212 protein-coding genes and 3 tRNA genes (1 of these 215 only partly in view) are annotated in these 225,039 nt (G+C 69.8%); 119 read left to right on the top strand and 96 right to left on the bottom strand.

The window, feature by feature from the left end; translation table 11 throughout:
* Positions 1-447 carry the 5' portion of a hypothetical protein gene (locus ASG52_RS01060; RefSeq protein ID WP_056237796.1) on the bottom strand. 717 nt of this gene lie to the left of the window's left edge, so the window shows 447 of its 1,164 coding nt (coding positions 1-447); it begins with the start codon at positions 445-447; its stop codon lies beyond the left edge, outside the window.
* On the bottom strand, positions 444-2,180 hold the full coding sequence (locus ASG52_RS01055) for a DUF3341 domain-containing protein (protein ID WP_286158903.1): 1,737 nt from the start codon (positions 2,178-2,180) through the stop codon (positions 444-446). The genes ASG52_RS01060 and ASG52_RS01055 overlap by 4 nt, the downstream gene beginning before the upstream one ends.
* Before the next feature lie 302 nt (positions 2,181-2,482).
* Between ASG52_RS01055 and ASG52_RS01050 the strand changes: the two genes are divergently transcribed.
* The 4 genes from ASG52_RS01050 (at position 2,483) to ASG52_RS01035 (ending at position 7,748) form a co-directional block, all read left to right on the top strand.
* Positions 2,483-5,083 (top strand): ATP-binding cassette domain-containing protein, encoded by a 2,601-nt coding sequence (locus tag ASG52_RS01050; RefSeq protein WP_056237790.1) that lies wholly within the window; start codon positions 2,483-2,485, stop codon positions 5,081-5,083.
* A 103-nt stretch (positions 5,084-5,186) separates the two neighbouring features.
* Entirely contained in the window at positions 5,187-6,383 is a 1,197-nt protein-coding gene (locus ASG52_RS01045; RefSeq protein WP_056237788.1) for a L,D-transpeptidase family protein, read from the top strand.
* Positions 6,384-6,570: 187 nt separating this feature from the next.
* A complete protein-coding gene (locus ASG52_RS01040) occupies positions 6,571-7,476 on the top strand; it encodes an MBL fold metallo-hydrolase (RefSeq protein WP_056237784.1) in 906 nt (301 codons plus the stop codon).
* A 41-nt stretch (positions 7,477-7,517) separates the two neighbouring features.
* On the top strand, positions 7,518-7,748 hold the full coding sequence (locus tag ASG52_RS01035) for a hypothetical protein (RefSeq protein ID WP_156383741.1): 231 nt from the start codon (positions 7,518-7,520) through the stop codon (positions 7,746-7,748).
* Positions 7,749-7,805: 57 nt separating this feature from the next.
* Here ASG52_RS01035 and ASG52_RS01030 read toward each other — a convergent pair whose 3' ends face one another.
* A complete protein-coding gene (locus ASG52_RS01030) occupies positions 7,806-9,296 on the bottom strand; it encodes an amino acid permease (protein ID WP_056237778.1) in 1,491 nt (496 codons plus the stop codon).
* Positions 9,297-9,611: 315 nt separating this feature from the next.
* Here ASG52_RS01030 and ASG52_RS01025 point away from each other — a divergent pair, with 315 nt between their 5' ends.
* Positions 9,612-11,081, top strand: a complete 1,470-nt coding sequence (locus tag ASG52_RS01025) for an NCS1 family nucleobase:cation symporter-1 (RefSeq protein ID WP_056237776.1) — start codon at positions 9,612-9,614, stop codon at positions 11,079-11,081.
* A gap of 49 nt (positions 11,082-11,130) precedes the next feature.
* Entirely contained in the window at positions 11,131-11,994 is an 864-nt protein-coding gene (locus tag ASG52_RS01020) for an NAD-dependent epimerase/dehydratase family protein (RefSeq protein ID WP_056237775.1), read from the top strand.
* 37 nt (positions 11,995-12,031) lie between these two features.
* Here the strand turns inward: ASG52_RS01020 and ASG52_RS01015 are convergent, their stop codons facing one another.
* The 5 genes from ASG52_RS01015 to ASG52_RS00995 all read right to left on the bottom strand — a co-directional run bounded on the left by ASG52_RS01015 (position 12,032) and on the right by ASG52_RS00995 (position 16,403).
* Complete coding sequence (locus tag ASG52_RS01015) at positions 12,032-12,565, bottom strand: GNAT family N-acetyltransferase (protein ID WP_056237773.1); 534 nt, start codon at positions 12,563-12,565, stop codon at positions 12,032-12,034.
* The gene (locus tag ASG52_RS01010; protein ID WP_056238355.1) at positions 12,562-13,209 is read right to left on the bottom strand and encodes a DJ-1/PfpI family protein; all 648 of its coding nucleotides are present in this window, start codon (positions 13,207-13,209) and stop codon (positions 12,562-12,564) included. Before ASG52_RS01010 ends, ASG52_RS01015 begins: the two co-directional genes overlap by 4 nt.
* Before the next feature lie 338 nt (positions 13,210-13,547).
* Positions 13,548-14,213 carry a TenA family protein gene (locus ASG52_RS01005; RefSeq protein WP_056237772.1) on the bottom strand — a complete coding sequence of 222 codons (666 nt, stop codon included), beginning with the start codon at positions 14,211-14,213 and terminating at the stop codon, positions 13,548-13,550.
* The gene (locus ASG52_RS01000) at positions 14,210-14,938 is read right to left on the bottom strand and encodes a response regulator transcription factor (RefSeq protein ID WP_286158902.1); all 729 of its coding nucleotides are present in this window, start codon (positions 14,936-14,938) and stop codon (positions 14,210-14,212) included. Before ASG52_RS01000 ends, ASG52_RS01005 begins: the two co-directional genes overlap by 4 nt.
* 10 nt (positions 14,939-14,948) lie before the next feature.
* Positions 14,949-16,403 (bottom strand): ATP-binding protein, encoded by a 1,455-nt coding sequence (locus ASG52_RS00995; protein WP_056238350.1) that lies wholly within the window; start codon positions 16,401-16,403, stop codon positions 14,949-14,951.
* 656 nt (positions 16,404-17,059) lie between these two features.
* Here ASG52_RS00995 and ASG52_RS00985 point away from each other — a divergent pair.
* Positions 17,060-17,998 carry a hypothetical protein gene (locus ASG52_RS00985; protein ID WP_353612440.1) on the top strand — a complete coding sequence of 313 codons (939 nt, stop codon included), beginning with the start codon at positions 17,060-17,062 and terminating at the stop codon, positions 17,996-17,998.
* Positions 17,999-18,047: 49 nt separating this feature from the next.
* Here the strand turns inward: ASG52_RS00985 and speB are convergent, their stop codons facing one another.
* Positions 18,048-19,049 carry an agmatinase gene (speB, locus tag ASG52_RS00980; protein ID WP_056237764.1) on the bottom strand — a complete coding sequence of 334 codons (1,002 nt, stop codon included), beginning with the start codon at positions 19,047-19,049 and terminating at the stop codon, positions 18,048-18,050.
* Between the two features lie 111 nt (positions 19,050-19,160).
* Here speB and ASG52_RS00975 point away from each other — a divergent pair, with 111 nt between their 5' ends.
* Positions 19,161-20,633, top strand: a complete 1,473-nt coding sequence (locus ASG52_RS00975; RefSeq protein ID WP_056237762.1) for a TIGR04222 domain-containing membrane protein — start codon at positions 19,161-19,163, stop codon at positions 20,631-20,633.
* A gap of 45 nt (positions 20,634-20,678) precedes the next feature.
* On the opposite strand, the gene ASG52_RS00970 is transcribed toward ASG52_RS00975, so the two are convergent.
* From ASG52_RS00970 to ASG52_RS00960, 3 genes are all read right to left on the bottom strand, one after another.
* Positions 20,679-22,649, bottom strand: a complete 1,971-nt coding sequence (locus tag ASG52_RS00970) for a putative bifunctional diguanylate cyclase/phosphodiesterase (RefSeq protein ID WP_056237761.1) — start codon at positions 22,647-22,649, stop codon at positions 20,679-20,681.
* Between the two features lie 160 nt (positions 22,650-22,809).
* Positions 22,810-24,096 carry a bifunctional phosphopantothenoylcysteine decarboxylase/phosphopantothenate--cysteine ligase CoaBC gene (coaBC, locus tag ASG52_RS00965; RefSeq protein ID WP_056237758.1) on the bottom strand — a complete coding sequence of 429 codons (1,287 nt, stop codon included), beginning with the start codon at positions 24,094-24,096 and terminating at the stop codon, positions 22,810-22,812.
* Between the two features lie 52 nt (positions 24,097-24,148).
* A complete protein-coding gene (locus ASG52_RS00960) occupies positions 24,149-25,189 on the bottom strand; it encodes a polyphosphate kinase 2 family protein (protein ID WP_082552283.1) in 1,041 nt (346 codons plus the stop codon).
* Between the two features lie 113 nt (positions 25,190-25,302).
* Here ASG52_RS00960 and ASG52_RS00955 point away from each other — a divergent pair, with 113 nt between their 5' ends.
* The 6 genes from ASG52_RS00955 (at position 25,303) to ASG52_RS00930 (ending at position 31,568) form a co-directional block, all read left to right on the top strand.
* A complete protein-coding gene (locus ASG52_RS00955) occupies positions 25,303-25,899 on the top strand; it encodes a histidine phosphatase family protein (RefSeq protein ID WP_056237755.1) in 597 nt (198 codons plus the stop codon).
* A gap of 364 nt (positions 25,900-26,263) precedes the next feature.
* A complete protein-coding gene (locus ASG52_RS00950; protein WP_056237754.1) occupies positions 26,264-30,343 on the top strand; it encodes a Pls/PosA family non-ribosomal peptide synthetase in 4,080 nt (1,359 codons plus the stop codon).
* Between the two features lie 37 nt (positions 30,344-30,380).
* On the top strand, positions 30,381-30,728 hold the full coding sequence (locus tag ASG52_RS00945) for a type II toxin-antitoxin system RelE/ParE family toxin (RefSeq protein WP_056237750.1): 348 nt from the start codon (positions 30,381-30,383) through the stop codon (positions 30,726-30,728).
* Positions 30,725-31,012, top strand: coding sequence for an XRE family transcriptional regulator (locus ASG52_RS00940; RefSeq protein WP_056237749.1), 288 nt, complete (start codon positions 30,725-30,727; stop codon positions 31,010-31,012). Before ASG52_RS00945 ends, ASG52_RS00940 begins: the two co-directional genes overlap by 4 nt.
* A 65-nt stretch (positions 31,013-31,077) precedes the next feature.
* Positions 31,078-31,290 (top strand): DUF5397 family protein, encoded by a 213-nt coding sequence (locus ASG52_RS00935; protein WP_056237746.1) that lies wholly within the window; start codon positions 31,078-31,080, stop codon positions 31,288-31,290.
* Positions 31,290-31,568 carry a virulence factor gene (locus tag ASG52_RS00930; RefSeq protein ID WP_056237745.1) on the top strand — a complete coding sequence of 93 codons (279 nt, stop codon included), beginning with the start codon at positions 31,290-31,292 and terminating at the stop codon, positions 31,566-31,568. Before ASG52_RS00935 ends, ASG52_RS00930 begins: the two co-directional genes overlap by 1 nt.
* 21 nt (positions 31,569-31,589) lie before the next feature.
* On the opposite strand, the gene ASG52_RS00925 is transcribed toward ASG52_RS00930, so the two are convergent.
* Positions 31,590-32,246 carry an alpha/beta hydrolase gene (locus ASG52_RS00925; RefSeq protein ID WP_056237741.1) on the bottom strand — a complete coding sequence of 219 codons (657 nt, stop codon included), beginning with the start codon at positions 32,244-32,246 and terminating at the stop codon, positions 31,590-31,592.
* Positions 32,247-32,508: 262 nt separating this feature from the next.
* Between ASG52_RS00925 and ASG52_RS00920 the strand changes: the two genes are divergently transcribed.
* The 7 genes from ASG52_RS00920 (at position 32,509) to ASG52_RS00890 (ending at position 39,620) form a co-directional block, all read left to right on the top strand.
* Positions 32,509-33,681, top strand: a complete 1,173-nt coding sequence (locus tag ASG52_RS00920; protein WP_056237740.1) for a cysteine desulfurase family protein — start codon at positions 32,509-32,511, stop codon at positions 33,679-33,681.
* 84 nt (positions 33,682-33,765) lie between these two features.
* Positions 33,766-35,235: a Fe-S cluster assembly protein SufB gene (gene sufB / locus ASG52_RS00915; protein WP_056237737.1), complete on the top strand. Its 1,470-nt coding sequence runs from the start codon at positions 33,766-33,768 to the stop codon at positions 35,233-35,235.
* A 9-nt stretch (positions 35,236-35,244) separates the two neighbouring features.
* Positions 35,245-35,568: a CCDC90 family protein gene (locus tag ASG52_RS00910; protein ID WP_056237735.1), complete on the top strand. Its 324-nt coding sequence runs from the start codon at positions 35,245-35,247 to the stop codon at positions 35,566-35,568.
* A 50-nt stretch (positions 35,569-35,618) separates the two neighbouring features.
* Positions 35,619-36,371 (top strand): Fe-S cluster assembly ATPase SufC, encoded by a 753-nt coding sequence (gene sufC, locus ASG52_RS00905; RefSeq protein ID WP_056237732.1) that lies wholly within the window; start codon positions 35,619-35,621, stop codon positions 36,369-36,371.
* Positions 36,371-37,693: a SufB/SufD family protein gene (locus ASG52_RS00900; protein WP_056237731.1), complete on the top strand. Its 1,323-nt coding sequence runs from the start codon at positions 36,371-36,373 to the stop codon at positions 37,691-37,693. The genes sufC and ASG52_RS00900 overlap by 1 nt, the downstream gene beginning before the upstream one ends.
* Before the next feature lie 237 nt (positions 37,694-37,930).
* Positions 37,931-39,187 (top strand): cysteine desulfurase, encoded by a 1,257-nt coding sequence (locus tag ASG52_RS00895; protein WP_056237730.1) that lies wholly within the window; start codon positions 37,931-37,933, stop codon positions 39,185-39,187.
* Positions 39,188-39,236: 49 nt separating this feature from the next.
* Complete coding sequence (locus ASG52_RS00890; protein WP_056237727.1) at positions 39,237-39,620, top strand: SUF system Fe-S cluster assembly protein; 384 nt, start codon at positions 39,237-39,239, stop codon at positions 39,618-39,620.
* A gap of 30 nt (positions 39,621-39,650) precedes the next feature.
* Here the strand turns inward: ASG52_RS00890 and ASG52_RS00885 are convergent, their stop codons facing one another.
* Positions 39,651-40,256 carry a Uma2 family endonuclease gene (locus ASG52_RS00885; protein WP_056237725.1) on the bottom strand — a complete coding sequence of 202 codons (606 nt, stop codon included), beginning with the start codon at positions 40,254-40,256 and terminating at the stop codon, positions 39,651-39,653.
* Positions 40,257-40,413: 157 nt separating this feature from the next.
* Here ASG52_RS00885 and ASG52_RS00880 point away from each other — a divergent pair, with 157 nt between their 5' ends.
* Positions 40,414-40,788: a HesB/IscA family protein gene (locus ASG52_RS00880; RefSeq protein ID WP_056237721.1), complete on the top strand. Its 375-nt coding sequence runs from the start codon at positions 40,414-40,416 to the stop codon at positions 40,786-40,788.
* Between the two features lie 54 nt (positions 40,789-40,842).
* On the opposite strand, the gene ASG52_RS00875 is transcribed toward ASG52_RS00880, so the two are convergent.
* The 9 genes from ASG52_RS00875 to ASG52_RS00835 form a co-directional block, all read right to left on the bottom strand.
* Positions 40,843-42,090: a cytochrome P450 gene (locus ASG52_RS00875; RefSeq protein WP_056237719.1), complete on the bottom strand. Its 1,248-nt coding sequence runs from the start codon at positions 42,088-42,090 to the stop codon at positions 40,843-40,845.
* A 1-nt stretch (position 42,091) separates the two neighbouring features.
* Entirely contained in the window at positions 42,092-43,366 is a 1,275-nt protein-coding gene (locus ASG52_RS00870; RefSeq protein ID WP_056237715.1) for an NAD(P)/FAD-dependent oxidoreductase, read from the bottom strand.
* Positions 43,363-43,572 carry a ferredoxin gene (locus ASG52_RS00865; protein ID WP_056237710.1) on the bottom strand — a complete coding sequence of 70 codons (210 nt, stop codon included), beginning with the start codon at positions 43,570-43,572 and terminating at the stop codon, positions 43,363-43,365. Before ASG52_RS00865 ends, ASG52_RS00870 begins: the two co-directional genes overlap by 4 nt.
* Positions 43,573-43,698: 126 nt before the next feature.
* The gene (locus ASG52_RS00860) at positions 43,699-44,568 is read right to left on the bottom strand and encodes a glycosyltransferase family 2 protein (protein WP_056237707.1); all 870 of its coding nucleotides are present in this window, start codon (positions 44,566-44,568) and stop codon (positions 43,699-43,701) included.
* 142 nt (positions 44,569-44,710) lie between these two features.
* Entirely contained in the window at positions 44,711-46,525 is a 1,815-nt protein-coding gene (gene aspS / locus ASG52_RS00855; protein ID WP_056237704.1) for an aspartate--tRNA ligase, read from the bottom strand.
* A gap of 359 nt (positions 46,526-46,884) precedes the next feature.
* Positions 46,885-47,970, bottom strand: coding sequence for an ABC transporter permease (locus ASG52_RS00850; RefSeq protein ID WP_056237700.1), 1,086 nt, complete (start codon positions 47,968-47,970; stop codon positions 46,885-46,887).
* Positions 47,967-48,887 carry an ABC transporter permease gene (locus ASG52_RS00845; RefSeq protein WP_056237698.1) on the bottom strand — a complete coding sequence of 307 codons (921 nt, stop codon included), beginning with the start codon at positions 48,885-48,887 and terminating at the stop codon, positions 47,967-47,969. The genes ASG52_RS00850 and ASG52_RS00845 overlap by 4 nt, the downstream gene beginning before the upstream one ends.
* Positions 48,884-50,479, bottom strand: coding sequence for a peptide ABC transporter substrate-binding protein (locus tag ASG52_RS00840; protein ID WP_056237691.1), 1,596 nt, complete (start codon positions 50,477-50,479; stop codon positions 48,884-48,886). Before ASG52_RS00840 ends, ASG52_RS00845 begins: the two co-directional genes overlap by 4 nt.
* Before the next feature lie 7 nt (positions 50,480-50,486).
* Positions 50,487-50,924: a GlcG/HbpS family heme-binding protein gene (locus ASG52_RS00835; RefSeq protein ID WP_056237688.1), complete on the bottom strand. Its 438-nt coding sequence runs from the start codon at positions 50,922-50,924 to the stop codon at positions 50,487-50,489.
* Between the two features lie 221 nt (positions 50,925-51,145).
* Between ASG52_RS00835 and ASG52_RS00830 the strand changes: the two genes are divergently transcribed.
* From ASG52_RS00830 to ASG52_RS00815, 4 genes are all read left to right on the top strand, one after another.
* Positions 51,146-52,873, top strand: a complete 1,728-nt coding sequence (locus ASG52_RS00830) for a glycosyltransferase 61 family protein (protein ID WP_056237685.1) — start codon at positions 51,146-51,148, stop codon at positions 52,871-52,873.
* A 175-nt stretch (positions 52,874-53,048) separates the two neighbouring features.
* Positions 53,049-54,017 (top strand): UDP-glucuronic acid decarboxylase family protein, encoded by a 969-nt coding sequence (locus ASG52_RS00825; protein ID WP_056237682.1) that lies wholly within the window; start codon positions 53,049-53,051, stop codon positions 54,015-54,017.
* A 258-nt stretch (positions 54,018-54,275) separates the two neighbouring features.
* On the top strand, positions 54,276-57,215 hold the full coding sequence (locus ASG52_RS00820) for an FAD-binding and (Fe-S)-binding domain-containing protein (protein ID WP_056237680.1): 2,940 nt from the start codon (positions 54,276-54,278) through the stop codon (positions 57,213-57,215).
* A gap of 89 nt (positions 57,216-57,304) precedes the next feature.
* Positions 57,305-58,177, top strand: a complete 873-nt coding sequence (locus tag ASG52_RS00815) for an SDR family oxidoreductase (RefSeq protein ID WP_056237676.1) — start codon at positions 57,305-57,307, stop codon at positions 58,175-58,177.
* Between the two features lie 123 nt (positions 58,178-58,300).
* Here ASG52_RS00815 and ASG52_RS00810 read toward each other — a convergent pair whose 3' ends face one another.
* The 3 genes from ASG52_RS00810 to ASG52_RS00800 form a co-directional block, all read right to left on the bottom strand.
* Positions 58,301-58,696, bottom strand: a complete 396-nt coding sequence (locus ASG52_RS00810) for a hypothetical protein (protein ID WP_056237675.1) — start codon at positions 58,694-58,696, stop codon at positions 58,301-58,303.
* 301 nt (positions 58,697-58,997) lie between these two features.
* The gene (locus ASG52_RS00805; RefSeq protein ID WP_056237672.1) at positions 58,998-61,664 is read right to left on the bottom strand and encodes a DUF2339 domain-containing protein; all 2,667 of its coding nucleotides are present in this window, start codon (positions 61,662-61,664) and stop codon (positions 58,998-59,000) included.
* A gap of 81 nt (positions 61,665-61,745) precedes the next feature.
* Positions 61,746-61,976 (bottom strand): hypothetical protein, encoded by a 231-nt coding sequence (locus tag ASG52_RS00800; protein WP_286158900.1) that lies wholly within the window; start codon positions 61,974-61,976, stop codon positions 61,746-61,748.
* Positions 61,977-62,316: 340 nt separating this feature from the next.
* Here ASG52_RS00800 and ASG52_RS00795 point away from each other — a divergent pair, with 340 nt between their 5' ends.
* Genes ASG52_RS00795 through ASG52_RS00780 form a run of 4 tightly spaced genes read left to right on the top strand, consistent with a single transcriptional unit; the run spans position 62,317 to position 65,823 of the window.
* Positions 62,317-63,021 carry a Crp/Fnr family transcriptional regulator gene (locus ASG52_RS00795; protein ID WP_056237667.1) on the top strand — a complete coding sequence of 235 codons (705 nt, stop codon included), beginning with the start codon at positions 62,317-62,319 and terminating at the stop codon, positions 63,019-63,021.
* Between the two features lie 41 nt (positions 63,022-63,062).
* Positions 63,063-64,139, top strand: coding sequence for an ABC transporter ATP-binding protein (locus ASG52_RS00790; protein WP_056237659.1), 1,077 nt, complete (start codon positions 63,063-63,065; stop codon positions 64,137-64,139).
* Entirely contained in the window at positions 64,136-65,050 is a 915-nt protein-coding gene (locus tag ASG52_RS00785; RefSeq protein ID WP_056237653.1) for an ABC transporter permease, read from the top strand. Before ASG52_RS00790 ends, ASG52_RS00785 begins: the two co-directional genes overlap by 4 nt.
* Positions 65,047-65,823, top strand: coding sequence for an ABC transporter permease subunit (locus ASG52_RS00780; RefSeq protein WP_056237650.1), 777 nt, complete (start codon positions 65,047-65,049; stop codon positions 65,821-65,823). The genes ASG52_RS00785 and ASG52_RS00780 overlap by 4 nt, the downstream gene beginning before the upstream one ends.
* 13 nt (positions 65,824-65,836) lie before the next feature.
* On the opposite strand, the gene ASG52_RS00775 is transcribed toward ASG52_RS00780, so the two are convergent.
* Genes ASG52_RS00775 through ASG52_RS00760 form a run of 4 tightly spaced genes read right to left on the bottom strand, consistent with a single transcriptional unit; the run spans position 65,837 to position 67,872 of the window.
* Positions 65,837-66,184 (bottom strand): DUF6883 domain-containing protein, encoded by a 348-nt coding sequence (locus tag ASG52_RS00775; RefSeq protein ID WP_200945546.1) that lies wholly within the window; start codon positions 66,182-66,184, stop codon positions 65,837-65,839.
* A gap of 9 nt (positions 66,185-66,193) precedes the next feature.
* Positions 66,194-66,433, bottom strand: a complete 240-nt coding sequence (locus ASG52_RS00770; RefSeq protein ID WP_056237649.1) for a DUF4926 domain-containing protein — start codon at positions 66,431-66,433, stop codon at positions 66,194-66,196.
* A 40-nt stretch (positions 66,434-66,473) separates the two neighbouring features.
* Complete coding sequence (locus ASG52_RS00765) at positions 66,474-67,541, bottom strand: lysylphosphatidylglycerol synthase domain-containing protein (RefSeq protein ID WP_056237645.1); 1,068 nt, start codon at positions 67,539-67,541, stop codon at positions 66,474-66,476.
* Positions 67,534-67,872 (bottom strand): hypothetical protein, encoded by a 339-nt coding sequence (locus ASG52_RS00760; RefSeq protein WP_056237640.1) that lies wholly within the window; start codon positions 67,870-67,872, stop codon positions 67,534-67,536. Before ASG52_RS00760 ends, ASG52_RS00765 begins: the two co-directional genes overlap by 8 nt.
* Positions 67,873-68,188: 316 nt before the next feature.
* On the opposite strand from ASG52_RS00760, the gene ASG52_RS00755 reads away from it, so the two are divergent.
* From ASG52_RS00755 to ASG52_RS00725, 7 genes are all read left to right on the top strand, one after another.
* A complete protein-coding gene (locus tag ASG52_RS00755; protein WP_056237627.1) occupies positions 68,189-69,532 on the top strand; it encodes a KpsE/RkpR family capsule polysaccharide export protein in 1,344 nt (447 codons plus the stop codon).
* 248 nt (positions 69,533-69,780) lie between these two features.
* A complete protein-coding gene (locus tag ASG52_RS00750) occupies positions 69,781-70,065 on the top strand; it encodes a hypothetical protein (protein WP_056237625.1) in 285 nt (94 codons plus the stop codon).
* A gap of 82 nt (positions 70,066-70,147) precedes the next feature.
* Positions 70,148-70,687 carry an ankyrin repeat domain-containing protein gene (locus tag ASG52_RS00745; protein ID WP_056237623.1) on the top strand — a complete coding sequence of 180 codons (540 nt, stop codon included), beginning with the start codon at positions 70,148-70,150 and terminating at the stop codon, positions 70,685-70,687.
* Positions 70,688-70,809: 122 nt separating this feature from the next.
* Positions 70,810-73,725 carry a matrixin family metalloprotease gene (locus ASG52_RS00740; RefSeq protein ID WP_082552281.1) on the top strand — a complete coding sequence of 972 codons (2,916 nt, stop codon included), beginning with the start codon at positions 70,810-70,812 and terminating at the stop codon, positions 73,723-73,725.
* 53 nt (positions 73,726-73,778) lie between these two features.
* A complete protein-coding gene (gene glpK / locus ASG52_RS00735) occupies positions 73,779-75,284 on the top strand; it encodes a glycerol kinase GlpK (protein WP_056237612.1) in 1,506 nt (501 codons plus the stop codon).
* Entirely contained in the window at positions 75,281-76,399 is a 1,119-nt protein-coding gene (locus tag ASG52_RS00730; RefSeq protein ID WP_056237608.1) for an alpha/beta fold hydrolase, read from the top strand. Before glpK ends, ASG52_RS00730 begins: the two co-directional genes overlap by 4 nt.
* A gap of 245 nt (positions 76,400-76,644) precedes the next feature.
* The gene (locus tag ASG52_RS00725; RefSeq protein ID WP_056237607.1) at positions 76,645-78,330 is read left to right on the top strand and encodes a methyl-accepting chemotaxis protein; all 1,686 of its coding nucleotides are present in this window, start codon (positions 76,645-76,647) and stop codon (positions 78,328-78,330) included.
* Between the two features lie 4 nt (positions 78,331-78,334).
* Here the strand turns inward: ASG52_RS00725 and ASG52_RS00720 are convergent, their stop codons facing one another.
* From ASG52_RS00720 to ASG52_RS00710, 3 genes are all read right to left on the bottom strand, one after another.
* Positions 78,335-79,093: a glycerophosphodiester phosphodiesterase family protein gene (locus ASG52_RS00720; protein ID WP_056237601.1), complete on the bottom strand. Its 759-nt coding sequence runs from the start codon at positions 79,091-79,093 to the stop codon at positions 78,335-78,337.
* On the bottom strand, positions 79,090-79,563 hold the full coding sequence (locus ASG52_RS00715; RefSeq protein ID WP_056237600.1) for a RidA family protein: 474 nt from the start codon (positions 79,561-79,563) through the stop codon (positions 79,090-79,092). The genes ASG52_RS00720 and ASG52_RS00715 overlap by 4 nt, the downstream gene beginning before the upstream one ends.
* A 255-nt stretch (positions 79,564-79,818) precedes the next feature.
* Positions 79,819-80,805, bottom strand: a complete 987-nt coding sequence (locus ASG52_RS00710) for an L-threonylcarbamoyladenylate synthase (RefSeq protein WP_056237597.1) — start codon at positions 80,803-80,805, stop codon at positions 79,819-79,821.
* A gap of 108 nt (positions 80,806-80,913) precedes the next feature.
* On the opposite strand from ASG52_RS00710, the gene ASG52_RS00705 reads away from it, so the two are divergent.
* Positions 80,914-82,689 carry an acyl-CoA dehydrogenase gene (locus tag ASG52_RS00705; protein ID WP_056237593.1) on the top strand — a complete coding sequence of 592 codons (1,776 nt, stop codon included), beginning with the start codon at positions 80,914-80,916 and terminating at the stop codon, positions 82,687-82,689.
* Between the two features lie 125 nt (positions 82,690-82,814).
* Here the strand turns inward: ASG52_RS00705 and ASG52_RS00700 are convergent, their stop codons facing one another.
* Positions 82,815-83,816, bottom strand: coding sequence for a glucokinase (locus ASG52_RS00700; protein WP_056237591.1), 1,002 nt, complete (start codon positions 83,814-83,816; stop codon positions 82,815-82,817).
* 72 nt (positions 83,817-83,888) lie between these two features.
* Positions 83,889-84,644 (bottom strand): trehalose-phosphatase, encoded by a 756-nt coding sequence (gene otsB, locus ASG52_RS00695; RefSeq protein ID WP_056237586.1) that lies wholly within the window; start codon positions 84,642-84,644, stop codon positions 83,889-83,891.
* An 86-nt stretch (positions 84,645-84,730) separates the two neighbouring features.
* Here otsB and ASG52_RS00690 point away from each other — a divergent pair, with 86 nt between their 5' ends.
* The 13 genes from ASG52_RS00690 (at position 84,731) to ASG52_RS00630 (ending at position 98,831) form a co-directional block, all read left to right on the top strand.
* Entirely contained in the window at positions 84,731-85,225 is a 495-nt protein-coding gene (locus tag ASG52_RS00690) for a DUF427 domain-containing protein (RefSeq protein WP_056237584.1), read from the top strand.
* 74 nt (positions 85,226-85,299) lie between these two features.
* Complete coding sequence (locus ASG52_RS00685; RefSeq protein WP_056237583.1) at positions 85,300-86,517, top strand: serine hydrolase domain-containing protein; 1,218 nt, start codon at positions 85,300-85,302, stop codon at positions 86,515-86,517.
* 646 nt (positions 86,518-87,163) lie between these two features.
* Positions 87,164-87,637 (top strand): formate dehydrogenase subunit gamma, encoded by a 474-nt coding sequence (locus ASG52_RS00680; protein ID WP_056237579.1) that lies wholly within the window; start codon positions 87,164-87,166, stop codon positions 87,635-87,637.
* A complete protein-coding gene (locus ASG52_RS00675; RefSeq protein WP_056237576.1) occupies positions 87,634-89,193 on the top strand; it encodes a formate dehydrogenase beta subunit in 1,560 nt (519 codons plus the stop codon). The genes ASG52_RS00680 and ASG52_RS00675 overlap by 4 nt, the downstream gene beginning before the upstream one ends.
* Positions 89,194-89,204: 11 nt before the next feature.
* Positions 89,205-92,057: a formate dehydrogenase subunit alpha gene (fdhF, locus tag ASG52_RS00670; protein ID WP_056237574.1), complete on the top strand. Its 2,853-nt coding sequence runs from the start codon at positions 89,205-89,207 to the stop codon at positions 92,055-92,057.
* Between the two features lie 199 nt (positions 92,058-92,256).
* Entirely contained in the window at positions 92,257-92,547 is a 291-nt protein-coding gene (locus ASG52_RS00665) for a formate dehydrogenase subunit delta (protein ID WP_056237572.1), read from the top strand.
* A gap of 134 nt (positions 92,548-92,681) precedes the next feature.
* Positions 92,682-92,758 (top strand) — tRNA-Trp (locus ASG52_RS00660).
* Between the two features lie 168 nt (positions 92,759-92,926).
* Entirely contained in the window at positions 92,927-93,229 is a 303-nt protein-coding gene (gene secE, locus ASG52_RS00655; protein ID WP_056237568.1) for a preprotein translocase subunit SecE, read from the top strand.
* A gap of 43 nt (positions 93,230-93,272) precedes the next feature.
* Positions 93,273-93,806, top strand: a complete 534-nt coding sequence (gene nusG, locus ASG52_RS00650) for a transcription termination/antitermination protein NusG (RefSeq protein ID WP_056237564.1) — start codon at positions 93,273-93,275, stop codon at positions 93,804-93,806.
* A 219-nt stretch (positions 93,807-94,025) separates the two neighbouring features.
* Positions 94,026-94,475, top strand: coding sequence for a 50S ribosomal protein L11 (gene rplK / locus ASG52_RS00645; RefSeq protein WP_056237561.1), 450 nt, complete (start codon positions 94,026-94,028; stop codon positions 94,473-94,475).
* A gap of 12 nt (positions 94,476-94,487) precedes the next feature.
* On the top strand, positions 94,488-95,186 hold the full coding sequence (rplA, locus tag ASG52_RS00640) for a 50S ribosomal protein L1 (RefSeq protein ID WP_056237557.1): 699 nt from the start codon (positions 94,488-94,490) through the stop codon (positions 95,184-95,186).
* A 223-nt stretch (positions 95,187-95,409) separates the two neighbouring features.
* Positions 95,410-97,140 carry a sensor histidine kinase gene (locus ASG52_RS00635; RefSeq protein WP_056237552.1) on the top strand — a complete coding sequence of 577 codons (1,731 nt, stop codon included), beginning with the start codon at positions 95,410-95,412 and terminating at the stop codon, positions 97,138-97,140.
* 47 nt (positions 97,141-97,187) lie between these two features.
* A complete protein-coding gene (locus ASG52_RS00630) occupies positions 97,188-98,831 on the top strand; it encodes a B12-binding domain-containing radical SAM protein (RefSeq protein WP_056237551.1) in 1,644 nt (547 codons plus the stop codon).
* 188 nt (positions 98,832-99,019) lie between these two features.
* Here ASG52_RS00630 and ASG52_RS00625 read toward each other — a convergent pair whose 3' ends face one another.
* Positions 99,020-99,256 (bottom strand): hypothetical protein, encoded by a 237-nt coding sequence (locus ASG52_RS00625; RefSeq protein ID WP_056237549.1) that lies wholly within the window; start codon positions 99,254-99,256, stop codon positions 99,020-99,022.
* Positions 99,257-99,812: 556 nt separating this feature from the next.
* Here ASG52_RS00625 and rplJ point away from each other — a divergent pair.
* The 4 genes from rplJ (at position 99,813) to rpoC (ending at position 109,546) form a co-directional block, all read left to right on the top strand.
* Positions 99,813-100,331: a 50S ribosomal protein L10 gene (gene rplJ / locus ASG52_RS00620; RefSeq protein ID WP_056237546.1), complete on the top strand. Its 519-nt coding sequence runs from the start codon at positions 99,813-99,815 to the stop codon at positions 100,329-100,331.
* A 60-nt stretch (positions 100,332-100,391) separates the two neighbouring features.
* Positions 100,392-100,769: a 50S ribosomal protein L7/L12 gene (gene rplL / locus ASG52_RS00615; protein ID WP_056237544.1), complete on the top strand. Its 378-nt coding sequence runs from the start codon at positions 100,392-100,394 to the stop codon at positions 100,767-100,769.
* Positions 100,770-101,030: 261 nt separating this feature from the next.
* On the top strand, positions 101,031-105,158 hold the full coding sequence (rpoB, locus tag ASG52_RS00610) for a DNA-directed RNA polymerase subunit beta (RefSeq protein ID WP_056237541.1): 4,128 nt from the start codon (positions 101,031-101,033) through the stop codon (positions 105,156-105,158).
* Between the two features lie 170 nt (positions 105,159-105,328).
* Complete coding sequence (gene rpoC / locus ASG52_RS00605) at positions 105,329-109,546, top strand: DNA-directed RNA polymerase subunit beta' (RefSeq protein ID WP_056237539.1); 4,218 nt, start codon at positions 105,329-105,331, stop codon at positions 109,544-109,546.
* 139 nt (positions 109,547-109,685) lie between these two features.
* Here the strand turns inward: rpoC and ASG52_RS00600 are convergent, their stop codons facing one another.
* Together ASG52_RS00600 and ASG52_RS00595 are read right to left on the bottom strand one after the other, a co-directional pair.
* The gene (locus tag ASG52_RS00600; RefSeq protein WP_056237537.1) at positions 109,686-110,795 is read right to left on the bottom strand and encodes a polyamine ABC transporter substrate-binding protein; all 1,110 of its coding nucleotides are present in this window, start codon (positions 110,793-110,795) and stop codon (positions 109,686-109,688) included.
* Positions 110,792-111,151, bottom strand: coding sequence for a RidA family protein (locus ASG52_RS00595; protein WP_056237534.1), 360 nt, complete (start codon positions 111,149-111,151; stop codon positions 110,792-110,794). The genes ASG52_RS00600 and ASG52_RS00595 overlap by 4 nt, the downstream gene beginning before the upstream one ends.
* 248 nt (positions 111,152-111,399) lie before the next feature.
* On the opposite strand from ASG52_RS00595, the gene ASG52_RS00590 reads away from it, so the two are divergent.
* Complete coding sequence (locus tag ASG52_RS00590) at positions 111,400-111,669, top strand: GlsB/YeaQ/YmgE family stress response membrane protein (protein WP_056237531.1); 270 nt, start codon at positions 111,400-111,402, stop codon at positions 111,667-111,669.
* A 109-nt stretch (positions 111,670-111,778) separates the two neighbouring features.
* Here the strand turns inward: ASG52_RS00590 and ASG52_RS00585 are convergent, their stop codons facing one another.
* Positions 111,779-112,012 carry a YgaP-like transmembrane domain gene (locus tag ASG52_RS00585; RefSeq protein WP_056237529.1) on the bottom strand — a complete coding sequence of 78 codons (234 nt, stop codon included), beginning with the start codon at positions 112,010-112,012 and terminating at the stop codon, positions 111,779-111,781.
* 77 nt (positions 112,013-112,089) lie between these two features.
* Positions 112,090-112,728, bottom strand: coding sequence for a glutathione S-transferase family protein (locus ASG52_RS00580; protein WP_056237526.1), 639 nt, complete (start codon positions 112,726-112,728; stop codon positions 112,090-112,092).
* A 135-nt stretch (positions 112,729-112,863) separates the two neighbouring features.
* On the opposite strand from ASG52_RS00580, the gene ASG52_RS00575 reads away from it, so the two are divergent.
* Positions 112,864-114,663 carry an SWIM zinc finger family protein gene (locus tag ASG52_RS00575; protein ID WP_056237524.1) on the top strand — a complete coding sequence of 600 codons (1,800 nt, stop codon included), beginning with the start codon at positions 112,864-112,866 and terminating at the stop codon, positions 114,661-114,663.
* Between the two features lie 277 nt (positions 114,664-114,940).
* Here the strand turns inward: ASG52_RS00575 and pnp are convergent, their stop codons facing one another.
* From pnp to ASG52_RS00560, 3 genes are all read right to left on the bottom strand, one after another.
* Positions 114,941-117,178: a polyribonucleotide nucleotidyltransferase gene (pnp, locus tag ASG52_RS00570; protein ID WP_056237522.1), complete on the bottom strand. Its 2,238-nt coding sequence runs from the start codon at positions 117,176-117,178 to the stop codon at positions 114,941-114,943.
* A 207-nt stretch (positions 117,179-117,385) separates the two neighbouring features.
* Positions 117,386-117,655, bottom strand: a complete 270-nt coding sequence (gene rpsO, locus ASG52_RS00565; RefSeq protein WP_056238344.1) for a 30S ribosomal protein S15 — start codon at positions 117,653-117,655, stop codon at positions 117,386-117,388.
* Between the two features lie 269 nt (positions 117,656-117,924).
* Entirely contained in the window at positions 117,925-118,233 is a 309-nt protein-coding gene (locus ASG52_RS00560) for a PepSY domain-containing protein (protein WP_056237518.1), read from the bottom strand.
* 169 nt (positions 118,234-118,402) lie between these two features.
* Between ASG52_RS00560 and glmU the strand changes: the two genes are divergently transcribed.
* From glmU to ASG52_RS00545, 3 genes are all read left to right on the top strand, one after another.
* The gene (gene glmU / locus ASG52_RS00555) at positions 118,403-119,788 is read left to right on the top strand and encodes a bifunctional UDP-N-acetylglucosamine diphosphorylase/glucosamine-1-phosphate N-acetyltransferase GlmU (protein WP_056237515.1); all 1,386 of its coding nucleotides are present in this window, start codon (positions 118,403-118,405) and stop codon (positions 119,786-119,788) included.
* Between the two features lie 352 nt (positions 119,789-120,140).
* Positions 120,141-121,967 carry a glutamine--fructose-6-phosphate transaminase (isomerizing) gene (gene glmS / locus ASG52_RS00550; RefSeq protein WP_056237511.1) on the top strand — a complete coding sequence of 609 codons (1,827 nt, stop codon included), beginning with the start codon at positions 120,141-120,143 and terminating at the stop codon, positions 121,965-121,967.
* 69 nt (positions 121,968-122,036) lie between these two features.
* The gene (locus ASG52_RS00545; RefSeq protein ID WP_056237509.1) at positions 122,037-122,681 is read left to right on the top strand and encodes a 3'-5' exonuclease; all 645 of its coding nucleotides are present in this window, start codon (positions 122,037-122,039) and stop codon (positions 122,679-122,681) included.
* 55 nt (positions 122,682-122,736) lie between these two features.
* Here ASG52_RS00545 and ASG52_RS00540 read toward each other — a convergent pair whose 3' ends face one another.
* Positions 122,737-123,171, bottom strand: a complete 435-nt coding sequence (locus ASG52_RS00540; protein WP_056237506.1) for a GlcG/HbpS family heme-binding protein — start codon at positions 123,169-123,171, stop codon at positions 122,737-122,739.
* A 249-nt stretch (positions 123,172-123,420) separates the two neighbouring features.
* Between ASG52_RS00540 and ASG52_RS00535 the strand changes: the two genes are divergently transcribed.
* On the top strand, positions 123,421-124,209 hold the full coding sequence (locus ASG52_RS00535) for a DUF502 domain-containing protein (RefSeq protein WP_056237503.1): 789 nt from the start codon (positions 123,421-123,423) through the stop codon (positions 124,207-124,209).
* A 22-nt stretch (positions 124,210-124,231) separates the two neighbouring features.
* Here ASG52_RS00535 and ASG52_RS00530 read toward each other — a convergent pair whose 3' ends face one another.
* On the bottom strand, positions 124,232-124,558 hold the full coding sequence (locus ASG52_RS00530) for a hypothetical protein (protein ID WP_056237499.1): 327 nt from the start codon (positions 124,556-124,558) through the stop codon (positions 124,232-124,234).
* Positions 124,559-124,856: 298 nt separating this feature from the next.
* Positions 124,857-127,043 carry an ATP-dependent DNA helicase RecG gene (recG, locus tag ASG52_RS00525; protein WP_056237496.1) on the bottom strand — a complete coding sequence of 729 codons (2,187 nt, stop codon included), beginning with the start codon at positions 127,041-127,043 and terminating at the stop codon, positions 124,857-124,859.
* 166 nt (positions 127,044-127,209) lie between these two features.
* On the opposite strand from recG, the gene ASG52_RS00520 reads away from it, so the two are divergent.
* The 7 genes from ASG52_RS00520 to ASG52_RS00490 all read left to right on the top strand — a co-directional run bounded on the left by ASG52_RS00520 (position 127,210) and on the right by ASG52_RS00490 (position 133,200).
* A complete protein-coding gene (locus ASG52_RS00520) occupies positions 127,210-127,506 on the top strand; it encodes an FAD assembly factor SdhE (RefSeq protein WP_056237495.1) in 297 nt (98 codons plus the stop codon).
* Positions 127,507-127,724: 218 nt separating this feature from the next.
* Entirely contained in the window at positions 127,725-131,336 is a 3,612-nt protein-coding gene (gene mfd, locus ASG52_RS00515; protein ID WP_056237492.1) for a transcription-repair coupling factor, read from the top strand.
* Positions 131,337-131,447: 111 nt separating this feature from the next.
* Positions 131,448-131,699, top strand: a complete 252-nt coding sequence (locus ASG52_RS00510) for a hypothetical protein (RefSeq protein WP_056237489.1) — start codon at positions 131,448-131,450, stop codon at positions 131,697-131,699.
* Positions 131,696-132,034: a DUF6883 domain-containing protein gene (locus tag ASG52_RS00505; protein ID WP_056237486.1), complete on the top strand. Its 339-nt coding sequence runs from the start codon at positions 131,696-131,698 to the stop codon at positions 132,032-132,034. The genes ASG52_RS00510 and ASG52_RS00505 overlap by 4 nt, the downstream gene beginning before the upstream one ends.
* A 220-nt stretch (positions 132,035-132,254) precedes the next feature.
* The gene (locus ASG52_RS00500; protein WP_056237482.1) at positions 132,255-132,464 is read left to right on the top strand and encodes a cold-shock protein; all 210 of its coding nucleotides are present in this window, start codon (positions 132,255-132,257) and stop codon (positions 132,462-132,464) included.
* A gap of 99 nt (positions 132,465-132,563) precedes the next feature.
* A complete protein-coding gene (locus ASG52_RS00495; protein WP_056237478.1) occupies positions 132,564-132,932 on the top strand; it encodes a DUF6481 family protein in 369 nt (122 codons plus the stop codon).
* A 70-nt stretch (positions 132,933-133,002) separates the two neighbouring features.
* The gene (locus ASG52_RS00490; RefSeq protein WP_056237475.1) at positions 133,003-133,200 is read left to right on the top strand and encodes a hypothetical protein; all 198 of its coding nucleotides are present in this window, start codon (positions 133,003-133,005) and stop codon (positions 133,198-133,200) included.
* A 118-nt stretch (positions 133,201-133,318) separates the two neighbouring features.
* Here ASG52_RS00490 and ASG52_RS00485 read toward each other — a convergent pair whose 3' ends face one another.
* Both ASG52_RS00485 and ASG52_RS00480 read right to left on the bottom strand, forming a co-directional pair.
* Positions 133,319-133,660 (bottom strand): hypothetical protein, encoded by a 342-nt coding sequence (locus tag ASG52_RS00485; protein ID WP_056237472.1) that lies wholly within the window; start codon positions 133,658-133,660, stop codon positions 133,319-133,321.
* Between the two features lie 203 nt (positions 133,661-133,863).
* A complete protein-coding gene (locus tag ASG52_RS00480; RefSeq protein ID WP_082552280.1) occupies positions 133,864-135,276 on the bottom strand; it encodes an AMP-binding protein in 1,413 nt (470 codons plus the stop codon).
* A gap of 419 nt (positions 135,277-135,695) precedes the next feature.
* Between ASG52_RS00480 and ASG52_RS00475 the strand changes: the two genes are divergently transcribed.
* Together ASG52_RS00475 and ASG52_RS00470 are read left to right on the top strand one after the other, a co-directional pair.
* Positions 135,696-136,949 carry a sensor histidine kinase gene (locus ASG52_RS00475; RefSeq protein WP_056237469.1) on the top strand — a complete coding sequence of 418 codons (1,254 nt, stop codon included), beginning with the start codon at positions 135,696-135,698 and terminating at the stop codon, positions 136,947-136,949.
* 55 nt (positions 136,950-137,004) lie between these two features.
* Entirely contained in the window at positions 137,005-137,367 is a 363-nt protein-coding gene (locus ASG52_RS00470; protein ID WP_056237466.1) for a response regulator, read from the top strand.
* A 12-nt stretch (positions 137,368-137,379) separates the two neighbouring features.
* Here ASG52_RS00470 and ASG52_RS00465 read toward each other — a convergent pair whose 3' ends face one another.
* On the bottom strand, positions 137,380-137,766 hold the full coding sequence (locus ASG52_RS00465) for a hypothetical protein (RefSeq protein WP_056237459.1): 387 nt from the start codon (positions 137,764-137,766) through the stop codon (positions 137,380-137,382).
* A gap of 162 nt (positions 137,767-137,928) precedes the next feature.
* Between ASG52_RS00465 and ASG52_RS00460 the strand changes: the two genes are divergently transcribed.
* Positions 137,929-138,477: a hypothetical protein gene (locus ASG52_RS00460; protein WP_056237454.1), complete on the top strand. Its 549-nt coding sequence runs from the start codon at positions 137,929-137,931 to the stop codon at positions 138,475-138,477.
* 64 nt (positions 138,478-138,541) lie between these two features.
* Here the strand turns inward: ASG52_RS00460 and ASG52_RS00455 are convergent, their stop codons facing one another.
* The 5 genes from ASG52_RS00455 to ASG52_RS00435 all read right to left on the bottom strand — a co-directional run bounded on the left by ASG52_RS00455 (position 138,542) and on the right by ASG52_RS00435 (position 142,315).
* Positions 138,542-139,048 (bottom strand): Ntn hydrolase family protein, encoded by a 507-nt coding sequence (locus ASG52_RS00455; protein ID WP_056237450.1) that lies wholly within the window; start codon positions 139,046-139,048, stop codon positions 138,542-138,544.
* 811 nt (positions 139,049-139,859) lie between these two features.
* Positions 139,860-140,072, bottom strand: a complete 213-nt coding sequence (locus ASG52_RS00450; protein ID WP_286158898.1) for a type II toxin-antitoxin system RelE/ParE family toxin — start codon at positions 140,070-140,072, stop codon at positions 139,860-139,862.
* Positions 140,069-140,296, bottom strand: coding sequence for a hypothetical protein (locus tag ASG52_RS00445; RefSeq protein ID WP_056237447.1), 228 nt, complete (start codon positions 140,294-140,296; stop codon positions 140,069-140,071). The genes ASG52_RS00450 and ASG52_RS00445 overlap by 4 nt, the downstream gene beginning before the upstream one ends.
* A 39-nt stretch (positions 140,297-140,335) precedes the next feature.
* The gene (locus ASG52_RS00440) at positions 140,336-141,967 is read right to left on the bottom strand and encodes an acyl-CoA synthetase (protein WP_056237442.1); all 1,632 of its coding nucleotides are present in this window, start codon (positions 141,965-141,967) and stop codon (positions 140,336-140,338) included.
* A 153-nt stretch (positions 141,968-142,120) separates the two neighbouring features.
* Complete coding sequence (locus ASG52_RS00435) at positions 142,121-142,315, bottom strand: hypothetical protein (RefSeq protein WP_003599068.1); 195 nt, start codon at positions 142,313-142,315, stop codon at positions 142,121-142,123.
* 207 nt (positions 142,316-142,522) lie between these two features.
* On the opposite strand from ASG52_RS00435, the gene ASG52_RS00430 reads away from it, so the two are divergent.
* From ASG52_RS00430 to ASG52_RS26795, 5 genes are all read left to right on the top strand, one after another.
* Positions 142,523-144,289, top strand: coding sequence for an ArnT family glycosyltransferase (locus ASG52_RS00430; protein ID WP_056237437.1), 1,767 nt, complete (start codon positions 142,523-142,525; stop codon positions 144,287-144,289).
* Entirely contained in the window at positions 144,286-145,026 is a 741-nt protein-coding gene (locus tag ASG52_RS00425) for a glycosyltransferase family 2 protein (protein WP_056237433.1), read from the top strand. Before ASG52_RS00430 ends, ASG52_RS00425 begins: the two co-directional genes overlap by 4 nt.
* A 7-nt stretch (positions 145,027-145,033) precedes the next feature.
* Positions 145,034-145,381, top strand: a complete 348-nt coding sequence (locus ASG52_RS00420) for a lipid-A-disaccharide synthase N-terminal domain-containing protein (protein ID WP_056237432.1) — start codon at positions 145,034-145,036, stop codon at positions 145,379-145,381.
* 5 nt (positions 145,382-145,386) lie between these two features.
* Positions 145,387-145,860 (top strand): DUF2721 domain-containing protein, encoded by a 474-nt coding sequence (locus tag ASG52_RS00415; RefSeq protein ID WP_056237428.1) that lies wholly within the window; start codon positions 145,387-145,389, stop codon positions 145,858-145,860.
* A gap of 478 nt (positions 145,861-146,338) precedes the next feature.
* On the top strand, positions 146,339-146,962 hold the full coding sequence (locus tag ASG52_RS26795) for a hypothetical protein (protein WP_156383740.1): 624 nt from the start codon (positions 146,339-146,341) through the stop codon (positions 146,960-146,962).
* 1,229 nt (positions 146,963-148,191) lie between these two features.
* Here the strand turns inward: ASG52_RS26795 and ASG52_RS00410 are convergent.
* The gene (locus ASG52_RS00410) at positions 148,192-151,395 is read right to left on the bottom strand and encodes a PAS domain S-box protein (RefSeq protein WP_200945553.1); all 3,204 of its coding nucleotides are present in this window, start codon (positions 151,393-151,395) and stop codon (positions 148,192-148,194) included.
* A 313-nt stretch (positions 151,396-151,708) separates the two neighbouring features.
* Here ASG52_RS00410 and ASG52_RS00405 point away from each other — a divergent pair, with 313 nt between their 5' ends.
* The gene (locus ASG52_RS00405; RefSeq protein WP_056237424.1) at positions 151,709-152,305 is read left to right on the top strand and encodes a pyridoxamine 5'-phosphate oxidase family protein; all 597 of its coding nucleotides are present in this window, start codon (positions 151,709-151,711) and stop codon (positions 152,303-152,305) included.
* Positions 152,306-152,389: 84 nt separating this feature from the next.
* Positions 152,390-153,142 (top strand): DUF5131 family protein, encoded by a 753-nt coding sequence (locus ASG52_RS25795; protein WP_082552279.1) that lies wholly within the window; start codon positions 152,390-152,392, stop codon positions 153,140-153,142.
* Here ASG52_RS25795 and tcmP read toward each other — a convergent pair.
* The 3 genes from tcmP to ASG52_RS27745 all read right to left on the bottom strand — a co-directional run bounded on the left by tcmP (position 153,094) and on the right by ASG52_RS27745 (position 155,562).
* Complete coding sequence (gene tcmP / locus ASG52_RS25790) at positions 153,094-154,038, bottom strand: three-Cys-motif partner protein TcmP (protein ID WP_082552278.1); 945 nt, start codon at positions 154,036-154,038, stop codon at positions 153,094-153,096. The two genes, ASG52_RS25795 and tcmP, sit on opposite strands and share 49 nt — an antisense overlap.
* 94 nt (positions 154,039-154,132) lie before the next feature.
* The gene (metC, locus tag ASG52_RS00395; protein WP_056237418.1) at positions 154,133-155,314 is read right to left on the bottom strand and encodes a cystathionine beta-lyase; all 1,182 of its coding nucleotides are present in this window, start codon (positions 155,312-155,314) and stop codon (positions 154,133-154,135) included.
* A gap of 77 nt (positions 155,315-155,391) precedes the next feature.
* Positions 155,392-155,562, bottom strand: a complete 171-nt coding sequence (locus ASG52_RS27745) for a ribosome modulation factor (RefSeq protein ID WP_200945545.1) — start codon at positions 155,560-155,562, stop codon at positions 155,392-155,394.
* A 124-nt stretch (positions 155,563-155,686) separates the two neighbouring features.
* Here ASG52_RS27745 and ASG52_RS00390 point away from each other — a divergent pair, with 124 nt between their 5' ends.
* From ASG52_RS00390 to ASG52_RS00380, 3 genes are read left to right on the top strand one after another with little or no spacing between them, the layout of a single operon-like run.
* Positions 155,687-155,971 (top strand): hypothetical protein, encoded by a 285-nt coding sequence (locus ASG52_RS00390; RefSeq protein WP_056237415.1) that lies wholly within the window; start codon positions 155,687-155,689, stop codon positions 155,969-155,971.
* Positions 155,972-156,026: 55 nt separating this feature from the next.
* Positions 156,027-156,881 carry an EamA family transporter RarD gene (gene rarD, locus ASG52_RS00385; RefSeq protein WP_056237413.1) on the top strand — a complete coding sequence of 285 codons (855 nt, stop codon included), beginning with the start codon at positions 156,027-156,029 and terminating at the stop codon, positions 156,879-156,881.
* Positions 156,878-157,858 (top strand): P1 family peptidase, encoded by a 981-nt coding sequence (locus ASG52_RS00380; RefSeq protein ID WP_056237406.1) that lies wholly within the window; start codon positions 156,878-156,880, stop codon positions 157,856-157,858. The genes rarD and ASG52_RS00380 overlap by 4 nt, the downstream gene beginning before the upstream one ends.
* Before the next feature lie 117 nt (positions 157,859-157,975).
* Here ASG52_RS00380 and ASG52_RS00375 read toward each other — a convergent pair whose 3' ends face one another.
* Positions 157,976-159,649, bottom strand: a complete 1,674-nt coding sequence (locus tag ASG52_RS00375; protein WP_056237403.1) for an electron transfer flavoprotein-ubiquinone oxidoreductase — start codon at positions 159,647-159,649, stop codon at positions 157,976-157,978.
* 273 nt (positions 159,650-159,922) lie between these two features.
* Here ASG52_RS00375 and ASG52_RS00370 point away from each other — a divergent pair, with 273 nt between their 5' ends.
* Together ASG52_RS00370 and ypfJ are read left to right on the top strand one after the other, a co-directional pair.
* Positions 159,923-160,834: a uracil-DNA glycosylase gene (locus tag ASG52_RS00370; protein ID WP_056237400.1), complete on the top strand. Its 912-nt coding sequence runs from the start codon at positions 159,923-159,925 to the stop codon at positions 160,832-160,834.
* Positions 160,835-160,920: 86 nt separating this feature from the next.
* Positions 160,921-161,832, top strand: coding sequence for a KPN_02809 family neutral zinc metallopeptidase (gene ypfJ, locus ASG52_RS00365; protein WP_056237398.1), 912 nt, complete (start codon positions 160,921-160,923; stop codon positions 161,830-161,832).
* 24 nt (positions 161,833-161,856) lie between these two features.
* Here ypfJ and ASG52_RS00360 read toward each other — a convergent pair whose 3' ends face one another.
* From ASG52_RS00360 to hemB, 6 genes are all read right to left on the bottom strand, one after another.
* Positions 161,857-162,174, bottom strand: coding sequence for a hypothetical protein (locus ASG52_RS00360; RefSeq protein ID WP_056237394.1), 318 nt, complete (start codon positions 162,172-162,174; stop codon positions 161,857-161,859).
* Positions 162,171-162,497, bottom strand: coding sequence for a type II toxin-antitoxin system RelE/ParE family toxin (locus ASG52_RS00355; RefSeq protein ID WP_056237393.1), 327 nt, complete (start codon positions 162,495-162,497; stop codon positions 162,171-162,173). The genes ASG52_RS00360 and ASG52_RS00355 overlap by 4 nt, the downstream gene beginning before the upstream one ends.
* Before the next feature lie 31 nt (positions 162,498-162,528).
* Positions 162,529-163,275, bottom strand: coding sequence for an arginyltransferase (locus ASG52_RS00350; protein WP_056237389.1), 747 nt, complete (start codon positions 163,273-163,275; stop codon positions 162,529-162,531).
* Between the two features lie 171 nt (positions 163,276-163,446).
* Positions 163,447-163,941 carry an RDD family protein gene (locus ASG52_RS00345; protein WP_056237387.1) on the bottom strand — a complete coding sequence of 165 codons (495 nt, stop codon included), beginning with the start codon at positions 163,939-163,941 and terminating at the stop codon, positions 163,447-163,449.
* 91 nt (positions 163,942-164,032) lie between these two features.
* Entirely contained in the window at positions 164,033-164,479 is a 447-nt protein-coding gene (locus ASG52_RS00340; protein ID WP_056237384.1) for a hypothetical protein, read from the bottom strand.
* Between the two features lie 14 nt (positions 164,480-164,493).
* Positions 164,494-165,555 carry a porphobilinogen synthase gene (gene hemB / locus ASG52_RS00335; protein ID WP_056237381.1) on the bottom strand — a complete coding sequence of 354 codons (1,062 nt, stop codon included), beginning with the start codon at positions 165,553-165,555 and terminating at the stop codon, positions 164,494-164,496.
* A 378-nt stretch (positions 165,556-165,933) separates the two neighbouring features.
* Here hemB and ASG52_RS00330 point away from each other — a divergent pair, with 378 nt between their 5' ends.
* From ASG52_RS00330 to ldtR, 3 genes are all read left to right on the top strand, one after another.
* The gene (locus ASG52_RS00330) at positions 165,934-167,016 is read left to right on the top strand and encodes an enoyl-CoA hydratase/isomerase family protein (RefSeq protein ID WP_056237378.1); all 1,083 of its coding nucleotides are present in this window, start codon (positions 165,934-165,936) and stop codon (positions 167,014-167,016) included.
* A complete protein-coding gene (locus ASG52_RS00325) occupies positions 167,013-167,486 on the top strand; it encodes a DUF6163 family protein (RefSeq protein ID WP_056237375.1) in 474 nt (157 codons plus the stop codon). The genes ASG52_RS00330 and ASG52_RS00325 overlap by 4 nt, the downstream gene beginning before the upstream one ends.
* Before the next feature lie 161 nt (positions 167,487-167,647).
* Positions 167,648-168,166 carry a transcriptional regulator LdtR gene (ldtR, locus tag ASG52_RS00320; RefSeq protein ID WP_056237373.1) on the top strand — a complete coding sequence of 173 codons (519 nt, stop codon included), beginning with the start codon at positions 167,648-167,650 and terminating at the stop codon, positions 168,164-168,166.
* 36 nt (positions 168,167-168,202) lie between these two features.
* Here ldtR and ASG52_RS00315 read toward each other — a convergent pair whose 3' ends face one another.
* From ASG52_RS00315 to pqqA (ASG52_RS00305), 3 genes are all read right to left on the bottom strand, one after another.
* Positions 168,203-169,240, bottom strand: coding sequence for a glycosyltransferase family 61 protein (locus ASG52_RS00315; RefSeq protein ID WP_056237371.1), 1,038 nt, complete (start codon positions 169,238-169,240; stop codon positions 168,203-168,205).
* A 290-nt stretch (positions 169,241-169,530) separates the two neighbouring features.
* Positions 169,531-169,620: a pyrroloquinoline quinone precursor peptide PqqA gene (gene pqqA, locus ASG52_RS00310; protein ID WP_015857429.1), complete on the bottom strand. Its 90-nt coding sequence runs from the start codon at positions 169,618-169,620 to the stop codon at positions 169,531-169,533.
* A gap of 63 nt (positions 169,621-169,683) precedes the next feature.
* Entirely contained in the window at positions 169,684-169,773 is a 90-nt protein-coding gene (gene pqqA / locus ASG52_RS00305) for a pyrroloquinoline quinone precursor peptide PqqA (RefSeq protein ID WP_015857429.1), read from the bottom strand.
* A gap of 492 nt (positions 169,774-170,265) precedes the next feature.
* Between pqqA (ASG52_RS00305) and lanM the strand changes: the two genes are divergently transcribed.
* From lanM to ASG52_RS00275, 6 genes are all read left to right on the top strand, one after another.
* Positions 170,266-170,664 (top strand): lanmodulin LanM, encoded by a 399-nt coding sequence (lanM, locus tag ASG52_RS00300; protein WP_056237368.1) that lies wholly within the window; start codon positions 170,266-170,268, stop codon positions 170,662-170,664.
* A gap of 309 nt (positions 170,665-170,973) precedes the next feature.
* Positions 170,974-172,440 (top strand): serine--tRNA ligase, encoded by a 1,467-nt coding sequence (serS, locus tag ASG52_RS00295; RefSeq protein WP_056237365.1) that lies wholly within the window; start codon positions 170,974-170,976, stop codon positions 172,438-172,440.
* Positions 172,440-173,204: a 5'/3'-nucleotidase SurE gene (gene surE, locus ASG52_RS00290; RefSeq protein ID WP_056237363.1), complete on the top strand. Its 765-nt coding sequence runs from the start codon at positions 172,440-172,442 to the stop codon at positions 173,202-173,204. Before serS ends, surE begins: the two co-directional genes overlap by 1 nt.
* A gap of 1 nt (position 173,205) precedes the next feature.
* On the top strand, positions 173,206-173,874 hold the full coding sequence (locus ASG52_RS00285; protein WP_056237360.1) for a protein-L-isoaspartate O-methyltransferase family protein: 669 nt from the start codon (positions 173,206-173,208) through the stop codon (positions 173,872-173,874).
* 124 nt (positions 173,875-173,998) lie between these two features.
* Positions 173,999-175,423 (top strand): murein hydrolase activator EnvC family protein, encoded by a 1,425-nt coding sequence (locus ASG52_RS00280; RefSeq protein WP_056237357.1) that lies wholly within the window; start codon positions 173,999-174,001, stop codon positions 175,421-175,423.
* Positions 175,424-175,522: 99 nt separating this feature from the next.
* Positions 175,523-175,939 (top strand): thiol-disulfide oxidoreductase DCC family protein, encoded by a 417-nt coding sequence (locus tag ASG52_RS00275; RefSeq protein ID WP_056237355.1) that lies wholly within the window; start codon positions 175,523-175,525, stop codon positions 175,937-175,939.
* A gap of 6 nt (positions 175,940-175,945) precedes the next feature.
* Here the strand turns inward: ASG52_RS00275 and ASG52_RS00270 are convergent, their stop codons facing one another.
* Entirely contained in the window at positions 175,946-176,824 is an 879-nt protein-coding gene (locus ASG52_RS00270) for an ATP-binding protein (RefSeq protein ID WP_056237353.1), read from the bottom strand.
* 330 nt (positions 176,825-177,154) lie between these two features.
* On the opposite strand from ASG52_RS00270, the gene yajC reads away from it, so the two are divergent.
* From yajC to ASG52_RS00245, 5 genes are all read left to right on the top strand, one after another.
* The gene (yajC, locus tag ASG52_RS00265) at positions 177,155-177,487 is read left to right on the top strand and encodes a preprotein translocase subunit YajC (protein WP_056237350.1); all 333 of its coding nucleotides are present in this window, start codon (positions 177,155-177,157) and stop codon (positions 177,485-177,487) included.
* A 63-nt stretch (positions 177,488-177,550) separates the two neighbouring features.
* Positions 177,551-179,155, top strand: a complete 1,605-nt coding sequence (secD, locus tag ASG52_RS00260; protein WP_056237348.1) for a protein translocase subunit SecD — start codon at positions 177,551-177,553, stop codon at positions 179,153-179,155.
* Between the two features lie 82 nt (positions 179,156-179,237).
* Positions 179,238-180,185 (top strand): protein translocase subunit SecF, encoded by a 948-nt coding sequence (secF, locus tag ASG52_RS00255; protein ID WP_056237345.1) that lies wholly within the window; start codon positions 179,238-179,240, stop codon positions 180,183-180,185.
* A gap of 7 nt (positions 180,186-180,192) precedes the next feature.
* Positions 180,193-180,579 (top strand): Mth938-like domain-containing protein, encoded by a 387-nt coding sequence (locus ASG52_RS00250; protein ID WP_056237343.1) that lies wholly within the window; start codon positions 180,193-180,195, stop codon positions 180,577-180,579.
* A gap of 91 nt (positions 180,580-180,670) precedes the next feature.
* Positions 180,671-181,570, top strand: coding sequence for a phytoene/squalene synthase family protein (locus tag ASG52_RS00245; protein WP_056237340.1), 900 nt, complete (start codon positions 180,671-180,673; stop codon positions 181,568-181,570).
* Here the strand turns inward: ASG52_RS00245 and ASG52_RS00240 are convergent.
* Both ASG52_RS00240 and ASG52_RS00235 read right to left on the bottom strand, forming a co-directional pair.
* The gene (locus ASG52_RS00240; RefSeq protein WP_056237338.1) at positions 181,567-182,007 is read right to left on the bottom strand and encodes a hypothetical protein; all 441 of its coding nucleotides are present in this window, start codon (positions 182,005-182,007) and stop codon (positions 181,567-181,569) included. The two genes, ASG52_RS00245 and ASG52_RS00240, sit on opposite strands and share 4 nt — an antisense overlap.
* Before the next feature lie 83 nt (positions 182,008-182,090).
* Positions 182,091-184,208, bottom strand: a complete 2,118-nt coding sequence (locus ASG52_RS00235; protein WP_056237336.1) for a TonB-dependent receptor — start codon at positions 184,206-184,208, stop codon at positions 182,091-182,093.
* Between the two features lie 258 nt (positions 184,209-184,466).
* On the opposite strand from ASG52_RS00235, the gene ASG52_RS00230 reads away from it, so the two are divergent.
* Together ASG52_RS00230 and ASG52_RS00225 are read left to right on the top strand one after the other, a co-directional pair.
* Positions 184,467-185,297: a DUF3750 domain-containing protein gene (locus ASG52_RS00230; protein ID WP_056237334.1), complete on the top strand. Its 831-nt coding sequence runs from the start codon at positions 184,467-184,469 to the stop codon at positions 185,295-185,297.
* A 94-nt stretch (positions 185,298-185,391) separates the two neighbouring features.
* Positions 185,392-185,883 (top strand): GNAT family N-acetyltransferase, encoded by a 492-nt coding sequence (locus ASG52_RS00225; protein ID WP_056237331.1) that lies wholly within the window; start codon positions 185,392-185,394, stop codon positions 185,881-185,883.
* Between the two features lie 3 nt (positions 185,884-185,886).
* Here ASG52_RS00225 and ASG52_RS00220 read toward each other — a convergent pair whose 3' ends face one another.
* Positions 185,887-186,360 (bottom strand): hypothetical protein, encoded by a 474-nt coding sequence (locus ASG52_RS00220; protein WP_056237328.1) that lies wholly within the window; start codon positions 186,358-186,360, stop codon positions 185,887-185,889.
* The gene (locus tag ASG52_RS00215) at positions 186,347-186,568 is read right to left on the bottom strand and encodes a DUF4160 domain-containing protein (RefSeq protein WP_056237327.1); all 222 of its coding nucleotides are present in this window, start codon (positions 186,566-186,568) and stop codon (positions 186,347-186,349) included. Before ASG52_RS00215 ends, ASG52_RS00220 begins: the two co-directional genes overlap by 14 nt.
* 189 nt (positions 186,569-186,757) lie before the next feature.
* Between ASG52_RS00215 and ASG52_RS00210 the strand changes: the two genes are divergently transcribed.
* The 3 genes from ASG52_RS00210 (at position 186,758) to ASG52_RS00200 (ending at position 190,903) form a co-directional block, all read left to right on the top strand.
* Positions 186,758-188,149 (top strand): GntP family permease, encoded by a 1,392-nt coding sequence (locus ASG52_RS00210; RefSeq protein ID WP_056237325.1) that lies wholly within the window; start codon positions 186,758-186,760, stop codon positions 188,147-188,149.
* 52 nt (positions 188,150-188,201) lie between these two features.
* Positions 188,202-189,524: a dicarboxylate/amino acid:cation symporter gene (locus ASG52_RS00205; protein ID WP_056237323.1), complete on the top strand. Its 1,323-nt coding sequence runs from the start codon at positions 188,202-188,204 to the stop codon at positions 189,522-189,524.
* A 134-nt stretch (positions 189,525-189,658) separates the two neighbouring features.
* Complete coding sequence (locus ASG52_RS00200) at positions 189,659-190,903, top strand: GGDEF domain-containing protein (protein ID WP_056237319.1); 1,245 nt, start codon at positions 189,659-189,661, stop codon at positions 190,901-190,903.
* On the opposite strand, the gene ASG52_RS00195 is transcribed toward ASG52_RS00200, so the two are convergent.
* The 4 genes from ASG52_RS00195 to ASG52_RS00180 all read right to left on the bottom strand — a co-directional run bounded on the left by ASG52_RS00195 (position 190,818) and on the right by ASG52_RS00180 (position 196,447).
* The gene (locus ASG52_RS00195; protein WP_082552275.1) at positions 190,818-192,389 is read right to left on the bottom strand and encodes an aspartate ammonia-lyase; all 1,572 of its coding nucleotides are present in this window, start codon (positions 192,387-192,389) and stop codon (positions 190,818-190,820) included. The genes ASG52_RS00200 and ASG52_RS00195 overlap by 86 nt on opposite strands.
* Positions 192,390-192,422: 33 nt before the next feature.
* Positions 192,423-193,304: an amino acid ABC transporter substrate-binding protein gene (locus tag ASG52_RS00190; protein ID WP_056237316.1), complete on the bottom strand. Its 882-nt coding sequence runs from the start codon at positions 193,302-193,304 to the stop codon at positions 192,423-192,425.
* Between the two features lie 13 nt (positions 193,305-193,317).
* On the bottom strand, positions 193,318-194,607 hold the full coding sequence (locus tag ASG52_RS00185; RefSeq protein ID WP_056237314.1) for a dicarboxylate/amino acid:cation symporter: 1,290 nt from the start codon (positions 194,605-194,607) through the stop codon (positions 193,318-193,320).
* Between the two features lie 154 nt (positions 194,608-194,761).
* Entirely contained in the window at positions 194,762-196,447 is a 1,686-nt protein-coding gene (locus ASG52_RS00180; protein ID WP_056237311.1) for a methyl-accepting chemotaxis protein, read from the bottom strand.
* 281 nt (positions 196,448-196,728) lie between these two features.
* Here ASG52_RS00180 and ASG52_RS00175 point away from each other — a divergent pair, with 281 nt between their 5' ends.
* From ASG52_RS00175 to ASG52_RS00150, 6 genes are read left to right on the top strand one after another with little or no spacing between them, the layout of a single operon-like run.
* Positions 196,729-197,643, top strand: coding sequence for an ABC transporter permease subunit (locus tag ASG52_RS00175; protein WP_056237309.1), 915 nt, complete (start codon positions 196,729-196,731; stop codon positions 197,641-197,643).
* Positions 197,643-199,016 carry a high-affinity branched-chain amino acid ABC transporter permease LivM gene (gene livM, locus ASG52_RS00170; protein WP_056237304.1) on the top strand — a complete coding sequence of 458 codons (1,374 nt, stop codon included), beginning with the start codon at positions 197,643-197,645 and terminating at the stop codon, positions 199,014-199,016. The genes ASG52_RS00175 and livM overlap by 1 nt, the downstream gene beginning before the upstream one ends.
* Complete coding sequence (locus tag ASG52_RS00165) at positions 199,016-199,900, top strand: ABC transporter ATP-binding protein (RefSeq protein ID WP_056237302.1); 885 nt, start codon at positions 199,016-199,018, stop codon at positions 199,898-199,900. Before livM ends, ASG52_RS00165 begins: the two co-directional genes overlap by 1 nt.
* Entirely contained in the window at positions 199,897-200,649 is a 753-nt protein-coding gene (locus tag ASG52_RS00160; RefSeq protein WP_056237299.1) for an ABC transporter ATP-binding protein, read from the top strand. The genes ASG52_RS00165 and ASG52_RS00160 overlap by 4 nt, the downstream gene beginning before the upstream one ends.
* Positions 200,650-200,651: 2 nt before the next feature.
* The gene (locus ASG52_RS00155; RefSeq protein WP_200945544.1) at positions 200,652-201,017 is read left to right on the top strand and encodes a DUF6867 family protein; all 366 of its coding nucleotides are present in this window, start codon (positions 200,652-200,654) and stop codon (positions 201,015-201,017) included.
* A 23-nt stretch (positions 201,018-201,040) separates the two neighbouring features.
* Entirely contained in the window at positions 201,041-202,165 is a 1,125-nt protein-coding gene (locus tag ASG52_RS00150) for a branched-chain amino acid ABC transporter substrate-binding protein (RefSeq protein ID WP_056238336.1), read from the top strand.
* A gap of 10 nt (positions 202,166-202,175) precedes the next feature.
* Here ASG52_RS00150 and ASG52_RS00145 read toward each other — a convergent pair whose 3' ends face one another.
* The 10 genes from ASG52_RS00145 to purD all read right to left on the bottom strand — a co-directional run bounded on the left by ASG52_RS00145 (position 202,176) and on the right by purD (position 208,291).
* Positions 202,176-202,442 (bottom strand): hypothetical protein, encoded by a 267-nt coding sequence (locus ASG52_RS00145; protein ID WP_056237298.1) that lies wholly within the window; start codon positions 202,440-202,442, stop codon positions 202,176-202,178.
* On the bottom strand, positions 202,426-203,097 hold the full coding sequence (locus ASG52_RS00140) for a hypothetical protein (protein ID WP_056237294.1): 672 nt from the start codon (positions 203,095-203,097) through the stop codon (positions 202,426-202,428). The genes ASG52_RS00145 and ASG52_RS00140 overlap by 17 nt, the downstream gene beginning before the upstream one ends.
* Positions 203,098-203,101: 4 nt before the next feature.
* The gene (locus tag ASG52_RS00135; protein WP_286158897.1) at positions 203,102-204,550 is read right to left on the bottom strand and encodes an APC family permease; all 1,449 of its coding nucleotides are present in this window, start codon (positions 204,548-204,550) and stop codon (positions 203,102-203,104) included.
* On the bottom strand, positions 204,550-204,720 hold the full coding sequence (locus tag ASG52_RS27740; protein ID WP_200945543.1) for a hypothetical protein: 171 nt from the start codon (positions 204,718-204,720) through the stop codon (positions 204,550-204,552). The genes ASG52_RS00135 and ASG52_RS27740 overlap by 1 nt, the downstream gene beginning before the upstream one ends.
* A 53-nt stretch (positions 204,721-204,773) precedes the next feature.
* A complete protein-coding gene (locus tag ASG52_RS00130; protein WP_056237292.1) occupies positions 204,774-205,202 on the bottom strand; it encodes a hypothetical protein in 429 nt (142 codons plus the stop codon).
* Between the two features lies 1 nt (position 205,203).
* Positions 205,204-205,497, bottom strand: coding sequence for a hypothetical protein (locus ASG52_RS00125; protein WP_056237289.1), 294 nt, complete (start codon positions 205,495-205,497; stop codon positions 205,204-205,206).
* A 185-nt stretch (positions 205,498-205,682) separates the two neighbouring features.
* Complete coding sequence (locus ASG52_RS00120; protein WP_286158896.1) at positions 205,683-205,913, bottom strand: hypothetical protein; 231 nt, start codon at positions 205,911-205,913, stop codon at positions 205,683-205,685.
* Positions 205,914-206,150: 237 nt separating this feature from the next.
* Complete coding sequence (locus tag ASG52_RS00115) at positions 206,151-206,369, bottom strand: hypothetical protein (protein WP_056237288.1); 219 nt, start codon at positions 206,367-206,369, stop codon at positions 206,151-206,153.
* 165 nt (positions 206,370-206,534) lie between these two features.
* The gene (locus ASG52_RS00110) at positions 206,535-206,975 is read right to left on the bottom strand and encodes a nucleoside deaminase (protein ID WP_056237285.1); all 441 of its coding nucleotides are present in this window, start codon (positions 206,973-206,975) and stop codon (positions 206,535-206,537) included.
* Entirely contained in the window at positions 206,975-208,291 is a 1,317-nt protein-coding gene (gene purD / locus ASG52_RS00105; protein WP_056237282.1) for a phosphoribosylamine--glycine ligase, read from the bottom strand. Before purD ends, ASG52_RS00110 begins: the two co-directional genes overlap by 1 nt.
* A 167-nt stretch (positions 208,292-208,458) precedes the next feature.
* Here purD and ASG52_RS00100 point away from each other — a divergent pair, with 167 nt between their 5' ends.
* The 3 genes from ASG52_RS00100 (at position 208,459) to xseA (ending at position 211,130) form a co-directional block, all read left to right on the top strand.
* Positions 208,459-209,175, top strand: coding sequence for a hypothetical protein (locus tag ASG52_RS00100; RefSeq protein WP_056237279.1), 717 nt, complete (start codon positions 208,459-208,461; stop codon positions 209,173-209,175).
* 143 nt (positions 209,176-209,318) lie between these two features.
* The gene (locus ASG52_RS00095; protein ID WP_286158895.1) at positions 209,319-209,474 is read left to right on the top strand and encodes a hypothetical protein; all 156 of its coding nucleotides are present in this window, start codon (positions 209,319-209,321) and stop codon (positions 209,472-209,474) included.
* Positions 209,475-209,594: 120 nt separating this feature from the next.
* Entirely contained in the window at positions 209,595-211,130 is a 1,536-nt protein-coding gene (xseA, locus tag ASG52_RS00090) for an exodeoxyribonuclease VII large subunit (protein ID WP_056237274.1), read from the top strand.
* 185 nt (positions 211,131-211,315) lie between these two features.
* Here the strand turns inward: xseA and ASG52_RS00085 are convergent, their stop codons facing one another.
* The 3 genes from ASG52_RS00085 to ASG52_RS00075 all read right to left on the bottom strand — a co-directional run bounded on the left by ASG52_RS00085 (position 211,316) and on the right by ASG52_RS00075 (position 213,730).
* The gene (locus ASG52_RS00085; RefSeq protein WP_056238332.1) at positions 211,316-212,479 is read right to left on the bottom strand and encodes a YbfB/YjiJ family MFS transporter; all 1,164 of its coding nucleotides are present in this window, start codon (positions 212,477-212,479) and stop codon (positions 211,316-211,318) included.
* 17 nt (positions 212,480-212,496) lie between these two features.
* On the bottom strand, positions 212,497-212,892 hold the full coding sequence (locus tag ASG52_RS00080; RefSeq protein WP_056237270.1) for a lysozyme inhibitor LprI family protein: 396 nt from the start codon (positions 212,890-212,892) through the stop codon (positions 212,497-212,499).
* Positions 212,893-212,968: 76 nt separating this feature from the next.
* Positions 212,969-213,730 (bottom strand): GNAT family N-acetyltransferase, encoded by a 762-nt coding sequence (locus ASG52_RS00075; protein ID WP_056237268.1) that lies wholly within the window; start codon positions 213,728-213,730, stop codon positions 212,969-212,971.
* A gap of 164 nt (positions 213,731-213,894) precedes the next feature.
* Here ASG52_RS00075 and ASG52_RS00070 point away from each other — a divergent pair, with 164 nt between their 5' ends.
* From ASG52_RS00070 to ASG52_RS00060, 3 genes are all read left to right on the top strand, one after another.
* Complete coding sequence (locus ASG52_RS00070) at positions 213,895-214,122, top strand: DUF4170 domain-containing protein (RefSeq protein ID WP_056237266.1); 228 nt, start codon at positions 213,895-213,897, stop codon at positions 214,120-214,122.
* 399 nt (positions 214,123-214,521) lie between these two features.
* The gene (locus ASG52_RS00065; protein ID WP_056237262.1) at positions 214,522-215,466 is read left to right on the top strand and encodes a ribose-phosphate pyrophosphokinase; all 945 of its coding nucleotides are present in this window, start codon (positions 214,522-214,524) and stop codon (positions 215,464-215,466) included.
* Between the two features lie 243 nt (positions 215,467-215,709).
* Positions 215,710-216,684, top strand: coding sequence for a LysR family transcriptional regulator (locus tag ASG52_RS00060; RefSeq protein WP_056237260.1), 975 nt, complete (start codon positions 215,710-215,712; stop codon positions 216,682-216,684).
* Between the two features lie 430 nt (positions 216,685-217,114).
* Here the strand turns inward: ASG52_RS00060 and ASG52_RS00055 are convergent, their stop codons facing one another.
* The 3 genes from ASG52_RS00055 to fdxA form a co-directional block, all read right to left on the bottom strand.
* On the bottom strand, positions 217,115-217,987 hold the full coding sequence (locus tag ASG52_RS00055) for an RNA polymerase factor sigma-32 (RefSeq protein WP_056237258.1): 873 nt from the start codon (positions 217,985-217,987) through the stop codon (positions 217,115-217,117).
* Positions 217,988-218,266: 279 nt separating this feature from the next.
* On the bottom strand, positions 218,267-218,857 hold the full coding sequence (locus ASG52_RS00050) for a CarD family transcriptional regulator (RefSeq protein ID WP_056237254.1): 591 nt from the start codon (positions 218,855-218,857) through the stop codon (positions 218,267-218,269).
* Positions 218,858-219,270: 413 nt separating this feature from the next.
* Positions 219,271-219,609: a ferredoxin FdxA gene (gene fdxA, locus ASG52_RS00045; protein ID WP_056237251.1), complete on the bottom strand. Its 339-nt coding sequence runs from the start codon at positions 219,607-219,609 to the stop codon at positions 219,271-219,273.
* Positions 219,610-220,069: 460 nt separating this feature from the next.
* Here fdxA and ASG52_RS00040 point away from each other — a divergent pair, with 460 nt between their 5' ends.
* The 3 genes from ASG52_RS00040 (at position 220,070) to greA (ending at position 222,407) form a co-directional block, all read left to right on the top strand.
* The gene (locus ASG52_RS00040) at positions 220,070-220,657 is read left to right on the top strand and encodes a hypothetical protein (protein WP_056237247.1); all 588 of its coding nucleotides are present in this window, start codon (positions 220,070-220,072) and stop codon (positions 220,655-220,657) included.
* 251 nt (positions 220,658-220,908) lie between these two features.
* Positions 220,909-221,895 carry an acrylyl-CoA reductase (NADPH) gene (gene acuI, locus ASG52_RS00035; RefSeq protein ID WP_056237245.1) on the top strand — a complete coding sequence of 329 codons (987 nt, stop codon included), beginning with the start codon at positions 220,909-220,911 and terminating at the stop codon, positions 221,893-221,895.
* Positions 221,896-221,942: 47 nt separating this feature from the next.
* A complete protein-coding gene (gene greA, locus ASG52_RS00030) occupies positions 221,943-222,407 on the top strand; it encodes a transcription elongation factor GreA (protein WP_056237243.1) in 465 nt (154 codons plus the stop codon).
* A gap of 52 nt (positions 222,408-222,459) precedes the next feature.
* On the opposite strand, the gene ASG52_RS00025 is transcribed toward greA, so the two are convergent.
* Complete coding sequence (locus tag ASG52_RS00025; protein WP_056237238.1) at positions 222,460-222,729, bottom strand: hypothetical protein; 270 nt, start codon at positions 222,727-222,729, stop codon at positions 222,460-222,462.
* A gap of 185 nt (positions 222,730-222,914) precedes the next feature.
* Here ASG52_RS00025 and ASG52_RS00020 point away from each other — a divergent pair.
* Positions 222,915-222,991 (top strand) — tRNA-Pro (locus ASG52_RS00020).
* 44 nt (positions 222,992-223,035) lie between these two features.
* Positions 223,036-223,112: transfer RNA gene (locus ASG52_RS00015), tRNA-Arg, on the top strand.
* A gap of 199 nt (positions 223,113-223,311) precedes the next feature.
* On the opposite strand, the gene ASG52_RS00010 is transcribed toward ASG52_RS00015, so the two are convergent.
* Together ASG52_RS00010 and ASG52_RS00005 are read right to left on the bottom strand one after the other, a co-directional pair.
* Positions 223,312-223,773 carry a hypothetical protein gene (locus tag ASG52_RS00010; RefSeq protein WP_056237234.1) on the bottom strand — a complete coding sequence of 154 codons (462 nt, stop codon included), beginning with the start codon at positions 223,771-223,773 and terminating at the stop codon, positions 223,312-223,314.
* Entirely contained in the window at positions 223,770-224,450 is a 681-nt protein-coding gene (locus tag ASG52_RS00005) for a hypothetical protein (protein ID WP_056237225.1), read from the bottom strand. Before ASG52_RS00005 ends, ASG52_RS00010 begins: the two co-directional genes overlap by 4 nt.
* Positions 224,451-225,039 lie beyond the last annotated feature (589 nt).

Below are 225,039 nucleotides of genomic sequence, written 5' to 3'. Positions count from 1 at the left end.
GACGGCGAGCCGGACCGCGAAGGCGGCGCCTGAGAACCACAGGGCGGCAAACGGCGTGTCGGGCACTGTTCCTTGCGTCCAGGGATAGAGCAGGGGGGCGAGGAACGGAATTGGCAGGGCGAGCAAGGCCGCCACCGGCATCAGGGCGAGCAGGCCGCGCAGGGTCTCCAGCAGGGCGGTCTCGGGCTGCGGGCGCCACGCATCGGCCCGCTCGATCATGATGGCGACGGGGAGTGCGCCCGCCGGCAGGGCGAGCAGGCAGGTCCAGGCGGCGAGATAGGACGGGGCGAGCCGCGCCAGCCCGTCGAGCCACGCGACGAGCGTGAGGCAGGCGGCGCCGACGACGAAGGCGGCGAGCGGGCGCCGGGCCGGATCGAGGAAGTAGCCGGCGGCGGTCTTGGCGCCGAGCGCCTTGCGGGCGGCGGCGCCGCGCTCATCGACGCTCATGACACGGGCTCCGCCCGGCGCAGAGCCAGCGGCCGCCCGGCCTTCTCCGGCAGGGCCGACAGGCGCCGGGCTAGCGCACCCGCGGAAGGGTTGTCCGTGCCGGGGACGAGGGTGAGGACGAAGACCTCGCGCCAGTCCGGCGGCGGCGCGGAGGTGGGGCGGCGCAGGTGCCTCGCCAGCGCCGCGCCGGCTCCGAGGGCAGCGCCCGCCGCCGCGGCGGCGAGCGCGGGAATCGCGAGCCGCGCCCAGGCGAGGGCGGGAATCTCGCCTAGGCCGCCCGGCGCCTGCAAAGTCTGAGCGGCGAGGAAGGCGAGACCCGCGAGCGCACCGCCGACCAGCGCGGCCTCGCGGACCGCCCGCTCGTCGCGGCGCAGCGCGGCGGCGGCCTCGGGCATCGGTGCGGGGCCGTGGGCTTCGAGGGGGACGGCGTCGAGCGTGCCGAGGCCGCGCAGGGCCTCGACCAAGCCGGCCTCGGAGGCGAAGGCGGCGGCGAGCCCGGCGCGCGGCGGAGGGCCGGCGGCTTCCCCGGGGAGGGCGATGGGGCGGCGGTTGTGCAAGAGGGCGAGCCCGCGCATCTCGGCGACGGAGACCGCGGGCACGAGGCGGAAGGCGGCGATCAGGGCCAGCCCGAAAAGGGCGGCGGGCCCGGCGATTTCGGCGAGCAGGGCAGCCGCGTAGCCCGTCGCGGGCGGCGGCACGAGCAGGACGTGGCCGGCCCCGGCGCCGAGCGCGACGAGCGTGCCGACGAGGCCGAGCGTCACCGGGCTGCGCCGCGCCGGGCCGACCCAGAGCGCCTGGGTCGGCAGCAGGCCGACACCCATCAGCGTCCAGAAGGCCGGCGCCCCGGCCCCGCTCAGCCGCTCGACCAGGGCGGCGCGCTCGAGCGGTGAGCCGTAGAGCCCGGCGACCACGGCTTCAGTGACGTGGCAGTAGAGCCCGGCCAGCCCCAGCGCCAAGATCAGGCGCCCGAGGATGTCGAGATGGCGCCCGGTGACGAAGCCGTCGAAGCCCGGCTGGCGGCGCAGGGCGGCGGCGAGCGCCGCGATCAGCCCCGCCCCCGACAGCACCGCGCCGACCACGAGGACCACCGGCAGCAGGGTGTCGGAGCGGTCGCCGAGACCTGCGAGCGTCAGGGCGAGGTCGGTCTGGAGCGCGAAGGCCGCGAGCAGGCCGGCGAGCGCCAGCGCCCGGCAGGCCCGCTCCCAGGCGAGCCATTGCCGGGCGGAACCGTGCCACCGGAGCGCGGCGAGGCGGTAGAGGCGGGATCGCCAGGGGAGCATCTCCGGACGGTCGCGGAGGTCCGCGAGGTCGGGCACGAGGGCCGCCGCCCACAGGCCCAGCGCGCAGATCGTGAGCGCGATCAGCGCGGTCCGGTCGCCGGGGGCGGGGTGGAGCAGCGCGACGAGGCAGGCCGAAAGCGCCGCGGTCTGGGCGAGCCGGCCGATGCCGCAGCGCCAATCGACGCGGGCGAGCAGCAGCAGCCCGGAGATGGTCAGGCAGCCGGAGGCGAGCCCCGCCCACCAGCCGAACCCGGCCGCAGAGAAGGGCGGACGCATCGGAGCGAACACGAGCCAGCCGAGGAGGGCGACGGGCAGGGCAATCTGCGCGAGCCGCCGGGCGGACCCTGCGGGCGCCAGCACGGCGCGGGCGGCGGCCGCGCCGATCCCCGCCACGGTGACGGTGGGCGACACGACCGGGGGGCCGAGCAGGCGCTCGTCGGCCGAGCGGGCCAAACCCGCAGCCGGGGGAGGGAAGGGCGGACGCCGCGTCATGACCGCCGGACCGGACCTCTTCTTCAATGGACGACGATAGGCGGAATCGGGCCGGCGACCCGCCGCGGGATGTGTCCCGGCGCACCTCAAAGAGCAACCGCCATGTCCGAATGCAATGGGGCCGTCCGGCGCACCGGGCTTGCCTCGCCGCCGATCCATGCGAAGAGGGCAGGGCGCCGCCTTCGCCGTCCGTCTGAAATCGCCGCGCGAGCCGCCGATGCCTCATCGAACCACCGCGTACGGCCTCGCCTCAAGGCTCGCTCATGCAGCGTGACCCGATCCTGTTCGCCTGGGCTTCCTCGCCGCGGCGCCACGCGGCGGCGCTCGGGCTCGCGGTCGGCCTCGGGAGCCCGCTCGCGCTGTTCGTGCTGGTCTGCCTGCGCGACCTCATCGCCGTGCTCACCCGGTCGAGCCCCGACGCGCTGCCGTTCCTGCGCATCGCCCTGCCGCTGCCGGGCCATCACCTGAACGAGGCGCCGGTGCTGTTTGCCGGCTGGAGCCTGCCGCCGTCCGAATTGCCGCTGATGGCGCTCTCGGCACTCAGCGTCGCCGCCGGGGCGCTCGCCGCGCTCGGCGGCGTCGTGGCGCTGCTGTGCTTCTCGGTCCAGGCGCGGGCGACCGCTCGCCTCCGGACGCGGGCGCGGGAAGCGATCCTCGCCTCGCCGCCGGGGGCGCGAGAAGACCTGCGGGCGCTGCCGGCACTGGTCGGCCGGGCGCTCGCCCGGATGGGGATGGTCTCGGCGGTCGGCATCGTCCTGCCGGGGCTGACGATCACGGCGGTCCTGCTGGCGCTGGTGATGGCCGAACTCGCCGCGCCCCGGCTCGTGCCGGTGGTCGCGCTGCTCCTCGTCGCCACGGGTCTCGCCCGCGCGCTGCTGCTCGGCCGCGCCGCCGCCCGCGGACGCCTGCGCCGCGACGACACCGCCGCGACCGAAGCGGGCCTGCGCGACCTGATCCGCCGCATGCCCGCCGTGCGCGCCCACGGCGCGGCGGCGTTTGAGCGCCGCCGCCTGGGGCTTCGCGCACGCGCCGCCCGCTCGGCCCTGGTGCGGGCGGAAGCCCGGCTCGCCTATGCCCGCGCCCCGGCGCTCGCGCTGGTGGTGATCCTGCCCGCGCTCCTCATCGCCACCGCCCTGTGGCAGGGCGAGGCGGCGACCGAGGCCGACAACGTACTGCCCGGCGCGCTCGCCGCGGCGGCGGGCGCCTTCGGCCTCGCCGCGCTGCTCGTCTCGGCCTGCCTGCGGCTGTTGAGCGAGCGCCGGGCCGTCGCCCCGCTGTTTCGCGACATCGCCGCCATCTTCGAGGCGCTGGAGCCGAGGCAGGCCGGCGCGGCGCGGGATTTTTCGCCGTTTCCGCCCGCAGGCGTGCTCGCGGCCAAGGGCGTCGGCGCCTACGATCCGGCGAGCGGCGAGCGGCTGACCGGCGTCGATCTCACCCTGCCGATGCCGGCCCACATCGCCCTCGTGGGCCCGCGCGGCAGCGGCGTGCGGGCGCTCGCGGCGCTCCTCGCCGGCCAGATCGAGCCGACCGCGGGCGCGCTCACCTATGGCGGCACGCCTTTGCGCACCTTCGACCCCGCCGAGCGGGCGCGGCGCATCGCGCTGGCCGGCGCGGAAGCCATCCTGATCGAGGGGACTTTGCGCCAGAACCTGCTCTACGGCGCCCGCAGCGGCGACCGCGAGGCGTCGGGCATCGCCGAGCGCATCGCCATCCTCAAGCTCACCGGGCTCGATGCCTTCGTCTACGAGCGGGGCCTCGAAGCCTCGGTCGATCCGGAAGACGACCCCGCCACCGCCGACGCCGTGGTCGCCGCCCGCCGGGCCGTGCGCGAGGCTCTGGCCGCGCAGGGCATGGAGCGGCTGGTCGAGCCGTTCGACCCCGCCCGCTACAACCATCAGGCCGATCTCGGCGAGAACCTGCTGTTCGGCGAGGCGGTCGGCCCGGCCTTCTCGCCCGCGCGGCTCGCCGCCCACCCTTATCTCCGCGCCGTGCTGGAAGCGGAAGACCTGACCCGGACGCTGGTCGAGGTCGGGCTTCAGGTCGCCCGCTCCACCGTCGAAATCTTTTCGGACTTGCCCGACGGCCATCCGCTGTTCGAGACCTTCTCGCTGTTCCCGGCGGACGAGCGCGGCTATTTCGAGGATCTCGTCGCCCGCCAGCCGGAGGCCCGCGCCTTCCGCCGCGGCCCCGCCGGGCAGCGCGACCGCGAGCGGCTGATCGGGCTGGCGCTCCGCTACAACGAGACCCGCCACCGCTTCGGCCTGATCGACGCCGCGCTGGAAGAGCGCCTCGTCGCCGCCCGCCACAGCTTCGCCGCGCTCCTCCCCCCGCGCTACCGCGAGAAGGTCGAGTTCTACGATCCGGCCCGGCTCACCGCCGCCGCGAGCTTGGAGGAAAACCTGCTGTTCGGCCGCATCACCCAAGGCGAAGCCGGGGCCGAGGCGCGGGTGCGCGCCCTGGTGCGCCGGGTGCTCGCCGAGCAGGGGCTGGAGCCGACCGTCTATCGCCTTGGGCTCGCCACCCGCATCGCCGCCGGCACCGCGGGCACGGCACCGGGCCAGCGCGCACTGCTGGGGGAGGGCGCCATCGGCCCGCGCGAGCGGGTGGCGATCGAGTTCGTGCGCTGCCTCGTGCGCCGCCCCGACATCCTCGTCGTCGGCTCGACGCTGGACGAGCGCAAGCCCGACGAGGTCACCGCCCGCGTCAGTCGCCTGCGCGCCGTCCGCGCGGGCGCCGGCCTGATCGTCTGCCTGCCCGACGAGGCGACGCTCCGCCGTCAGGCTCCGTTCGACGCGGTGATCCGGGTGGAGCGCAATACGGTGACGGGCATCGACGGTGTGCGGCTCCCCGAACCCGCGCATTGAGCGTCCGCCCCCGCAAATCCGCCTCAAACCTTGGGCAGATCACGCCATCGTGCCGCCGCGGGCGGTGCCGGCCTATCCCTGCCGGTCTCGATCGAGACGGTGCATGCTCCTCCCCGACGCGCCCGCTGCCCTTCTCCGCCGCTTCCTGCTGGCGCTCCTCGCGCTTTGCGCCGTCGCGGCCCCGGCCCGTGCCGACAAGGCGAGCCAGCCGATCCCCGCCGCCACCCTGGCGCTGATGGCCGCCAAGGGCACGAATGCCGCGGCGCCGATCCTGCTGCGGGCCTACAAGCGCGACTCCGAGATCGAGCTGTGGAAGCGCAACGCCGCCGGGCGCTACGTGCCGATCAAGACCTACCCGATCTGCCGCTGGTCGGGGCAGCTCGGGCCCAAAACGAAGAACGGCGACCGGCAGGTGCCGGAGGGGTTCTACACGGTGGCCAAGAGCCAGATGAACCCGAACTCGCGCTACTACCTCTCCTTCGACATCGGCTATCCCAACGCCTACGACCGGGCGCACGGCGCCACCGGCTCGGCGATCATGGTGCACGGCATCTGCTCGTCGATGGGGTGCTTCGCCATGACGGATCAGGTCGCGGGCGAGCTGTTCGCCGTCGCCCGCGAGGCCTTCGCCGGCGGGCAGACGGCGTTCCAGTTCCAGGCCTTTCCGTTCCGGATGACGGCCGCCAACATGGCCCGCCACCGCACCGATCCGAACATCGGCTTCTGGCGCCAGTTGAAGGAAGGCTCCGACCGATTCGAGGCCACCGGCGAGGAGCCGGTCGTCGGCGTCGCGGCCGGGCGCTACGCGTTCCAGCCTTTGAGGGACCCGGCCAAGGAGGCCGCCGCGCAGGCTCTGCACCGGAGCGAGAACGAGCGCATCACTGAGCTCGCGGAGGAGGGGGCGGCAGCCGTGCGCACCACCTATTCCGATGGCGGCCAGCACGCCTTCTGGGCACACCGCATCAGCCAGGGCTTTCCCGTCGGCGACATCAGCCGGCCCGAGGCCTTGGCCTATGCCGGCCAGGAGGTCGTGCTGATCGCCGCCCGCCGCAAGCCGGCGCCGCCCGCCGCGATGCCGGAGAGCCTGTGGGCCGCGGTGATCGGGCCGGGCACGCCGTTCTATCCGGTTCGCGCCGCCTACCGGGCGCCGTTCGAGGGCGGACGGACACCGCTGTTCGCCGCCACGCGCCGCTACGAAGAGACCCTGCCGCGCCTCCTGCGGGCCGCCCTCGACGACGGCCTCGCCCCGCCCGCCTTCGCCGACCCGCAACCGACGGTCGAGCGCGTGGCGCAGCGCTGACTTTACACAGATCAAAACGCCGTGTGCGGGCTCGCACACGCACCCGCATGGCCGCCGCCCATCTCAACGCGGTACACTCCGGCCGAAGAGAAGGCCGAAGGACCGCCGCGGATCGTCAAGCGGATGCGTGCGGCGGCGCTGTCACTGTGGAAGGCTCGGGGGCACGCCCGGGCAACGGTAGCGACCCATGACCCTGACGAGTCCGGCCAAGGACGACACCCTGACCTTGCGCTTCTGGGGCGTACGCGGTTCGACGCCCACGAGCGGCCCGGAGACGGCCGAGTTCGGCGGCAACACGCCGTGCCTCGAAGTCCGCTGCGGCGAGCGGCTGTTCGTGATCGACGCGGGCTCCGGCCTCGGCGCCTTCGGCCGCGGCTGCCGCGACGAGCTGCCGAAAGAGATCGACCTGCTGTTCAGCCATCTCCATCTCGATCACAGCGCCGGCCTGCCCTTCTTCAAGCCCGCCGTGCTCGATGCGGAGCGCACCATCCACACCTATTGCGGGAATCTCGACGGCGAGAGCGCCCAGGCCTCCCTCGACCGGCTGTTTTCGCCGCCGCTCTTTCCCGTCACCCTCGACATCCTGCCCTGCACCTTCCGCCATCACGGGTTTCGGGCGGGCGAGCCGCTGACCTTCGCCGACGGCTCAAAGGTCGACACGATCCTGCTCGACCATCCCCAGGGCTCGACGGGCTTCCGCTTCGACCACGCGGGCAAGCGGCTCTGCGTCATCAGCGATATCGAGCACGGCGCCAATTGGCCCGATCCGGCGCTCCTTCACTTCGTCGAGGGCGCCGACCTGATCGTCTACGACGGCATGTTCACCGAGGGTGAGTACCCCTGCTGCAAGGGCTGGGGCCATTCCACGTGGCAGAAGGGCGTGGAGCTGGCCAAGGCCGCCCGCGCCAAGGCGCTCGCCATCATCCACCTCCATCCCTGCCATTCCGACGCGCAGCTGCGCGTCGTCGAGGCCGAGATGCAGGCCGAGATGCCCACCGCCTTCATCGCCCGCGAGCGCCAGTCGATCGAAGTCGGCCGCCCGCTGGTGGCGCTGGCCGAGCCGCCGGTAAGGGCCGTGGCGCGCCGGGCTTGAGGGTTTTTGCCGACGCGCCCTCGTCGAGTTAACCTTTCGCGATGACCAAACCGGTTCGCCGCGATGGAAGAGTGCTTGACCTCTTCGGCGTCGTCGCCTTGCGCACAGATCAGATCTCTTGGGACGGCCAGTGCGTTCCGGCCGGCGCTTCCGGCACGGTCGTGGATATCCTGAAGGGCGGCGAGGCCTACACCGTCGATGTCGTAGACCCATTCGACGCTGTCGTGACCGTCACGGCGCACAATCTGGACGTCATCATCGATCACGACTGATCGCGTCGGCGACCGAACGGAAGCCGCCTCGGACCGTATCGGCCCGCGCCGAAAACCTCACATCGCCGTCGTGACCCGATCCCCCTCCTCGCGCCCGATGCGGCTGTGGCTGCGGCTCCAGGCGAAGTAGATCACCAGACCGATGGCGAGCCAGATCAGCAGGCGCAGCCAGGTCTCGCCGTCGAGCGACACCATCATGGCGGCGCAGGACACCACGCCGAGGATCGGCACCAGCGGCACCAGCGGGGTGCGGTAGGCGCGCGGCGCGTCGGGCTGGGTCCGGCGCAGGATGACGACGCCGATGCAGACGAGGATGAAGGCCAAGAGCGTGCCGATGCTGGTCATGTGGCCGAGCTGGGAGATCGGCAGGAAGCCGCCGAGCGCGCTCGTGAACACCATGAAGAACAGGTTCGAGCGGTAGGGCGTCTTCCATTTCGGGTGGATCGCCGAGAAGAAGCCCGGCAGCAGCCGGTCCTGGCTCATGGTGTAGAACACCCGGCTCTGGCCGAGCAGCAGCACGAGGATCACGGTCGAGAAGCCGCAGATCACGCCGAAGGTGACGAGGCCCTTGAGCCACGGGAACGGCGTCTGGGCGATCGCCGTGTTCACCGGCGCCGCGTCGCCCTTCATGGCGTCGTAGTGGACGAGGCCGGTCAGCACGCCCGCGAAGGCGATATAGAGGATCGTGCAGATGAACAGCGAGCCGAGGATGCCGATCATCATGTTGCGCTGGGGGTTCTTGGCCTCCTGCGCCGCGGTCGAGACCGCATCGAACCCGACATAGGCGAAGAAGACGACGCCCGCGGCCCGCATCACGCCGCTCCAGCCGTACTCGCCGAAGGTGCCGGTGTTGGCCGGCAGGAAGGGGTCGTAGTTCTGCGCCTTGATGTAGAACAGGCCCACCCCGATCACGACGAGCACGACGACGATCTTCACGAGCACGATCGCGCCGTTGACGCGGGCCGATTCGCGGATGCCGACCATCAGCAGGGCGGACGCCGCCACGATGATGAAGATCGCGGGCAGGTTGACGAGGCCGTTGGCCATGCTGCCGTCGGCGAGCTGGTAGGTCTCGAACGGCGAGTGGACCAGGGAGCCCGGCAGGGTGACGCCCACCGTGTCGGTGAGGAAGCGCGTGACGTAGCGCGACCAGCTCACCGAGACGGTGGCGGCGCCGACCGCGTATTCGAGCACGAGGTCCCAGCCGATGATCCAGGCGATGAACTCGCCCATGGTGGCGTAGGCGTAGGTGTAGGCCGAGCCCGCCACCGGGATCATGCCGGCGAGCTCCGAGTAGCACATGCCGGCGAACGCACAGGCGATCGCCGCGATGGCGAAGGAGACGACGACCGCCGGCCCCGCATGCTCGGCCGCCGCGATGCCGGTGAGCGAAAAGAGCCCGGCCCCGATCACCGCGCCGATGCCGAGCCCGATCAGGCTCCACGGCCCGAGATGCCGCTCCAGCTTGTCGTCGCCGGCCTCCGCGTCGGCGTTCAGCCGCTCCAGCGTCTTGATCCGAAACAGGTCGCTCGCCAAGCCTGACGCCATGTCGGTCCGTCACTCCCGCTGGATGGAACCTTTGCCGTGATCCGATCTGGTTCTCTCGCAATCGAGATCAATCCCGAAACCGTCGTCCTGGCAACGGGCTGGCGTAATTTCGACGTGCAAGGAGCGGGCCGGCCCGTCACCGCCTGCCGGCCCAGCCGATCGCGGCCTCGCGAGGATTTGATCGAATAAATCCCGCCGATCGACCAGACTTGGTGCAAAAAATCCGCCTTCGCGCCGCCGCGTCAGGGAATTTATCGCCGGCCTCGTCTTGGCATATGAGTTGCCAAGCAAGATGAAGCTGTAGCGGGGACGCCCATGTCAGGATCTCACGAGACGTCGCCGGTCCTCACCGTGGCCGGGGCGGATCCGAGGCTCTACAGCCACGATCTGGCGCCGACGGCGCCCGAGGGCCGGACCTGGGGCGCCTTCAGCATCTTCTCGATGTGGATGTCCGACGTGCACTCGGTCGGCGGCTACACCTTTGCCGCCAGCCTGTTCTTCCTCGGGCTGACCGGCTGGGAGGTGCTGGCCGCGATGGTGGTCGGCATCGCCGTCGTCAACGTGTTGATGAACCTCATCGGCCGGCCCTCGCTCCGATACGGCACGCCGTTTCCCGTGGTCGCGCGGATGTCGTTCGGCGTCATGGGCGCCAACCTCGCCGCGATCCTGCGCGGCATCGTCGGGATCGTCTGGTACGGCGTCCAGACCTACTTCGCCTCCAAGGCGGTGCAGGTGCTGATCCTCACCTTCTGGCCGGCGGCCGAGGTCTACACCCACGGCAGTCTTTTCGGCCTGTCGCCGCTCGGCTGGTTCAGCTTCCTGTTCATGTGGCTGTTCCAGCTGCTGATTTTCCTCAACGGCATGGAGACGATCCGCAGGTTCATCGATTTATGCGGCCCGGTCGTCTACCTCGTGATGTTTGCCCTCGCGATCTGGATTCTTTCAAAGACCGGCACCTTCAGCCTGTCGCTGCAGCTGGCGCCAGCCGCCGAGGGCTCGACGCTGTGGCACATCCTCAACGCGGCGATGCTGATCATCGCCTATTTCGCCGCGCTGCTGCTGAACTTCGGCGACTTCGCCCGCTTCGCCCGGGACGAGCGGGCGATGACGGTCGGCAACTTCCTCGGATTGCCGGTGAACTTCATCGTGTTCGCCATCATCACGGTGATCGTCACCGCCGGCACGGTGCAGGTGTTCGGCAAGGCGATCATGGACCCGGTCGAGATCGTCGAGCGGATCGGCAATCCGTGGGTCGTGGCGCTCGGCTCGATCACCTTCATCGTCGCGACGATGGGGATCAATATCGTGGCGAACTTCGTCTCGCCCGCCTACGACATCGCCAACCTCTACCCGGAAAAGATCGACTTCAAATTCGGCGGCCTGATCACCTCGATCCTCTCGGTGATGGTGTGCCCGTGGCTCTTCGTGTCGAGCCCGCAGGCGATCACCGCCTTCGTCAGCGTGTTCGGCGCGGTGCTGGGGCCGATGTTCGGCATCATGATCGCCGACTACTACATCGTGAAGAAGCAGCGGGTCGTGCTCGAACACCTCTACACGATGGATCCGAACGGCTCGCTCACCTACGAGGGCGGCTGGAACCGGCGGGCGCTGATCGCGCTGGCGGGCGCGAGCCTGTTCTCCATCGGCCTCTCCGTCCTCGGCGCCCTGGGCCACATCCCGAACGGCGGCGACTGGGGCTGGGCGCTCGGCGCCGTGCTCGGCGGCTTGTTCCAGGTGCTGCTGATGCGGGGTTCGCCCGTCGTGACGCGCCCAGCGACGATCTGAGGGTGCGTTTCGCGGGAGGCGCAGGTGGGGGGCGACGGAGCGGACGACGATGAACGTTCTCGTGATCGGCGGCACGCGCTTCATCGGCGCGCACGCGGTGCGCCACCTCCACGAGGCCGGCACCGCGGTCACCGTGCTGCACCGGGGCACGAGTGCGAACCCGATCCTGCCCGCGGTCGCGCACGTCACCGACCCCACGGCCGGCTATCCGGTCACGACGTTTCCCGCGGCGGTCCGGCGGGACTGGGACGTCGTGGTCCACATGGTGGCGATGGGCGCCGCCGACGCAGAAGCCGCCGTCCGAGCGTTTTCCGGGCGGGCGGGGCGCCTCGTGCTGGTGTCGAGCAGCGATGTCTACCGCGCCTACGGCCGGCTGACGAAGGCCGAGCCTGGGCCGCCGGAACCGGCTCCGCTGACGGAGGATGCGCCCCTGCGCTCGGCCCTCTATCCCTATCGGGGGATGGAGGCGCAGATCGGGGCCTACGCCCACGACTACGAGAAGATTCTGGCCGAGCGCACCGTCCGGGCGGCGGCGGACCTCGACTGGACGATCCTGCGCCTACCGAAGGTCTACGGCCCCGAGGACAACGCCGACCTCGCGAGCGTCCACGGCTTTGCCGCCGTGCCGCATTGGCGCTGGACGCACGGCCATGTCCGGAACGTGTCCGCCGCGATCGCGACGGCCGCGCGCCACGCTGCCGCCCGCAACGCGGTCTTCAACGTCGGCGAGGCGCACACGCCGACCATGGGCGAGCGGCTCGCCCGTCTGCCCGCGCGCAGCGGCGATCCCCCCGTGCCGCCGCCCTTCGACTTCGCGCAGCCGCTGGTGATCGATACATCGAAGATCCGGCGGCACCTCGGCTATGCGGACCTTCTGGACGAGCGCTCCGCCATGAGCGACCTCGCGACGTAAGCCGGCAAGGCCGGGCGCGGCGCGTTTTCGGGACTCGTCAGCCGCAGAGGGGCTTCTCCATCAAGAGGGAGCGCGAGCGGACGGCCGCGCCTTCGTAGGGCTTCACCTCGCCCGTCAGTTGGAAGCCCATCGTCCGCCAGAATTCGATCACGGGGTTCGCCTCGACGACGGCCAGCCGAGCGGTCCGCGCCTTGAGACGGAGCCGCATGATCAGCTCCGCCCTGGCGTACAGGGCGCGGCCGAGCCCGGCGCCGTGCTCGCTCTCCCGCACGGCCAGGAGGCCGATGAAGGCCGTGCCCGAACGCGGATCGCCGCCGATGATGTCCAGCAGGCCGATCGGAACGCCGTGCCGATAGGCGACGAAGGCATGCTTATCCCGGATGTCGCAGCCGGGCGGACGGGCGGCGATGAATGCGCGAGCCGCCTTCGCTCGATCCTCCGTGCCATCGACACGGCGCGAATAGGCGCGAAGGTCGTCGAAGACGATACCGATATCGGCCAGCGCGTCCGGGGATGCGCGCACGAGGCAGAGCGGGCCGCGGGCCATGGCGTTCACCCTGCGGAGCGTCATCGCCCCGATGCGGCCGCCCGCGCACCCGCCACAAGCTCCGCCAGAATCGTTTCCGCCGCCCGCGTCGTCTCGACGCCGGCGGAAGCGGGCGTCCCCGCCGTGAACGGCGGCTGCGGTGCGTATTCCGCCACGAGCTGGGCGGTCTTCGCGTAAGCGTCCCCGCGCAGGCGGGCGGCCAGCGCCAGGGCGAAGTCGAGGCCGGCGGAGACGCCCGCCGCGGTGACGCGGTTGCGGTCGAACACGACGCGCTCGGCGACCGGCTCGGCGCCGAGCAGCGGCAGTACCGCGTCGCGCACGCACCAGTGCGAGGTGGCGCGGTAGCCCCGCAGCAGGCCCGCCGCACCCAGGATCAGCGATCCGGTGCAGACGCTGGTGACCCAGGTCGCGCGCTGCGCCCGGTCTTCGAGGAAGGCGAGGGTGGCGGCATCGCGCATCTGCGCGGGCGTGCCGTCGCCGCCGGGGACGAGGAGGATGTCGAGGTCGCGGGCACAAGATCCGAAATCGTGGGTCGCGACGAGCGACAGGCCGGTGTCGCTCATGACCGGCCCGGTGCGGGCGGCCACCAGCGCGATGGGCCCGAGGCCCGCGAGCATATTTTGGGGGCCGACCACGTCCAGCGCCGTCATGCCCGGATAGAGCAGGATCGCGATTTTTTTTGGAGTGTCCGAGCGACCTGTGGGCTCGCTGAGGGCGGCGGCCCGCTGCGGCAGGGCGAGTGCGGCCGCGAGCGCCGCCGCAGTGAAGGCACGGCGGTCGCGGCGAGCCGCGTCGTCAGAGGCTGTTGGACCTAACCCTCGTCGGAGGTCCCACCCGTTCCATCCCGGCATATCCCCCCCTCAACCTCATCCTGAGGTGCGTAGCCGAAGGCGAAGCCTCGAAGGAGGGCTCCAAAAGTCGCGTGATCCGCTGGAACCCTCCTTCGAGGCCGCTTCGCGGCTCAGGATGAGGGGGGTTGGCGGGAGGAGCCAGTCACAATGGGCTCTCAAACGGGCCAGGCGACATCGCGAAAAGCCCCGTCCCAAAACAGGTATTCGAGCTGGGTCGCGCGGGCATAGGCGCGATGCATCCGCTCGCGCAGCGCCGGTGAGGCGCCCTCGGCCGCCTCGTCGGTCGCGGCAATCATCGCGGCGACGGCCTGTGCGAACTCCTCACCGGCATAGGTGTCGATCCAGGCCCGGTACGGGTTGTCGGCAGAGGCCTTCGCAAAGATGTCGCGGCCGACTTCGGCGTAGATCCAGAAGCACGGGAGCAGGGCGCCGAGCACCACTTCGTAGGGCTCGGCGTAAGCGCTGGCCATCAGCCACGAGACGTAATGGTCGCAAGCCGGCGAGAGCGGCGTGGCGGCAAAGGTCGCCGCGTCGATGCCGTAGGTTTCGAAAAAACCGCCATGCAGCGCCCGCTCGACCACGATGGCGGTCTCGGCGCCGCGGGCGAACTGGACGATCCGGTCGGGATCGGGCGCCTTGGCGGCGGCCAGCGCCAGCGCGCGGCCGAAGCCGATCAGGTAATGCGCGTCCTGCACGATGTAGCGGCGGAATTTCTCCGCACCCAGCGTGCCCGCCGCGAGTTCGGCGTTGAACGGCATGGTGCGGATCGCCTCGTAGGCGGCGAGGTTCCGCGCCCAGGCGCCTTCGGAGAACCGCGTCATCCCTGGCGCTGCGCCTGCGTCACCGCCACGTGGATCAGCTCGGCCAAGGTCCGCACCCGCAGCTTCTGACGCATCTGCGAGCAGGCGTTGGTGACGGTCTTGTAGGAGACCGAGAGGTCGGCCGCGATGGCCCCATACGATTTACCCTGAGCGAGGCGGGCCAGGATCTGCTGCTCGCGCGGGGTGAGCTGCGTTTCGGGCGTGCGGCGCGGGTCGGCGCGCAGCATCGCGACCTCGGTGGCGAGCCGCCGGTCCAAGAAGACTTCGCCGACGCGCACCCGCTCGAAGGCCTGGAACAGCTCGTTCGAGGCGTGGTCCTTCAGCACGTAGCCGAGGGCCCCGGCCTCCAGCGCGCGGGAGACGATGACCGGATCGTTGTGCATCGAGAACACCAGCACGCGGGTCTCGGGCTCGATGGCGCGCATGCGGCGGATCAGGGCGAGGCCGGCGAGTCCCGAGCCCTGGAAGGTCAGGTCGCAGATCACGACCTGCGGGCGCAGGCGGTGGAAGGCGCGGTAGCCCGCGACCACGCCGGTCGCCTCCACCACGGTCTCGATCCCGGCATCCTCCAGCACCCGGCGGCAGCCCTGGAGCACGATCGGGTGGTCGTCGATGACGAGGACCGGCGAGACGCGCGCCTCGCCCTTGCCCACCGGCCCGCGGCCGGGCAGTCCCCTCGGGGCCTCGCCCTTGGGCGAGGTCGCGGACATCGTCTGCGCGTTCATGGCCGGCGCATCACTTTTCCTGGGGCACGGGCGAGGCGGACGAATCCTCGCCCTCGTGCTCGGGGTCGATCGGGATGACGATCCGGACAACCGTGCCCGGCGCGCCGTTGTCAAGGGTGAAGCGCCCGCTCAGCGCCTCCACCCGCTCGCGCATCCCCGACAGGCCGAGGCCGACGCGGTGGCCGGGGGCGACGCCGCGTCCGTCGTCGCGCACGTCGATCCGCAAGGCCCGCCCGTCGCCTTCCGCAACCTCGTCCGCCTCGGCCCAGACCTGGGCGGCGGCGCCATGGCGCACGGCGTTGGTCGTGCTTTCCTGGATGCAGCGAAAGACGGTGAGATCGACGATGTCGCCGTAGCCCCGCGCCAGCCCCTCGAACCGGCCCTCGAAGGCCGTACCCGGATGACGGCGCGAAAAATCGCGCAGGAGCAGGTTGAGGCAATCGGCCAGCGGCACCTCGCCGAGCGCGTGCGGGCGCAGGCGGTTCAACAGGTCGCGGTTCAGCGCCTGCACCTGCCCGACGATGCTGCCGATGTCGGCGGCGCGCTGGCTCAGCCGAGACCGGTCGATCTCCTTCTCGCCCGCGGCGAGGCGGGCGACGGAGGCCGCGTTGGCCTCGAGCGCGAACAGGCAGGGGCCGAACTCGTCGTGGAGTTCGAGCGCGGTGCGGCGGCGCTCGTCGTCCTGGGCGGTGAGGAGTTGGCGGTTGAGGCGCCCGTTGGCGGCCCGCGCCTCGGCGAGCGCCCCGGCGACGCGGTTGAAGCGGCCGGCGATGACGGCGAGTTCGCGCGAGGCCGGCGGGTCGATGGAGGCGGTGTAATCGTGCCGCTCCAGCCGGGTCAGGCCGGCCGCGAGCTGGTCGAGGGGCCGCAGGATGCGGCCGAGCGCGACGATCAGGGCGGCCAGCACCGAGAGGTTGAGGACGAGGCTCGCCAGCGCCAGCGAGCGGGCATAGCCCCACACCTCCTCGATCTCGTCGAGCGGCTCGGTGGTGATCGCCACGGTGCCGATGCGCTCCTTCCCGATCTCGATCGGCAGATCGTGCTGGCGCGGGGCCGGGGCGATCAGCCCGACGAACCACGCGGGCGCCTCGTGCGCCTCGCGCCGCTGCCGGGCCGGGTTCGCCCCGATCCGCTCGCCCGCGGCGTCGAGGATCGCGACGCGGACGTGGCGCAGGGTCCGGAAGCGCAGGTCGAGGGCGTGGAGCACGCTGTCGGGGCTGGGGCTGCGCAGGGACTGGATCGTCTCGGCGACGAGCGGCTCCACCGTGGCGAGGCTCGCGTCCATCTCCACCTTCACGGCGTGGCGGGCGTTGAGGACGATGAGGCCGCAGGAGAACAGCGCGACCAGCGCGTCGATCGCCAGCACGGTCAGGATCAGCCGCGTGCGCGTCGACCAGCCGGCCCAGAACGGCGCGGCCGGGTTTTTCGTCGTCACCGCGGGGGCGGGCGCCTGAATCGGGGGCATGTCGGCAGGGGCGGGGGGAGCGGCGGGGTTCGGCACGGGGCTCTCGCGATCGGTCAGGCCGGCGCCCGGCGCGGTGCGCTCGGGATCATTCGGCAAGTCCGCATCGGTTAAAGGTCTCGAATTCCTGCGGTTTCGACACCGGCACCGTGGCCGATCGGGGGGTGAAAGTCCATGCCGCCGGGCGCCGCGGCCAGGGGCGGGGCACTGATGTTTCTCTTATCTCAGTTGCGCCGCGTCCGACCGATGGTCGAACGCGGCGCGCCCGGCGGACGCCCGCCGCCCCGCCGTCGCGGGGGCCAACGACGAGGAGAAGTCCTCGCCGTCGGGGGCGGGCCCTCGGCGGACACCCGCCGCCCCGCCGTCGCGGGAGCCAACGGCGAGGAAGAGGCTCCTCGCCGTCAGGGCCGGGCACGCCGCCCCCTCGTCCCGCCGCGCGCCACCGGGGCGGCGGGGGCCGTGCACCCTCCGTTAAACCTGCCGCTGTTAAGAGTCGTGAGTTCTCGGGTTAGGCTCGCGTGAGCCGGCAAGACTCCAAAAGTCGGTGCCGGCCGAGGGTCGTCGTCAGATTCGCGGACGCTTTCGTGCGGATGGCGGCCCTTCGAACACTGGATCGGACTGTCAGGACATCTTGCCGCCGCATTGTCGAGGCGGAGTTGTTGCAGGGGTACAACGTGCAAGAGGCCGGCCGCATGTCGGTGGCGATCCACCCGTCCGAGACTCGCCCGAACCAAGCGCCGCCGCGCGCCGGCCGGGCGCGCCCGCGCCTGCGCCTAGCCGCCGGGATCGTGCTCGGCGGCACCGCGCTCGCGGGCTTCACCGTGGGGGCGTTCTCGTTCTTCTCCAGCCTCGCCGACCCGCGGGTGCGGCCGGTCGCGGTCGCGCCCGTGGCCTCGCAATGGCCCGACCTGAAGGACGGGGTGCCGGCACTCGCCGAAGGCCCCGCCGCCGCGCCGACGCGATTGTCGCTTCCCCCCGCCGAGCCGCCGACGCAGCGGACGGAAATGCCCGTCGCTCCGATCCAGGCCGCCAAGGCCGTGCCCGTGAAGGCCGAGCCGGCGCGCGCCGAGATCGTGAAACCCGCGGTCGCCAAGATCGAGACCCCGGAACCGAGGGCCGAGCCCGTCCGCGCTGCGGCCTCCGGGCGCCCGAACCTGCCGATCGAGCCGGCCTCGACGCTGGCGCCGGCTCGCACCGCGGCCCCCGTCGTCCCGGCGAAGGTCGCCGCTCCGCTGGCGCCCGCCCGCACCGAGACGGTGCGGGCCAAGGCCGAGCAGCCCGCCCGCTTCGTCTCCCTGCCGGCCAAGCCGGAGACGCCCAAGCCCGAGGCTCGCAAGCCTGAAGCGCCCAAGGCCGAGGCGAAGGCGACGCCGCGCTCCGACAAGGCCGAGAAGGCGGAAGCCGCGCGCAAACAGGTCGCCCGCCCCCGCGTGGCGACGGCCGAGGCCACGCCCGCCGCGCCGGCCTCCGCGCCCGCCGCCGCCGTAACGGACGACGAGCCGGAACTGCTCGGCATGAAGATCCCCGGCGGCCGCCAACTCCGCGACGGCTGGAACGCCACCGTCGGCGGGCTGATGGGCAAGAAGGACGGCGAGTAGGACGCGAGTTCGGTCGCAGCGTACGGCATCGAAGCCGATACGACATCGACTATGTCGCCGCCCGCGCCGCGACCCGCTCGGCCAACAAGCAAAGAATCTCGAACAGGATGCCGGCGCCGGCCAGCGCCGTGATCCCGCCGGCATCGAGCGGGGGTGCCACCTCGACCAAATCGGCGCCGACGAGGTCGAGACCGCGCAAGGCCCGCAGCAGGTGCAGGGCCTCCCGCGTGGTGAAGCCGCCGATCTCCGGCGTGCCGGTGCTGGGGGCGAAGGCGGGATCGAGGGCGTCGATGTCGAAGCTGAGATAGGCCGGCGCCTCGCCGACCACGGCGCGGGCCTCGGCCGCCACCTCCGGCAGGCCGCGGGCGCAGACCTCCTCCATCTCGACGATGCGGATACCCTGATCCTTCGCCCAGTCGCGCTCGTCCGCCGCATCCATGCTGCCGCGGATGCCGATCTGCACGCAGCGTCTCGGATCGAGCACGCCCGCCTCGACGGCGCGGCGGAACGGCGTGCCGTGGGTCAGCCGCGAGCCGCCGTACTGGCTGTCGTCGGTGTCGCTGTGGGCGTCGATATGGATCAGCCCGAGCGGGCGCGCCGCCCCCAGCGCCCGCAGGATGGGAAAGCTGACGAAATGGTCGCCGCCGACCGAGAGCGGCACGAGGCCGGCCTCGGCGAGGGGCCGGTAGAACGCCTCGATGCGCCGGTCGGTCTCGGCGACATCCACGGGGTTGACCGGCACGTCGCCGAGATCGGCGCAAGGAGCGAGCGCGTAGGGTGCGATCCCGGTGGCGTGGTTGAGCGCCCGCGTGCCGGTCGAGGCCTCGCGCACCGCCCGGGGCCCGAGCCGGGCGCCCGGCCGGTTGGTGGTGGTGCCGTCGAACGGGATGCCGATCAGCCCGATCTCGACGAGACCCGGCGCGTCCTCGGGCGCCAGCACCGGCAGCCGCATGAAGCTCGAGAGCCCTGAGAAGCGCGGCGTGTCCATGCCGGAGGCCGGCCGGAACCGGGCCAGTCGCTCCGCCCGCGTGTCGTCCGCCTTCGCCGCCATGCCGCGCCTCCTTCGTGCGGCCCATCAAGCCGTCTCGGGCGCCGACCCGCAAGCGCTGCCGCCGCCTGTGGTAGAATGGGAGAAGAATCGGCAATCCCCCGGGAGGCACCGATGCGGGAGATCGAGCGCGCGACCCTCACCCCGGAGCAGCGGGCCCTGTGGGCCCGGATCGCGGCCCATCCGTTCGAGCGGGGCGACCACGCCCTCGACTTCACTGCCCGGCTCGCCCGCGACCGCGGCTGGGACCCGGCCTTCGCCCGCCGCGCGGTCGAGGAATACCGCCGCTTCTGCTTCCTCGCCGCGACCGCCGACACGCCGACGACCCCGAGCGAGGAGGTCGACGCGGTCTGGCACCAGCACCTCACCTATTCCCGCGACTATTGGGAGGTCTGGTGCGGGACGGTGCTGCGGATGCCGCTCCACCACGATCCGACCGCGGGCGGCCCCGCCGAGGCGGCGCGCTACCGGGCGCACTACGCCGACACGCTCGCCCGCTACGAGGCCGTGTTCGGCCCGCCGGATCCCGTGTTCTGGCCGGGTTTCCAGGGGCGTTTTCGCGATCGGCCGCGCTACCGCACGGTCGATGCCGACCGGGTGTTCGTGCTGCCGCGGCCCCCCTTCCTCCGCGACGGGTTCCGGGTGGGGGTGATCCTCGCGCTGCTGCCGGGCCTCGCTCTCTTCGCGGCGCCGGCCCGCGCGCTGCCCGTCGATCCGCTCGACTGGCCGGGGCCGGAATTCCTGACGCTCTATCTCGGCCTCGCCCTCGGCGGGCTCGGGCTCGCCGTCGTCCTGTGCGACCGCCTGCGCGATGGGGCCGGCGGGGAGGCCGCCGACGACCTCGACCTGCTGGAGGCCGCGTGGCTCGCGGGCGGGGAGGGACGGGCCGCCGCCGCCGTGGTGGCCGGGCTGATCGAGGCCGGCGAAGCCCGCCTCGCCCCGCGCGGGCTCTTCTCCTCCGGTTCGCGGATCACCGTCGAGGCGGGCCACGGCCCGCTGCCGGGCTTCCTCGCCCCGTTCCGCGGCCTCGTCCAGGGCAGCCTCCCGCACGGCGCCCTGCACCGGGCGGTGCGGGGGCACCTGGCGCCGCTGCGGGCCGGGCTGGAGCGCCGTGGGCTGGTGCCGGATTCCGCGCGCCGAGCCCGGATGCTGCGCACCGTGCCCCTCGTGCTGGGGCCGGTGGTGCTGTTCGGGATCGCCAAGGCGCTGGTGGGGGCCGCCCGCGACCGGCCGGTCGGCTTCCTCGTCCTCATGATCCTCGCTACGGTCGTGCTCGGCGGCCTCGTGATCGCGCGGCTGCCGGACCGGACCGCGCGGGGCGACGCGGCGCTCGCCCGCTGCCGCGCCCGCTTCCGGCGGGCCGCCGAGGCGCCGCGCACCGAGGAGGTGCTGTTCGCCTTCGCCCTCGGCGGCGCGGCGGCGCTGATCGGCACCCATCTCGACGCCTACGGCCGGTTGCTGCGCCCCGATGGCGGCGGGGGCGGCGACAGTGGCGGCGGGGACGGCGGCGGCGGCAGCGGAGGCCATGGCGGCAGCGGCTGCGGCGGGGGAGGGTGCGGCGGCTGTGGAGGCGGCGGGGGCGATTGAGCGCCGCTCTTATCCGAGCCGGCGTCGGATCGCCGAAAGGGGCTCTCAGGCGATGAGCCGCGGGGCGGGCCGCTCCTCCACCGCGCCGGCCTCGATCTCGTCGAGGCGCTCCAGCAGGGTGGTCATCCGCACGGGCCGGCCGATCAGGTAGCCCTGGACCGAGCGGCAGCCGAGGCGGCGCAGGATGCGGAGCTGGCCCTCGGTCTCGACGCCCTCGACGATGCAGGGCAGGTCGAGGTTGCGGCAGAAGTCCAGGATGGTGGCGACGATGCGCTCGCCGCGGGGCGCGTGCAGGTCGGCCATGAAGCTGCGGTCGATCTTCACCTTGTCCAGCGGCAGGCGGTGGACGTAGCTGAGGCTCGAATAGCCCGTCCCGAAATCGTCGAGCGCGATCTGGATGCCGAGCGCCCGCAACAGGGTGATGGCGTCGCAGGCGCGCTCGAAGTCGCGCATCAGCGCCGTCTCGGTCAGCTCCAGGGTGAGGCGGCGCGGATCGAACCCGCTCTCGCGCACGATCTCCATGATGGCGATGACCGTCTCGGCGGAGGCGAGGTCGTGCGAGGAGAGGTTGAACGACAGGCCGATCCCCGGCGGCAGGCGGGTGGCGTCGCTGAGCGCCCGGCGCAGCAGCGTCGTCGTCAGCCGGTGGATCGCGCCGCAGCGCTCGGCCGCCGCGATGAAGCGGTCGGGTGCGATCCGGCCGAGCGTCGGATGGGTCCAGCGGGCCAGCCCCTCGACCATGACGACGCGGTTGGTCCGCAGATCGAGGATCGGCTGGACCTGCACCTCGATCTCGCGGGCGAGGTCGGGGCTGTGCAGCGCCGCCTCGATGGCGCGCTCGGTGCGGATCGCGTTCTCGTGCTCCTGCGAGAACGCCGTGGTGTGGCCGCGCTGGTTGAGCTTGGAATGGTAGAGGGCGTAGTCGGCCCGGTCGAACAGCTCGGCGGCCCCGCGGCCGGCCTCGGGGTAGACGGCGAGCCCGGCGGAGCAGCCCGCCGTCACCAGCGTCTCCCCGAGCCGGATCGGCGCCCGCAGCGCCTCGCAGATCCGGTCGCAGATCGCCGTGACGTCGGCGCCGTCCGCCGGGAGGCGGATGAGCGCGCCGAACTCGTCGCCGCCGAGCCGCGCCACGCTCACCCCGGCGTCCGTGAAGCGGGCGAGCCGCCGCCCGGTCTCCTGCAGCACCCGGTCGCCGGCCTTGTGGCCGTAGGTGTCGTTGATCGGCTTGAAGCGGTCGAGGTCGAAGATCGCCAGCGCGAACGGGGCCTCGGCTTCGGCCGAGGCGTCGGTCATCGCTTCGAGTTCGTTGAAGAAGGCGCGGCGGTTGGGCAGCCCGGTCAGGCTGTCGCTGAGCGCCAGCCGCGCATTCTCCTCGGCGAGGCGCTGCGCCTCGAACTGCGAGCGCGTGAGGGTGATGAAGGTCCGGAAGTTGTTGGCCAGGATGCGCACCATCACGACCGTCACGAAGGTCGTGTTGAGGGCGATGGCGATGAACACGCCGTTGCCGCTGGTCAGGCAATGGATCAGGAACGCCACCGTCACGATCAGCGTCACGCCGAAGGCGGCGAGCGGCAGGTGGGTCAGGCAGAAGATGCAGCCGATCACCGTGATGGCGATGAAGATCGCCACGTGCCCCTGCTCGTAGGGGCCGCCATGGGCAGAGAGCGCCATCGCCCAGCCGACGAAGCCGACCGACAGCACGGCGGACAGGATCGTCGTCCGGCGCAGGTGGCGCTCGGCCTGCGCCTCGGACATGGCCTCGGGCCGCATCCGCCACCAGTGCAGGGTGCGGACCGCGCACACCGCCACGAACACCGCCGGACAGCCGAGGGTGAGCCAGGCCGGCGCGAGGCCGAGATGGGTGAAGGCCAGGGCGCAGGCGTTGACCGAGAGCAGGGCGTAGAGCGAGACGATCTGACTTCGCAGCTCGACCAGCTGCCGCACGGCGATGCGGCCGGCGGTGCGTGTGAACAACTCCTCGCTCAGGAGCGTGCGAACCCGTTCGAAGGACGACATGCTTCCGCGCTCTCGATCGATCGCTCAGATGTGAGCGGATCGCCTTAAGAATCGATGACGTGAGCAATGCCCGGTGCACCGCCCACCGGACGGCGGCGGATTTCGGAAAGATCGCGTTCGCGGACGATTGTCTTGTCCTCGCCGGACCCGCTCGGTGAACTCAAACGGACCGGGTCGCCAGCAACTCGGAAAACCGCGCCACCAGCCGGCGCCCGACCTCGTCCTTGCCGAGCTTCGGCCAAGTCTCGACGCCGCCGTCGCGGGCGACCAAGTGGACGGTGTTGTCGAGCCCGCCCATCACGCCGCCCTCCGCCGAGACGTCGTTGGCCACGATCAGGTCGCAGCCCTTCCGCGCGATCTTCTTCCGCGCGTTGTCGAGGACTTGGTCGGTCTCGGCGGCAAAGCCGACGACGAGCGGCGGGCGCCCTTCCGTGCGGGCGGAGATCGTGGCGAGGATATCGGGGTTCTCGACCAGCGTCAGCGGGGCAGGCGTGCTGCCGTCCTTCTTGATCTTGGCGCTGCGGGCCTCCGCCGGGCGCCAGTCGCCGACCGCGGCGGCGAAGATCGCGAGGTCGGCCGGAAGTGCGGCTTCGACCGCGGCCAGCATCGCGCGGGCGCTCTCGACCCGCACCACCGTGACGCCCGCCGGATCGGGGATCGCCACCGGCCCCGAGACCAGGGTGACGCGGGCGCCGGCTTCCGCGGCGGCGGCGGCGACCGCGTGGCCCTGGCGGCCCGACGAGCGGTTGGCGAGGTAGCGCACCGGATCGATCGCCTCGTGGGTCGGCCCCGAGGTGACCAGCACGTGCCGCCCGGCCAAGGGTTTTTTCGGGACTTCACGGCCGGCCAGGAAGCCGAAGCCGCTACCTTCCGAGCGCGCCGCCAGCATCGCCTCCAGCGCGTCGGCGATCTCGTGCGGCTCGGCGAGGCGTCCGGGGCCGAACTCGGCCTCGGCCATCGCCCCCTCGTTGGGCCCCACCACCGCGACGCCGTCGGCCTTGAGGGTCGCGAGGTTGCGCCGGGTCGCCGGGTGCAGCCACATCCGCACGTTCATGGCCGGGGCGATCAGGATCGGCAGGGTGGTGGCGAGCAGCACCGTCGCGGCCAGATCCGGCGCGTGGCCGGTCGCCATCCGGGCCATCATGTTGGCGGTGGCCGGCGCCACCACGACGGCGTCGGCGTCGCGGGCGAGCCGGATATGGCCGATCTCGGCCTCGCTCTCCCGGTCGAACAGGTCGGTATGGGTCCGCTCGCCCGCCAGAGCGGCGGCGGCGAGCGGCGTGATGAATTCCTGCGCCGACTCGGTCAGCAGCGGGCGCACCGCCGCCCCCCGGTCGCGCAGGCGCCGGATCAGGTCGAGCGCCTTGTAGGCGGCAATGCCGCCGCCGACGATCAGGAGGACGCGGCGGCCGGCCAGCGGGCCGGAGGCGGATGGGGCACGGGACATGGCCGCAGCACGAAATTCTTTCGGGCCGCGCGTCAAGGGGAGCGACCCCGCCTCAATCCGGCACCGTCAACCCCGCGAGCCCCTCCCGCGGCGGCGGAAAGCGCGGGTCCATCGCCTCCAGCGTGTCGGCGATGGTGCGGGCCACCATCAGGTTGCGGGCCCATTTGCGGTTGGCCGGCACTACGTGCCAGGGGGCGTAGGGGGTCGAGCAGCGCGACAGCGCGTCGTCGAAGGCGGTGCGGTAGGCGTCCCAGCTTTTCCGCTCGGTGAGGTCGGCCGGGTCGAACTTCCAGTGCTTTTCCGGGTCTTCGAGGCGCGCCTCCAGGCGCTCCTTCTGCTCGTCCTTGGAGATGTGGAGGAAGAACTTCAGGATCGTGGTGCCCGACAGCGTCAGCAGCCGCTCGAAATCGTTGATGAGGCCGTAGCGCTCGCGCCACGTCTCCTCCGGCACGAGCCCCTTCACCCGCACCACCAGCACGTCCTCGTAATGGCTGCGGTTGAACACGCCGATCAGGCCGCGGCCCGGCGCGCGGGCGTGGTAGCGCCACAGGAAGTCCTGATCGAGTTCTTCCGCGCTCGGCACCTTGAACGACCACACCCGGCAGCCCTGCGGGTTCACGCCCTCCAGCACCGAGCGGATGGTGCCGTCCTTGCCGCCGGTGTCGATCGCCTGGAACACCACGAGGAGCGAGCGGCGGTGCTCGGCGTAGAGTTTTTCCTGCAACGCCTTGATCCGCTCGTGCGCGTCGGCCAGCGCCGCCTTGGCCTCGGCTTTCTCGAGGCCTCCCGTCGCATCGGGATCGACCGAAGCGAGGCTGAAGCGCGTGCCGGGCTCCACCGTGACGATGCCGGACGCGGCCCGCGGTACAGAAGGATAGCGGTGCGGCGACAGGCTCGGCGCGGTGCCCATCCCGGCATCGACCGCCCGCGCCCAGGCGGCGGAGGAGGGCGGGTGGTCGTCGGCCCGCTTCTTCCGAGCGTCCTTCTTCGCCTTCTTGTCCTTGCCCTTGTGCTCCACGTCACCCTGCGACGCTGTTTCCCGGTTTTTCCCCGTTTCCGGGCCGACCGCGTCCTTGCCGTTCGTCTTGCTCATACCGAAGATCACCCGCTCGTGAGCCGATCGCGGGCTCAAGGCCCGCGGGGAGGGGAAGCGTTGAGCCCCAAACAGATGCGCCGCCCCCGCCGTTCCCACCGGAGCGGACGAGCGTGAGCGATGCGCCGACGATCTGGTTCCTGCGCCACGGCCAGACCGACTGGAACGCGCAAGGGCGGCTCCAGGGCCATCGCGACATCGATCTCAACGCCCATGGCCTCGCCCAGGCCGGGGAGGCGGCCGATCGGCTGCGCCGCGTCGCCGGGGCGGACCTGCCCACCGCCGACTATGTCACGAGCCCGCTCCTGCGCACCCGCCGGACCATGGAGACGGTGCGGGCCCGCATCGGCCTGCCGCCGACGGGCTACCGCGCCGACCCGCGCCTGCGCGAGATCGGCTTCGGCCATTGGGAGGGCCACACCTGGGCCGAGATTCGGCGGCGCGACCCCACGGGGGCCCGCGACCGGGACCGGGACCGCTGGGGCTACCGCCCGCGCGGCGACAACGGCGAGAGCTACGCCATGGTCGAGACCCGCGTCGAGGAGGTGGTGAGCGAACTGCGCCGCCCGACCGTGATGGTCTCCCACGGCGGCGTCGCCCGCGCGCTCCTCGTCATCCTCGGCCATCTCGACATCCACGCCGCGGTCCGCATGGGCATCCGCCAGGGCAGCGTGCTGGTCCTCGACGCCAAGGGCTGGCGCTGGGCCTGACCCGTCTGCTGCGGCGGCAGGGCGCCCATGCGTCGGCCGTTCTTCTCGGGCGCGCCCCCATCTGGTCCGCCGGTGCCCGCGAGCGCGCGCCCCAGGTTCCATCGCCGTTCAGCGGGTGTATGGGACGCCCCCGGAGCATCGGCCCGAAAGGTGGTCACCGGCTTTCGGACTATGCCGATGCGGCACTGCAGATAAGAACCTCGTGCCGGATGCGATATCCGGCACGAGGTTCTGGAACGGGACCGGGCCGCCAAGCGGGCGCGATCCCGTCGCAAAAGCGCCCCGCGCGCCGCGCTAGTCAGGCGCCGACGCCGAGGGGGCGGACGGACAATCGATCGGCCACGAGGCCGGCACGGAGCAGCGGATGGACGGTCTCGCCGAGATGAGCCCGACCCGGCAGGACGGCGAGGGGGGCACCCCGCCGACGGGCCGGGCGGTCCTGCGCGGTGAGGCGCGGCCCGATCTGATCCGCCGAGAGACCCTGGCCTCGATCTTTCGCGATTCGGCGCGGGCGCGTCCCGACGCGCCCTGCCTGATCGACGCTGCCGCGAGCGGCCCCGACGGGCGCTCCCCGGTCCTGACCTATGCCGAGGTCGATGCCCGCTCCGACCGGCTCGCCGCCGCGCTTTCCGCCCGCGGGATCGGGCCGGGGGACGTGGTCGGCCTGTGGATGGCCCGCGGCACGCAATTGCTGATCGCCCAGATCGCCATCGTCAAGTCGGGGGCCGCGTGGCTCCCGTTCGACGCCGAGGCCCCCGCCGACCGGGTCGCGGTCTGCCTCTCGGACGCTGCCGCCAAAGCCCTGTTCGTCTCGGACGCCCTGCGCCCGCAGGCGCCCGACGGCGTGGCCCCCGTCACCACCTCCGAATTGTCGAGCGAAGTCCCCGACGGCGCCCCCGCCCCCGACCTCGCCGGACTCACCCCGGAGCACCCGGCCTACCTGATCTACACCTCGGGCTCGACCGGCGTGCCGAAGGGCATCGTCATCAGCCACGCCAACATCTGCCACTTCCTGCGCTCGGGCAACGCCGTCTACGGCATGGCGCCTGAGGACGTGGTGTTCCAGGGAGCCTCCGTCGCCTTCGATCTCTCGATGGAGGAGATCTGGGTGCCGTACCTCGTCGGCGCCTGCCTCTTCGTCGCGAGCCCGGCCATGATGGGCGATGTCGAGGCTTTGCCCGGCCTGATCGAGCGGGCCGGCGTCACCGTGCTCGACACGGTGCCCACACTCCTCGCCATGATCCCCGGCGATCTGCCCACCGTCCGCCTCGTGCTGCTCGGCGGCGAGGCCCTGCCCGAGCCGCTGGTGGCGCGCTGGGCGACACCTCAGCGCCGCCTGTTCAATACCTACGGCCCGACCGAGGCGACGGTGGTCGCCACTGCCGCCGAGATGCGCCCGGGCGTGCCCGTCACCATCGGCGGCCCGATCCCGAATTACTCCGTGTATGTCGCCGACGAGGCCTTGAACCTCCTGAGACCCGGCGAACCCGGCGAGTTGCTGATCGGCGGCCCCGGCGTGGCGAAGGGCTATCTCAAGCGCCCGGAGCTGACGGCGGAAAAGTTCGTCGCCAACCCCTACGCCTCCGACGGCACCGATCCGGTGCTCTACCGCTCGGGCGACGCCGTCTCGATGACGGCGGACGGCGACATTCTCTTCCACGGCCGCATCGACGATCAGGTCAAGATCCGCGGCTTCCGGGTCGAACTCGGCGAGATCGAGGCCCGCATCCGGGCCGAGGAGGGCGTCAACCAAGCGGCGGTGGTGCTGCGCCGCGACGACGAGGTGGACCGCCTCGTCGCCTTCCTCGTGCCGGAGCGCAGCGTCGAGATCGACCGGTCGAGACTCCGAAAGGATCTGGCGGCGCAGATGCCGCCCTACATGGTGCCGGGCCATTTCGAGACGGTCGAGACCCTGCCGCGGCTCACCTCCGGCAAGGTCGATCGCAAGGCCCTCAAGATCGCGCCGTTGACCGTCGTGCCCAGCACCGGCGAGCAGGAGGCGCCCGACAACGAGACCGAGGCCGCCCTGCTGGCCGCCGCCAAGAAGGTGTTCGGCGAGCAGCCGATCGGGCTCAACGCCGACTTCTTCTCCGAACTCGGCGGCCACTCGCTGCTCGCCGCCCGCTTCGTCGGCGCGGTGCGCGAGACGCCCGCGCTTGCCGGCATCACCCTGCAGGACGTCTATGCCGGGCGCACCCTGCGGGTGATGGCGTCGAGCCTGATCGAGCGCACCGGCGGCGCCGGGGCCGAGACGGCCGTGCGGGACCTGAGCTTCGAGCCGCCCCCGCTGCTGCGCCGGGCGCTCTGCGGGCTGGCGCAGGCCGCGGCGCTGCCCTTCGTGATCGCGCTCGCCACGTCGCAGTGGCTCGGCATCTTCGTCACCTACCTGCTGCTGACCGGCGGCGGGCTCGGCTTCTGGGGCGAACTCGCCGTCCTGCTGCTCGTCTATATCGGCATCAACGCGGTCACCGCGACGGTCGCGATCGTGGCGAAATGGCTGATCCTCGGGCGGACCCGGCCCGGCCGCTACCCGCTCTGGGGCGTCTACTATTACCGCTGGTGGCTGGCGCAGCGCCTCGCACCGCTGGTGCACATCAAGTGGCTCCAGGGCTCGCCCGTCATCGCCACCTATCTGCGGCTCTTGGGCGCCAAGATCGGCGACGACGTGCTGATCTCCGACCTCGATGTCGGCGCGCCCGACCTCCTCACCATCGGCCGCGGGGCCTCGCTCGGCGGCCGGCTCGTCATCGCCAACGCCGAGGTGGTGGGCAACGAACTCGTCATCGGCCCCGTGACCATCGGCGACGACGTGGCCATCGGCACCTCCTGCGTCATCGGCCACAACACCGTGATCGAGGACCACGCCGAGATCGCCGACCTCACGACCGTGCCGGCGGGCACGGTCGTCGGCACCGCCGAATCCTGGGACGGCTCGCCGGGCCGGCGCGTCGGCACCGTCGACTTCGCCGAGCTACCCGAACCCGCCACCGCCTCGCCCGCGCGCCGCGCGGCGTTCGGGGCGGTCTACGCCTTCCTGCTCGCGGCGGTGCCCGCGGTCGGACTGCTGCCGATCTTCCCGGCCTTCTTCGTCTTCGACAGCATCTCGGACCGGCTCTCCGAGATCACCGACGTGGATTACCACGCCTACCTGCCGCTCCTGACCTGGCCCACCGCCATGCTGATGACGGCGGGCACGGTGCTGCTGATCTCCGGCATCCGCTGGGCGGTGCTGCCGCGGGCGACCACCGGCACCTACTCGATCTGGTCGGGCTTCTATCTCCGAAAGTGGCTGGTCGCGCTCGCCGCGGAAGTGACTTTGGAGACGCTCTCCTCGCTGTTCGCCACGGTCTACATGCGGGCGTGGTACCGGCTGATGGGCGCCCGCATGGGCAAAGGAGCCGAGATCTCGACCAATCTCGGCTCGCGCCACGACCTCGTCTCGGTCGGTGCCAACAACTTCGTCGCCGACGAGGTGGTGGTGGGGGAAGAGGAAATCCGCCGCGGCTGGATGCATCTCCACACCGTCGAAACCGGCGCCCGCGTCTTCGTCGGCAACGACGGGGTCCTTCCCCCGGGCGCAAAGATTCCCGACGACGTGCTGATCGGCATCAAGTCGAAGCCGCCGAAGAACGACATGATGCATCCGGGCGAGACGTGGTTCGGCTCGCCGCCGATCCGCCTGCCGGTGCGCCAGAAGGTCGATCTCGGCTCCGCCGCGCAGACCTTCCAGCCGAGCGTGGGGGCCAAGCTGCGGCGCGGCCTGTTCGAGGCCTTCGCCACCTCGTTCTCGCCGATGCTCTACCTCTCGCTCGCCATCTGCGCGATCGACTGGGTGTTCTACCCCGCGATCCTGGAGGGCGACTGGCTCGGGCTGGCGGTCTCGTTCGTGGTGGCGAGCGTCGTCATCGCGCTGATCCAGACCTCCACCGTCATCGCCCTCAAATGGCTGCTGATGGGGCGCTACGGGCCCGGCATGCGGCCGATGTGGTCGTGGTGGGCGATGCGCACCGAGGCCATCGCGGTCGCCTATTGGGGCTTGGCCGGCAAGGTTCTGCTGGAGCACCTGATGGGCACGCCGTTCCTGCCCTGGGTGCTGCGCCTGTTCGGCGTGAAGGTCGGCAAGGGCGCCTGCCTGCTCATGACCGACATCACCGAGTTCGACTGCGTCGCGATCGGCGATTACGCGGCCATCAACCGCTCGGCGGCGCTCCAGACCCACCTCTACGAGGACCGCATCATGAAGGTCGGTCGCGTCGTCATCGGCGACGGCGTTTCGGTCGGCGCCTTCTCGACGGTGCTCTACGACAGCCATGTCGGCGACTTTGCCCGCCTGCGCCCGCTCACCATCGTGATGAAGGGCGAGTCGATCCCCGCCCATTCGCAGTGGGAGGGGGCGCCGGCCGTGCCGGTGGTGCAGGGGGCGGAGCCGGCGAAAGCGGTGTGAGCCTTGTCGATAGTACCAATTTTGGTACTATCGATTCATGCCTTCCGTGCCGGCCATCCCAATCGCGTTCTATCGAAGCGCGGCAGGGCATGAGCCGGTCCGCGAGTGGCTGAGGGGGTTGACGCCGGAGGACAAGCGGGTCGTCGGCTTCGATGTCCGCCGCGTCCAACTCGGCTGGCCGATCGGTCTGCCGGTCTGTCGTCCGATGTCGGGCGGATTGTTCGAGGTGCGGTCCACGCTTCCGAGCCGGCGCGAAGCACGCCTGCTGTTCGGCTTCCACGAAGGGCGACTGATCGCCCTGCACGCCTTCATCAAGAAGGCTCAGCGGACGCCGGCGGCGGACCTTGATCTGGCACGGCGGCGCCTGAAGGACATCATCGGATGAACGCGGACAACCCCCATATCGGGTCGAGCTTCGAAAGCTGGCTGGACGAAGAGGGCCTCACCGAGGAGGTCACCGCGGCGGCGGCCAAGAGCGTCATCGCCGAGCAGATCGCCGCAGAGATGAAGCGGCAGAAGATCAGCAAGGTCCAGATGGCCGAACGCATGCGGACGAGCCGGGCCCAGGTCGATCGCCTGCTCGACCCGTCGAGCGGGGGCGCGACGCTGGAGACCCTGGTCCGCGCGGCGCGGGCGGTCGGGCGGGAGTTGCGGGTCGAACTCGTCTGAGGCCTTATGATGCTCGCAGGAATGTCGAGTTTCGTGCGAACTTACGTGGGTCCCGGAGGCCATCCATGCTCGATGCGAACCCGTCCGCCTTGCCCGAGCCACGCAGCTTGATCGGCACGTGGCGGCGCTTCGGTCCGGTCGGTCCGGTCTATGAGATCATCGGCACCCGTGAGCCGCTGCCGCGGGGAGGGCCCCTGATGCGGGTGCGGGTCGTGGAGACGGGCGAGGAGATCGATTATCCGCTCGCGGACATCCTCGACGATCCGAAGGAGCGTTGATGTTCGCGATCGCCTTCGATTTCGTTGTGGCGGAAACACAGGCTCATCACCCGAAAGGGCTCTCGCAAGCCTACAGCGACATCCGCACGACGCTCGCGAGTCACGGCTTCGACTGGATTCAGGGCAGCCTCTACGTCAGCCGGACCGAGGACCTCGCCCAGCTGTTCGCGGCCATCATGGCGCTCAAGGCGCTTCCCTGGTTCCCCGCCTCGGTGCGTGATCTCCGCGCTTTCCGTGTCGAGCAGTGGTCGGATTTCACGGCGACCGTCAAAGCCTGACGGCCGCCGCAACGCCCCGCCTCACGCCGCCTCGGTCTTCCCGCCAAGCCGCTTGTCCAGATACGTATCCACCGTCTGGGTCAGCTCGTCGACCTTGCCGTCGAAGAAGTGGTTGGCGCCCTCGACCATCTGGTGCTCGATGATGACGCCCTTCTGGGTCTTCACCTTCTCGATCACCGGGATCACCTCGCGGGCCGGGGCCACGCGATCCTCCGAGCCGTGGACGAACAGGCCCGAGGACGGGCAGGGCGCCAGGAAGGTGAAGTCGTAGCGGTTGGCCATGGCGGCGATCGAGATGAAGCCCTCGATCTCCGGGCGGCGCATCAGCAACTGCATGCCGATCCACGAGCCGAACGACACGCCCGCGATCCAGCAGGACTTCGCCTCCGGGTTGACCGACTGCACCCAGTCGAGCGCCGCGGCGGCATCCGACAGCTCGCCCGAGCCGTGATCGAAGGCGCCCTGGCTGCGCCCGACCCCGCGGAAATTGAAGCGCAGGGCTGCGAATCCGCGATTGGCGAAGGTGTAGAAAAGATTGTACACAATTTGATTGTTCATCGTACCCCCGAACTGGGGGTGCGGGTGCAGCACGATCGCGATCGGCGCGCCCTTCTTCTTGGGCGCCTGATAGCGGCCCTCGAGGCGGCCGGCGGGGCCGGAAAAGATGACTTCGGGCATGATGTCCTCAGGTGACTCCCGAGCCCACCGAGATGAGCACGGGTTCGAGAGCCGGTATCACCGGCCCTGCCTTGACTCGCTCGGCACGCCTCTTAAAAGCGGTCTTAGAATGATTCTAGGTGATTAGAACCGTTCTAAAGAAGAGGATTTCGAAACCTCGACCCTGTCAGGAGGGCGCCGTTGCGGGCGCCTTAGCATGGGGAAGGGGGGACAAATCAAGGAAATCACGGGCTCTGGGGCGACAAGGACAGTTCAAGGACGGATGGACACGGCAGCGCGCAGCTATCTCGACCATAACGCGACCTCCCCGGTACGGCCGGAGGTGGCGGCGGCGGTCGCGCGCGCCTTGAGCCTGCCGGGCAACCCGTCCTCGATCCATGCGGAGGGCCGCGCCGCCCGCCACGCCCTTCAGGAAGCCCGCGCCCGGCTCGCCGTCCTCGTCGGCGCCGCGCCGGAGCGGGTGGTCTTCACCAGCGGCGGCACCGAGGCCGCCAACGCCGTGCTGTCGGGGGCCTTGCGCCGCCAGGGTTGCCCCGCGCCGACCCGGCTGATGATCTCGGCGACCGAGCACGCTTGCGTCGCCGCAGGCCACCGGTTTCCGGAGGCCGCGGTCGAGGTTCTGCCGGTGGACGCGGGCGGGACGCTGCGCCTCGATGCGCTCGCCGCGCGGCTCGATGCCTGCCGCGGCGAGGCCGTGCTGATCTCGGTGCATGCGGCCAACAACGAGACCGGGGTGGTGCAGCCGCTCGCCGAGATCGTGCGACTCGCCCGCGCCCACGGCCGGGCGCTGGTCCACAGCGATGCGGTGCAGGCGGTCGGAAAGATTCCTCTGAGCCTCGACGCCCTCGGGCTCGATGCCCTGACCCTGTCGGGCCACAAGTTCGCCGCGCCCAAGGGCGTCGGCGCCCTGGTGCTGGCCGAGGGCGTCACGCTGGAAACCGCCTTCCTGCGCGGCGGCGGCCAGGAGGCGCGGCTGCGCTGCGGCACCGAGAACCTTTCGGGGATCGTCGGCATGGGCGAGGCGGCGGAGATCGCCTGCACCGCCCTCAACGCCGAGGCCGTGCGCCTCGCGGGCCTTCGCGATGCGCTGGAGGCGCGGGTTCGCGCGCTCGCGCCCGACGCGGTGGTGTTCGGGGCGGGCGCCGCGCGGCTGCCCAATACGCTCAGCTTCGCCGTGCCGGGCCTGGAGGCCGCGACCGCGCTGATCGCCCTCGATCTCGCCGGCGTGGCCGTCTCCTCGGGCTCGGCCTGCGCCTCGGGCAAGGTCGCCCGCTCGCCGGTGCTCGCCGCGATGGGCGTGAGCCCTGCGCTCGCAGCAGGGGCGCTGCGCGTGAGTTTGGGCTGGAATTCGGGCGACGCCGACCTGCGACGCTTCCTCGAGGGGTTCGAACGGGTCGTGTCGTCCCTATATCAACGGCGAGGGCAGGCCGCCTGAGCAAAGCTCAGCGCCGCCCGCCCAAGCCATCTTTTTGGTTGAAACCCCCGGTCCTTGAAACCGGCGTCGGTTAGGAGAGGCTGAATGCCTGCTGTGCAGGAGACCATCGATCGGGTCCGTTCGATCGACATCGACCAGTACAAGTACGGGTTCGAGACCGTCATCGAGATGGAGAAGTCCGAGAAGGGCATCTCCGAGGACGTGGTGCGCTTCATCTCGGCCAAGAAGAACGAGCCCGAGTGGATGCTCGAATGGCGCCTCGACGCCTACAAGCGCTGGCTCACCATGAAGGAGCCGGAGTGGGCCCGCGTGGAGTACGATAAGGTCGATTACAACGACATCTACTACTACGCCGCGCCGAAGCGGAAGGGCCCGGAATCGCTCGACGAGATCGATCCCGAGATCCTCAAGACCTACGAGAAGCTCGGCATCCCACTGCGCGAAGTCGAGATGCTGGAAGGCATCGCCCCCGAGCGCCGCGTCGCGGTGGACGCGGTGTTCGACTCGGTCTCGGTCGCGACCACGTTCCGCAAGGAGCTGGAGAAGGCCGGCGTGATCTTCATGCCGATCTCCGAGGCCATCCGCGAGTACCCGGACCTCGTGAAGAAGTATCTCGGCTCGGTCGTGCCCGTGACCGACAACTTCTTCGCGACCCTCAACTCGGCTGTCTTCTCCGACGGGTCGTTCGTCTACATCCCGCCGGGCGTGCGCTGCCCGATGGAGCTGTCGACCTATTTCCGCATCAACGAGCGCGACACCGGCCAGTTCGAGCGCACGCTGATCATCGCCGACAAGGGCTCGTACGTCTCGTACTTGGAGGGCTGCACCGCCCCGAAGCGCGACGACAACCAACTCCACGCCGCGGTGGTCGAGCTGGTGGCGCTGGACGATGCCGAGATCAAGTACTCGACCGTCCAGAACTGGTACCCCGGCGACAACGAGGGCAAGGGCGGCATCTACAACTTCGTGACGAAGCGCGGCGATTGCCGCGGCGCCCGCTCGAAGATCTCGTGGACGCAGGTCGAGACCGGCTCGGCGATCACGTGGAAATACCCGTCCTGCATCCTGCGCGGCGACGATTCCCGCGGCGAGTTCTACTCGATCGCGGTGTCGAACGGCATGCAGCAGGTCGATTCCGGCACCAAGATGATCCATCTCGGCAAGAACACCACCAGCCGGATCATCTCGAAGGGCATCTCCGCAGGCCGTTCGCAGAACACCTACCGCGGCCTCGTCTCGGCCCACCGGAAGGCCAAGGGGGCGCGCAACTTCACCAACTGCGACAGCCTGCTGATCGGCGACCAGTGCGGGGCGCACACCGTGCCCTACATCGAGTCGAAGAACGCGTCCGCGGTGTTCGAGCACGAGGCCACCACCTCGAAGATCTCCGAGGACCAGAAGTTCTACTGCCTCCAGCGCGGCCTTTCCGAGGAGGAGGCGACCGCGCTGATCGTCAACGGCTTCGTCCGCGACGTGCTGCAGCAGCTGCCGATGGAGTTCGCCGTGGAGGCCCAGAAGCTGATCTCGATCAGCCTCGAAGGCTCGGTGGGCTAACAGCCGGCCATGACCTACGCGTTCGACACCCTCAAGTTCACGCAGCGGCTTGAACAGGTCGGCGTCGGACGCGAACAGGCCGAGGCCCACGCCGAACTCGCCCGGGACATGATCCTGGCCGACGTGGCGACCAAGGCCGATCTGGTCGCCCTAGAGGCGGCCCTCAAAACCGAGATCAGGACCGAGATCGCCGGAGTGCGAAGCGAGATCGGCACTATGAAGAAGGAGTTCGAAGGCTCGCTGCGCGAACTCGAACTCCGGATGACAGTGAAGCTCGGGGCGATCATCGCGGCGGCCGCCGCTGCGGTCGCCGCGCTTCAGAAATTCCTTTGACGGCGCAGCGCCGAGCAGCCGTCGAACCTAGACCTGGGACTTCGCAGAACATGCTGGAAATCAAGAACCTCGTCGTACAGATCGAGGACAACCGCATCCTCAACGGCCTGAACCTCACCGTGAACGACGGCGAAGTCGCCGCGATCATGGGCCCGAACGGCTCGGGCAAGTCGACGCTCTCCTACGTCATCGCCGGCAAGGAGGACTATGAGGTCCTCGACGGCGAGATCCTGCTCGACGGGCAGAACGTGCTGGAGATGGCCGCCGACGAGCGCGCCGCCGCCGGCATCTTCCTGGCCTTCCAGTACCCGCTGGAGATTCCCGGAGTCGGCACGATGACCTTCCTCAAGGCCTGCCTCAACGCGCAGCGCAAGGCCCGCGGCGAGGCCGAACTCACGACGCCCGAGTTCATCCGCGCGGTGAACGGCGCCGCCGACAAGCTCGAGATCAACAAGGAGATGCTCAAGCGCGCGCTCAACGTCGGCTTCTCCGGCGGCGAGAAGAAGCGCATGGAGATCCTGCAGATGGCGCTGCTGCAGCCGAAGTTCTGCGTGCTCGACGAGACCGATTCCGGCCTCGACATCGATGCGCTGCGCATCGTCTCCGAGGGCGTGAACGCGCTCCGCGCACAGGGCCGCTCGTTCCTCGTCATCACCCACTACCAGCGGCTCCTCAACCACATCGTGCCCGACACGGTGCACGTCATGTCGAAGGGCCAGATCATGAAGACCGGCGGCAAGGACCTGGCGCTCGAACTCGAGGCCTCCGGCTACGCCGAGTACCGCACCGGCGAGGCCGCGTGATGGCCGACATCACCCAACTCCGCTCCCCCGCCGAGGCCGGGCTGTCCAAGCTGTTCGAGACCTCGCGCAAGGCGTTTGCCAGCGAGTCCGCGATCAGCCGCGAGGAGGCGTTCCGCTTCTTCGAGGCCACCGGCCTGCCGAGCCGCCGGGTCGAGGCGTTCAAATACACGGACCTGCGCGCCGCCATCACCGACGCCGCCCCGCCGGCCGAGGCGCCCTCGGATGACGCCGCCGAGGCCGCGGTCGCAGGTGCCACGGGCTTCTACGAGGTCGAGGCCGTGCGCCTCACCTTCGTCAACGGCCATCTCGTGCCGGCCCTGTCGGACCTCGACCGGATCCCCGAGGGCGTGAACGTCACGCCGCTCAACGAGGCGCTAGCCAAGGGTGACGACCGTCTGAAGCTCCTCGCCCCCGTCGAGCAGGTGCGCGAGAACCCGGTCTACCAGCTCAACACCGCCTTCCTGGCGGACGGCGCGCTGATCTCGGTCGCGGCCGGCGCCAAGCCGTCCACGCCCGTGCATCTGCGCTTCGTCGGCACCGGCGAGACGGCGTTCTCGACGGCGACCCGCGTGCTAGTCGATGTCGGCGCGGGTGCCGAGTTCTTCCTGCTGGAAAGCCACGAGGGGCCGTCCGGGCTGATCTATCAGCCGAACGACGCCCTCGACGTGCGCATCGGCGAGGAGGCGGCCTTCCGCCACTCACGGATCAACCGCGAGGGCGACGCGGCCATCGCGCTCTCGACGCTGTCGGTGCGGCTCGAGCGCCAAGCGCAGCTGGAGACGGTCAACCTCGTCACCGGCGCCAAGCTCTCGCGCCACCAGATCTACCTGCACGTCGCGGGCGCGGACGCCAACGCGGTCGTCAACGGCGCGGCGCTGCTCGGCGACGGGCAACTCGCGGACTCGACCCTACTCGCCGACCACGCGGCGACCGGGGGTGTGGGCCGCGAGATGTTCAAGACGGTGATCGACGGCGAGTCGACCGGCGTGTTCCAGGGCAAGATCATCGTCCGCCAAGTCGCGCAGCAGACCGACGGCAAGATGAAGTCCGATTGCCTGCTCCTCAAGGACGAGGGGCAGATGATGAACAAGCCGGAGCTGGAGATCTTCGCCGACGACGTCGCCTGTGGCCACGGCGCCACCTGCGGCGCGCCCGACGAGGACCTTCTGTTCTACCTCATGGCCCGCGGCCTGCCGCGCGCCACCGCCGAGAGCCTGCTCGTGCAGGCCTTCGTCGGCGAGGCGGTCGAGGCGGTCACGCACGAGGGCGCCCGCGCGGCGCTGATCGGCGGGATCGAGGCTTGGCTGAAGGGGCGGGGGTAAGGCGCGGAAGCGTAACCCTCCCCCCTCCGCAGGGGAGAGGGTGCCCGGGTTCGCGTCTTTCCAACCCTGAACCTCATCCTGAGGTGCCCGCGTCAGCGGGCCTCGAAGGAGGGCTTCAGGGATCGCACAGACATCTGGAGGGCTCGCTCACAGCCCTCCGCTTCGCTCCGGCACCTCGGGATGAGGGGAGGAGCGGGATCGGCGGCACCATGGCCGTCACGCTTCAAGGTCGAGACGATGAACGCACCCGTCCGCCCCACCCCCCAAGTGGCCCCCTACGACGTCCAGGCGATCCGGAAGGAATTCCCGATCCTCTCGGAAAAGGTCTACGGCAAGCCGCTGGTCTACCTCGACAACGCGGCCTCGTCGCAGAAGCCGCGCGCCGTGATCGACGCCATGGTCTCGTGCATGCAGACCGGCTACGCCAACGTCCATCGCGGCCTGCACTACATGGCCAACGCCGCGACCGAAGGCTTCGAGGGCGCGCGCGAGACCACGCGCCAGTTCCTCAACGCGGCCTCGACCGACGAGATCATCTTCACCCGCAACGCCACCGAGGCCTACAACCTCGTCGCCTCGGCGATGGGGCAGGCCGGGCTGATCGGGGAGGGGGACGAGATCATCCTCTCGATCATGGAGCACCACTCCAACATCGTCCCCTGGCATTTTCTGCGCGAGCGCAAGGGTGCCGTGATCAAGTGGGCACCGGTCGATGACGAGGGCAACTTCCTCGTCGAGGAATACGAAAAGCTCTTCACCCCGCGCACCAAGATGGTCGCGATCACCCACATGTCGAACGTGCTCGGCACGGTGACGCCGGCCGAGGAGATCGTCCGCATCGCCCACGCCCACGGCGTGCCGGTGCTGCTCGACGGGGCCCAGAGCGCCGTGCACCGCGCGGTCGATGTCCAGGCGCTCGACTGCGATTTTTTCGTGTTTACCGGCCACAAGGTCTACGGGCCGACCGGGATCGGCGTGCTCTACGGCAAGAAGGAATGGCTGGAGCGGCTGCCGCCCTACCAGGGCGGCGGCGAGATGATCCGCACCGTCAGCCAGGACGCGATCACCTACAACGACCCGCCCCACCGCTTCGAGGCGGGCACGCCGGCGATCATCGAGGCCGTGGGCCTCGGGGCCGCGCTCGAATTCATGATGAAGCTCGGGCGCGACCGGATCGAAGCGCACGAGGCGGCGCTGACGGCCTACGCGCAGGAGCGGCTAGGCGCCATGAACGCGCTGACGCTGATCGGCACCGCGAAGGACAAGGGCGGCGTCGTCGCCTTCGAGATGAAGGGCGCGCATGCCCACGATGTCGCCACCATCATCGATCGGCAGGGCGTGGCGGTGCGGGCCGGCACCCACTGCGCCATGCCGCTGCTCAACCGCTTCGGCGTCACCTCGACCTGTCGCGCCTCGTTCGGCCTGTATAATACGACCGACGAGATCGACGCGCTGGCCGAGGCGCTGACCAAGGCCGAGATGCTATTCTCTTGAGAAGTTCGGCCGCGGGGCCCGGAGCCCCGACAGCCGGAGGAGTGATCCGATGAGCGCAGACGCCACCATCACCGGCGGCACCAACGCCCCCGCCCTCGCGGCGGCCCAGGCGATCCCGCCGGAAGAGATCGACCGCCTGACCGACGACATCGTCGCGGCGCTGAAGTCGGTCTACGATCCCGAGATCCCCGCCGACATCTACGAACTCGGCCTGATCTACCGCGTGCAGATCGAGGACGACCGCCGCGTGCTGATCGACATGACGCTCACCGCGCCTGGCTGCCCCGTCGCGGGCGAGATGCCGGGCTGGGTCGAGAACGCGGTGACCGCGGTGCCGGGCGTGCAGTCGTGCTCCGTCACGATGGTGTTCGATCCGCCGTGGGACCAGAGTCGCATGTCCGACGAGGCCCGCGTCGCGCTCGATATGTGGTGAGTGGCCGGGGCCTCGCCCCGTCGCCGATCCCTAACCCTCGGGGGCGGCGGCGGTCGGGTCCCAGCGCGGCTCGAACCGCAGCCCGTCGTAGATGTCCGACAGCGCCAGCCGCCCGCCGATCTCCGGCAGGTCGATGACGGTATCCAGGCCGTCGAATGTCTCGATCGCCCAGCCCTCGTCGTTGCGGCGATAGAGCAGGACCTGCGGCAGGACGGTCTCGACGAGGAGGATGCAGCGCAGGGTCGGATGGCGCTTGTACTCTTCAAGCTTGCGCGTCCGATCGACGGCGCTCGTCGAGGGAGAGGCGACCTCGACGACCAGCCGAGGCGCCTGCGCCTCGTAGGTGTCGCGGATGAGTTCGGCGCATTCGACCATGACGTCGGGGCGGCGCAGGCTTCGTATGCTGGTGCGGATCGCGATGTCCGCCGTCATCGGCCGACAGCCCGAGCCGCGTAGCTGCGTTCCCAGACTGATGATGATGTTGATGGTGGCTTGGTCGTGCTGGCTGCTGCTGCCCGTCATCATCCGATGGCGCAGGATCGGGATGCCATCGACGAGTTCGTAACGCTCGTCCTGATGGAGCTGCCACGCAAAGAACTCTTCCGGCGTCATCCGCCGCCGCGCAGGATCGGCCATTCGCACCCCTCCGTGACCCGGCAAGCATAGCATGCCGGAATGCGTAGTGCGCAGGTGCCCCTCCGGTGGACCCTCGCCCGCCGGATGCTTATCTTCGAAACACCCCAGAGGACTCACCCGCCCGGGCCTTGAACCCGGCCGCAGGAGAGAGAGCACGATGTCAGGTTTCAAGGTGATCTCGCTGACCGACCGGGCGGCGGAGCGGCTCAAGGCGATCATGGCCGATGCCGAGCGCCCCATCGCGGGGCTTCGCGTCGGCGTGAAGAACGGCGGCTGCGCCGGCATGTCCTACACGATGGAATATGCCGAGGAGCGGAAAACCGGCGAGGACGTGATCGAGGACCGCGGCGTGACCGTGTTCATCGATCCCAAGGCGGTGCTGTTCCTGCTCGGCACCGAGATGGACTTCCAGACCACCAAGCTGTCGTCGCAGTTCGTGTTCAACAACCCGAACCAGACGTCGGCCTGCGGCTGCGGCGAGTCGGTGGCGATCACGCCCGTGACGCCGGACCGGCTGCCCGCGGCGGTCTGACCGGGTTCTCCCACCCACCCCCTCATCTTGAGGGGGTGGGATGCGCTGCCTGCTTCACGCCCCCGCGATCCCGTCGAACGCCAGGCACAGGTGGCGCGGGCCCCGGAGCGACGCACCGGGCCGGTAGGGCGGCGGGTCCTCGACGAGGCGCGGATTCTGGAGCCGCTTCGCCAGAGCGACGAGGGCGACCTCGGCCTCGATCCGGGCGAGCGGCGCGCCGACGCAGTAATGCAGGCCGCCGCCGAAGCCGAGATGGCGGTTGTCGGGCCGGTCGGGATCGAAGCGGTCGGGATCGGGGAACCGGTCGGGATCGCGGTTGCCCGAGGCCAAGAGCAGCACCACGGGGGCATCCTTCGGGATCGTCACGCCGGCGATCGGGATGTCGGCGATGGCGAGCCGGGTGCGGTACTGGACCGGCGGCTCGTAGCGCAGCATCTCCTCGATCAGGCGCGGGGCGATGGCCGGATCGTCGCGCAGCCGCTGCCAGTGCTCGGGGAAGCGCAGCAGCGTCAGCACGCTGTTGGTGATCAGGTTCACCGTGGTCTCGTGGCCGGCCACCAGCAGCAGCACCGCGGTGGCGATCAGGTCGAAATCGTTCATCCGCTCGGTGTCGTCGTCGCCGTTCGCCAGATCGGTGAGGATGTCGTCCTGCGGCTCCTTGCGCTTTTTGGCGATCAGGTCGCGCAGGAACTCCGAGATCTCGGTAAAGCACTGCTCGTTCTTGGCTTGCGTCTCCTCGTCGCCGCGCTGGTTCGGCTCCAGCGCGGTCGCGAGCTGCGTCGCCCAGCCCTGGAATTGCGGCTCGTCCTCGGGGGGCACGCCGAGCAGCTTGCAGATCACCGTGACGGGCAGCGGGTAGGAGAAGTCGTCGACGAGATCGATGCGCGCCTTACCGGCGAACTTTTCGATGAGTTCGTTCGTCAGTTCCTCGGTCTCCTCGCGCATCCGCCGCACCCGCTCAGGGGAAAAGGCACGCATCACGAGGCCGCGCAGGCGGTCGTGGTCGGGCGGATCGCGGAAGATGAAGGGCTGGTGGCGCCGTCTTATCTCGGCACGGATCGGGCGGACGAACAGGTCGGTGATCGGGTGCCCGGTCCAGCGGAACTTCTGAGGGTCGGGCAGGTCCTCGGAGCTGATGCGCGGGTCCGAGACGAGGCGAGCGATCTCGGCATGGGTGCTGACGACGTAGGTGCCGTCCTCCTGCCGACAGACCGGCTGGCGCCGCAATTCGGCGAAGAGCCCGTAGGGGTTCGCCCGGTTGTCGGGGTCGAGCACCTGCTCGAACAGCGTGGTGCAGCTCACGTCACGGCTCCTCGATACGCAGGCGCGGCTGATCGACGGCGTCGGTGATCGGCGGAAACGGGGCGCGCTCGCGGATCGCCGCCGCGTAGGCCGGGAGCCAGCGGGCGCTGTCGATGGAGGCCGCCGCGACCGTGCGGCCGTCCTTCCCGTAGAGCGCCACGAAGCGACGGGCCTCCAGGGAGCCATGGACGATGGAGAGACTGTCGGCCCCGTCGGCGAGGCCGACGAGCTTGATCGTCAGCCCGAATTGCTGCGACCAGAAATCCGGCAGGTGATCGTGACGGGTCAGCCCGGCGGCGGGGCCGGCCAGCATGTTGCGCGCGGCGGCCTTGGCTTGGGCGCAGGCGTTGCCCCAGTGCTCGACGGCCACCAGCGCCTCATCTTGGTGCGGGTTCGGCCAGCGGGCGACGTCGCCCGCCGCGAACACGTCCGGGACGATGTCGCCGTTCGTGCGCAGCACCCGGCAATAGCCGTCGCAGAGCACGCCGCCCTCGTCCGCCGCGAGGCCGGAGCCTTCGAGCCATTCGACGTTGCGCACCGTGCCGATCGCCGCGACGACGATGTCGGCCTCGATCCGCTCGCCGTCTTTCAGCGTCACGCCGGTCAGCCGCCCGCCCTCCGAGTCCATCTGCTCGATCTCGGCGCCCAGCCGCAGATCGACGCCGCGCTCGATCGCGATCTCGCCGACGAGGCCGCCGAGGCGCGGGCCCAGCGCGGCTTCGAGCGGTTGGCCATCGCGCACCAGCACGGTGACCGGGATGTCGAGGTCGCGGCAGGTCGAGGCGACCTCGAAGCCGATGAAGCCGCCGCCGACGAGGACGACGCGCCGCGGCCCCGCCTTCAGCCGGGCCGAGAGCTTTTCCGCGTCGTCGCGGGTGCGCAGGGTGAACACGCCGTCGAGCGTGGCCTCGTCGGACTTCGGCCAGGGCCGGGCGCGGGTGCCGGTGGCGATCAGCAGGCGGTCGTAAGGCAGCGTGGTGCCGTCGCCGAGGCTCACGGTGCGGGCGTCGAGATCGAGGCGGTTTGCCGGCGTGCCGAGGCGGAATTCGGCGTTCAGGTCGGGATGGCGGGGCAGGGTGGTGTCGGGCGAAAAAAGCCCGCGCAGCACCTGCTTCGACAGCGGCGGCCGGTCGTAGGGCGCATGCCGCTCGTCACCGACCAGCGTCAGCGATCCGGCGAAGCCCTCAGTGCGCAGGGCCTGCGCGGCGGAGAGGCCGGCGAGCGAGGCGCCGACAACGACGATCCGCTCCGGTGCCCCGGACGGCGTTTCGCTCACTTCGTCTCTCCGGCAGCGTCCGGGTAAGCGGTGATGGCCCGCACCGGGCAGGCATGGACCGCCCGCTCGATCTCGGCCCGCGCCGCCTCGTCCGGGGAGGGGTCGTAGACCAAGGTCTCGCGCCCCTGCAGCACGAAGTGCCGCGGCGCCGCGTAGACGCACTGGGCGTAGCCCTGGCAGCGGTTGAGATCGACGACGACCTTCATGCGCGGTTCGTCCGGCTCCGGGAGCGGGGTGGATAGCCTCATGAAACGCCGCTCGCGGCCGAATGTCCCCGCCGCGCGCCCGGCGTTTTGACGCAAGCTTGAGCTAGGGCGGGCGTTGCACCAGGGCTACGGCGCCAGCCCCTCGCGGGCGAGCGCCGAGGCGCCGCGGAGCGCGGCCCAGGCGCCCATCGCCGAGCCGCCGTAGCGCTCGATGCCGGCCCGGCGCAGGATCAGCGCCGAGAGCAGGGCCTTGGGGGCGTTCGTCGCCAGCATGCCGAGGCTGGGGTTCGGCAGTCCGTACTTCTTCGAGACATAGGCGCGCGACCACGCCTGATGCCAGCGGGTGCGGAAGGTGCGGCCGGGCTCCGGCGCCGAGGAACGCCCGCGCCCGTGCAGCGCCACCGCGCCGTGGACGTGGACCAGAGCGCGGCCCGCATCGGCCACCCGGCGGCAGAGGTCGTCGTCCTCGTAGAACAGGAAGATGTTCGGGTCGAACCCGCCGAGTTCGAGGAAGAGGGCGCGCTCGGCCATCAGGCAGGCGCCCGACAGGAACGGGGCGCAGGCATCGCCCTCGGGCAGCGCGCGCACGCCCTTCGGGTTGGTGAGGTAGGGGGCGAGCAGCGAGCGCGGCTGGTAGAAGAAGCGCCCGTCCGGCTCGTGGATGCGCGGGGCGAACAGGCCGGCATCCGGCCATTCGCGCGCGGCTGCCATCAGCGCTGCCGCGGCACCGGGCTGGAGGATCAGGTCGGGGTTGAGGATCAGGACGTGGGACGTGTCCGCAGCGCGCACGCCGATGTTGTTGGCGCGGCCGTAGCCCTCGTTGCGGGCGTTCTCGATCACCTGGGCGCCGTGCGCCCGCGCCACCGCGACGGAGGCGTCGCGGCTGGCGTTGTCCACGACGAGGGTCCGCACGCCCTCGCGGGTGAGGGCGGCGAGGCAGTCGGGCAGGGCGGTGGCGCTGTCGTGGGCGACGACGACGGCGGTGAGGGTCACCAAAACCCTCCCCCCTCTGCGGGGGAGGGTGCCTGCGGAGCAGGCGGGAGAGGGGAACGCCCTCTCCGGAAGCGTCGCTCCCCTCTCCCGACCCGCTTCGCGGGCCACCCTCCCCCGCGGAGGGGGGAGGGTTCTGGCGACAGCATCACCCCTTCTTCTCGGGCAGGTTCAGCCGGATGTGCAGTTCGCGCAGCTGCTTGGGCGTCACCTCGGCCGGGGCGCCCATCATCAGGTCCTCGGCGCGCTGGTTCATCGGGTAGAGCACGACCTCGCGGATGTTCGGCTCCTCGCACAGCAGCATGACGATGCGGTCCACACCCGGCGCGATGCCGCCGTGCGGCGGGGCGCCCAGCCGCAGGGCGTTCAGCATGCCGCCGAACTTCTCCTCCAGCACATCCCGTCCGTAGCCCGCGATGGCGAACGCCTTCTCCATCACGTCGGGGCGATGGTTCCGGATCGCGCCCGACGACAGCTCGATGCCGTTGCAGACGATGTCGTACTGGAACGCCTTGATCCCGAGAATTTCTTGGGAGTCTTCCTCGCCCAGGGTGAGGAAAGCGTCGCGATCGTAGTTCGGCATCGAGAACGGATTGTGGGAGAAGTCGATGCGCTTCTCGTCCTCGTTCCACTCGTACATCGGGAAATCGACGACCCAGCAGAACGCGAACTGATCCTTATCGGACAGACCCAACTCGTCGCCGATGCGGATGCGCGCCTTGCCGGCGAGCCCGGCCGCCTTGGCCTCGGTCCCGGCGGCGAAGAACACCGCGTCGCCCGCCTTGGCGCCGGCCTTCGCGGCGATGCGGGCCTGGATGTCGGCCGGGATGAACTTGGCGATCGGCCCCTTGCCGGTGAGCGCCCCGCCCTCCTCCTCGAACACGATGTAGCCCAGCCCCGGCGCGCCTTCCGAGCGGGCCCAGTCGTTGAGCTTGTCGAAGAACGAGCGCGGCTGGCCCGCCGCGCCCGTGGCGGGAATCGCGCGCACGACGCCGCCCGACTTGATGACGCCCTTGAACGCCTTGAACTCGACCGCGTCCTCGCCGAACTCGTCCGTCACGTCGGCGATGATCATCGGGTTGCGCAGATCCGGCTTGTCGACGCCGTATTTCAGCATCGCGTCGGCATAGGTGATGCGCGGGAATTCCTTTGTCACCCGCTTGCCGTTCGCGAACTCCTCGAACACGCCGCGCAGCACGGGTTCCACCGCCTGGAACACGTCCTCCTGCGTGACGAAGCTCATCTCGATGTCGAGCTGGTAGAACTCGCCCGGGCTCCGGTCGGCGCGGGCATCCTCGTCGCGGAAGCAGGGGGCGATCTGGAAGTAGCGGTCGAAGCCCGCGATCATCGTGAGCTGCTTGAACTGCTGCGGGGCCTGCGGCAGCGCGTAGAACTTTCCGGGATGGACGCGGGACGGGACGAGATAGTCGCGCGCGCCCTCCGGGCTCGACGCCGTGAGAATCGGCGTCTGAAATTCAAAAAAACCGCCCTCGCGCATGCGGCGGCGGAGCGAATCGATGATCGCGCCGCGCTTCATGATGTTGGCGTGCAGCTTCTCCCGGCGCAGATCGAGGAAGCGGTACTTGAGCCGCGTCTCCTCCGGATATTCCTGGTCGCCGAACACCTGCAGCGGCAGCTCGCCCGCCGGACCCAGCACTTCGAGGTCGTCGATATAGACCTCGACGGCGCCCGTCGGCAGGTCCGGGTTCTCGGTGCCGGCGGGCCGCGTGCGCACGCGCCCGTCGATGCGGATCACCCACTCGGAGCGGGCGGTCTCGGCGGCCTTGAAAGCCTTGGAATCGGTGTCGATCACGCACTGCGTCAGGCCGTAATGGTCGCGCAGATCGATGAAGAGCACGCCGCCATGGTCGCGGATGCGATGGCACCAGCCGGACAGGCGGACGGTGCCGCCGACGTCGGACGGGCGAAGCGCCCCGCAGGTGTGGGTACGGTAACGGTGCATGGCGGGCTCTTGAGAATGAGGCCGGCACCATTCACGGGGAGGGGGGGAAGTCAAGGATTGTCGAATTTTCCGGCATCGAGCACCCGCGGTCGCCTTGGCGGGTTGTACAGCCCGCGCCCGGTCCGACCGGCCTCCCCGTCATTGCGAGGCGGAGCCGAAGCAATCCAGCGCTCCGCAGCGTGCGGAAGAGGCTCGTCGTCGATGACAGGACGGCCGAGGCCGCTTCGCCTTTCCTTGCATCGTCGCGCTCTGGATTGCTTCGGCTCCGCCTCGCAATGACGGCGTGAGGCGAAACCCAAGGCGATCTGCTTGATGCGGATGAGGCTTCTCGCTCGTCGAGGTACTCTCGCGGGCCTGTTTCAAAGCCGCGGATCGAGCGCGTCCGACAACCCGTCGCCGAGGCGGTTGAGCGCCATCAAGGTCACGACGAGAAACCCCGCGGGCGCGGCCAGCATCCAGGGCGCGGCCTCCAGGGCGCGGGCGCCTTCCGCGATCAGCACGCCCCAGGAGGTCGCCGGCTCCTGCACGCCGAGGCCGAGGAACGACAGAAAACTCTCCAGGAGAATCACCCGCGGCACCAGGAGCGTCGCGGCGGCGATGATCGGCCCGAGCGTGTTGGGCACGGCGTGGCGCACCAGCACCGCCCCGGTGCCCGAGCCCAGCGCATAGGCCGCGCGGAAAAAGTCGCGGTTTTTCAGGCTCATCGTCTGGGTGCGGACGATGCGGGCCATGTCGAGCCACTCGACGGCGGCCACCGCCACCAGCACCAGCCACAGGCCGGCGCGGAAGAACACCAGCAGCACGATGACGAAGAACACGAACGGCAGGGCGTAGAGTATGTCGACTACGCGCATCATCAGCGCGTCGAGGCCGCCGCCGACGAGGCCGGAGACCGCGCCGTAGGCGACGCCGAGCGACAGGGCCACGAGGGTCGCGACGAGGCCGATCAGGAGCGAGACCCGGCCGGCGACGAGGCAGCGGGTGAAGAGGTCGCGCCCGAGCATGTCGGTGCCGAGGAGGAAATGCAGCCGCCGCACGGTTGCCTCGACCACCAGCCTTTGGCCGTCGGCTGAACGTTCGAGGACGGTCGCGGGCCCGAACAGGTCGGAGCGGGGCAGGAGGACGAGGTTGCGCGGGTCGATCGGCTTCGGGGCCGTGAGCGTGAGGCGGACGCGGTCGCCCTCCCGGTGCACGTCTTCGAGGGTGACGCGCATGCGCTGGGCGAGGCGGTCGAGGGCCGGGCGGATCTCGTCGGGCGCCGGGTGGGCGGACAGGCTCGGGGTACTGCGGACGAAATCGGGATAGATCCGCTCCGGCGCGTGGCCGGTGAGGAACGGCCCGATCAGGCAGGCCAGCGCGACGGCGACGAGCGCGATCAGCGCCGCCACGGCGCCGCGGTCGCGGGCGAGCCGTCGGCGGGCGAGAGTAGTGAGCGAAGCGCTCATGCCGCCCGCATCCGCGGATCGAGCCAGGCGGCGATCCCGTCGGCGATCAGGTTGAAGGCCAGCACCAGCACGGCCACCAGCACCACCGTGCCCATCACCAGCGTGTAGTCGCGGTTGAGCGCCCCATCGACGAAGTAGCGGCCGATGCCGGGCAGGCCAAAAATGGTCTCGACCACGACCGAGCCGGTCATCAGCCCGGCGGCGAGCGGCCCGAGCGTCGCGACGACCGGCAGCAGCGCGGCGCGCAGGGCATGGCGGGCGACGCGGAACCGCGAAAACCCCATGGCGCGCTGCGTGCGGATGTGGGGCTGCACCAGCACCTCGGCGAGCGACGCGCGGGTGAGCCGGGCGATGCCGGCGGCGTGCGGGAGCGCCAGCGTGATCACCGGCAGGACGAGGTTTTGCGGGGCGCCCCCGCCCCAGCCGCCGACGGGGAGCCATGCCAGCCCGAGGCCGAAGCCGATCTGGAGCAGGGGCGCGATGACGAAGTTCGGCACCGCGAGGCCGAGGGAGGCGACCAGCCCGACGAGGCGGTCGGCGAGGCCGCCGCGGCGGAACGCGGCGAGGCTGCCGAGCGCGAGGCCGAGGGTCAGCGCCAGTACGAGCGCCAGCGCGCCCAGCGTCGCCGAGACCGGCAAGCCGCGGGCGAAGAGATCGGCCACGGTGAGGTCGCGGAAGGTGAAGGAGGGGCCGAGATCGCCCCGCGCCAGCCCGGCGAGGTAGTGGAAAAACTGGACGGGCAGCGGCTCGTCGAGGCCGTAGAGCCGGCGCAGGTTCTCCATGGCGGCGGGCGGCAGCGGCCGCTCCAGATCGAACGGGCCGCCCGGCGCCAGCCGGATCAGGAAGAAGCTGCCGGCGATGACGAGGAACAGCGTCGGCAGGCTTTGCGCCAGCCGGCGCAGGAGGAGCGCGGTCACGGATCGAGCCGGAGGTAGCGGGTCGGGGCGGCGTTGCGGATGTTCTCGTGCACGCCGTGGAGGCGCGGCGAGATCAAGGCCTTCGAGCGGTAATGCAGCACCGGAATCCAGGGCAGTTCGTCGAGCACAATGGTTTCCGCCTGGAACAGCATCCGGGCGCGGCTCGCAACGTCGCGCTCTTGAGCCGCCGCGATGAGGAGCCCGTCGAACCGAGCGTTCGACCAGCGCCCGGCATTGAACCCATCGTTGCCGGTGCGGAGCAAAAACAGAAAATTCTGCGGGTCGGAATAGTCGGCGATCCAGGACATGCGGGCGAGGTCGAAGTCGCCGCCGTCGCGCAGATAGGCGAAGTGGGTCTTGGCGTCGGTGGCGACGAAGCGGGTGATCACGCCGATGCCGCGCCAGACATCGGCGAGCGCGATGGCGGTGTTGCGGTTGTTGTCGGTGACGTTGAAGCGGTACTCGACGCTCAACGGGTTTTTCGGCCCGAACCCGGCCTCACTGAGAAGGCCCAGGGCCTGCTCCTCGCGGTCGATCGGCCCGTCGTCGCGGCCGGGCAGGAGCGGGGAGGGGAGCGCGTTGTCGAGGCCCGGCGGGCAGAACGAATAGGCCGGCGCCATGGTCTCGCCCCAGACGGCCGAGCCGATGAATTCCCGGTCGATGGCGAGCGACAGGGCGCGACGCACCCGCTCGTCGTCGAAAGGTTTTTTTCGCGTATTGATGCAGATCGCCATGAGGCCGAGCCCCGGCCCGAGCCGCACCTGCGGGCCGAACCGTGCTTTCAGCGAGGCGATCTGGTCGGCGGGGAGGTCGGCGAGCGAATCGATCTCGCCCGCCGCATAGCGGCGCACCGCCGCGGCGAGGTCGGGGGTCGGCACGAAGTCGACTTGCTCGATCGGGATCGCGCCCGCGTCGCGGAAATGTGGGTTCTTCTTCAGGCTGATGCGGTCGTTGGGCACCCAATCGATCAGCGCGTAGGGACCGTTGGTGACGGCCCGGCCGGGCCGGGTGAAGCCGTCGCCCCATTGCGCGAGCGTGGGACGGTGGACCGGAAGCGCGGTCTGATGCGTGAGGAGTTCGAGCAGGTAAAGCACCGGCTCGACCAGCACGATCTCGACGGTGGCGGGATCGGGGGCGGCGACGCCGAGCGTCTCAGGGGGCGCCTGCCCGGCATTGACGGCGGCCGCGCCGCGAATCGGAAACAGCACCTCGGCGTATTTCGCCCCCGTCTTCGGATCGAGGATGCGGCGCAGGCCGAACAGGAAATCGTCGGCCGTGACCGGATCGCCGTTCGACCAGCGCCCGTCGGGTCGGAGCGTGAAGCGGTAGGTCAGGCGGTCGTCGGAGATGCTCCAGCGCTCTGAGGCACCGGGAATGATGGTGCCGTAATTGTCGTAGGTGAGCAGCCCCTCGTAGAGATCGCGCAGGATATGCGCCTCGGCCACCGTCGAGGTCTTGTGCGGGTCGAGCGTCTCCGGGTCGGCGTCGTTGCCGCGGCGGTAGATGGGCGTACCGGCCGCCCCCACAGGCAAAGCGAGGCCGGCGGCGAGCGCCGCGCCTCCCTGCAGCCAACGGCGGCGGTCGAATCGCATTTTGGAATCAGGCGCCGGTCTCGGCGACGAGCCCGGCCGCCTCGATGCCGGCGAGCGCGCAGATCTCGTCGTTGTCCGAGGTGTCGCCGGAGATGCCGACGGCGCCGAGCAGGCGGCCTTGCGCATCACGGATCAACACGCCGCCGGCCACCGGCACCAGGGCGTCGGGGCCGACGAGGTGGCTCACCGCGGCGACGAAGTGCGGCTGCTCCTCCGCCCGCTTGGCGATGGCGCGCGAGCCGAGGCCGAGCGCCAGCGCCCCGTTGGCCTTGCCGCGGGCGATCTCGGCGCGGCGCAGCGAGGTGCCGTCCTCGGCGGCCAGGCACTTGAGGGCGCCGCGGGCGTCGTAGACCACGACGGCCAGCGGCTTCAGGTCGCGCGCGCGAGCGGTCTCGAGGGCGGTCGCCACGAGGGTCTGGGCGGCGGCGAGCGTCAGGTCGGTCATGGGGTGTCCTCGGCACATCTTCGGCGGGTGCTACAGGACATGCACCGGCGCGGGCCGCCGCGCCAAGCGGGGGGACCGGTAATCGGGCCGGTGCCGACGCAGGACCGAACGGGGAGTTTCCGATCGGATCGGCCGCTGGTACGGCATCGGGGCACGTCGAGGCGGGCGCCGGGATCTCGCGTCATGTGCGCGGATCGCCGTCGAAGATGGGGGAAGTGTCGATGCAGCCGGTGTCGCGGGACGTGGTCGAGGCCTTGGAGGCCCGGATTCGGGAGCATCTTCCGATCTCCCTCAAGGACCAGGCGTCGGACATGGCGGCGATCCTGCTGCGGGCAATGGGCGACGGGGCACGCGATCTGCAAGTCTCGGCAATCGAGGCCGACCTCGCCGGTCTCGTGGGCATCCTCCTGCGGACGCTGGGCACCGCGGCGCCCGAGAGGCGGGACAGCCTCGCCACCGTCTTCGGCGAGCGGCTGTCCCGCTTCAGGGAAACGCGCCAGCGACCGGACCAGGACGCCGAGCGGGCCGCCGCCCTCGCGGCCCTCGCGCTCCTCGTCACGGTCGGCGCGCCTACGGTCTCGTTCCACTACAAGAACCTGGGCGAGGTTCTGGTCCATTCGGGCCGCGCCGCGGCGGCGCTCCGCTGGATCGAACATGCCCGGCGCCTTCATGCGCGCGACTTTCCCGCACGCCCTCCGATGAATCGCAACGACAGGATCGTCTACGCGATGTTCCTGCGGGACGAGGCGCATTGCCATGCCGAATTGGGGAACTTCTCCCAGGCGATCGACCTCAAGCTCAAAGCGCACGCCCTGAATTCGGGCGATCCGGACTACTCCGCCATCGAAGCGTGGTCGAAAGAGCCGTCCGTCGACGAACCCGTTCACGCCGTCTCGGTCGGCGCCTACGAGCGCCTGCCCGCGCTGCTTCTCAAGACGTCGAGCATCCTGATCGCGCCGTCGCAGGATCAGGGACGCGAGATCTTCAAGCTGGACGATCCGGGCCGGGAACTGCCGAGCCCGCGGATCTTCGGCCATGTCGGGCACGGCTTCGTAAAGGAAAGTCAAGCCGCGACGTTGTCCTTGCGGCGGTTCGAGCGGGTGAGAATCTATACGGAGTACTGGAAGACGGCGGTCACCGACGATGCCGGCCGCCTGCTGCGGAGCGTCAGTTCCGGCCCTGCCGAAGTGGCCTGCCTCGCCGACCGGTGCGGCCTCGGCCAGGCCTACGCGGACCTGCCCGGCGTCACGGCGGTCGTGACCTACAACCACAACTGGCTCGAATATTATCATTGGCTGATCGAGATCACCCAACGCGTCGGCCTGCTGATCGAGAGCGGCGCGGCCTTCGACAACCTGATCGCCCCCGGCGCCGCCATGCGGAGCTATTGCCAGGAGTTCCTGAGCCTCACGGGCTTGGCCGCCAAGAACGTCCTCGACGACCAGGAGCCGATCGCGGTGCGCGCGGAGGCGGCACTGATCCCGAGCCGGCCGCGGATGATCACCGCGTTCGGCATCGATTTCCTGCGGACGCTCTATCTGGGGCGCTCGCCCGTACGGGCCGACGCGAAACGGCGGCTGCTGATCTCCCGCCGGAAGGCGAAGAATCGGCGGATCGTGAACGACGAGCAGGTTCACGATCTGCTCTCGAAGCTGGGCTTCGAGACGGTCACCTTCGAGGACATGGACGTCCGGGCGCAGGCGAAGCTGATGTCCGAGGCCGAGATCGTCGTGGCCCCGCACGGCGCCGGCCTGTCGAATGTCGTGTTCTGCCCTCCGGGCGCGACCGTGATCGAGCTCCTTCCGGTCGGATGCCCGGTCGTGTTCCAGTTTCTCAGCCAGAAATGCGACCTGGACTACGTCGCCGTGCAGTCGGACTGGTCGGGACAGGATCAGGTGGTCGATCTCGATCACCTGAGGGCGGCCCTGCGATCGACCGGCCTCTCGTAGCGGACCGTTTCCGCAGCGCAGGCCGCAGCCTTGTCGGCCGCAGCCTTGCCAAGCGCAGCGTTCCGGTACACCAAACTTCGGGGTGTCGGGCGCCGCCGCGGGACGAAATGCCCGAGGGAGTCCGGCGACATTGCGCGCCCGGACGGGCTGCACCACAAAGAGCGAAGCGGGTGTCATGCGCTACGGAACCATCAAGAAGGTCCTCGTCACGGGCGGGGCGGGCTTTCTCGGCTCGCACCTGTGCGAGCGGCTGATCGCGCAGGGCCACGAGGTTCTGTGCGTCGACAACTTCTTCACCGGCGCGCGCCGCAACGTCGCCCACCTGCTCGACCACCCGTCCTTCGAGCTGATGCGCCACGACGTGACGTTCCCGCTCTACGTCGAGGTGGACGAGATCTACAATCTCGCCTGCCCGGCCTCGCCGGTGCATTACCAGTTCGATCCGGTGCAGACGACCAAGACCTCCGTCCACGGCGCGATCAACGTGCTGGGGCTGGCCAAGCGCGTGAAGGCCACCGTGCTCCAGGCCTCGACCTCGGAGGTCTACGGCGACCCCGAGGTGCATCCGCAGGCGGAGGAATATTGGGGCCGGGTCAACCCGATCGGGTTCCGCTCCTGCTACGACGAGGGCAAGCGCTGCGCCGAGACGCTGTTCTTCGACTACCACCGCCAGCACAAGGTGCCGATCAAGGTGGTGCGCATCTTCAACACCTACGGGCCGCGCATGCACCCCAACGACGGGCGCGTGGTCTCGAACCTGATCGTCCAGGCCTTGAAGGGCGAGGACATCACCCTCTACGGCGACGGCCAGCAGACCCGCTCGTTCTGCTACGTCGATGACCTGATCGAGGCGATGATGCGGATGATGGGCACCGCCCCCGAGGTGACCGGGCCGATCAACATCGGCAATCCCGGCGAGTTCACGATCCGGGAACTGGCCGAGGCCGTGATCGACCTCACCGGCTCGAAGTCGAAGCTCGTCCACCGGCCGCTGCCGCCGGACGATCCGCGCCAGCGCCGGCCCGACATCACCAAGGCCCAGTCCGTGCTGGGCTGGGAGCCGACGATCGCGCTGCGCGAGGGCCTGACCAAAACGATCGGGTATTTCGACGCCTACCTCGCTTCCGAGCCGAAGGAGGGCTGAGGCCGCCGGTCCATCCAACCCACCCCCCTCATCCTGAGGTGCCGGAGCGCAGCGGAGGCCTCGAAGGAGGGCTCCAGCCGGCCGCGCGATCCCTGGAGCCCTCCTTCGAGGCCGCTGACGCGGCACCTCAGGATGAGGGGGGTTGGGTGGGAGTGAGCGACCGACGCGGCCCGCGACCGAAGGCCGTTTGACCCGGCCCCCTCGCTTGAATTATGAATTCAAAAAGGCCGGCAGCGGCCGGCGAGAGGGGAGGCCCGGTTGGGCGCGAGCGCGAAACCGGCGGCGAGTCCGCGGGCGGCAGTCCGCAATGCGGCGGGGCTGCCCCGCAAGCTCGCGGAGGTGCTGCGGGGCGAGGCGCGCTTCGACGCCTTCACCCGCGGGCGCTACGCGACCGACGCCTCGATCTACCAGATCATGCCGGCGGGCGTGGTCTTTCCCAAAAGCGCCGAGGACATCGCCGCGACCCTGAAGGTCGCGGCCGACCACGATCTGCCGGTGATCCTGCGCGGCGGCGGCACCTCGCAGAACGGCCAGCCGATCGGCTCCGGCCTCGTCGTCGATTGCTCGCGCCACTTCAACGCCGTGAAGGACTACGACGCGCAAGCCGGCACGGTCACGGTCGAGCCCGGCCACGTGCTGGAGCGGCTGAACGCGCGGCTCAAGGCCGACGGCTGGTTCTTCCCCGTCGAGCCCTCGACCGCGACCCGCTGCACCATCGGCGGCATGGCCGGCAACAATTCCTGCGGCGCCCGCTCGCTGCGCTACGGCAAGATGAGCGACAACGTTCTCGCCATCGAGGCTTTGTTCCACGACGGCGGCACCTTCGGCTTCGGGCTCACCGGCAACGAGATTCAGGCGGTGACGGGCGGCGCGCGGGCGGACGACCTCGCCCGCAGGATGCTCGCCCTTGCCGAAGCCCATCGCGACGAAATCACAAAAAGATATCCGAGGGTGCAGCGGCGGGTGGGCGGCTACAACCTCGACTCGCTGATCGAGCCGCGGCCGAACCTCGCCCATCTCCTCGTCGGCTCCGAGGGGACGCTCGCCGCCACCACGTCGGTGACGCTGAAGCTCTCGCGGCTGCCGGCTCACCGGGCCATGGGCGTGTGCCACTTCCCCTCGTTCCGCGCCGCGATGGAGACGACGCGCCACATCGTCGATCTCGATCCCGTGGCGGTCGAACTCGTCGACAACAACGTGCTGGTGCTCGGCGCCGACATCCCGCTGTTCCGCACCACGCTCGCCGACATCACCAAGGGCCAGCCGAACTGCCTGCTGCTCGCCGAGTTCGCGGGCGACGACCTTGCTGCCCTCAAGCGCGACCTGAAGCGGCTCGACCAGTGCATGGCCGATCACGGCTTCCCCGACGCCGTGGTCGAGGTGGTCGAGCCCAACCGCCAGAAGGCGGTGTGGGAGGTGCGCGAGGCCTGCCTCAACATCATGATGTCGATGAAGGGCGACCGGAAGCCGGTCTCGTTCATCGAGGATTGCGCCGTCCCGCTGGAGCATCTGGCCGACTACACCGACGCCGTCACCGAGGTGTTCTCGCGGCACGGCACCCGCGGCACGTGGTACGCCCACGCCTCCGTCGGCTGCCTGCACGTGCGCCCGATCCTCAACATGAAGGATGGAGGCGACGTGGCGACCATGCGCGCCATCGCCGAGGAGACGGCCGAACTGGTGCGCCGCCACAAGGGCTCGTATTCGGGCGAGCACGGCGACGGCATCTCGCGCTCGGAATTCGTCGAGCCGCTGTTCGGCGCGAAACTCACCCGCGCCTTCGAGGCGGTGAAGGACGATTTCGACCCCGACAACCGCCTGAACCCCAACAAGATCGTCCGTCCGCTCAAGATGGACGACCGGAGCCTGATGCGCTTCGGCCCCGGCTACGCGGTGACCGAGCCGGCGAAGACGGCGCTCGACTGGTCCGACTGGGGCGGGTTCGGCCCGGCGGTCGAGATGTGCAACAACAACGGCACCTGCCGGAAGCTCGCGGGTGGCGCCATGTGCCCGTCCTACCGCGCGACGAAGGACGAGCAGCACCTCACGCGGGGTCGGGCCAATTCCCTGCGCCTCGCCATCTCGGGCCAGCTCGGCCAGGACGCGTTCCTGAGCCCTGAGATGAAGCGCACGATGGACCTGTGTGTCTCCTGCAAGGCCTGCCGCCGGGAATGCCCGACCGGCGTCGACATGGCCAAGATGAAGGTCGAGTTCCTGCACCATTACCACGCCCGGCACGGGCTGCCGCTGCGCGAGCGGCTGGTGGCCGAGATGCCGCGCTACGCCGGGCTCGCCGCCGCGCTGGCGCCCTTGCTCAACCTGCGTAACCGCTACGCCCCGCTCGCGAAGTTCGGCGAAGAGAAACTCGGCTTCTCGGCCCGGCGCTCGCTGCCGGCGTGGCGCCGGCCCTGGCGCGAGGCGGGCGAGCCGGCCCACCCGTCCGACGTGACGGGTGACTTCCGCGACATCGTCCTGTTCGGCGACACCTTCAACCGCGCGTTCGAGCGCGAGAACCTGGAGGCCGCCGAGCGGGTCCTGAGCGCGGCGGGCTACCGCCTGCACCGCGTGCTGGCCCATTCCGGCCGGCGCCCGCTCTGCTGCGGCCGCACCTGGCTCGCCTCCGGCCAGACCGACCGGGCGCGGGAAGAGGCGCGCCGGACGCTGGACGCGCTCCTGCCCTTCGTGCGGGCCGGCGCGCGGGTGGTCGGGCTGGAGCCCTCCTGCCTCCTCACCTTCCGTGACGAATTCTTGTCACTCCTGCCGGGGGAGGAGGCGAAGACGCTGGCGCAGAGCGCGCTGCTGTTCGAGGAACTGCTCGCCGCCGACCTCGCGGCGGGTCGCATTGCCCTGCCGATGAAGGACCAGGGCGGTCGCGTCGCGCATCTCCACGGCCACTGCCACCAGAAGAGTTTCGGGGCGATGGGCTCCGTCGAGACGGTGTTGCGCCACGTGCCGGGACTCGACGTGCGGGTGATCGAGTCGAGCTGCTGCGGCATGGCCGGGGCGTTCGGCTACCGCGCCGACACCATCGACGTGTCCTTCGCCATGGCCGAACTCTCGCTGTTCCCGGCCCTCCGCAAGGCCGCGCCCGACGACCTCGTCGTCGCCGACGGCACCAGCTGCCGCCATCAGATCCATGACGGACTGAAGCGCGAGGCGATCCACGTGGCGCGCGTGCTCGACGCGGCCCTCGCCTGATCCTCGACCCGACCCCGCGGCCCTGCGGCGCGGGGTCGGAACACCCTCTCCCGTCTCCGGTTGTCGCGGCATTCCATCAAGGACCTGCGATGACCGATCCACTCACAAAATACCCGCGTCCGCCCTTCCCCGAGCAGCCCCAGAGTTTTCCGGGCAAGACGTCGAAGATGCAGCCCGAGCCGGACCACGGCGAGGAAAGCTACCGGGGCGCGGGCAAGCTCGACGGCAAGGCGGCGTTGATCACCGGCGGCGACAGCGGCATCGGCCGGGCGGTCGCCATCGCCTATGCCCGCGAGGGCGCGGACGTGGCCATCGCCTACCTGCCCGAGGAACAGGCGGACGCCGAGGCGGTGGGCCAGTGGATCGAGAAGGCCGGCCGGCGCGCCCTGCTGCTGCCGGGCGACATCAAGGAGGCCGCCTTCGCCCGCGCGATCGTGGAGCGCACGGCCGAAGCGTTCGGCCGCCTCGACGTGCTGGTGAACAACGCCGCCTTCCAGGAGCCGAACCAGGGGCTCGACGCGCTCGACGACGCGGTGTTCGAAAAACACTTCCGCACCAACGTGTTCGGCGCGTTCTACGCCACCAAGGCGGCTCTGGCGCATCTGCCGCCGGGAGGCAGCGTGATCTTCACCTCCTCGGTGAACTCCAAGCACCCGATGCCGACCCTGATGGCCTACAGCGCCACCAAGGGCGCGCTCAGCAACATGGTGCTGAGCCTGTCCCAGTTGCTCGCCGAGAAGGGCATCCGCGTGAACGGCGTGCTGCCGGGCCCGATCTGGACGCCGTTCATCCCCTCCGGGATGAGCCAGGACGCGGTGAAGACCTTTGGGAGCCAAGTCCCCTTCAACCGCCCCGGCCAGCCGGCGGAGTTGGCGTCCGCCTACGTCATGCTGGCCGCCGAAGAGAGCAGCTACACCTCCGGCGCACTGATCACGGTCGCAGGCGCCATGCCGGTGCTCTGAGAAAGTCCGGGATTCCAAAGGACGAGTCCTTTGGTGGGGTGCCGGGGCAAGGCCCCGGCGTCTTCCCAGGGCTCTGCCCTGGACCCGCGAAAGGACTAAGTCCTTTCGAAACCTTCGACTTTTTCAGTCCTTCGGCCAGCGGCTCTGGAGGGTGGCGAGCATCTCCACCGCATCCTGCGAGATGCCGGCCTCGCGGGCGGCCTTGAGGGCGGGGTCCTCCGGCTGCGGCTCGGCGGGCCTCGTCTCGAACTGGCGGCGGTGGGCGTGGTCGAGGATGTCGGCGATGCGGCCGCCGACCGCGACCGCGATTGTCGTCGAATCCGGCCCCTCCGAGCGGTGGACGTGCATCCGCTCCAAAGCCTCGGCGATCTGGCGCTCGAACGCCTGGAACAGCTCGCTCGCCGCCCGCGGGTTCATCCGCATCAGCGCTGCGGCCGCCGCGCCGTAGGTCTCCTTGAGCATGTAGAACGTCAGCCGTTCCACCGCCCGGTCGTCCTCGTCCGTCGGCTTGTCCGCCATCCCGCCTGTCCCGTGTCCTCGTCCGGCTCCGTCGTAACCCTTACGCGAGGCCGTCCTATCCCGCCCGATCGCTTCGGTGGGAGAAAGTGGAAACAGTTTCGATCACTCAAGGGTTGCGGCGGGCCGTCCGGCATCGCCCGGAGCGGGCGGCGACCCCGCCGCTCGCTGGGGGAGCGGCGGGGCGTGTCGTGTTCCGCACGACGGAGCCGATACGCAACGCGGCTCGACGGGGACCATGCCCGGTTCCGGTTAGCCTGCCCTCAAGGGCCCGTTTCCGGCGCGGTCCCGGAATGGGATCGCCTCACCCCGGCTCCCCGGCGGGCCGCGCAAACACGAGCCGCTGGTAGACGAGGCCGATGCCGATGAGGCAGGCGCCGAGCCCGAGGAAGGACAGGGCCCGCAACGGGCCCTCCAGCCCGGCGAGATCGAACAGGAACGCCTTGAGCGTCGCCAGCCCGACCAGCACGGCCGAGGCGAGGCGGGCGAGCGTCGAGCCGCGCCGGATGCCGTCGGCGAGCGCCAGCAGGCCCAGCACCAGCCACGCCGCCGAATAGGCGTACCATTCGGGCTGCCCCGTCTCCCGGTCGAGGCCGATCCGCTCGCCCTGGAAGCCGTGGCGCACCGCGAGGCAGGTGCCGAGGAAGGCAAGGCCGAGGCCGAGAAGCCCCGCGACCCGCACGAACCAGACCGGGCGGCGCCCCTGCGCGGCCCGCGCCAGGGCGAGCGCGGCGAGCGCAGGCGCGCCGTAGGCCAGCACGATGTCGTTGAAGACGAGGCCGCCCGCCACCGGCTCGTCGGTGAGCGCCGGGTTGGCCGCCAACCCCAGGCCGAGCGCGCCTTGCAGCAGGGCGAGCGCGGCGAAGGCGAGGCCACCGAACCGGATCACCGGCGAGGCGGCCGCTCCCGAGACGCGCCCCAGCACCAGGGAGAATCCGAGGGCGGAGAGCGTCGTCAGCCCCTGCTCGACGAGGCTGGTGTCGGGGGCCGTGAGGTCGCCGCCGTGCAGCGCGTGGCGGATCTGGAGGAACACGAGCAGGCCGGCGAGCACGAGACTCACCGCCTGCGTCACCTGTTCCGGGACATCCGGGGCGCCGCGGCGGATCACCCATGCGGCGAGGCCGAGGCACAGGGCCGGCAGGCCGTAGGCGATGAGGAGCCCGTTGAGGATCGGCGTCCCCGACAGGCCGGGGCCGGTCAGCAGCGGGTCCCAGGCGAGCCGGGCCGCCACCAGGGCCGCGAGACCGGCGACGCACCAGCGGAGCGCCGGGATGTCGAGGCGCCGGGCGATCAGCCCGGTGGCGAGCGCCGCGCCCGCGAGCGCCGGCGTCAGCGAGCCGCCCGACAGCGCGAAGACGAGGCCGAGGCAGAGCGCTGCCACCGCGGCGGACGCGAAGGCGCCGAGCCCGAGGGTGAGGGCCGGGGAGGGCGTGCCCTCGCCCTGGCGGCGGAAGGCGGCGGCCAACCCGCAGAACAGGGCGGCCAGCGCACCCGCGACGGCGGCGAAGCCCGGCGCGACCCCGCCGTCGGAGAGGCGCAGATACGCGAGTCCCAGGGCGGCGAGCGGCCCCGAACCGGCGCCCGCCGCATAGGCGAGGGCGGTGGCGTAGGGCAGGCGGCTGCCGCCAAGGAGGCGCAGCGTGCCGGCGCCCGCAACGAGGGCTGCGGCCACAAGAGCGAACCACGGCAGGGCACCAGTTGCATCGACGCCGTGCCACAGGCCGAGCGGGTCGCGCGCGGCCTCGCCCGCCTCCGGCCACACCACGAGGACGCCCGCGAGCGCCAGCGCCGCCACCGGCAGGCCGAGGGCGGCGGGAGCGGCCAGGAAACCGGCGGCGGCGGGGAGCGCCACCGTCGCGAAGGCCGCCGCGATCCAGCCAGCCTGCGCGCCCTCCTCCGCGGTGAGGCCGAGCACCGCGCCGGCGACGAGGGTGAAGGCGGCGAGCGAAGCGGCGGCGAATCGGTCGAGGCGCGCCTCGGGATCGGGCACGCCGCGCCCCGGCAGCATGGCGAGCACCAGGGCCGCGAGCGCGCCTTGCAGCACGAGATGCGCCTGCGCCGGCCCGGCCCCGGCGGCGTGGAGCGCCATCAGCACCGACCACGCCGCCGCCCCGAGCCCGCCCGCGACGGCCAGCGCCCGCCAACCTTTCAGCCACGCGAAGCCGTAGGCGCTGCCGGCCACCACGGGGAGATAAAGCGCGAGCGGCCACACACCCGCCGAGCCGCCGCCGACGAGGAGCGGGGTCGCCATCGCCCCGACGAGGCCGATGCCGGCGAGCGCCGGCCCGTGCAGCAGCGCCGCGGCCATGGCGGCGAGCCCCGTCGCGGCGAGCCCGGAAAACGCCGCGAGCGGCCCGAGGAAGCCGTAGAGGGCGTGCGCCGCGTAGAGCGCGCCGAACAGGGCGACGGTGCCGGCAGAGGTGACGACCGCCGGCACGTCGGGCCAGTTCGGCGGGGTCGGCGCCGTCCCCCGGAGCCGCCTGCGGAGAAACTCGCCCGCGGCGAGCAGCCCGAGCGCCAGCAGCACGGCGCCCGCGACCCGCACGCCCGGCCCGAAAAAGCCCCGTTCGGCCGAGTAGCGCACCAGCAGCGCCGCGCCGAAGGCGAGCGCCAGCCCGCCGACCCAGACGGTCCAGCGGGTGCCGAAGCGTTCTTCGAGGGACGGACGCGGCACGGGCGGCCGTTGGGCCGGGGAGGTGATTTTGGGAGCGGTTTTGGGAGGAGTGACCGCGGGATTCGGGTTCTGCCTTGGAGGAACCGGCACCGCTTCCGGTGAGCGCGGTTCCGGTCTGGGCGCTTCCGGCTGCGGCACCTCCGTCCTCACGGCGGCGGCACCCTCCAGCCGGGCGATTCGGCGCTCCAGCGCGGCGATGCGTCCGCGCTGCCCCAGCGCGACGAGCAGCCCGGCGGGGCCGGCCACCGCCAGGGCGAGCCCGAGGAGAGCGAGGAGAAGAAAGAAGCTGTCGTCCATGGGCCCGGCCGTCCGGTTCGGAAAGCCGGAGCTTAGCGCAGCCGGGGCGCGATGCGGGTGCGGCCCCTCACCGATGGGCCTTCAGCGCACGTAGACGAGATGCAGCCGGCTGCCCTCGCGCTCCACCACGGCGCACGGCCGGTCGATCGCCAGCGAGGCGATCGAGAGATGGACGGTGTCGGGCACGACCGCCGCCGGATCGACTTCGACATCGACCCCGTCGGGCGAAGCATCCCAGATCAGGCACCCAATCGATCCTGCGCTGCCGCTGGATGAAATCAGTCCTACCTTGAAGGCGTCTTGGAGAAACAAATCACGGCCCGTATCCAACATTGTTTAACTCCGCGACCGCAGCGGTTTCGAGAATTAACTCTACGGTTACTCTCTTCCAAAATCACGCAGGAAATTTTCCATCGGCCGGCAAAAAATCTGTTGCACGGCGCGTCAAATCATGGGTGCGCAAGCGACGTTTCTTATTCGTTCCGTATCAAATCTTTCGGTTGCAAGAGGGTCGAAGTGAGCGCTACGGTTTCCTGCGCGCCGGTCGGCGCGGGCTCATCCACGGCGAAGGTGGGCCTGCCGGCCCGCGACGGCTTGACCGGCAGCAAGCGCCGCCCCACGATCCGCCCCGCGCGAAGAAGGTTTTAGAGGCGTGGCGACAGGCCGGTTGGCGAGCATCCCGTTCTTCAAGGAGCCGGGTGTCGATCTCACTCCCTACGAGACGCGCTGCCATTGGCGGCGCTTCGACGAGAACGAGACGCTCGTCGATTACGACGACATCTCGACCGACGTGTATTTCCTCGCCACCGGCGAGGTGCGCATCCTCAACCGCTCGCAATCCGGCAAGGAAGTGATCCTCGGCGAGATGCGCGCGGGCGCCTTCTTCGGCGAACTCGCCGCGCTGGACGGGATCGGCCGCTCGGCCAACGTCACGGCGCTGACCCGCGGCGAGGTCTGCGTGGTCCCGGCCACCGTGTTTCGCCAGATCGTGTTCGCCTCCGAATCCATCGCCGACCGGTTGTTCCGCCTGCTCGCCAAGCGCGTGCGCGAGCTGAACACGCGGCTGATGGAGCACGCGCTGCTCGACCTGCGCCACCGCCTCTACGCCGAACTCCTGCGCCTCTCGGTGCCGCGGGCGGGACAAAATCCCGAACATTCGGGCGAGCGGGTGGTGACGCCGCCGCCCTACCACCACGTGCTCGCCGCCCGCATCGGCTGCCGCCGCGAGCAGGTGACCCGCGAGTTCACCGTGATGGCCGGCGAGGGCCTGATCGACCGCACCCGCGGCGCCCTCGTGATCCGCCGCCCCGACCTGCTGGAAGCGCGGGTGCAGGAGGCGCTGCGGGAAGACGCGTGATAGGGATGAGCCAGGTCCTTTCGAGCCCCTGACCGATCGCCTTGCACGCGCCCCTTCCCCCCTCCGCCCCGCTGCTCAGCCTGGAGCGGATCACCAAACGCTTCGGCCCCCACACGGCCGTCGATGGCGTCTCCCTCGATCTCGCAGCCGGAGAGGTGTTTTGCCTGCTCGGCCCTTCCGGCTGCGGCAAGAGCACCCTGCTGCGGCTGGTGGCCGGGTTCGAGGCTCCGGATGCGGGCGCGATCCGGCTCGACGGGGCGGACCTGACCGCGCTGCCGCCGCACCGGCGACCGGTCAACATGATGTTCCAGTCCTACGCGCTGTTTCCGCATATGAGCGTGGCCGCCAATGTCGGCTACGGCCTGAAGGGCTTGAGTCTGAGCCGGCGGCAGGCGGCCGAGCGGGTCGAAAACCTCATGAAGCTCGTGCGGCTCGAAGGCTTCGAGGCGCGCAACCCGGACAAGCTGTCGGGCGGGCAGCGGCAGCGGGTGGCGCTCGCCCGCGCGCTGGCGCGGGAGCCCAAGCTGCTGCTGCTCGACGAGCCGCTCGGCGCCCTCGACCGCACCTTGCGCGAGGAGACCCAAGGCGAGTTGCGGGCGATCCAGCGGCGGCTCGGCACCGGCTTCGTCGTCGTCACCCACGATCCCGCGGAGGCGATGGCGCTCGCCGACCGCATCGGCGTGATAGAACGTGGGCGCCTCGTGCAGGTCGGCCCGGCACGCGACCTCTACGAGCGCCCGGCGAACCGCTTCGTCGCCGGCCTGCTCGGCGACGTCAACCTGATCGAGGGCCGGCTCGGGCCGGACGAGCCCGGCGGCCTGCGCACCGTCGAGACCGCGCTCGGGCCGATCCGCGCGAGCGGGGAGGGCGCGGCGGGCGCCGCCGTGGTGGTCGCGGTGCGGCCCGAGCGGCTAGGCCTCGGCGGGGCGGGCGGCCTGCCCGGCACGCTCCTCGAACAGACCTTCCTCGGCGACCGCATCCGCTCGCGGATCGCCATGGCCGACGGCTCGGTGCTGCGCGCCTCCGCGGCTTTGCCGATGACGGAGCCGATGCCGAATGTCGGCGCGGCCGTCACCGTGGCGATCCCGGCGGACGCCGCGCGGGTGCTGCCGGCATGAGCGGGCGCTTCGCCCGCCTCTTGGTGCGCGGGCTGCCGCTCGTGTGGCTGGTGCTGTTCTTCCTCGTGCCCTTCGCGGTGACGCTGAAGATCAGCTTCTCCTCCCCCGCCACCGCCCAGCCGCCCTACCTGCCGGTCATCGATTGGCAGGGCGGGCTGGAGGGCTGGCGCGAGTTCCTGGAGGCGCTCGACTTCCAGAACTACCGGATGATCGTGGAGGACGCGCTCTACCGCGACGCCGCCCTGTCCTCGCTCGGCTATGCCGGCCTCGCCACCGCGATCCTGGCGCTGATCGGCACGCCGACCGCCTACGCCATGGCCCGCGCCTCCGCCCGCTGGCAGCCGATCCTCGTGGCGCTCGTGATCGTGCCGTTCTGGACGAGTTTTCTGATCCGGGTCTACGCCTGGATCGCGATCCTCAAGCCCGAGGGGCTGCTCAACGGCGCCTTGACGAAGCTCGGGCTGATCGCGAGCCCTCTGCCGATCCTCGACTCCCCCACCGGCGTGCTGGTCGGCCTGACCTACGCCTACCTCCCCTTCATGGTGCTGCCGCTCTACGCGGTGATGAGCCGGCTCGACCCGACGCTGCTCGAGGCCGCCGCCGACCTGGGGGCCGGGCGCATGCGGGCCTTCTTCACGCTCACCCTGCCCCTCGCCCTGCCGGGGCTGGCGGCCGGCGCGCTGCTCTGCTTCATCCCGATGGTCGGCGAGTTCATCATCCCCGACCTGCTCGGCGGCTCGGACACGCTGATGCTCGGGCGCGTCCTGTGGAGCGAATTCTTTTCGAACCGCGATTGGCCGCTCGCCTCGGCGGTCGCGGTGCTGCTCCTGATCCTGATCGTCGGCCCCGTGGTGCTTTTTCGCGAGGCGGAGATGCGCCGCGAAGAGGCCGCCGAGGGGAGGGGGCGATGAGCGCCTTCGCCCGCACCGCGCTCGGCCTCGCGCTCGTCTTCCTCTACGCGCCGATCCTCGTGCTCGTGGTCTATTCCTTCAACGATTCGAAGCTCGTCACCGTCTGGGGCGGGTTCTCGACCCGCTGGTACGCGGTGCTGTTCGCCGACGGGCCGCTGATCGCCGCGGCGCTGGTCTCGCTCAAGGTAGCGCTGCTCTCGGCCGCCATCGCGGGCGTGCTCGGGACGCTGGCCGCGCTCGCGCTGGACCGGCACGGGCGCTTCCGCGGGCGCGGCGCCTATACCGGCCTGCTCTACGCCCCGATGGTGATGCCGGAAGTCATCACCGGACTGTCGCTGCTGCTGCTCTTCGTCGGCATCGGCCTGGATCGGGGCATCGCCACCATCGTGATCGCGCACGCCACCTTCGCCACCGGCTTCGTCGCTGTGGTGGTGGGCGCCCGCCTCAAGGGCCTCGACCGCTCGCTGGAGGAGGCGGCAGCCGACCTCGGCGCCTCGCCGGCCAGGGTGTTCTTCGGCATCACCCTGCCGCTGATCGCACCCTCGGTGGCGGCGGGGTTCCTGCTCGCCTTCACCCTGTCGCTCGACGACCTCGTGATCGCGAGCTTCGTCTCCGGCCCCGGCGCCACCACCCTGCCGATGCGGCTCTACAGTCAGGTCCGGCTCGGGGTGAACCCGGAGATCAACGCCGCCTCGACCCTGATGATCGCAACCGTGGGGCTGGTGGTGCTGGCGGCGTCGTGGCTCACCGCGCGGCGGGGGCAGGGGGCGTAGGGGGGCCCTTTTCTCACGGAGGCCGCGATCGGATCGGATAGGCCGTCACCAGCATCCGCAGGACATCGACGATCGCCCTGTGCCAGATCGACCGGACGATCGGATCGGCCCCGTCGGGCGTCGAAAGCGGCCCCTCGAACACGCTCTTCACGCCGAAGGGGCCGGCCGTCTCCGAGACGAGATGCCGGGACCGGCCATGATCGAGCAGAGCCTCGACGAAGGCCCCCGGCGCAGCGGGGTCGAAGCCGCGCGCGATGAAGAACCGCGCCTTCGCCCCGCCTTCCGCGTGATCGACGTTCAGGAGGTAGCGACCGATCTTGTCGTCGGCGATGGCTAGATCCGGTTGCCGGTCATCCGCCACGCCGTCGTCTCAGGCGGCCCGGAGAAGGTCGGCCGATACGGTGCAGTTGCCCACGACGGGGGCGGCGAACTCGACCTCGTAGGCCTCGCCGCGACCGTACACGGCGACGATCGTGCCGCGGGCGCCGGCCGGCACCGGCTGGCCGTCATCCGTCGTCAGGGTGCACAGGGTCTCGACCACGCTCAATTCCGGAAGGAGAGCCTGCGTCTCGTCGGGATTGCGAGCCCGGTGCAGCGTGACGAACGACATTTCGGGAGTCTACGCCGCGCCGGAGATTCGGCAAGCCACCCTACCCCGGCGGCGCCAACACCTGCGCGCGCCGGGCCTCAAGCGTCTGCCAGACGAGCAGCGCGGGCAGGCCGAGGACGACGTCGGGGACGCGCTTGGCCAGCGACAGGGCGATGGCGATGCCGGCATCCAGCCCGAACAGGGCGCCGACGAAGACGAAGCCGCCCTCCTGCACCCCGAGCCCGCTCGGCACAGGGAAGGCGGCCGACTTGATGGCCTGGGAAAGCGATTCCAGCACCAAGACCTCGGTCAGGCTCGCCTCGACGCCGATGCAGGCGAGCACGATCCAGATCTCGGCGGCGCCCAGCAGCCAGCCCGCGGCGTGGAGCAGCGTCGCCTGGGCGAGCGGCCCGCGGCGGTCGCGCCCCCAGACCGCGTCGAGGGCGTCGCGGACGGAAGGGCCCGCGGCGGCGTCCGGCTCGGAGGCGCCGAGGACGCGGCGCAGGAGGCCGGAGAGCCGCCGCTCCAGGCCGCGGGCGGAGCCGAGCCGCTGCAAGGCGAAGAAGGCCGCCACCGCCGCGACCGCGACGGCCGCGACCTCCACGGTCCAGCGGGCCAGCGCCGCGGCGGCCTCACCGGGCAGGCGCCACAGCAGGCCGGCGCCGAGCACCGTGAAGGCCACCTGCGTGGCGACCTGGATCAGCATGTCGGCGAGCAGCGAGGCCGCCGCGAAGCTGCCGACCACGCCCCAGAAGGTGAGCAGGCGCCCGCCCACCACCTCGCCGCCGACCGAGGCGACGGGCAACAGCACGTTCACCCCCTCGCGCACGAAGCGCAGGATCACGAAGGCGCCGGTCTCGATCCTGCCCCGGCCCGGCGCGGCGGCCGCGACGCCGGCGAGCAGGCGGGCCCAGGCGAGCCCGCACAAGAGGATGATGAGCGCGCGGACCACGACGAGGCCGGCGAGCCCCAGCGCACCGATGCGCCCGAACGCGTCGCCGATCGCGGTCAGGTCGTTGGTGGCCACGAGCCACGTGCCGAGCGCCAGCCCGGCCAGCGTCCCGAGGAGCGGCAGGCGGCGCATCAGGCCCCGCAGCAGGCGGCGCGGCGCGGAGGCGGGGTCAGCCATCGGCGTCGGGCGCGGGCGGTAAGGCGGGCGTGTCGAGCGAGAGGGAGGCGGCCGAGAGCGCGTCGAGGCAAGGCGCGAGCAGCACGACGCGGCCCCGCGCCAGGGAGGCCGGCGTCGCCACCGCGAGCAGGCGCTTGGGGCAGGGGCCGAGGCAGCCGGTCTCGATGATCTTCACTTTACGACCCTTCGCACGCGCCTCGCCCTCGGGCCGGGCGGCGGCGCGCTTGAGGGCGCGGCCGAGCCGCTTGCGGTCCACGCCCTGGCGCTTGGCGCACTTGCCGCAGACCAGCACGACCTCCGCGAAGCCGGCCTTCGCCGTGCGGGGCCCCATTGCGTGGGCCGGGCCGTCCGGTTGCTGACGCCGTCCCAATCGCCCCTCCGCTCCCGTCGCGTCCCGCGCTGCTTCTCGCGCATCTGCCGTTGCAGAGCGAGGGCGGCCTATCGCAGCCGTCGCCCCGCGCGGCAATCCCGGCGGATCGCCGCGCCTTAAGCCGCGCCTTAAAAAGGGCCGAAAAGAACGTGACCTCAGCCGTGGCCGCGAGCGCCCGCCCGGCGCTTCGCAGCCGGGTGCGACAGGTCGCCGGCGGCAGGTCGGCACAGGGCCGGCCGACGGCCGGCGGCGGTTTCCCCGCGAGGATGTCCCTTCGATGAGTTCGGACGAGATCAAGCAGGAGACGAAGGTCCGGTCGAGCCCGAGCGTCAAGTCGCTCATGGACCTCGCCCGCCGCTCCGTGCCGGATCTGCGGCGCAACGCCGAGACGCTCGAGCCCGTACCCGCGGGCCGGCGCGGCGCCCTGGCGGCGCGGATGCGCCGGACCCTGAACTGGACCCGCCTGCCCGGCCTCCGGCGCCGGGGGGAGGAGGAGGAAGCGCGTCCGCAGCCGCGGATGCTGGTGCGGCTGATCCGCAGCTACTGCCTGTTCGTGCTGGTGCCGACGGCGGCGGTGGGATTCTACGTCTTCGCGCTCGCCACGCCGCAATACGTCACCGAATCGCAGTTCGCGGTGCGCGGCGACATCGAGCCGATGACGACCACCTCGCTCGGCATGTACCAGGACCTGATCCAGAAGCATAACAGCCAGGACAGCTTCATCCTGCGCGACTACATCAAGAGTCGCCCGCTGGTGGAGTCGGTCGATGCCAAGCTCGGCCTGGAGAAGATGTTCTCGGGCGACGGGATCGATTTCTGGGCGCGCTACAACGCCGATCAGCCGGTCGAGCGGCTGGTCCGCCACTGGCGCAACCACGTCACGCCGCAGATCGACGTCGTCTCCGGCGTGATCCGGCTGACCGTACGGGCCTTCTCGCCCCAGGACGCGGTGGCGATCTCCAAGGAGGTGATCGCCCAGTCCGAGACCCTGATCAACACGATCTCCCGCCGCGCCCAGCAGGACATGCTGGTCCAGGCGCAGAAGGAGGTCGACAAGGCGGTCGAGCGGCTCAAGCGCGCCCGCATGGCGCTGCAGGAGTTCCGCAACCGCTGGGGCATCATCGATCCGGTGCAGTCGGCCCAGGCGACGGTCACCACCATCGAACTCTTGCGCAAGGACAAGATCAAGGCCGAGAACGACCTGCGCGTCCTGCGCGATTCCAAGCTCGACGAGCGGACCCGCGGCATCCAGGTGCTCGTCGCCACCGTCGCGGCCATCGACGGCCAGATGAAGGACCTGCAGAACCGCCTCACCACCGACGGCCTCGTCACCGACGCCTCGCACAACCTCACCCAGGCCCTGCTCGAATACGAGGGCCTGATGGTCGAGCAGACGATCGCCGAGAAGCTGCACGCGTCGATGAACATGATCCTCGACCGCGCCCGCGTCGCCGCCTCGAAGCAGCAGATCTATCTCGCGACCTTCGTCGAGCCCCTGCTGCCGAGCTACTCGGCCTATCCGGCCCCGTTCCACGCCGTCGCCGTGGCGGCGTTCCTATTCACGATGTTCTGGAGTGCGGTCTCCCTGATCCGGTCCGCCGTCGTCGATAATAGGTTGTAATTGCTTGGCCTCAGGCGCCGGCGGCGGCATCCGCGGCCATAGGCTTTTGCTCCGCTCGACGCCTCGGCGTAGCCGAGGCCGCTGCGCGGGGCGCTCTTCGCGCCCGGTTATACGGTGCTGCCGCACGATCGGGCGATGGCCACGGCTTTGGGGCCTCGCCCCTTGATCGGGTCGCCGCCGCGGGCGATGTCCCTCCCCTTGCGGAGCGGCCCCGGTCGTCGCCGGAACGTGTCACAGGAGCAGGCCCCATGGCGGATTTCTCGGATCTCGTCGCCCGCGCGGTGAGCCCGGCGATGAGCCGGGAAGAGCGCGAGGAGGTCTACCACGTGGTGCGGGCGGCGGTGCAGCGGCTGCAGGAGCGCGAGGGGCTCGCGGCCGACGATCCGGGCATCCTGCTGCAGCGCCACCTGATCGAGGAGACGATCCGGGACGTCGAGTTCGACATCACCCGCTTCCAGACCCTGCGCAAGATCGCCGAGGCCAAGGCCGCCCAGGACGCCGAGGCCGCGCGGCTCTCCGGGCGGCGGCGCTGACCGGGTGAGCCCGCTGGACGAACCCGCTCCGCCCCCCACATCACGGCCCCGACCCCTTCCGCACAGCCCGACGAGGCCCCCGATGCAGGCCGATTCCCCCGAGACGCCGCCTTCCGCGCCCCCCGTCCTCGACGACGCCACCCTCGCCTTCGCGGCTCGCGTCTTCCAATACGCCCGGATGGGGCATGCCGAGGAGTTGGCCGGGTTGTTCGCGCAGGGGCTGCCGGCCAACCTGCGCAACGACAAGGGCGACAGCCTGCTGATGCTCGCCGCCTATAACGGCCAGACGGAGGCCGCGCGGGTGGTGCTGGAGGCCGGCGGGGACCCCGAACTCGCCAACGACCGCGGCCAGACCCCGCTCGCGGGCGCCGCCTTCAAGGGCGATGCGGGCATCGTCGATCTTCTGCTCGACCGCGGCGCGGCAGTGGACGGCACGGCGGACGGCGCGCGCACGGCGCTGATGCTGGCGGCGATGTTCGACCGCGTCGCCATCGTCGAACGGCTGCTCGCCCGCGGCGCCGACCCGGCCCGCCGCGACGCCTCGGGGATGAACGCCGCGGAGCTGGCCCGGCAGATGGGCGCGCGGGAGACCTCGGCCCTGCTGGAGCGGGCCGCGGACTGACCGCCTCTGCCGTACCGGTGTCGCCCAAACGCCACGCGCAGAGCGCTTTTTCAGTCGAGCAGCAACGTGTGCTTGTGGAACGGCCGATCGTCACCTAGGCCAAGGGCAGAGGTGATGTCACGATGTCCACGACAGTCAGCGATTACACGGCCCTATTATCGGGATCGAGCTGGTGGGGCGACAAGACTGTCGGCAAACCGGTGTTCATCACCTATTCCTTCGAGACCGCAGCCTACGATTATCTCTCGGATCTGGGATTCTCAGTCGAGTTCAAGGACTCGTTCGCGTCGCTGACCCAGATGGAGGAGACGGCCGTCTCGTTCGCCCTGGGAAGTTGGGCGGCGGCCAGCGGGATCGAATTCCTTCTGGTTCCGGCGGGCCAGGGTGACATCCGGTTCGGGCGCTACGACCTCGGCAAGGACCCGGATTCGGCCGACGCCGCGGCCTTCGCCTACGAGCCCTTCACCGCGATCGACCGCGGCGGGTCCTACTCCCTGGCGCCCGGCGGCGACGTATTCCTCGATCTGTCCGTCAACGACTACTCGTTCTACGACGAGATTCACGTGCTGACGCACGAGATCGGCCACGCGCTCGGCCTGAAGCACCCCTTCGAGGGCGACGTCCTGCTCGATCCCACCCTCGACACCGTCGAGAATACGGTCATGAGCTACGGCGACGTGCCCTCGACGTTGCCCAAGCTCGGCGACCTCGACAAGGCGGCGATCGCCTATCTCTACGGCGGCAAGGATACGGGCGGCACGCAGGTCGCCAGCTGGAGCTGGGACGACAAGACCTACACCCTGACCCAGACCGGCGGCGCGGGCGCCGACACGATCCGCGGCGTCTCGACCCGGGACGTGATCCGGGCCGAGGCCGGCGACGACCTCGTGTTCAGCGGCGCCGGCGACGACCGGATCGAGGCCGGGGCGGGCGCGGACGTGGTCTTCGCCGACGACGGCGACGACACCGTCTACGGCGGGACCGGCGACGACATCCTCCATGCCGGAACCGGCAAGGACACGATGCTCGGCGGGGCCGGGGACGACGGGCTCGGCGGGGACGAGGGCAACGACGTCCTGCGGGGCGAGGCCGGCGACGACTTCCTCGCGGGCGGTGCGGGCGACGACCGCCTCGTCGGCGGGGCCGGGGACGACCTGCTCTCGGGCGGGGCGGGCAACGACCTGCTCGACGGCGAGGGCGGCGAGACCCAGGGCGACACCGCCGATTACGGCGACGCGTACCGGGACGTTTCCGTCGATCTAGGCGGCCTCTATGCCACCGGGGCCGAGATCGGCCGCGATACCCTCAAGGGCATCGAGAACGCCGTCGGCGGCAGCGGCTTCGATTCACTGTACGGCGACGCGGCCGCGAACAGCCTCTGGGGCGGGGCCGGCAACGACTGGCTCTGGGGCCATGACGGGGCCGACATCCTCGATGGCGGCGATGGCGACGACAGCCTGGACGGCGGGGCCGGAAACGACCTGCTCCAGGGAGGCGCGGGCCGCGATACGTTCCTCGGCGAGGCCGGGGACGACAAGCTGTCGGGCGGCGCGGGCAAGGACGTGCTCAAGGGCGGCGACGGAGCCGACATCCTCGACGGCGGCGACAGCAACGACCGCCTCTGGGGCGGGGCCGGAAACGACCAGCTCGGGGGAGGCACGGGCGACGACTTGCTCCTCGGCGAGGCCGGGGACGACAGGCTGGTGGGCGGCACGGGCAACGACACGCTCGACGGCGGTCGCGGCGGCGAGACCCAGGGCGACACCGCGGATTACGGCGAGGCGCGCCTGCAGATCCGGGTCGATTTGAACGGCACGCGCGCGACCGTCGGCGGCAAGGTCGTGACCTATCACGCCCTCGGAGACGAGATCGGCCGCGATGCCCTCGTGAACGTGGAGAATGTCGTCGGCGGCCGCGGCGCCGACGTGCTGACCGGCGACGCGACCGCCAACCGCCTCTCGGGCGGGGCCGGCAACGACCTGCTCAAGGGCAACGACGGCGCCGACATCCTCGACGGCGGCGACGGCGGTGACCGGCTCGAAGGCGGGGCCGGCAACGATACGCTTGTCGGCGAGGCCGGCGACGACCGGCTGATCGGCGGCGCGGGCGACGACACGCTCGACGGCGGACGCGGCGGCGAGACCCAGGGCGACACCGCCGACTACGCCGCGGCGGGCCAGCAGGTCCGGGTCGATCTGAACGGCATGAGCACGACCGTCGGCGGCAAGACCGTGATCTACCACGCGACCGGCACCGAGATCGGCCGCGACGTCCTCAAGAACGTCGAGAACGTCGTCGGCGGCAAGGGCGCGGACGTGCTGAAGGGCGACGCCGCCGCCAACCGCCTCTCGGGCGGGGCCGGCAACGACACGCTCGTCGGCGAGGCCGGGGACGACCGGCTGATCGGCGACACGGGCGACGACGTCCTCGACGGCGGACGCGGCGGCGAGACCCAGGGCGACACCGCCGATTACGGCGCGGTGAACGAGAAGCTCCGGATCGACCTGAACGGCATGAGCGCGACCGTCGACGGCAAGACCGTGGTCTACCACGCCACCGGCACCGGATTGGGTCGCGACGTCTTCAAGGGCATCGAGAACGTCGTCGGCGGCAACCGCGCCGACGTCCTGATCGGCGACGCCGCCGCCAACCGCCTCACGGGGGGCGGGGGCGACGACATGATCAAGGGCGGCGCGGGCGCCGACATCCTGAGCGGCGGGATCGGCGCCGACCGCTTCGTGTTCGACACGAAGCTCGGCGCGGGCAACGTCGATCGCATCGCCGACTTCACGGCCGGCACCGACAAGCTCTACCTCGACGACGACGTGTTCACCGCGCTGAAGGCCGGGCGGTTCGCCGAGGGGCAGTTCCATGCCGGCACGAGCGCCCACGACGCCGACGACCGCCTGATCTTCGACGCCAAGACCAAGAGCCTGTTCTACGACGCCGACGGCACCGGCGCGCAGGCCCAGGTCAAGATCGCGGTGCTCGACAAGGTCGCGGTGCTGAGCGCTTCCGACTTCCTGATCGTCGTGTAGGATCGCCCCCGCGGCCCCGGACGCTGAGCGATCCGGGGCCGGGGAGGGATGTCATGGCGCAAGCGGTCGGGGCGATCGACCAGGGCACCACGAGCACGCGCTTCATCGTGTTCGACCGCTCCGGCGCCATCCTGGGGCAGGCCCAGCGCGAGCACGAGCAGATTTTTCCCAAAGCCGGCTGGGTCGAGCACGATGCCCGCGAGATCTGGCGCAACACCCGCACGGTGATGCGCGAGGGGCTGGTGCGGGCCGGGCTGGAGCCCTCCGACCTCTCGGCAATCGGCATCACCAACCAGCGTGAGACCGCCTTGCTGTGGGATGCCACGACCGGTGAACCGCTGCACAACGCGCTGGTCTGGCAGGATACCCGCACCGACCGGCACGTCGCCGCGCTCGCCCGCGACGGTGGGCGCGACCGGTTCCGCGACCTCACCGGCCTGCCGCTGGCGAGCTACTTTTCCGCCTCGAAACTCGCGTGGCTGCTCGACCATGTCGAGGGCGCCCGCGAGAAGGCCGAGGACGGGCGCGCCCTGTTCGGCACCATCGATTCCTGGCTGGTCTGGAACCTCACCGGCGGCGAGGAGGGGGGCCTGCACGTCACCGACGTGACCAATGCCAGCCGCACGCAACTCATGTCGCTGGCCAGCCTCGACTGGGACGAGGGCATGCTCGGCGTGTTCCGCATCCCCCGCGCGGTGCTCCCAAAAATCGTCTCGTCGAGCGCGGTTTTGGGCGAGACCCGCGACCCGTTCGAGGGCGTGCCGGTGGCCGGCATCCTGGGTGACCAGCAGGCGGCGCTCTTCGGCCAGACCTGCTTCGCACCGGGCGAGGGCAAGAACACCTACGGCACCGGCGCCTTCGCGCTGATGAACACCGGCACGGAGCCCGTCGCCTCGAAGGCCGGCCTCGTCACGACGGTCGCCTACCGCATCGGCGACGAGCCTCCGGCCTACGCGCTGGAGGGCTCCATCGCCATCACCGGCGCGCTGGTGCAGTGGCTGCGCGACAATCTCGGGCTGATCAGGGAATCGGCCGAGGTGGAGGCGCTGGCCCGCAGCGTCGAGGACAACGGCGGCGTCTACGTCGTGCCGGCCTTCTCAGGCCTCTACGCGCCGCACTGGCGCGACGACGCCCGCGGCCTCATCATCGGGCTGACCCGCTACGCCAACAAGGGCCACATCGCCCGCGCCTGTCTCGAAGCCACCGCCTACCAGACCCGCGAGGTGCTGGAGGCGATGGAGCGCGATTCCGGCATCCGCCTGAGCGAGCTGCGCTGCGACGGCGGCATGGTCGTCAACGATCTGCTGATGCAGTTCCAGGCCGACATCCTCGACCGCGAGACCCTGCGCCCGAAGGTTTCGGAAACGACTGCGCTGGGTGCGGCCTACGCCGCGGGCCTCGCCACCGGATTCTGGGGCGGCTTGTCGGACCTCACGGACAATTGGGCGGTTGACCGGCGCTGGCATCCGCATCTCGACGCGGAGCGGCGCGCAGCGCTGTTCTCCGGCTGGAGCCGGGCGGTGGAGCGCTCCTTCGGCTGGGTGGAGGACGAGGCATGAGGCACGGGCGGGCGGCACTTCTGGCGATGACCATGCTTTTCGGGAGCGCGGCCGAGGCTGCGCCGCAGACGTATCCGGGCCAGAGCGAGGGCGATGTCGTCGTCAAAGACTTGCGCCTTGCGAGCGGCGAGAGCCTGCAACAGGCCAAGCTGCACTACACCACGCTCGGCACGCTGCACCGCGGCGCCGACGGCGAGATCGACAACGCGGTGCTCGTCCTGCACGGCACCACCGGCACCGGAAAGAGCTTCCTGATCCCGACGCTCGGCCCCGAGCTGTTCGGCGAGGGGGCGCCGCTCGATGCCAAGCGCTGGTACGTCATCCTGCCCGACGGGCTCGGGCGCGGCGGCTCCTCGAAGCCGTCCGACGGGCTGAAGGGCCGCTTCCCCCGCTACGGCTACGGCGACGTGGTCGAGGGCCAGCACCGGGTGGTCGAGGAACTCGGCGTCAAGCGCCTGCGCCTCGTGCTCGGTACCTCCATGGGCGGGATGCAGGCCTGGATGTGGGGCATCCGCTATCCGCAAGCCATGGACCTGATCATGGCGGTGGCGAGCCAGCCGATTCCGGTCAGCGGCCGCAACGCCCTGTGGCGGCGCCTGCTGATCGAGGGCATCCGCTCCGATCCCGACTGGCAGGGCGGCGACTACACCAAGCAGCCCAAAAGCTTCGAGCGCATCCTGCCGATCTTCAACATCATGACCGAGAGCGTGCTGGGTCTCCAGAAACAGACGCCCACCCGCGCCGCGTCGGACGCGACCTACGACAAGATGGTCGCGGGCTACGCCGACAAGGCCGACGCCAACGACTGGCTGCGCTGGTTCGATTCCTCGTTCGACTACGACCCCTTCCCCGATCTGGCGAAGATCGAGGCCAAGGTGCTGGCAGTGAATTTTTCCGACGACGAGTTGAACCCACCCCAGCTCGACGTGATGAACGCCGCGATGGCGCGTGTGAAGGACGGCCGCTTCGTGCTGGTGCCGGCCTCCCCCGAGACCCACGGCCACCAGTCCCTGCGCTACGCCTCCCTGTGGAAGCGGCATCTGGCCGAGTTCCTGGGGGCGCCCGAAGCGAAGACCGAAGGGGCGAATTCGCCGGAGGGACCGGCCAAGCGCTGAGGCCGTCGGGCGGAATAGGCTGAAGATCCGGGCACAATACGCAAGACGTCCGAAGTCGTTCCGCCGCGAACTTAGCGGATGATCGTTTCTCACCCTGTGACCGCGCCGATCACGGCGGCGTGATGCGCGCTTGCCCGGCCGATAGAGGCACGATGACTTTTACCGATCCATCCGCGACGGAAAATTAACGCTTTAAATTATTAATCCGGTCACCAGAACTGCTCTCGCCCCGACCGGACTACAGCATGCGCGTCTCCCTCAAAACGGCTCTCGCCGGGTCGTTCAGCCTGCTCGCCGTCGTCGCCGCGGTCCAGGGCGGGCTCAGCATCGTCAAGCTCGCGACGATCGACCGGGAGGTGCGGGCGATCGCCGACAACTGGCTGCCCTCGGTCGGCCTGCTCGGCGACATCAGCACGGCGACCCGCGACGAGCGGGTGAAGACCTACCGCTACGCCTCCACTTCCGACACGCCGGAGCTGCTCGCCGCCAACGAGAAGAGCGTTCGGGTCAGCCAGAAGGCGCTCGCCGACCTGCGCAAGGCCTACGAGCCGCTGATCGCCTCGGCCGAGGAGCGGGCGCTCTACGAGCGCTTCTCCGCCACCTGGGCGACCTACACCGTTCGGCTGGAGGAGGTCGTGGGGATGATGCGGGCCGGTCGCAAGGCCGAGGCGCTGACCCTGCTCGCCAGGCCCGACACCCTGGCGCTGGCGCAGGCCGCCACCAAGGTGCTGCAGGAGAACCTCGCCCTGAACAAGCGCGGCGCCAAGGACAGCGTCGATCACGCCGTCGGCAGCGCGGCCTCGGCCGCGATGACGGCCTGGATCGCCATGGCGGTGACGCTGCTCTCGGCGCTTCTCGCCGCCCTGTTCGGCTGGCGCGGCATCTCGCGGCCGATCGAGGGGATGACCGCGGCGATGGGCCAGCTGGCGGCGGGCGACGCCACCCTCGACGTGCCGGGAAGGGGCCGGCGCGACGAGATCGGCGCGATGTCGGCGGCCGTGCAGGTGTTCAAGGACAACCTGATCCGCGCCCGCGCGCTGGAGGAGGAATCGGCGCTCGCCCGCGCCGGGGCCGAGGCCCAGCGCAAGGCGGCGGCCCGCGACATGGCCGACGCGTTCGAGCGGAGCGTGGGCGGCGTCATCGGCGGCCTCTCGGCGGCGGCGACCCAGTTGCAGGGGACCGCGCGCGCGATGACCGCCACCGCCGCCGAGACCGCGGCGCAGTCCGGCTCGGTCGCGGCCTCGGCCGACGAGGCGGCGTCCAACGTCGGCACCGTCGCGGTGGCGGCGGAGGAACTCGGCGCCTCCGTGGCCGAGATCGGGCGTCAGGTCGATGGCTCGGCCGCGCTCGCCCAGGCCGCCGTGGGCGAAGCCGGGCAAACGGCGGTGCTCGTGCGCGACCTGTCGGACGCGGCCTCCCGCATCGGCGACGTGGTGGCGATGATCGCCACCATCGCCGGCCAGACCAATCTTCTGGCGCTGAACGCCACGATCGAGGCTGCCCGCGCCGGCGAGGCCGGCCGCGGCTTCGCGGTCGTCGCCGCGGAGGTGAAGGAACTCGCCAACCAGACCGCACGGGCAACCGAAGAAATCACCGGCCAGATCGGCCGCATCCAGGCCTCGACCGGTCAGGCGGTGACGGCGATCGACGGCATCGCGGGCCGCATCCGCGAGATCAGCGGTGTGGCCACCGGCATCGCGGCGGCGGTGGAGGAGCAGGGCGCGGCCACGCAGGAGATCGTGCGCAACGTCGCCCAGGCCGCGACCGGCGCGGGCGCGGTGACGACCAACATCGCGGGCGTGGCCTCGGCCGCGGAGGAAACCGGGGCGGCGGCCTCCCAGGTGCTCGCCTCGGCCACCGAGCTGTCGCGCCAATCCGAGCAGCTTGGTGCGGACGTCGCCCGCTTCCTCGACACCGTGCGGGCGGCTTGATCCTTCAGGGCCGAAACCCCTCGAACACCATCTGGTCGGCGTGCGCTGCGGCCAGCGCCCGCTGCTCGGGCGTGCGGACGGTCCAGGTCATCACCGGCATGCCCCCGAGACGGCGGCAGAGATAGGGCACCGGCCCCGGCAGGTCGCCGACGCGCCAGGACAGGAAGTCGGGCCGGCTCTCGTCGAGATGGAGCAGGCCCGAGAGCGCGGTGCGCAGCGACGGGCTCAGGCGGTCGTATTCGGGATCGTCCTGGCTCGCCTCGGCGACGATGCCCCTGGGGATGGCCGGCGCGATCTCGGCGAGCATGCCGACGATGCCGGGATCGAAGGATTTCAGCGCGATCGGCCCGGTGAAGCCGGCCACCACCTCCGCGGTGCGGCGGGTGAGGCGGCGGTCGCCGTCGAAACGGCTCTTGATCTCGACCACCACCGGCACCCGCCCGCCGACATGGGTGAGAAACTCCGCCAGCGTCGGGATGCGCTCGGCCGTACCGAAGATCGTCCGTTGGCCGAGGTCCGCGGCGCTCGTCGCGTCCACCGCGCCCTCGGTGCCGGTGAGGCGCCCGAGCGTGGCGTCGTGGAAGACCATCGCCTCGCCGTCGGCGCTGACCTGCACGTCGCACTCGACGGCGTAGCCCGCCGCCGCCGCAGCCTCGGCGGCAGCCAGCGTGTTCTCGGGGATGCCGGCGGCGCGGTCGTGCAGGCCGCGATGGGCAATCGGCCGCGCGGTCAGCCAGCCGGGCGCGTTGAGGGCGCGGCTCACGCGACCTCGAACATCGCCTCGACCTCGACCGCGGCGTCGAGGGGAAGTTCGGCGACGCCGACGGTGGAGCGGGCGTGGCGGCCCTTGTCGCCCAGCACCGCGACCATCAAGTCGGAGGCACCGTTCATGATGGGGGCGAGCCCGGCGAAGGTCGGCACGGCGTTGATGAAGCCGCCGAGCCGCAGGCATTGCACGACGCCGCGGTCGAGATCGCCCACCGCCGCCTCGATCTGAGCGAGCACGTTCAGCGCGCAGAGCTTGGCCGCCTCGATCCCGGCCTCGTTCGAGACCTCGGCGCCGAGCTTGCCCTTGTGGGCGTCGGCGAGCTTGCCGTCGGGCCCGAAGCAGATCTGGCCGGAGATGATCACGAGGTTGCCCGAGCGCACGAACGGCACGTAGTTCGCCACGGGAGCCGCCGCCTTCGGCAGGGTGAGCCCGAGGGCTTCCAGGCGTTCCTTGACCGAGTTCATCGCGTGTGTGGCTCCTGCTTCGTCGCCGGGGACGAAGCACGGGGGCAGGGCCGGGCGCAAGGGGGCGCTTCGGTCCGCAGACGACAGTGGATTCGGGAGAAAGCCTTCGCTGGCAACGGCTTGCACAGCGCGCAAGAAAAAAGGCTCGGATTGCTCCGAGCCTTGAAGGGAAAAGGCCATTGGGGGCTGAACTGGCCTTCGTGATCGGACAATGCGCTCGGCCGCGGTCGGTTCCAAAAAATCTGCGAAAAGATTTCAGCGCGGCGCGGCGGCCCGGCGCAGCCGGTCGTTGATCGCCTCGCCGAGGCCCGCTTCCGGAATCGGCGCGACCGCGATCACGGCCGCACCCGCGGCGTCGAGGCGGCGTAGCGCCGAGAACAGACGGGTGGCGGCTTCCTGCGCGTCGCCGGCCTCGCTGAGGTTCTCGACGGCGCATGCAGCCTCCCATCCGACGGGCCGAAAGGCGCCGAACAACAGGGCCGCCTCGCCGGGCGCGATCCGCGTCGCGTCGAGCCGCACCGCCGCCCGCGGGGCGTAGTGCGAGGCGAGCAGCCCCGGCCCGACCGGGCGCGATCCCGGATCGCCGTCCGTCTCCGGGGCAAAGCCCAGCACAGCGGCCAGGGCCTCGCGGGTCACGCCGCCCGGCCGCAGCAGCCGGGGCGGACCGCCGAGGCAGGCAACCACGCTCGATTCGACGCCGACCGGGCACGCGCCTCCGTCGAGCACCGCGGCGATGCGCCCGTCGAGATCGGCCAGCACGTGGTCCGCGCTCGTCGGGCTCACCCGCCCCGAGCGGTTGGCCGAGGGCGCCGCCACCGGCCGCCCGACCCGCGCCAGGAGGTCGCGGGCGATTCCATGCCCCGGCACTCGTAGCGCCACGCTGTCGAGCCCGGCGCGGGCGAGATCGCAGACCGTGCCGCCGGGTGCCCCCGGCACCACCAGGGTCAGCGGCCCCGGCCAGAATTCTTTTGCGAGGCTTTGGGCGTGCTCGTCGAACACGCCTTCCGCCATGGCTGCATCCAGAGTCGGCAGGTGCGCGATCAGCGGGTTGAAGCTCGGGCGCGCCTTGGCGGCGTAGATGCCGGCCACCGCCGCCGGATCGGTGGCGTCGGCCCCGAGGCCGTAGACTGTCTCGGTCGGCAGCGCGACGAGCCGCCCGGCCGCCAGCAGCGCGGCGGCCTCCGTGAGGCCGGCCACGTCGGCGGGCAGGCGTTGCGTCGCGGTTGACGGGAATCCGTCCATGTCGGAGGGGAAACGATCTCGCGAAAGGGGATCGACGGCCCTAACCTTCCCCGGTGCGGGCCGTCAAACGGCAAGCGTCCCGTCAGCGTCAGCACAGGTTCACGCCCTATGACCTACCGCGCCCCCGTCCAGGAGATGGCCTTCGCGCTCCGCCACGTGGCCGGGCTCGACGCGGTGCTGGCCAAGACTGTGATCGAGGGCGGCGCCGAGATCGCCCCCGAGGATGCGGTGGCGATCCTGGAGGAGGCGGGCCGGTTCGCGAACAACGTGCTCGCACCGTTGAACCGCGCGGGCGACCGGCACGGCACCCTATTTTCAGACGGCGCCGTCACCACCCCGCCGGGCTGGCGCGAGGCGTATCGGGCCTTCGTCGCGGGCGGCTGGAACGGGGTGCGCGCCGCCCCCGAGCAGGGCGGCCAGGGCCTGCCGCACCTGATCGCGGCGGCCTGCACCGAGTTGTGGAACGGGGCGAACCTCGCCTTCGGCATCGGCCCGTTGCTGACGGCAGGCGGCATCGAGGCGCTCGCCGCCCACGGCTCGGACGCGCTGAAGACCGGCTACCTCCATAAAATCGTGTCGGGCGAATGGACCGCCACTATGAACCTGACCGAGCCGCAGGCCGGCTCGGACCTCTCCACCTTGCGCACCCGCGCCGAACCGAGCGGCGACGGCCGCTACCGGATCACGGGGTCCAAGATCTACATCAGCTACGGCGAGCACGACCTCACCGACAACATCTGCCACCTCGTGCTCGCCCGCCTCAAGGACGCGCCCGCGGGCACGCGGGGCATCTCGCTGTTCCTCGTGCCGAAGGTGCTGCCGGACGGTTCGCGCAACGACCTTCGCTGCTCGGGCGTCGAGCACAAGCTCGGCATCCACGCCTCGCCCACCTGCTCCATGGCCTTCGGCGACGGCGGCGGGGCCATCGGCTGGCTGATCGGCGAGGAGAACCGCGGCTTGGCCTGCATGTTCACGATGATGAACGCGGCCCGGCTCAATGTCGGCCTCCAGGGCGTCGGCGTGGCCGAGGCCGCGACCCAAAAGGCGCTGGACTACGCCCGCGAGCGCCGCCAGGGCCGGGCGCCCGGCGCACCGGAGCCCGTCAGCGCGATCGCGGCCCATGCCGACGTGCAGCGCATGCTCCTGACCATGAAGGCGTATACGTCGGCGGCGCGCGGCCTCTGCTACCTCACCGCCCAGGCCCTCGACGCGGCGCAGGGCCCGGACGGCAAGACGGCGCACGACCGCGCCTCGCTGCTGACGCCGGTCGCCAAGGCCTTTTCCACCGACATCGCCAACGAGGTGGCGGCGCTTGGGCTTCAGGTCCACGGCGGCATGGGCTTCGTCGAGGAGACCGGCGCGGCCCAGTTCCTGCGCGACGCCCGCATCCTCGCCATCTACGAGGGCACCAACGGCATCCAGGCGATCGACCTCGTGACCCGCAAGCTGCCGCTGAACGGCGGGGCCACGGTGGGGGCGCAGATCGCCGCGATCCGGCGGGTGGCGGAAGCGCTGCTCAAGGACGGCCACCCCGGCTTCGGCCACGCGGCCCCGCGCCTGCGCGAGGGGATTTCCAGCCTCGACCGCGCCACGGGCTTCCTGCTTAAGGCTCTGGGCTCGAACCGGCCGCAGGACGCGCTGCCCGGCGCGACGCCCTACCTGCGGCTGTTCGGCCTTGTGCAGGGCGCCGCCTGCCTCGCCCGCGCCGGGCTCGCGTCGAGCGCGGCGCTGAAAGCCGGCGAGACCGATCCGGCGCACGCCGCCCGCATCGCGCTCGCCCGCTTCTTCGCCGAGAACCTGCTGCCGGCAGCCTCGGGCCTCGAACAGGCGATCCTCACCGGCGGCAGCTTTGCCGACGACCCGGCCTTCGCGCTGGCGGGGTAGGGGCACCTCGACTCCCTCCCGACGATCCCCTCATTCCGAGAGCTTTTCGAGGGGGGCGACCGGGGCCGGATTGTCGAGGCCGTCAGGCAGGCAGGACGACCGGTCGCGGCGTCAAAGCGGCCCCGTCAGCCACCCGGCGTCCAGACCTGTCCGTGATAGACGAAGCGTCCGCCCTCACTCGCGAGCGCGGCCAGCCCGCCGAAGGCCGGGTCCTTCACGGTGATGACGCTGGTGGGGATGTCGCGCATCTGCGCCGCGAACGGCGCCTTGCGCTCGAACGCGTCGCGAAACCCGCCCGCCCGCAGCACCGGCACGATCCGCGGGGCGATGCCGCCGCCGATATAGACACCGCCGGTCGCCAGGAAGGTGAGGGCGAGGTCGCCGCAGACGCGCCCGAGCAGCCGGGCGAACAGGTCCAGCGCTTCCCGAGCGTGGGAATCCTCGCCCGAGAGGCCGGTGCGGGTGATCTCGGCGGGGTCGAGGGCGGGGCCGTCGCCGCCGCCGCGCACCGTCCGGATCGCCGCGTGCAGCCGCGACAGGCCGGGGCCGGAGAGCAGGGTCTCGACGGTGATGCGGTCGTCGGTGCGCTCGACCGCGGCCCAGATTTCCGCCTCCGCCGCGTCGCAGGCCCCGAGATCGGTGTGGCCGGCCTCCGTCGAGACGATGGCGAGGCGATCCTCGTAGGGAACGAGTGCGGCCGCGCCGAAGCCGGTGCCGGGCCCGAGCACCACCCGCGGCCCGTTCGCCTCGTGCCGTTCGGGGCCGACCGGCGTCAGGTCGTCGGGGGCGATGGCCGCGGCACCGGCCGCCACCGGCACGTAATCGTTGACGACCGTGACCCGCGACAGGCCGAAATCCCGGCCGATCGCCTCGCCCGCGACCACCCAATGGGCGTTGGTGAGCTGCACTGCCGGGGCATCGACCCGGCCGGCGATCGCCAGGATCGCCGAGCGGGGGCTTTGTGCCCCGCTCTTGTCGAGCGCGGCGCGGATCGCCGCGCTGGGGTCGGCATAGCCCGCCGTGGGCTCGTGGGCGAGGACGCGGGCCGGCGCGCCCTTCGTCTCGATCAGGCCGAAGCGGGCGTTCGTCCCGCCGATGTCGCCGACCAGCACCGGAAATTCGAACATGCGTTTGCCGTCTCGTGCATCCTTTGAGCGGACCCTAACAGAGGGTCCGCGATCCGGTCGACAAGCGTGGGCTCAGGCCCGCGGCAGCGCGTCGGGCTCGATGTCGCCGCCCTCGGCCCAGGCGGTGAGGAGCGCGCGCACGTCGGCGGGCGTGGCGAGGCGGTAGGGCGCGACGGTCTCGCCGTCGCCGATGCGCACGCTGATCCCGCCCTCCTCGTTGACCGAGGCGAAGGCGATCTCGTCGGTGCGGTCGTCGCCCATGAAGAGGGCGCGGCGGCCGGCATAGGGGGCGGCCTCCAGAAAAGCCCGGATGGCGTGGGCCTTGGTGGCGGAGGCCGGCACGATCTCGCCGACCGCCTTGCCGAGCTGGAGCCGGTAGGCGCTGCCGAGATCGGCCGCCACCGCCTTGACGATCGTTTCCGCGGCCTGCGCGTCCGCCGGCGCGGCGAGGCGCCAGTGGACCGCCACCGAGGCGCCCTTGTCCTCGATCAGCACCGCCTCGTAGCGGGCAGTCTCGGCGTGCAGCCGCTCGACGCCCGCGCGCAGGGCCGGATGATCCTCGGGGCCCCCGCCGCTCCGTTGGCCGTCCACGCGTCGCTCGACCCCGTGCAGGCCGGCGACGTCGAACCGGGCAGGCGCCAGAAAGTCGTCGATCACCGCGACCGGCCGCCCGGTGACGATGGCGAGCGCCCCGCCGAGCCGGGTGCGCAGCCGCTCCAGCGTCGGCACGAGATCGGGATCGACCCGCACCGCGTCGGGCCGCGGCGCGATCTCGACCAGGGTGCCGTCGAAATCGAGGAACAGGGCGTAATCGGCGGTCTCGCTCACGGCGTCGTCCTTCTCCCGAGGTCTCTTCGCGCTAGCATGAGGGCGAGCCGCGACAAACCGGTGATCCAACACCAGCGGAGGCGCCCGTGCGGCCCATCCCCATCCGCCCCGGCCCCGGACAGGAGAGCGTCTGGGGCTATCCCCGCCCGCCCCGGCTGGAGCCGGTGCCCGAGCGGCTGACCGTGATTCTGGGCGGGCAGACCATCGCCTCGACCCTCGCCGGCTTTCGCGTGCTGGAGACCAGCCACCCACCGACCTACTACTTTCCGCCCGCGGACGTCGCAGAAGGCGTGCTCGGGCCGCCCCGCCGGGCCGGCATCTGCGAGTGGAAGGGGCGGGCGGTGCTGTTCGACGTGACCGGCGGCGCCATCCAAGCGCCGGGCGCCGCCTGGGCCTATCCCGACCCGACGCCGGGTTTTCGAAACATCACCGGATATGTCGCCTTCTATGCCGGGCCGATGGAGGCCTGCCTCGTCGGCGACGTGCGGGCCGAGCCGCAGCCCGGCGGCTTCTACGGCGGCTGGGTCACGCCGAGTCTCGTCGGCCCGTTCAAGGGCGGGCCCGGCACGATGGGGTGGTGACGCCGTTTGGGCTGGCGCCCTTGCGCCCGTGGCCGCTACACCGGCCGCGAAGACGCGAACGCGAGGAGCCCTGCATGCCGGTCGAGACCGATCCCAAGGCCGTCGGCCTCTGCTCTGAGCGGCTGGAGCGGGTCGATGCGTGGATGCGCGGCTATGTCGAGACGGGGCGGCTGGCCGGCCTCTCGGTCGCGGTGATGCGCGGCGGCAAGACCGCGTTCTTCCGCACCCACGGCCATGCCGACCTCGCGCGGCAAAAGCCGTTCACGACTGAGACCATCACCCGCATCTACTCGATGACGAAGCCGCTGACCTCGCTCGCGGTGCTGATGCTCTACGAGGAGGGGCGGTTCCAACTCGACGACCCGGTCGCGCGCTTCCTGCCCGAGTTCGCCGAGATGCGGGTGATGGTCGGCGGCAACCGGGCCAAGATCGAGACCGTGCCGGCGCTCCGCCCGATCACGATCCGCGACCTCCTCACCCATACCAGCGGTCTGACCTACGGCTTCATGGAGGCCACGCTGGTCGATGCGCTCTACCGCGCCAACGAGATCGACTTCCAGACCTCGAAGCTCAGCCTCGGCGATCTCGTCGGCAAGCTGGCGCAGCAGCCGCTGCTGGCCCAGCCCGGCGCGGAGTGGAACTATTCGGTCGCCACCGACGTCCTCGGCCACCTCGTGGCGGTGGTCTCCGGACTCGACTTCGCGGCATTCATGCGGGAGCGCATCCTGCGTCCGCTCGCTATGCACGACACCGATTTTTCGGTGCCGGAGGAAAAGCAGCCGCGCTTTGCCGCGAACTACATCTTCGACCGCGAGGGCAAACTCCGGCTCTACGACGACAGCACCGACAGCAAGTTCCTGCGGGTTCCGCCTCTGGCCTCCGGCGGCGGCGGGCTCGTCTCGACCACGGACGATTACCTGCGCTTCTGCCGCCTGATCCTAAACCGCGGCGTCCTCGACGGCGTGCGGCTCTTGGGGCGCAAGACCGTCGATCTGATGCTGACCAACCACCTGCCCGGCGACCTCGCCGCGATGGGCCAGCCGCGCTTCGCCGAATCGTCTTACACCGGCATCGGCTTCGGCCTCGGCTTCTCGGTGATGCTGGACCCCGCCGCCGCGCAGATCGTCGGCACGCCGGGCGAGGTCGCCTGGGGCGGGGTGGCCAGCACCTCGTTCTGGATCGACCCGGCCGAAGACATGGCGGTGGTGCTCCAGGCCCAGCTCGTGCCGTCCTCGGCCCTGCCGCTGCGTCGGGAATTGCGGGTGCTGACCTACGCCGCCTTGGTGGATTGAGAAGGTATCCGGTCGATCCGCCCCGGCATCCGCCCCACGCACGTCATCGCGAGGCGAAGCTGAAGCGATCCAGGGCGAGCGCTCTCCAAAGAAGGCGAAGCCGCGCCGACGAACCGGTTCCCGCGGGCCTCCTTCGGACACTTCGGTGCGCTGGATTTCCTCGGTTTCGCCCCGCTATGACGGGGGAAACGGGGCTCAATGCCCCCTCCGAAAGCGCTCCGAGACCTGCACGATCCTGCCGATAGGGTTGCTCCGGCGGCATGGCAATGCCGGAGGACGACCGGCAGACTCGCGCGTGACCCACCGGTCACCGGCACGGATCGCGCCCCGTCACCACCACCGGCACAGAGGGCACAAGCGACTCTCATCATCGGCTGAGCAGAGCATAAGCCCAGTGCGCGCAGCACCTTCGGGAACCGCGAACACCCATGGCCGACCGCGCGGCAAGAAAGTTCCAACTTCCGCCCGACAAAGCGTTTTGAACCCATCTCAAAAAAAATTTGCCGCATATTACCATGCTTTTGCAGCGCAAACTGGCGCGTATGATCGAAAAATTTTGTCGAGCCACACGACTGCTTGATTGAACTTTAGTGCCAGCCTTGGTTGGATCGGTTCCAAGAACGAGACCAATCTGGGCAGGAAACCGATGGCCCCTCTTGAGCCTTGGAACGCTACGCGGGCGGCCGGCATCGTCGCCGAGCTGCAATCGCTCGAGGGCGCGACGCTCCCGATTCTCCACGCGCTCCAGGAGACCTTCGGCTACGTCGACGCTGACGCGGTGCCGATGATCGCCGACGCGCTGAACCTGTCGCGGGCCGAAGTGCATGGCTGCCTGACCTTCTACCACGACTTCCGCCGCGAGCCGCCGCAGGGGCACCGTCACGTCAAGCTGTGCCGGGCCGAAGCCTGCCAGGCGATGGGCTCCGACCGGTTGCACGGCGAAATCCTGTCCCGCATGGGCTGCGACTGGCACGGCACCAGTTCTGAGGGCGTCACCGTCGAGCCGGTCTACTGCCTCGGGCTGTGCGCCAACGCGCCCGCCGCCCTCATCGACGACGAGCCGCTCGCCCGGCTGACCGCCGAATCCCTCGACGCCGCGCTGAAGGAGACCCGGGCGTGAGCATCACGATCTATGTCCCGCAGGACGCCGTCGCCCTCGGGCTCGGCGCCAACCGCGTCGCCCGTGCCTTGTTCAAGGGCGCGGAAGCCCGCGGCCTCGATGTCCGCATCGTCCGCACCGGCACCCGCGGCCTGCTGTGGCTGGAGCCGATGGTCGAAGTCGGCACCCCTGAGGGCCGCATCGCCTACGGCCCGGTGACGCCAGCCGATGTCGAGAGCCTGCTCGACGCGAATTTCGTCGAGGGCGGCGAGCACGCGCTCCGTCTCGGAGACCCCGAAAAGATTCCGTTCCTGGCGCGTCAGCATCGGCTGACCTTCCACCGCTGCGGTGTGGTCGATCCGGTCTCGGTCGAGGATTACCGGGCGCATGGCGGCTATCGCGGTCTCGAAGCGGCGCTGAAGCGCGACGCCGAGGGCATCGTCGGTGAGGTGCGCGATTCAGGGCTGCGCGGGCGCGGCGGCGCCGGCTTCCCGGCGGGCATCAAGTGGAACACGGTGATGCTCGCCAAGTCCGAGCAGAAATACGTGGTCTGCAACGCAGACGAGGGCGATTCCGGCACCTTCGCCGACCGGATCATGATGGAGGGCGACCCCTTCAACCTAATCGAGGGCATGACCATCGCGGCCGTCGCCACGGGCGCGACGCGGGGCTACATCTACTGCCGCTCCGAATACCCGCAGGCGTTCAAGACCCTGCGCGAGGCGATCGCCAACGGCGTCAAGGCCGGCGTGCTCGGCGACAATATCTTGGGAAGCGGCAAGGCCTTCCACCTCGAAGTGCGCCTCGGCGCCGGTGCCTACATCTGCGGCGAGGAAACCTCGCTCTTGGAGAGCCTGGAGGGCAAGCGCGGCATCGTCCGGGCCAAGCCCCCGATCCCGGCGTTGAAGGGCTTCCTCGGCCAGCCGACGCTGGTCAACAACGTCATGACCTTCACGGCGGTGCCCTACATCCTCGAGCACGGGGCCAAGGCGTATGCCGAGTACGGCATGGGCCGATCCCTCGGCACCCTGCCGATCCAACTCGCCGGCAACGTCAAGCATGGCGGCCTGATCGAGTACGCCTTCGGCATCACCATCCGTCAGGTGATCGACGATTTCGGCGGCGGCACGCTGTCGGGCCGTCCGGTCCGCGCAGTGCAGGTCGGCGGCCCGCTCGGCGCCTACTTCCCCGACGACCTGCTCGACACGCCGCTCGATTACGAGGCGATGGCGGCCAAGAAGGGCCTCGTCGGCCACGGCGGCATCGTGGTGTTCGACGACACCGTGGACATGGCCAAGCAAGCGCGCTTCGCCTTCGAGTTCTGCGCCACCGAATCCTGCGGCAAGTGCACCCCCTGCCGCATCGGCGCCACCCGTGGGGTCGAGACCATGGACAAGGTCATCGCGGGCATCCGCCCGGAGGCCAACCTCAAGCTCGTCGCCGACCTCTGCGAGGTCATGACCGACGGTTCGCTCTGCGCCATGGGCGGCCTGACGCCGATGCCCGTGATGAGCGCCATCACCCACTTCCCCGACGACTTCCGGCGCATGGGCGATCTGCCCGTCGCGGCCGAGTGAGGAGGCCCCCGATGACCCTCATCAAGGAAATCGACTACGGCACGCCGATCCGGCTCTCCGAGCAGACGGTGAGCCTGACCATCGACGGCGAGAGCGTCACGGTGCCCGCGGGCACCTCGGTCATGGCCGCCGCGATGCAGATGGGCACCAAGATCCCGAAGCTCTGCGCGACCGATTCGCTGGAGCCGTTCGGCTCCTGCCGCATGTGCCTCGTCGAGATCGAGGGCCGCCGCGGGACGCCGGCCTCCTGCACCACGCCGGCTGAGAACGGCATGGTGGTGAAGACGCAGACCGACAAGCTGCATCGCCTGCGGAAAGGGGTGATGGAGCTCTACATCTCTGACCACCCGCTCGACTGCCTGACCTGCGCGGCCAACGGCGATTGCGAGTTGCAGGACACGGCCGGTCAGGTCGGTTTGCGCGACGTGCGCTACGGCTACGAGGGCGATAACCACGTCCGTCCGTCCTCCGAGCGCTACCTGCCGAAAGATGAGTCGAACCCCTACTTCACCTACGACCCGTCGAAGTGCATCGTCTGCAACCGCTGCGTCCGCGCCTGCGAGGAGACGCAGGGCACCTTCGCCCTCACCATCGAGGGCCGCGGCTTCGATAGCCGCGTCGCGGCGGGCCCGACCAACTTCATGCAGTCCGAATGCGTGTCCTGCGGCGCCTGCGTCCAGGCCTGCCCGACCGCGACCCTGCAGGAGAAGACCGTCCACGCGTTCGGCCAGCCCGACCACTCGGCGGTGACGACCTGCGCCTATTGCGGCGTCGGCTGCGCCTTCAAGGCCGAGATGCAGGGCGACAAGGTCATCCGCATGGTGCCCTACAAGGGCGGCAAGGCCAACGAGGGCCATAGCTGCGTCAAGGGTCGCTTCGCCTACGGCTACGCCACCCACAAGGACCGCATCACCAAGCCGATGATCCGCGAGAAGATCACGGATCCGTGGCGCGAGGTTTCTTGGGACGAGGCCATCTCGCACGCGGCCAGCGAGTTCAAGCGCATCCAGGCGAAGTACGGCCGCGATTCCGTCGGCGGCATCACCTCGTCGCGCTGCACCAACGAGGAGGCATACCTCGTCCAGAAGCTGGTGCGCGCCGCCTTCGGCAACAACAACGTCGACACCTGCGCCCGCGTCTGCCACTCGCCGACCGGCTACGGCCTGATGTCCACGCTCGGCACCTCGGCCGGCACGCAGGACTTCAAGTCGGTCGAGGACTCCGACGTGATCCTCGTCATCGGCGCCAACCCGACCGACGGCCATCCGGTCTTCGGCTCGCGCATGAAGAAGCGCATCCGCGAGGGCGCCCGGCTTATCGTCGCCGATCCGCGCAAGATCGACCTCGTGAAGTCGCCCCACGTTCAGGCCGACTACCACCTGCCGCTCAAGCCCGGCTCCAACGTCGCCTTCGTCAACGCCTTCGCCCACGTCATCGTGACCGAGGGGCTGATCGCCGAGGACTATGTCCGCGAGCGCTGCGATCTGGCCGAGTTCGAATCCTGGGCCCGCTTCATCGCCGAGGAGCGCAACTCGCCGGAGGCGGCGCAGGCCATCACGGGCGTCGATCCGCAGGCGATCCGCGAGGCCGCCCGCCTCTACGCCACCGGCGGTCGCGCCGCGATCTACTACGGCCTCGGCGTCACCGAGCACAGCCAGGGCTCGACTATGGTCATGGGCATGGCCAACCTCGCCATGGCCACGGGCAACATCGGCATGGTGGGTGCGGGCGTGAACCCACTGCGCGGCCAGAACAACGTGCAGGGCTCTTGCGACATGGGCTCGTTCCCGCACGAGCTGCCGGGCTACCGCCACGTCTCGGACGACGCCACCCGCGAGAGCTTCGAGGCGACCTGGGGGGCCAAGCTCGACAACGCGCCCGGCCTGCGCATCACCAACATGCTGGACGAGGCCGTCTCCGGCACCTTCAAGGGCATGTACATCCAGGGCGAGGACATCGCGCAGTCCGACCCCGACACCCATCACGTCACCTCGGGCCTCAAGGCCATGGAGTGCATCGTGATCCAGGACCTGTTCCTAAACGAGACCGCCAAATACGCCCACGTCTTCCTGCCGGGCGCCTCCTTCCTCGAGAAGGACGGCACCTTCACCAACGCCGAGCGCCGCATCTCCCGCGTGCGCAAGGTGATGGCCCCGATGGGCGGCTACGGCGACTGGGAGGGCACGGTGCTGCTCGCCAACGCCCTCGGCTACAAGATGGAGTACACCCACCCCAGCGAGATCATGGACGAGATCGCGGCGCTGACCCCGAGCTTCGCCGGCGTCTCCTACGCCAAGCTGGAGGAGATGGGCTCGATCCAGTGGCCGTGCAACGAGAAGGCGCCGCTCGGCACCCCGATGATGCACGTCGACCGGTTCGTCCGCGGCCTCGGCCGCTTCATGATCACCGAGTACGTCGCCACCGACGAGCGGACCACGGGCAAGTTCCCGCTGATCCTCACCACCGGCCGCATCCTCTCGCAGTACAATGTCGGCGCGCAGACCCGGCGGACCGAGAACTCGCGCTGGCACGAGGAGGACGTGCTGGAGATCCACCCCTTCGACGCGGAGCTGCGCGGCATCGTCGATGGCGACTTGGTCGCCCTGGAGAGCCGGTCCGGTGATATCGCACTTAAGGCCAAGGTGACCGAGCGGATGCAGCCGGGGATCGTCTACACGACCTTCCACCACGCCAAGACCGGCGCCAACGTCATCACCACCGACTACTCCGACTGGGCCACCAACTGCCCCGAGTACAAGGTGACGGCTGTCCAGGTCCGGCGCACCAACCGGCCCTCCGACTGGCAGGCGAAGTTCTACGAGGAAGATTTTTCGCTGACCCGCATCGCCGAAGCGGCGGAATGATTTTGGGAGAGGCGGCTTTCGCCTCTCCCACCCATCCCCCTCATCCTGAGGTGCCGTAGCGAAGCGGAGGCCTCGAAGGAGGGCTCCAGCCAGCCGCGCGATCCCTGGAGCCCTCCTTCGAGGCCCGCTCACGCGGGCACCTCAGGATGAGGGCGCGGGGTGGATTGCGGCCCCATCCATACACAGCCCGAGCCAAGCGATGAGCGCGACGAATCCCAACGACAAGCTGGTGCGCATGGCCAACCAGATCGCCCTGTTCTTCCGGTCCTACCCGGAGGACGAGGCGGTGGCGGGCGTGCACAATCACATCGTCGCCTTCTGGACGCCGAAGATGCGCCGCGACCTCGAAGGCTATGCCGACGAGGCCGGCGACCGGCTCGACCCGCTGGTGCAGAAGGCCTTGGAGGGTAAACCCGCCGCCGACAGCCCCGTGCGCCCGGCCACCCGCAACCCGCAGCTCGCGGGCGAGGGCGCCAGCGACGCGGGCTGAGCCTGTCAAAGCTTCGAACAGGGCAGGGCGCCGACTCGGCCCGCCCCGCGAGGGCTGCGCATTCGTCACCCTCGCAAATCCCTTGCGTCGCAGCCCGTGTTACGGCATGACGCGAGCCGCGCCCCGCGCGCCGTAGGAGTGTAGCTCAACTGGTCAGAGCACCGGTCTCCAAAACCGGGGGTTGGGGGTTCGAGTCCCTCCACTCCTGCCACGGGCGCCCTCCACCTTTTTCTCCTGACTTCCCGGCCCATCGACAAGCCGCATCTCTTGCGCTAGAGCGGGCTCATTCCGAGATCGTCAGATGTCGTCGGTGCCGGACCCCAGGGTCCTCGCACCGCGATACGCGGTTCCCGGAGCCATTTTTCGTCTCAAGTGCGCCATGGCATCGAACGAAGCGACCAAGAAAGCCGACGCGGCGCGCACGCCTGCCCGTGGAGCCGCCTCCACGACGCCCCAGCGTCCGACCCCGCCCGCGCGCCCCGCGCCCAAGCGGACCGGCCCGGTGGAGTTCTTCGGCGAGGTGCGCGACGAGGCCCGCAAGGTCACGTGGCCGACCCGCAAAGAGACCACCATCACCACCGTGATGGTGTTCATCATGGTCGTGATCGCGAGCCTGTTCTTCGTCGCCGTCGATCAGGTGCTGCGCATCGGCGTCGGCCTGATCCTGGGCATCGGCGCCTGAACCTTTACGGGCGTCCCCGGACGCCGAGGAGTTGAGAAGACCCGTGTCGAAGCGCTGGTACATCGTCCACGCCTACTCGAACTTCGAGAACAAGGTCGCCCAGTCCATCAAGGATCAGGCGGCCCAGCGCGGGCTGACCGAACTCTTCGACGAGGTCATGGTGCCGACCGAGAAGGTCACCGAGGTGCGTCGCGGCCGCAAGGTTGAGGCCGAGCGCAAGTTCTTCCCCGGCTACGTGCTGGTGAAGTGCGACCTGACCGACGAGGTCTACCACCTCATCAAGAACACCCCCAAGGTCACCGGCTTCCTCGGGGCCGACAAGGCCAAGCCCGTGCCGATCCCGGACTCCGAGGCCGAGCGGATCAAGGGGCAGGTGCAGGAGGGCGTCGAGCGCCCCAAGCACACGGTCTCCTTCGAGATCGGCGAGACGGTGCGCGTCGCCGACGGTCCCTTCGCCTCCTTCAACGGCACGGTCGAGGAGATCGACGAGGCCCGCTCCCGCCTCAAGGTCGCGGTCTCTATCTTCGGCCGCGCCACCCCGGTCGAACTCGAATACGCGCAGGTCGAGAAGGCCTGATTTTTCCGACTTTCGAGATCAATCAATCTTGATTGATCTCCGTCCCTTTCGGTCGCGTCCGCGCTGACTGGAAATCGGCGGCGCCGTTCGGCCCGTCGTCATCCGCGGGAGATCCGCCCGGCTTCGCCTCCGGGATCGTCGGATCGCACCGCGACCTGCAACCGCCCGTCCGACCGTGCCTAGGCAGCGCGGGGACGCGCACACTTTGGGAGCAGTCCCATGGCGAAGAAGATCACGGGTTACGTGAAGCTTCAGGTCCCGGCCGGCGCCGCCAACCCGTCGCCGCCGATCGGCCCCGCGCTCGGTCAGCGTGGCCTCAACATCATGGAATTCTGCAAGGCCTTCAACGCGAAGACCGCGCAGATGGAGAAGGGCACCCCGATCCCGGTGATCATCACCGCGTATCAGGATCGCTCCTTCACCTTCGAGATGAAGCAGCCGCCGGTCACCTTCTTCCTCAAGAAGGCGGTGGGCCTGAAGATCGGCAAGAAGCCGGCCTCCGGCTCCAAGACCCCCGGCAAGGGCCCGACCGTCGGCAAGATCACCGAGGCTCAGCTTCGCGAGATCGCCGAGAAGAAGATGCCCGACCTCAACTGCGACAACGTCGATTCGGCGGTCGCGATGATCCGTGGCTCCGCGCGGGCCATGGGTCTCGAAGTCGTCGCGTAAGGGGAGGGCGATATGGCACGCGAAGGAAAGCGCATCCGCGCCGCCCGCGAGGGTCTGGAGCCGATGAAGCTCTATGGCATCGACGAGGCGATCAAGCTGGTGAAGGCCAAGGCCAACGCCAAGTTCGACGAGACCGTCGAGATTTCGATGAATCTCGGCGTCGATCCCCGCCACGCCGACCAGATGGTCCGCGGCGTCTGCAACCTGCCGAACGGCTCCGGCCGGACGGTCCGCGTGGCGGTCTTCGCCCGCGGCGCCAAGGCGGACGACGCCAAGGCGGCCGGTGCCGACATCGTCGGCGCCGAGGACCTGCTGGAGATCGTCCAGGGCGGCAAGATCGAGTTCGATCGCTGCATCGCGACTCCGGACCTGATGCCGCTCGTCGGCCGTCTCGGTAAGGTGCTGGGCCCGCGCGGCCTGATGCCGAACCCGAAGGTCGGCACCGTCACCATGGACGTGAAGGGCGCCGTCGCTGCCGCCAAGGGCGGCGCCGTCGAGTTCCGCGTCGAGAAGGCCGGCATCATCCACGCCGGCGTCGGCAAGGTGTCCTTCGATGAGGTCAAGCTCATCGAGAACATCAAGGCCTTCGCCGACGCGGTCGCCAAGGCGAAGCCCACCGGCGCCAAGGGCACCTACATCCAGCGCATCGCCGTCACCTCGACGATGGGCCCGGGCGTCAAGGTCGAGCCCTCGACGGTGCTCACTGCCTGATCGATCCGTCTCACGGGTTCTCCGGGAAGAGGGCGTCCGGCCGGCAGGCCGGGCGCCCTCTTCTTTTTGAACGACCCTCGCGGTTGCCCCCAGCCCATGTTTTGCTAACCCATGGGTTCGGGCATCGACCCGCAACCGGGGCGGTCGCCGGACGACCGGCGGAGAGACCGGGTATGGGATGGGCCGAGACGCTCAGGATACCGCCCGCCGGAGGGTTCGCGCCGTGACCCTGACGGGGCGCATCCTGCTGCTCGTGCTGCTGGCGCTCGCGCCCGCGGTCGCCGTGCAGGTCTACAACGAGCAGGCCCTGCGCGAGTCCCGCTCCGACGCGGTGCGGGCGGCAGCACTCCGCGGCGCGCAAGCCGTGGCCGCCGACCTCGGCGACTTCGCCGACGGCGCTCGCCAGACCCTCGACATCCTGGCCGAGGAGCCCGCGATCCGGAACCGGGATGCCGCAGCCTGCAGCGCCTTCCTCGGGGCGGTCGCCGGGCGCATCTCGGGCTCGCAGATCATCGTGGTGACCGACCGCGAGGGCAGCCTCGTCTGCAACAGCCGCGGCGCGGCGCCCGGCGCCTACTCGCTGGCCGATCGCGGCTACTTCAAGCGGGCGATGGAGACCGGCAGCTCGGCGGTCGGCGAATACGTGATCGGCCGCGGCACCGGCCGGCCGACGATCCAGTTCGCCCATCCGCTGCACGACGCCGCGGGCGCGATCGACGGCCTGATCAATCTCGGCTTCGATCCGGAATGGCTCGGGCGCCGCCTCGGCAATGCCGGCCTGCCCCGCGACGCGACCGTCACCGTGACCGACCGCAACGGCACCGTGCTGGTGCGCCTGCCCGACACCGAGGCCTGGCTCGGGCGCTCCGTGCCCCGAGACTTCGCCGACGGCCTCGAACGGGCCCTCGCGGGGGGCGGCGTGCGGGAGATGGCGGGCCTGCGCGGAAACATGCGCATCACCGGCGTGGTGCGCCCGGACGGCGCGCTGGACGGCATCACCGTGGTGGTGGGCCTCAACCGGACGCTCGCCTTCGCCGACATCGACGCGGCGACCCGGCGCGGTGCCGTACTGATCGCGCTGGGCAGCCTGATCGCGGTGCTGGCCGCACTCTGGGGCGGGCGCCGCTTCATCCGCCACCCGGTGCGCCAGCTCCTCGACGCGGCCGGCGCCTGGAGCGCGGGCGACCTCGGCGTCCGCTCGGGGCTGACCGGCACGTCGGAATTCGGAAAGCTCGGCCGCGCCTTCGACCGGATGGCCGCCGACCTCCAGCGCCACGAGGAGAGCCTGAAGGCCGAACTCTCCAAGAGTCAGGCGTTGCAGGAGCAGCAGGTCACCATGCTGCACGAACTGAACCACCGGGTGAAGAACACGCTCGCCACGGTGCAGTCGCTCGCCCGCCAGTCGCGCGGGGGCGAGGAGCAGGTGGTGCAGCTCGAAAACCGCATCCTGGCGCTGTCCAAGACCCACGACCTGCTGACCCGCCGGGACTGGACCCGCGCCCCCCTGCGGCAGGTGCTGGAGAACGAGCTGTCGCCCTACCGCTCGGGCGAGGACCACGTGACGCTGACGGGCGAGGAGGTGGAGCTGCCGCCGCGCTACGTGCTCGCGCTCGGCATGACCGCGCACGAACTCACCACCAACGCGGCCAAGTACGGCGCGCTCTCCACCGACGAGGGCCGCGTCAGCGTGACGTGGCGGGTGGGTCTCGGCGAATCGGGCCGCGAGCGCCTGCATATCGAGTGGCGCGAGACCGGCGGGCCGCCGGTCTCCCAGCCCCGGCGCCGGGGCTTCGGCAGCCGCCTCATCACCGGCGGCATCGCCCGCGAACTCGACGGCGACGTGCGGCTGGATTTCGCCCCCGAGGGCCTGCGCTGCATCATCGACGTGCCGCTGGAGCGCGAAGCGGCGCCGCCCATCCCGTTCGGCGGCGCATCGCGTCGCACCGCAACGTGACGCGGAAGGGGGAGGCCAACGCCCGCGGCTGTGCTAGATAGGGCGCCATGCGTTGCACCCTCCCCATCTCGTCCCGCCGGCGCATCCTGTGCGTCTTCCCCGCCTACACGCCGTCCTTCGGGACGTTCTCGCACGCCTATCCGCTGATGGGCGGCGTGAAGGCGTTCATGCCGCCCCAAGGCCTCCTCGTCATTGCGGCCTACATGCCCGAGACCTGGGAGTGCCGCTTCGTCGACGAGAACATCAAGGCGGCCTCCCCGGAGGAGTTCGCCTGGGCCGACGCGGTGTTCGTCTCCGGCATGCACATCCAGGAAGGGCAGATCCACGACATCGGCCGGCGGGCGCATGCCGCCGGCAAGGTCGCGGTGCTCGGCGGTCCCTCGGTCTCCGGTGCGCAGGAGAAGTACCCGGATTTCGACTACCTCCATGTCGGCGAGATCGGCGACGCCACCGACCGCCTGATCGAGATTCTGGACCGCGATCTGTCGCGCCCCGACCATCAAGTGGTGCTCGACACCAAGGAGCGGCTGGCGCTGTCCGACTTCCCGGCCCCCGCCTACGAGTCGGCGCCGCTCAAGCGCTACCTGATCGGCTCGCTTCAGTTCTCGTCGGGCTGCCCTTATCGCTGCGAGTTCTGCGACATCCCGCAGCTCTACGGGCGCCAGCCGCGGCTGAAGAGCCCCGAGCAGATGTGCGCCGAACTCGACGCCATCATCAGCCAGCCCGGCCATCCGGCGGTGGTCTATTTCGTCGACGACAACTTCATCGCCAATCGCAAGGCGACCCGCGAGATGCTGCCGCATCTCGTCGAATGGCAGAAGAAGAACAACTACCCGCTCCAGTTCGCCTGCGAGGCGACGCTGAACATGGCCAAGCAGCCCGAGATTTTGGAGCTGATGCGGCAGGCCAACTTCATGACCGTGTTCGTCGGCATCGAGACGCCGGAGGCGGACGCGCTCAAGGGCATCGACAAGACCCACAACGCCGCCGTGCCGATGTACGAGGCGATTTCGACGCTCAACTCCTACGGCCTGGAGGTGACCTCGGGCATCATCCTCGGGCTCGATACCGACAGCGACAAGTCGGAGCAGAACCTGATCGACTTCATCGACAAGTCGGCGATCCCGGTCCTCACCATCAACCTGCTCCAGGCGCTGCCCAAGACCCCGCTCTGGGACCGGCTGGAGCGCGAGGGCCGGCTGCTGCACGACGCGAGCCTCGAATCGAACGTGCTGTTCAAGCGGCCCCACGACACCGTGGTGGCGAGCTGGCGCCGGGCCATCGCCCATGCCTACGGGCCCGAGAACCTGTTCGAGCGCTTCAAGCACCAGTGCGACGTGACCTATGGCAACCGCATCGTCACCCCGACCGCGGGCAAGCTCACCTTCACCAACCTGCGCCGCGGACTGATCCTCGGCTTCAACATCATCACCCGGGTCGGGATCTTTTCGGATTACCGCATGCCGTTCTGGCGCGCGGCGGGGCATGCGCTCCGCAAGGGCCAGATCGAGGCGGTGTTCAACATGGGCTTCGTCGCCCACCACCTGATCCGCTTCACCCGCGAGGCCCTGCGCGGCGAGCACAACGCCTCGTTCTACGCCGCCAAGGCCGCCGAGCAGGAGGCCGCCCGCCAGCGCAGCTGGTGGGAGAACGCGCGGCGGAGGTTCACGCCGGAGCGCGAGGCGGCGTAAGGAGCTGAGGCGCTACGCCTGAACCCTCACCCCTCTGCGGGGGAGGGTGCCCGCGGAGCGGGCGGGAGAAGGGAACCACGGTTCCGCCGAGCTGCGGCTGACGGCGAACTCTCTCGAAGCGTCGCTCCCCTCACCCGACCTCCTTCGGAGGCCACCCTCTCCCGCGGAGGGGAGAGGGGATTGGCGCTCTATCCAGCGGCCACCTCCGCCAGCACTTCCGCCTTCACGTCCCAAAGATAAAGCGTCAGCCGCGCCTGGGCGGCCGGGTCGGCGCATTGAACCCAAAAACTCGCGCTCCTCACCGCCGCCCCGAGGCCGCGCAGCACGTCTTCCGCCGGGCCCGCCGCAGCGCGCTCCGACGGGCTTGCGAGGTGGCGCAGGCCGGCGGGGGTGGCGATGACGATGGCGACGGTGGCGGGCGTCATCGGAGGAGCGTAGTCCGCTCCGCCCCTTGAGGAAAAGCGGGGCGATGCCGCAGCCATCGATGCCACTTGCCTGCGACGGAAAAGTCGCGGGCTGGGGCTCGGCGAGGGCTTGGCAAGGGGCTTGCACGCCGCTATAGACCGCGCTCATATCAATTCACCCATTGGATAAGGGATCGGCCGATCGGTCGGTTTCCATTCGAGATGCCGCGCGGGCAACCGGGCGGCGATGGCCGGAAGGGTCTTCGGGGCATCCCTGCCGCGGAGCCTTCGCCCGGCCATGTCCTGTCCGAGACTGTAGGCGCCGGGCGACCGGCTTAATCGGCGACAGCCTGCACAGACGGGGAAGACCGAACTTTTTGACCCTCGCCGGAGCGCGACAGCGCTGCGGAGAGGCCTCGGTTTGAACCAATCTCACCTGCGAGGGGCCGCTTCGGCGCTTCAAGGGGACAGGGCCGTGAGACGTCGCCCGACGGATCCGGCTTCGCGCCAGATCCGTTCCGGGCGGCATGTGCAACCGGCGGACCCACTCCAGGTTCCGCCAACCGGAGAGAGCACAGTGGACAGGACAGCTAAAGCTGATCTCGTCTCGACGCTCAACGGCGTGTTCACTCAGAACGCCGTCGTCGTCGTGGCCCACTACAAGGGCCTCACGGTCGCCGACATGCAGAAGCTGCGCTCGCAGATGAAGCAGGCCGGCGCCACCGTGAAGGTCGCCAAGAACCGGCTCGCCAGCATCGCTCTCGATGGCACGGACGTCGCCTCCATCAAGCCCCTCCTGAAGGGCCCGACCCTGCTCGCCTATTCGAGCGATCCGGTCGCGGCCGCCAAGGTTGCGGTGGACTTCGCCAAGACGAACGACAAGCTCGTGATTCTCGGCGGCGCCATGGGAACGACGGCCCTGAACCCCGACGGCGTGAAGGCTCTGGCCACCCTGCCGTCCCTCGACGAACTGCGCGGCAAGCTCGTGGGCCTCATCCAGGCTCCCGCGACCAAGATCGCCCAGGTCGTCAACGCGCCGGCGGCCAAGCTCGCCCGCGTGTTCGGGGCCTATGCCAAGAAGGACGAGGCGGCCTGAGCCGTTTCATCCCCTCGCAAAACCATCCGTTCGAACCGATATACCTGAAGGAACACGCACATGGCTGATCTCGCCAAGATCGTCGAGGACCTCTCCTCGCTGACCGTTCTCGAGGCCGCCGAGCTCGCCAAGCTCCTCGAAGAGAAGTGGGGCGTCTCCGCTGCTGCCGCCGTCGCCGTCGCCGGCCCGGCCGGTGGTGGCGCTGCCGCCGCTCCCGTCGAGGAGCAGACCGAGTTCACGGTCGTGCTCGCCGGCGCCGGCGACAAGAAGATCGAGGTCATCAAGGAGGTCCGCGCGATCACCGGCCTCGGCCTCAAGGAGGCCAAGGACCTCGTCGAGGGCGCGCCCAAGCCCGTCAAGGAAGGCGCGACCAAGGACGAGGCCGAGAAGCTCAAGGCCCAGCTCGAGAAGGCCGGCGCCAAGGTCGAGCTCAAGTAAGTCCACGATGGGCCGCCTCCGGCCCATCACTGCACGGAAGGCTCGGATGCGCCTTCCGTGACCGGAGCCCGCGGGTCCTCGCCCGCGGGCTAAGGTCGCTTCTACGGCAAGCGACCGGCGGACCCCGGATCAGGTCCGCAGCGAGGACGGGAATTCAGTTACGGGGCAGGCGGTCCGGCGGGACGCGTCTGCCGGTCCGGTGCGGGAGGCGGTCAGCCTTCCCCGGGCAACCAGGACGCGGGAATGGTGGAGCGAGGTCTCATGGCCAATACGCTGGTCGGTCGCAAGCGCATTCGCAAGTTCTTCGGCAAGATCAAGGAAGTCGCCGAGATGCCGAACCTCATCGAGGTTCAGAAGGCGTCCTACGACCAATTCCTGATGGTGGACGAGCCGGAGGGCGGGCGCGGCGACGAGGGCCTGCAGAGCGTCTTCAAGTCGGTCTTCCCGATCTCCGACTTTGCCTCGACCGCTCTGCTCGAGTTCGTCCGCTACACTTTCGAAAACCCGAAATACGACGTCGATGAGTGCCGCCAGCGCGGCATCACCTTCGCGGCCCCGCTCAAGGTGACGCTGCGCCTGATCGTGTTCGATGTGGACCCGGATACGGGTGCCAAGTCCGTCAAGGACATCAAGGAGCAGGATGTCTACATGGGCGACATGCCGCTCATGACGGACAACGGCACCTTCATCGTCAACGGCACCGAGCGCGTCATCGTCTCGCAGATGCACCGTTCGCCGGGCGTGTTCTTCGACCACGACAAGGGCAAGACGCACTCCTCGGGCAAGCTCCTGTTCGCCGCCCGCATCATCCCGTATCGCGGCTCCTGGCTCGACGTCGAGTTCGACGCCAAGGACATCGTGCACGTCCGCATCGACCGCAAGCGCAAGCTGCCGGTCACCTCGCTGCTGTTCGCGCTCGGCCTCGACGGCGAGGAGATCCTCTCGACCTTCTACAACCGCGTGGAATACGTCCGCGACGGCGCCGACTGGCGCGTGCCGTTCGACGCCGAGCGCCTGAAGGGCTTCAAGGCCTCCGTCGATCTCATCGACGCCGATTCCGGCGAGGTCGTGCTGGAGGCGGGCAAGAAGCTCAACGCCCGCAACGCCCGCCTCATCGGCGAGAAGGGCACCAAGTTCCTCAAGGCGACCGACGAGGATCTCGTCGGCCAGTACATCGCCGAGGACCTCGTCAACATGAAGACGGGCGAGATCTGGGCCGAGGCCGGCGACGAGATCTCCGAGAAGATGCTCAAGGCGCTGGAAGACGTCGGCGTCTCCGAGCTGCCGGTGCTCGACATCGACCACGTCAACGTCGGCCCCTACATCCGCAACACGCTGGCCGTGGACAAGAACGCGGCCCGCGAGGGCGCGCTGTTCGACATCTACCGGGTCATGCGCCCCGGCGAGCCGCCGACGCTCGACACCGCGGAGGCGATGTTCCACTCGCTGTTCTTCGATTCCGAGCGCTACGACCTCTCCGCGGTCGGCCGCGTGAAGATGAACATGCGCCTCGACCTCGACGCCGCCGATACCGTGCGGACGCTGCGCAAGGAGGACATGCTGGCGGTCGTCAAGGCGCTGGTGGACCTGCGCGACGGCAAGGGTGAGATCGACGACATCGATCACCTCGGTAACCGCCGCGTCCGCTCGGTCGGCGAGCTGATGGAGAACCAGTACCGCCTGGGCCTCCTGCGCATGGAGCGCGCCATCAAGGAGCGCATGTCGTCGGTCGATATCGACACGGTGATGCCGCAGGACCTCATCAACGCGAAGCCCGCCGCGGCCGCGGTGCGCGAGTTCTTCGGCTCGTCGCAGCTGTCGCAGTTCATGGACCAGACCAACCCGCTCTCCGAGGTGACGCACAAGCGCCGCCTGTCGGCGCTCGGCCCGGGCGGTCTGACCCGCGAGCGCGCTGGCTTCGAGGTGCGCGACGTGCACCCGACGCATTACGGCCGCATCTGCCCGATCGAGACGCCGGAAGGCCCGAACATCGGCCTGATCAACTCGCTCGCGACGTTTGCCCGCGTGAACAAGTACGGCTTCATCGAGACGCCGTTCCGCAAGGTGAAGGACGGCGTCGTGACCAACGACGTATCGTACCTCTCGGCGATGGAGGAGGCGAAGTACTACGTCGCCCAGGCCAACGCGCAGATGGATGCCGACAAGCGCCTCACCGAGGAGCTGGTGGTCTGCCGCCGCGCCGGTGAAGTCATAGTCGTCGGCCCCGAGCGCGTCGACCTCATGGACGTGAGCCCGAAGCAGCTCGTCTCGGTCGCCGCCGCCTTGATCCCGTTCCTCGAGAACGACGACGCCAACCGCGCGCTGATGGGCTCGAACATGCAGCGCCAGGCGGTGCCGCTGGTTCGCGCCGACGCGCCCTTCGTCGGCACCGGCATGGAAGCCGTGGTCGCCCGCGATTCGGGTGCCGCCATCGCGGCGCGCCGCTCGGGCATCATCGATCAGGTGGACGCCACCCGTATCGTCATCCGCGCCAACGAGGAGACCGACCCGACCAAGCCCGGCGTCGACATCTACCGCCTGCAGAAGTTCCAGCGCTCCAACCAGTCGACCTGCATCACGCAGAAGCCGCTGGTGCGCGTCGGCGAGCAGGTGAAGAAGGGCGAGATCATCGCCGACGGTCCCTCGACCGAGTTCGGCGAGCTCGCGCTCGGCCGCAACGTGCTCGTCGCGTTCATGCCGTGGAACGGCTACAACTTCGAGGACTCGATCCTGCTCTCCGAGCGGATCGTGAAGGATGACGTGTTCACCTCGATCCACATCGAGGAATTCGAGGTGATGGCCCGCGACACCAAGCTGGGTCCGGAGGAGATCACCCGCGACATCCCGAACGTCTCGGAGGAGGCGCTCAAGAACCTCGACGAGGCCGGCATCGTCTATATCGGCGCCGAGGTCCACGCGGGCGACATCCTCGTCGGCAAGATCACGCCGAAGGGCGAGAGCCCGATGACGCCGGAGGAGAAGCTGCTCCGCGCCATCTTCGGCGAGAAGGCCTCCGACGTGCGCGACACCAGCTTGCGGGTGCCGCCGGGCGTCACCGGCACGATCGTCGAGGTGCGGGTGTTCAACCGCCACGGCGTCGACAAGGACGAGCGCGCCCAGGCCATCGAGCGCGAGGAGATCGAGCGTCTCGCCAAGGACCGTGACGACGAGCAGACCATCCTCGACCGCAACACCTATGCGCGTCTGGCCGACGTGCTGATCGGTCAGTCGCCGGTCGCCGGCCCGAAGGGCTTCCGCAAGGACACCACCCTGACGCGGGAGATCATCAACGATTACCCCCGCTCGCAATGGTGGCAGTTCGCCGTCGTCGAGGACCGTCTGATGACGGAAATCGAGGCGATGCAGAAGCAGTACGACGAGTCGAAGAAGCGCCTGGAGCAGCGCTTCCTCGACAAGGTCGAGAAGCTGCAGCGCGGCGACGAGCTGCCGCCCGGCGTCATGAAGATGGTCAAGGTCTTCGTGGCGGTGAAGCGCAAGATCCAGCCCGGCGACAAGATGGCCGGCCGTCATGGCAACAAGGGCGTGGTCTCGCGCATCGTGCCGATCGAGGACATGCCGTTCCTCGAGGACGGCACGCATGCCGACATCGTGCTCAACCCGCTCGGCGTGCCCTCGCGCATGAACGTCGGCCAGATCCTTGAGACCCACCTCGGCTGGGCGGCGGCGGGTCTGGGTCGCAAGGTCGCGAAGGCGGTCGATGCCTACCTGAAGAACCAGGACATCGCGCCGCTGCGCACCGAGATGGAGGCGATCTACTCGCCCAGCGAGTTGGAAGGCCTGTCCGACGAGGATCTGGCGGAAGCCGGCAACAACGTGCGCCGCGGCGTGCCGATGGCCACCCCGGTGTTCAACGGTGCCAAGGAAGCCGACATCGAGACGATGCTGGAGATGGCCGGGCTCGACCGCTCGGCGCAGTCGACGCTCTACGACGGGCGCACCGGCGAGCCCTTCGACCGCAAGGTCACCATGGGCTACATCTACATGCTGAAGCTCCACCACCTCGTGGACGACAAGATCCACGCCCGCTCGATCGGCCCCTACTCGCTCGTCACCCAGCAGCCGCTGGGCGGCAAGGCGCAGTTCGGCGGCCAGCGCTTCGGCGAGATGGAGGTCTGGGCGCTGGAGGCCTACGGCGCGGCCTACACGCTGCAGGAGATGCTCACGGTGAAGTCGGACGACGTGGCCGGCCGCACCAAGGTCTACGAGGCGATCGTGCGCGGCGACGACACCTTCGAGGCCGGCATCCCCGAGTCGTTCAACGTGCTGGTCAAGGAGATGCGCTCGCTCGGCCTCAACGTCGAGCTCACCTCCTCGAAGCGGGACGCCAACAACGACCAGATCGAGCCGCCGGCCGAGGCGGCCGAGTAACGGCACGGACCACCTCCCGCGGCGGCGAACAGCCGCCGCGGTCGAGCGGGGAGGGGCGGGGCCTTCCGACGAGACGACGGCCAGCGGCGCTCGACGGAGCGCGGCGCCGGATTTGAGGTTCAGTCGCGATCGCCCAGGCGCGGGGCATCGCGCGAGTCAAGGAGCGGATCATGAACCAAGAGGTCATGAACCTTTTCAACCAGCAGGCCCAGCCGCAGAGCTTTGACCAGATCAAGATCTCGATCTCGTCGCCGGAAAAGATCCTTTCGTGGTCCTACGGCGAGATCAAGAAGCCCGAGACGATCAACTACCGGACCTTCAAGCCCGAGCGCGACGGCCTATTCTGCGCGCGCATCTTCGGGCCGATCAAGGACTACGAGTGCTTGTGCGGCAAGTACAAGCGCATGAAGTACAAGGGCGTCATCTGTGAGAAGTGCGGCGTCGAGGTCACCCTCGCGCGCGTCCGGCGCGACCGCATGGGCCATATCGAGCTGGCCGCCCCCGTCGCCCACATCTGGTTCCTGAAGTCGCTGCCCTCGCGCATCGGCCTCCTGCTCGACATGGCCCTCAAGGACCTCGAGCGCATCCTCTACTTCGAGTCCTACGTCGTCATCGAGCCGGGCCTTACCCCTCTCAAGGAGCGTCAGCTCCTCTCCGAGGAGGAGTACCTGCGCGCGCAGGAGGAGTACGGCGAGGACTCGTTCACCGCCATGATCGGCGCCGAGGCGATCCGGCGCATCCTGATGGAGCTCGATCTCGAAGGCATTGCGGCCTCGCTCAAGGAGGAGATCGCGACGACGACCTCCGAGCTGAAGCCCAAGAAGCTGATGAAGCGCCTCAAGATCATCGAGGCGTTCCAGATGTCGGGCAACCGCCCGGAGTGGATGATCCTGACGGTCGTGCCGGTGATCCCGCCGGACCTGCGCCCGCTGGTCCCGCTCGACGGCGGCCGCTTCGCCACCTCCGACCTCAACGACCTGTATCGCCGCGTCATCAACCGCAACAACCGCCTCAAGCGGCTGATCGAGCTGCGCGCGCCGGACATCATCATCCGCAACGAGAAGCGCATGCTTCAGGAGGCGGTGGATGCGCTGTTCGACAACGGCCGCCGCGGCCGCGTCATCACGGGTGCCAACAAGCGCCCGCTGAAGTCGCTCGCCGACATGCTGAAGGGCAAGCAGGGCCGCTTCCGCCAGAACCTGCTCGGCAAGCGCGTCGACTATTCCGGCCGCTCGGTCATCGTGGTCGGCCCGGAGCTGAAGCTGCACCAGTGCGGCCTGCCGAAGAAGATGGCTCTGGAGCTGTTCAAGCCGTTCATCTACGCGCGCCTCGACGCCAAGGGTTTCTCCGCCACCGTCAAGCAGGCGAAGAAGCTGGTCGAGAAGGAGAAGCCGGAGGTTTGGGACATCCTCGATGAGGTGATCCGCGAACACCCGGTGATGCTCAATCGCGCACCGACGCTGCACCGCCTCGGCATCCAGGCGTTCGAGCCGAAGCTGATCGAGGGCAAGGCGATCCAGCTCCACCCGCTGGTCTGCGCCGCGTTCAACGCCGACTTCGACGGCGACCAGATGGCCGTGCACGTTCCCCTGAGCCTCGAGGCTCAGCTGGAAGCGCGCGTCCTGATGATGTCGACCAACAACATCCTGCACCCGGCCAACGGTCAGCCGATCATCGTGCCGTCGCAGGACATCGTGCTCGGCCTCTACTACCTGTCGATCGTCGCCGACGGCGCGGTCGGCGCGCACATGCCCGGCGACAAGAACAACCCGATGCAGGGCGTGTTCGGCGATATCGGTCAGCTCGAGCACGCGCTCGCGGCCAAGACCGTCTCGCTGCACTCCAAGATCAAGTGGCGCTGGCGCGGCCTCGGCCCCGACGGCGAGCCGGTCTCGCGCATCTACGACACCACCCCGGGCCGCGTGATCCTGTCCGGCGTGCTGCCGATGCACCGGAAGGTGCCCTTCGACGTCGTCAACAAGCTGATGACCAAGAAGGAGATCTCGGCGATGATCGACACCGTCTACCGCCACTGCGGTCAGAAGGAGTCGGTGATCTTCTGCGACCGCATCATGGCGCTCGGCTTCAGCCACGCCTTCCGCGCCGGCATCTCGTTCGGCAAGGACGACATGGTCGTGCCGGAGAACAAGTGGTCGATCGTGGACGACACCCGCGCGCTGGTGAAGGACTACGAGCAGCAGTACAACGACGGCCTGATCACCCAGGGCGAGAAGTACAACAAGGTCGTCGATGCCTGGGCCAAGTGCTCGGACAAGCTCGCCGCCGAGATGATGGGCCGGATCTCCGCCGTCCAGAAGGACGACAAGGGCGCGGACAAGCAGATCAACTCGATCTACATGATGAGCCACTCCGGTGCCCGTGGTTCGCCCGCGCAGATGAAGCAGCTCGCGGCGATGCGCGGCCTCATGGCCAAGCCCTCGGGCGAGATCATCGAGACCCCGATCATCTCGAACTTCAAAGAAGGCCTCGACGTTCTCGAGTACTTCAACTCCACCCACGGCGCCCGTAAGGGCCTCGCGGACACGGCGCTGAAGACCGCGAACTCAGGGTATCTCACCCGCCGTCTCGTCGACGTGGCGCAGGACGCCGTCATCCGCGAAGTCGATTGCGGCACCACCAACGGCATCAAGATGCGCGCCATCATCGATGCCGGCCAAGTGGTCGCCCCGCTCGCCATCCGCATCCTGGGCCGCGCCACGGCCGAGGACCTGATCGCGCAGGACGGCAGCGTCATCGTCAAGACGAACGAGACCATCGAGGAGCGTCACCTGCCGGCGATCGCCGCCGCGGGCATCCAGGAGGTGAAGATCCGCTCTGTGCTGGTCTGCCAGACCAAGAGCGGCGTCTGCGCCACCTGCTACGGGCGCGACCTCGCCCGCGGCACGCCCGTCAACATGGGCGAGGCCGTCGGCGTCATCGCGGCGCAGTCGATCGGCGAGCCGGGCACCCAGCTCACCATGCGCACCTTCCACATCGGCGGCGCGGCGCAGATCGCGGATTCGTCCTTCGTCGAGTCGAGCTTCGAGGGCACGATCAAGGTCCGCAACCGGTCGCTCGCCAAGAACTCGGACGGCGATCTCATCGCCACCGGCCGCTCGGTCGCGATCGTGATCGTCGGGCCGGACGGGGCCGAGCGGGCGGTCCACCGCCTGCAATACGGCGCCAAGGTGCGGGTCGACGAGGGCGACACGATCAAGCGCGGGCAGCGGATCGCCGAGTGGGATCCCTACACCCGTCCGATCGTCGCCGAAGTCGACGGCATCGTCGGCTACGAGGACCTCAACGACGGCCAGTCGATCACCGAGACGACCGACGAGTCGACCGGTATCGCTAAGCGCGTGGTCATCGACTGGCGCGGCTCCTCGCGCACGTCCGACCTCAAGCCGGCGATGCTCGTGCTCGACCGCGACGGCAAGCCGATCAAGCTGCCGCGCGGCTCGGATGCCCGCTACTTCCTGCCCGTCGATGCCATCATCGGCCTCGATCCGGGGGCGAAGGTGAAGGCCGGCGACGTGCTCGCCCGCGTCTCGACCGACTCGGCCAAGACCCGCGACATCACCGGCGGTCTGCCGCGGGTGGCGGAGCTGTTCGAGGCGCGCCGTCCGAAGGACGCGGCGATCATCGCCGAAAAGTCCGGCTCGATCGCCTTCGGCCGCGACTACAAGAACAAGCGCCGGCTCACGCTGACGCCGCATGACGGTTCGGACGCGGTCGAGTACCTGATCCCGAAGGGCAAGCACATCCACCTTCAGGACGGCGACGTGGTCGAGCTCGGCGACTACATCGTCGACGGCAACCCGGCGCCGCACGACATCCTGGCGATCAAGGGCGTGGAGGAGCTGGCCGCTTACCTCGTCAACGAGATCCAGGAGGTCTACCGACTGCAGGGCGTGTCGATCAACGACAAGCACATCGAGGTGATCGTTCGCCAGATGCTGCAGAAGGTCGAGATCACCGACGGCGGCGATTCGGACATCCTCACGGGCGATCAGATCGACCGCACGGAGCTGGCCGACTTCAACGAGAAGCTGCTGGCCGAGGGCAAGAAGCCGATCCAGGGCGTGCCCGTCCTGCTCGGCATCACCAAGGCCAGCTTGCAGACGAAGTCGTTCATCTCGGCGGCCTCGTTCCAGGAGACCACCCGCGTCCTCACGGAAGCGGCGGTCAACGGCAAGGTCGACACGCTCGAAGGCCTCAAGGAGAACGTCATCGTCGGCTCGCTCATCCCGGCCGGCACCGGCTCGCTCGCGGCGGACATCCGCTCCATCGCGCGGCGCCGCGACGGCCTGATCCTGCAGCAGCGCTCGTCCGAGAACGCGGCCAACGCCGCCAACCTCAGCGAGCTGCCCCCGGCGGCGGCCGAGTAATCGGCCGCTCCTTCGGGAGGATCGAACACAATGAAAAGGCCCCCGGCTCTCGCGAGCCGGGGGCCTTTTCATTGTGCCGGGGCTCCCCGGCGCCCCGCCAAAGGGATCATCCCTTTGGAATCTTGGACTTGGGAGTGCTTCAGCGCCCCGTCCGCACCCGCGTCCAGCTCCGCGTGACGAAGCGCTGCGTCGTGTCGTTCCAGGCGGTGTTGGTGGAGAGGCGCTGCATCGTCGCCTCGTCCGGGTAGATGCCGGAATCCTTCAGGATCTCCGGCTTCACCAACTTCTGCGAGGGCAGGTTGCCGTTGGCGTATGAGACGAAGTTGGTGTTGGCCGCCGCTACCTCCGGCCGCATCATGTAGTCGATGAAGGCGTAGGCCTCCGCCGGATGGGCCGCATCCTTCGGGATCGCGAAGGTGTCGAACCACATCTGCGTGCCTTCCTTCGGGATGAAGTAGGCGATCTCGACGCCGTTCTTCGATTCCTCGGCCCGCTTCTTCGCTTGCAGCACGTCGCCCGAATAGCCGACCGCGAGGCAGAGATCGCCGTTGGCGAGTCCGTTGATGTACTCGGACGAGTGGAACTTCCGCACCGCGCCGCGGACCTTGTAGAGGGCGTCGGTCACGGTGGTGATGTCGTCCCAGCGCTTGGAATCGACCTTGTAGCCGTAGAACGGCAGGATCGACGGGATCAGGTCCTCGGGGGAATCGAGGAGCATGACGCCGCAATCCTTCAGCTTGGCCATCGTGCTCGGGTTGAGCACGAGGCTCCAGCTGTTGAGCGGGGTGTTGGCGCCGAGCCGCTCGCGCACGGCGGCGACGTTCATGCCAAGGCCGGTCGTGCCCCACATATAGTCGACCGCGAAGGTGTTGCCGGGGTCGTAGGCCTGGAGCCGGTTGGCGATCTCCGGCCACACGTTCTTCAGGTTCGGGATCTTCGTCTTGTCGAGCGGCAGGAACACGCCCGCCTTGATCAGGCGCTGGAGAAAGGGGCCGGACGGCACCACCACGTCGTAGCCGGACTTGCCCGCCAGGAGCTTGGTCTCCAGCACCTCGTTGTTGTCGTAGGTGTCGTAGACGACCTTGATGCCGGTCTCCTTGGAAAAATCCTCCAGCACCTTCGGATCGATATAGTCCGACCAGTTGTAGATGTTGACGACGCGCTCCTCCGCCCGCGCGCCGCCGGCAACGACGAGGGGGAGGGCGGCGAGCGCTGCCGAGAGCCCTCGCAGGAGGCTCCGCCGGATCACGGCTCGCCCCGCGCGGCCACCACCACGATCTCGACCAGATATTCGGGTGCGGCGAGCTTCGCCTCGACGGTGGCGCGGGCCGGCGGGTTCTCGCGATCGACCCAGGCGTCCCAGGCGGCGTTCATCTCGGCGAAGGTCGCGATGTCGGCGAGATAGATGGTGGTCGAGAGGATGCGGGACTTGTGGCTGCCCGCCTGCGCCAAGAGCCGGTCGATCTGCTCCAGCACCGCTTGCGTCTGCACGGTGACGCCGTTGCCGACCGGATCGGCGGCCACTTGGCCGGCCAGGAACACGAGCCCGCCATGGGCGGCGCCCTGGCACATGCGGGGTCCGGTCTCGTAGCGCTCGATGGTCATGGGTCGGCGATGGCCTCGTCTGAGAAAATGCCGGCCCCTTCTGCCGCCGGGACCGGTTCCGCGTAAAGGCCCCGCGTTTTTTGCTGCACCGCGCGCGCTCGGAGGCAACCGCCCGCTCCGCTCGCGCGTTTGTCACCCGAAAACGGCCAAGGCTCGGCGAAGGACACGGCCCCCAGCCCGTCCGCCCTGTGCCCCTGCCTCGATCACCCCCCGATTCGGCAAGCCCTTCAGGCTTTTAGAGGTCGCACATGAGCATTCTCTGGACCATCATCATCGGCTTCATCGCCGGCGTCATCGCCAAGCTCATCATGCCGGGCAACCGGTTCGAGCCGTCGGGCTTCATCCTGACCACGATCCTGGGCATTGTCGGCGCGGTGCTCGCGACCTTCATCGGTCAGGCGGTCGGCTGGTACGGCCCCAACGAAGGCGCCCGCTTCATCGGCTCGATCGTCGGCGCCTGCGTCGTGCTCGCGATCTACGGTTTCATCGCTGGCCGCACCAGCAACCGCTCGCTCTGACGCGCGCCCGGCTCCCCTCCCTGCGAGGCGGAGCCGAATCGAACCCGATACGAGAAAGGGGCGCCCCGCGAGGAGCGCCCCTTTCTCGTTCTCACCGTGCGACGAGGGCTCATGCGAGCCGGTCGTGATCGCCCTGGGTCAGCGACTTGACGGCACAATGGCCGGTGGCGCCGCGCACGGCGAGGCCGACGCCGACCACGAGGGCGGCCAGAGACAGGAGCTTGTTCGGCCGCGGCTGGGCGGCGGCGGCCGCGATGCCGAGCCCGAGCGCGACGGAGACCGCCCGCTCGGTCATGCTCAGGTTCTGCGTACCGCCGAAAATGTCTTCGATCATCTCGTTCATGGTTTTTATCCGCGTCCTCGTTGGGTCAGGATTCGCGGGTCGAACGCGGCGGCGGCGCGGGCGTTCCGGCAGAACTGCTATGATGCGGCTTGCCGGGCCAGGAGGCCGTCGTCGATCTCCCGCGCCCGCACCGCCGCGGGGCGCGCGGCATGGCGGCCGGCATAGGCCTCGAAGACCGGGCGCTTCGGAATCGTGCCGAACTGCATGCCCCAACCGAGATGGGCGGCGAGATACAGGTCGGCGGCGCTGAAGCGATCCCCCGCGACGAAGTCCCGGCCCGTGACCGCGCCCTCAACGGTGTCGAGCACCGCCTCCAGGCTGCCGTAGCCGACCATGCCGCGCATCCGCGGCTCGTCCGGCACGGTGACGCCGAGCGCCTTGTTGGTGACCGCCGCCTCGACCGGGCCGGCGCAGAAGAACAGCCAGCGGTAATAGTCGCCCCGCGCCCGTGCGGTCGGCTCCGGTGCCAGCCCGGCCTCGGGGCAGGAATCGGCGAGATAGGCCAGGATCGCCGCGCACTCGGTCACCACCGTCGCGCCGTGGGTGAGCGCCGGCACCTTCCCCATTGGATTGATCGCCCGGTAGGCCTCCGTCTTCATCGCGGGGCCGAAGCCGACGAGTTCGGTGCGGTAGGGCCGCCCCACCTCCTCCAGCATCCACCGCACGATCCGGCCGCGGGACATCGGCGAAGTGTAGAAGACGATCTCGTCGGTCATGGCGGGCTCCTGCCAGCGGGGGAGGCTTTTCTACCGGCGCGGGCGCCCGCGCGGAAGCCGTGGCCGACCGGGCAACCCGACTCGCGCAGGCCGCGCGGCTGTGGCTTCCTGCACCCGAGTCGGGAGGCGTTCGGCATGGCGAGGAAGAGGACAGAGAAGCGGAACGAGACGGAGCTGGACGAGGCGGCGATCCGCAAGCTCGCCGACGAGGCCGTGTTCGCGCGCGGCCGCGCCTACCGCGACGAGGGCGCCGTCCTCGACCTCGTGCGGCGGGGCGACACCGTCACGGCGCGGGTCGAAGGCAGCGACGCCTACCGGGTCACCGTCCGGATCGACGACGGCGAGGTCGAGGACTACGCCTGCACCTGTCCCTACGAGTGGGGCGGCGCCTGCAAGCATGTCGTCGCCACCCTGCTGACCCTGATCGAGGCGCCCGGAGAAGCGCAGGAGCGGCCGAGCCTCGCCGAGCTGATCGGGCGGCTCGACCGCGACGCGCTGGCCCGCCTGCTGCTGCGGCGGGCCGAGATCGATCCGAACCTCGCGGGCTGGATCGAGGCCGAATGCGCCGCCGCGCCGGGCGGGCGCGCCGATCCCGCCCCCGTCGCCGCCCAGGCCAGGGCGGTGCTCGCCGGGCGCTACGCGGCGCGCGACTACTGGGACGACTACCAACCGGCGGGCGACCCCGCGGAGCTGCGCGACCTCGTGGACAAGGCGGTGCCGCGCCTGGAGGCCGGCGACGGCCGCGGGGCGCTCGGCATCCTGGAAGCGGTCGCCGAGGTGTTCGTGGAGGAGTGGATCGAGACGAGCGGCGGTTACGACGACGAGACGCTCTATCCTCTGTTCCAGGACCTCGGACGGATGATGGCCGAGGCCGCGCTGATGAGCGACCTCGACGAGGACGAGCGCGCGGCGCTCGCCGACACGATAACGGATTGGGACGCCGCGCTCGCCGAGTACGGCGTCGAGGACAGCTTCGCCCTGGCGGTCCGGGCCCTGGAGATCGGCTGGGACCCGCCCGCGCTCCTGGCGATCCTGAACGGCGAGGGCGGGACATGGCCCCCGGAGGACGAATCCGACTGGACCGAGCAGGAGTTGACCGCGGTGCGGCTGCGCGTGCTCGCCGCCGCCGGGCGCCACGACGCCTATCTCCACCTCGCCCGCGCCGGAGAGGCGCACGCGGCCGCCGCCCTGATGCTGGTCCGACTCGGCCGGATCGAGGAGGCGGTGGCCTATGCCCGGAAGGCTTTCCGCCACCCCGACGATGCGCTCGCCCTGGCTCGGGCGCTCGACCGGGCGGGCCGGGCGGAGGAGAGCCTCGCGGTCGCCGAGGCCGGCCTGTCGTTCGAGCCGGACGCGTCCGATTCCATGCGCGGCGCCCATTCCGTGGTGCCGCTCGCCCGCTGGCTACGGGAGGCGGCGGCGGAATCCGGCCGCGCCGACCTCGCCCTGAAGGCGGCGCGGACCGCTTTCGCGGGCTCACTGGAACGGGCGGATTTCGAGGCCGCACAGGCGGCGGCGGGCTCGAAGTGGACGATCGTCCGCCGCGATCTTCTCAAGACCCTGCGCGCGGCGGAGCGGGCGCCCGAGCGCACCGAAATCCTGCTCGACGAGGGCCTCGTGGACGAGGCGGTGAACGATGTCGGCGAGGCACCGGGCTACGCGGTGCCGGAGGCGGTGCTGCTGCGCCTGATGGAGGCGGCCCAGTCCAGCCATTCCGACTGGGTGATCCGCGTGGCCCGCAGCCGGGCCGACGCGATCATGAACGCGGGCGCGGCGGGCGACTACGAGCGAGCCGCCGAATGGCTGCGCCGCGCGGCGCTCGCCCACGAATCCGCCGGCCTGATCGACGAATGGAGCGCGACGATCGAGGCCCTGATCGAACGCCACCGCCGCAAGTACAAGCTCCGGCCGCTGTTGGAGGCGCTGCGGTTCTGATCGCCTGATCGACTCGAACGATCCCACCCCCTCATCCTGAGGCGCCCCTTGCCCCGGCAAGGGGGCTCGAAGGAGGGCTTCAGCGGATCGCGCGCTCCCTGGAGCCCTCCTTCGAGGCTTCGCTTTTGGCGAAGCGCCTCAGGATTGAGGGGGCTGGGTGGGAAGAACCGAGCGGCGCCGTCATCCGCTTTCGCGACGGTGCAGGCACAACGACGAAGGCGCGGCCCCTTTCGGGACCGCGCCTTTCGATGTCGTCGGATGATCGAGGGAGCGAGGCTTACTCGCCCGCCTCGCGACGGCGCTCGCCGCGGTCGCGGCGGGGGCCGCGGTCGCCGCGATCACCCCGGTCGGAGCGCTCCTCGCGCTCCGGCTCGCCGCGCTCCGCGCGCTCGGCCTTGAGCTTCTCGGTGATGTCCTCACCGGTCTCCTGATCGACGACCTTCATCGACAGGCGGATCTTGCCTCGCTCGTCGGCGCCGAGGAACTTCACCTTGACCTTCTGGCCTTCCTTCACGACGTCGCCGACCTTGGCGACGCGCTGCGGCGCCAGTTCGGAGATGTGGACGAGGCCGTCCTTGGCGCCGAAGAAGTTCACGAAGGCGCCGAACTCCATGATCTTGACGATCGTGCCGTCGTAGATCGTGCCGGCCTCGGGCTCGGCGACGATGGAGCGGATCCAGTTGTAGGCCGCCTTGATCGCCTTACCGTCGGACGAGGCGATCTTGACGATGCCGGTGTCCTCGATGTTGATCTTGGCGCCGGTCTTTTCCACGATCTCGCGGATGATCTTGCCGCCGGTGCCGATCACGTCGCGGATCTTGTCGGTGGGGATCTGCATCGTCTCGATGCGCGGCGCGTACTCGCCGAGCTCCGGACGGGCCGCGGTCAGCGCGTTGGCCATCTCGCCGAGGATGTGGGCGCGGCCGTCCTTCGCCTGGGCGAGGGCGATCTTCATGATCTCTTCGGTGATGCCGGCGATCTTGATGTCCATCTGGAGCGAGGTGATGCCCTCGTCCGTGCCGGCCACCTTGAAGTCCATGTCGCCGAGGTGATCCTCGTCGCCGAGGATGTCGGACAGCACCGCGAAGCGCTCACCTTCGAGGATGAGGCCCATGGCGATGCCGGCGACCGGGCGGCGGAGCGGCACGCCCGCATCCATCAGCGACAGCGAGCCGCCGCAGACGGACGCCATCGACGAGGAGCCGTTCGACTCGGTGATCTCGGACACGACGCGGATCGTGTACGGGAACTCGTGGGCCGGCGGCAGCACGGGCCGGATCGCGCGCCAGGCGAGCTTGCCGTGGCCGATCTCGCGGCGGCCGGGCGAACCCATGCGGCCGGTCTCGCCGACGGAATAGGGAGGAAAGTTGTAGTGGAGCAGGAAGCGCTCCTTGTAGGTGCCTTCCAGCGCGTCGATGAACTGCTCGTCCTCGCCGGTGCCGAGCGTCGCGACGACCAGCGCCTGCGTCTCGCCGCGGGTGAAGATCGCCGAGCCGTGGGCGCGGGGCAGCACGCCGACTTCCGACACGATCGAGCGAACGGTCTTCACGTCGCGGCCGTCGATGCGCGAGCCGGTGTCGAGGACGTTCCAGCGGACGACCTTCGACTGGGCCTCCTTGAAGGCGGCCTTGACCTTCTCGGCCGAGAACTTCTGCTCGCCCTCAGCGGGGCAGAGCGCGGCGACCACCTTCGCCTTGACGGCGTCGACGGCCTTGTAGCGCTCCTGCTTGACCGTGATCTTGTAGGCCTCGCGCAGCTCCGTCTCGGCGATGTCGAGCACCGCCTTCTCGACATCGGCGTTCTCCGGCGGGGAGAAGTCGCGCGGCTCCTTGGCGGCCTTCTCGGCCAGCCGAACGATCGCCTCGATGACGGGCTGGAAGTGCTTGTGGCCGAACATCACGGCCCCGAGCATCACCTCCTCGGAGAGCTCTTTGGCCTCGGACTCGACCATCAGCACGGCGTCCGTGGTGCCGGCGACGACGAGGTCGAGGGTCGACTCGTCCTTGATCTCGGTGACCGGCGGGTTCAGCTTGTAGCCGCCGTTGATGAAGCCGACGCGGGCCGCGCCGATCGGGCCCATGAACGGCACGCCGGAGATGGTCAGCGCGGCCGAGGCCGCGACCATCGCGACGATGTCCGGATCGTTCTCGAGATCGTGGGAGAGAACGGTGACGACGACCTGGGTGTCGTTGCGCCAGCCCTCGATGAAGAGCGGGCGGATCGGCCGGTCGATCAGGCGGGAGACCAGCGTCTCCTTCTCGGAAGGACGGCCCTCGCGCTTGAAGTAGCCGCCCGGAATGCGGCCGGCGGCGTAGGCGCGCTCCTGGTAGTTGACCGTGAGCGGCATGAAATCGATGCCGGCCTTGGGCTCCTTGGCGGCGACCACGGTCGCCAGCACAGTGGTCTCGCCGTAGGTGGCGACCACGGCGCCGTCGGCCTGGCGGGCGGTCTTGCCGGTTTCCAGAACGAGCTTGCGGTCGCCCCAGATCAGCTCTTCGCGTTGAACGTCGAACATATGTCTTCTGCCTTCATGCATGCGGTCGGGCGTACCCGGCGCCGCCAGAGGCAAGACGGCGAGGCACTCGGGAACCCGAGTGCCTCGCGATCCTGCCCCGGCGCCTCGCGCCTCGAAGCCGCCCGTGCGGACCGGCCGGGCCCCATGCCCGGACGATCCATAGCGAAACGCGGTCCCGAGGGACCGCGCGGCGTTGGTCGAAAACCCTTAGCGGCGGATGCCGAGGCGCTCGATCAGGGAGCGGTAGCGGCTCTCTTCCTTGCGCTTGAGGTAGTCGAGCAGCGAGCGGCGCTGCGAGACCAGCTTCAGGAGGCCGCGGCGGGAGTGGTTGTCCTTGCCGTGGGTCTTGAAGTGACCGGTCAGGTTGGTGATCCGCTCGGTGAGCAGCGCCACCTGGACCTCCGGCGAACCGGTGTCCTTGCCGCCCTGCGCGTATTCCTTGATGAGCGCGGTCTTGCGCTCGGCCGTGATCGACATCGGCTTGCCTTTCAGGTGGGGTTTGGTCGGGAGCACCGCCCGCAACGGGGTTTTGGCGCTCGAATGCTTGCGGTCGGGCCGGTGCCGGGATGTCGTCCAGCACGGTCAGCCGCAAGCGGCACAAGCCCCGCCCGTCAGCCGGGTCGAGGCGGGGCGGACCATACACGAAACCGCGGGAAGCGCCAGGGGTGGGGGAAGAGGCGAACGGACGTGCCTCCCCGACCGAGCGCGAACCGGCCGGGGAGGGGTAAACGCAGCCGCGGGCCGGCTCAGTCGTCGTCGCCGTCCCGGTCGCGCTTGTCCGCTTTCTTGGAAGCCTTCTCGGTGACGGCGCCGCTATGGGGATCGACCTTCACCTTGACGCTGCGGCCGTCCTTCACGGCCTTGCCCTCCCACACGCCGTCATCGGCCTCCAGGCCGCGCACGCCCGAATAGCCGGCCCCTTCGAGGGCGCGCACCGCGCCCTCGATCGGCATCCAGTCGGGGCCGGGCCGGTCGTCGGCGAGCGCCGGGGCGGTGAAGAGGCCGGCCGCAACGAGGCCGACGGCGAGGGTCTTGGTGGCGAAGATCCGGGTCATCGAAAGCTCCTGGACTGGAAGAAGACCCAGTCCTGATAGCGGCCGGCGCCCCGCGCGCGCCTGACGGCTGCTGTCAGGCAAATGTCAGAGTCGCGGACGCCGAGCCTTCGCGCCCGGTCGCGGATCGGCTACACCGCCGCCGACAGGATCAGCGGCAGGGACCGGACGGATGAGCGCGGATCACGGCACGGCGGGAGCGGGGTTCACCGCGATTGTGCTCGCCGCCGGCAAGGGCACGCGGATGCGCTCGGATCGGCCCAAGGTGCTGCACGCGCTGGCCCACCGCACGATGCTCGGCCACGTGCTCGCGGCCGTACAGGAGGCGGGCGCGCAAAACCTCGCCGTGGTGGTCGAGCCCGGCCGCGCGGACGTGGCCGACGAGGTCGCCCGCATGGCGCCGGGCGCCAGCACCCATCCCCAGGCCGAGCGCCTCGGCACGGCGCACGCCGTGCTCGCCGCCCGCGACGCGATCGAAGGCCGTCAGGCCGACGTGCTGGTGGCCTTCGGCGACACGCCGCTGATCACCGCCGAGACCTATGCCCGCCTGCGCGCGCCCTTGCGCGAGGGCGCGGCGGTCGCGGTGCTGGCCTTCGAGGCGCGCGACCCCACCGGCTACGGCCGGGTGCTCACCGAGAACGGTCGCGTCGTGGCGATCCGCGAGGAGAAGGATGCGAGCGCGGACGAGCGGGCGGTGCGGCTGTCCAATGCCGGGCTGATGGCGCTGTCGGGCCAGCACGCCCTGTCGCTCCTCTCCCGGATCGGCAACGACAACGCCAACCGCGAATACTACCTCACCGACGCGGTCGCGCTCGCCGTCGCCGACGGCCTCGCGGTCACCGTGGTGGATGTCGCCGAGGACGAGGCGCTCGGCGTCAACGACCGGGTCCAGCTCTCGGTGGCCGAGGCTGCGATCCAGGCGCGCCTGCGCCGGGCGGCGCAGCTCGGCGGCGCGACGCTGATCGCCCCCGAGACCGTTTTTCTCAGCGCCGACACCGTGCTCGGCCGCGACGTGCTGGTGGAGCCCCACTGCGTGTTCGGCCCCGGCGTGGTGATCGGCGATGGCTGCACGATCCGCGCCTTCTCGCACCTGCACGACGCCCGGCTGATGGCGGGTGCCGACATCGGCCCGCATGTGCGCCTGCGCGGCGGCGCGGTGCTGGAAGAGGGCGTCCATCTCGGCAACTTCGTCGAGATCAAGAACGCCACCCTGCACGCGGGTGCCAAGGCCTCGCACCTGACCTATCTGGGTGATGCCGAGGTGGGCGCGGGCGCCAATATCGGCGCGGGCACCATCACCTGCAATTACGACGGCGTGTCGAAGCACCGGACCGTGATCGGCGCGGGCGCCTTCATCGGCTCGAACTCGGCGCTGGTCGCCCCCGTCCGCATCGGCGACGGCGCGCTGGTCGGCGCCGGCTCGGTCATCACCCGCGACGTGCCCGCCGACGCCCTGGCGCTGGCCCGCGGGCGGCAGACGACTCGCGAGGGCGCCGCCAGGGTGCTGAAGGAGACTCTGAAAGCAGCGAAAGCCGCGAAAGCCGCAAAGCGGGATTGATTGCCACCACCGTCATTCCGGGGCGCCACAGGCGAACCCGGACCCGAAGGCGCGCGCCGGAGGCGTGCAATCCACGACTGGCCTCGACGCTCTGTCTCAGCCGCGCATCACGGGTGGATTCCGGGTTCCGCTGCGCGGCCCCGGAATGACGGCCGAGGTTTGGCAATGAGGCTGGTGCCTGCTCGCAAAGCTCCATCCAAACCCTGGCCTTGTGCCGCCGCGATCCGGTACAAGCCCGGTTTCGCGCGCCCCCTCGAGGTCCGTCCCTTGCACGGAAAGAGGGCGGAGCGGGGCGGCGTCCCGTTTCGGGATGCCGGAATGTGTGCGGCCGGGCGGCGTTGAGGATCGGACCATGTGCGGAATCGTCGGCATCGTCGGGCGCGAGTCGGTGGCGGATGGGCTGGTCGAGGCCCTGCGGCGGCTCGAATATCGCGGCTACGATTCCGCCGGGGTCGCGACGCTGGAGCACGGCCGGCTGGAGCGTCGGCGCGCCGAGGGCAAGCTCGCGAACCTCCAGATCAAGCTGTCGCAGGCGCCGCTGTCCGGCGCCATCGGCATCGGACACACCCGTTGGGCCACGCATGGACGCCCCAACGAGACCAACGCCCACCCGCACGCCACCGAGCGGCTGGCGGTGGTGCATAACGGCATCATCGAGAATTTTCGCGAGCTGAAGGAAGAGCTTCAAGCCACCGGAGCCCGGTTCGAATCCGACACCGACACCGAGGTCGTGGCCCGGCTGGTCGATCACCTGATGGCGCAGGGCAACGGGCCGGTCGAGGCGGTCGCCGCGGCGCTGCCGCGCCTGCGCGGCGCCTTCGCGCTGGGCTTCCTGTTCGCGGGGCAGGAAGACTTCCTGATCGGCGCCCGTCACGGCGCACCGCTCGCCATCGGCTTCGGAAGGGGCGAGACCTATCTCGGCTCCGACGCCCTGGCGCTCGCCCCCTTCACCGACGAGATCACCTATCTCGAAGAGGGCGACTGGGCGATCCTGACCCGCGAGGGCGCCGAGATCCGCGACATCGACGGCGCGGTGGTCAAGCGCCCGCGCCAGCGCATCGCCACGCAGGCCTACCTCGTGGACAAGGGCAACCACCGCCACTTCATGGCGAAGGAGATTCACGAGCAGCCGGAGGTCGTCGGCCGCACGCTCGCCCACTACGTCGACATGGCCGGTGGCCGCATCGCGCTCCCCGGCGCCCTGCCGTTCGACTTCGCAAAACTGTCGCGCCTGTCGATCACCGCCTGCGGCACCGCCTTCTATGCCGGCCTCGTGGCCAAGTACTGGTTCGAGACGATCGCGCGGCTGCCGGTCGAGATCGACGTCGCCTCCGAGACCCGCTACCGCGAGCCGCCGCTGGAGCGAGACGGTCTGACGCTGGTCATCTCGCAATCCGGCGAGACCGCCGACACGCTGGCCTCGCTGCGCTACGCCAAGTCACAAGGGCAGCACACGCTCAGCGTCGTCAACGTGCCGACCTCGACCATCGCGCGGGAATCCTCCGCGGTGATGCCCACACTCGCCGGCCCCGAGATCGGCGTGGCCTCCACCAAGGCCTTCTCGTGCCAGCTGACCGTGCTGCTCTGCCTCGCCATCGCGGCGGGCCGGGCGCGGGGCACCCTCGACGCGGCGCGTGAGCGGGCGCTGGTCGATGCGCTCATCACCGTGCCGGGGCTGATGGCGGAATCGGTGAAGCTGGAGAGCGAGGTCGAGGCGCTGTCGCGCGAGATCGCCAAGGCCCGCGACGTGCTCTATCTCGGCCGCGGCACCAGCTACCCGATGGCGCTGGAAGGGGCGCTGAAGCTCAAGGAAATCAGCTACATCCACGCCGAAGGTTACGCGGCGGGCGAACTCAAACACGGCCCGATCGCCTTGATCGACGAGAGCGTCCCGGTGATCGTCATCGCCCCCCACGACGCGATCTTCGAGAAGACGGTCTCGAACATGCAGGAGGTCGCGGCCCGCGGCGGCCGGATCATCCTCGTCGGCGACGCCCGGGGTGCCGACGCCGCCGGGCTCGACATGCTGGCAACGCTGACCATGCCGGACGTGGACCCGGTGGTGGCCCCCATCGTCTACGCGGTGCCGGTGCAGCTCATTGCCTACCACACCGCCGTCTTCATGGGGAAAGACGTGGACCAACCGCGGAATCTGGCGAAGTCGGTGACGGTGGAGTAGGGCGCCCAGAACCTTGCCGGGTCCGACGCAGCGGGGCTAACCTTTGCCGGTTCGTGCCGAAGGATCGTCATGGCCGCAGCGCAGGCCCTGCCGGAGCAGGTGGTCTTCGTCGATGTCGAGACGACGGGGCTCGGCGCCGCCGACCGGATCGTGACGCTGGCCGCGATCCATCTCGACACCGCGAGCCTGTCGGCGGGCGCACCCGTGCTCGACCACATCCATCTCGCCTTCGATCCGCGGCGGGACTGCCATCCGAGTGCCGCGGCGGTGCACGGCTATTCCGATTGGGACCTGCGGCATCAGGAGCCGTTCTCGGCGCACGCGGCGGCGATCCACGCCTTCCTGCATCGGGCGCCGCTGGTGGTGGCCCACAACGCAGCGTTCGATCTGCGCTTCGTGGCGCAGGAATTCGGCCAATGCCGCCTGACGCCGCTGGCGTCGCGCGCCTTCTGCACCATGCAAACCTACCGCGACCGCGGCCATCCGGGTTCGTCCTCGCTCGATGCCGTCTGCGCGAAGATCGGCGCCCGCCGGGCCGGGGCACGCCACGGGGCCCTGGAGGATGCGTGGCTGGCGCTGCGGGTCTTCCTCTGGCTCCACGGCCACAAGGGCGGCCTGCCCATGCCCGAGACTTTTCGCGGCGGCCCGACCAACTGGATCGCCCCGCCGCCGATGCCGGAGGGGCCGTGGCCGAAGCGGGCGCGGAAGGGGTGAGGCCGGCTCCGTCCGCGACAGCGCCGCAGGGGCGCCGTCGCAAACGACAAAAGAATCAGGTCCGCCAGGGGTGGTCCGGCAGTTCCGTGTCGCCGACGACCTGGGCGCCGGCGAGCGCCACCGCGTCGTCGTTCTCGACCGAGGAGCCGCTGACCCCGATGGCGCCGGACATCTCGCCGTCGGAATCGACGATCGGGATGCCGCCGGGGAAGGTGATGAGGCCGTCGTTCGAGTGCTCGATGCCGTAGAGCGAGCCGCCGGGCTGCGACAACTGGCCGATGGCGCCGGTCTTCATGCCGAAGAACACCGCCGTCTTGGCCTTCTTCTGCGCGATGTCGATGGAGCCGACCCAGGCGCCGTCCATACGGTGGAACGCCTTGAGGTTGCCGCCGGAATCGACCACGGCGATGCACATCTGGGTGCCGAGCTCCACCGCCTTGACGCGGGCGGCCTCGATCGCCTTCTCGGCCTGCTCGATGGTGACGTGCATGGCGTGTCCTCCGTAAAACGCTGGGCCTCACGGGCCCGAGGGCCGAGGTATGCGTCAAGCCTGGCCGATCAAGTCGCCTCGCGCGCCATCGATCTTTTTCGCGCTGCGCCGTCGCGTCCGACGGCGCAGCGCGGCCGTTCAAGCCTTGAGCCGCCCGGTTCCAACCGCTACGTCTCTGCCGGGGGTCCCTGTCCCTGGGCGGCGTCGAAAAAGCCCGCCGTCCCGGCTCCGTCGCCCGAGGTGCATTGCGTGGCGCCCACCCTGTCGCCGATCCCCGAGGCTCCGGACGCCGCGTCCTCGAAGAAGCGCGTCAGCGCCCGCGGGCGGCTGAGGACCTACTTCCTCACCGGCATCATCGTCGCGGGGCCTCTGGCGATCACGATCTACATCACGTGGTGGTTCATCACGCTGATCGACGGCTGGGTGAAGCCCCTGGTGCCGGCCAACTACCTGCCAGACCATTACCTGCCGTTCTCGATTCCCGGCCTCGGCCTAGTCATCGCCTTCGTCGCCCTGACGATGCTGGGCTTCCTCACCGCCAACCTCGTCGGGCGCTCGGTCATCGAGTTCGGCGAGGTGTTGCTCGCCCGCACGCCGGTCATCTCCGGGCTCTACAAGGGCCTGCGCCAGATCTTCGAGACGCTGTTTTCGGCCAACGGCACCTCGTTCCGCACCGTCGGGCTGGTCGAGTTCCCGGTGAAGGGGACGTGGTCGGTGGTGTTCCTCTCCGCCCCCGCCGCGACCGAGGTGCGAGACGCGCTCCAGGCCAAGGAGGGCGGCGCGCACGACTATGTCGGCGTGTTCCTGCCCTGCGCGCCGAACCCGACCACGGGGTTCTTCTTCTACCTGCCGCGCTCCGAGATCGTGGAGGTCGGCATCAGCGTGGACGACGCGGCCAAGCTCGTGATGTCGGCGGGCGTGATCCAGCCCGAGGACCCGCAGGCCCGCCTCAACGCCATGGCGGCGACCTTGCGCCAGACGCAAGGTGCCCCGGACATGGAAAAGGCGCGCCGGGAGCCGGCGCGCCAGGATGGCTGATCAGGAGAAAGAACCGAACGGATCAGTGCTGCAGCGAGGCCTTCTCGGCCGCGATGGTCGGCGGCGAGGCGTCGGCGACCTGATTGGTGGCCGCCGGGCGGGCGACCGGGCCGTTCCAGTCGGTCGCGACCTGAGCGGTCAGCAGCAGGGCCAGCACGGCACAGAGCGCGTTGGCGGCGATCCAGAACCGGCGCGAGGACTGCTTCACCGCGCTCATGAGCGCGTCGGCCGTGGTCTCGTCGCGGCTCACGCGGTCGCTGATCGGCATCAGCCAGGGCTCGGCGGAAAGGGCGTCGGCTCCCCAATTCTCGGAGGAACCCGGCAGGCGTTGGAACGGTGCGATCGACATGGCGACCCTCCTTTTTTCCAGTGGCACCCCGGTCTACGAGGCCGTTTGTTCATCTCCAGTTAAGCGGCAATTGGGGCAGATACAAGGTAATTCCCGATTTTCCGCCTACTGCCCCGCTCATCCGGGCTGTCCGTCGGCCCAGTCAAATCCCTGATCTTGTTGGCAAAACGTCGATAGCGCGCGTCGGCGCTGCGACATTCTGCTGTCCTTTTCGGCCGCTTCCGCTTTCCTGAACGGGCCGTTCAGTTTCACGGGTTTTCTGAACGAACCTGAACGGATTCGCGTTCCAGCCCCCGGCTCACCCCGCTCCGATCAGCCGGATCGCCGCCTCGCGCTCGAACAGGTAGAGCAGCACCCGGAGCGCCCGCCCGCGCTCGCTCTGGAGCCGAGGGTCGCGCTCGACGATGAGCCGGGCGTCGTCGCGGGCGGCTTCCAACAGGTCGCCGTCGCTCTCCAGCCGGGCGAGCCGGAAGGCCGCCATGCCGGACTGGCGGGTGCCGAGCACCTCGCCCTCGCCGCGCAGGCGCAGGTCCTCCTCGGCGATCCGGAACCCGTCCTCGCTGGCGCGCATCATCTCAAGCCGCGCCTTGGCGACCTGCCCCAGCGGGCCGCGATAGAGCAGCAGGCATGACGAGGCCTTGGAGCCGCGCCCCACCCGGCCGCGGAGCTGGTGGAGCTGGGCGAGCCCGAAGCGCTCGGCATGCTCGATCACCATGATGGTCGCCTCGGGCACGTCCACGCCGACCTCGACCACGGTGGTGGAGACCAGCACGCGGGTGCGCCCCGTTGCGAAGGCCTCCATCGCGGCGTCCTTGTCCGGCCCCGGCATCTTGCCGTGGATCAGGCCGACCGCGTCGCCGAAATGCTGCTTCAGATCCTCGAACCGTTCCTCGGCCGCGGCGAGGTCCACGAACTCGGATTCGGCCACCAGCGGGCAGATCCAGTAGACCCGGTCGCCCGCCTGAAGCGCCCGGTGCAGCCCCTCCACCACGTCGCCGATGCGCTCGTTCGGGATCGTGATGGTCTTGATCGGCTGGCGCCCGGCGGGCTTCTCGTCGAGAACCGACACGTCCATGTCGCCGAAGAAGGTGAGCGCCAGCGTGCGCGGGATCGGGGTCGCTGTCATCACCAGAATGTCGACCGCCTCGCCCTTGGCGCCGAGCGCGAGGCGCTGGTGGACGCCGAAGCGATGCTGCTCGTCCACCACCGCGAGGCCGAGATCGCGGAACGCCACCGCCTCCTGGAACAGCGCGTGGGTACCGACCACGATGTCGATGTTGCCGGACGCCAGATCGGCCAGCGTCGCCCGGCGCTCGGAGGCCTTGTCGCGGCCGGTCAGCAAGCGAAGGCGCAGGCCCTCGGTCAGCGGCACGAGGCGCTCGTAGTGCTGGCGGGCCAAAATTTCGGTGGGTGCCATCAACGCGGCCTGCCGCCCGGCCTCGGCCGCCGAAGCCATGGCGAGCAGCGCGACCGCGGTCTTGCCCGAGCCGACATCGCCCTGAAGCAGGCGCAGCATGCGCCGGTCGGAGGCCATGTCGGCGCGGATCTCTTCGACCGCGCGGGACTGCGCCCCGGTGAGGCCGAAGGGCAGGGCGGCCTCGACACGCGCCTTCAGGGTCCCGTCGCCGGCATTCACGCGGCCGGGCTTGCGCCGCTGGCGGGCGCGCAGCAGGGCGAGCGCGAGCTGCGAGGCCAGCAGCTCGTCGTAGGCGAGGCGGCGTCGGGCCGGGCTCGGCGGCGGGGTCTCGCCCTCGCGCGGCGGCGGGGGCGCCTCCTCCGGGCGGTGCTCGATCCGCAGCGCATCGGCGAAGGCCGGGAAGCGGTTCTGCGCCAGGAAGGCCGGGTCCTGCCATTCGGGCAGCACGGGCAGCCGCTCCAGCGCGCCGTGGACGATTCGGCTGATGACCCGCGAGGTCAGGCCCTCGGTCGCGCCGTAGATCGGCTCGACCGCGGGCAGGCTCGCGAGCCCCTGCTCGTCGAGGATGCGGGTCGGATGCACCATCTGCCGGTAGCCGTCCCACAGGTCGATCCGGCCGGAGACGTAGCGATGACTGCCGAGCGGCAGCATCTTCTCGATGCGGCCCTTGGGCATGCCGAAGAACACGAGGCTGATGTCGCCGGTCCCGTCCTCGACCAGCACCCGGAAGGCGCGCTTGCCGAGGCCCGGCGGGCGGTGCGCCGCCACGGTCACGCCGAGCGTCACCGGCTCGCCGGTCGGCGCATCGCGGATCGAGCCGCAGAGCGGCCGGGCGACCCCGCTCTGGGGCAGATGGAACAACAGGTCGGCCACGCGGGCCGGACGCTCTTCCGAGCCCAGCAGTTTTTCGATGAGCGGCGCGATCTTCGGTCCGACGCCGGGCAGGCCGCGGGCGGGGGCGAAGAGCGCGTCGAGGATGCTCGGACGCAGCGACGGGGCGTCGTCCCGCGCGGGGCGGGGAGGGGCGTCGTCATCGGCGGTGAGGGTCAGGGGTGTGTCGGGGATCATGGGTCTCATGAAGCGCGGGACCGGCGCGGCCGCCACGATACTCCGCTTAGCCGCAGGCCCGCATCTGCGCATATGGCATCACGCGCGTGTACGGTTTGCCCATCGGCGGACACCCCTCTACATGCCTGTCGTCACCACGAGAGCCATCTCGGAGGGATTCGTCTCCATGTCCGGCACCACCCGCTCCAGCGCCGACCTCGACCCGCGCCGCCGCCGCACCCTGTTCCGGGCGTGGCACCGGGGCATCCGCGAGATGGACCTGATCATGGGCCGCTTCGCCGATTCCGAGATCGGCGACCTCTCGGAGGCGGAGCTGACGCAGTTCGAGGCGCTGATCGAGGTGCCCGACCGCGATCTCTTTCGCTGGCTCACCGGCGAGGACGCGACGCCGGAGAACTACGACACCCCGGTCTACCGCCGGCTCCAGGCGTTCCATCGGCACGACGCGCCGATCCATAACTGAGGCGACAGCCGACCCCTTGTCCCATCCATCCCCCTCATCCTGAGGTGCTGAGCGTCAGCTCAGCCTCGAAGGAGGGCTCCAGAAGTCGCGCGATCTCTGGAGCCCTCCTTCGAGGCCGCCGCGACCGCGCCGGCACCTCAGGATGAGGGGGATGGTTTGGATCGAGGACGATCCACGCAGCGCCTGTCCCGATCCGTTTTTGTGAACTGTCACGCCCGATGGCCAAGCCCCAGCCCAAATCCCCGGCCAAACCTCAGGCCCCCGCGCCGAAGCCGCAGACCGCCCGGTTCGCGCTGCCGAAATCCGCAGCCCTGACCAAGGCGCTCGATGCGTTGAAGCGCGGCGACAGCCCGACGCTGGCCTCCGTGCCCGACGGGTTCGACGCGCTCGTCGTCGCCGACCTCGCCCGCGCGCTGTCCGGCTCGTTCGAGGGCCCGGCGGTACTGGTGCATGTCGCCCGCGATTCCGGCCGCTCCAACGCGTTCCAGACCGCGCTGAAATTCGTCGCCCCCGAGATCGAGGCGATGAGCTTTCCGGCCTGGGACTGCCAGCCCTACGACCGCGTCTCCCCGAACGGCGCCATCGCGGCCCAGCGCATGACCGCGCTCTCGCGGCTCACCCGCTCGCGCTCGTCGGAGGAGAAGCCCCGCATCCTCTGCACCACGGTCAACGCCCTGGTGCAGAGGGTGCCGCCCCGCGCCAAGGTGGCGGTCGAGACGTTCTCGGCCGCGATCGGCAACGTGGTGCCGATGGACAAGGTGGTGGCCTGGGTCGAGGCCAACGGGTTCTTGCGCACCGGCACCGTGCGGGACACGGGCGAATACGCCGTGCGCGGCGGCATCCTCGATCTCTCGCCGCCCGGCCTGCCGAACCCGATCCGCCTCGATTTCTTCGGCGATACCCTGGAGTCGATCCGCGCCTTCGATCCGGAGACGCAGCGCACCGTGGGCTCCTTGCGCTCCCTCGATCTCGTGCCGATGAGCGAGGTGCAGCTCACCACCGAGACGATCCGGCGCTTCCGACAAGGATATCTCACGAGTTTCGGCGCCGCGACCCGCGACGACCGGCTCTACGAGACGGTGAGCGAGGGCCGGCGCTATGCCGGGCTCGAGCATTGGATGCCGTTGTTCTACGACGGCCTCGACACGGTGTTCGATTACCTCGGCGACGTGCCGATGGTGTTCGACGCGCAGGTGGAGGAGGCGGCGACCGAGCGCCTCTCGCTGATCCAGGACTACTTCTTGGCCCGCGAGAGCGCGCTGAAGAACCCGCAATCGGGCGTGGCGCCCTACAAGCCGCTGCCGCCCCGCGCGCTCTACCTCACGCCCAACGAGTGGAAGGCCAAGGTCGAGGCCGCCGCGGTCGCGCGGCTCACGCCGTTCGCCCAGCCGGATTCCGACGAGCGGGCGGTGATCGATTGCGGCGCCAAAGCGGGGCGAAACTTCGCCCCCGAACGCGCCGACGAGGCGGCCAGCGTGTTCGACGCCGCGGTCGCGCATATCCGCGACCTCCAAGGATCCGGGCATCACGTGATCCTGGGCTCGTGGTCCGACGGCTCGCGCGACCGGCTCTGCGGCGTGCTGACCGACCACGGCCTCAAGAAGCCGATGGAGATCAACACGCTGACGGCGGTCAACGCGCTCAAGCGCGGCACCGACGTGGCGATGGCGGTCTGGGGCCTGGAATCCGGCTTCGTCATCGACCGGCTCGCCGTCATCGCCGAAGGCGACATTCTGGGCGACCGGCTGGTGCGCCAGAAGCGCAAGTCGAAGCGGCCCCAGGACATCATCCTCGAAGTCCAGGCGCTCCAGCCCGGCGACCTCGTGGTCCATTCCGACCACGGCATCGGCCGCTTCGTCGGCCTCAAGACCGTGACGGCGGCGGGCGCCCCGCACGATTGCCTGGAGCTGCATTATACCGGCGGCCTGCTGCTGCTGCCGGTGGAGAACATCGAACTCCTGACCCGCTACGGCTCGGAGGATTCGGAGGTCGCCCTCGACCGCCTCGGCGGCGGGGCGTGGCAGGCCCGCAAGGCCAAGATGAAGCGCCGCATCCTCGAGATGGCGGCCGAACTCATCAAGGTCGCCGCCGCCCGCTTCGTGAAACCCGCGCCCTCGCTCAAGGCGCCGGAGGGCCTCTACGAGGAATTCGCCGCCCGCTTCGCCTTCCAGGAGACCGAGGATCAGGCCACCGCCATCGACGCGGTGCTGGACGACCTCAATGCCGGCCGTCCGATGGACCGGCTCGTCTGCGGCGATGTCGGCTTCGGCAAGACCGAGGTGGCGCTCCGCGCGGCCTTCGCCGCCGCGATCTCCGGCAAGCAGGTGGCGGTGGTGGTGCCGACCACGCTCCTGGCCCGCCAGCACTACCGCACCTTCGTCGAGCGCTTCAAAGGCCTGCCGATCAACATCGCGCAGCTCTCGCGCTTCGTCTCGGCCGGCGATCAGCGCCAGAACCGGGCCGGGCTCACCGACGGCAAGGTCGACATCGTGGTCGGCACCCACGCGCTCTTGGCCAAGAACGTCGCCTTCAAGGATCTCGGCCTCATCATCGTCGACGAGGAGCAGCATTTCGGCGTGGCCCACAAGGAGCGGCTCAAGGCGCTCCAGGCCGACGTCCACGTGCTGACGCTCTCGGCCACACCGATCCCGCGCACGCTGCAACTCGCCATGACGGGGGTTCGCGAACTTTCGATCATCGCCACGCCCCCGGTGGACCGCTTGGCGGTGCGCACCTTCGTGACGCCGTTCGACCCGCTGCTGATCCGCGAGGCGCTGCTGCGCGAGCGCTACCGCGGCGGCCAGTCGTTCTACGTGGTGCCGCGCATCGAGGACTTGGCCGAGGTCAAGCGCTTCCTCGATCAGGAGATGCCCGAGACCACGGTCGCGGTCGCCCACGGCCAGATGGCGGCGGGGCAGCTGGAGGACGTCATGACGGCGTTCTACGAGGGCAAGTACGACGTGCTGCTCTCGACCACGATCGTCGAATCCGGCCTCGACATCCCGACCGCCAACACCCTGATCGTCCACCGGGCCGACATGTTCGGTCTCGCCGCGCTCTATCAGCTGCGTGGCCGCGTCGGCCGCTCCAAGGCGCGGGCCTACGCCCTGTTCACGACGCCGGCCAACCGCCAGCTCACCGCCCAGGCCGAGCAGCGCCTCAAGGTGTTGCAGAGCCTCGACATCCTCGGCGCGGGCTTCCAGCTCGCCTCCCACGATCTCGACATCCGCGGCGCCGGCAACCTTCTGGGCGACGCGCAGTCCGGTCACATCAAGGAAGTGGGCTACGAACTCTACCAGCAGATGCTAGAGGACGCCGTCACCGCGCTGAAAGCCGGCATCGAGGAGCCGCAGGCCGAGGCGTGGTCGCCGACCATCGCGCTCGGCGCCCCCGTCACCATCCCCGAGGATTACGTCGAGGACCTGACGGTGCGGCTCGGCCTCTACCGCCGCCTCTCGACCCTCGAGAACGACGCCGAGATGGAGAGCTTCGGGGCCGAGCTGATCGACCGCTTCGGCCCGCTGCCGCCGGAAGTCGAGCAACTGCTCAAGATCGTGACGATCAAGATCCTGTGCCGCGACGCCAACGTCGAGAAGGTGGAGGCCGGCCCGAAGGGCGTCGTCGTCCACTTCCGCGACAAGTCCTTCGCCAACCCGCAGGGGCTCGCCGCCATGGTCGTGGAGCAGGGCTCCTTCGCCAAGGTCCGCCCCGACATGAGCGTGGTCTTCATCCGCGAACTCGACACGATCCCCGAGCGCCTGAAGGTGACGACGCAGATCATGCGCGGGCTGGTGACGATCGCCGGGCGGGGGAAGAAGAAGGCGGCGTGAGTGGCCTCGCCCCCCGGCACCGCCAGATCGCCTTGCTGCGTCCGTCGGCGCCTTGTCACCGCTCGGCCGCGATGTACGTTTACGATACGTGTCGCCAGGAGGTGGACTCCCATGACCCGCGAAGCGTTCTTCCATTTCCGCCAAGCCGCACCGCTCGACACCTTCCGCGATCTCGACCACGTGATGCTGACGGCCGACGTCGCGATCGATGACGGCGCGACGATGCCGGCGGGCAGCGAGGGAATCGTGCTCAGCGTCTACCGGGACGGCGTGGCCTACGTAGTCGAGTTCGCCGAGCCGGTCGGCTCGTTGGCGACTGTCCAGGGCGCTTCCCTCCGCCTCGTCGAGCGTGCCGCCGCTTGAGCGCCCATCCTTGGCCGAGCCTCTGGCAAATCGCAGAAGACAAGCTCGTCAGATACTTGCTGGACATCGATCACCCCGTGGGTGGGGCCAAGGCGAAGTTCTTCCTCGGTTTCGGCTTCTCTCCCGCAGAGTCGGAGGCGTTCGCGTCCGCCCTCGCGGCACATCCCTGGCTCAACGCGCAGGGCCGGCTCATAACGCCGCCGATCGGTCTTCCCCGCCTCACGTTCGAAGGGCCGCTCATGGCACCCGACGGGCGTTCGCCGCGCGTGCGCACCGTGTGGGAACTGACGCCGGACGATACAGCCCGGTTTCTCACGGCCTATCCGTGCCGATGACGATGATTTTCCTCAAAAACCGCCCAATAAAAATCGCGCCTTGCTAAATTCTCGTTTGAGGCGCATGGTTCTGATCATCGATACGAGGCCGGATTCTCTGGGCCGTGACGCCTCCGCAGGGCGGTTCTCTTTTTCCTTCGTCATCGATGATCTGTATGGGCTCGGCGCCAAGTGGCGCAGAGGCCCTCGACACGTACCCTGCGGAGAACAAGGAATTTACATGCAGACCGGCACCGTCAAGTGGTTCAACGATCAGAAGGGCTTCGGCTTCATCCAGCCTGAGGACGGCTCGAAGGACGTGTTCGTCCACATCTCCGCCGTCGAGCGCGCCGGCCTGCGCGGCCTCGCCGAGGGCCAGAAGGTCTCCTTCGTGATGGAGACCGATCGCCGCTCCGGCAAGCAGTCGGCTGGCCAGCTTCAGGTCGCCTGATCCGCGATCTCGCCTGATGTCGAAGCCGCTCCGCCCGGGGCGGCTTCACGCGTTTTCGCCGGGTCTCACCCCCGAGCCCGGCCCGTTCAAGGAATTTACGTGAGCTTCGCCAAGCAGAACTCGTTCGACGACCGCCGCCAGAATTCGGCCTCCGCCCGTGAGGCGATGCTGGCCCGCTTTCGCGCCCGCCCCGCCGGCGACGATCCGGCCGTGCTGGCCCGCCAGGCCGAGCGTCAGGCCATCGCCGCCGCCCGCGAGGAGCGTACCCAGGAGCGCGAGATTCAGCGCCGGCTCGAAGCCGAGCGACAGGCCGCCCTCGCCGCCGCCGAAATCGCGGCCGAAGCCGAGCGCAAGGCCGCCGAGATCGAGGCCGCCGCCGAGCGCGCCCGCGTCGCCCAGGCCAAGCAGAAGGAAGAGCGCGACGCGCGCTACGCCGCCCGCAAGGCCAAGATCAAGCTGCGGCGCTGAACGAACGCGTTCGCTGCGCGGGTCGGCCTCCGACCCGCGGCCCCTTCCGCGTCTGAGACCGGAGAATCCGATGTCCCACAAATTCAAGCTCGGCCAGCGTGTCCGCCGCGCGCCCACGCACCAGACCGACACGCGCCTCGGCTTCGGCGAGGTCGGCGAGATCGTCCGGCTGATGCCCGACGACCCGACCGGCGAGCCGTCCTACCGCATGCGCTCCGGCGCGGCCGAGCGGGCGGTGCGCGAGAGCGAGATCAGCCTCGCGCTCTGACGAGAGCATCGGCCTGAAAGGTGGGAACCGACTTTCGGGAAGCGTCGATGCGGCACTGTGGCCATGAAAAAGGCGGCCCGCTGGGAGCCGCCCGTCACCGTCCCGCCATGGAACGGGTCTACAGTTCCGGCTCGTTGAGCACGTAGGGGCCGATCCGGCTCTTGAGATCGACCGGCGCGCCGGGGCGGAATCCTGCGTCGTCGATGTCGATCACCGGGATGCCGCCGGCGCGCATCTGCTCGCGCAGGCGGGCGGCGAGCGCCGCGATCTCCGGGCTGGCGCGGCCGGAGAGCTGGAACAGGATGGCGGCGGGGCGGGCGATCACCGCCAGCACGTCGTCGGCGGCTTCGATCGAAGCGGTGACGCTCGCATAGCCGAGCCCCGCGAGGTCGGCAGCGAGAGAGCGGTCGATGGCCCGATGGCCATCATCGACGACGAGTACTTGTTGCAGCGCACCCATAAGCTTCAGCGTTATCCCATGTCGCACCCCGTGTGAAGGGGCACCGACAATAACCCGCCCCGTCGCGATTGGTTCGCCGACCATCGAGACGCGGAAACGCGAAACGGCGCGCGATGAAGCGGCTCTGAACGGCGCCGCAGCATCTGGGATCGGGGTCGGCGCGCCGTCGCGGGACTCCGGCAAACCATTGGAATCACGAAATTTTAACGGCGCTGTTCCGGCTCGGTGCAGGCGGCCAGAACGCTCGACGGGCGATTCTCACGCAGGCGCAAAAAAGTCGTCTCCATCCTGTCGGCATCGATGCGGAGCGCCGCCACGTCCACGCCGGTGGCGAGCCCGGCGAACAGGATCGCGGCGTAGGGGGTCTCGTGCCACGCTGCCGGGTTTGCACTGCGGGGCGTTCCCCGCTGCAGCGCCGCGGCGGCGCAGGCCTGTCCGCGGAAGGCGAGACGTGCGTCGTTACCGTGGCGCATCTCCATCAGCCCAGCGGGGAGCGCCAGCCGCTCGGGACGGCCGAGCGCCTGCGAGACGTCGCTTGGCCCCCCGCGCCGGCCCGAGAGCAGGGCGGTCTCGTCGAAGGCCACCGTGTCGATCACCGTGTCGAGGCGTAGCGCCTGGGCCCCGCCCGGCGCCCGGCTGCGGGCCGGCAGGCGCGCGGGCGCGCGGTGGACGAAGACCGCCGAGCGCAGTTCCGGCGGCAGGTCGCGGCCCGCGAGGTTGTTCTCGAGAAAGGCCGGGGCGACGAGATGGGTCGGGCCGGGGCGGCGCAAGGCGTTGGCGAAGGCGGCGCCGTCGAACAGCGGCAGCACTTCGAGGGTGGCGCTGGCGACGATCGCGGCGGCGAGGCCGGTGGCGAGGCCGCGCAGGTCGTGCGGGCCGATCAGGCTGAGGATGCGCTCGCCCGGCGCGACGCGGGCCGCCACCAGATGGGCGGCGGCGGCGGCCACCAGCGCCTCGCTGCTGCGGAAGACCGGACAGTCGGGATCGCCGCCGGCGAAGGTGACGAATCCGGCGGGCGCGGGCGGGCGCTCCGGGGCGGGCCCGGCCGGGCCGTCGAGGACGAAGCGGTCGAGGTTGATCACCCCGTCGGGCACGTCGGGGCCGAAGGCCGCGAGGTAGCGCAGGCCGAAATAGCGCATCGCCACGGTGCAGAGCCGCTCGGCCGGCGCCGCGCCGCCGAGACGGGCCTGGGTCAGCACCGCGGCGAGGCCCACGCCCTGCGCGGCGGCGAGCAGGCGCTCCTCGTCCCACGAGACCGGCAGCATCACGGCGACGTGGCCCGCGGCCTCGACCGCGAGGATGGCGAGCACGCTCTCGGCCGAGCCCGGCAGGCACAGGCCGATGCGGCTGCCCGGCGGCAGCCGCCAGCCGCGCAAGCCCCGGGCGAGGCGCTCGACGATCTCGGCCGCCGCGGCGTAGGTCCAGGTGATGGCGGGCCGCCCGCTCCAGGCCGGCTTGTCGGCGGGGTCGATCACCGCGATCCGGTCGGGATGGTGCCGGGCGGTCGCCGCCAGCAGGCTGCCGAGGCCGATCCGGCGAAGCGGCGCGCTCGGGGGGGCCGGCGGGACGGCCTCTCCGGATGATGATTCCTGCGTGATCGCCCGATGCGCCGACACGCGCTGCCCCTCGCTACCCGTCCGATGTGGGACCGTTATGGTTAAGCAATCTTTAATATGAGCGGCGCGAAACAGGGCCGATGGCCCCGTTCCGTGCGCCCGGCGGACGCCGGCCGCTCCGCATTCGCGGGGGCGATCGGCAATGAGGGACCATCGCCGACCGGACGAAGCGCCTCCTCCGTTCACGGCGTGTGCCGCAAAAAAGCCGGGCCCTTCGCCTCAAGCGTTGCCATGGCGGGGAATCGGCCGGGATTGCCAACCGCGCCCGCGCGCGGCACCAATGAGCCGGCGCGGTTCCGAAAGCATCGGCCCGAAAGGCGGGAACCGGCTTTCGGAAACAGCCGATGCGGCACAACGAACCAGAGCCTCGTGCCGGATACAATATCCGGCGCGTGGCTCTGGCGAGGAAGAAGGGTCCGATGCTCGACGGTCTGCGGCGACTCTGGGAGGTCGAGAACCTCTCGCCCCACGGCATCTGCCTGCTGTGGCGCCCGGAGCTGATCTGGACCCACATCGTCACCGACACGCTGATCGCGCTGGCCTATTTCTCGATTCCGGTGGCGCTCGCCACCTTCGTCTCCCGCCGCCGCGACGTGGTGTTCGGCTGGGTGTTCTGGTCGTTCGCGGTGTTCATCACCGCCTGCGGCGCCACCCACCTGATGGCGATCTGGACGCTCTACGTGCCGGATTACGGGCTGGAGGCGATGGTCAAGATCGTCACCGCCGCGGCCTCCATCGGCACGGCGCTGGCCCTGTGGCACCTGATGCCGCGCGCGCTCAGCCTGCCCTCGCCGACGCAGCTGCGCCGGGCCAACGAGGCGTTGCGCGCCCGCATCGAAGAGCGCGATCAGGCGCTCGCCGCCCTGAAGCAGGCCAACGAGGAGCGCCAGCGCACCGAGGCGCTGATGCGCCAGTCGCAGAAGATGGAGGCGGTGGGCCAGCTCACCGGCGGCGTCGCGCACGACTTCAACAACCTGCTCAACGTGGTGCTGCTCAACCTCGACCGGGTGGAGCGTGGCCTGCCCGCCGACAGCCCGCTGCTCAAGCCCCTGCGCGACGCCATGCGCGGCTCGGAGCGGGCGGCGTCCGTCACCCACAAGCTGCTGGCGTTCGCCCGCAAGCACCCGCTCTCGCCGGTGAGCACCGACGTGAACGCGCTGATCGGCTCGTTCGCCGAACTGCTACGTGGGACCATCGGCGCCAAGATCCGGCTGGAGACCGACCTCGCGCCCGGCCTGCCCCCGCTCAGCATCGATCCGAACCAGCTCGAGAACGCGATCCTCAACCTCGCGGTCAACGCCCGCGACGCGATGCCGGACGGCGGCACGCTGACGATCCGCACCGGCCCGGCCCAGGAGGGCGCAAGCACGGGCGAGGGCGTCTGCGTCGAGGTGACGGATACCGGCACCGGCATGCCGCCGGAGGTGGAGGCCCGCGCCTTTGAGCCGTTCTTCACCACGAAGCCGCTGGGCCAGGGCACGGGGCTCGGCTTGAGCCAAGTGTTCGGCTTCGCCCAGCAATCGGGCGGCTCGGCCGCCATCGTGTCGGGACGCGAGCGGGGCACCACGGTGCGCCTGTGCTTCCCCGCCGCGCCGCCGCGGCCCGCGCCCGTCCCCGACACGGCGGAGGCGCCGGGCTTCGGCTTCGCGCCGGGGCTCGCGGCGGCGGGATAGACTCGTCCCGCTCGGGCGGAACGCACGAAGACGAGAGGCGGGGGGAGAGAAAAAAATGTCCGACAAGCGGACCGTGCTCGTCGTCGAGGACGAGGAGATGCTGCTCAGCGCCGTCTCGATGGAGTTCGAGGACGCCGGCTTCGACGTGCTCTGCGCCGGCACGGCGGAGGAGGCCTACGACCTCCTGCGGGAGCGCGCCAAAGTCGATCTCCTGTTCACCGACATCCGCCTGCCGGGCCAGCTCGACGGCTGGGACCTCGCCGAACGCGCCCGCGCGCTCCAGCCCGCCCTGCCGGTGATCTACGTGACCGGCTACAGCACCGAAGAGCCGCGGCAGGTGGCCGAGAGCGTGCTGGTGATAAAGCCCTACCGCATGGCGGCGATCATCGACGTGGCCCGCCGGCTCGGCGTGGCGTGATCGCGGACCAGCTCAATCCAGGCACAGGTCGAAGAAGAGTTGGCGGACCCGCTCCTTCTCGGCGAACCCGTCAGCGCGCGGGTTCATGAGTTCCGGCCCCTCGGGCACCCGGCCGAAGAAGCGGCTGCCCACATCGACCACGAAGCCGCGCTCGCCGATATACAGCCCGTCCCGGTTCTTCACGTTGACCGCGCCGCAGATCCAGGAATCCCGCGCCCGCCGCAGGGTCGTCACCTTCGGATCGAGCGCGGCGAAGCGCTCGGCGATCAGCCCAATGACGAGGGCCGTATTGTCCTTGCCGATGGCGGCGTCCGACCCATCCTCCACGGTCTGGGCCCGCGCCGGCAGGGCGAGGAGGAGACCGAGCGCGGCCGAGAGGGCGAGGAGCGTGCGGGGCATGCGGCTTTCGGTGGGATCGGGAGGGCAGAGGCGGCCATCCTACGAGCTCCAAGCGGGGCCCCCGAGGGCCGCAGGGCGACCTTCGATAAAACTAAGGGCCCGCGACCGATGCCCTCGCGGCGCCGAGACCGCGGATCGACACGCCCGACAGGACTCTCGCCCATGATGCCCACCGGACTCCGCGCGCGTGCCGCCACGGCGGCACTGGCCCTGCTGGTCGGCGCCCTGCCGGCGTCGGCCTCCGACGTGCCGAGGCTCGACGCGTTCATCGGCGGGCTCGAACGGGGGTGCCGGGCCGGCGCCGCGCTCGACGCCTTTCGGAGCGACCTGAACGCGCGCTACTCCTTCGAGGAGGGCCATCCGCGCTTGACCGCGACGGTCCGCATCCCGCCCGCGATCGCCGCAGCGGTCGGGCGCGCCTCGGCCGAGCGGCACCCCACCCACACTCGCATCCACGTCCCGCTGGTCGGCACCTATCGCGGGCTGCGCACCCGCTCGATCGCCTTCGACATCGGCCACAGCAACGGCGTCGGCGTCACCACGCTCGCCTTCGCGGCACCGATCCGGACGGTCGAGGCAGAGATCGGCCCCGATGTCGCGCGGACGATGCAGGCCTTCGCGGCCGACGCGCTGGAGGCGACCCTCGGCCTCTCCGCCCGGATCGTCCCGGCGGGGGAGGGGGCGGCGCTCGTCTGCGACACGTCCTCGTGATCCGGCACGTGATCGGGCCGCCGGGCCATACGGCCCGCTCCGGATGGGCTCAGGAGACGGCGCTTCAGTCCAGCACCTGCGTCACCGGCACGGCGCTGTCCTCCTCGCCCGACGCCTCCTCGTAGCCGACCGCCCGCAGCATCCCCCTGGCGGGATCGGCTTCGACGGCGAGGCGCGTCATCGCGTTGAGGATCGGCGGCCTCACCCATTCGAACGGCGCGCCGGCCCGGCCCGCCCAGCTTTCGATCATCGCGGCGCGCTCGGCGCTATCCTGCGCCTCCTCCGAGGCGCGGCCGCCGCGCCACGCGCCCGGAAACGTCCCGTAGCGCCAGACGTTGGCGGCGCTCGCCACGCCCTCGCGCGTCGTGAAGGCTTCGGTGTCGCGCTCGACGACGCAGGTCTCGCCCGCCGCCACGCCGACGAGCGTGAAGATCGCAGGCGCAGCGATGGGCGTGCGTTCGAGCAGGCTCCGGGCCTCGGCATAGTCGCGCGCCGTCTCAAACACGCGCCGCAGGAGGTGCAGGGCGGGCAGCCGCCCGTCGGAGCGCCACGCGACGGCGGCGGCCAGCACGGCATCCAGGGCGGGGCTGTCGCCGGGCGCGCGCCGCCGGACGGGCGGCTGGTTATCGCGGCGGCGAAGCGTCCGGGCGCGAGGCCGGTCAGGAGCCCCACGGCGCCGGGCCACGACAGGTTGGCGAAGTCGCCGGCCGGCCCCCGCTGCCGCCACAGCTCGACGCCGCGCCCGAGGCCGTGGAACGGCCAGTCCAGCGTCCGCAGGAGCCGCGCCGAGCCGCCCTCCGGCGCGGGGGCGGCGAGCGCGGTGCAGCCCCACTCGTAGCTGGCATTGAGCAGGTGCACGCCGCCGACGCCGGTGCCGGCGGCGATGCGCGCGAGTTCGTCGGCATAGGGCGTCCCCGAGGCGACGAGCCAGCGCCGCGCCAGGGCGTCCGCCCCCGAGAGCGCGAGGCGGGCCGCGGGCGTCAGCGGCCCGATGCAGGCCTGCGCGAGGCCCTGCACCCGGTCCCGCCGCGCGAGGGCGTGCCGGGCCGGATCGGCTTCACGCAGGTCGAAGACCGGGATCGGATCGAGGCGTGGGGCGGGCGCCGCCGGCTCGCCGTGCGACAGCCATGCCTGATGCGCCGCCGAACCGGCGGTTGCCGCCGCCAGGGCTGCGGTGCCGAACACGAGCGTCCTGCGCGTCGTCGCCATCGTCTCCCCCGAAGCCGCCGATCCTGAGCCCGCGAACGCAGCGCGAATGCGCCGATTCGACCGTTGCGAGCATACGCGCTCCGGTGAAACCTTGGCAGGCCTACGGATCAGGCCAGCGGCCGCCGCGCGGCGTGGCGCACGCCGAGAACGACGATCTCATCGCCCGTGACGCGTTAGGTGATGGCGTAAGGGTAGGGCGATACCAGCATACGGTGAATGCCGGGCCGAGCCGTGCGGTGCCCGGCATAGGGATGTTGCAGCAGGACGTTCAGCACATCGGAAATGCGCTCCTGCACATGATGCGCGCCCTGCGGATTATGCTGCGCGATGTAGCCCAGCACGCGATCGAGCTGACGCGCGGCCGGCGTGGTGAGACGCAGCCTCACAGCCCATACTTGGCCCAGATGGCGCGCACTTCCTCGTCCGTGGCGAAGTCACCGCGCTGCGCGGCGGCTTCGGATTCGTCCAGTTCGGCCTCCTCTTCGGGCGTGAACTGGTAAACGGGATGCGGCTCGCCGAAGAAGGCGAGCAGCATCCGCGCCGCCTCGTCCTGCAGCTCCGGGGGGAGGCCCCGCGCGGTCGCGACCGCCTTTTCGAGCAATTCGGTCATGGCATCAGGATACACGGATTGCTCCGCGGGCGAAGCGGCCTACCCCTCCCGCGCCTTCTCCCGCAGCACGAACTTCTGCACCTTCCCCGTGGACGTCTTCGGCAGCTCGCCGAACACCACGTGGCGCGGCAGCTTGTAGGGGGCGAGCCGCTCGCGGCACCACGCGATGAGGTCTTCGGGGGAGACCTCCTGCCCCTCCTTCAGCTCGACGAAGGCGCAGGGGGTCTCGCCCCACTTGTCGTCGGGCTTGGCCACCACGGCGGCGGCGGCCACCGCCGGGTGCTTGAACAGGGCGTCCTCGACCTCGATGGAGGAGATGTTCTCGCCGCCGGAGATGATGATGTCCTTCGAGCGATCCTTGAGCTGGATGTAGCCGTCGGGGTGCTTCACCCCGAGGTCGCCGGAGCGGAACCAGCCGCCCTTGAAGGCTTCTTTCGTCGATGTCGGGTTCTTCAGGTAGCCGCGCATCACCACGTTGCCGCGGAACATCACCTCGCCGATGGTCTGCCCGTCGGCGGGCAGGGAGGCCATGCTCTCGGGGTCGCGCACGTCGAGCCCCTCCAGCACCGGATAGCGCACGCCCTGGCGCGCCTTCTTCTTCGCGCGCTCATCGGAGGGTAGGTCGCTCCATTCCTCGTGCCATGCGTTGACCACCGCCGGGCCGTAGGTCTCGGTCAGCCCGTAGAGATGGGTCACGTCGAAGCCCGCTTCCCCCATGGCGGCGAGCACCGCCTCGGGCGGGGGCGCGGCCGCCGTGAGGAAGTGGACGCGGCTGGACAGGGGCCGTTTCTGGTCCTCGGGGGCGTTCAGCAGCGTCGACATCACGATCGGCGCACCCGACAGATGCGTCACGCCGTGCTCGGCGAGCGCGGCGTACATCGCGGGCGCCCGCACCTGTCGCAGGCAGACATGGGTGCCGGCCACCACCGAGAGCGACCACGGGAAGCACCAACCGTTGCAGTGGAACATCGGCAGGGTCCAGAGATAGACCGCGTGCTGGCCCATCCCCGCCGTGATGACGTTGCCGAGCGCCAGCAGGGCCGCGCCGCGATGGTGGTAGACCACGCCCTTCGGGTCGCCCGTGGTGCCCGAGGTGTAGTTGAGCGAGATCGCGTCCCACTCGTCGGCGGGCATCGCCCAATCGTGCTCGGGATCGCCCGAGGCCAGGAATTTTTCGTAAGTTGTCTCACCGAGAGCGGAGCCCTCGCCGTTGAATTCCGGGTCGTCGTAGTCGATGACGAACGGCGTCACGCCCGCCTTTTCCAGCGCGCCGCGGGCGAGCTTCGAGAACTCGCGATCGACGATGAAAATCTTGGCCTCGCCGTGGTCGAGGCAGAAGCCGATGGCCTCTGAATCGAGGCGGGTGTTGAGGGTGTTGAGCACCGCCCCCGTCATCGGCACGCCGTAGTGGCACTCGATCATCGCCGGCGTGTTGGCGAGCAGCACCGCCACCGTGTCGCCCCGCCCGATGCCGCGGGCCTTGAGCGCCGAGGCGAGACGCCGGGTGCGCGCGTAGAGTTCGGCGTAAGAGCGCCGCAGCGACCCGTGGACGACGGCGACCTGCTCCGGAAAGGTCCGGGCGGCGCGGTCGAGATAGGTCAGCGGCGTCAGCGGCTGGTGGTTGGCCGGGTTCTTGTCGAGGTCCCGGTCGTAGATCGTCTCGCGCGCCATCGGCGTTCGCTCCCATTTTTCAGGAGATTAGACGACCTTGGCGGGCGATCAACGACGGAAAAGGCCCCACGGGGGTCGGACCCGGGAGCCTTTTCGCGGTTCGTCATGGATTGGGGGTGGAGCGCGGTGGGCCGCTTGTCGCGGCCGACCGGATCAGCGCTCGCGACCGCTCAGGAGCTTTTCCAGGGCGGCGAGCCCGCTGCGCTCGGCTGCCTCTTCCGTGGTCTGGACCCGGTCGGCGCGCTGGAACAGCTTGCCGTTTCGGCGGATCGCCCAGGTGAAGTGTCCCGCCGGACGCTCGCAGGCTTCGATTTCGAGGGTGTAGGGATTTGCGCTGTTGTTTGCCATGAGCCGAATATAGGGGCGCCCTTCGGCTCCGGCTACCCGCCCGGTGCATGTTTGCCTTGCCCTGGCTCGGACGCTCATGTGCGCGAGCGCACGAGAGGCCGGCGCGCGCAAGGAATTTGACAATCCCGGCGGGATCACCGACACGGCGCCCGGCCGGGCCGGGGCCATCCGTCGGCCTCGACGAAGGTCAGCCCCTTAAAGCCGCCGATGCCCGTCCTCTCCCGCCCGCTCCCGACGGCGCGCGCCCCCTTCGGTCCGCTGGCGCGTCTGCTGCGGGCGGCGGACGGCCTGCTCGCAACAGGCGCCGCGAGCCACGGACGCGCCTGCGCGCTGCTGCTTCTCCTCGGCCTCGTCGCCTTCCTGCCCGGCCTCGCGTCGCTCCAGCCGATGGACCGGGACGAGCCGCGCTTCGCCCAAGCCTCCAAGCAGATGCTGGAGACCGGCGACCTCGTCGATATCCGCTTCCAGACGGAAGCCCGCCACAAGAAGCCGGTCGGCATCTACTGGGCCCAGGCCGCGACCGTCGCCACAGCCGAAGCGCTCGGCGTGCCCGGCGCCCGCACCACCATCGGCCTCTATCGGCTTCCCTCGCTGATCGGCGCGCTCGCGGCGATCCTGCTGACCTACTGGGCCGCGCTGGCGATCCTGCCCCGGCGCGGGGCCTTGCTCGCCGCCGCCCTGTTCGGCGCCTGCCTGATGCTCTCGGCGGAAGCCCGGCTCGCCAAGACCGACGCGCTGCTCACGGCCTGCGCGGTCGCGAGCTTCGGGGCGCTCGCCCGCGCGTGGCTGGGACGGGCCCGGCTGGAGCGGCGGCGCGGGCCGGCCTCACTCTCGACGGCCGTGATCTTCTGGCTCGGGCTCGCGCTCGGCATCCTGATCAAGGGGCCGATGGTGCCGCTGTTCGCCGGGCTCGCCGCCCTGGTGCTGTCGATCCGCGAGGGCTCGGCCCGCTGGCTGCTCGATCTGCGCCCGCGGCTCGGCCTCGCCCTCGTCCTCCTCGTCGTGGCGCCGTGGTTCGTCGCGATCGCCTGGAAGAGCGGCGGCGCCTTCTTCGGCGAGGCCGTGGGTAAGGACATGCTCGGCAAGGTCGGGGGTGCCGCGGAAAAGCATTGGGGGCCGCCCGGCGCCTACGCGCTCGCCTTCTTCGCCACCTTCTGGCCGGGCGCGGCCTTCGCGGCGCTCGCCATCCCCTTCGCCTGGGCACGGCGCGGCGAGGAGACGGTGGCGCTGCTGCTCGCCTGGATCGTGCCGATGTGGCTGATCTTCGAGGCGCTGCCGACCAAGCTCCCGCACTACGTCCTGCCGCTGATGCCGGCCGTCGCCATCCTGACCGTGCTGGCGCTCCATCGCGGCGCCCTCGATCCGCGCCGGCCCGGCGCCGCCTGGGTCGCCGGACTCGTCGTGCTGATCCCGGTGGGGCTCACATTAGGTCTCAGCGCCGCCGCGTGGCGCCTCGACGGGGTGCTGCCGCTCGCCGCCCTGCCATTCCTGCTCGCGGCCTGCGCCCTGGCCGCCCTGGCGCTCGCCGCCTTCCGCCGCGGCGCGGGGGAGGGGGCGTTGGTGCTCGCCATCCTCGCCTCGCTCATCGTCTCGCCCGCGGTGTTCGGCCTGACCCAGCCGGTGCTCCAGAGCCTCAAGCTCGCCCCACGGCTCGCCGCGCTTCGGAACACTCTGCCCTGCGAGGGCGTCCGCACCGGCACCTTGGGGCTGCGCGAGCCGAGCCTCGTCTTCACGCTGGGCACCGACCTCGCCATGCTGAGCACGGCCGAGGAGGCGCGCGATTACCTCGCGGCCGGCGGCTGCCGCCTCGTCCTGGTCGAGGACCGCTTCGCCGACGCGTTCGCCAAAGCCGATGCAATCGCGAAGTCGGGCGGGCAGAAACAGCAGGTCGGGCGCGTCACCGGCTTCAACATCAACGGCGGCAAGCCGGTGGGAATCTCCGCCTGGGCCGTCCTGCCGGGCACGACACCATGAGCGACACCCAGACCCTCCACCTCTCGGTCGTCGTGCCGGTGAAGAACGAGGCCGGCAACATCGCGTCGCTGGTGGACGAGATCGGCCGCGCCTGCGAGCCCATGAGCCCGTTCGAGGTCATCTACGTCGATGACGGCTCGACCGACGGGACTGAGGCCGCCCTGGTGCTGGCGCAGCAGACCCACCCGTGGCTGCGCATCGTCCGGCACGCCCACAGCGGCGGCCAGAGCGCGGCGGTGCGCAGCGGCGTGCTGCGCGCCCGCGCCCCCGTCATCGCGACGCTGGACGGCGACGGCCAGAACGATCCGGCCTTCATCCCGGCGCTGTACGGCGCCCTGCACGAGGGCGGCGAAGGCGTCGGCCTCGCGCAAGGCCAGCGCGTCGGGCGAAAGGGGCGCTGGAAGCGGTTCCAGTCCAAGGTCGCCAACGGCGTGCGCGGCAAGATCCTGAAGGACGCCACCCGCGACACCGGCTGCGGCCTCAAGGTGTTCCGCCGCGCGGTCTATCTCAGCCTGCCGTATTTCGATGCGCTGCACCGCTTCATGCCCGCGCTCGTCACCCGCGAGGGGTTCGCGGTCGTCCACCGCGACGTGATCGACCGGCCGCGCTTCACCGGCCGCTCGAAATACGGGATGTTCGACCGGCTCTGGGTCGGCCTCCTCGACATGGCCGGCGTGTGGTGGCTGATCCGGCGGCGGCACCCGGCGCCGACCGCCTCGGAAGAGCACGGAGGCTGACCCGCCCATGCTGATCCAGCTCGCCGAGGATCTCCCGGCCTATTTCTACGACGTGTTCGTCACCCGCTTCGATTTCTGGCTGGTGTTCGGCGTGGGCGCGCAGCTCGTGTTCGGCTCGCGCTTCATCCTGCAATGGTGGGCGAGCGAGCGGGCGGGACGTAGCGTGATGCCGCTCTCGTTCTGGTTCCTGTCGATCGTCGGCGGGATCATGACGCTGGTCTACGGATTCGTCCGGCGCGAGCCCGTCATCATCATCGGCCAGGGCCTCTCGACGGTGATCTACGTGCGCAACCTCGTCCTGATCTTTCGCGAGCGACGTCGAGCGCGCGGCGCCAAGGTTGGCGTGAAGGCCTGAGGGCCGTGGTCCCGCTCCCGCCCGAGGCGGGCAACCCCGACACCATCGCCCACATCATTCAGGTGGCGCTCGCCCCCGCCTTCCTGCTCTCGGCGCTCGCCACCCTCCTCAACGTGTTCTCGACCCGCCTCGGCCGCGTCGCCGACAAGGTCGACACGCTGCGCGCCGACCTGATCGGCGCCGGCCCCGACGAGGCCGCCGACCTCGCCCGCCGCCTCGCCCATCTCCGCCGCCGCTCGCTCCTCCTCGACCTCGCCGTGGTCCTGGCGAGCCTCGGCGGCGTGCTGACCGGCATCGCCGTGCTGACGCTGTTCGTGGGGGCGCTGCGCGAAGGCTCGGCGGCGTCGGTGTTGTTCGTGTGTTTCGGGCTGGCGTTGGGGTGTACGATCGGGGCGATTCTGGCGTTTTTGGGGGAGATTCTGCTGGCGGGGCGGGGGGTGAGGATCGCGGCGGGGTCAGTCAATCATCCGACGGTATGAGCTATCGATTCCGACATCGAATAAGCCTTACAGTTATCCACCATAAATTTGATCGAGCTGTCTGAATTACTACCGATCTGATTGATTATTAATAAATTTGTCGATCCGTGGGTTAAACACGCATTTATATCCACTACACAGCTCAAGTACTGATCATCTGATCCGGGCTCAAACAGCATGCACAGTGATTGTTGCATTGACGCAACATAGACAATTTATATTTGAACCCTGCTTGCCCAAAAACCAGAGCCTTGTTCTTCTACGATATGGATTGGGAGATGCCTTATGTCCGATAAAATTACTCGAAATGACAACTCGGGATGCTGGACTGACGAAGACGGCACAGTTCACTGCATTGAGGAGCGCATCGAAGTAAGCGCTGATGGAACGGCTAAATTTGAACTATCTTCATCTCCAGAAACCATACAAAAAATTAGAGAATTATTGTTCTCCGTGGCCCTCAAAAAGGATTGACTTCATGAAAATTTTTGCTTTATTTATTACCGTTAGCCAATCTGTTTTCTTGGCAGGATGCGGGATTTCTGTGCCGCACTTAACCGAATTCTATGACTGGGACGACTCACTCAAGTCTCGATACATGCAACTTGAAATCAAACGAGCAATTTACTGTGAACTACGCAAAGCTGGCCATGAGGCCCGGGAGCGAAACTTAAGAAGAAAGCATCGGGGGATGGACGTTACAACAGTAGAAGATATTGCACTCCCTCCAACTTGGGGGGCACAAATTGAACTATCTTTCACTGTAAACGAAAAATCGACACTCTCGCCAAACGTATCACTTATAAATCCATTGCCGAACGATCAAAGTTTTACTTTCGGATTTGGAGGACAGCTATCATCAGAGGCCAATAGAATCGACAAATTTGACTATTATTATTCCATGAAACAATTAATAGACGATGATAATGGCCGAAACACTTGCTATGACCCTCGATCTTTAGGACATGACAGCGCCAGCTCACCGTTTTTAGTCAAAAGCAATCTTGGAATAAGAGATTGGCTAATCGATGCCGTCATCATCAATAGCCAATTACGGTCGTCACGATCTGAAGATACTGGAATAGGCCATCCATTAGGATAGAGGTCCGATTCTTTTTCTTACAATATTAAGTTTGTAATCGTTTCGAGCGGCAATATTGCTCCTACCTGGAACCTAGTACGGGTCTCAACACCTTCAAGCCCGCTTTTAGATGAAGCGCGAACCCGCACGCATGAGCTTCTTATTACAGTAGGCCCTGGCGCCAAAGCAGATTTCAGAAGGGTAGTGAATGGATTTCTTCCATTTCCCTATTACCTTCCGGGCGGTCCAAGCCCCTCCGCAGCCATTGCGCATAACAATGCTGCTATTGGAGGCGCAGTAGCTAGAGCCCGATTTCGATAGCGCAAACATATTATTATTATCGCAATCTAAAGCTAAAAAAATACTTGCGCGTTTAAACGCAAATTTTGTTGTCCTACGGGCAAAGGCAGGAGCGGCGCCTTATGCCGTCAGTGAACTTGACAAAATTCCTATCATATGCCAACTCTCCCATCACCCACCACCCGCACGGGGGAGCGCCTCGGGGACCGACCGGGGGGTTCAAGTCGGGGGGTGGGGGCGGTGCCTGCGGTGGGGATTCGGTCTCCTCGCTCCGGGCGGCGGGTTCGGCGACACGCCGGACTCGGAGCGGAGCGCGTTCAGGCGCAACAGCGCGGTTCGGGAGGAAATGCCCGGCGCGCGACCCCTCTCTGGGTTCGGACGCGTGAAGGGCGGCGGCGCTCACTACGGGGCGCCCGTTCGCGGCAGGGGCGATTGTGGTGACCCGGGGCTCATTTCAGAGACCCGAATGCCTATCCGCCCGCTGGCCACGGCCGACGACACCGCAACGAAAAATCGGCTCGGGACGCAATCCACGCGCACCGGACCGCGGGATGCCGGGAAACCGGATCTTTTGAGACACAAGCGCTTGGTCTGCCGGGGTTTCCCGGCATCCCGCGTCACCCCTTCCAAGGGCCATGGGCGGCCCCACCCGACGCCGAAGCGGCGCCGGGGGTTTCGTGTGGGCGGGGCTCCGATGATCGCCGAGGCGGCCCGCGCATCCCCTCGCCCCGCTTGCGGGGAGAGGGCTTCGGCGACCCCGTCGTCGCCGAAGCGAGGCGGCAGCCGGGGGTGAGGGGGCTTCGACGGAAGAGGCTCATCCGGAAGCGCCCCCTCACCTTCGCTACCGCTTGTCGCGACGACGACAGGGTCGTCGCGACCCTCTCCCCGCGTGCGGGGCGAGGGGATGCGCGGGCCGCCGGATCGCCATCTCAAAAAAGAATCCCAAAAAACTACCGCGCGTCGATCATCTCCTTGATGCGGCCCGCCAGCGTGTCCATCACGAACGGCTTGGTGATGACCGCCATGCCGGGCTCCAAGTGGCCGTTGCCGACCACCGCGTTCTCGGCGTAGCCGGTGATGAACAGCACCCGCAGGCCCGGCCGCAGCAGGCGCCCGGCATCGGCCACCTGCCGGCCGTTCATGCCGCCGGGCAGGCCGACATCGGTGACGAGCAGGTCGATCCGCACGTCGGATTGCAGAACCTTCAGGCCGGCGGGCCCGTCGGCGGCCTCGATCGCGGTGTAGCCGAGATCTTCCAGCACCTCGGTGACGAGCATGCGCACGGTCGGCTCGTCATCGACGATCAGCACCGTCTCGCCCTGCTCGGCACGGGGCGCGGCGGTCAGCTCCGGCAGGCTCTCGTCCTGCGCCGCGCCGTAGTGGCGGGGCAGGTAGAGGCACATGGTCGTGCCCTGGCCGACCTCCGAATAGATCCGAACCTGCCCGCCCGACTGGCGCACGAAGCCGTAGATCATCGAGAGGCCGAGGCCCGTGCCTTGGCCGAGCGGCTTGGTGGTGAAGAACGGATCGAACGCCTTGGCGATCACGTCCGGGCTCATGCCGGTGCCGGTGTCGGTGACGCAGAGCGAGAGGTACTGGCCGGGATCGAGGTCGCGCTCGCGGGCGCCGTGGGCGTCGAGCCACTTGTTGGCGGTCTCGATGGTGATGCGCCCGCCCTCCGGCATGGCGTCGCGGGCGTTGATGCAGAGGTTCAAGAGCGCGTTCTCGAGCTGGCCCGGATCGACCAGCGCCGACCACAGCCCGCCGGCGGTGACCACCTCCAGGGTGATCGCCGGGCCGATGGTGCGGCGGATCAGCTCCTCCATGCCGGAGACCAGACGGTTCACGTCGGTGGGCTTGGGGTCGAGCGTCTGGCGGCGGGAGAAGGCGAGCAGCCGGTGGGTCAGCGCGGCGGCGCGCTTGGCGGCGCCTTGCGCGGCGTTGACGTAGCGGTCGATCTCGCCCAGCCGCCCCTGCGCGAGGCGCGTCTGCAGCAGTTCGAGCGAGCCGGTGATGCCGGTGAGCAGGTTGTTGAAGTCGTGCGCCAGCCCGCCGGTGAGCTGGCCGACGGCCTCCATCTTCTGTGATTGGCGGAGCGCCTCTTCGGCCCGCATCAGCTCGGCGGTGCGCTCGGCGACCTGCTGTTCGAGGCTGGCGTTGAAGGCTTCCAGCTGCGCCTTGGCGCGCAGTTCCGCCTCGATGTTGCGCGCCTCGATCACCGTGCCGACGGGGCGGCCGGTCTCGTCGCGGATCGGGCTCGCCGTGAAGGCCACGGGGTAGAACGAGCCGTCGCGGTGGACGAAGATCTCCTGGCCCTGCTCCTGGTTGTTCTCGGGAAAAGCCTGGTCGATCGGGCATTCGTGCAGCGGGTAGGGGCGCCCGTCCGGCCGGGTGTGGTGGACGACGTCGTGGAGCGGCCGCCCTTGCGTCTCCTCCAGGGCATAGCCGGTCAGCCGCTCGGCGGCGCGGTTCATGTAGGCGCAGTGCTGCTGCTCATCCATCATGAAGACGGCCTGCGTCGCGTTGTCGAGCACGGCGTCGAGCCGGCGCGTGGTCTCGATGAGGCGGGCCTCGGTGCTCTTGCGGTCGGTGACGTCGACCGCCGTGCCGAGCACGCGCACGCAGCGCTCGCCCTCGAACACGCCGCGCCCCTTGGCGGCGACCCAGCGGATCAGCCCGTCCTCCCGGCCGACGGTGCGGTACTCGACATCGTAGAGGGCGCGCCGGGCGGGATCGACCGCGGCGGCGAAGGCGGCGCTGGCCCGCGCGCGGTCCTCCGGGTGGAGGCCTTGGTAGTAGTCGGCCATCGAGACCGGCACGTCGGGCGAGAGGCCGAACATCGCCTTGATCCGCGCCGGCCAGAACAGGGTGTCGGCGATCGGGTCGACGTCCCACAGGCCGACCTCGGCGTTCTCGGCGGCGAGCCGGACCCGCTCCTCGCTTTCGGCCAGCGCCATCTCGGCGGCGCGGCGCTCCTGGATGTCGACCACCGAGCCGACATAGCCGAGATAGGTCCCGTCGGCGGCGAAACGCGGGCTCGCGGAATCGATCGCCCAGCGGTAGCCGCCGTCCGCGTGGCGCAGGCGGTATTCGAGCCGGAACCCCTCGCGCCGGGCGTTGGCCGCCATGAAGGTCTCGCCGGACCAGCCGCGGTCGTCGGGATGGACCGCGTCGAGCCAGCCGAGGCCGAGCGCCTGCGCCTCCTCCTGGCCCGTGAACTCGTACCAGCGCCGGTTGAGATAGAGGCAGGCGCCCGCGGCGTCGGTGATCCACATCATCACCGGCGCGTCGTCGGCCATGGTGCGGAAGCGGGTCTCGCTCTCGGCCAGCGCCGCGTTGCCCTGGACCCGCTCGGTGACGTCGGAGCCCTCGACGAATACGCCGGTGATGGCCCCGGCCGCGTCCCGCATCGGCTGGTAGACGAAGTCGAGGTAGCGCTGCTCGGGTTGGCCGCCGGGCTCGCGCAGGATCGTCAGCGGCGCCGTGTGGGCCGTGTAGCCCTTCCCACTGCGAAAAACCTCGTCGAGGAGTTCGAAAAAACCCTGGCCCTCGACCTCGGGCAGGGCCTCGCGCACGGGCTTGCCCACCACGTCGCGGTGGGCGACGAGCTGGCGGTAGCCGGGATTGGCGAACTCGAAGACGTGGTCGGGCCCGGACAGCACCGCGACGAAGCTCGGGGACTGCTCGAACAGGCGGTGCAGCCGCTCGCGCTCGGCCGCCATCTGCCGGCCGGACTTCACGGCGGAGGTGGTCTCGGCGCAGGCGCAGAACATGCCGGCGACCGTGCCGTCCTCGGTCCGGACGGGGGTGTAGCCGAAGGAGAAGTGGGTCTCCTCCGGGAAGCCATTGCGGTGCATGACGAAGGCGATGTCGTCCATATGCGTCGCCTCGCCCGCATAGGCCGCGGACAGGATCGGCTCCACCAAGTCCCAGATGTCGTGCCACAATTCCTCGAAGGGTCGCCCCATCGCGTCCGGGTGGCGGGTGCCGCACATGGCGGCGTAGCCGTCGTTGTAGAGGGTGGTGTGGGCGGGGCCCCAGACGATCAGCATCGGCTGGTGCGAGGCCAGCATCACGCCGACCAGCGTCTTGAGCGGGGCGGGCCAGCCCTCGGGGGGGCCGAGCGGGGTCGCGGCCCAGTCGAGCCCGCGCATCAGCGCCCCGCACGCGCCGCCGCCCGCGAGGAAGCCAGGGGCCGCGGCCAACGAGCCGGCGGGAGACGAGGGGGCGGCGGGGGAGGAAGCCAAAGGAGACGGTATGCCTGGCGCGGGGACGCGGAGGGAGGAGCGGCGGGTGTTCGGGTTCGTCAACGCATGAGAAGCGTTGCCGTGCCTTGCCTCGGATCGATGTTTCGCTCCGGCCTTGCCTTGGCAGATCGAGCCCGGCGGGGGAAGGGAAAGGAAGGCCCAGCTTGCGCCTCGGCGCCGGAGCGCCCAGCCTCCGCCCTCCTCACGCCCGGAGCCCCGCTTGCACCCGCTGCCCCCGTTCTACGACGACCTCGCCGCCTTCCGTGCGGAGGCGTGGCGGCGGCTGGCCGAGGGCGCGGAGACGGGCCGCAGCCCGTTCCACCTGCCCGCGCTTGCCACCGTCGATGCCCGGGGGCAGCCGCGGCTGCGCACCGTGGTGCTGCGCGCCGCCGACGGGGAGACCGGCACCCTGCGCTTCCACTGCGACGCCCGCTCGGACAAGGCGCGCGAGATCGAAGCCGGCACGCCGGCCGCGCTCCACGTCTACGACGCGGGCGCCAAGCTGCAGGTGCGGATCGAGGGCCATGCCCGCCTCCACCGCGACGACGCGCTGGCGGAGGCCGCCTGGACCGGCTCGCGGGCGATGAGCCGGGTCTGCTACGGGATCGATCCGCCCCCCGGCACGCCGCTGGCGGATGGCGGCGCCTACGCCATGCCGGACGAGGACCCGGACAGCCGCATCGGCCGCGAGAATTTCGGCGCCGTGGTGGTGCGGGCGATGCGCCTCGACCTGCTCTACCTCGACCGCCGCGGCCACCGCCGGGCGGTTTTTTTGCGCGAGGGGGAGGGGTGGCAAGGGGCTTGGGTGGCGCCTTAAGGCTTGTATTTGTGGACCAAGAGTTGTCTCATAGGCTCCCTTTGTTCCACCTAATCGGCTGCCGCGGCCGAGAGGAAAGCGGCCATGGCTGAAACGAAGATCGAGTGGACGGACGCGACTTGGAATCCTGTGGTGGGCTGCTCCGTTGTCAGCGCAGGATGCACGAACTGCTACGCCATGAGAATGGCGGCTCGCTTAGAAGCAATGGGCGTCCAGCGATATGCCGGTCTCACTCGCAAGAGCGGGGGACGTGCCGTATGGACCGGGCGCGTTCAATGCGATGACAATGCCTTGGCCATTCCAAGCCGCTGGAAGGGACGTCGCTTAGTTTTCGTTAATTCGATGAGCGACCTTTTTCATCCCGACGTGCCTGCAGATTTTATCCATAACGTTTGGCAAGCGATGGAAGCGGCATCGCAGCACACTTTTCAGATTCTCACGAAAAGACCGGAGCGGATGCGCCTGGTCCTGTCGGACAGTACATTTCCGATCCTTCAAAATGTGTGGCTGGGAACAAGCGTTGAGTCGAGCGATGTTCTACACCGCCTCAATGATCTCCGAAGCGTGCCCGCCGCAGTCCGCTTCGTGTCGTTCGAGCCACTTCTAGGCTCGGTTCGTGATGCAGATTTGACAGATATCGCTTGGGCTATTGTCGGCGGCGAGAGCGGTCCTCGATCACGCGCGATCAACGAGACATGGGTCGAAGAGATCGAGCAGCTCTGCCGCTCAAGCGATGCCGCCTTCTTCTTCAAACAATGGGGTGGTCCAAATAAGCGAAAAACCGGCCGTCATTTTCGCGGACGGACCTGGGATGAGCTGCCGGAATCAAGAATGTGAGTAGCGACCTTGCGCGCCAGCCCGATCGCCTTCGGATTTGGGCTGGAGACGGCGAAGAATAGCGAGAACAGCGGCGTCCCATCCTTTCTTTTGAGGCGCAGCGGATTTGAAACATGAGGGAAGATGCTATCGAGACGCTTCTTGACGTATGTCTCGATAGCTTGCACGTCGGCCGTGCGGCGCATGTCCATCGATCCGCCCACGTCGTCGAGCGAAGCGAACAAGTCGTTTGAACGGTTGTCCTGCCCGTAGAATGCGCTTTCCCATTCCGGTGTCCCGAGGATGCGAGTGATGGCAGCCCTCTTGTCCGGAGTCAGATTTCGACCGGATCTGGCAGCTTGCCTGTATACGCCACTGAGCGGGAACAAGTACCAGACATCAATTGCCTGCGTTGCGGCGATCTCACGCAAAGTCTCGAATTCGACGCTCATTCCGTAGGGATCGAGAAACATTACGGCTCGAACGCCAGCCCGATTCCGGCTTGTCTTGAGCCAGGGGGTAGATCGACACAATTCGATGATGGCGGCGTTTGCCTCGCCCCTCTGTGTCCGCGCCCGGATATCCGGATATTCGGCACAAAGATCCGTCAAAGCAGCAAATCGCCCCTCGTGTCGCTCGACGAGAATAATCTGCTGAAATGGGGGAGATGTTTCGAGCGCGATACGCGCCGAACCGGGCACGTAGACCTGCTCAAGTCGTGCCTCCGCCCCGAAGAGAAACGGCTGATTTTCCACCAATCGATCGATGAGACGGCCGCCGCTGCCAGCGAATGCATCGATGTAATAAAGATCGAAATTTTTATTTCGCAGGGCGCTCGTGAAGAACCCCAGATATTTTTGCAAAACATCAAGCTTGAGATCGGTCCAATCCCCACCGAACCTGTGTCCACCGGCCATGCTCGTACCGACCCGTCACATCGAGTTTCTCTGGGCTCATTCTATCGCCTTTCGGTTGCATTCAAAGGTAGAATCCTAGCGGACATATCTCATTTTACCCACGCATCCGCGCGAACCCGGCCTCCAGATCCGCCTTGAGGTCCGCCATATCCTCCAGGCCGATATGGAAGCGGAGCGCCGGGCCGCCCGGCTGCCAGCGGGTCGCCGTGCGGTAGAGGGTCGGGTCGAACGGGATCACGAGGCTCTCGAAGCCGCCCCAGGAAAAGCCCATCCCGAACAGCTCCAGCCCGTCGAGGAAGGCGGCGAGCGCCTCTTCCGAGGCGGGCTGGAGGATGACGCCGAACAGGCCCGAGGCGCCGGTAAAATCGCGCTTCCAGAGGGCGTGGCCGGGATCGTCCGGCAGGCCGGGATGCAGCACTCGCAGCACCTCGGGCCGGGCTTGGAACCACGCCGCCATATCGAGCCCGCGCGCGCCATGCTCGCGCAGCCGCAGCCCCATGGTGCGCAGGCCCCGGAGCCCCAAAAAAATGTCTTCGGGGCCGGGGCAGTTGGCGAAATGCTCGTAGGTGCGCTTGAGCGCCGGGTAGTGCTTGGCATTGGCCGAGACGAGGCCGAGCAGCAGGTCCGAGCCGCCGCTCAGGTACTTGGTCCCGGCCTCCACCGCGAGGTCGACCCCGCGCGCGTGCGGCGGGAACAGCAGCGGCGTCGCCCAGGTGTTGTCCATCACCACCGTGCCGCCGCGGGCATGCATGGCCTCGGCGATGGCCGGCACGTCCTGCATCTCGAAGGTCTGCGAGCCCGGCGCCTCGACCAGCACGGCCCGCGTGTTGTCGCGCATCAGCGCGGCGATGCCCGCTCCCACCAGCGGGTCGTAGTACTCCACTTCCACGCCGTACCGTTTGAGCACCCCATCGCAAAAAATGCGGGTCGGGCGGTAGGCGGAATCGGTCACCAGCAGGTGGTCGCCCGCGCTGACGCAGGTCATTAGCGCCAGCGTCAGGGCCGAGAGGCCGGACGGCGCCAGCACCGTGCCGGCCGCGCCGGCCACATCGCTCCAGGCCTCGCACAGGGCATCCATCGTCGGCGTGCCCGACGTGCCGTAATTGTAGCGGCCGCGCCTGTGCTTGATGTCGTCGTAGGTCGGATAGAGGACCGTCGAGCCGCGATAGATCGGCGTGTTGACGAAGCCGTGCTGCTCGGACGGATCGCGCCCGGCCAGCACGAGGCGGGTGTCGGCCCCGAAGCGGGCACGGTCGCGGGGAGGGAGTTTTGACATGGGCCTCGGGGAGGGGCGAGAGGGCGGGGTTGCCGCCCTTTCAGCCTCCCGAGGCGGGGAGCGTCAAGCCGGGCGCCTCAGCCCTTCTGCTCCGGATCGTCGGCGGCGGCCTCCTCGTAGGCCTGGAGCCACGCTTCCCGGTCCTGCGAGCCCTCGGGGTAGGGGCAGGATTCCACGCTCTTGCCGTAGAGCCGGGCGTTGCGGCCCTGGATGAAGGGGCTGTCGCTCGCGCTCGCTTGCTCGTTCATGGGGTGTGCTCCGAAATGTCCTGAAAGGGGCCGGCGCGCCGCTGGCCCGAGACTTCGGTTCGTTAACGGGGGCGGGCCTATGGTGTTTCCGTTCCCTGTGTTGCGTATTCGGGAAGTGTCTCCAGTGAGTCTGTCGCGCGTCATCGCCTTCGGGACGATCACCGGCCTCGGCAGCCTGAGCGTCGTCTTCGTCGCCGCCGACCGGCTCGCCCATCCGGCCATCGCCGCCACCGCGCCGCCGGTCATGGCGCGGGCCGTCCCCGCCCTGCCCGAGCCCACCACCACCGGCACCGTGACCCAGGGGCCGGCGGTCGAGCCGCCCAAGGCGCGGGCGATGACCGGCTTCGATACGGAGCGTCTGAACGCGCTGATGCGCGGCGAAACCCCGTCCAGCGCCAAGAAACGCTGACCAGCGGTCTCCGGCGGTCTAAAAGCGGCGTTCCTTTACGCCGCGGATACCGCTCTTGGGCCTCCTCTACGCGCTCGCCGCCTACCTGAGCTGGGGCCTCGTCGTCCCGGTGCATTTCCGGCTGCTCGCCGGCATCCCCGCCGAGACGATCCTGGCCCAGCGCATCGCGTGGTCGGCGCTGTTCGTCACCGGGCTGATCGCGCTGATGCGCCACCGCCTCGCCAATCCGTTTCCGTTGCGGCCCCGCCACGCCCTGCTCGCCGTCTCGGCCGGGCTGATCGCGTTCAACTGGCTGCTCTACCTGCGCGCGGTCGAAACTGGGCACCTGCTCGACGCGAGCCTCGGCTACTACATCAACCCGCTGGTCTCGGTGGCGCTGGGCGCCCTCGTGCTCGGCGAGCGGCTGCGTCCGCTCCAAGCGGTGGCGGTCGGGATCGCGGTGCTCGGGGTCGTCATCGCGGTGGTGATGGCCGGGCGCCTGCCGCTGCTGTCGCTGGGGCTCGCGGTCAGCTTCGCGCTCTACGGCCTCACCCGGAAGATCGTCGGGGTCGATGGCACGGTCGGCTTCTGCGCCGAGACTTTTTTGTTGTTGCCCGCGGCAATGGGCTACCTGTTGCTCGCGGCCCCGCCGGTGCCGAGCGATGCGCGCACGTGGTCGCTGCTGGCGCTCACCGGCGTGACCACCGCTCTGCCGCTGATCTGGTTTGCCGCCGCCGCCACCCGCCTGACGCTCGCGACGCTCGGGCTGATGCAGTACCTCGCGCCCACCTGCCTGATGCTCTTGAGCACGCTGGCCTACGGCGAGCCCCTGAGCGAGGATCGGATCGTGCTGTTCGCGCTGATCTGGATCGCGCTGGTGCTCTACGCCACCGACGCGCTCCGCCAGAGCCGCCAAAGGCGAATGCGATGACCCGGCTCAACCGCATCACCGACATTTCGGGAATCCGCGTCGGTCACGCCGAGGACGCCCAAGTCGCGAGCGGCGTCACGGCCCTCGTCTTCGACCGGCCCTTCGTCACCGCGGTCGATGTCCGCGGCGGGGGGCCCGGCACACGGGAGACCGACCTACTCGATCCGGCCGCCACCGTACCGGCCATCGACGGGCTGGTGCTGTCGGGCGGCTCGGCCTTCGGGCTCGATGCGGCGGCCGGTGCCGTGGCGTGGCTCGCCGAGCAGGGCCGCGGCTTTCCGGTCGGCGACGTGCGGGTGCCGATCGTGCCGGGCGCGATCCTGTTCGATCTCCTCAACGGCGGCGACAAACGATGGGGCCGCTTCCCGCCCTACCGCGACCTCGGCTACGCGGCGGCCGAGTCCGCCTGCGACGGCGCCTTCGCGCTGGGCTCGGTCGGGGCAGGGTTCGGGGCGCGCACCGCCAACCTCAAGGGCGGGCTCGGCTCGGCCTCCGCGGAGGTCGCCTGCCTCGACGGCGTGCAGGTCGGCGCGCTGGTCGCCGTCAACGCCTTCGGCCGGGTGACGATGGGGCAGGGGCCCCATTTCTGGGCCGCGCCGTTCGAGCGGGACGGCGAGTTCGGCGGCCTCGGCCTCCCCGCGACGCTGCCGCCGGACCTCCTGTCGTGGCCGCGGGAAGCCCCACCGGGGGCGAGCACCACGCTCGCGGTCGTCGCGACCGATGCGGCGCTCACCAAGGCCCAGGCCAAGCGCCTCGCCATCGCGGCCCATGACGGCCTCGCGCGGGCGATCCACCCGGTCCACACCCCGCTCGACGGCGACGTGGTGTTCGCGGTCTCGACCGGATGCAGGCCGGTTGCCGACATGGCCCGCCTCGCGTCGGCCGCCGCCGACACCCTGGCCCGCGCCGTGGCGATCGGCGTCTACGAAGCGAAGCGCCTACCCTGCCTCGACCTCCCAGCCTGGCACGAGCTGTAATTCGGGATCCCAAAGGACGAGTCCTTTGGCGGGGCACCGGGGCAGAGCCCCGGTTTCCCACCAAGACCAGGGCTCCGCCCTGGACCCGCGAAAGGACTTGTCCTTTCGAAACCTCGATTAGAGGTTGGTGTAGTTGGGCCCGCCGGGGCCCTCGGGCGTGACCCAGTTGATGTTCTGGTTCGGGTCCTTGATATCGCACGTCTTGCAGTGGACGCAGTTCTGCGCGTTGATCTGGAAGCGCACGCCGTCGCTCGCCGCCTTATCCTCGACCCACTCGTAGACGCCGGCCGGGCAGTAGCGGCCGGAAGGACCGCCGTAGACGTCGTGCTCGGACGTCTTCTGCAGCTCCATGTTCGTCACCTTGAGGTGGGGCGGCTGGTCCTCCTCGTGGTTCGTGTTCGACAGGTAAACCGAGGAGAGACGGTCGAAGGTCAGCTTGCCGTCGGGCTTCGGGTAGACGATCGGCGTCACCTCCGAGAGCGGCTTGAGGCAGGCATGGTCCGGCTTGCCGTGGCCGAGCGTGCCGAACAGCGACGCGTCGGCGATGGTGTTGGTCCACATGTCGAGACCGCCGAGGCCGATGCCGACCAGCGTGCCGTACTTCGACCAGAGCGGCTTGACGTTGCGCACCGGCTTCAGGTCGCGCCCGATCGGGCTGTCGCGCCAGCCCTCCTCGTAGGCGGTCAGCTCATCGCCCTGGCGACCCTGCGCCAGCGCGTCGAAGATGGCGTCGGCCGCCTGGATGCCGGAGAGAATCGCGTTGTGCGAGCCCTTGATGCGCGGCACGTTCACGAAGCCGGCCGAGTCGCCCACCAGACAGCCGCCGGGGAAGACGAGCTTGGGCACCGACTGCCAGCCGCCCTCCATGATGGCCCGCGCCCCGTAGCCGATGCGCTTGGCCCCCTCGAAGGTCTCGGCGATCATCGGGTGGGTCTTGAAGCGCTGGAACTCCTCGAACGGCGACAGGGTCGGGTTCTCGTAGTTCAGGTGCGTGACGAAGCCGACCGAGAGCAGGTGGTCGTCGAAATGGTACAGCCACGAGCCGCCGCCGGCCTTGTTCGGCAGCGGCCAGCCCATCGTATGCTGCACCAGCCCCGGCTGGAATTTGTCAGGCGCGAGCTGCCACAGCTCCTTCACGCCGAGCCCATACTTCTGGTGGTCGCTGTTCCGGTTGAGCCCGAACTTGTCGATCAGCGTCTTGGTCAGCGAACCCCGCGCCCCTTCGCCGAACACCGTGTACTTGGCGCGCAGCTCCATGCCGCGGGTGAAGTCGTCGCGGGCCTCGCCCGAGCGGGCGATGCCGAGGTCACCGGTGGCCACGCCCTGGACCGTGCCGCGGTCGTCGTAGAGCACTTCCGAGGCTGGGAAGCCCGGATAGATCTCGACGCCGAGCCCCTCGGCCTGGGCGCCGAGCCACTTCACGGTGTTGGAGAGCGAGCCGACGAAGTTGCCGTGGTTCGACAGGAGCTTGGGAAAGAACACGTTCGGCAGGGTCAGGCCGCTGTTCTTGGTGAGGAACAGGAACTCGTCGCGCTCCACCGCGGTCTTGAGCGGGCGGTCCGGATCGTCGCGCCACTCGGGCAGCAGCGTGTCGAGGCCGAGCGGATCGACCACCGCGCCCGACAGGATGTGCGCGCCGACCTCGCCGCCCTTCTCGACGACGACGACGGAGACCTCCTCGCCCTTCTGCGCGGACAGCTGCTTGAGGCGGATCGCGGCGGCGAGCCCGGCGGGCCCGGCGCCCACGATCACCACGTCGAAATCCATGCCTTCGCGTTCGGGCAGCGCCATCCTGGTTCCTCCTGCGGTGTGCCGGGGCGCCGACGCGCTCTTACGGCCCGCTCCAACGGTCTAGATTTCTCTCAATCGATTCCAAGGTAGGAAGGCAAGCGCGTCCGGGTAGCGGCAGCTCTGCACGATCGCGAAGCATCGCCGTAAGGAAGGTTCGACAGCACCCACATCCGCAAGACCAAGGGCGGCACGCAACTTCCTGAATACGATATACACCGACGGGATCACCTGCGGCGTTCCGTAGGCGTTGCCCGCCGGGCGGCGACACGCCACATGGGAACGATGAGCCCGAGCCACCCCGCGCCCGACGCCAGAGCTGATCTGATCTCCTATCTCGACTTCCACGTCGAGGCGGGCGTCGATGCGGCCCTGGACGAGGCGCCGCACGACCGCTTCGGCGAGGCCGAAGCCGCCGCCCCGCCGCGCGAGCCGCCGCCCCGCCGGGCCGCGCCCCCTGCCTCTGCGCCTGCTTCCGCACCGGACGACGCCTCGCCGTTCCGGCGCGAGCTGCCGAGCCGCGATCCCGCGCCGAAGGAGCCGCCGCGTACCTACGGCAACGCGGCTTCCGCCAAGCCCGGAGAGGCCGCCGACGATGCCCGCGCTCGGGCCGCGCAGATGCAGACACTGGAAGAGCTGGAGGCGCTGCTGCGCGGCTTCGAGGGCTGCGGCCTGCGCTTCACGGCAAAAAACCTCGTCTTCGCCGACGGCAATCCGCAGGCGCGGGTGATGTTCGTCGGCGAGGCGCCGGGCGCCGACGAGGACCGCATCGGCAAGCCGTTCATGGGCCGCTCGGGCCAGCTTTTGGACCGGATGATGGCGGCGATCGGCCTCGACCGGACGGGGGCCTACATCACCAACGTCGTGCCCTGGCGCCCGCCGGGCAACCGCAACCCGACCCCGCAGGAGATCGCGATCTGCCGGCCGTTCATCGAGCGGCAGATCGAGCTGGCCGACCCCGAACTCCTCGTCTGCCTCGGCGCCCCGGCGACGCAGACGCTCACCGGCACCAAGGACGGTATCCTCAAGGCGCGCGGACGCTTCTACCCCTACATCTTGCGCGACGGGCGCGAGATCAAGGCGCTCGCGACGCTTCATCCGGCCTACCTGCTGCGCCAGCCGGTGCAGAAGCGGCTCGCATGGCGCGACTTCCGCATGCTGAAAGCAGCCCTCGACGGCGGACGGTAGAGCCGGTTAAGCGGAACCGTCCCGTCCGCGGATTCATTCTACAGGGCAGCCGCGCGCCCGCGGGCGACAAGGGTTAGGGGAGCGCCATGCGCTGGGATGACTTTCGCGCCTCCGACAACGTCGAGGACCGGCGCGGCGAGGGCGGAGGCGGCGGCGGCTTCGGCTTCCCCGGCGGCGGCGCGGGCGGCCTGGGCATCGGCGCCATCGTCATCGTGCTCATCATCTCCTGGGTCACCGGCATCAATCCGGCGATCCTGATGGGCGGCGCCGAGCAGATCACCGGCGGCGGGCGCCAGCGCGAGGAGCAGGCCGACCCCGAGACGCAGGCCAAGCGCCGTCAGACCCCGACCGACCAGTCCGGCCAGTTCGCGGCCAAGATCCTCGGCAACACCGAGGACGTCTGGAAGGAGATCCTGCCCAACCAGACCGGGCGGCAATACACGCCGACCACGATGGTGCTCTACCAGGGCGGCACCCGCTCCGGCTGCGGTCAGGCCCAGGCGGCGATGGGGCCGTTCTACTGCCCGCTCGACAAGAAGGTTTATCTCGACACGGGCTTCTTCCAGGAGATGCGGACGAAGTTCGGCGTGAAGGGCGAGTTCGCCTACGCCTACGTCATCGCCCACGAGGTCGGCCACCACGTGCAGGACGTGCTCGGCATCCTCGGCAAGGTCGACAGCCGCAAGCAGTCGGCGGGCAACGAGCGCGAGGCCAACCAGCTCTCCGTACGCGTCGAGCTGATGGCCGATTGCCTCGCGGGCGTCTGGGCCAAGAACTCCGACGACCGCTGGAACTCCCTCGACCAGAGCGACATCGACGAAGCCCTGAAGGCCGCGAGCGCCATCGGCGACGACAAGCTGCAGGAGAAGTCGCAAGGGTATGCCGTGCCGGACTCGTTCACCCACGGCTCGTCCGAGCAGCGGATGCGCTGGTTCATGACCGGCTACAAGAGCGGGCAGACGAAGGCGTGCGACACGTTCCGGGCGGCGCGGAATTGATTTCTTGAAGGCCGCCGCCGCCACTCAACGCGCGACGGCGACCGCCAGTTGCACGCCGGAAGCCTTCTGCACCGTGCGCAGGATGCCGAACAGGTGGGTCGCGCTCGGATCGCCATCGGGGCCGAGCATCTGCATAAGGCCGTTCGACGAATCGCCCGTCTCCTGAGCCAATCGCTCGAAGCCGATCGTCGCATCGATGTAGTCGCGCAGGACCGCCTTGCCGGTCTCGATCTCACCGGCGAGGAGTTGATCGACCGCCTCGGCGAGCAGCGCGTCGCGGAAGGCCGGATCGCGCTCGGCCCGCGCCTTCACCGTTTCCTTGAAGCTGCGCGTCAGGGTCATCTCACCCCTCCTTTGCGTCGCTTATACTCCGACCAGAGCGCTTTGGCCTCGGCGATGTCGTCCTGTTGCCGACGCTTGGTGCCGCCGCACAGCAGGATGATCAGCGTGTCGCCGTCCCGACCGAAATACAGGCGGTAACCGGGTCCCCAGGCGATGCGGTATTCCTGAACGCCTTCACCGACGGCCTTCGCGTTCGACAGGTTGCCGGCCTCCATCCGGGCCAGGGCGACCGTGACTTTCGCGGCAGCCTGAGGATCGAGGTCGTCGAACCAGCGGGCGAACGGGCTGGCGCCGCGATCGTCGAGAAACTCGCGGATGTCCATCGGGAGCCCGTCCCGCAGGTGGCGGCGACGCCTACTCCACCCGCATCCAGCCCTGCGGCATCAGCCGTTCCTGCGGCCGGAACTTGGCCTTGTAGTCCATCTTGCGGGAGCCATCGACCCAGTAGCCGAGATAGAGATACGGCAGACCCAGCGCGCGGGCACGGCGGATATGGTCGAGGATCATGTACGTCCCCAGCGACCGGTCGGCCGCTTGCGGATCGTAGAACGAGTAGACCATCGACAGGCCGTCGGCGAGCACGTCGGTGAGGCAGACGGCCACCGGCGCGCCGACGCCGCGGCCGTGGATCGCGCTGTCGGGCCCGCGCTCGCGATAGACCACGAGATGGGTGTCGACGTGGCTGTCCTCGATCATCATGGCGTAGTCGAGCACGGTCATGTCGACCATGCCGCCGTCGCCGTGGCGGGCATCGAGGTAGCGGCGGAACAGGGCGTATTGCTCGGAGGCCGGGCGGTTCGGCTCCGGCGTGCCGATCAGCCCGGCATTGCGCTGCATCACCCGGCGCTGGCTGCCGGTGATGCGAAAATCCTCCACCACCACCCGCACCGAGACGCAGGCGCGGCAGGTCTCGCAGGCCGGGCGGTAGGCGATGGTCTGCGAGCGGCGGAAGCCGCCCTGGGTCAGGATTTCGTTGAGGTCGCGGGCGCGGCGCCCGACGAGGTGGGTGAACACCTTCCGCTCCTCCTGGCCCGGCAGATAGGGGCAGGGGGAGGGGGCCGTCAGATAGAACTGCGGGGTGTCGCGCGGATGGCTGGTCACGCTGGAAAGGCTCACCCTCGGGGCCGGCGGCACGGGCGGCCGCACCGCCGGAATCCAGTGTAGCGGGATCGCGGCGGCGCTCAACTGGGATGATGCCGAAGGATGAGGCAATCGCGCGATTCGAGCGATTGCGCCGCATGTTTGGGCGCGGGGAGCGCGTCGGAGCGAGCGTTAAACCCGCACCACCGCCAACCCGAGCAGCACGTCGTGGCCGAGGCGCCGGTCGGCGCGCACGAGGCCGAACAGGATGTCGAGGCACCACAGCAGGAAGGTCGAGATCGCCACGTAGAACAGCAGCGCGTGGACCGCCGCGGTCAGCATGTCGACCGGACGCCCGCTCTCGGGGGCGACCACCCGCAGGCCCATCATCCGCATGCCGATCGTGCTCTGCTTGGAGCCGCCGACGGTGATCGCGCTGTAGAGGATGCCGCTGATGCCGAGGATCGGGAACAGCGTCCAGCCGAGGCCGAAGGTGACGATGCCGACGAAGAAGATCGCCGTGCCGAGGATCGCCGTGAAGACGAGGATGAACAGCAGGTCGAGCAGGTAGGCGACCGCCCGCCCGCCGAGGCTCGCCCGGATGTAGGGCACCGGCACGCCGCCATAGGGCGGCAGGCCGGCGGGGTCGGTGTAGCCCGGCCGGGGGCCGAAGGTGGGGTTCGTCATGGCCGGCGCTCCGCAGCGATGGAGAAGATCACCCAAAAGGTGGGGGCCGTGGCCGGCGCTGCAAGAGACACAGCGAACGGCGCTTGAACCTTCAGCGTTTCGCCGCGCCCTCCGGCGTCTTTGCCGGGTCGGACGATTTGCCCGGGTCGGCCGCCTCGGCCTCCGGCGTCTCCAGGAAGTAGCGCCGCAGCAGGTAGAGCGAGGCGCCGCTGACCGGCCCGCGCTCGGTGGTCAGCGCCGTCATCTCGGTGCCGGGGCCGAAGGCGCAACTGAGGAAGCGCACGCGGGCCCCCTCGCCCTTGAGCAGGGCGCCGTCGGCGTCCGCCAGCCGGTAATCGACGCGCACGCTGCCGGGCCCCGAGCCGGGGCCGACCCGCAGCAGCCGCGCCGTGGTACCGTTGGGCGCGAGCGCGGGCAGGGCGCGGCGGCACAGCACCGCGCGGCGCGCGTCGGTGGCGGTGTCGCAACCGAATCCCGCCGCGAGCCAGCCCAGCGCGAGGCCGCCGGTCAGAAGCGCGCGCCGGGCCGCGGGACGCAAAGGAAGGCGCCCCGTCAGAGGCCCGCGCGCAGGCGCTCGGCGACGCGGGGCGCGTAGTAGGTCAGCACGCCGTCGGCGCCCGCACGCTTGAAGGCGAGCAGGCTCTCGGTCATGGCGCGGTCGCCGTCGAGCCAGCCGTTGCGGGCGGCGGCCTCGATCATCGCGTACTCGCCCGACACCTGATAGGCGAAGGTCGGCACGCCGAACTCGGTCTTCACCCGGGTGATGATGTCGAGATAGGGGAGACCCGGCTTCACCATCACGGAATCGGCGCCCTCGGCGAGGTCGAGGGCGACTTCGCGGAGCGCCTCGTTCGCGTTGCCGGGGTCCATCTGGTAGGTGCGCTTGTCGCCGACCAAGGCCGCCTTGGTGCCGATGGCGTCGCGGAACGGCCCGTAGAAGGCGCTGGCGTACTTGGCCGCATAGGCCATGATCTGCACGTCGCGAAAACCCGCGCGGTCGAGACCGGTGCGGATTGCGCCGACGCGCCCGTCCATCATGTCGGAGGGCGCGATGATGTCGGTGCCGGCCTCCGCCTGGATCAGGCTCTGCTCGACCAGCACCGCGACCGTCTCGTCGTTGAGGATGGCGCCGTCCTCGATCAGCCCGTCATGGCCGTGGCTGGTATAGGGATCGAGTGCGACGTCGGTCATCACGCCGATCTCGGGGACCGCGCGCTTGACCGCCCGCACCGCCCGGCAGACGAGGTTTTCGCGGTTGAGCGCCTCGGAGCCGGTGGGGTCGCGCAAGCCCGGCTCGGTGTAGGGGAAGAACGAGATCGCCGGGATGCCGAGTTTGGCCGCCCGCTCGGCCGCACGCACGGCCTCATCGACGCTGAGGCGCTCGACGCCGGGCATGGAGGCGATCGGCTCGCGCCGGCCCGTGCCCTCGATCACGAAGAGCGGCCAGATCAGGTCATCGACGGTGAGCGTATGCTCGCGCACGAGGCGACGCGACCACTCGGCCTTGCGGTTGCGGCGCGGGCGCTGGGTGAGGCTCAAGGCCCCCGCGGGCCCGGCGCCGGGCGCGGCCTCCCGCGCGGTCTCGACGGCGAGCGGACGCGGTTCGTTCGACATGGGCGGCTCCCTAGCGGGCTCCAGAGACTTCGGGTGAGCGGAAGGCGGCCTAGCACATCCCGAATTACCCCCGAAAGCCGTCATCGCCGCAGGACGGGGGACGCCCTCGGTGCTCGCGGGGCTCGCCGATTGACGCCCCCGCCCGGACTTCGTCTAAGAACCCGTCACACGGCCCCCATCGCCTCTCGGCGGAGCGCACGCGATCCTATCCTCCCCCTCATCCTGAGGTGCCGCAGCGAAGCGGAGGCCTCGAAGGAGGGCTCCAGGGATCACCGAGCGAACTGGAGCCCTCCTTCGAGGCCGCTGACGCGGCACCTCGGGATGAGGGGGTTGGGTGGGACGGTGAAAGCCGGCGGGCGGGGTTGAGAAAGAAACGGCATGGCGGACGCGGCGGAGCCGGAGATCACGTTCGAACGGCGCGGGGCGGCGGGGATCGTCACCCTGGCGCGGCCGAAGGCGCTCAACGCCCTCACCCTGCCGATGGTCGAGGCGATGCACCGGCAGCTCCGGGCCTGGGCCGACGATCCCACCGTCACCCGCGTCGCGGTGCGGGGCTCAGGGGGGCGCGCCTTCTGCGCGGGCGGCGACATCCGCCGCATCCACGCGCTCGGCCAGGCCGGGCGCCTCACCGAGGTGATGGCGTTCTGGCAGGCCGAATACCTGCTCGACGCGTACGTGAAGACCTATCCGAAACCCTACGTCGCGCTGATCGAGGGCATCGTCATGGGCGGCGGCGTCGGCATCTCGCTGCACGGCGACGTGCGGGTGGCGGCCGAAAGCACCAGCTTCGCCATGCCCGAGACCGGCATCGGCTTCTTCCCCGATGTCGGCGCGACCTACGCGCTGCCGCGCCTGCCCGGCCGCACCGGCGCCTATCTCGCGCTGACCGGCGGCCGGATCGGGGCGGGCGACGCGCTGGCCGTCGGGCTCGCGACCCATTCGGTCCGGGCCGAGGATTTCGAGGCTTTGCTTGAGGCCCTGGCGCAGGGCGGCGACATCGCCGCGACGCTCTCCCGGTTCGCCGCGCCCGCGCCGGAGACCGGCCCGCTGGTGGCCGAGCGCGCGACGATCGACACCTGCTTCTCCGCCGACACGGTGGCGGCGATTCTGGAGCGTCTCGACGCGGCGGCCGAGGCCGGTTCGGACTTCGCGAAACAAACCGCGGCGACGCTCCGCACCCGCTCGCCCACCAGCCTGACCATCGCGCTGGCGCAGATGCAGCGGGGGCCTTCCTTGAGTTTTCCTGAGGCCATGCGGGCCGAATACCGGCTGTGCGGGCAGGTGATGCGCGGCCCCGACTTCTACGAGGGCGTGCGCGCCGTCATCATCGACAAGGACAACCGGCCCGCTTGGCGCCCGGCGACGCTCGACGCCGTCGACGGAGCGGCGATCGAGGCCGCCTTCGCGGATGAGGGCACCGAGACGCCCCGCTTCGACGGCAGCGAGGGGTTTTGGGCATGAGGGCGCTCGCCAAGGTCGGCACGACGCGCGACGGGCGCGGGCGCCCGAGCGCGGGCTCGGGCCCGGTGGACCGCATCGAGGAAGCCGCGCCGCGCCAGCAGACCCGCTGGGACGTGGTGCTGGTCTGGTTCATGCGCATCACGGCGCTGGCCTGGGTCGCCAAGGGGCTCGCCACCTGGGGGCAGATCCTCGACCTGTGGCCGGGCGCGACGCCGTTCGCCGACCTTTCCGCCGGGCGGCAGGCCGCGATCGTCTACTTCGCCGTGATCGATTTCGTCGCCGCGGTCGGCCTGTGGCTGACGAGCGCCTGGGGCGGGGTGGTCTGGCTGCTCGCCGCCACCTCGGCGCTGACGCTGGCCGCGCTGACGCCGCAGCTCCTACCGATGTCGGCCCCGCTCATCGCAGTACAGGCAAGCATCGTGGCGATTTACTTCGTGTTATCCTGGCTCGCCGCGCGCGATGTTGGCTGAACGAGCGGTAAAAACGACCGCTTCATTTTGCATTTACCGACAGAAGTAAATCGGAAGTTCATCCTGTCGCTTAAATCGGCTTTCATTCGAGGCACCTAGGTTGGGTTCATAAGCGATGCCGGACGAAGCAGCCGGCACGACCCGACAGAGAGGCAAGACCGATGAGCACGAAGGCCGCCAACACCGCCCGCAAGCCTGCCGAGACCGCCGCCCCCGAACTCGGCGCCGCCGGCTCCTACCTCGAGGCCCTGCACCTCGTGGAGCGCCTGCACCGCCGCCTGCTCGACGTGATCAAGGACGAGTTCGACCGCCGCGGCCGCGAGGACGTCAACAGCGTCCAGGCGCTCCTGCTCTACAACATCGGCGACAAGGAGCTGACGGCGAGCGAGCTGCGCTCGAAGGGCTACTATCTCGGCTCGAACGTCTCCTACAACGTCAAGAAGCTGGTCGAGGCGGGCTTCCTCCACCACGCCCGCTCCAAGACCGACCGCCGCTCGGTCCGCATCAGCCTCACCACCAAGGGCCGCGAGATCCACGACGTGATCCAGGGCCTCTACGACAAGCATTCCCGCACGATCCAGCCGATCGGCGGCATCTCCGACGACGATTTCGGCCGCCTCAACCAGTCGCTGACCCGCCTGGAGCGTTTCTGGACCGACCAGATCCGCTACCGCCTCTGAGGCGCGGACGCCTCATCCGATCTTACGAAGGGGGCATCACGCCCCCTTCGTCGTTATCCGGCCCGGCAGCTGCGACCGGAGCCACGCCAGGACGGGGCGGGTCTCGGAGAGTTCCGGCGTTGTGAGGCCGTGCTTCAGGCGCTCCTGCGCGACTTGGGCGATGTGGGTGGCGAGGTGCCGGGGCTCGGTGCCGACGCATTCCGCCTGCTCGATGCGCTCGGCGCGGACGAAGTCGTGCAGGTCGAAGCCGCCCGGCTCGGTGTAGCCGAGCCGCACCAGGCCGTCGTAGACCGCCGACGGATCGACCATGTAGGACAACGAGTTGGGGCCGGCCTTGATCTCGGGCTGGTGATGGATGCGGAACAGGCCCGATCCTCGGCCGACGACATCGGTCGGGCGGCTCAGGCGCGCATCGAGATGCGGCCTCAAGGCGTTGTCGCCCCCCGGCCGCCGCAGGATGATCGTGACACGCTCCGCCGACAGGGCGGTCGTGAGCTCGGTCAGATGGACCGCGCTGCCCTCCGTGAACACGATCTCTCGCGCCGCCTTCAGGAGCCGGATCTGAACGGGGAGGGGGTAACGCTCCGGCTGAATGGCGTGGAAGCCGCGTCGAGCCAGGCGGGAGGCGAAGTAGCTTTCCCCCATCAGGCTGCCGCTGCAGAGATGACGCCGCCCGAAGAACAGCCGGTCGTAGGTCTTCAGGTCGGCCGGTGCGCGGTCGAGGAAGAACCGTTCGACGCGCTCCAGCCGCTCCAGATACCAGGGCTCGGGTCCGGCCCCCAGCACGCTGCCGGGCTCGGCGAAATGCACGGCCTCGACCGTCGTCGGCGTGTCGATGATGCGGATCCGATCGCGCTCGATCCCGAAGCTGCGGCAGATCTCGAAGAAGAACTCGGGATGCGCCGGGTGGACGTTGAGGAACACCAAGGGGAAAATCACACCGTCCGTATGGACCGCCGGATCGTAGGCCCAGAGGCGGATGATCGAATCGACCAGGACATGCCCGAAATGGTGGTAGAGGGGTCCGCCATAGAGGTAGTGGCCGGGCAGGCTCTCCCGCGGCCCGTCGAGCAACGCCTCGGGGAAAGCGTCGGCGCATCGCCTCTTGCCGACGCCGCTGCAAATCCGGCCGTGCACCGGGATTCGGTCGATCTGAGGGCCGCCGATCCAGGGCCGCTCGTAGGGGAGAACAGGTAGGTTCCGGACGAGTGTGAGCGGTGGCGCGGACATGCCCGCCTGAGACCACGGCCGAGTATCCCGCACAAGCCGCGCACCGTCCTGCATGGCGGCGCTCCAAACGAAAGGGGCGCCGCCCTTTTCAGGCGACGCCCCTCGATCACCGGTGAAGTCCGGCGACAGCCTTCTTAGTTGAAGGTGTCGATCTCGGCGGACTCGTAGGAGGTGACTTCCATGCCGACGCAGATYTCGGCAACGACGGGGGCGGACCACTTCATGACGTTTCTCCAAAGTTAGCGGTGGGGTTCGGCGAGACCGGTCTGGCGACCGGGACGACCTTCTCAGTTGAAGGTRTCGATCTCGGCGGACTCGTAGGAGGTGACTTCCATGCCGACGCAGATTTCGGCGACGACGGGAGCGGACCACTTCATGGTGTATCTCCTCACAAAGGTTTGAAGACGAAGGACGGTCTCACGACCGGCCCTGCCTCGAACGGAGGCGGTGCCGTTTTCGTGTCCGGCCCCTCGTGTTCGACGCCCTGGATATAGGCGATCTGTTGGGCACAATTCAAGCGGGCCCGTCACTTATATTTCTCATATGGACGGTTCAGGAGGGCCGAGCGGCAGACCGATTTCAGGAAAAATCGTGCAGTTTTCGACATATGATGCCGTCGGAGCGGTCTTACAAGCTGGACTTTCGGCCAGTGCGCCGGTCGGTACGAGGCCGTCGCTCGATAAGACGAACGAGGAAGCGGGCCTAAAATTCCGAACACGTCGGCGCAGCGATCGGCCTGCCGTTTTTGCCAGACCCTCCCGGATTGCATTGCCGCATTGCATCATTTCTCCTAGCTTAAGTTAAGTCCGCTGCTAAGCGTGGCCGGCCGCTCGACGGCCGATTCCCCCCATTTCCGGAGTCCTCGACCCATGTCCCTGACCCGCAGCGCAGCGCTCGCTCTCGCCCTCGCTCTGCCGCTGGCCGCCGGCCCGGCCTTCGCCCAGAAGAGCGCGGTCATCACCGCCTTCGATCCGGACAAGGACGGCACGCTCGACCTCGCCGAGGTCAAGGCCGCGGCGTCCGCCAAGTTCGACGCGCTCGATCCGGACAAGGACGGCACCCTCGACGCCAAGGAGGCCAAGGGCGTGCTGAGCCCGAGCCTGTTCAAGAGCGGCGACCCGGACAAGGACGGCACCATCGACAAGGCCGAGTACCTCGCCCTGGTCGAGGCCGTGTTCAAGGACGCCGACCCGGACAACGACGGCACGCTCGACGCCAAGGAGCTGAAGAGCAAGCCGGGCAAGGCCCTGGTCAAGCTCATCAAGTAATCTTTGTGACTTTGCGGCCGGGGGCTTCGCCCCTGGCCGCCACACAAGCTCCCGCCGTCATTCCGGGGCCGCGCAGCGGAACCCGGAATCCACCCGTGATGCGCGGCCCTACATGGCGTCGCGGCCAGTCGTGGATTCCGGGTTCGCCTGCGGCGCCCCGGAATGACGGCGGAGTTTGTTTCAAGAAGCCTCTGAACGGCTTGGACGAGTCTCAGCTACCCGATCCGTTCCTCAGCCGATCCCGGCCGCACTTGTGATGCCGGGGGCGTTGCGGCAAAGCGGGCCCCGTTCGAGCCCCGAGAGCCGCCCATGCACGACATCCGCGCCATCCGCGAGAACCCGCAAGGCTTCGACCGCGATCTGGAGAGACGCGGCCTCGCGCCCCTGTCGGCCGAGCTGATCGCCCTCGACGACGCCCGGAAAGGCGCGGTCTCGGCGGCGCAGGCCAATCAGGAGCGGCGCAACGCGCTCTCAAAAGAGATCGGCAGCGCCAAGAAGGCGAAGGACGAGGCCCGCGCCGCGGAACTGATGGCCGAGGTCGCCCGCCTCAAGGACGAGGCGCCGGGCCTGGAAAACGCGCAAGGCGAGGCGGCCAAAGCCCTCGACGAGCGCCTCGCCGCGATCCCGAACCGGCCGAAGGACGACGTGCCCGAGGGCGCCGACGAGCACGGCAACGTCGAGTACCGCCGCTTCGATTCTTCCCGCGAAAAGCTCACCGAAGGCCGCCAGCATTTCGAGCTGGGCGAGGCCACCGGGCTGATGGATTTCGAGGCCGCCGCCAAGCTCTCGGGTTCGCGCTTCGTGGTGCTGAAGGGGCAGCTCGCCCGGCTGGAGCGGGCGCTGGGGCAGTTCATGCTCGACCTGCACACGGGCGAGCATGGGTATACGGAGGTTGCGCCGCCGATTTTGGTTCGCGATGAGGCGATGTTCGGCACTGCGCAGTTGCCAAAGTTTGAAGAAGATCAGTTCTCCGCTACGCGGATCATACCTCTGAGCGAGCGCTTCGAGATAGACAGCGCATTTTTTAAGAATATGCTACCTGAAGATTTGGCATTTTTGAAAGAACCAGAGCCGGACACGCCCTCAAAGGAATACGAAAAAAAATTCTCTGCGATCTTTGAAAGGTACAAAGCCGTAGCTCTGCAAGTGCCTACACAGGAACGGCGCTGGCTCGTCCCCACGGCCGAAGTCCCCCTCACCAACCTCGTGCGCGAATCGATCCTCACCGAGGACGAGTTGCCGCTGCGCCTCACCGCCCTCACCCCCTGCTTCCGCGCCGAGGCCGGTGCCGCGGGGCGCGACACCCGCGGCATGCTGCGCCAGCACCAGTTCAACAAGGTGGAACTCGTCTCGATCACCACGCCGGAAAAATCGGCGGAGGAGCATGAGCGCATGCTGTCCTGCGCCGAGGCGGTCCTGAAAAAACTCGACCTGACCTACCGGGTCATGACGCTCTGCACCGGCGACATGGGGTTCGCCTCCCAAAAGACCTACGACATCGAGGTCTGGGTGCCGGGCCAGCAGACGTACCGGGAAATTTCCTCGTGCTCGGTCTGCGGCGACTTCCAGGCGCGGCGCATGGGCGCGCGCTTCCGGGCGAAGGAAGGCAAGGCGGTCAACTTCGTCCACACCCTCAACGGCTCGGGCGTCGCGGTCGGCCGCGCGCTCATCGCCGTGATGGAGAACTACCAGAATCCCGACGGCAGCATCACGGTCCCGTCGGCGCTCGCGCCCTACATGGGCGGCCTCACCCGGATCGAGGGACCCAACCACTGATGCGCATCCTGGTCACCAACGACGACGGCATCCACGCGCCGGGCCTGGAGACGCTGGAGGGCATCGCCCGCGCCTTGAGCGACGACGTCTGGGTGGTCGCGCCCGAGACCGACCAGTCGGGCGTCTCGCACTCGCTTTCGCTCAACGATCCGCTGCGCCTGCGGCAGATTTCCGAGAAGCGGTTTGCCGTGAAGGGCACGCCGTCGGACTGCATCATCATGGGGGTGGCCCATCTGCTCAAGGAGCACCGGCCCGACCTCGTGCTGTCGGGGGTCAACCGCGGCCAGAACGTGGCCGAGGACGTGACCTATTCGGGCACCATCGCGGGCGCCATGGAGGGCACCATCCTCGGCATCCGCTCGATCGCGCTGAGTCAGGCCTACGGCGCGAGCGGGCGCGCCGGCATCAAATGGGCCTGCGCCGCCGCCCACGGGCCGCGGGTGATCCGGAAGATTCTGGAGACGGGCATCGAGCCCGGCATCGTCGTCAACGTGAACTTCCCGGATTGCGAGCCGGACGCGGTCGCCGGCATCGCGGTGTCGGCCCAGGGGCGGCGCAATCAGGAACTCCTGCGCATCGACGCCCGGCAGGACGGGCGCGGCAACCCGTATTTCTGGCTCGCCTTCGCCAAGGCGCGGTTCGAGCCCGGCAACGGCACCGATCTCAAGGCCATCGCCGAGAACCGCATCGCGGTGACGCCGCTGCGCCTCGACCTCACCGACGAGCCGGAGCTGACCCGCTTCGCCAAGGCGTTCGAGGAGTAGGGTGAACGGGCCCGACGACGCGGCGGGCCTCAGCCGGATCGGCAACGCCGCCTTCGTGCTGGCGTTGCGCGAGCGCGGGGTGCGCGACACCGCCGTGCTGCGGGCGATGGAGCAGGTGCCGCGCGAGCCTTTCGCGCCCGCGCCCCTGCGGGAGTACGCCCGGCGCGACATCGCCCTGCCGCTGCCGCACGGGCAGACCATGACGGCGCCGTCCATCGCCGCCGCCATGCTCGGCGCCCTCGACGTGCAGGCGGGCGCCCGCGTGCTCGAGGTCGGCACCGGCTCTGGGTATGTCACCGCCCTGCTGGTGCGGCTCGGCGCCGGCCACGTGCGCAGCCTGGAGCGCTACCCCGGCCTCGCCCGCGCCGCCCGCGACCGGCTCGGGGCCAACCTCAACGACGCCACGGTGGAGGCCGCCGACGGGCTCGGCGCCGGCTCCATGGAGCGCCAGCGATTCGACCGCATCCTGATCAACGGCGCCGTCACGGCCGTGCCTCCACACCTGTTCGCCGCGCTGACCCCCGGCGGGCGGCTGGTGGCCGGGCTCTGGAGCGGCCGGGGCTGCCGCCTCGTGACGCTGACCCGCGACGGCGAGGGCGCGCCGACGCGGCTCGACGGGCCGACCTTACGGCTCGGGCCGATGACGCCGGGCCGGGCGCGTGTGGCCTGAAGATCGAGAAACCGTCCTGTCCGCGTACGAAACCGCATCGCAGCGTATCGACGGGAACGGATGCTTAACCTGAATCCCGTTTGAATGTCCGCATCAGGTTGCGTCAGGTTGAACGGGTGCGTCGATGCGGGTTCGGGGTTCGGTTCTGGGCTTGAGGACGGTGTCGCGCTTCGCCCTCATCGCCGTCATCGGTGGCGGTCTCGCCGCCTGCTCTTCGGACGCCTCGCGATTGGGCGATCCCTTCGGCAACCCGTTCGCCGGGTTGATGGGCGGCGAGCCCGCGGCCACCGGCAGCCTCGGCAACGGGGAAGCGGAGGCCGACATGGCGCCGGCCCCCGCGATCCGCACGCCGCGGGTCCAGTCGCAGGCGCTGCCCGCGCCGAACCTCTCGCCCCGCCCGCTGGCGATCGGCCCGAGCCCGACGACCACCGCCACCCGCGTGGCCTCGGCCGAGGCCATGAGCGCGACCGGCGGTGCCGTCTCCGGCATGAACCCGTCGGCCGCAGGCCAAAACCCGGATGCCGGCCGCGCCATGACCCCGCGCGCCGCCTCGCCGGTGCCCGCGCCCAAGCTCCAGTTCGGCAAGCCCGCGGACAAGCTCGCCGAGAAGAAGGCCGAGGCCGCTGCCAAGGCCGCGGAAGCCAAGGCCGCCGCCGAGACCAAGGCGACCGAAGCCCGCCGCGAGGCCGAGCGGCAGGTCGCCGCCGCCAAGATCGCCGAGGCCAAGGCCGCCGAGAAGGCCGCCGTCGCCAAGGCCGCGGAATCGAAGAAGCTCGCCGACGTGAAGAAGGCGGTCGAGGCCAAGAAGGCGGCCGAAGCCGAGGCCAAGAAGGCCGAGGCGAAGCTCGCGGACGCCAAGAAGCACGTCCGCCCGGGCCAGACCGCCAAGGCCGAGACCGGCAAGACTGAAACCAAGGAGACCAAGGCCGATCCGAAGGTCGAGGCCAAGCGCACCGCCGACGCCGAGGCCGCCCGCAAGGCAGAGGCCGAGGCCAAGGCCGCCAAGGCGGACGCCGCCAAGAAGCTCGCCGAGGCCAAGGCCGCGGAGACCGCCGCGAAGGCCGCCGCCGCCAAGGAGGCGAAGGAAGCCAAGGAGACGAAGCAGGCCGCCGCCCCCGCGCCCGTGAAGGTCGCGAGCGCCGACGCCGCCGCGCCGGTCCCGACCCCGGCGGCGGAAGCCTCCGAGTCGTTCCGCTGGCCGGCCAAGGGCCGCGTCATCAACGGCTACGGCTCGGCCGGCAACGAGGGCATCAACATCGCGGTGCCCGAGGGCACGCCGGTCAAGGCGGCCGAGGACGGCACGGTGGCCTATGCGGGCTCGGACGTGAAGGGCTACGGCAAGCTGGTGCTGGTGCGGCACAACAACGGCTACGTCTCAGCCTACGCCCATAACGGCGAACTCGACGTGCGCCCCGGCGAGAAGGTGAAGCGCGGCCAGACGATCGCCAAGTCCGGCGCCACCGGCAACGTCACCTCGCCCCAGCTCCACTTCGAGATCCGCAAGGGCGCGACCCCGGTCGATCCGATCCCGCACCTCGCCAGCAACTGATCCTTTCGGGATTCGTTGGACAGGGGCGGCTCCGAGAGGGGCCGCCTCTTTCCGTTTGGATCCGGCTCGGCCGGCGAACAGCCGCAGGCCGAGCGCCCCATGACGACCTGCCCGTCTCCCTCCTCGTCGGATTCGGCCGACCTGACCGTCTATTACGACGGCGGCTGCCCGCTCTGCCGCGCCGAGATCGGCCATTACCGGAAGAGCCGCGGCGCCGAGCGCCTCGCCTTCGTCGACGTGTCGGGGGAGGGCGCCGCGCTCGGCCCGGACCTCGACCGGGCGACGGCGCTCGCCCGGTTCCATGTGCGCGGGCGCGACGAAAAACTCACCGACGGCGCCGCCGCCTTCGCCCGCCTCTGGCTCGCCCTGCCGGGCTGGCGCTGGCTCGGGCGCATCCTGTCGCTGCGCATGTTCGGCCGGCGCCCGCTCCTCGTCCCGGCGGAAGCCGCCTACCGCCTGTCGCTGCCGGTGCGCCCGTTCCTCGCGCGGACGCTGAGACGGTTGCGGCTGATCTGAGCCAGTTCAGCCGTCGAGCCGCTGCCCCAGCCGCCCCGCCAAATCCTGAATGAACTGGAACGCCGTGCGCCCGGAGCGCGAGCCGCGGGTGGTGGACCATTCGAGCGCTTCGGCGCGCAGGCGCTCCGGCTCGACCTTGAGGCCGTGGCGCTCGACGTAAGACGCGATCATCGCCAGATACTCGTCCTGGCTGCATTTATGGAAGCCGAGCCAGAGGCCGAAGCGGTCGGAGAGCGAGACCTTCTCCTCCACCGCCTCGCCCGGATTGATCGCGGTGGAGCGCTCGTTCTCGACCATCTCGCGGGCCAAGAGATGGCGCCGGTTGGAGGTGGCGTAGAACAGGACGTTCTCGGGCCGGCCCTCGATGCCGCCGTCGAGCGCCGTCTTGAGCGACTTGTAGGAGGTGTCGTCGGCATCGAACGACAGGTCGTCGCAGAACACCAGCCAGCGATGCGGATCGTCGCGCAACAGGCTCATCAGCTCGGGCAGCGCCTCGATGTCCTCGCGGTGGATCTCCACGAGCTTCATCGGCAGCGCATCGGAAGCCCGGCGCGCGTTGATCTCGGCATGCGCCGCCTTGACCAGCGACGACTTGCCCATGCCGCGCGCCCCCCACAGCAGCGCGTTGTTGGCCGGCAACCCCTTCGCGAAGCGTTCGGTGTTCTCCACCAGCGTGTCGCGGGCGCGGTCGATGCCGGTCAGCAGCCCGATCTCGACGCGGTTGACTTTCGGCACCGGGATCAGCCGGCGCTCCGGCCCCCACAGGAAGGCGTCGGCCGCCGAGGTATCGATCTTCGGGACGGCCGGGGGCGCGGCGCGCTCCAAGGCGGTGGCGATCCGCTCCAAGAGGGGCAGCAGGTCGGCGGGCGTCGGCTCAGCGGCCATGGCGTGTCCGGTTCTCGAGGGGAGGGCACATGCCCTCGGGGGGCGCGGCTGTGTAGGCGCTTCGCACGGAAATGGGGAGCCGCGGCAGCATCGTATGGCCGGGCGCGAAGAGCGCCCCGCGCAGCGGCCTCGGCTTTGCCGAGGCGTCTAGCGGAGCGAGCAGCCTTAGGCCGCGGACGCGGCCGCCGGCGCCTGAGGCCGACACAGCATGAGATTGCTTTCGAATCGCCCGTGGCTATAGTCCGCGCGCTTTTCGACAGGCCCGTCGTCTCGCATGGCCCGCGGCTCCCGTAGCCCACGGGCCCGTCCCCGTTTCAGGAGTTCGACCGCGTGATCACCCCCGCCTTCGCGCAAGCAACTGGAGCCGCGAGCGGCGCGGATGTCGCGTTGCAGTTCGTCCCCTTCGTCCTGATCTTCGTGATCATGTACTTCCTGATCCTGCGCCCGCAGCAGCGCCGGCTGAAGGACCACCAGGGCATGGTGAAGAACCTGCGCCGCGAGGACACCATCGTGACGACCGGCGGCCTCGTCGGCCGGGTGACGAAGGTGGTCGACGATTCCAACGAGATCGAGGTCGAGATCGCCCCGAACGTCCGCGTGCGGGTGGTTCGCACCATGGTCTCGGAGGTCCGCGTCAAGGGCGCGCCCGTCAAGGCGTCCTGAAGCACGGCGTGAACGTGCCGGGCCAAACCCCGGCACCAACGACAAAAAGTTCGGAACGGGCGGATGCTGCGCTTCTCGAAATCCAAGATTTTCGCGACCCTGGCGATCATCCTGATCGGCCTGAGCCTCGCGGTTCCGAGCTTCTTCTCGAAGGAGCAGCGTGACGGCTTCGTCAACGCATTGCCGAAGGCGATCCAGTGGATGGTGCCGACCCGGGCGATCGTGCTCGGCCTCGACCTCCAGGGCGGCTCGCAGCTCCTGCTGGAGGTCGATCAGAACGACCTCGTCGGCGGGCTGGTGAAGGGCCTGCGCGACGAGGTGCGCGGTGTGCTCCAGCGGGAGGGCGTGCGGTCCGAGGGCGGCATCCAGACTCTGAAGCGCGGCGTACAGGTGCGGGTGCCGGACGCGGTGGGCCGGGCCAAGGTTCTGCCGAAGCTGCGCGAACTGTCCCAGCCGATCCAGAACGCGCTGGTCGGCCCCGGCGGCGGCAGCACGGTCGACATCGCCGAGCAGCCGGACGGGCTGATCCAGCTTACCTTCACCGATGCCGGCCTCACCGAGCGTACGCGCAAGGCCGTGACGCAGGGCATCGAGGTCATCCGCCGCCGCCTCGATTCCACCGGCACGCTGGAGCCCTCGATCCAGCAGCAGGGCGCCGACCGCATCCTGATCCAAGTGCCGGGCGAGCAGGACCCGAGCCGCCTTGAGGCGCTGCTCGGCTCCACCGCCAAGCTCGAATTCCGCATGCTCGCCGACTCGCCCTCGGGCGATGTCGATCTCCTGCCCAACAAGGACGAGGGCGGGGCCAAGGTGCCGGTCGAGCGGCGCGTGATGGCCGACGGCAGCGAGTTGACCGACGCCCAGCCCGCCTTCGACACGCAGACCCACGAGCCGATGGTGAGCTTCAAGTTCAACCTGAAGGGCGCCCAGAAATTCGGTCAGGCGACCTCGGAGAACGTCGGGCGCCGCATGGCGATCGTCCTCGACGGCGTGGTGCAGTCGGCCCCCGTGATCCGCTCGGCCATCACCGGCGGCTCGGGCCAGATCACCGGCAACTTCACGGTCCAGCAGGCCAACGACCTCTCGGTGCTGCTGCGCGCGGGCGCCCTGCCGGCCAAGTTCACCGTGGTCGAGCGCCGCGTCGTCGGCCCGGGCCTCGGCCGCGACTCGATCGAAGCCGGCACGAACGCCACCCTAGTGGCCGCCGCGCTCGTCGTGGTCTTCATGTTCGCGACCTACGGCGTGTTCGGCTTCATCGCCAACATCGCCCTGTTCGTCCATGTCGGCCTGATCCTCGGCCTGATGTCGGTGCTGGAGGCGACGATGACGCTGCCCGGCATCGCCGGCATCGTGCTCACCATCGGCACCGCGGTCGATTCCAACGTGCTGATCTACGAGCGCATGCGCGAGGAGGCCCGCTCCGGCCGCTCGCTGGTCTCGGCGCTCCAGGCCGGGTTCGACCGGGCCTTCGCCACCATCATCGACTCGAACTCGACCATGGCGATCGCCGCCATCATCCTGTTCTTCATGGGCTCCGGCCCGGTGAAGGGGTTCGCCGTGGTGTTCATCCTCGGCATCCTCACCACGGTCATCACGGCGGTGACGCTGACCCGCATGATGATCGCGGTGTGGTACAATACCTTCCGGCCCAAGACCCTGCCGTTCTGATCGCTCCCGGCCTGCCGCGCGGCAGGCCGCCTCGCCCGTATGACGGAAGGCGCCGCGCCGCCTTCAGGCTCCGAGACCGACCATGCGCCTGCTCCGCCTCTGGCCCGACGAATCGCATTTCGACTTCATGCGGTTCCGGCGGTTCACCTTCCCGCTCTCGGCGATCGTCTCCGTGGCGACCGTGGTGCTGTTCCTCACCGTCGGGCTCAACTACGGCATCGACTTCAAGGGCGGCACCCTCGTCGAGCTGCAGGTCAAGCCCGGCCAGAAGGCCGATGTCGCCGAGATCCGCGAGACCGCCAACGGCTTCGGCTTCGGCGAGACCGAGGTGCAGGAACTCGGCGGCGAGGGGCAGGTGCTGGTGCGCTTTCCCCTTCAGGCCGGCGAGCAGGGCCAGACCGTGGTGATGCAGAAGGCCCACGCCGCCTTCGACGCGCATTACGATTTCCGCCGCACCGAGACCGTCGGCCCCCGCGTCTCGGGCGAGCTGGTGCAGTCGGGCACCGTCGGCGTCGTGCTCTCGGTGCTGGCCGTCCTGCTCTACCTGTGGTTCCGGTTCGAGCGGGAACTCGCGCTCGGCGCCATCGTCGGCACCCTGCACGACATCGTGCTCACGGTCGGCGTCTTCATCGTCACGGGCATCGAGTTCAACATGACCTCGATCGCCGCGATCCTGACCATCGTCGGCTACTCGCTCAACGAGACCGTGGTGGTGTTCGACCGCACCCGCGAGCTGATGCGCCGCTACAAGACCATTCCGGTGGTCGATCTGCTCAACCTGTCGATCAACTCCACCATGTCGCGCACGGTGATGACGTCGATGTCGACCATCCTATCGCTGGTCGCGCTGGTGCTGTTCGGCGGCGAGGCGATCAAAGGCTTCGCCGTGGTGATGCTGGCGGGCGTGGCGATCTGCACCTACTCGGCGATCTTCGTCTCGACGCCGTCGCTGATCTATATCGGCCTGACGCTGTCGGGTGCGAAGTCGGGCCAGCGCGAGACCGGGCTGGCGCGGCAGGCGGCGGAGTGAGCGGGCGGTGAGCGGGAGCCCGCGCCCCGGCGGCTTCCTGCCCGGCCGCCACGGCATCGACGCCTACGGCAACGGCGGATTCCGCTTCGGCGACATGTCGCACCGGGGCTCGATTCTGATGCTGCCCTCGGGCGTCCATGCCTGGGACGTGGAGCAGGCCGACGCCATCACGACGTCGAGCCTCAGTGCGGTGCTGGCCGAGCGCGAGGCGATCGAGCTCCTCCTCGTCGGCACTGGCGCCGACATCGTGTTCCTGCCCGAGACCCTGCGGCAGCGCCTGAAGGCCGCGGGCATCGGCCTCGACGCGATGCAGACGGGGGCGGCGGCGCGCACGTACAACATCCTGGCCGCGGAGAACCGCAAGGTCGCGGCCGCCCTGATCGCCGTGCCGTAGTGCTTCGGGAGAACCGGCCGCGCCGGGGCGTTTCACGAGGCACGCCGCTTGCGGCGCCTGATACAACCCGACGCCGCATGAGCCCCGCTCCATGACGCCGCGCCCCGAGACCCGCACCGCGCCGAGCCCCCAGCCTGAGAGCGGCGGCGGCCTCGCCTTCGCCTTCCGCCATTGCGAGGAGCTGGTGCGCGACGGCGACCCCGACCGTTACTTGGCCACCCTGTTCGCCCCCGCCGCCGTCCGGCCGCACCTGTTCGCGCTCTCGGCCTTCAGCCTCACCGTGGCGCGGGTGCGGGAGGCCGCGGGCAACCCGATGGCGGGCGAGATCCGCCTGCAATGGTGGCGCGACGCGCTCCAAGGCGAGGCGCGGGGCGACGTGCGGGCCAACCCCGTCGCGGCGGGTCTGGAGGACGCGATCGTGACGCGCCGCCTCGGGCGCCAGCCCTTCGTCGATCTGATCGATGCCCGCGTGTTCGACCTCTACGACGACCCGATGCCGCGGGTGAACGATCTGGAGGGCTATTGCGGCGAGACCGCCGCCGCGCTGATCCGCCTCTCCGCCCTGGTGCTGGCCGACGGGGCCGAGCCCGGCGGCGCGGCGGCCGCCGGTCACGCGGGCGTCGCCTACGGCATCACCGGGCTGTTGCGGGCGCTGCCCTGGCACGCCCGCCAAGGACAGGTCTACCTGCCGGGCGACCTGCTGCGGAAGAACGGCGTCACCCGGGAGGACGTCGTCTCGGGCCGCGGCGGCCCCGGCCTCGTGCGCGCCTGCGCCGAGCTGCGGGCGCTCGCCCGCCAGCATCTCGCGTCCTACGAGGCGGCGCGGTCCACCATCGCGCCCGCCGCGCGCGCCGCCTTCCTGCCGACGGCCTTGGTCGAGCCCTACCTCGCGGCGATGGAGCGGGCGGGCTACGACCCGCTCAACACGGCGGTCGAGATCGCCCGCTGGCGCAAGATCTGGCGGCTGTGGCGGGCGGCCCGGCGGGGTTAAACGGGACTTCGGCCGCGACCGGCGCGGGACGACATCCGCTCGGCGAAGAACGCCGGATCGGTCAGGGCGGCGGCGATCACCATGGCCAGCCCCGCGTGGACGCCGACCGCGGCGAGCCCCGGATGGGTCAGCGACAGCATCAGCAGACCGCCGCCGAGCGAGAGCGGCGGACCGGCGACGTAGGCGATCCCGCGCCAGCCCTCGGCCGGCCGGGCGAGCCGCCAATACGACACGCCGAGCGCGCAGGCCGCGAAGGCAAGTTTGAGCGCGGCCATGAATTGCAGCACGCGGGCGAGATCGGCCTCGACTGTTGCCTTCGCCGAGGCGTCAAACGTCGCCAGCACCCCCGCGGCGGCGAGAAGGGTCGCTACGAGGAGCAGCGCGCGCAGCCGGGACACGGTGACGGGAACCTCGACTGCCGGCACGTGCGTCGCCATGGTCGCCTCCTCGCGTGGAAGGTGATCCTACGACTCGAATCAGGGCCTGTCGAACGTCCAGACAGCTTGCGGCTGTAGGAGACTCAGAACCGCGCGGTTAGGAACAACCGCAGGTTCCGCCCCGGCAACAGGATCTCGTCCTTCTTGAACGAGGCCGAGTTGCGGATGCGGTCGTCCAGGAGGTTGCGGCCTTGGAGCCCCAAGGTGATCTCGCTCGCCCCATACACCGCCGGATCGAGGGGCTTCGTGTAGCTGATCTCGGCCCGCAGATCGTCCCAGCCCGGCGTCGGGGTCTCGATCGGGGCGGTCTCGGTGTGGGCGAAGGCGTGGAGCAGGAACACCCGCGCGTACCAGCCGTCGGCCCGCAGATAGGCGCCGCCGCCGACCCGGTGGGGCGGGATGCGCGGCACGAAGCTGCCGTTGTCGAACTGCGCGCGGACGAAATCGTACTGCGCATCAACGCCGATGAAGCCGTTGCCGACGGGGATCAAGTCGAGCTGCGCGCCGATCTCGGCGCCGTAGAACTGCGCGTTGGCCTGGGTGTAGACGATCTGGCGCAGCTCGTCCTCGGCGCCGCAGGTCGCGAATTCGTCGCCGCAGAACGTGCCGGTCTCGCGCTTGTAGATGAAGCCGGTGTAGCGGGTGACGTAGCCGGTGGCATCAAAGCGCAGGGGGCCGACCGCGCGGCGGATGCCGAGTTCGAGGGTGCGGGCGCGCTCCAGCTTCAGGTTCGGGTCGCCGATCTCGAAGGTCTCGGTCGCCTCGTGCGGACCGCGCGAATAGAGTTCGAGCACGGAGGGCGCCCGCTCGACGTAGCTCGCCGTCAGGCTCGCGACGAAGTCGTAGGGCAGATCCTGCAGCACGCCGAAGCTCGCGCTCTTGGGGGCGAAGCGGCGGCGGCGGTCGAATTCCAGCGGATCGACCGGGCCGGGCAGGAAGTCGCCGGGGAAGTTGGTGGCCGTGCCGGTCGCCCGGCTGCCCTCGATGCGGCCCGCCGCCTGGAAGCGGGTGCCGGAGGGCAACGCCAGTTCCTCGAACACGTAGAGCGCGTTGGCCCGCGCATCGGTCGGCGCGATGAGGCCGCCCGCCTCGCCGGACGTGCCGAGCACCCGTCGGTCCGACTGGATTCCGACCGCGCCGGTGAGCACGCCGAACGAGAGATCGACCGGCACGTGCTGCGCCTCGACCCGGCCCTCGACCTCGCGGCTCTTGAAGGTCGAGCCGATGGTGCGGAAACCGTCGTCCTCCAGCCCGCTCTCGTTGTGCTTGTAGACGGAGCCGCCGGCCCAGAAGCGGATCACCGCGAACGGCCCTTCGAGCGGGCGGTACTCGCCCCGCGCCAGCAGGCGGTCCTGCACGGGGTCGAGCAGCACCCGCCGCTCCGCCGAGCCGCCGCCGGGGATGCCGTAGAGCGCGTCGTAATGGCTGTAGGAGATGCCGACGAAGCCGCGGTCGCCGATCACCGAGATGCCGACCGCGCCGCCCTGCGACCGGACTTGCGAGTTGGTCTGGATGCCGGCCGGCGTGTTGTAGCTGTCGCCCTGGCTGCGGAAGCCGTCGGCGTGGACGGCGACGCCGTCGCCGCCCGCATCCACGCTGGCCGCGGTGTTGTAACCGTTGTCGACGCTCGAATAGCCCGTCGTCACCCGGCCGGCGACGCCGCCCGCGGGGATGAAGGTCGGCACCCGGTTGTTCTCGGCGGCGACCACGCCGCCGATCGCCTGGCTGCCGTAGCGGAGCGCGGCAGGGCCGCGCACCACCTCGATCCGGTCGGTGGCGATCGGGTTGATCGGCACCGCGTGGTCCTCGGACAGCTCCGAGACATCGCCGACGCCGACGCCGTTCTCCTGGATGCGCACGCGGGTGTTGTCGAGGCCGCGGATGATCGGGCGCGAGGCGGCGCCCGGCGCGAAGCTCGAGGCCGACAGGCCGGGCTTGTCGAACAGCGCGTCGCCGAGCTGCGTCGGCTGCGAGCGCTCGATCTCGGAGCGCGTCACCACCGTCACCGACGAGAACGAATCGGTCACCACCGGCAGCACGCCGGTCGGCGTCCGCAGGGGAACCTGGGGCGAGGCGCCGGCCACGGGTTTGGCCGCGGGCTGGACCGGGCTCGCGGCGACGCTCAGCTCCTCCAGCGTCGTCGCCTGCTGGGCGAATGCCGGCACCGCCCCGCCGGACAGGATCGTCCCGGCCAGCAGCATGCCCCGTCCCGTCCGCCTCGCCGCCGACCGCATCGTGCCTCGCTCAACATGTTATAATGTTTCATTGCGCGGACGTGACACTGTTACAAGCGCGAAGGGGGCCCCGGTGACGCGCGGGCGGACAAGCGTTGCCGTAAAGCCTCACCCGCCCCTCAGCGTGCGGGCGCGCACGGGGCTCACTTCCGTGAGCCGGCCAAAGGCCGCAGGCGGCCCCGCGCCGCTTGAACCGTGGCCGGCCCGCGGCAACATGCGGGGGACATGACCGCCGCCCTGCTCGCGAGCCTGCGTCTCGCCACCCTCGTCCTTCTCCTCGTCGTCGTGCTGGCCTTCCTGCTGCCGCTCGCGACCCATGCCCTGTGGTGGAACGCGCGGGGTGGGCGCGCCGAGAGCTGGTCCTCCGCCGACTGGTCGAGCGCGGGCCTCCTGCCGCCGGCCTCGGCCGCGCCGGAGGCGATGGTGCGAGTCTACGCCGCCCGCGTCGGGCGCTGGCGGGGCATCTTCGCGCATCACAGCTGGGTGGTGACGAAGGAACCCGGCGCATCTCGTTACACCCGCTACGACGTGGTCGGCTGGGGGCCGCCGGTGCGCAAAGACGCCTACGCCCCCGACGGGCGCTGGTTCGGCAACGACCCGGAGCCGGTGCTCGCCCTCGACGGCGCGGCGGCGGCCCGCGCGATCCCGGCGATCCGCGCGGCGGTGGCCGACTATCCCCACCGCAGCCTCGGCTCGTACCGAGCGTGGCCCGGCCCGAACTCGAACACCTTCGCGGCCCACGTCGTCGCGGCCATCCCCGACAACGACGTGCCGCTGCCGCCGACCGCGCTCGGTAAGGACTGGACCCCGCCGGGCCGCTTCATCGAGATCACCCCGAGCCACACGGGCCTGCGCCTGTCGCTGCAGGGCTATGCCGGGCTGACGATCGGCTGGATCGACGGCTTCGAGATCAACCTGCTCGGCGCGGTCGCCGGCCTCGACTGGCGCCGCCCGGCGATCAAGCTACCGGGCTGGGGGCGGATCGCGCTGATCCCGAGCGACGACGACACCGCGCGCCCGTCGCCGTCGCAGAAACCCGACCCGGTCTCCGGCTGACGGGTTCCCAAAGGGGTCACCCCTTCGGCGGGTGTCGGGCAGAGCCCGACGAAGGGCTTGCCGCCACCCCTGTCGTGCGGGAGACAGCGGGCCCATGACCGACCTCACGATCCGCCCCGCCGAGCCCACCGACCACGACGCGATCTGGGCGATCCTGGAGCCGATCCTGTGGGCCGGCGAAACCTTCGCACTACCCCACGACTGGAACCGCGCGCAGGCGTTGGCCTACTGGTTCGCGCCCGCCCACCACGTCCACGTCGCGCTGGACGGCGACGCCGTGGTCGGCTCCTACTACATCCGCGCCAACCAGCTCGGAGCCGGCGACCACGTCGCCAACGGGACCTACGCGACGCACGCGGACGCGCAGGGCCGGGGCGTCGCGCGGGCGATGGGGCTGCACTCGTTCGAGACGGCGCGGCGCTTGAGCTTCACGATGATGCAGTTCAACCTCGTGGTGGCGACCAACACCCGCGCGGTCGCCCTCTGGACGGGCCTCGGGATGCACGAGATCGGCCGCCTGCCGGGCGTGTTTCGCCATCCCGCCCACGGGCCGGTCGATGCCTTGGTGATGCACCGGGTGCTGTAGGCGTCAGGCCGCGCCGCGCAGCTCCAGATAGCGGCAAGCGAGCCCAACGAGGCGGGGGACCGCGTGGCTCTTGGCGTAATAGGCCACCATGCGCCGCGACACGCCGAGCTGGACGGCGGCGGCATCGTAGGTCAGGCCGTTGCGTTCCAGGAAGGCGGCGAAGTCGACGTTGGTCATCGTCTCCTCGGCCAGTTCCTCGAGGCTGTCCGCGCCGATGTCGAGGTCGGGATTGCCCGGCCAGACGCTCGAGGCGCCGCCCTCGCCGAGCCGCACGGCCGCGAACAGGGCGGCGTCCCCCCGCAACGGGCGAAACACCTTGAAGGTGAGGATGATGGGAGCGAGGTCGATCACGTCGCGCCGGCAGGCGCGCGCGCCCTCCGCCCAGGTGAGCGCCACGTCGTAGGCCCCCTCCGCCGGCTCGACCGCGGCGAGGCGCGGCAGCGGATCGCCGACCGCGATCAGGTCAGTCGCGCTCATTGAGTCGCCTCCACTCGTCCGTTCGCCCGCTCGCCCAAGCCACCACCTCGGCCAAGGCCCGCCGCGTGATCGTGCCCCGCATGACCCGCAGATCCTGAATCCCGACGAGGGCGTGGAAATCCGCTCCGACGACATGGAAATGCGGTGGGGCGTGATCGCGCGAGCGCAGCTCGACACGGAAGCCATCGAAGGATGCGTAGGTCGGCACGTCGAGCGATCCGAAACTCCTCAACTATGATGCAAGCATTGCACTCAGACAAGCCGCGCAAACGTCGCCGGCTCCCTGACACTTCCCGCCCGATCCGCGTCGTCCGAGGCTTCGCCGTATTGAATCCGTCCCGCGGGCGGACATCATAGTCCCACGCGGTCGCGGATCGGCCGCTGGGGGATTTCGGCCTTGAGCTTCCTGATCTGCCTCGCGGCGCTCTTCTTCCTGATGGGGATCGCCTATCGCGGCTTCTCGGTGATCCTGTTCGCGCCGGTCGCCGCCATGGGCGCGGTGCTGCTGACCGATCCGGCCGCGGTGCCGACGCTGTTTTCCGGCCTGTTCATGGAGAAGCTGGTCGGCTTCCTGAAGCTGTATTTTCCGGTGTTCCTGCTGGGCGCCGTGTTCGGCAAGCTCGTGGAGATTTCCGGATTCGCCCGCTCCATCGTCGGCGCCGTCACGGGGCTGCTCGGGGAGGGAAGGGCGATCGTCGCCATCGTGCTGGTCGGCGCGATCCTGACCTATGGCGGCGTCTCGCTGTTCGTGGCGGTGTTCGCGGTCTATCCCTTCGCCGCCGAGCTGTTCCGCCGCTCGAACATCCCCAAGCGCCTGATCCCCGGCACGATCGCGCTCGGCGCCTTCACCTTCACCATGGACACCCTGCCGGGCACGCCGCAGATCCAGAACATCATCCCGGCCTCGTTCTTCAAGACCGACGCCTACGCCGCCCCGGTGCTCGGCATCCTCGGCGCGCTCTTCGTGTTCGGGCTCGGCATCGCCTATCTCGAATGGCGCCGCCGCCGCGCCGGCGACGAGGGTTACGGCGAGGGTCATTCGAACGAGCCGCAGGCGGTGGAGGATAAAGTCGTCATCCATCCGCTGGTGGCGATCCTGCCGCTCCTCATCGTCGGGATCGGCAACAAGCTCCTGCTCGGCTGGATCACCGCCGCCTACGGCGAGACCGCGAGCGCGGCGCTGACGCCGGAGATGGCCGCCCACCCGGTCACCGTGCCGGTCAAGGCGGTGGCGGCGATCTGGGCGGTGGAGGGGGCGCTTCTGCTCGGCATCCTCGCCACGGTGATCCTCGGGTATCGCAACCTCGCGCCCCGCTTCGTCGAGGGCTCGAAGGCGGCGGTGGCCGGCTCGCTGCTCGCCGGCATGAACACCGCGACCGAATACGGCTTCGGCGCGGTCATCGCGGCGCTGCCGGGCTTCAAGACGATCTCGGACGCGCTCTCGGCGATCCCCAACCCGCTGATCAACGAGGCCGTGACCGTCAACGTGCTGGCCGGCGTCACCGGCTCGGCCTCGGGCGGGCTCTCGATCGCGCTCGGCGCCCTGTCGGGCCGCTTCGTCGAGGCGGCGCAGACGGCCGGCATCCCGCTGGAGGTGATGCACCGCGTCGCCTCCATGGCGAGCGGCGGCATGGACACGCTGCCGCACAACGGCGCGGTCATCACCCTGCTCGCCGTCACCGGGCTCACCCATCGCCAGTCCTACAGCGACATTTTTGCGATCACCGTCATCAAGACCCTGGCGGTGTTCTTCGTGATCGGGGTCTACTACCTCACCGGCTTGGTGTGAGCCTGCTGGCACCGCCCTTGCTGCCCGAGCCGGGACGTAGGGGGCCGAGCCGATGACCACCACCACCGCCGCCGTAGTGCCGGCCGCGCGCACGCCGCTCCACAAGTCGCTGTTCGCGCAGGTGATCGCGGGACTGCTCGCCGGCATCCTGCTCGGGCTCGTCGCGCCGGACTTCGCCAAGAGCCTGAAGGTGCTCAGCGACGCCTTCCTCAAGCTGATCTCGATGATCGTCGCGCCGATCGTGTTCTGCGTCGTCGTCCACGGCATCGCCGGGGCGGGCGACCTCAAGAAGGTCGGGCGCGTCGGGGTCAAGGCGCTGGTCTATTTCGAGGTCATGACCACGGTCGCCCTCGTGCTCGGCCTCGTGCTGGCCTGGATCGTCGGGCCCGGCCACGGCATGAACGTCGACGTCGCGAGCCTCGACGCCAAGGCCCTGGGCCAAACCGCCGACAACGCGCAAAAACTCCAGGGCGGGGGCATCTCGGCCTTCCTGCTCGACGTGATCCCCAAGACCGCTTTCGACGCGCTCGCCCGCAACGACGTGCTGCAGGTGCTGTTCTTCGCCGTCCTGTTCGGGGCGAGCCTGTCCTTAGTCGGGGGCGAGAAGGGCCGGGCAGTCACGGAGATGATCGACGCGCTGAGCACGGTCCTGTTCAAGGCGATGGGCCTGATCGTGCGGGTGGCCCCGCTCGGCGTGATGGGCGCGGTGGCCTACACCGTCGCCCGCTACGGCATCGGCTCGCTGACGCAGCTCCTGTCGCTGGTGGCCCTGTTCTACGTCGCGGTCGCCCTGTTCGTGTTCGGGGTGCTCGGCGCGGTGATGCGGCTGTCGGGCCTCAGCCTGTGGAAGTTCTTGGCGTATCTCAGGGCCGAACTCACCATCGTGCTGGGCACCGCCTCGTCGGATGCGGTGCTGCCGCAGATCATGCGCAAGCTGGTGCATCTCGGCATCAAGGACTCCACCGTCGGCCTCGTGGTGCCGACGGGCTACTCGTTCAACCTCGACGCCTTCTCGATCTACCTGACGCTCGCCGTCGTCTTCATCGCCCAGGCCACCAACACGCCGCTCTCGTTCGGTGACCTCATGCTGGTGCTCGGCGTCTCCCTCGTCACCTCGAAGGGCGCGCACGGGGTGCCGGGCTCGGCCATCGTGATCCTGGCCGCGACGCTCAACGCCGTGCCGGCGATCCCCGCCATCGGCCTCGTGCTGGTGCTTTCGGTCGATTGGTTCATCGGCATGGCCCGCGCGCTCGGCAACCTCATCGGCAATTGCGTCGCCACCGTCGTGGTCGCCGCCTGGGAGGGCGACCTCGACCGGGAGCGGGCCCGGCGGGTGCTCGACGGGGAGGCGGTGGCGGACATCACGGGGGAGTAGAATACCGACCCGAACGGTCATCGCCGGGCAGAATCGAGGCTGCGACGGGCTGCCGCATGGATCAAATGTTAGTGACCGGACTTCTAACAGACTGAGGCCAAGCTTCGACGCGGCCGACGATGCGCCAGCGGTCGATGAACAGCGCCACGTTTCTCCTCGTCTTCAACTTCGCCATCGGCGCCGCCTTCGCCGTCGCCTTCCTCGGCCTGACCTGGCGCTCCGGAATCGCGCTGGGCCGCTGGTGCGCGCTGGGCTTCCTGTCGGCCTCCGCCACCGTCGCGGTCGAGGGGTTCGGCTTCCTGATCCCGTCGGTGCGCGCGGTCTCGGCCCTGTCCTTCGGCCTGCTGATGCTGGCGCTGACCCTGATCGCCGCCGGCCTGTCGCGGACCTTCCGGCCCGACGCCTCGCTCGTCCCGCTCTTCGTGATCCTGGCGGCGTCGGCGGCCTTCAACGCCCTCGTGGTGTTCGACCTGCCGCGGGGAGGCTGGGGGCAGGCGCTCGGCTATCAGTTGCCCTTCGCGGCCATGCTCGGGATCGCCGCCGCCATCGTGCTCGGCGCGTCGCGGCGGCGGGCGATCGACCTCGCGCTCGCCGCGATCCTGATCCTCAGCGCGGCGCAGTTCGTCGCGAAGGCGGTGCTGGCCGGGCTCGCCGGCAGCGGGCCGGGGGTGCGCGACTATCTCGCCAGCACCTACGCCTTCTACTCGCAGACCGCGGGCGGCATCCTCTCGCTGCTGCTCGGGCTGACCCTGTTCGGTCTGATGATGGTCGAGGTGATCGAGGCGGCGCGGCTCTCGCTCCAGCGCGACGGCCTGTCGGGGCTGCTCAACCGCGGCGCCTTCACCGAGCGGGCGGTGCGGGCGCTGGCGGCGAGCCCGCCGGGCGCGCGCACGAGCCTGATCCTGTGCGACCTCGACCGCTTCAAGGGGATCAACGATCGCTTCGGCCACGCCGCAGGCGACGAGGCGATCCGGGCCTTCGGCGAGCGCCTGCGGGTCGCCCTCGGGCCTGAGACCCTTTGCGGCCGCATCGGCGGCGAGGAGTTCTGCATCCTGCTGCCGGCTTGCGACGCGGAGGCCGCCTGCGCCCGGATCGAGGCGATCCGCGCGCTCGGGCAGGGGGCCCGCTACGCTCTGATCCCCGACGACGTCGCCGTCACCGCGAGCTTCGGCATCGCCGTGACCGACCGGAGCGAGCCCTACGACGCCGCCCTGCGGCGCGCCGACCTCGCCCTCTACGCCGCCAAGGCGGCGGGCCGGGACCGGTTCTGCCTCGCCGCGCCCGGCGCGCCGCTCACCCCACCGAACCGGCCTTCTGCCGCCGGGTCGGATGGGTCATCGCTTCGAGTTCGAGGAGCTGGTCGAGCTGGGCCCGCGTGAGCAGCCCCTCCTCCAGCACCAGATCGGCCACCGGGCGGTTCTCCGCGAGGGCGCGGCGCGCCACGCGCGAACTCGCCTCGTAGCCGAGCGTGGGGGCCAGCGCCGTGACGAGGCCGACCGAGCCTTCGACGAGGCTGCGGCAGCGCTCGCGGTCGGCCTCGATGCCCTCGACGCAGCGCTTGGTCAGGGTGTCGATGGCCGCCGTCAGCATCCGCAGGGAGTTCAGCACGCAGAAGCCGATGGTCGGCTCGAAGGCGTTGAGCTGGAGCTGGCCGCCCTCGGCGCAAAGCGTCACGGTGAGGTCGAGGCCGATCACCATGTAGGCGACTTGGTTGACCACCTCCGGGATCACCGGGTTGACCTTGCCCGGCATGATCGAGGAGCCCGCCTGCACCGCGGGCAGGCGGATCTCGCCGAAACCGGTGCGCGGCCCCGACGAGAGCAGGCGCAGGTCGTTGCAGATCTTCGAGAGCTTGACGGCGACGCGCTTGAGCGTGCCGGAGAACAGCACGAAGGCGCCCAGATCCGAGGTCGCCTCGATCAGGTTGGAGGCCAGCACCATCGGCTGGCCGGCGAGCCGCGACAGCTCCTCGACGGCGAGCGCGGCGTAGCGCGGGTCGGCGTTGATGCCGGTGCCGATGGCGGTCGCGCCGAGATTCACCTCGCGGAACAGCCCGACGATCTCGTTCAACCGCGCCACGTCCTCCTTGATCGTGGCGTGGAAGCCGTCGAATTCCTGGCCCAGCGTCATCGGCACCGCGTCCTGGAGCTGGGTGCGGCCCATCTTGAGCACGTCGGCGAACTCCACCGCCTTGCCCTTGAAGGCGTAGGCGAGGTCGTCGAGCGCCTTCACCAGCGGCGCGGTGGCGAAGATCACCGCGAGCCGCAGCGCCGTCGGATAGGCGTCGTTGGTGGATTGGGCCATGTTGACGTCGTCGTTGGGATGCAGCGCGGCATAGTCGCCGGGGCTCCTTCCCATCAGACCGAGCGCCACGTTGGCGATCACCTCGTTGGCGTTCATGTTGGTCGAGGTGCCGGCCCCACCCTGAATCGCGTCGACCACGAAGGACTCGGCATAGACCGGATCGGTCGCGACGCGGGCGCAGGCGGCGTCGATCACCAGCGCCTTGTCCTCGGGCAGGTAGCCGAGGCGGCGGTTGGCGCGGGCGGCCGCCTGCTTGACCAGGGCGAGCGCGCGCACGAGCTCGGGGAAATGCCCGACCGGCACGCCGGTGATCGGGAAGTTCGCCACCGCCCGCTTGGTGTGGATGCCCCACAGCGCGTCGGCCGGCACCTCGCTGTGCCCGAGGAGATCGTGCTCGGAGCGCGTCCGGCCGGATTCCAGCGCGATGGTGCGGACCGTCGCGACGGCGAGCCCATCGGTCGGCAGAGCCGCGGCGGGCTCGGGCGCGGCAGAGGCGTCAGCGGCCGCCTTCGCCACCCTTTTGGCGACGCGCTTGGCCGCGGTGCCGGGTGCCTTCGCCATGACGTCTCCCCCCACAGGCTTCGGTGGTCTTCCTCAGTCCTGCAGCCCCAACACGGAAAAACTCGTGCGGAGTTCGTCCGACATCGGGATGTCGAGGCGCTCGCCGTTGGGCAGCCGCTTGAGGAACCACTTGTCGTAGGTCCAGCGCAGCTCGCGCGATTCGGCAAGCCGCTGGAAGGTCGCCGTGACCAAAGCCGCGAGGGCCGGGTCGTCCTTGCGGAAGGCGATGGCGTAGGGCTCGAACGAGAGCTTTTCCGGCAGCACCGTGAAGGCCGCGCCCTCCGCCCCGGCGGCGGCCTTGAGGCCGTAGAGCAGCACGTCGTCGGTGGCGAAGGCGTCCGCCCGCCCATCCCGCACCATGGCGAAGGATTCGTCGTGGTCCTTGGCCACGAGGATCTCGGCGCTGACCTTGGCCTTGGCCAGCATGGTGCGCAGAGCCGCCTCGTTGGTGGTGCCCGCGGTGACGACGACGCGCTTGCCCGCGAGGTCGCGCAGCGCGCGGATGCCGGAATCGCGCTTCACCAAGAGCTTCGTCGCGCTGAAATAGGTGACCGGCGAGAAGGCCACGCGCTTGCGCCGCTCGGCATTCGTCGTGGTCGAGCCGCATTCGAGGTCGATGCGGCCCGCGGTCAGCGCGTCGAAGCGATCTGCCGAGGTCACCGGCTCGGTGCGGATGCGGACGTTCCGGCCGGTCGCGGACGCGATGTCCTCGACGATCTCCCGGCACAGGTCGATCGCGTAGCCGACCGGGGCGCCCCGCTCCTCGAACGAGAACGGCACCGAATGCGTCCGGTAGCCGATCACCACCTCGCCGGTCTCGGCGGCCTTGCGCACCGTGCCGGTCAGGAGATCGAGCGCGGCGGCCGGCGTGGCGGCGAGCGCGAGCATCAACAGGAGAGCGATCCGGGCGGACATCGCGGACAAGATCCTACTCGGCGGCGGAGGGCGCGGGCGCCGCGCCGATCTCCCGGTCGAGGCTCTGGTCGGTTTCGCTGAGCTGCCCCTCCCATTTGGCCACCGCCACCGTGGCGATGCTGTTGCCCAGGACGTTGGTGGCCGAGCGGCCCATGTCGAGGAACTGGTCGATGCCGATGATGAGGAGCAGACCCGCTTCCGGGATGTTGAACTGGGCCAATGTGGCCGAAATCACCACCAGCGAGGCGCGCGGCACGCCTGCCATGCCTTTCGAGGTCACCATCAGCAGGAACAGCATGGTGAGCTGCTGCCCCCAGGTGAGGGGGATGTCGTAGGCCTGGGCGATGAACAGCACCGCGAAGGTGCAATACATCATCGAGCCGTCGAGGTTGAACGAGTAGCCCATCGGCAGCACGAACGAGGTGATGCGGTTGGGCACGCCGAACTTTTCGAGGTTCGCCAGCGTCTTCGGATAGGCCGCCTCGCTCGACGCGGTCGAGAAGGCGAGCACGAACGGCTCCTTGATCAGGCCGACCAGCCGCTTGAGGCCGCCGACGCCCACGAGCAGCGCGCCGGCCGCGAGCAGCACCAGCCACAGGATCGACAGGCTCAAGTAGAACTCGACCAGGAAGGTGCCGTAGGTGACCAGCACGCCGATGCCCTGCGTGGTGATCGTCGCCGCGACCGCGGCGAAGACCGCGAGGGGGGCGAAGTTCATCACGTAGCCGGTGACCTTCAGCATCACCTCGGCGAGCTGCTCGACGCCGTGCGCCAGCGCCTTGCCCTTCTCGCCGAGCGCGGCGAGGGCGACGCCGAAGAAGATCGAGAACACGACGATCTGCAGGATCTCGTTGTTGGCCATCGCCTCGACGGCGCTCTTCGGCACGAGATGGGTGACGAAGTCCTTGAGCGAGAGCGAGGCGGTCTTGATGCCCGTGCCCGCGCCCGTGTCGGGCAGCGGCAGGTTGAGGTTGTGGCCGGGCTGCAGCAGGTTGACGAGGAGGAGCCCGAGCGCCAGCGAACAGAACGAGGCGCCGACGAACCACAGCAGCGCCTTGCCGCCGACGCGGCCGACGGAGGCGGTGTCGCCCATATGTGCGATGCCGACGACCAGCGTCGAGAACACCAGCGGCGCGATGATCATCTTGATCAGCCGCAGGAAGATGTCCGAGATCAGGGCGATGTAGCCCGAGATTTCCTTGGCCGTCTGCGGATCGGGCCAGGTGATGCTGCACAGGTAGCCGACGAGGATTCCGAGCACCATTCCGACAAAGATCAGCGTCGTCAGCCGGGTGGACTTCATCGGATCTCTCCACGGGCCGGCCTTGTCGAATGCAGCCGGCTCCTTGGGGAGAAGAGTGAAGCAGGAAGGAGGCCATGCGCAAGCCGTGTCGCGCGTGGCCTCCCCGGACGCTGCCAGAAAGCCGGGAAGGGCGCTCAAGCCCGTCCGGAAACGATCAGGCCGCCCGCACGCCCGCCAGGAAGCGATCGACCTCGGTGCCGAGCCGCTCGGATTGCTGCGACAGCTCGGTGGCGCAGGCGAGAACCTGGCTCGCCGCCGCGCCGGTCTCCTCCGCGGCACCGGCGACGCCCGCGACGTTGCCGGTGACCTCGCCGGTGCCGAGGGCGGCCTGGGCGACGTTGCGGGCGATCTCCTGGGTCGCGGCGCCCTGCTCTTCCACCGCCGCGGCGATGCCGGTCGCCATGCCGCTGATCTCGCGGATGCGCTCGGCGATGCCGTCGATGGCCGAGACCGCCTGACCGGTCGAGGCCTGGATGCGGCCGATCTGGCCGGTGATCTCGCCGGTGGCCCGCGCGGTCTGGTTCGCCAGCTCCTTCACCTCCGCCGCGACCACCGCGAAACCGCGGCCGGCCTCGCCGGCGCGGGCCGCCTCGATCGTCGCGTTCAGCGCCAAGAGGTTGGTCTGGCCGGCGATGGCCGAGATCATCGTGACGATGTCGCCGACGCGGGCGACCTCGCCGCTCAGCTCCTTCACCAGCACGGCGCTGCGGCCGGCCTCGCCCACCGCGGCCTGGGCGAGCGCCGCCGAGCCGTCGACCTGCCGGCCGATCTCGCCCACCGTCGAGCCGAGTTCCTCGGCCGCCGCCGCCACGGTGGTGACGTTGGTCTCGGCCTCCTCGGCGGCGGCCGCGACCGCGAGCGAGCGGCGGGCGGTCTGGTCGGCGGTGCCGGCCATGCCTTGCGCGGTCGCTTGGAGCTGGGCCGCCGCGGAGGCGACGCCGCCGATGAGCCCGCCGACCGCCCGCTCGAAGGCGTCGGCCATGGCCCGCGTCGCCGCCCGGCGCTGCACCTCGGCGTCGGCGCGGGCCAGCGCCGTCTCCTCTTCGAGCGCGCGGGTGCGGATCAGGTTGTCCTTGAACACCTGCACGGCCGCCGCCATGGCGCCGATCTCGTCGCGGCGCCCGGAGGCCGGGATCGCCACCGTCGCGTCGCCCGCGGCGAGGCGCCCCATCGTCGCCGTCATGGCGCGCAGCGGCTGCGCGACGTTCAGGCCGAGCCCGATGGCGGCGCCAATGGCGACGAGGAACGCGAGGCCGATGAAGAACAGCGTGTTGCGGTTGGCCGCCTCGTAGGCGGCCTCCGCCGCGCTGCCGGCGAGGCGGGCCTCCGTCTCGTTGGCGTCGATGAGCTTCTGGAGTTCCGCCAGCGTCGCGTTGCTGCCCGCCGACATGGTCGTATTGTAGACCCGCTGGGCGCCGACGAGGTCGCCGTCGTTGGCCCGGGCGAGCGCCTCGGCCTGGAGCGCGGTGTAGGCCTGCCACTTCGCCTCGAAGCCGGCGAACAGGGCGGCGGTCTCGGGGGTGGAGGGCTGCCGCAGAAAGGCCTCGCGGAACGCCCCGAGTTCGCGGATGCGCTTGGCGATCGTCTCCGCCACCTCGGCGCGCAGGGCCGGCGTGTCGGCGGTGATGAGGCGCCCCCCGTTCACCCGGATGCGCAGGACGGCGACCTGGATCTTGGCGAGGATCTGTGTGACCGGCAGACGGTGGTCGCGCAGTTCCCGCGCCGTCTCGTTGACCTGACGCAGCTCCCAGAGCGAGAACGCGCCGAACGCGATCACCAGAAGGACCATGACCCCGAAACCGGTCCCGAGCTTTCCACGGATGGATGAAAGCCGGGCCATGTCGCGGTCTCCTGATATGCGTGATTGTTCGTCACGATTGGCCATCGCGGAGTTCTCGATCTCTTAACGGACACCCGGCGCGGAGTATTTTTTGCCGCCTTTGTAAGCAGCCGCCGCGACGATGGTCAGGCGCCGTCGCGCGGAACCGGCAGGACGGCCCTTCCCGTAGGCGATTCCGGCGGCTACGCTCGCGCCCTGCGCGGGGTCCGGTTGTCGCCGGGACGCACCTTCCGGCGACGCGCCGGGCGCCACCGTCACGAGAGACGCGAGACCGCCGCCGCATGGACGTGTTCGTACAGCAGCTCATCAACGGCCTGACTTTGGGCTCGATCTACGGCCTGATCGCCATCGGCTACACGATGGTGTTCGGCATCATCGGCATGGTGAACTTCGCTCACGGCGACGTCTTCATGGTCTCGACCTTCATCGCGCTGATCAGCTTCCTCGTGCTGACGGCGCTGGGCATCTCCTCTGTGGCGCTCGCCTTCCTCGCGGTGCTCGTCATCACCATGGCGCTCACCGCTTTGTGGGGCTTTTCCGTCGAGCGCATCGCCTACCGGCCGTTGCGCGGCTCGTTCCGGCTGGCGCCGCTGATCTCGGCCATCGGCGTGTCGATCTTCCTGTCGAACTTCGTGCAGGTGGCCCAAGGCGCCCGCAACAAGGCGCTGCCCTCCATGCTCGACGGCGGGCTGACCCTGTTCGAGCGCGACGGCTACGCCGTGACGCTCTCCTACAAGCAGATCCTGATCATGGCGGTGACCAGCGTGCTGCTCCTCGGGTTCTGGTACCTCGTCCAGAGGACGCCGTTCGGCCGGGCGCAGCGCGCCTGCGAGCAGGACCGGAAGATGGCGGCACTCCTCGGCATCGACGTCGATCGCACCATCTCGCTTACCTTCGTGCTCGGCGCGGTGCTCGCGGCGGTCGCAGGGCTCCTCTACCTGCTCTATTACGGCGTGGTCTCGTTCTCCGACGGCTTCGTGCCCGGCGTGAAGGCCTTCACCGCGGCGGTGCTCGGCGGCATCGGCTCGCTGCCGGGCGCCGTGATCGGCGGGCTGATCATCGGCCTGATCGAGACCTTCTGGTCGGCCTATTTCTCGATCGAGTACAAGGACGTGGCCGCCTTCTCGATCCTCGCCATCGTCCTGATCTTCATGCCCTCGGGCCTGCTCGGCCGGGCCGAGGTCGAGAAGGTCTGATGGCCGCCGCCACGTCGCCCGCCGCGATCCTCAAGGATGCCGGCCTGTTCGCCCTGGTGGCGCTCGGCCTGTGCATCCCGATCGTCAGCCACCGCACCGATCTCGGGTCCGACGGCCTCGCACTGACCCCGCGCTGGGGCCTCGTCGCGGGGCTCTGCGCCGCGGTGTTCTGCGTGCGGCTGGTCCAGCGCCTTCTACTGGAGCGGCGCGCGGCGCGGGCCTTGGTGACGCCCTCGCCGCATCAGGCGACCGAGCCCGTCGGCGCCGAGCCGAACGCCGGCCAGCGCCTGCCGCGTCTCGGCCTACCGCTCTTCGTCGGCTTCGCCCTGTTCCTGCCCTTGATCGCGGCTTTGGCCAGCGGCGGCCTGTCGCCCGCGCGCTACTGGATCGATCTCGGCATCCTGATCCTGACCTACGTGATGCTCGGCTGGGGCCTCAACATCGTCGTCGGCCTCGCCGGCCTGCTCGATCTCGGCTACGTCGCCTTCTACGCGGTCGGGGCCTATTCCTACGCCCTGCTCTCGACGGTGTTCGGGCTGTCGTTCTGGGTCTGCCTGCCGCTCGCCGGGCTGTTCGCCGGCCTGTGGGGGGTGATGCTGGGCTTTCCCGTCCTGCGCCTGCGGGGCGATTATCTGGCCATCGTCACGCTGGCCTTCGGCGAGATCATCCGCCTCGTCCTGATCAACTGGAGCGACGTCACCGGCGGCTCGGCGGGCATCTCCTCGATCCCCCGCGCGACCTTCTTCGGCGTGCCGTTCAAGGCGGGGCCCGACGGGTTCTCGACGCTGTTCGGCCTCCCCTTCGATCCAATGCACCGCATCGTGTTCCTCTACTACCTGATCCTGGCGCTGGCGCTCGTCACCAGCCTCGTCACCCTGCGCCTGCGCCGCCTGCCCATCGGCCGCGCCTGGGAGGCGTTGCGCGAGGACGAGATCGCCTGCCGCTCGCTCGGCATCGACACCACCAAGACCAAGCTCACCGCCTTCGCGCTCGGCGCGATGTTCGGGGGCTTTGCCGGCTCGTTCTTCGCCGTGCGCCAGGGCTTCGTCAGCCCGGAGAGCTTCAACTTCCTCGAGAGCGCAATCATCCTGGCGATCGTCGTGCTCGGCGGCATGGGCAGCCAGCTCGGCGTCGCGGTCGCCGCCGTCGCCATGGTCGGCGGGCCGGAATTGCTGCGCAACCTCGGCTTCCTCAAGGGTGTGTTCGGCGAGGGCTTCGACCCGAACGAGTTCCGGCTCCTCCTGTTCGGCCTCGCCATGGTGGCGATGATGATCTGGCGCCCCCGCGGCCTGATCTCCGACCGGATGCCCACGGTGGCGCTGGGCCAGCGCAAGGCGATCGGTAAGGACCTCGTGCGCGAGGGTCACGGCTGATGGCGACCCGCCGCCCCGACGACCCGCACGCCGTCCTCACCGTCGATCACCTCACCATGCGCTTCGGCGGGCTCACCGCCGTGGACGACCTCTCGTTCCAGGCACGCCGGGCTGAGATCACCGCGCTGATCGGCCCGAACGGGGCCGGCAAGACCACGGTGTTCAACTGCATCACCGGCTTCTACCGGCCGAGCGAGGGCATGCTGACGCTCCGCCACGCTGACGGCGCCGCGCACCTCCTGGAGCGGCTGCCGAACCACGCGGTGAACCGCCGGGCGCGGGTCGCCCGCACCTTCCAGAACATCCGCCTGTTCTCCGGCATGACCGTGCTGGAGAACCTGATGGTGGCCCAGCACGCCCCGCTGATGCGTGCCTCCGGCTACACCCTGCTTGGGCTGCTGGGCCTGCCGGGCTACCGCCGGGCGGAGGCCGAAGCGGTGGCCAAGGCGAGCGCGTGGCTGGAGCGGATCGACCTCCTGCGCCGCGCCGACGATCCGGCGGGCGACCTGCCCTACGGCGACCAGCGCCGGCTGGAGATTGCGCGGGCGATGTGCACCGGCCCGGAGTTGCTCTGCCTCGACGAGCCGGCGGCGGGCCTCAACCCGCGGGAATCGGCCGACCTCGCCCGGCTCCTGCGCCACATCCGCGACGAGCACGCCACCTCGGTGCTCTTGATCGAGCACGACATGGCGGTGGTGATGGAGATCTCCGACCACGTCGTCGTGCTCGATTACGGAAAGAAGATCGCCGACGGCCCGCCGCGGGACATACGCGAGGACCCGAAGGTGATCGCGGCCTATCTCGGCGTCGAGGACGAGGAGGTGGCGAAGGTCGATGCCGAAGTCGGGCTGACGATCCCCGTGGCCGAGGAGGCGCGCCCGTGAGCGCTTCGCTCCTCTCCCTGCGCAACGTCTCCGCTTACTACGGCAGCGTCGCGGCGCTCCGCGGCGTCGATCTCGACGTCAACGAGGGCGAGATCGTTACCCTGATCGGCGCCAACGGGGCCGGCAAGTCGACCCTGATGATGACGGTGTTCGGCGCGCCGCGTGCCCGCTCCGGCTCGATTTCCTTCGCGGGCGAGGACATCACCGCTCGGCCCACCCACGAGATCGCCCGGCTCGGCCTCGCCCAGTCGCCGGAAGGGCGGCGGGTGTTTCCCCGCATGAGCGTGCAGGAGAACCTGCAGATGGGCGCCGCGCTGCACGGCGGGCGCTACTTCGCGCAGGACTTGGACAAGGTCTGCACCCTGTTCCCGCGCCTCAAGGAGCGCCTGAGCCAGCGCGCCGGCACCATGTCGGGCGGCGAGCAGCAGATGCTCGCCATCGGCCGCGCCCTGATGAGCCGGCCCCGGCTCCTGATGCTCGACGAGCCCTCGCTCGGCCTCGCGCCGCTGGTCGTGAAGCAGATTTTTTCGGCGATCTCGGCGCTCAACCGGGAGGAGGGGATGACGATCTTCCTCGTGGAGCAGAACGCCTATCACGCCCTCAAGCTCGCGCATCGCGGCTCCGTGCTGGTCAACGGCCGCATCACCCTGAGCGGCCCGGCCCGCGCATTGCTTGACGATCCCTCGATCAAGGCCGCCTATCTCGAAGGCGGCCACGCCCCGGCGGCGGCCGTGGGGGAGGGGGTCTAGGCGTGCTCCAGGGCGTTCTGCACGAGTCGGATTCGATCCTGCCCTTCCTCCTCGTCACCGTGGCGATGGGCGGCTGGGCCGGCTGGATGGCGGCGCGCGCCGTGGCGCGGGGCTGGCGGCCCTATCGCGCCTGCCTGCCGGCGCTCCTCGGGGTCGCGGCGGCGGTGCGCTTCATCCACTTCGCTCTGTTCTCCGGTACTTTGCTGTCACCGTACTACTTCGCCATCGACGCGCTCGTGGTGCTCGCCGTCGGCTCGGTGGCCTTCCGCATGACGCGGGTGCGGCAGATGACGACGCAGTACCGCTGGCTCTACGCCCGCACCGGGCCGTTCACGTGGCGCGAACGTCCGGAAGCGGGGCGGCCGTGATCTTGGATTTTCGGGGGGACACCATGAAGCGATTTACATTCCTGGCCGGCCTCGCGCTCGGCCTCGGCCTGAGCGGGGCGGCCCACGCCCAGATCAAGATCGGGGTCGGGAGCCCGCTCACCGGCAACAGCGCCGCCTTCGGCGCGCAGGTGCGCAACGGCGTCGTCCAGGCGGTCGAGGACATCAACCGGGCCGGCGGCGTGAAGGGGCAGAAGTTCGAACTCTCCAGCGGCGACGACGCCTCCGATCCGAAGCAAGGCGTGTCGGTGGCCAACAAGTTCGCCTCGGAAGGCGTGAAGATGGTGGTCGGCCACTTCAACTCGGGCGTCTCGATCCCGGCCTCCGACGTCTATCTCGATGCCGGCATCATCCAGATCAGCCCCGGCTCGACCAACGTGAAGTTCACCGAGCGCGGCATGTGGAACACCTTCCGCACCTGCGGGCGCGACGACCAGCAGGGGGCGCTGGCCGGCGAGTACCTCGCGGTGACGCTCAAGGGGAAGAAGATCGCCTTCGTCCACGACAAGACCCCCTACGGCAAGGGCCTCGCCGACGAGACCCTCAAGGCCTACAAGGCCAAGGGCGGCAAGGAGACCATGGTCGAGGGCATCAATCCGGGCGAGAAGGATTATTCGGCGCTGGTGTCGAAGCTGAAGCAGAACGGCATCGATCTGCTCTATTTCGGCGGCTACTACACCGAGGCCGGCCTGATCATCCGCCAGATGCGCGACCAGGGCCTCAAGGCGCCGCTGATGGGCGGCGACGGCATGGTCGACAAGGAGTTGGTCGCCATCGCCGGCCCGGCGGCGGAGGGCACGCTCACCACCTTCCCGCCCGACCCTCGCAACAAGCCCGCGGCCAAGGACGTGGTGGCCGCCTTCAAGGCGAAGAATATCGAGCCCGAGGGCTACACCCTCTACGCCTACGCCGCCGTGCAGATCCTGGCCAAAGCCATCGAGGCCACCGGCTCGACCGAGGGCGAAAAGCTCGCCGCCTACCTGCACCAGGGCAAGCCGACACCGACCGTGCTCGGCGAGATCGGCTACGACAAGAAGGGCGACATCACCCGGCCGGACTACGTGATCTACGAGTGGAAGAAGGGGGCTTCGGGGAGCATCGACTACACCGGCAACGAGATCGCGCCGTAGCGATCCCGCATCAAACGCCCCGCTCGAACCTCACTCGGTCGAGCCGGGCGCCGCGATAGGCGTCGGTCAGCGAGAGGGCCCAGACGAAGAAGCCGCCGGCATGGCGCCCGACGAAGCTCGCCTCGGGGGCGGCGAATTTCGCCGTGAGCCAGAAGCCGAGGATGGCGAACAGGGCGAAGCCCAGGCCCCGCGCCGCCCGCCCGGTCCAGACATGGCCCATGCCGGGCAGGAGCGCCGCGACCATGAGGACGCGCCGCGGGTCAGGCGGCGCGCGCATGAGATACCTCTTCGTTCTGCGACAGGGCGCGGGCGAGGCGATGCAGCCCGGCCAGCGTCCCGTCGAGGAGCGCAGGCGCGACATGGTCGAGATCGAACCGGCTGCCGCGCAGGAGCAGGTAGGCGCCACGCGCGCCCTCCGCCGCCTGCACCACGAGGCGTAACCCCCGCGGCGTCACCAGCACCTCCTTGACCCGAGGGTCGGCCAGGATTCTCTCAAAGATCGGCTCGACTTGTCGCAACAGCGCCACGGCGCCTGAAGTGCCGCGCACCAGCGTGTCGGCGGGCCAGCCGGCGGGGGTGTCGAGGCGCAGCGGCAGGTCGGCGGGGGCGTAGAACTCGGCGCCCGCGGGCCGGCGCAGCACGTCGAGGGTGGCCTCGGTCGGAAGCGGGCACCGCAGGCTCACCGAGAGCCAGAGCTGCGGCAGGCGGCGATGCACCAGCGCCTCCGGGATCAGCCGCACAGTGACCGGCATCCCGTCGCGAGAGCCGTCGAGGGTGGCGAAGCCGGCCCGGTCGCGCCCGAGCCGAGACGCCTCCAGTAATGCTGCGCAGTCCGAAAACAGCCCGGCTCGCCACGCCGCCGACCGCCGCCCCTGCCGGAGGCAGAGGACGGCGGCGGCGAGCGCGATCAGGGCGGAGACCGCGAAAAACATCGGCTCAATACCCTTTGGGCTTGGGCCAGGGCATCGTGAACTGCTCGCCGCGGCGGACGTACTTGTAGCGGTGCAGCACGAACCACGCCGAGGCCGCGATGTAGAAGGCCATCATGGCCAGCAACTGCGTGCCGTAGCCCAGGAACACCGCGAGGTAGGTGACGGTGCAGAGCGCCAGCAGCAGCAGCGCCGGCAACGGGTGGAGTGGGTGGACGTAGCCCCTCTGGATCGTGCCGAGCGGCCACTTGCGGCGGAACAGCACGATCGAGATGCCCATCAGCGTGTACCCGAGCAGCCCCGACAGGATCGACAGCGTGATGGTCTGATCGAGCGGGGTCGAGATCGCGAACAGGATCGCGATCGGCACGAAGAACACGATCGCCCGGTAGGGGGTGCGGTAGGTCGGATGCACCGCCCCGAACCAGACCGGCATGTAGCGGTCGCGGCCCATGGCGAACCACGCGCGCGAGGCGTCGTTGATGCAGCCGTTGGCCGAGGCCACGGTGGCGAACAGCGTCCCGAGGAACAGGAACAGCTCCAGCCAGCGGCTGCCGGTGAGCCGCGCCGCGTCGTAGAGCGGGGTCACCGCCTGGCCGAGATATTCCCACGGCATCAGGCCGGTGGAGACGTACCACGTGAGGGTCGCCGCGATCAGCAGGGTCATCATACCGGTCATGGTGCCGAGCGGCAGCGCGCGGGCGGGGGAGCGCACCTCTTCGGCGGCCTGCGTCGTGCCCTCGATGCCGAGGTAGAACCACAGGCCGAAATGCATCGCCGCGAGGATGCCGAGCGACCCGTAGGGCAAGCCGACGAGCAGGCTCTCGTGCTGGAGCACCGCGCCGGGCGCCCAAGGCTGGGCGGCCACGAACAGCACCACGATCGCGGCGAAGGCGGCGGCCGTGATGACGAGGTTGAGGGTCAGCGTCGCCAGCACGCCGCGATAGTTGAGGAAGGCCAGCGCCACCACGGTCAGCACCATGAAGGCGCGCTTGTCGACCGTGCCCTCCAAGTGAAGACTGTGGGCGAAGGCCTCGATCAGGTCGCCGGTGACGATGGCGTTCGAGACCTCCAGCATGGTGTAGGCCATGACGAGGTAGAGGCCGACGTTGAAGGCGGCGAGCGGCCCGATGATGTGCTTGGCCTGGGCGTATTGCCCGCCGGCCGCCGCGACCGTCGAGGTGATCTCGGAATCGATCATCGCGACGCAGGTATACAGGATGCCGGCGAGCCAGCAGGCGGCGAGCGCCGCGATCGGCCCGCCCTTCCCCACAGCGAAGTTCCAGCCCATGAACTCGCCGACCAGCACGATGCCGACGCCGAGCGCCCAGACATGGCCCGGCCCCAACACCCGCAACAGCGCTATTTTTTGGGACTTCTCGGTCGCGACCTCGGCGGTCGGCGTTCCCGGTGCGGCCGAGGGCGGAGCCGCGGCGGGTTGCAGGGTGCTCGTCATCACGACCTCGCCGCCGTCTCGCCGACATCCGCATCGACGATCTCGCCCTCCTCGGAGGAGAGCAGGAAGCTTTCGTCGTAGGCGCGGTTGGTGCGCCAGAGATCGAAGCCCATCCACAGGGCGAGGACGGCCGCGACCGCCCAGGCGCCCCAGTTCATCACGGCCACCATGGCAGGCTCCCTCGGGTTTTCGGAAAGGACGAAGAGGGGAGGGTCGGACGGTCTCAGGGGCGCGGCGGCCCGTCGAACCGCTCGGCGATGACCTCGCGGTACTGCTTGTCCGAATATCGGAACAGGAACACGAAGTAGCCGACGATGATGAGCGCGGTGAACGCCATCGCGCCCCAGTTGAAGGCGTAGTCGAAGCGCGTGCCGATGATCGTCGCGGCCTTCTCGGGGGTGAAGTCGAGCTTTTCCCACTGCGCCGCCATGACGGCGTTCTGGCCGAGCGATTCCCAGGTCGGGTTCTCGACCGTCTTCGTCGTGGTGCCGCCGCCTGCGAGCTTGAGCAGCAGCGGCAGGTAGAGGGTGATGACCACGAGCACCAGCATCAGCAGCGCGTCGAAGATCTGCCCGGCGACCGACTGGGCCGGCGGCTCGTAGAGGGTGCGACCTTCGGGCTTGCGGCCTTGAGGAGAGGGGGAGCCGGTCATGTCAGACCTCACCCTTGCGGCGCCAGGCCCGCAGTTCGTCGAGATAATACAGGTCCATCCCGTAGATCGCGGCGCGATCCTCGCCGTAATGGCGGATCATCGCGGCGACGGCGGCCGTGTTGAGCAGCACGACGCACAGGCCCACGCCGACCATGAGCCCCGTGAGCCCGGCCGCCGCGATGGCGTCGCGCATGGTCCAGAAGGTGAAGGCGTAGACCAGCCAGACGACGACGACGGCCAGGATCGCCGCCGCCCTGTCGCGGCCGAACATGGCGGAGACCCGCGGATCCTGCACGGCGCACCTCCCGATCTGTTCTTGAAAGGAATTGACCTTTCTTATTGGGAAATATCCTGCCGCGCCGGACGTGCGTCAAGCCGGAAACGTCGCGGCGGCGCAGCAATCGTGCAGGATCGTTCTACCAGTCCATCGCCGGGCAGGACGGCATGCAAAGGGCGAGCACGAGCGTGCGCCCTGCGGCGTCAGCGGGCGCGGCGGGGCGTGCGGGCCGGGATCGGAGGCGCGAGCGGCTCGACGGGCGTCGTCTGGGCGACGGGGGCACCGAGCGCGGCCATCAGCACGCGCAGGCCATCCACCCATTCTTCGGCGTCCGCCAACGTGGCGAAGCCGTCGCGCCGGAAAACCTTGTCGGGCTCGATGGTGGCGGTGACGTCGAACCGCCCGTCCGCTCGGTCGCTGATCGTGTACGTCACGAGGCGAGGCATAAACTTAACTTAGGGCACAAATGACCGAAAGGAAACCCCGGCTCGAACACGAAAAGCTTGGCAAACCAAAGCGCTAGATCGGACTTCGCTGATGTTGCATTATATGGCATACCAGTAATGCGGCGACGCTTGTCGTCGTGGCATGGCTTGGCGCCCCGCGGGGTCGATGCCGGTGCGGTGCTCGGCCGCCGCATCGACCGGCCGCGCACCGAGGGTCGAGTCAGCTCAGTAACCGACCGCGTGCAGCCGTTCGGGCTGGGACTTCATCACCTGTACGATCCGGCGGGCCCGAAACTCTTCGGATTCCAAGTAGCTCTTCAGAACGTCGGCAAGATCATTGCCAATATGTGCTTTGATATGAACGCCGATTTCTTCGGCCGACGGCTCGCGGCCGAGAAGAATTCTGAAACACGCCGCGATGTCGGCCAGCGTCGCCTTCGCCATGGTTGCCCCCACCCAGAAAGCAATGGGATAGCAAGACTGGGATTGATTTTTCCATAACGAATTCGCGAACGGTTCACCAAGTACGGCGAGTGTTGCCTCGCCGCACGGGTCGGCGGACAGGTCGGCGGCGGTGCGTTACGCTTCCGCCCGCGGCGAATCCGCTGATCAGCCCCGGCGCCCGGCGAAGAAATCGCGCAGCAGCGCCGTCGCCTCGCGGGCGCGAAAACCCGAATAGACCTCCGGGGCGTGGTGGCAGGTCGGCTGGTTGAACACGCGGGGCCCGTGCTCGACGCCGCCGCCCTTCGGGTCGCTCGCGGCGTAGTAGAGCCGCCGGATGCGGGCGAACGAGATCGCGCCCGCGCACATCGGGCAGGGCTCCAGCGTCACGTAGAGGTCGCAGCCCGGCAGCCGCTCGTCGGCGACCGCGGCGCAGGCGGCGCGGATCGCCAGGATCTCGGCATGCGCCGTCGGGTCGTGCAGCGCCCGGGGGCGGTTGCCGGCGACCGCGAGCACCGCGCCGTCGCGCACCAGAACCGCGCCGACCGGCACCTCGCCGAGGCGCGCCGCCTCGCGGGCGGCGGCGAAGGCGCGGTCGAACGGGTCCATCAGGGCGAGGAGGCTTCGGCCGCGTTCACATCCAGGGATTCTCGCGCCACCGCCCGCCCGCCGATGTCGCGGCGGCAAAAACCTTCGGGCCAGTCGATCCGGTCGAGCGCCGCGTAGGCGCGGCCTTGCGCCTGCCCGACGCTGGCGCCGAGCGCGGTGACCGCCAGAACGCGCCCGCCGTCGGCGAGCAGTCGGTCGCCGTCGCGGCGGGTGCCGGCCTGGAACACGATGGCGCCGCCCTCGGCCTCCGCCGCCTCGACGCCGCGAATCTCGGAGCCTCGGGTGACGGGGCCGGGATAGCCCTGCGCCGCCATCACCACGGTGAGCGCCGCTCGCGCCGGATCGAAGCCGATCGTCACGCCCGAGAGGTCGCCCTGGGCAGCGGCGAGCAGGGCCGGCACGAGGTCGCCGGTGAGGCGCGGCATCAGCACCTGCGCCTCGGGATCGCCGAAGCGGGTGTTGTACTCGATGAGCTTCGGCCCGGCCTCCGTCAGCATCAGCCCGGCATAGAGGATGCCGGAGAACGGCGTGCCCCGCTCGGCCATGCCGCGGAGCGTCGGGGCGATGATCGCCTCCATCACGGTTCGCTCGATCTCCGGGGTGACGATCGCGGCGGGGGAATAGGCGCCCATGCCGCCGGTGTTGGGGCCGCGGTCGCCGTCATGGACGCGCTTGTGGTCCTGCGCGGTGCCGAGCGGGATCGCGCGGGTGCCGTCGCAGAGCGCGAAGAAACTCGCCTCCTCGCCGAACAGGCATTCCTCGATGACGAGAGCGCCGCCCGCGTCGCCCAGGATCGCGTGCACGGCCTCCTCGGCCTGTTCCAGCGTCTCGGCCACCGTCACGCCCTTGCCGGCGGCGAGCCCATCGGCCTTGACGACGATCGGCGCGCCCTGCTCGCGCAGATAGGCGAGCGCCGGCTCGGCTTCGGTGAAGCGGGCGAAGGCGGCGGTGGGGATCGAGCGCTCGGCGCACAGATCCTTGGTGAAGCCCTTGGAGCCTTCGAGCTGCGCGGCCGCCTTCGTCGGCCCGAAGGCCGGGATGCCGGCAGCGGTCAGATCGTCGACGAGGCCCGCCACCAGCGGCGCCTCCGGCCCGACCACCACGAGCCCGATTTTTTCGGACTGGCAGAACCGCACGACGGCGTCGTGGTCGGCGACCGCGAGGTTCGGGCGGTTCTCGCCGTGCCGGGCCGTGCCGGGATTGCCGGGCGCCACGAAGAGCCTCTGGCACAGGGGCGACTTCGCGATCGCCCAGGCCAGGGCGTGCTCGCGCCCGCCGGAGCCGACGAGCAGGATGTTGAGAGGAGTCTGGCTCATGGTCTCACCCCTTCCCAAAAATCGCGGGCCGGGGGAAGAGCCATCGCTCGGGAACGAGCGATGGCGCCGCATCGCCGGGCGCGAAGAGCGCCCCGTGGAGCGAGCTTCGGCATCGAGCGGACCGAAAGCCGCGGACGCTTGAGGCTGAGAAAGATTCAGGAGGCTTCGTGCCGGAAACCCCGCCCGCGGCGCCGAAGCGCCGGCTCGGCCTCGACCGCGCCAACACCCTGGTGCAGACGCTGGCGATCCTCGGGGCGGGGGCCTGGGGCGTCTACACCTTCATCTACGAGGCCCGGATCAAGCCGGGCTTCGAGCCGCCCTCGGTCTCGGTCAAGACCGACCTCGTCCGGGTCGGCGAGCGCGACGGCCACGTCGCGATCCGCTCGACGGTGACGCGTACCAATGTCGGGCAGGCCGGCGTGCGCGTGCTCGGCCTCACCTACACGGTGATCGGCCTGCGCACCCGCTTCGCCCCGCCCGGCCCGGATGCAGCGGCCCGCGAGGCGGCCTTCCGCCAAAGTCTCGACCGCGCCGCCACGGTGGACGCCGCCCGCGACTACGTGCGCGAGAGCGCGACGCAAGCGCCGATCCTGCGCCAGGGCGTGCTGTTTTCCGGCGCCACCGACCTGCCGAGCGAGCCCTCCGAGCTGAATCCGGGGGAGGCGGTCTCGCGCGACCTCATCGTCTACGCCGACCGCAACGCGTTCGACGCGGTGCGCTTCGAGGTGCGCCTCGCCTATGCCCGCGAGGACGCCGCGCCCGTGCGCCTGCGCTTCGAGACGCAGGGCGACGGCACGCTGGGGCTCGCCCCCGCAGCCCCCTGCCCGGCGCCGAACTGCCCATTGCGCACCACGGATTTCGCCACCGAATTCTCGCTGTGGTGATTTTTAGCGTCAGGCGCCGATTTCCGCGCGAGCCGCGAGCGCGAGGCGGAACGCTGGAGCCCGGTCGCTCGTTGACGCAAGCCATGCCCCTCTGCCGCCACTCGACCCTCCCTGCGCTTCCCGCCCCACCCGGGCCGAAGGCCGTGCGGCTATCGCATTACGTGGTGACCCGCCGCCTCGCGCCGCGGCCCGCCAACGACAACCGCCGCCCCCGCGCCGTCCCGGCCTGGCCCTGGGCCGTCGTGATCGTGGCCGCGCCGACGCTGACGGCAGCGCTGATCCTGGCACAGTTGATCTGAGGCAGACGCCCTCGAAGCCGCGTCTCGCAGCCTGCGCCCTGACGCGGCCCCACATCCCTCCCCAACCTGTGGCCCGCCTGCCCTTTACCCGCACCGGCCCGGTCCCGTAGCGTCCGGGGCATGCCGCTCGTGCCCCCGCCGCGTCCCGCCGCCGTGCCGCCTCCGCCGCCTCCGCCGCCGGGAGAGGCCGCGCCCGCTGCGCTCCTCAACGCCAACGCCCCCGAATGGTCGGTCGGCGACCTCGCCGCCGCGCTCAAGCGTACGCTGGAGGATTCCTTCGGCCATGTGCGCTTGAGGGGCGAGATCTCGGGCTATCGCGGGCCGCACGGCTCGGGCCACGCCTATTTCTCGCTGAAGGACGGCAGCGCCAAGATCGACGCGGTGGTGTGGAAGGGGGTGCTCGGGCGGCTGCGCCAGAAGCCCAAAGAGGGGCTGGAGGTCGTCGCCACCGGCAAGATCACGACGTTCGCGGGCAAGTCCTCCTACCAGATCGTCGTCGATTCGATGGAGCCCGCGGGCATCGGCGCCTGGATGGCACTGTTGGAGGAGCGCAAGCGGGTGCTGGCGGCCGAGGGGCTGTTCGCGCCCGAGCGCAAGCGGCCGATTCCGTTCCTGCCGGGCGTCATCGGCGTCGTCACCTCGCCGACGGGCGCCGTCATCCGCGACATCCTCCACCGGCTCGCCGACCGGTTTCCCCGCCCCGTCCTGGTCTGGCCGGTGCGGGTGCAGGGGGAGGGGGCCGCCCCCGAGATTGCCGCCGCCATCCGGGGCTTCAACGCGCTCGTCCCCGGCGGGCCGATCCCGCGGCCGGACGTGCTGATCGTCGCCCGCGGCGGCGGCTCGATCGAGGATCTGTGGGCCTTCAACGAGGAGGCGGTGGTGCGTGCCGCCGCCGAGAGCGCGATCCCGCTGATCGCCGCGGTCGGCCACGAGACCGACACCACGCTGATCGACTACGCCGCCGACCGGCGCGCCCCGACCCCTACGGGCGCCGCCGAGATGGCGGTGCCGGTGCGGACCGAATTGCTGGCGCAGATCCACGATCTCGGCGCCCGGCAGGCCGGCACGGTGCTGCGGCGGCTCGAGCGCGAGCGCTCCGATTTCCGCGCCCTGGTGCGGGCGATCCCCAACCCGGACGCCTTTTTGGCGGGCAAGCGCCAGCGGCTCGACCTCGCCGAGGCACGGTTGCGGCCCGCGCTCGCCGCCAATGCCCGCGATTCCCGCGAGCGCCTGTCGCGGCTGGCCGACCGGCTCACCCGCCGCTCGCCGGCCATCGCCCTGGTGGAGGCCCGCACCCGGCTCGCCGGCATCGATCACCGCCCGCGCACCGCTCTGCTCCGCGCGCTCGAGCGCCGCCGCGACCGGCTCGGGGGCCTCGACCGGATGCTTGGGGCGCTCAGCTACAAGGCGGTGCTGGCCCGCGGCTACGCCCTGGTGCGCGACGAGGCCGGCCTGCCGATCCGCTCGGCGGAGGCCGCCGCGACCACGCCTCGCCTCCAGCTCCAGTTCGCCGACGGCGCCATCACCGCCGTGCCCGAAGGCTCCGCGCCGCCGCCCCCGGCCAAGCCGAAGCGCGCCGCCCGCAAGCCGGCTCCGGAGGTAGCTCCGAAGCCGGCGGCCGCCGCGCCCGCGGCGCGGCAGGGTTCGCTGTTCTGAAAGGATCGGGCCGCCTGCATCGGCCGATCCCACTCAATCCCCTCATCCTGAGGTGCCCGCGCAAGCGAGCCTCGAAGGAGGGCTCCAGGGATCGCTGAGCGAGCTGGAGCTCTCCTTCGAGGCTACGCTTCGCTCCGCACCTCAGGATGAGGGGATTGGATGGGGGGAAGGGGGTGAGCCACCGCTCACGCCTCGCACCACAGCCACACGGCCGTCCCCACCAGAACCACCGTCGCCGCCGCCCCGGTCCAGGCGAGGGCGGCTCCGTCGGCGATGTCGAGCAGGCCGAGGGCACGCACCGTCAGCGGGCCGGCGATCTGGCCGGCGGCGAAGGCGGCGGTCATGCGGGCGATGAGCGGGGTCGGGTCGGCGGGATGCGCCGCGCGGGCGAGCTGGAGGCCGGCCATGGTCGCGACCATGAAGGTGCCGCCGACCAGCAGCGCCGAGGCGGCGACGCTCCAGAGCGACGGGACCGCGAGGGGCAGGGCGGTCCCGAGCGCCATGAACGCTTGCGCCACCGCCCAGACCCGGCGGCGCGGCGTCTGCTTCAGCCAGCGGGCCACGCCTGCGACCGAGAGGGCGGCGGCGAGGCCAAACAGCGGCCAGGCCAGCCCGAACACCAGCGGATCGGGCGTAAGCGCCCGCGCCATGGCCGGCAGGAAGGTGGCGGGCACGATGTAGCCGAAGCCGAAGGCGCCGTAGCAGACCACGAGGGCCGCCTGCCCGCTCCGGTCTGCCGCCGGGGCCGCAGCGGCGCGCTGTGCGGTTCCCGCCTCGCTCGCTCCGTGCGAAAAACCCCAGACGAGCCATGCGCCGAGGGCCGCGATCAGTCCGAGTTCGAGCCAGAGCCGGTCCGCCGGCTGGCGCCCACCGAGCCAGGCGAGGATGCCGGCCAGCGCGATGCCGAGGCCGACGCCGGTATAGATCCACGCGCCCAGCGCCTCGGCCCGGTGCCGGGCGAGTTCGGCGAGGCACCAGCCGCTGGCGCAGACGAGCGCCCAGGCGCTGAACACGCCCGCCGCCGCCCGCAGCCCGGCGCCGGCAAAGAGGCTTGCCAGCGGGCTCGGGATGCCGCCGATCCCCGCCATGGCGAGCGTCGTCACCGCGACGCCGACGAGGCCGAACCGCAGGCCGCGGCGCGGATCGGCGAAGCGGGCCGCGGTCAGCGCGCCGACGAGGTAGCCGACATAGTTGGCCGCCGCCCATTCGGCGCCGGTGGCGGCGTCGAGGCCGCCGTCGCGGATCATCAGCGGCATCAGCGGGGTGAAGGCGAACCGGCCGATCCCCATGGCGACGGCGAGCGCCACGATGCCACCGAGGACGACCGGCCGGATGGCGGGGGAGGGCAAGTGGGTCGGGTCTTGCGTCACTCGGCGAGGTTGCCGACGCAGGCGAGATCCCCCTCCTGGCAGGCGAGATAGCCGGAGAGCCGCTTCGTCCGCTCCTCGGTGATCGCGGCGAGGCAGCCCGCGCGCACCATCGGCTGGGCCGAGCCGCCCGCCGCGCCGAGGGCTTCGAGGTCGCAGGTCTTGTCGCGGTAGGGCAGCCAGGCGCGCTGCGCCTCCTTCAGGCCCTGCTGAGCGGCCGGACCGATGCGCTTCATCAGCCGGCCGTAGGCCGCGTTCATCGCCGTGTCGGTGCGCTTGAGGTCGGCGTCGGCGCAGGCGTTGAGATCGGCCTGGGTCGTGCCCTTGCATTCGGCCGCGGCGGCCGAACCGAGCGCGAGACCGAACGCAGCGACGGCGACACACGCACGAACCATCCTGACCCTCCCGGCAGCGACCGGCCCATTCCGCCCGCGTGGGCCAGCGGGTCAAGCAGGATCGCCGGGCTCGGCGTCAGGCCGGATCACGACTCCGGTAATGATACGAAAAAAATTCGCGGTCGAAGCCGAGCCCGGCATAGAGCCGGCGGGCGGGGGCGTTGTCGGCCACCACTTGGAGGCAGGCCGCGCGTCCGCCTCGGGCCCGGCCCCAGCGCAGCAGCGCGGCGACGACCCGGCGGGCGAGGCCCTGACCGCGGGCCGCCTCCAGCGTGCCGACGGATTCGATCACCACGAGGGAGCGGTCGAGCACGCCGTAGGCCATGGCGACGACCGCGCCGTCCCGCCGGATCGCCGCGAAGGCTTTGGGAGCCAGGATCGTCCGGATCATCTCCGCGTAGACGCGGCTCGTCTCGGCATCGGCCGCGTTGAGGGCGGCGCGGGCGATGAGCCATGCGGCATCGGGGGAGGGCGCCAGCGCGACGTCCGGGTCGGACGCGGCGTCGAGGGTCGCGAGGTCGGCGAGCAGGGTCAGCGAGCGGCCGAAGGCGGCGTAGCCCCGCCGCTCCAGCGGCGCGTCGAGATCGGGCGCGATCTCCGGCACCCGGAACAGGGCGGGCCGCCGGAGTTCGGCGTAGGCCGCCTCGCAGGCCGCGATCACCGCCTCCGGTTCGTCCCGAAGGCCGGGCAGGGGATTGACCGAGTTCGGGCGCCGCGACGGCCCACCCGAGGCCCGCAGCAGGTAGCCGCCGACGAGGCGCTGGCGCCGCGAGGGCCAAGCGTTGAGGCAGGCCTCCTCCACCGTCCAGGCGAGGGGGTTTTCTTCGCGAGCGGACACGGGCCCTCCTGCTGCGGCTGAGCCGGCCGGAGGGAGGCATTCCCCATAGCGTTGCGCAACCCCCTCCCCCGCGGGGGCGGCTTGACCCGCCCTGCCGCCTCTGCGACCGACGCGGCATGGCTCGTGCCTTCCGTGGCTCCGAGCCCTGCGGCAGGAGAGGCCCCGTGACCACGGCGATCGAATCGGACCAGAAGCTCCATCTCGTCTTCGGCGGCGAGCTGGAGGATGTCTCGGGCGTGCGCTTCCGCGACCTGAAGGACCTCGACGTGGTCGGCATCTATCCCGATTACGCCTCCGCCCAGACGGCGTGGCGGGCCAAGGCCCAGGCCACCGTCGACAGCGCCCAGACCCGCTACTTCATCGTCCACCTGCACCGCCTGCTCGAGCCTTGAGAGCGCTGCTCGCAACGAGCCAAACAAGGGCGTTCCGTATGGCCCGGCGCGAAGAGCGCCGCGCGCAGCGGGCCTCGGCTTGTGCCGAGGCGTCTAGCGCATCGTCCTGGATATCGTATCCAGGACGATGCGCTACGTTCTTGTGCTGCATCGGCTTTTTTCCGAAAGCCGGCGACCACCTTTCGGGCCGATGCTCTAGCGGAGCGAGAAGCCTAAGGCCGCGGATGCGGCCGCCGGCGCTTGAGGCCAGCGGAAAACCTCACAACAGCTTCGCTCGGCGAAGCTGTTGTGACGACGCGGCCCCGCTGTTATGAGCCCGCGCGACCGGATTGCGGCGCGGTCTCGGCCGTGCGTCGTCGTGCGCGTTCCGCCCGTTGAGAGAGCCGAGAGACGCCCGGCATGACGTCGTCGATCAAGATCATCGCAGGCAATGCGAGCCGTCCGCTCGCCGAGGCGATCGCCGCCTACCTCGAACTGCCGCTGGCAAGCTGCATGGTCCGGCGCTTCGCCGACATGGAGATTTTCGTCGAGCTGCAGGAGAACGTGCGCGGCGAGGACGTGTTCATCGTCCAGTCGACCTCCTTCCCGGCCAACGATCACCTGATGGAACTGCTCATCATGATCGACGCGGCGCGGCGCTCCTCGGCGCGGCGCATCACGGCGGTGATCCCGTATTTCGGCTACGCCCGGCAGGACCGACGCACGTCGGGCCGCACGCCGATTTCGGCCAAGCTCGTCTGCAACCTCATCACCGAGGCCGGTGCCGACCGGGTGCTCACCCTCGACCTGCATGCGGGCCAGATCCAGGGCTTCTTCGACATCCCGACCGACAACCTGTTCGCCGCCCCGGTGATGGTGCGCGACATCAAGGAGCGGCTGGCGCCGGGCCAGCGCATGGTGGTCTCGCCCGACGTCGGCGGCGTGGTGCGCGCCCGGGCGCTTGCCAAGCGGATCGACGCCTCGCTCGCCATCGTCGACAAGCGCCGCGAGCGCGCGGGCGAGTCGGAGGTGATGAACATCATCGGCGACGTCGAGGGCCAGTCCTGCATCCTCGTGGACGACATCGTCGATTCCGGCGGCACCCTGGTGAACGCGGCCGAAGCCCTCCTGAACGCGGGCGCCAAGGACGTGTCGGCCTACATCACCCACGGGGTGCTGTCGGGCGGCGCGGTCTCGCGCATCGCCGCGTCGCGGATGAAGGAACTGGTCATCACCGATTCGATCCTGCCGACGCAGGCGGTCAAGCTCGCCCGCAACATCCGCGTGATCTCGATCGCGCCGCTGCTCGGCGAGGCGATCGGGCGCACGGCCACCGAATCGAGCGTATCGAGCCTCTTCACCTAAGGGGATGCGCCGTCCGCGCGTGACGGCAAAGCTTTTGGAAGAAAATTCCCTCGGCCGGCTCTGCATTGTGCGCAATCCAGGGGCGCCCTGAGATTATCCCATATAGCGAAACGTCTTTTCCGAACGGACCCCGCATGGCCGGGTTTCGTTGAAACCGCTATGGTGACGAAGAAAGATGAGCGCATGGCCGGGAGTAAAGAGCCAGACGCTCATGCACGGACAGAGCGGGTGGACCGCGGACCAATGCCGCATCCTCAACTGCTGCGCGACATGGCCCTCTTCGTCGAGGTCGCGCGCCGCAAGAGCTTCAGTCAGGCCGCGGTCGCGCTCGGCATGCCGATCTCGTCCCTGTCGCGGCGCATCACCCTGTTCGAGTCGGCGGTGGGCCTGCGCCTGCTCGACCGGACCACGCGCAAGCTGGCGCTGACCTCTTACGGCGAGGCCTACCTCGCCCAGGTCTCGCGCCTCGTCGATGAGGCGCAGCGCACCTTCGACGACATGATGGCGGTGGCCAAGGGGCCGAGCGGCTTCCTCAAGATCGCCGCGCCGCCGGATTTCTGGGTGCTGCGCCATCTCTCCGGCGTCATCACCGAGTTCTCGTCCCAGCACGAGCACATCCACGTCCACGTCGATCTCAAGCCCGCGCCGGTCGATCTCGTCGGCGACAACTACGACCTCGCCGTCGCGATCGAGGAGCCGCGCGAGACCTCGCTGATCGTGCGCAAGGTCGCCGAGGTCGAGAACGGCCTGTTCGGCGCCCCCGCCTATTTCGACGAGCGCGGCGAGCCGGCGACCCCGCTCGATCTGGAGAACCATCAGGTCATCGTGCCCGCGCAGGGCGCCAGTGCGGTCTGGACGCTGAGCCGCGGCGGCGAGAGCGTGGCGATCACCGTCGGTGGGCCGATCTCCTGCAACTCGCCGAGCCTCGCCCGGCGCTTCGCCGTCGCCGGCCAGGGGATCACCACCGCCAACGTCATCAATGTCGACAGCGACGTCTCCAACGGTCGCCTGCGCCGGGTGCTGCCGGACTGGACCCTGCCGGCGACGCCGGTCTACTTCGTCACCACTTCTCGGCTCCTGCCGGCCAAGTCCCGCAGCTTCATCGACTTCGCCACCAAGCGCCTCGCCGCGGTGCTGGCGACCGCCTCCCGCGACTCCCGCCGCCCCGGCAACACGCCGACACGGCCGCGGGCGATCGAGCGCGCGCTGTCGTCCTGATTCTTTTTCTCTTTGGAGTCGCTCGCGACGGCGGCCGGTAAACCCGCGCCGTCATCGCGAGGCGGAGCCATTCAGGGCGCGACGCGGGCCGAAGGAAGCAAAACGGCTCCCTTTCAGACGCTCATCCCATCCAATCCCCCTCATCCTGAGGTGCTGCGAAGCAGCCTCGAAGGAGGACTCCAGGGATCGCGCGCAGACTGGAGCCCTCCCTTCGAGACCCGTTCACGCGGGCAGCTCAGGATGAGGGCGTGGGTTGGAATACGGCAGAAGGGGCGCAGCGGCTTCTTCTGAAACTGCGGAGCACTGGATTGCTTCGGCTCCGCCTCGCAATGACGGTGTGGGGTGGGAAAGTGTCCGTGCGAACCTCCCCATTGCCCATGAAAAAGGAGCCGCACCTGCAGGCACGGCCCCTTCGCAACTCAGTGACGGCTTAGGCGTAGACGCTGCTCGGCGCCTGCGGAAATTTTTCGGCCAGCGCCCGACGCAGCTTCTCCAGGGCACGATTCTCGATCTGACGGACGCGCTCCTTCGAGATGCCGAGGCGGTGGCCGAGGGCTTCCAACGTCGCCTGATCCTCGGCGAGCCGGCGCTCGCGCAGGATGCGCAGCTCGCGCTCCGACAGCACGGTGAGGGCCTGACGCAGCCAGATCAGACGGCGCTCACCGTCGACGCGGGCCGAGACGGTCTCGTCGGGAAGCGCCGCGCCGTCGATGAGGAAGTCCATCCGCTCGGAGGAGGCGTCGCTGTCCTCGCCGACGGGGGCGTTGAGCGACATGTCGGGGCCGGACAGCCGGGCGTCCATCAAGGCCACGTCCTCGCGCGACACACCGATGGCGGTGGCGATGCGGCTGTGGATTTCGGAGCCGACCTGTTCCTCGGTCGATTGCATCAGCCGGGCGCGCAGCCGCCGCAGATTGAAGAACAGGGCCTTCTGGGCCGAACTGGTGCCGCCGCGGACGATCGACCAGTTGCGCAGGATGTAGTCCTGGATCGAGGCGCGGATCCACCACGTGGCGTAGGTCGAGAAGCGCACGTCCCGCTCCGGCTCGAACCGGGCCGCCGCCTCCATCAGGCCGACATGCCCCTCCTGGACGAGGTCGGCCATCGGCAGGCCGTAATGGCGGAAGCGACCGGCCAGCGCGATCACGAGGCGCATGTGGGCGGAAATCAGCCGGTGCAAGGCGCGCTCGTTGCGCTGTTCCTTCCAGGCCACCGCGAGGCCCCGCTCTTCTTCCCGCGCAAGGAACGGCGCCTCCATCGCTGTCCGAACGAACTGACGCCGCATCCCCGCGATCTCTGCCATGCCCGCCTCTCTCGTGAGCGTTCTTGGATAGGACCGCAGGGCGTTGGATCGTTCGCTGAAAGCCCGCATCTGCGGACGCAAACGTAACCCCGGGTCGGGCCATTCGTGGCTCAGGCACAACACACTGCCGCCGGGGTGGTTCCCTGCGAGCGCGTGGAACCGATCACAAGAAATTCAAGAGGCCTCTGCCGGGCGCACAAAAAAGGGCCCGGCTCGCGCCGGACCCTCTCGTCGATAGGGTGAACCGTGGGCCGAAGGCGCTGCTCTCCGGCGACCGCCTCAGGCGGCCTCCTCCACGTCGCCCTCGTCGCTGTCGCCCTCGGCATCCGCATCGGCCTTGCCGCGGCGCGGCGACTTGGCGAGGCTCTGCTCGATCAGCTTGAGCGCCTCGGTCTCGGTGATCTTGTTCACCGTGGAGATCTCGCGCACGACGCGGTCGAGGGCGGCTTCGTAGAGTTGGCGCTCGCTGTAGGACTGCTCGGGCTGGGCCTCGGAGCGGTAGAGGTCGCGCACCACCTCCGTGACCGAGATCAGGTCGCCGGAATTGATCTTGGCCTCGTATTCCTGGGCGCGGCGCGACCACATCGTCCGCTTGACGCGGGCGCGGCCGGTCAGCACGTCCAACGCCTTCTTGACGAGTTCCGGCTCGGCGAGCTTGCGCATGCCGACGCTGTTGGCCTTCGCGGTGGGCACGCGCAGGACCATCTTGTCCTTCTCGAAGGCGACGACGAACAGTTCGAGCTTGTAACCGGCGATCTCCTGCTCCTCGATCGCGGTGATCCGCCCGACGCCGTGCGCCGGATACACGACCGACTCGCCGGTCTTGAAGCCTTGGCGGCCTGCTGCCGTCGTCTTCTTGGCTGTGGTCATGCGGAATGAGCCTCCACTGTCATCCACGCGGGTCTTCTCAGCCCGCGCTCATCGCTTCCGGGGTGGGACACCCGGCGCACGCCTCGTCCGGCGGGCCCGATCCGAAGGCCTGCCGGTTCCCGGGCATTGGTCCGCGCAGCCCACACCGCGCGAAAGAACGCGCCGGGAGCGAAATGCTTCCGACGGTCGATCGCAGCCAACCTCGTTTCCAGGAAGATGGAACCCGCCGGGGCGGTGACGAAGGAAGCGCATCGGGCGTGAGCGACGGCGGCCATCCGTATAGCACGAATGGCCGGCGAATCAAAGGATTGCCGGCGCGTCGGGCGCGTATCCGCGGGGGATGACGAAACGAGGGCAGGCCCCCCAAGCGGGGCCGACCACGAGATTTCGAAGCGGGGGCCGGAGGCGCCGGCTTAGTCGCCCGAGCCGGGGTTCACCGAGAAATGCGCCTCGAACTTGCCCGAGACCCCGTCCCACTGCTTGGCGTCGGACGGCGCGTCCTTCTTCTGGGTGATGTTGGGCCAGGACTTGGCGTAGTCGGCGTTGACCTTGAGCCAGGTTTCGAGATTGCCCTCGGTGTCGGGCTTGATCGCCTCGGCGGGGCATTCCGGCTCGCACACGCCGCAATCGATGCACTCGTCGGGATGGATGACGAGCATGTTCTCACCCTCGTAGAAGCAATCCACGGGGCACACCTCGACGCAGTCCATGTACTTGCACTTGATGCAATTGTCGGTGACGACGTAGGTCATGGGCCGTTCGGTCCTGCAATCCTCTCCCGCGCCGCGAGGGACGCGCGCCCGGTCTCGGGCGGACTTTTCCCCAACCGCTGCACGGCTGCCGTGAAGCGGGCGCCGCCCGGTCGGCCAAGCGCTCTAGACCCTGACCGATGGGCTGACAAGCGCCGTTCGACCGCACCCGCCGGGCAAACCGATCTCACGGCGGCACGACGGCGAGGGACGCGGGCGCCCCTCGACCCGCGACGGCGACATCGGGGAATCCCGCTCGCCCTCGCATCGGTTCCGATAAAGTCGAGCGACGATGGAAAGGCCTGCGTAGTCTGAGTCGTTGGTTAATTTTACTGTCTTCGACAATCGAGCTTGTCCGCAACGCAACCTTGGCTGCACTTGTGGCGTCGAGAGGAGCGCGCGCCGGAATCGGCGGTGGCGCTCGACACCTCAAGTAACGCGTCTTGCCGAGGACTCTTTCCAGATGGCCGCCCTTCCTCTTCGTCCCGCCCTGTTCGTCGCGGCCTTCGCGCTGTCGGCGAGCGTCGTCCCGGCCCAGGCCGGCGGCGGCTGCGTCAGCGCCGAGTGCTACCGCCGCGTCACCACGCCGCCGGTCTACGACACCGTCTCCGAGCAGGTGCTGGTCCAGCCCGCCCGCACGGTCTACCGCTCGACGCCGCCGGTCTACGACACCGTGTCCGAGCGCGTGCTGGTCGCCCCCGGCGGGCGCCGCTGGCAGACGAGCTATGACGCCTACGGCCAGCTCGTCGGCTGCTGGGTGACGACCCCGCCGCAATACGCGGTGCAGACCCGCCGGGTGCTGGTGCGCCCCGCCGAGACCATCCCGCAGACCCTGCCGCCGGTCTACGCCACGACGCAGCGCCAGGTGCTGGTCCAGCCCGCCCGCGCCGCCTGGGTGCCCGCCGCCGCCCCGGCCTACGGTCCCCGCCCCGGCTACGGCCCGGTCGGCGTCGGCTCGATTCCCGACGCCTTCGGGCTGGCCGGTGCCTCGGCGGCCGACATCGGGGTCGGCCTCGGCTTCTCCCGCGGCAGTGTCTACGACGGCTACTGATCACGCCGCAGGACAGACCATCGCTCGCACGCGAGCGGTGGCTTCCGTATTCCGGGCGCGAAGAGCGCCCCGCGCAGCGGCCTCGGCCCTGCCGAGGCGTCTAGCGGAGCGAGAAGCCTGAGGCCGCGGACGCGGCCGCCGGCGCTTGAGGCCATCATGAAAAATGAGGCCATCACGAAAAACGGGGCGACCTTGAATCGGCCTGTGTCCGCCGTAGCTCCCTTCCCTGAGTGATATCGGGGGAGCGGAGCATGACGGCGTTCAAGGCCTGGGTGATCGAGAAGGCGGAGAGCGGCCAGACGCTCGCCTTGCGCGACGTCGAACCGTCCGAGCTGATGGACGGCGACGTCACCGTGCGGATCTCGCATTCGGGCCTGAACTACAAGGACGGGCTCGCCATGACCGGCAAGATGCCGGTGGTGCGCCGCTTCCCCATGATCCCCGGCATCGACTTCGCCGGCACCGTCGAAGCCTCCGAGCACCCTTCCTACAAGCCGGGCGATTCCGTGGTGCTGACCGGCTGGGGCGTCGGCGAGACCCATCTCGGCGGGCTCAGTGAAGTCGCCCGCGTGCGCGGCGACTGGCTGGTGCCGCTGCCCGAGGGCCTGAGCCCGGCCCGCGCCATGGCGGTCGGCACCGCGGGCTACACCGCGATGCTCTCCGTGCTGGCTCTGGAGCACCACGGCCTCACGCCCGCCTCCGGCCCGGCCCTGGTGACGGGCGCGGCCGGCGGCGTCGGCTCCGTGGCGGTGGCCCTTCTGAAGAAAGCCGGCTGGCACGTGATCGCCGCGACCGGCCGGGGCGACGAGGCGGATTATCTGAAGGAACTCGGCGCCGCCGAGATCCTGGAGCGCGAGGCGCTGAGCGGCGAGCCGCGTCCGCTCGCCAAGGAGCGCTGGGCGGCCGGAATCGACGCGGTCGGTGGTCGTGTGCTGGCCAACGCCCTGGCGATGACCAAGGGGGGAGGGGCGATCGCCGCCTGCGGCAATGCCGGCGGCATGGACCTGCCCTCCTCGGTGGCGCCGTTCATCCTGCGCGGCGTCTCGCTGCTCGGCATCAACAGCGTGACGACCCCGCTGGAGCCGCGCCGCGCCGCCTGGGCCCGGCTTGCCCGCGACCTCAACCTCGCGCTCCTCGACCGCATGACCACGACGATTCCGCTGGCCGAGGCCGGCCCCCGCGCCGAGGCGCTGCTGGCGGGCCAAGTGCGCGGCCGGACCGTCGTCGCGATCCCGTGACGGAACGTGCGCGGAACCGCACGCCGGTTCCGCGCATTGCCGCGCTCATGAGCAGAGCATTCGTCCGTGAGCCGGAAGGTGGCGAGGCCTTCGAGGACCTGCCCGACCGGCCGATCTCCCAACACCCGAACTACGTCACGCCGGAGGGCCTCGCGCGGATCGAAGCCGAGGCGGCACGGCTGGAGGCCGAACTGTCGGGCCTCTCGCCCGAGAACAAGGCCGATCGTGCCCGCGTCTCGCGCGACCTACGCTACTGGAGCCTGCGCAAGACCTCGGCGCAGCTCGTGGACGAGGCGCCCGACGGCGAGACCGTCCGCTTCGGCGCGACCGTGACGGTCCTGCGCGAGGACGACACCCGCCAGACCTTCCGCATCGTCGGCGAGGACGAAGCCGACCCCAATGCCGGCTCGATCTCCTACGTCGCACCGCTCGCCCGCGCGCTGACCGGCAAGAGCGTGGGCGACACGGTCACGGTCAACGGCAACGAATTCGAGATCGCCGAAATCCGCTGATCGCCGCGGCGGGCCCGCTTGAGAGGCCCGCCACGCGCGTTCATGCCCGCCCTCAGCGGGAAGCGGGCGCCGAGGTGGCGCCGTTGCTGTTGTTGCTCTTCGGATGGCCGATGGCGCCGGTCGTGTCCTGGCTCGGGTTCCCGACCGGGACCTGACCGCTGCGCGGCATGGCCCCGCCGTCCTTGTCCTGCATGGCGCCCGGCTCGCCCGTGCTGCGCGCCGTGGCGCCCGGGGCGGTTCCCTGCGCCCAGGCCCCACCCGCGAGGCCGAGGAAGAGGACGGCGGCGAGCGCCGGCGTGACGATCCGTGACTGGGTGCGCATGGCGTCTTTTGTCCCTATCGTGGTTTTCTCCCGGCTTAACCCGCGGCCGGGGAATCGGGTTCGCCCGATCGGCGCCGAGACCGACTTGCCGAGAAAAGAACCGCCGAACGGCAAAGACCCGCTTGCGACCCCGGACAGTGCCAGCTATACACCCGCTCGCCGACGCCCCACGGGGCAGGCGGCTTCGGAGTGTAGCGCAGTCTGGTAGCGCACCACGTTCGGGACGTGGGGGTCGCAGGTTCAAATCCTGCCACTCCGACCAAACAAGAAGAGATCACCCATCAAGGGTGACACGGTACGACAAGGGCGCCCGTAGCTCAGCTGGATAGAGCACCAGACTACGAATCTGGGGGTCAGAGGTTCGAATCCTTTCGGGCGCGCCATTCCTTGTTTTCCCTCGCTTTTCCGGCGGGATAGGACCCTTTCTGGGGTCGGGTTAGGACCCTTCTTTCGGACCCTCGCTTTTCGTCGAGTTCAGCGCTCTCGGGCTTGCTCCTGCTCGATTCGCGGTTGCTGACGCGGCAGAGCAACCGTCTCGAAGGCGGTTCTCCGAGACGGTCACTCATTCCTTGGCTCCTCCGATCACGCTGCCTTAGGCTGTGGTGCCACCTCGACCTCTGGATCGCTGGGCAGCCTGTGCATCAGCGCCCCGCTACCCTCACTCGCAGTCACTTCGTCCGGGTTGTGGTCCGGGAGCACCAGTTCCGTCTCTCGCCCGGTGAGCCCAATCAGAGCGGCTTCGTGCCCGATCACGAAGGCTTCGAGTTGGAGCAGGTGCCGCCCCTGCCCTTGAAGCCGGTTGGTGTTGGCGAGTTGCGTGTCGAGCAGGTCCTGCAAGCCCGCGCAGACCGTCGCCTCGAAGCCATCGGCTCGCTGCTGCACCTGGGTGCGCAAGCTCGTCAGTTGGCGCGCGAGTTCGTCCTCCATCCGGGCGCGCTTGCCGTTCTGCTCTTCCAGGAACTCGACCCGCTCTGTCAGGGTGTCCACCTTCTCCATCGCCTTGCGCAGAGCGGCAACGAGCTTGGCAGGATCAATGTTCGTCATTCGCCGTCCTCCGTCCCGGCGATGAGGCCGTGTGGATCGTAGAGGGCATGTCGCTTTGGCGCGTTCGCCTTTGACGACCTCTTGTTGGCGTAGAAGGGGCCAACCTCGATGACGGCCTCGTCGAGGTGCAGCCGCGCTTCCATCTCATCCTCGCGCGTCAGGACAAGCAGGAACTGGCCGTGGAAGTAGTGGCTGCCCGGCGGCGATCCGATGTGGCCCATCTTGGCCCAAAGGGCGCCCGGCTCATCGCGCATCCAAGCCGTGGCCGTATTGGCGGCGTCGCGATAGCGGTCGAGCCCCGCCACTGAGAGCTTACCCTCGGCGTGTTCCTGCTCGGCCCAGGCGACGACCTTCTTCGGCTCGATGAGTTCGACGACCCGATGCCAATGCGGGTTGCGCTGGTTCAAAGGCTGCCCGTCGTCGAGGTAGACGCGCAGCTTCATCGTGTGCTGGGTCTTGCCCTTTCCGGGCATCGGGCCGTTGTCGAAGAACTGCGCCCGCATAGCCTGGACCCGATCGATCGGCGGGAACGGAGTGAACCATGGCTTGCTGTTCTTCCTGTCCTTCTTCCGTTCAGAGCTAGACTCGGCCGAGGTCGTCTTGGGCTTCGTGATGATCGACGCGTTATTGGTGCTCGCGCCGCCGATGAAGGCGTCGAGCCATTCAGAATCATGCATTGAAGAATGCTCCTTAATCAATACATGTACCATATCATCATGAGCGAATCGGGTTCAATATGATTCGCTCCTTATCAATGAGAAGCACCCAAGGGGGCAGGCATTCCCATTGAACAATGTTGTACAAGTTCAGGTGCAATGAAGAATATTGTTCAATGAGAACAAGAGGGCTATCTGCCCTTGGAGGAGAGGAAGACGGATCAACCGCTCGACGCGCTACGCTCGTCTCACGAGAACAATCGCGCCGTCGTGCTGCGCCCACCGGCTCGGTAGGGGAACATCAAGATGAACTCTCGTTCCACTCGGCTCCGCCTCGCCGTCCTCGACGTACAACATCTCGAACCGTCGATGGGCAGTAGATCGGAGCGCGCATAGGATAAGATGCGCCCCTGGCCAGAAGCAATCCACATCGAGGAGGCGTCATCTAAATTTTTGGTCAGAGGCATCATTAATATTGATCCCCAGATATCGATCGATTATCTTGATTATGACGGCAATTCAGCCGCCAATAATAGTGATATATCATAATGCCGCATTATTTTACGCAAATGATTTACAACCGCCGCGCCGTCAAGGTCAGGATGTATGT

Origin of the sequence: Methylobacterium sp. Leaf456, from assembly GCF_001425465.1 — a bacterium.
In the GTDB taxonomy this organism is placed as follows: Bacteria; Pseudomonadota; Alphaproteobacteria; order Rhizobiales; family Beijerinckiaceae; genus Methylobacterium.
Note: the sequence above shows the minus strand (reverse complement) of the source record. Positions and strands in the feature narration are given on the sequence as shown.

What these genes read in the sequence shown, in the direction of transcription:
- ASG52_RS01050 (WP_056237790.1), top strand. Translation starts at nt 2,483, where the DNA reads ATGCAGCGTGACCCGATCCTGTTCGCCTGGGCTTCCTCGCCGCGGCGC.
- ASG52_RS01045 (WP_056237788.1), top strand. Translation starts at nt 5,187, where the DNA reads ATGCTCCTCCCCGACGCGCCCGCTGCCCTTCTCCGCCGCTTCCTGCTG.
- ASG52_RS01040 (WP_056237784.1), top strand. Translation starts at nt 6,571, where the DNA reads ATGACCCTGACGAGTCCGGCCAAGGACGACACCCTGACCTTGCGCTTC.
- ASG52_RS01035 (WP_156383741.1), top strand. Translation starts at nt 7,518, where the DNA reads ATGACCAAACCGGTTCGCCGCGATGGAAGAGTGCTTGACCTCTTCGGC.
- ASG52_RS01030 (WP_056237778.1), bottom strand. Translation starts at nt 9,296, where the DNA reads ATGGCGTCAGGCTTGGCGAGCGACCTGTTTCGGATCAAGACGCTGGAG.
- ASG52_RS01025 (WP_056237776.1), top strand. Translation starts at nt 9,612, where the DNA reads ATGTCAGGATCTCACGAGACGTCGCCGGTCCTCACCGTGGCCGGGGCG.
- ASG52_RS01020 (WP_056237775.1), top strand. Translation starts at nt 11,131, where the DNA reads ATGAACGTTCTCGTGATCGGCGGCACGCGCTTCATCGGCGCGCACGCG.
- ASG52_RS01015 (WP_056237773.1), bottom strand. Translation starts at nt 12,565, where the DNA reads ATGACGCTCCGCAGGGTGAACGCCATGGCCCGCGGCCCGCTCTGCCTC.
- ASG52_RS01005 (WP_056237772.1), bottom strand. Translation starts at nt 14,213, where the DNA reads ATGACGCGGTTCTCCGAAGGCGCCTGGGCGCGGAACCTCGCCGCCTAC.
- ASG52_RS01000 (WP_286158902.1), bottom strand. Translation starts at nt 14,938, where the DNA reads ATGAACGCGCAGACGATGTCCGCGACCTCGCCCAAGGGCGAGGCCCCG.
- ASG52_RS00995 (WP_056238350.1), bottom strand. Translation starts at nt 16,403, where the DNA reads ATGCCCCCGATTCAGGCGCCCGCCCCCGCGGTGACGACGAAAAACCCG.
- speB (WP_056237764.1), bottom strand. Translation starts at nt 19,049, where the DNA reads ATGGCGGCGAAGGCGGACGACACGCGGGCGGAGCGACTGGCCCGGTTC.
- ASG52_RS00975 (WP_056237762.1), top strand. Translation starts at nt 19,161, where the DNA reads ATGCGGGAGATCGAGCGCGCGACCCTCACCCCGGAGCAGCGGGCCCTG.
- ASG52_RS00970 (WP_056237761.1), bottom strand. Translation starts at nt 22,649, where the DNA reads ATGTCGTCCTTCGAACGGGTTCGCACGCTCCTGAGCGAGGAGTTGTTC.
- coaBC (WP_056237758.1), bottom strand. Translation starts at nt 24,096, where the DNA reads ATGTCCCGTGCCCCATCCGCCTCCGGCCCGCTGGCCGGCCGCCGCGTC.
- ASG52_RS00960 (WP_082552283.1), bottom strand. Translation starts at nt 25,189, where the DNA reads ATGAGCAAGACGAACGGCAAGGACGCGGTCGGCCCGGAAACGGGGAAA.
- ASG52_RS00950 (WP_056237754.1), top strand. Translation starts at nt 26,264, where the DNA reads ATGGACGGTCTCGCCGAGATGAGCCCGACCCGGCAGGACGGCGAGGGG.
- ASG52_RS00945 (WP_056237750.1), top strand. Translation starts at nt 30,381, where the DNA reads ATGCCTTCCGTGCCGGCCATCCCAATCGCGTTCTATCGAAGCGCGGCA.
- ASG52_RS00940 (WP_056237749.1), top strand. Translation starts at nt 30,725, where the DNA reads ATGAACGCGGACAACCCCCATATCGGGTCGAGCTTCGAAAGCTGGCTG.
- ASG52_RS00935 (WP_056237746.1), top strand. Translation starts at nt 31,078, where the DNA reads ATGCTCGATGCGAACCCGTCCGCCTTGCCCGAGCCACGCAGCTTGATC.
- ASG52_RS00930 (WP_056237745.1), top strand. Translation starts at nt 31,290, where the DNA reads ATGTTCGCGATCGCCTTCGATTTCGTTGTGGCGGAAACACAGGCTCAT.
- ASG52_RS00925 (WP_056237741.1), bottom strand. Translation starts at nt 32,246, where the DNA reads ATGCCCGAAGTCATCTTTTCCGGCCCCGCCGGCCGCCTCGAGGGCCGC.
- ASG52_RS00920 (WP_056237740.1), top strand. Translation starts at nt 32,509, where the DNA reads ATGGACACGGCAGCGCGCAGCTATCTCGACCATAACGCGACCTCCCCG.
- sufB (WP_056237737.1), top strand. Translation starts at nt 33,766, where the DNA reads ATGCCTGCTGTGCAGGAGACCATCGATCGGGTCCGTTCGATCGACATC.
- ASG52_RS00910 (WP_056237735.1), top strand. Translation starts at nt 35,245, where the DNA reads ATGACCTACGCGTTCGACACCCTCAAGTTCACGCAGCGGCTTGAACAG.
- sufC (WP_056237732.1), top strand. Translation starts at nt 35,619, where the DNA reads ATGCTGGAAATCAAGAACCTCGTCGTACAGATCGAGGACAACCGCATC.
- ASG52_RS00900 (WP_056237731.1), top strand. Translation starts at nt 36,371, where the DNA reads ATGGCCGACATCACCCAACTCCGCTCCCCCGCCGAGGCCGGGCTGTCC.
- ASG52_RS00895 (WP_056237730.1), top strand. Translation starts at nt 37,931, where the DNA reads ATGAACGCACCCGTCCGCCCCACCCCCCAAGTGGCCCCCTACGACGTC.
- ASG52_RS00890 (WP_056237727.1), top strand. Translation starts at nt 39,237, where the DNA reads ATGAGCGCAGACGCCACCATCACCGGCGGCACCAACGCCCCCGCCCTC.
- ASG52_RS00885 (WP_056237725.1), bottom strand. Translation starts at nt 40,256, where the DNA reads ATGGCCGATCCTGCGCGGCGGCGGATGACGCCGGAAGAGTTCTTTGCG.
- ASG52_RS00880 (WP_056237721.1), top strand. Translation starts at nt 40,414, where the DNA reads ATGTCAGGTTTCAAGGTGATCTCGCTGACCGACCGGGCGGCGGAGCGG.
- ASG52_RS00865 (WP_056237710.1), bottom strand. Translation starts at nt 43,572, where the DNA reads ATGAAGGTCGTCGTCGATCTCAACCGCTGCCAGGGCTACGCCCAGTGC.
- aspS (WP_056237704.1), bottom strand. Translation starts at nt 46,525, where the DNA reads ATGCACCGTTACCGTACCCACACCTGCGGGGCGCTTCGCCCGTCCGAC.
- ASG52_RS00850 (WP_056237700.1), bottom strand. Translation starts at nt 47,970, where the DNA reads ATGAGCGCTTCGCTCACTACTCTCGCCCGCCGACGGCTCGCCCGCGAC.
- ASG52_RS00840 (WP_056237691.1), bottom strand. Translation starts at nt 50,479, where the DNA reads ATGCGATTCGACCGCCGCCGTTGGCTGCAGGGAGGCGCGGCGCTCGCC.
- ASG52_RS00835 (WP_056237688.1), bottom strand. Translation starts at nt 50,924, where the DNA reads ATGACCGACCTGACGCTCGCCGCCGCCCAGACCCTCGTGGCGACCGCC.
- ASG52_RS00830 (WP_056237685.1), top strand. Translation starts at nt 51,146, where the DNA reads ATGCAGCCGGTGTCGCGGGACGTGGTCGAGGCCTTGGAGGCCCGGATT.
- ASG52_RS00825 (WP_056237682.1), top strand. Translation starts at nt 53,049, where the DNA reads ATGCGCTACGGAACCATCAAGAAGGTCCTCGTCACGGGCGGGGCGGGC.
- ASG52_RS00815 (WP_056237676.1), top strand. Translation starts at nt 57,305, where the DNA reads ATGACCGATCCACTCACAAAATACCCGCGTCCGCCCTTCCCCGAGCAG.
- ASG52_RS00810 (WP_056237675.1), bottom strand. Translation starts at nt 58,696, where the DNA reads ATGGCGGACAAGCCGACGGACGAGGACGACCGGGCGGTGGAACGGCTG.
- ASG52_RS00805 (WP_056237672.1), bottom strand. Translation starts at nt 61,664, where the DNA reads ATGGACGACAGCTTCTTTCTTCTCCTCGCTCTCCTCGGGCTCGCCCTG.
- ASG52_RS00785 (WP_056237653.1), top strand. Translation starts at nt 64,136, where the DNA reads ATGAGCGGGCGCTTCGCCCGCCTCTTGGTGCGCGGGCTGCCGCTCGTG.
- ASG52_RS00780 (WP_056237650.1), top strand. Translation starts at nt 65,047, where the DNA reads ATGAGCGCCTTCGCCCGCACCGCGCTCGGCCTCGCGCTCGTCTTCCTC.
- ASG52_RS00770 (WP_056237649.1), bottom strand. Translation starts at nt 66,433, where the DNA reads ATGTCGTTCGTCACGCTGCACCGGGCTCGCAATCCCGACGAGACGCAG.
- ASG52_RS00765 (WP_056237645.1), bottom strand. Translation starts at nt 67,541, where the DNA reads ATGGCTGACCCCGCCTCCGCGCCGCGCCGCCTGCTGCGGGGCCTGATG.
- ASG52_RS00760 (WP_056237640.1), bottom strand. Translation starts at nt 67,872, where the DNA reads ATGGGGCCCCGCACGGCGAAGGCCGGCTTCGCGGAGGTCGTGCTGGTC.
- ASG52_RS00755 (WP_056237627.1), top strand. Translation starts at nt 68,189, where the DNA reads ATGAGTTCGGACGAGATCAAGCAGGAGACGAAGGTCCGGTCGAGCCCG.
- ASG52_RS00750 (WP_056237625.1), top strand. Translation starts at nt 69,781, where the DNA reads ATGGCGGATTTCTCGGATCTCGTCGCCCGCGCGGTGAGCCCGGCGATG.
- ASG52_RS00745 (WP_056237623.1), top strand. Translation starts at nt 70,148, where the DNA reads ATGCAGGCCGATTCCCCCGAGACGCCGCCTTCCGCGCCCCCCGTCCTC.
- ASG52_RS00740 (WP_082552281.1), top strand. Translation starts at nt 70,810, where the DNA reads ATGTCCACGACAGTCAGCGATTACACGGCCCTATTATCGGGATCGAGC.
- glpK (WP_056237612.1), top strand. Translation starts at nt 73,779, where the DNA reads ATGGCGCAAGCGGTCGGGGCGATCGACCAGGGCACCACGAGCACGCGC.
- ASG52_RS00730 (WP_056237608.1), top strand. Translation starts at nt 75,281, where the DNA reads ATGAGGCACGGGCGGGCGGCACTTCTGGCGATGACCATGCTTTTCGGG.
- ASG52_RS00725 (WP_056237607.1), top strand. Translation starts at nt 76,645, where the DNA reads ATGCGCGTCTCCCTCAAAACGGCTCTCGCCGGGTCGTTCAGCCTGCTC.
- ASG52_RS00715 (WP_056237600.1), bottom strand. Translation starts at nt 79,563, where the DNA reads ATGAACTCGGTCAAGGAACGCCTGGAAGCCCTCGGGCTCACCCTGCCG.
- ASG52_RS00710 (WP_056237597.1), bottom strand. Translation starts at nt 80,805, where the DNA reads ATGGACGGATTCCCGTCAACCGCGACGCAACGCCTGCCCGCCGACGTG.
- ASG52_RS00705 (WP_056237593.1), top strand. Translation starts at nt 80,914, where the DNA reads ATGACCTACCGCGCCCCCGTCCAGGAGATGGCCTTCGCGCTCCGCCAC.
- ASG52_RS00700 (WP_056237591.1), bottom strand. Translation starts at nt 83,816, where the DNA reads ATGTTCGAATTTCCGGTGCTGGTCGGCGACATCGGCGGGACGAACGCC.
- ASG52_RS00685 (WP_056237583.1), top strand. Translation starts at nt 85,300, where the DNA reads ATGCCGGTCGAGACCGATCCCAAGGCCGTCGGCCTCTGCTCTGAGCGG.
- ASG52_RS00680 (WP_056237579.1), top strand. Translation starts at nt 87,164, where the DNA reads ATGGCCCCTCTTGAGCCTTGGAACGCTACGCGGGCGGCCGGCATCGTC.
- fdhF (WP_056237574.1), top strand. Translation starts at nt 89,205, where the DNA reads ATGACCCTCATCAAGGAAATCGACTACGGCACGCCGATCCGGCTCTCC.
- ASG52_RS00665 (WP_056237572.1), top strand. Translation starts at nt 92,257, where the DNA reads ATGAGCGCGACGAATCCCAACGACAAGCTGGTGCGCATGGCCAACCAG.
- secE (WP_056237568.1), top strand. Translation starts at nt 92,927, where the DNA reads ATGGCATCGAACGAAGCGACCAAGAAAGCCGACGCGGCGCGCACGCCT.
- rplK (WP_056237561.1), top strand. Translation starts at nt 94,026, where the DNA reads ATGGCGAAGAAGATCACGGGTTACGTGAAGCTTCAGGTCCCGGCCGGC.
- rplA (WP_056237557.1), top strand. Translation starts at nt 94,488, where the DNA reads ATGGCACGCGAAGGAAAGCGCATCCGCGCCGCCCGCGAGGGTCTGGAG.
- ASG52_RS00630 (WP_056237551.1), top strand. Translation starts at nt 97,188, where the DNA reads ATGCGTTGCACCCTCCCCATCTCGTCCCGCCGGCGCATCCTGTGCGTC.
- ASG52_RS00625 (WP_056237549.1), bottom strand. Translation starts at nt 99,256, where the DNA reads ATGACGCCCGCCACCGTCGCCATCGTCATCGCCACCCCCGCCGGCCTG.
- rplL (WP_056237544.1), top strand. Translation starts at nt 100,392, where the DNA reads ATGGCTGATCTCGCCAAGATCGTCGAGGACCTCTCCTCGCTGACCGTT.
- rpoB (WP_056237541.1), top strand. Translation starts at nt 101,031, where the DNA reads ATGGCCAATACGCTGGTCGGTCGCAAGCGCATTCGCAAGTTCTTCGGC.
- rpoC (WP_056237539.1), top strand. Translation starts at nt 105,329, where the DNA reads ATGAACCAAGAGGTCATGAACCTTTTCAACCAGCAGGCCCAGCCGCAG.
- ASG52_RS00595 (WP_056237534.1), bottom strand. Translation starts at nt 111,151, where the DNA reads ATGACCATCGAGCGCTACGAGACCGGACCCCGCATGTGCCAGGGCGCC.
- ASG52_RS00590 (WP_056237531.1), top strand. Translation starts at nt 111,400, where the DNA reads ATGAGCATTCTCTGGACCATCATCATCGGCTTCATCGCCGGCGTCATC.
- ASG52_RS00585 (WP_056237529.1), bottom strand. Translation starts at nt 112,012, where the DNA reads ATGAACGAGATGATCGAAGACATTTTCGGCGGTACGCAGAACCTGAGC.
- ASG52_RS00580 (WP_056237526.1), bottom strand. Translation starts at nt 112,728, where the DNA reads ATGACCGACGAGATCGTCTTCTACACTTCGCCGATGTCCCGCGGCCGG.
- ASG52_RS00575 (WP_056237524.1), top strand. Translation starts at nt 112,864, where the DNA reads ATGGCGAGGAAGAGGACAGAGAAGCGGAACGAGACGGAGCTGGACGAG.
- pnp (WP_056237522.1), bottom strand. Translation starts at nt 117,178, where the DNA reads ATGTTCGACGTTCAACGCGAAGAGCTGATCTGGGGCGACCGCAAGCTC.
- rpsO (WP_056238344.1), bottom strand. Translation starts at nt 117,655, where the DNA reads ATGTCGATCACGGCCGAGCGCAAGACCGCGCTCATCAAGGAATACGCG.
- ASG52_RS00560 (WP_056237518.1), bottom strand. Translation starts at nt 118,233, where the DNA reads ATGACCCGGATCTTCGCCACCAAGACCCTCGCCGTCGGCCTCGTTGCG.
- glmU (WP_056237515.1), top strand. Translation starts at nt 118,403, where the DNA reads ATGAGCGCGGATCACGGCACGGCGGGAGCGGGGTTCACCGCGATTGTG.
- glmS (WP_056237511.1), top strand. Translation starts at nt 120,141, where the DNA reads ATGTGCGGAATCGTCGGCATCGTCGGGCGCGAGTCGGTGGCGGATGGG.
- ASG52_RS00545 (WP_056237509.1), top strand. Translation starts at nt 122,037, where the DNA reads ATGGCCGCAGCGCAGGCCCTGCCGGAGCAGGTGGTCTTCGTCGATGTC.
- ASG52_RS00540 (WP_056237506.1), bottom strand. Translation starts at nt 123,171, where the DNA reads ATGCACGTCACCATCGAGCAGGCCGAGAAGGCGATCGAGGCCGCCCGC.
- ASG52_RS00530 (WP_056237499.1), bottom strand. Translation starts at nt 124,558, where the DNA reads ATGTCGATCGCACCGTTCCAACGCCTGCCGGGTTCCTCCGAGAATTGG.
- recG (WP_056237496.1), bottom strand. Translation starts at nt 127,043, where the DNA reads ATGATCCCCGACACACCCCTGACCCTCACCGCCGATGACGACGCCCCT.
- ASG52_RS00520 (WP_056237495.1), top strand. Translation starts at nt 127,210, where the DNA reads ATGTCCGGCACCACCCGCTCCAGCGCCGACCTCGACCCGCGCCGCCGC.
- mfd (WP_056237492.1), top strand. Translation starts at nt 127,725, where the DNA reads ATGGCCAAGCCCCAGCCCAAATCCCCGGCCAAACCTCAGGCCCCCGCG.
- ASG52_RS00510 (WP_056237489.1), top strand. Translation starts at nt 131,448, where the DNA reads ATGACCCGCGAAGCGTTCTTCCATTTCCGCCAAGCCGCACCGCTCGAC.
- ASG52_RS00500 (WP_056237482.1), top strand. Translation starts at nt 132,255, where the DNA reads ATGCAGACCGGCACCGTCAAGTGGTTCAACGATCAGAAGGGCTTCGGC.
- ASG52_RS00490 (WP_056237475.1), top strand. Translation starts at nt 133,003, where the DNA reads ATGTCCCACAAATTCAAGCTCGGCCAGCGTGTCCGCCGCGCGCCCACG.
- ASG52_RS00485 (WP_056237472.1), bottom strand. Translation starts at nt 133,660, where the DNA reads ATGGGTGCGCTGCAACAAGTACTCGTCGTCGATGATGGCCATCGGGCC.
- ASG52_RS00475 (WP_056237469.1), top strand. Translation starts at nt 135,696, where the DNA reads ATGCTCGACGGTCTGCGGCGACTCTGGGAGGTCGAGAACCTCTCGCCC.
- ASG52_RS00470 (WP_056237466.1), top strand. Translation starts at nt 137,005, where the DNA reads ATGTCCGACAAGCGGACCGTGCTCGTCGTCGAGGACGAGGAGATGCTG.
- ASG52_RS00465 (WP_056237459.1), bottom strand. Translation starts at nt 137,766, where the DNA reads ATGCCCCGCACGCTCCTCGCCCTCTCGGCCGCGCTCGGTCTCCTCCTC.
- ASG52_RS00460 (WP_056237454.1), top strand. Translation starts at nt 137,929, where the DNA reads ATGATGCCCACCGGACTCCGCGCGCGTGCCGCCACGGCGGCACTGGCC.
- ASG52_RS00445 (WP_056237447.1), bottom strand. Translation starts at nt 140,296, where the DNA reads ATGACCGAATTGCTCGAAAAGGCGGTCGCGACCGCGCGGGGCCTCCCC.
- ASG52_RS00440 (WP_056237442.1), bottom strand. Translation starts at nt 141,967, where the DNA reads ATGGCGCGCGAGACGATCTACGACCGGGACCTCGACAAGAACCCGGCC.
- ASG52_RS00435 (WP_003599068.1), bottom strand. Translation starts at nt 142,315, where the DNA reads ATGGCAAACAACAGCGCAAATCCCTACACCCTCGAAATCGAAGCCTGC.
- ASG52_RS00430 (WP_056237437.1), top strand. Translation starts at nt 142,523, where the DNA reads ATGCCCGTCCTCTCCCGCCCGCTCCCGACGGCGCGCGCCCCCTTCGGT.
- ASG52_RS00425 (WP_056237433.1), top strand. Translation starts at nt 144,286, where the DNA reads ATGAGCGACACCCAGACCCTCCACCTCTCGGTCGTCGTGCCGGTGAAG.
- ASG52_RS00420 (WP_056237432.1), top strand. Translation starts at nt 145,034, where the DNA reads ATGCTGATCCAGCTCGCCGAGGATCTCCCGGCCTATTTCTACGACGTG.
- ASG52_RS26795 (WP_156383740.1), top strand. Translation starts at nt 146,339, where the DNA reads ATGAAAATTTTTGCTTTATTTATTACCGTTAGCCAATCTGTTTTCTTG.
- ASG52_RS00410 (WP_200945553.1), bottom strand. Translation starts at nt 151,395, where the DNA reads ATGCGCGGGCTCGACTGGGCCGCGACCCCGCTCGGCCCCCCCGAGGGC.
- ASG52_RS25795 (WP_082552279.1), top strand. Translation starts at nt 152,390, where the DNA reads ATGGCTGAAACGAAGATCGAGTGGACGGACGCGACTTGGAATCCTGTG.
- tcmP (WP_082552278.1), bottom strand. Translation starts at nt 154,038, where the DNA reads ATGGCCGGTGGACACAGGTTCGGTGGGGATTGGACCGATCTCAAGCTT.
- metC (WP_056237418.1), bottom strand. Translation starts at nt 155,314, where the DNA reads ATGTCAAAACTCCCTCCCCGCGACCGTGCCCGCTTCGGGGCCGACACC.
- ASG52_RS27745 (WP_200945545.1), bottom strand. Translation starts at nt 155,562, where the DNA reads ATGAACGAGCAAGCGAGCGCGAGCGACAGCCCCTTCATCCAGGGCCGC.
- ASG52_RS00380 (WP_056237406.1), top strand. Translation starts at nt 156,878, where the DNA reads ATGACCCGGCTCAACCGCATCACCGACATTTCGGGAATCCGCGTCGGT.
- ASG52_RS00375 (WP_056237403.1), bottom strand. Translation starts at nt 159,649, where the DNA reads ATGGCGCTGCCCGAACGCGAAGGCATGGATTTCGACGTGGTGATCGTG.
- ASG52_RS00370 (WP_056237400.1), top strand. Translation starts at nt 159,923, where the DNA reads ATGGGAACGATGAGCCCGAGCCACCCCGCGCCCGACGCCAGAGCTGAT.
- ypfJ (WP_056237398.1), top strand. Translation starts at nt 160,921, where the DNA reads ATGCGCTGGGATGACTTTCGCGCCTCCGACAACGTCGAGGACCGGCGC.
- ASG52_RS00360 (WP_056237394.1), bottom strand. Translation starts at nt 162,174, where the DNA reads ATGACCCTGACGCGCAGCTTCAAGGAAACGGTGAAGGCGCGGGCCGAG.
- ASG52_RS00355 (WP_056237393.1), bottom strand. Translation starts at nt 162,497, where the DNA reads ATGGACATCCGCGAGTTTCTCGACGATCGCGGCGCCAGCCCGTTCGCC.
- ASG52_RS00345 (WP_056237387.1), bottom strand. Translation starts at nt 163,941, where the DNA reads ATGACGAACCCCACCTTCGGCCCCCGGCCGGGCTACACCGACCCCGCC.
- hemB (WP_056237381.1), bottom strand. Translation starts at nt 165,555, where the DNA reads ATGTCGAACGAACCGCGTCCGCTCGCCGTCGAGACCGCGCGGGAGGCC.
- ASG52_RS00330 (WP_056237378.1), top strand. Translation starts at nt 165,934, where the DNA reads ATGGCGGACGCGGCGGAGCCGGAGATCACGTTCGAACGGCGCGGGGCG.
- ASG52_RS00325 (WP_056237375.1), top strand. Translation starts at nt 167,013, where the DNA reads ATGAGGGCGCTCGCCAAGGTCGGCACGACGCGCGACGGGCGCGGGCGC.
- ldtR (WP_056237373.1), top strand. Translation starts at nt 167,648, where the DNA reads ATGAGCACGAAGGCCGCCAACACCGCCCGCAAGCCTGCCGAGACCGCC.
- lanM (WP_056237368.1), top strand. Translation starts at nt 170,266, where the DNA reads ATGTCCCTGACCCGCAGCGCAGCGCTCGCTCTCGCCCTCGCTCTGCCG.
- serS (WP_056237365.1), top strand. Translation starts at nt 170,974, where the DNA reads ATGCACGACATCCGCGCCATCCGCGAGAACCCGCAAGGCTTCGACCGC.
- surE (WP_056237363.1), top strand. Translation starts at nt 172,440, where the DNA reads ATGCGCATCCTGGTCACCAACGACGACGGCATCCACGCGCCGGGCCTG.
- ASG52_RS00280 (WP_056237357.1), top strand. Translation starts at nt 173,999, where the DNA reads ATGCGGGTTCGGGGTTCGGTTCTGGGCTTGAGGACGGTGTCGCGCTTC.
- ASG52_RS00275 (WP_056237355.1), top strand. Translation starts at nt 175,523, where the DNA reads ATGACGACCTGCCCGTCTCCCTCCTCGTCGGATTCGGCCGACCTGACC.
- ASG52_RS00270 (WP_056237353.1), bottom strand. Translation starts at nt 176,824, where the DNA reads ATGGCCGCTGAGCCGACGCCCGCCGACCTGCTGCCCCTCTTGGAGCGG.
- secD (WP_056237348.1), top strand. Translation starts at nt 177,551, where the DNA reads ATGCTGCGCTTCTCGAAATCCAAGATTTTCGCGACCCTGGCGATCATC.
- secF (WP_056237345.1), top strand. Translation starts at nt 179,238, where the DNA reads ATGCGCCTGCTCCGCCTCTGGCCCGACGAATCGCATTTCGACTTCATG.
- ASG52_RS00245 (WP_056237340.1), top strand. Translation starts at nt 180,671, where the DNA reads ATGACGCCGCGCCCCGAGACCCGCACCGCGCCGAGCCCCCAGCCTGAG.
- ASG52_RS00240 (WP_056237338.1), bottom strand. Translation starts at nt 182,007, where the DNA reads ATGGCGACGCACGTGCCGGCAGTCGAGGTTCCCGTCACCGTGTCCCGG.
- ASG52_RS00235 (WP_056237336.1), bottom strand. Translation starts at nt 184,208, where the DNA reads ATGCTGCTGGCCGGGACGATCCTGTCCGGCGGGGCGGTGCCGGCATTC.
- ASG52_RS00230 (WP_056237334.1), top strand. Translation starts at nt 184,467, where the DNA reads ATGACCGCCGCCCTGCTCGCGAGCCTGCGTCTCGCCACCCTCGTCCTT.
- ASG52_RS00225 (WP_056237331.1), top strand. Translation starts at nt 185,392, where the DNA reads ATGACCGACCTCACGATCCGCCCCGCCGAGCCCACCGACCACGACGCG.
- ASG52_RS00220 (WP_056237328.1), bottom strand. Translation starts at nt 186,360, where the DNA reads ATGAGCGCGACTGACCTGATCGCGGTCGGCGATCCGCTGCCGCGCCTC.
- ASG52_RS00205 (WP_056237323.1), top strand. Translation starts at nt 188,202, where the DNA reads ATGACCACCACCACCGCCGCCGTAGTGCCGGCCGCGCGCACGCCGCTC.
- ASG52_RS00200 (WP_056237319.1), top strand. Translation starts at nt 189,659, where the DNA reads ATGAACAGCGCCACGTTTCTCCTCGTCTTCAACTTCGCCATCGGCGCC.
- ASG52_RS00195 (WP_082552275.1), bottom strand. Translation starts at nt 192,389, where the DNA reads ATGGCGAAGGCACCCGGCACCGCGGCCAAGCGCGTCGCCAAAAGGGTG.
- ASG52_RS00190 (WP_056237316.1), bottom strand. Translation starts at nt 193,304, where the DNA reads ATGTCCGCCCGGATCGCTCTCCTGTTGATGCTCGCGCTCGCCGCCACG.
- ASG52_RS00185 (WP_056237314.1), bottom strand. Translation starts at nt 194,607, where the DNA reads ATGAAGTCCACCCGGCTGACGACGCTGATCTTTGTCGGAATGGTGCTC.
- ASG52_RS00180 (WP_056237311.1), bottom strand. Translation starts at nt 196,447, where the DNA reads ATGGCCCGGCTTTCATCCATCCGTGGAAAGCTCGGGACCGGTTTCGGG.
- ASG52_RS00175 (WP_056237309.1), top strand. Translation starts at nt 196,729, where the DNA reads ATGGACGTGTTCGTACAGCAGCTCATCAACGGCCTGACTTTGGGCTCG.
- livM (WP_056237304.1), top strand. Translation starts at nt 197,643, where the DNA reads ATGGCCGCCGCCACGTCGCCCGCCGCGATCCTCAAGGATGCCGGCCTG.
- ASG52_RS00165 (WP_056237302.1), top strand. Translation starts at nt 199,016, where the DNA reads ATGGCGACCCGCCGCCCCGACGACCCGCACGCCGTCCTCACCGTCGAT.
- ASG52_RS00150 (WP_056238336.1), top strand. Translation starts at nt 201,041, where the DNA reads ATGAAGCGATTTACATTCCTGGCCGGCCTCGCGCTCGGCCTCGGCCTG.
- ASG52_RS00145 (WP_056237298.1), bottom strand. Translation starts at nt 202,442, where the DNA reads ATGCGCGCGCCGCCTGACCCGCGGCGCGTCCTCATGGTCGCGGCGCTC.
- ASG52_RS00140 (WP_056237294.1), bottom strand. Translation starts at nt 203,097, where the DNA reads ATGTTTTTCGCGGTCTCCGCCCTGATCGCGCTCGCCGCCGCCGTCCTC.
- ASG52_RS00135 (WP_286158897.1), bottom strand. Translation starts at nt 204,550, where the DNA reads ATGACGAGCACCCTGCAACCCGCCGCGGCTCCGCCCTCGGCCGCACCG.
- ASG52_RS27740 (WP_200945543.1), bottom strand. Translation starts at nt 204,720, where the DNA reads ATGGTGGCCGTGATGAACTGGGGCGCCTGGGCGGTCGCGGCCGTCCTC.
- ASG52_RS00130 (WP_056237292.1), bottom strand. Translation starts at nt 205,202, where the DNA reads ATGACCGGCTCCCCCTCTCCTCAAGGCCGCAAGCCCGAAGGTCGCACC.
- ASG52_RS00115 (WP_056237288.1), bottom strand. Translation starts at nt 206,369, where the DNA reads ATGGCGAAGGCGACGCTGGCCGACATCGCGGCGTGTTTCAGAATTCTT.
- ASG52_RS00110 (WP_056237285.1), bottom strand. Translation starts at nt 206,975, where the DNA reads ATGGACCCGTTCGACCGCGCCTTCGCCGCCGCCCGCGAGGCGGCGCGC.
- purD (WP_056237282.1), bottom strand. Translation starts at nt 208,291, where the DNA reads ATGAGCCAGACTCCTCTCAACATCCTGCTCGTCGGCTCCGGCGGGCGC.
- xseA (WP_056237274.1), top strand. Translation starts at nt 209,595, where the DNA reads ATGCCGCTCGTGCCCCCGCCGCGTCCCGCCGCCGTGCCGCCTCCGCCG.
- ASG52_RS00080 (WP_056237270.1), bottom strand. Translation starts at nt 212,892, where the DNA reads ATGGTTCGTGCGTGTGTCGCCGTCGCTGCGTTCGGTCTCGCGCTCGGT.
- ASG52_RS00065 (WP_056237262.1), top strand. Translation starts at nt 214,522, where the DNA reads ATGACGTCGTCGATCAAGATCATCGCAGGCAATGCGAGCCGTCCGCTC.
- ASG52_RS00060 (WP_056237260.1), top strand. Translation starts at nt 215,710, where the DNA reads ATGCCGCATCCTCAACTGCTGCGCGACATGGCCCTCTTCGTCGAGGTC.
- ASG52_RS00055 (WP_056237258.1), bottom strand. Translation starts at nt 217,987, where the DNA reads ATGGCAGAGATCGCGGGGATGCGGCGTCAGTTCGTTCGGACAGCGATG.
- ASG52_RS00050 (WP_056237254.1), bottom strand. Translation starts at nt 218,857, where the DNA reads ATGACCACAGCCAAGAAGACGACGGCAGCAGGCCGCCAAGGCTTCAAG.
- fdxA (WP_056237251.1), bottom strand. Translation starts at nt 219,609, where the DNA reads ATGACCTACGTCGTCACCGACAATTGCATCAAGTGCAAGTACATGGAC.
- ASG52_RS00040 (WP_056237247.1), top strand. Translation starts at nt 220,070, where the DNA reads ATGGCCGCCCTTCCTCTTCGTCCCGCCCTGTTCGTCGCGGCCTTCGCG.
- acuI (WP_056237245.1), top strand. Translation starts at nt 220,909, where the DNA reads ATGACGGCGTTCAAGGCCTGGGTGATCGAGAAGGCGGAGAGCGGCCAG.
- greA (WP_056237243.1), top strand. Translation starts at nt 221,943, where the DNA reads ATGAGCAGAGCATTCGTCCGTGAGCCGGAAGGTGGCGAGGCCTTCGAG.
- ASG52_RS00025 (WP_056237238.1), bottom strand. Translation starts at nt 222,729, where the DNA reads ATGCGCACCCAGTCACGGATCGTCACGCCGGCGCTCGCCGCCGTCCTC.
- ASG52_RS00010 (WP_056237234.1), bottom strand. Translation starts at nt 223,773, where the DNA reads ATGACGAACATTGATCCTGCCAAGCTCGTTGCCGCTCTGCGCAAGGCG.
- ASG52_RS00005 (WP_056237225.1), bottom strand. Translation starts at nt 224,450, where the DNA reads ATGCATGATTCTGAATGGCTCGACGCCTTCATCGGCGGCGCGAGCACC.